General features: G+C 62.6%; 209 protein-coding genes, 2 tRNA genes, 1 other RNA gene and 1 riboswitch. Of the genes, 101 read left to right on the top strand and 111 right to left on the bottom strand.

The features are described from left to right. Positions 1-163: 163 nt before the first annotated feature. Together R8L07_01060 and R8L07_01055 are read right to left on the bottom strand one after the other, a co-directional pair. The gene (locus R8L07_01060) at positions 164-352 is read right to left on the bottom strand and encodes a (2Fe-2S)-binding protein (protein ID MDW3204102.1); all 189 of its coding nucleotides are present in this window, start codon (positions 350-352) and stop codon (positions 164-166) included. 84 nt (positions 353-436) lie between these two features. Next, positions 437-1,474: an RluA family pseudouridine synthase gene (locus tag R8L07_01055; GenBank protein ID MDW3204101.1), complete on the bottom strand. Its 1,038-nt coding sequence runs from the start codon at positions 1,472-1,474 to the stop codon at positions 437-439. Between the two features lie 52 nt (positions 1,475-1,526). Between R8L07_01055 and R8L07_01050 the strand changes: the two genes are divergently transcribed. Beyond that, on the top strand, positions 1,527-1,880 hold the full coding sequence (locus R8L07_01050) for a hypothetical protein (GenBank protein MDW3204100.1): 354 nt from the start codon (positions 1,527-1,529) through the stop codon (positions 1,878-1,880). 202 nt (positions 1,881-2,082) lie between these two features. Beyond that, positions 2,083-5,004, top strand: a complete 2,922-nt coding sequence (locus R8L07_01045) for an HD domain-containing phosphohydrolase (protein MDW3204099.1) — start codon at positions 2,083-2,085, stop codon at positions 5,002-5,004. Here the strand turns inward: R8L07_01045 and R8L07_01040 are convergent. From R8L07_01040 to R8L07_01025, 4 genes are all read right to left on the bottom strand, one after another. Then, positions 4,976-5,899: a pirin family protein gene (locus R8L07_01040; protein MDW3204098.1), complete on the bottom strand. Its 924-nt coding sequence runs from the start codon at positions 5,897-5,899 to the stop codon at positions 4,976-4,978. The two genes, R8L07_01045 and R8L07_01040, sit on opposite strands and share 29 nt — an antisense overlap. 51 nt (positions 5,900-5,950) lie before the next feature. Beyond that, complete coding sequence (rlmJ, locus tag R8L07_01035) at positions 5,951-6,781, bottom strand: 23S rRNA (adenine(2030)-N(6))-methyltransferase RlmJ (protein MDW3204097.1); 831 nt, start codon at positions 6,779-6,781, stop codon at positions 5,951-5,953. Positions 6,782-6,791: 10 nt separating this feature from the next. Continuing rightward, positions 6,792-9,356 carry a penicillin-binding protein 1A gene (locus R8L07_01030; protein MDW3204096.1) on the bottom strand — a complete coding sequence of 855 codons (2,565 nt, stop codon included), beginning with the start codon at positions 9,354-9,356 and terminating at the stop codon, positions 6,792-6,794. A 126-nt stretch (positions 9,357-9,482) separates the two neighbouring features. Further along, the gene (locus tag R8L07_01025; GenBank protein ID MDW3204095.1) at positions 9,483-10,724 is read right to left on the bottom strand and encodes an N-acetylmuramoyl-L-alanine amidase; all 1,242 of its coding nucleotides are present in this window, start codon (positions 10,722-10,724) and stop codon (positions 9,483-9,485) included. 717 nt (positions 10,725-11,441) lie between these two features. On the opposite strand from R8L07_01025, the gene R8L07_01020 reads away from it, so the two are divergent. The 3 genes from R8L07_01020 to R8L07_01010 all read left to right on the top strand — a co-directional run bounded on the left by R8L07_01020 (position 11,442) and on the right by R8L07_01010 (position 15,541). Continuing rightward, the gene (locus R8L07_01020; GenBank protein MDW3204094.1) at positions 11,442-14,135 is read left to right on the top strand and encodes a ribonuclease E/G; all 2,694 of its coding nucleotides are present in this window, start codon (positions 11,442-11,444) and stop codon (positions 14,133-14,135) included. 123 nt (positions 14,136-14,258) lie between these two features. Then, complete coding sequence (gene bcp, locus R8L07_01015; protein ID MDW3204093.1) at positions 14,259-14,723, top strand: thioredoxin-dependent thiol peroxidase; 465 nt, start codon at positions 14,259-14,261, stop codon at positions 14,721-14,723. Next, positions 14,720-15,541: a ferritin-like domain-containing protein gene (locus tag R8L07_01010; GenBank protein ID MDW3204092.1), complete on the top strand. Its 822-nt coding sequence runs from the start codon at positions 14,720-14,722 to the stop codon at positions 15,539-15,541. The genes bcp and R8L07_01010 overlap by 4 nt, the downstream gene beginning before the upstream one ends. A 14-nt stretch (positions 15,542-15,555) precedes the next feature. On the opposite strand, the gene R8L07_01005 is transcribed toward R8L07_01010, so the two are convergent. Further along, on the bottom strand, positions 15,556-16,776 hold the full coding sequence (locus R8L07_01005) for a DUF1501 domain-containing protein (protein MDW3204091.1): 1,221 nt from the start codon (positions 16,774-16,776) through the stop codon (positions 15,556-15,558). A gap of 11 nt (positions 16,777-16,787) precedes the next feature. After that, positions 16,788-18,155, bottom strand: coding sequence for a DUF1800 family protein (locus R8L07_01000; protein ID MDW3204090.1), 1,368 nt, complete (start codon positions 18,153-18,155; stop codon positions 16,788-16,790). A gap of 153 nt (positions 18,156-18,308) precedes the next feature. Here R8L07_01000 and dgcN point away from each other — a divergent pair, with 153 nt between their 5' ends. After that, entirely contained in the window at positions 18,309-19,304 is a 996-nt protein-coding gene (dgcN, locus tag R8L07_00995) for an N-acetyltransferase DgcN (protein ID MDW3204089.1), read from the top strand. Then, a complete protein-coding gene (dgcA, locus tag R8L07_00990; protein MDW3204088.1) occupies positions 19,261-20,292 on the top strand; it encodes an N-acetyl-D-Glu racemase DgcA in 1,032 nt (343 codons plus the stop codon). The genes dgcN and dgcA overlap by 44 nt, the downstream gene beginning before the upstream one ends. A gap of 25 nt (positions 20,293-20,317) precedes the next feature. Here dgcA and R8L07_00985 read toward each other — a convergent pair whose 3' ends face one another. Together R8L07_00985 and hemN are read right to left on the bottom strand one after the other, a co-directional pair. Then, a complete protein-coding gene (locus R8L07_00985) occupies positions 20,318-22,474 on the bottom strand; it encodes a methyl-accepting chemotaxis protein (GenBank protein MDW3204087.1) in 2,157 nt (718 codons plus the stop codon). Positions 22,475-22,715: 241 nt separating this feature from the next. After that, positions 22,716-23,921, bottom strand: coding sequence for an oxygen-independent coproporphyrinogen III oxidase (hemN, locus tag R8L07_00980; protein ID MDW3204086.1), 1,206 nt, complete (start codon positions 23,919-23,921; stop codon positions 22,716-22,718). A gap of 149 nt (positions 23,922-24,070) precedes the next feature. Here hemN and R8L07_00975 point away from each other — a divergent pair, with 149 nt between their 5' ends. Further along, on the top strand, positions 24,071-24,361 hold the full coding sequence (locus tag R8L07_00975; GenBank protein MDW3204085.1) for a DUF2312 domain-containing protein: 291 nt from the start codon (positions 24,071-24,073) through the stop codon (positions 24,359-24,361). Here the strand turns inward: R8L07_00975 and R8L07_00970 are convergent, their stop codons facing one another. The 24 genes from R8L07_00970 to R8L07_00855 all read right to left on the bottom strand — a co-directional run bounded on the left by R8L07_00970 (position 24,362) and on the right by R8L07_00855 (position 54,567). Then, positions 24,362-25,150 carry a L,D-transpeptidase family protein gene (locus R8L07_00970; protein MDW3204084.1) on the bottom strand — a complete coding sequence of 263 codons (789 nt, stop codon included), beginning with the start codon at positions 25,148-25,150 and terminating at the stop codon, positions 24,362-24,364. A 69-nt stretch (positions 25,151-25,219) separates the two neighbouring features. Further along, complete coding sequence (locus R8L07_00965) at positions 25,220-26,467, bottom strand: S8 family serine peptidase (protein ID MDW3204083.1); 1,248 nt, start codon at positions 26,465-26,467, stop codon at positions 25,220-25,222. Position 26,468: 1 nt separating this feature from the next. Continuing rightward, on the bottom strand, positions 26,469-28,613 hold the full coding sequence (gene ligA, locus R8L07_00960) for an NAD-dependent DNA ligase LigA (GenBank protein MDW3204082.1): 2,145 nt from the start codon (positions 28,611-28,613) through the stop codon (positions 26,469-26,471). A gap of 4 nt (positions 28,614-28,617) precedes the next feature. Then, a complete protein-coding gene (recN, locus tag R8L07_00955; protein ID MDW3204081.1) occupies positions 28,618-30,285 on the bottom strand; it encodes a DNA repair protein RecN in 1,668 nt (555 codons plus the stop codon). A gap of 19 nt (positions 30,286-30,304) precedes the next feature. Then, positions 30,305-31,087, bottom strand: coding sequence for an outer membrane protein assembly factor BamD (locus R8L07_00950; GenBank protein MDW3204080.1), 783 nt, complete (start codon positions 31,085-31,087; stop codon positions 30,305-30,307). Positions 31,088-31,472: 385 nt separating this feature from the next. Continuing rightward, positions 31,473-32,408 (bottom strand): UDP-3-O-acyl-N-acetylglucosamine deacetylase, encoded by a 936-nt coding sequence (lpxC, locus tag R8L07_00945; protein ID MDW3204079.1) that lies wholly within the window; start codon positions 32,406-32,408, stop codon positions 31,473-31,475. A 311-nt stretch (positions 32,409-32,719) separates the two neighbouring features. Next, entirely contained in the window at positions 32,720-34,426 is a 1,707-nt protein-coding gene (gene ftsZ / locus R8L07_00940; protein MDW3204078.1) for a cell division protein FtsZ, read from the bottom strand. Positions 34,427-34,576: 150 nt separating this feature from the next. Then, positions 34,577-35,812, bottom strand: a complete 1,236-nt coding sequence (gene ftsA, locus R8L07_00935; GenBank protein MDW3204077.1) for a cell division protein FtsA — start codon at positions 35,810-35,812, stop codon at positions 34,577-34,579. Between the two features lie 60 nt (positions 35,813-35,872). Then, positions 35,873-36,766, bottom strand: a complete 894-nt coding sequence (locus tag R8L07_00930; protein ID MDW3204076.1) for an FtsQ-type POTRA domain-containing protein — start codon at positions 36,764-36,766, stop codon at positions 35,873-35,875. Next, on the bottom strand, positions 36,754-37,659 hold the full coding sequence (locus R8L07_00925) for a D-alanine--D-alanine ligase (GenBank protein ID MDW3204075.1): 906 nt from the start codon (positions 37,657-37,659) through the stop codon (positions 36,754-36,756). The genes R8L07_00930 and R8L07_00925 overlap by 13 nt, the downstream gene beginning before the upstream one ends. Then, positions 37,656-38,573 (bottom strand): UDP-N-acetylmuramate dehydrogenase, encoded by a 918-nt coding sequence (gene murB / locus R8L07_00920; GenBank protein ID MDW3204074.1) that lies wholly within the window; start codon positions 38,571-38,573, stop codon positions 37,656-37,658. The genes R8L07_00925 and murB overlap by 4 nt, the downstream gene beginning before the upstream one ends. Positions 38,574-38,578: 5 nt before the next feature. Beyond that, a complete protein-coding gene (gene murC, locus R8L07_00915) occupies positions 38,579-39,988 on the bottom strand; it encodes a UDP-N-acetylmuramate--L-alanine ligase (protein MDW3204073.1) in 1,410 nt (469 codons plus the stop codon). Next, on the bottom strand, positions 39,985-41,115 hold the full coding sequence (gene murG, locus R8L07_00910; protein MDW3204072.1) for an undecaprenyldiphospho-muramoylpentapeptide beta-N-acetylglucosaminyltransferase: 1,131 nt from the start codon (positions 41,113-41,115) through the stop codon (positions 39,985-39,987). The genes murC and murG overlap by 4 nt, the downstream gene beginning before the upstream one ends. Then, positions 41,112-42,227 carry a putative peptidoglycan glycosyltransferase FtsW gene (locus tag R8L07_00905; protein ID MDW3204071.1) on the bottom strand — a complete coding sequence of 372 codons (1,116 nt, stop codon included), beginning with the start codon at positions 42,225-42,227 and terminating at the stop codon, positions 41,112-41,114. Before R8L07_00905 ends, murG begins: the two co-directional genes overlap by 4 nt. Beyond that, on the bottom strand, positions 42,227-43,594 hold the full coding sequence (murD, locus tag R8L07_00900) for a UDP-N-acetylmuramoyl-L-alanine--D-glutamate ligase (protein ID MDW3204070.1): 1,368 nt from the start codon (positions 43,592-43,594) through the stop codon (positions 42,227-42,229). Before murD ends, R8L07_00905 begins: the two co-directional genes overlap by 1 nt. 4 nt (positions 43,595-43,598) lie before the next feature. Then, a complete protein-coding gene (gene mraY / locus R8L07_00895; GenBank protein ID MDW3204069.1) occupies positions 43,599-44,684 on the bottom strand; it encodes a phospho-N-acetylmuramoyl-pentapeptide-transferase in 1,086 nt (361 codons plus the stop codon). A gap of 16 nt (positions 44,685-44,700) precedes the next feature. Continuing rightward, positions 44,701-46,137, bottom strand: a complete 1,437-nt coding sequence (locus R8L07_00890) for a UDP-N-acetylmuramoylalanyl-D-glutamyl-2,6-diaminopimelate--D-alanyl-D-alanine ligase (protein MDW3204068.1) — start codon at positions 46,135-46,137, stop codon at positions 44,701-44,703. Further along, positions 46,134-47,597, bottom strand: a complete 1,464-nt coding sequence (locus tag R8L07_00885; protein MDW3204067.1) for a UDP-N-acetylmuramoyl-L-alanyl-D-glutamate--2,6-diaminopimelate ligase — start codon at positions 47,595-47,597, stop codon at positions 46,134-46,136. The genes R8L07_00890 and R8L07_00885 overlap by 4 nt, the downstream gene beginning before the upstream one ends. Positions 47,598-47,611: 14 nt before the next feature. Continuing rightward, entirely contained in the window at positions 47,612-49,396 is a 1,785-nt protein-coding gene (locus R8L07_00880) for a penicillin-binding protein 2 (protein ID MDW3204066.1), read from the bottom strand. Continuing rightward, positions 49,393-49,773, bottom strand: coding sequence for a hypothetical protein (locus tag R8L07_00875; GenBank protein MDW3204065.1), 381 nt, complete (start codon positions 49,771-49,773; stop codon positions 49,393-49,395). Before R8L07_00875 ends, R8L07_00880 begins: the two co-directional genes overlap by 4 nt. After that, the gene (gene rsmH / locus R8L07_00870; GenBank protein ID MDW3204064.1) at positions 49,770-50,741 is read right to left on the bottom strand and encodes a 16S rRNA (cytosine(1402)-N(4))-methyltransferase RsmH; all 972 of its coding nucleotides are present in this window, start codon (positions 50,739-50,741) and stop codon (positions 49,770-49,772) included. The genes R8L07_00875 and rsmH overlap by 4 nt, the downstream gene beginning before the upstream one ends. Before the next feature lie 2 nt (positions 50,742-50,743). Next, the gene (locus R8L07_00865; GenBank protein MDW3204063.1) at positions 50,744-51,199 is read right to left on the bottom strand and encodes a division/cell wall cluster transcriptional repressor MraZ; all 456 of its coding nucleotides are present in this window, start codon (positions 51,197-51,199) and stop codon (positions 50,744-50,746) included. A gap of 376 nt (positions 51,200-51,575) precedes the next feature. After that, the gene (locus R8L07_00860) at positions 51,576-53,375 is read right to left on the bottom strand and encodes a tetratricopeptide repeat protein (protein MDW3204062.1); all 1,800 of its coding nucleotides are present in this window, start codon (positions 53,373-53,375) and stop codon (positions 51,576-51,578) included. A 76-nt stretch (positions 53,376-53,451) separates the two neighbouring features. Then, on the bottom strand, positions 53,452-54,567 hold the full coding sequence (locus R8L07_00855; protein ID MDW3204061.1) for a tetratricopeptide repeat protein: 1,116 nt from the start codon (positions 54,565-54,567) through the stop codon (positions 53,452-53,454). A 105-nt stretch (positions 54,568-54,672) separates the two neighbouring features. On the opposite strand from R8L07_00855, the gene R8L07_00850 reads away from it, so the two are divergent. Next, a complete protein-coding gene (locus R8L07_00850; protein MDW3204060.1) occupies positions 54,673-55,224 on the top strand; it encodes an NUDIX hydrolase in 552 nt (183 codons plus the stop codon). Here the strand turns inward: R8L07_00850 and R8L07_00845 are convergent. Both R8L07_00845 and R8L07_00840 read right to left on the bottom strand, forming a co-directional pair. Beyond that, positions 55,218-55,808, bottom strand: a complete 591-nt coding sequence (locus R8L07_00845) for an inner membrane-spanning protein YciB (GenBank protein MDW3204059.1) — start codon at positions 55,806-55,808, stop codon at positions 55,218-55,220. The two genes, R8L07_00850 and R8L07_00845, sit on opposite strands and share 7 nt — an antisense overlap. 71 nt (positions 55,809-55,879) lie before the next feature. Then, positions 55,880-56,197 carry a hypothetical protein gene (locus R8L07_00840; protein MDW3204058.1) on the bottom strand — a complete coding sequence of 106 codons (318 nt, stop codon included), beginning with the start codon at positions 56,195-56,197 and terminating at the stop codon, positions 55,880-55,882. A 37-nt stretch (positions 56,198-56,234) separates the two neighbouring features. Then, positions 56,235-56,451, bottom strand: a riboswitch (cobalamin riboswitch). Positions 56,452-56,590: 139 nt separating this feature from the next. Here R8L07_00840 and R8L07_00835 point away from each other — a divergent pair. Beyond that, positions 56,591-57,016, top strand: a complete 426-nt coding sequence (locus R8L07_00835) for a TerB family tellurite resistance protein (protein ID MDW3204057.1) — start codon at positions 56,591-56,593, stop codon at positions 57,014-57,016. An 18-nt stretch (positions 57,017-57,034) separates the two neighbouring features. On the opposite strand, the gene R8L07_00830 is transcribed toward R8L07_00835, so the two are convergent. From R8L07_00830 to R8L07_00820, 3 genes are all read right to left on the bottom strand, one after another. After that, on the bottom strand, positions 57,035-57,370 hold the full coding sequence (locus R8L07_00830) for a PilZ domain-containing protein (protein ID MDW3204056.1): 336 nt from the start codon (positions 57,368-57,370) through the stop codon (positions 57,035-57,037). 76 nt (positions 57,371-57,446) lie between these two features. Next, entirely contained in the window at positions 57,447-58,724 is a 1,278-nt protein-coding gene (locus R8L07_00825; protein MDW3204055.1) for an FAD-binding oxidoreductase, read from the bottom strand. A 3-nt stretch (positions 58,725-58,727) separates the two neighbouring features. After that, complete coding sequence (locus R8L07_00820; GenBank protein ID MDW3204054.1) at positions 58,728-60,113, bottom strand: glutamine synthetase family protein; 1,386 nt, start codon at positions 60,111-60,113, stop codon at positions 58,728-58,730. Between the two features lie 184 nt (positions 60,114-60,297). Here R8L07_00820 and R8L07_00815 point away from each other — a divergent pair, with 184 nt between their 5' ends. Further along, positions 60,298-61,641, top strand: coding sequence for a glutamine synthetase family protein (locus R8L07_00815; GenBank protein ID MDW3204053.1), 1,344 nt, complete (start codon positions 60,298-60,300; stop codon positions 61,639-61,641). A 63-nt stretch (positions 61,642-61,704) separates the two neighbouring features. Here R8L07_00815 and ald read toward each other — a convergent pair whose 3' ends face one another. Continuing rightward, positions 61,705-62,832, bottom strand: a complete 1,128-nt coding sequence (gene ald / locus R8L07_00810; protein ID MDW3204052.1) for an alanine dehydrogenase — start codon at positions 62,830-62,832, stop codon at positions 61,705-61,707. A gap of 170 nt (positions 62,833-63,002) precedes the next feature. On the opposite strand from ald, the gene R8L07_00805 reads away from it, so the two are divergent. Next, a complete protein-coding gene (locus R8L07_00805) occupies positions 63,003-63,461 on the top strand; it encodes an Lrp/AsnC family transcriptional regulator (protein MDW3204051.1) in 459 nt (152 codons plus the stop codon). Between the two features lie 220 nt (positions 63,462-63,681). On the opposite strand, the gene R8L07_00800 is transcribed toward R8L07_00805, so the two are convergent. After that, positions 63,682-64,275: an HAD family phosphatase gene (locus R8L07_00800; GenBank protein ID MDW3204050.1), complete on the bottom strand. Its 594-nt coding sequence runs from the start codon at positions 64,273-64,275 to the stop codon at positions 63,682-63,684. A 157-nt stretch (positions 64,276-64,432) separates the two neighbouring features. After that, a complete protein-coding gene (locus tag R8L07_00795) occupies positions 64,433-68,146 on the bottom strand; it encodes a vitamin B12-dependent ribonucleotide reductase (protein MDW3204049.1) in 3,714 nt (1,237 codons plus the stop codon). A 339-nt stretch (positions 68,147-68,485) separates the two neighbouring features. Here R8L07_00795 and R8L07_00790 point away from each other — a divergent pair, with 339 nt between their 5' ends. Genes R8L07_00790 through R8L07_00770 form a run of 5 tightly spaced genes read left to right on the top strand, consistent with a single transcriptional unit; the run spans position 68,486 to position 71,051 of the window. Beyond that, positions 68,486-68,848, top strand: a complete 363-nt coding sequence (locus tag R8L07_00790) for an NADH:ubiquinone oxidoreductase subunit NDUFA12 (protein MDW3204048.1) — start codon at positions 68,486-68,488, stop codon at positions 68,846-68,848. Between the two features lie 49 nt (positions 68,849-68,897). After that, positions 68,898-69,383 carry an MlaD family protein gene (locus tag R8L07_00785; protein MDW3204047.1) on the top strand — a complete coding sequence of 162 codons (486 nt, stop codon included), beginning with the start codon at positions 68,898-68,900 and terminating at the stop codon, positions 69,381-69,383. Between the two features lie 4 nt (positions 69,384-69,387). After that, positions 69,388-69,837: an outer membrane lipid asymmetry maintenance protein MlaD gene (gene mlaD / locus R8L07_00780; GenBank protein ID MDW3204046.1), complete on the top strand. Its 450-nt coding sequence runs from the start codon at positions 69,388-69,390 to the stop codon at positions 69,835-69,837. Between the two features lie 30 nt (positions 69,838-69,867). Further along, positions 69,868-70,626, top strand: a complete 759-nt coding sequence (locus R8L07_00775) for a class I SAM-dependent methyltransferase (protein ID MDW3204045.1) — start codon at positions 69,868-69,870, stop codon at positions 70,624-70,626. Beyond that, positions 70,623-71,051 (top strand): DUF2155 domain-containing protein, encoded by a 429-nt coding sequence (locus R8L07_00770; GenBank protein ID MDW3204044.1) that lies wholly within the window; start codon positions 70,623-70,625, stop codon positions 71,049-71,051. Before R8L07_00775 ends, R8L07_00770 begins: the two co-directional genes overlap by 4 nt. 20 nt (positions 71,052-71,071) lie before the next feature. Here the strand turns inward: R8L07_00770 and R8L07_00765 are convergent, their stop codons facing one another. The 4 genes from R8L07_00765 to R8L07_00750 all read right to left on the bottom strand — a co-directional run bounded on the left by R8L07_00765 (position 71,072) and on the right by R8L07_00750 (position 73,848). Continuing rightward, on the bottom strand, positions 71,072-71,602 hold the full coding sequence (locus R8L07_00765; GenBank protein MDW3204043.1) for a PAS domain-containing protein: 531 nt from the start codon (positions 71,600-71,602) through the stop codon (positions 71,072-71,074). Positions 71,603-71,691: 89 nt separating this feature from the next. Further along, a complete protein-coding gene (locus tag R8L07_00760) occupies positions 71,692-72,153 on the bottom strand; it encodes a flavodoxin family protein (GenBank protein ID MDW3204042.1) in 462 nt (153 codons plus the stop codon). A gap of 80 nt (positions 72,154-72,233) precedes the next feature. Further along, positions 72,234-72,770: an OmpA family protein gene (locus tag R8L07_00755; GenBank protein ID MDW3204041.1), complete on the bottom strand. Its 537-nt coding sequence runs from the start codon at positions 72,768-72,770 to the stop codon at positions 72,234-72,236. A 121-nt stretch (positions 72,771-72,891) separates the two neighbouring features. After that, a complete protein-coding gene (locus R8L07_00750) occupies positions 72,892-73,848 on the bottom strand; it encodes a PDR/VanB family oxidoreductase (GenBank protein ID MDW3204040.1) in 957 nt (318 codons plus the stop codon). Positions 73,849-74,057: 209 nt separating this feature from the next. On the opposite strand from R8L07_00750, the gene R8L07_00745 reads away from it, so the two are divergent. The 24 genes from R8L07_00745 to R8L07_00630 all read left to right on the top strand — a co-directional run bounded on the left by R8L07_00745 (position 74,058) and on the right by R8L07_00630 (position 102,356). Beyond that, positions 74,058-74,951, top strand: a complete 894-nt coding sequence (locus R8L07_00745; GenBank protein MDW3204039.1) for a LysR substrate-binding domain-containing protein — start codon at positions 74,058-74,060, stop codon at positions 74,949-74,951. 110 nt (positions 74,952-75,061) lie between these two features. After that, the gene (locus tag R8L07_00740) at positions 75,062-76,207 is read left to right on the top strand and encodes an aromatic ring-hydroxylating dioxygenase subunit alpha (GenBank protein ID MDW3204038.1); all 1,146 of its coding nucleotides are present in this window, start codon (positions 75,062-75,064) and stop codon (positions 76,205-76,207) included. A gap of 118 nt (positions 76,208-76,325) precedes the next feature. Next, a tRNA-Ser gene (locus R8L07_00735) sits at positions 76,326-76,414 on the top strand. A 175-nt stretch (positions 76,415-76,589) separates the two neighbouring features. Beyond that, positions 76,590-77,456, top strand: coding sequence for a DUF3883 domain-containing protein (locus R8L07_00730; GenBank protein MDW3204037.1), 867 nt, complete (start codon positions 76,590-76,592; stop codon positions 77,454-77,456). 252 nt (positions 77,457-77,708) lie between these two features. After that, the gene (gene dctP, locus R8L07_00725) at positions 77,709-78,680 is read left to right on the top strand and encodes a TRAP transporter substrate-binding protein DctP (GenBank protein MDW3204036.1); all 972 of its coding nucleotides are present in this window, start codon (positions 77,709-77,711) and stop codon (positions 78,678-78,680) included. Between the two features lie 8 nt (positions 78,681-78,688). After that, entirely contained in the window at positions 78,689-79,189 is a 501-nt protein-coding gene (locus R8L07_00720) for a TRAP transporter small permease (protein ID MDW3204035.1), read from the top strand. Positions 79,190-79,193: 4 nt separating this feature from the next. Next, positions 79,194-80,510, top strand: a complete 1,317-nt coding sequence (locus tag R8L07_00715) for a TRAP transporter large permease (protein ID MDW3204034.1) — start codon at positions 79,194-79,196, stop codon at positions 80,508-80,510. 12 nt (positions 80,511-80,522) lie between these two features. After that, positions 80,523-82,676, top strand: a complete 2,154-nt coding sequence (locus R8L07_00710; protein MDW3204033.1) for an indolepyruvate ferredoxin oxidoreductase subunit alpha — start codon at positions 80,523-80,525, stop codon at positions 82,674-82,676. Beyond that, entirely contained in the window at positions 82,673-84,268 is a 1,596-nt protein-coding gene (locus R8L07_00705) for an indolepyruvate oxidoreductase subunit beta family protein (protein ID MDW3204032.1), read from the top strand. The genes R8L07_00710 and R8L07_00705 overlap by 4 nt, the downstream gene beginning before the upstream one ends. Before the next feature lie 72 nt (positions 84,269-84,340). Then, entirely contained in the window at positions 84,341-84,838 is a 498-nt protein-coding gene (locus R8L07_00700) for a MarR family transcriptional regulator (protein ID MDW3204031.1), read from the top strand. 388 nt (positions 84,839-85,226) lie between these two features. Then, entirely contained in the window at positions 85,227-86,366 is a 1,140-nt protein-coding gene (locus R8L07_00695) for a transporter substrate-binding domain-containing protein (protein MDW3204030.1), read from the top strand. Between the two features lie 18 nt (positions 86,367-86,384). Next, positions 86,385-87,050 carry an ANTAR domain-containing protein gene (locus R8L07_00690; protein ID MDW3204029.1) on the top strand — a complete coding sequence of 222 codons (666 nt, stop codon included), beginning with the start codon at positions 86,385-86,387 and terminating at the stop codon, positions 87,048-87,050. A 264-nt stretch (positions 87,051-87,314) separates the two neighbouring features. Next, positions 87,315-88,568, top strand: a complete 1,254-nt coding sequence (locus R8L07_00685; GenBank protein MDW3204028.1) for a transporter substrate-binding domain-containing protein — start codon at positions 87,315-87,317, stop codon at positions 88,566-88,568. Positions 88,569-88,638: 70 nt separating this feature from the next. Next, entirely contained in the window at positions 88,639-89,508 is an 870-nt protein-coding gene (gene urtB, locus R8L07_00680; GenBank protein MDW3204027.1) for an urea ABC transporter permease subunit UrtB, read from the top strand. A 14-nt stretch (positions 89,509-89,522) separates the two neighbouring features. Then, positions 89,523-90,674, top strand: a complete 1,152-nt coding sequence (urtC, locus tag R8L07_00675) for an urea ABC transporter permease subunit UrtC (protein MDW3204026.1) — start codon at positions 89,523-89,525, stop codon at positions 90,672-90,674. After that, positions 90,671-91,423 carry an urea ABC transporter ATP-binding protein UrtD gene (gene urtD / locus R8L07_00670; protein MDW3204025.1) on the top strand — a complete coding sequence of 251 codons (753 nt, stop codon included), beginning with the start codon at positions 90,671-90,673 and terminating at the stop codon, positions 91,421-91,423. The genes urtC (R8L07_00675) and urtD (R8L07_00670) overlap by 4 nt, the downstream gene beginning before the upstream one ends. Beyond that, a complete protein-coding gene (gene urtE / locus R8L07_00665) occupies positions 91,416-92,114 on the top strand; it encodes an urea ABC transporter ATP-binding subunit UrtE (GenBank protein ID MDW3204024.1) in 699 nt (232 codons plus the stop codon). The genes urtD (R8L07_00670) and urtE (R8L07_00665) overlap by 8 nt, the downstream gene beginning before the upstream one ends. A gap of 60 nt (positions 92,115-92,174) precedes the next feature. Beyond that, positions 92,175-93,215: an aliphatic amidase gene (locus tag R8L07_00660; protein MDW3204023.1), complete on the top strand. Its 1,041-nt coding sequence runs from the start codon at positions 92,175-92,177 to the stop codon at positions 93,213-93,215. Positions 93,216-93,282: 67 nt separating this feature from the next. Continuing rightward, positions 93,283-94,083 (top strand): CbbQ/NirQ/NorQ/GpvN family protein, encoded by an 801-nt coding sequence (locus tag R8L07_00655; GenBank protein MDW3204022.1) that lies wholly within the window; start codon positions 93,283-93,285, stop codon positions 94,081-94,083. Positions 94,084-94,089: 6 nt separating this feature from the next. Continuing rightward, positions 94,090-96,357 (top strand): VWA domain-containing protein, encoded by a 2,268-nt coding sequence (locus R8L07_00650; protein ID MDW3204021.1) that lies wholly within the window; start codon positions 94,090-94,092, stop codon positions 96,355-96,357. Positions 96,358-96,835: 478 nt separating this feature from the next. Further along, positions 96,836-98,449, top strand: a complete 1,614-nt coding sequence (locus tag R8L07_00645) for an ABC transporter substrate-binding protein (GenBank protein MDW3204020.1) — start codon at positions 96,836-96,838, stop codon at positions 98,447-98,449. Positions 98,450-98,658: 209 nt separating this feature from the next. After that, positions 98,659-99,615 (top strand): ABC transporter permease, encoded by a 957-nt coding sequence (locus tag R8L07_00640; GenBank protein MDW3204019.1) that lies wholly within the window; start codon positions 98,659-98,661, stop codon positions 99,613-99,615. Positions 99,616-99,625: 10 nt separating this feature from the next. Next, positions 99,626-100,699 (top strand): ABC transporter permease, encoded by a 1,074-nt coding sequence (locus R8L07_00635; GenBank protein MDW3204018.1) that lies wholly within the window; start codon positions 99,626-99,628, stop codon positions 100,697-100,699. 1 nt (position 100,700) lies between these two features. Further along, positions 100,701-102,356, top strand: coding sequence for an ABC transporter ATP-binding protein (locus R8L07_00630; protein MDW3204017.1), 1,656 nt, complete (start codon positions 100,701-100,703; stop codon positions 102,354-102,356). 58 nt (positions 102,357-102,414) lie between these two features. Here the strand turns inward: R8L07_00630 and R8L07_00625 are convergent, their stop codons facing one another. Then, positions 102,415-103,242: a class I SAM-dependent methyltransferase gene (locus R8L07_00625; protein ID MDW3204016.1), complete on the bottom strand. Its 828-nt coding sequence runs from the start codon at positions 103,240-103,242 to the stop codon at positions 102,415-102,417. Between the two features lie 27 nt (positions 103,243-103,269). Next, complete coding sequence (locus R8L07_00620) at positions 103,270-104,235, bottom strand: LysR family transcriptional regulator (GenBank protein MDW3204015.1); 966 nt, start codon at positions 104,233-104,235, stop codon at positions 103,270-103,272. A 131-nt stretch (positions 104,236-104,366) separates the two neighbouring features. Here R8L07_00620 and R8L07_00615 point away from each other — a divergent pair, with 131 nt between their 5' ends. The 9 genes from R8L07_00615 (at position 104,367) to R8L07_00575 (ending at position 113,307) form a co-directional block, all read left to right on the top strand. Then, positions 104,367-105,242 (top strand): ABC transporter permease, encoded by an 876-nt coding sequence (locus R8L07_00615; GenBank protein MDW3204014.1) that lies wholly within the window; start codon positions 104,367-104,369, stop codon positions 105,240-105,242. A gap of 13 nt (positions 105,243-105,255) precedes the next feature. Then, a complete protein-coding gene (locus R8L07_00610) occupies positions 105,256-106,047 on the top strand; it encodes an ABC transporter permease (protein ID MDW3204013.1) in 792 nt (263 codons plus the stop codon). Between the two features lie 112 nt (positions 106,048-106,159). Next, the gene (locus R8L07_00605; protein ID MDW3204012.1) at positions 106,160-107,314 is read left to right on the top strand and encodes an extracellular solute-binding protein; all 1,155 of its coding nucleotides are present in this window, start codon (positions 106,160-106,162) and stop codon (positions 107,312-107,314) included. Positions 107,315-107,383: 69 nt separating this feature from the next. Continuing rightward, a complete protein-coding gene (locus R8L07_00600) occupies positions 107,384-108,475 on the top strand; it encodes an ABC transporter ATP-binding protein (GenBank protein MDW3204011.1) in 1,092 nt (363 codons plus the stop codon). A gap of 12 nt (positions 108,476-108,487) precedes the next feature. Further along, entirely contained in the window at positions 108,488-109,849 is a 1,362-nt protein-coding gene (locus tag R8L07_00595; GenBank protein ID MDW3204010.1) for an aspartate aminotransferase family protein, read from the top strand. Continuing rightward, complete coding sequence (locus tag R8L07_00590) at positions 109,849-110,778, top strand: 3-keto-5-aminohexanoate cleavage protein (GenBank protein ID MDW3204009.1); 930 nt, start codon at positions 109,849-109,851, stop codon at positions 110,776-110,778. The genes R8L07_00595 and R8L07_00590 overlap by 1 nt, the downstream gene beginning before the upstream one ends. 32 nt (positions 110,779-110,810) lie before the next feature. Then, positions 110,811-111,833 carry a histone deacetylase family protein gene (locus R8L07_00585; protein MDW3204008.1) on the top strand — a complete coding sequence of 341 codons (1,023 nt, stop codon included), beginning with the start codon at positions 110,811-110,813 and terminating at the stop codon, positions 111,831-111,833. Then, positions 111,830-112,936 carry an FAD-dependent oxidoreductase gene (locus R8L07_00580; GenBank protein ID MDW3204007.1) on the top strand — a complete coding sequence of 369 codons (1,107 nt, stop codon included), beginning with the start codon at positions 111,830-111,832 and terminating at the stop codon, positions 112,934-112,936. The genes R8L07_00585 and R8L07_00580 overlap by 4 nt, the downstream gene beginning before the upstream one ends. Positions 112,937-112,956: 20 nt before the next feature. After that, a complete protein-coding gene (locus tag R8L07_00575) occupies positions 112,957-113,307 on the top strand; it encodes a RidA family protein (GenBank protein ID MDW3204006.1) in 351 nt (116 codons plus the stop codon). Between the two features lie 8 nt (positions 113,308-113,315). Here R8L07_00575 and R8L07_00570 read toward each other — a convergent pair whose 3' ends face one another. The 12 genes from R8L07_00570 to R8L07_00515 are packed head-to-tail and all read right to left on the bottom strand — an operon-like array spanning position 113,316 to position 127,590. Beyond that, positions 113,316-114,659: an amidohydrolase family protein gene (locus R8L07_00570; GenBank protein MDW3204005.1), complete on the bottom strand. Its 1,344-nt coding sequence runs from the start codon at positions 114,657-114,659 to the stop codon at positions 113,316-113,318. Between the two features lie 30 nt (positions 114,660-114,689). Continuing rightward, a complete protein-coding gene (locus R8L07_00565; GenBank protein MDW3204004.1) occupies positions 114,690-115,466 on the bottom strand; it encodes an alpha/beta hydrolase in 777 nt (258 codons plus the stop codon). A gap of 2 nt (positions 115,467-115,468) precedes the next feature. Continuing rightward, positions 115,469-116,335 (bottom strand): fumarylacetoacetate hydrolase family protein, encoded by an 867-nt coding sequence (locus R8L07_00560; GenBank protein MDW3204003.1) that lies wholly within the window; start codon positions 116,333-116,335, stop codon positions 115,469-115,471. A 5-nt stretch (positions 116,336-116,340) separates the two neighbouring features. After that, positions 116,341-117,822 (bottom strand): SRPBCC family protein, encoded by a 1,482-nt coding sequence (locus R8L07_00555; protein ID MDW3204002.1) that lies wholly within the window; start codon positions 117,820-117,822, stop codon positions 116,341-116,343. A 4-nt stretch (positions 117,823-117,826) separates the two neighbouring features. Further along, positions 117,827-118,264, bottom strand: a complete 438-nt coding sequence (locus R8L07_00550) for an SRPBCC family protein (GenBank protein MDW3204001.1) — start codon at positions 118,262-118,264, stop codon at positions 117,827-117,829. After that, positions 118,261-120,330, bottom strand: a complete 2,070-nt coding sequence (locus tag R8L07_00545) for a flotillin domain-containing protein (GenBank protein MDW3204000.1) — start codon at positions 120,328-120,330, stop codon at positions 118,261-118,263. Before R8L07_00545 ends, R8L07_00550 begins: the two co-directional genes overlap by 4 nt. A gap of 17 nt (positions 120,331-120,347) precedes the next feature. Beyond that, positions 120,348-121,181 (bottom strand): phosphoenolpyruvate hydrolase family protein, encoded by an 834-nt coding sequence (locus tag R8L07_00540; GenBank protein MDW3203999.1) that lies wholly within the window; start codon positions 121,179-121,181, stop codon positions 120,348-120,350. After that, positions 121,168-123,429 carry an ABC transporter permease gene (locus R8L07_00535; protein ID MDW3203998.1) on the bottom strand — a complete coding sequence of 754 codons (2,262 nt, stop codon included), beginning with the start codon at positions 123,427-123,429 and terminating at the stop codon, positions 121,168-121,170. Before R8L07_00535 ends, R8L07_00540 begins: the two co-directional genes overlap by 14 nt. Then, a complete protein-coding gene (locus R8L07_00530; GenBank protein ID MDW3203997.1) occupies positions 123,422-124,213 on the bottom strand; it encodes an ABC transporter ATP-binding protein in 792 nt (263 codons plus the stop codon). The genes R8L07_00535 and R8L07_00530 overlap by 8 nt, the downstream gene beginning before the upstream one ends. Positions 124,214-124,236: 23 nt before the next feature. Next, positions 124,237-125,484, bottom strand: a complete 1,248-nt coding sequence (locus R8L07_00525; GenBank protein MDW3203996.1) for an ABC transporter substrate-binding protein — start codon at positions 125,482-125,484, stop codon at positions 124,237-124,239. A 26-nt stretch (positions 125,485-125,510) separates the two neighbouring features. Further along, positions 125,511-126,575 (bottom strand): branched-chain amino acid ABC transporter permease, encoded by a 1,065-nt coding sequence (locus R8L07_00520; protein ID MDW3203995.1) that lies wholly within the window; start codon positions 126,573-126,575, stop codon positions 125,511-125,513. A gap of 4 nt (positions 126,576-126,579) precedes the next feature. Further along, positions 126,580-127,590 carry a branched-chain amino acid ABC transporter permease gene (locus R8L07_00515; GenBank protein MDW3203994.1) on the bottom strand — a complete coding sequence of 337 codons (1,011 nt, stop codon included), beginning with the start codon at positions 127,588-127,590 and terminating at the stop codon, positions 126,580-126,582. 525 nt (positions 127,591-128,115) lie between these two features. Here R8L07_00515 and R8L07_00510 point away from each other — a divergent pair. Beyond that, on the top strand, positions 128,116-128,799 hold the full coding sequence (locus R8L07_00510; protein ID MDW3203993.1) for an FCD domain-containing protein: 684 nt from the start codon (positions 128,116-128,118) through the stop codon (positions 128,797-128,799). Between the two features lie 40 nt (positions 128,800-128,839). Further along, on the top strand, positions 128,840-129,535 hold the full coding sequence (locus R8L07_00505; protein ID MDW3203992.1) for a phosphoenolpyruvate hydrolase family protein: 696 nt from the start codon (positions 128,840-128,842) through the stop codon (positions 129,533-129,535). Positions 129,536-129,538: 3 nt separating this feature from the next. Here R8L07_00505 and R8L07_00500 read toward each other — a convergent pair whose 3' ends face one another. The 4 genes from R8L07_00500 to R8L07_00485 form a co-directional block, all read right to left on the bottom strand. Continuing rightward, positions 129,539-131,296, bottom strand: coding sequence for a phosphoenolpyruvate hydrolase family protein (locus tag R8L07_00500; GenBank protein MDW3203991.1), 1,758 nt, complete (start codon positions 131,294-131,296; stop codon positions 129,539-129,541). Between the two features lie 92 nt (positions 131,297-131,388). Continuing rightward, positions 131,389-131,775: a hypothetical protein gene (locus R8L07_00495; protein MDW3203990.1), complete on the bottom strand. Its 387-nt coding sequence runs from the start codon at positions 131,773-131,775 to the stop codon at positions 131,389-131,391. 290 nt (positions 131,776-132,065) lie between these two features. Then, positions 132,066-133,853: an acyl-CoA dehydrogenase gene (locus R8L07_00490; GenBank protein MDW3203989.1), complete on the bottom strand. Its 1,788-nt coding sequence runs from the start codon at positions 133,851-133,853 to the stop codon at positions 132,066-132,068. Positions 133,854-133,866: 13 nt separating this feature from the next. Next, positions 133,867-135,321, bottom strand: a complete 1,455-nt coding sequence (locus R8L07_00485; GenBank protein MDW3203988.1) for an FAD-binding oxidoreductase — start codon at positions 135,319-135,321, stop codon at positions 133,867-133,869. A gap of 100 nt (positions 135,322-135,421) precedes the next feature. Here R8L07_00485 and R8L07_00480 point away from each other — a divergent pair, with 100 nt between their 5' ends. Further along, entirely contained in the window at positions 135,422-136,642 is a 1,221-nt protein-coding gene (locus R8L07_00480) for a D-alanyl-D-alanine carboxypeptidase (protein ID MDW3203987.1), read from the top strand. 1 nt (position 136,643) lies between these two features. Here the strand turns inward: R8L07_00480 and R8L07_00475 are convergent, their stop codons facing one another. Both R8L07_00475 and R8L07_00470 read right to left on the bottom strand, forming a co-directional pair. Next, positions 136,644-137,864, bottom strand: a complete 1,221-nt coding sequence (locus R8L07_00475) for an aminotransferase class V-fold PLP-dependent enzyme (GenBank protein ID MDW3203986.1) — start codon at positions 137,862-137,864, stop codon at positions 136,644-136,646. A gap of 80 nt (positions 137,865-137,944) precedes the next feature. Beyond that, positions 137,945-138,628, bottom strand: coding sequence for a winged helix-turn-helix domain-containing protein (locus R8L07_00470; GenBank protein ID MDW3203985.1), 684 nt, complete (start codon positions 138,626-138,628; stop codon positions 137,945-137,947). Between the two features lie 74 nt (positions 138,629-138,702). Here R8L07_00470 and R8L07_00465 point away from each other — a divergent pair, with 74 nt between their 5' ends. The 4 genes from R8L07_00465 to R8L07_00450 all read left to right on the top strand — a co-directional run bounded on the left by R8L07_00465 (position 138,703) and on the right by R8L07_00450 (position 142,319). Next, positions 138,703-139,032, top strand: coding sequence for an NIPSNAP family protein (locus R8L07_00465; protein MDW3203984.1), 330 nt, complete (start codon positions 138,703-138,705; stop codon positions 139,030-139,032). After that, entirely contained in the window at positions 139,029-139,376 is a 348-nt protein-coding gene (locus R8L07_00460; protein MDW3203983.1) for an antibiotic biosynthesis monooxygenase, read from the top strand. The genes R8L07_00465 and R8L07_00460 overlap by 4 nt, the downstream gene beginning before the upstream one ends. Positions 139,377-139,506: 130 nt before the next feature. Next, a protein-coding gene (prfB, locus tag R8L07_00455) for a peptide chain release factor 2 (protein ID MDW3203982.1) occupies positions 139,507-140,635 on the top strand; the annotation gives its coding sequence in 2 pieces (ribosomal slippage) (positions 139,507-139,575 and positions 139,577-140,635; 1,128 coding nt in all). Between the two features lie 4 nt (positions 140,636-140,639). After that, positions 140,640-142,319, top strand: a complete 1,680-nt coding sequence (locus R8L07_00450; GenBank protein ID MDW3203981.1) for a glutamine--tRNA ligase/YqeY domain fusion protein — start codon at positions 140,640-140,642, stop codon at positions 142,317-142,319. Between the two features lie 6 nt (positions 142,320-142,325). Here R8L07_00450 and R8L07_00445 read toward each other — a convergent pair whose 3' ends face one another. The 3 genes from R8L07_00445 to R8L07_00435 form a co-directional block, all read right to left on the bottom strand. Further along, a complete protein-coding gene (locus tag R8L07_00445) occupies positions 142,326-142,787 on the bottom strand; it encodes a GAF domain-containing protein (GenBank protein ID MDW3203980.1) in 462 nt (153 codons plus the stop codon). Between the two features lie 8 nt (positions 142,788-142,795). Beyond that, positions 142,796-143,728, bottom strand: a complete 933-nt coding sequence (locus tag R8L07_00440) for a dihydrodipicolinate synthase family protein (GenBank protein ID MDW3203979.1) — start codon at positions 143,726-143,728, stop codon at positions 142,796-142,798. Between the two features lie 70 nt (positions 143,729-143,798). Continuing rightward, positions 143,799-144,746 (bottom strand): LysR family transcriptional regulator, encoded by a 948-nt coding sequence (locus R8L07_00435; GenBank protein MDW3203978.1) that lies wholly within the window; start codon positions 144,744-144,746, stop codon positions 143,799-143,801. 75 nt (positions 144,747-144,821) lie between these two features. Here R8L07_00435 and R8L07_00430 point away from each other — a divergent pair, with 75 nt between their 5' ends. The 6 genes from R8L07_00430 to R8L07_00405 all read left to right on the top strand — a co-directional run bounded on the left by R8L07_00430 (position 144,822) and on the right by R8L07_00405 (position 150,455). Further along, complete coding sequence (locus tag R8L07_00430) at positions 144,822-145,625, top strand: phytanoyl-CoA dioxygenase family protein (protein ID MDW3203977.1); 804 nt, start codon at positions 144,822-144,824, stop codon at positions 145,623-145,625. A gap of 29 nt (positions 145,626-145,654) precedes the next feature. Next, positions 145,655-146,872, top strand: a complete 1,218-nt coding sequence (locus tag R8L07_00425) for a M24 family metallopeptidase (GenBank protein ID MDW3203976.1) — start codon at positions 145,655-145,657, stop codon at positions 146,870-146,872. A gap of 18 nt (positions 146,873-146,890) precedes the next feature. Then, positions 146,891-147,772: a hypothetical protein gene (locus R8L07_00420; protein ID MDW3203975.1), complete on the top strand. Its 882-nt coding sequence runs from the start codon at positions 146,891-146,893 to the stop codon at positions 147,770-147,772. A gap of 180 nt (positions 147,773-147,952) precedes the next feature. Further along, positions 147,953-149,050, top strand: coding sequence for a twin-arginine translocation pathway signal protein (locus R8L07_00415; protein ID MDW3203974.1), 1,098 nt, complete (start codon positions 147,953-147,955; stop codon positions 149,048-149,050). Positions 149,051-149,063: 13 nt separating this feature from the next. Beyond that, positions 149,064-149,531, top strand: coding sequence for a MarR family transcriptional regulator (locus R8L07_00410; protein MDW3203973.1), 468 nt, complete (start codon positions 149,064-149,066; stop codon positions 149,529-149,531). A 78-nt stretch (positions 149,532-149,609) separates the two neighbouring features. Then, positions 149,610-150,455, top strand: coding sequence for a hypothetical protein (locus R8L07_00405; protein ID MDW3203972.1), 846 nt, complete (start codon positions 149,610-149,612; stop codon positions 150,453-150,455). Here the strand turns inward: R8L07_00405 and R8L07_00400 are convergent. Together R8L07_00400 and R8L07_00395 are read right to left on the bottom strand one after the other, a co-directional pair. After that, positions 150,440-151,654 carry an aminotransferase class V-fold PLP-dependent enzyme gene (locus R8L07_00400; protein MDW3203971.1) on the bottom strand — a complete coding sequence of 405 codons (1,215 nt, stop codon included), beginning with the start codon at positions 151,652-151,654 and terminating at the stop codon, positions 150,440-150,442. The genes R8L07_00405 and R8L07_00400 overlap by 16 nt on opposite strands. 90 nt (positions 151,655-151,744) lie before the next feature. After that, positions 151,745-152,488, bottom strand: coding sequence for a transglycosylase SLT domain-containing protein (locus R8L07_00395; protein ID MDW3203970.1), 744 nt, complete (start codon positions 152,486-152,488; stop codon positions 151,745-151,747). A 161-nt stretch (positions 152,489-152,649) separates the two neighbouring features. On the opposite strand from R8L07_00395, the gene R8L07_00390 reads away from it, so the two are divergent. Next, positions 152,650-152,724 (top strand) — tRNA-Val (locus R8L07_00390). A 63-nt stretch (positions 152,725-152,787) separates the two neighbouring features. Here the strand turns inward: R8L07_00390 and R8L07_00385 are convergent. From R8L07_00385 to R8L07_00360, 6 genes are all read right to left on the bottom strand, one after another. After that, positions 152,788-154,056 carry a caspase family protein gene (locus R8L07_00385; protein MDW3203969.1) on the bottom strand — a complete coding sequence of 423 codons (1,269 nt, stop codon included), beginning with the start codon at positions 154,054-154,056 and terminating at the stop codon, positions 152,788-152,790. Between the two features lie 249 nt (positions 154,057-154,305). After that, positions 154,306-155,286, bottom strand: a complete 981-nt coding sequence (locus tag R8L07_00380) for a dienelactone hydrolase family protein (protein ID MDW3203968.1) — start codon at positions 155,284-155,286, stop codon at positions 154,306-154,308. A gap of 258 nt (positions 155,287-155,544) precedes the next feature. Further along, positions 155,545-156,468: a DMT family transporter gene (locus tag R8L07_00375; GenBank protein ID MDW3203967.1), complete on the bottom strand. Its 924-nt coding sequence runs from the start codon at positions 156,466-156,468 to the stop codon at positions 155,545-155,547. 113 nt (positions 156,469-156,581) lie between these two features. Next, complete coding sequence (locus R8L07_00370; GenBank protein MDW3203966.1) at positions 156,582-157,556, bottom strand: aldo/keto reductase; 975 nt, start codon at positions 157,554-157,556, stop codon at positions 156,582-156,584. 55 nt (positions 157,557-157,611) lie between these two features. Continuing rightward, positions 157,612-158,103 (bottom strand): hypothetical protein, encoded by a 492-nt coding sequence (locus R8L07_00365; protein ID MDW3203965.1) that lies wholly within the window; start codon positions 158,101-158,103, stop codon positions 157,612-157,614. Between the two features lie 5 nt (positions 158,104-158,108). Beyond that, entirely contained in the window at positions 158,109-158,471 is a 363-nt protein-coding gene (locus tag R8L07_00360; GenBank protein ID MDW3203964.1) for a cytochrome c, read from the bottom strand. Between the two features lie 120 nt (positions 158,472-158,591). Here R8L07_00360 and R8L07_00355 point away from each other — a divergent pair, with 120 nt between their 5' ends. The 6 genes from R8L07_00355 to R8L07_00330 all read left to right on the top strand — a co-directional run bounded on the left by R8L07_00355 (position 158,592) and on the right by R8L07_00330 (position 164,073). Further along, positions 158,592-160,640 carry an EF-hand domain-containing protein gene (locus R8L07_00355; protein MDW3203963.1) on the top strand — a complete coding sequence of 683 codons (2,049 nt, stop codon included), beginning with the start codon at positions 158,592-158,594 and terminating at the stop codon, positions 160,638-160,640. 1 nt (position 160,641) lies between these two features. Further along, positions 160,642-161,013, top strand: coding sequence for a VOC family protein (locus R8L07_00350; protein ID MDW3203962.1), 372 nt, complete (start codon positions 160,642-160,644; stop codon positions 161,011-161,013). Between the two features lie 85 nt (positions 161,014-161,098). Further along, positions 161,099-161,626: a gamma carbonic anhydrase family protein gene (locus R8L07_00345; GenBank protein MDW3203961.1), complete on the top strand. Its 528-nt coding sequence runs from the start codon at positions 161,099-161,101 to the stop codon at positions 161,624-161,626. Positions 161,627-161,716: 90 nt separating this feature from the next. Continuing rightward, positions 161,717-163,069 (top strand): S41 family peptidase, encoded by a 1,353-nt coding sequence (locus R8L07_00340; GenBank protein ID MDW3203960.1) that lies wholly within the window; start codon positions 161,717-161,719, stop codon positions 163,067-163,069. A 3-nt stretch (positions 163,070-163,072) separates the two neighbouring features. Further along, positions 163,073-163,588, top strand: coding sequence for a GNAT family N-acetyltransferase (locus tag R8L07_00335; GenBank protein MDW3203959.1), 516 nt, complete (start codon positions 163,073-163,075; stop codon positions 163,586-163,588). Positions 163,589-163,692: 104 nt separating this feature from the next. Beyond that, positions 163,693-164,073 (top strand): response regulator, encoded by a 381-nt coding sequence (locus R8L07_00330; protein ID MDW3203958.1) that lies wholly within the window; start codon positions 163,693-163,695, stop codon positions 164,071-164,073. A 38-nt stretch (positions 164,074-164,111) separates the two neighbouring features. Here the strand turns inward: R8L07_00330 and R8L07_00325 are convergent, their stop codons facing one another. The 7 genes from R8L07_00325 to R8L07_00295 all read right to left on the bottom strand — a co-directional run bounded on the left by R8L07_00325 (position 164,112) and on the right by R8L07_00295 (position 172,571). Beyond that, complete coding sequence (locus tag R8L07_00325; protein ID MDW3203957.1) at positions 164,112-164,657, bottom strand: hypothetical protein; 546 nt, start codon at positions 164,655-164,657, stop codon at positions 164,112-164,114. Between the two features lie 163 nt (positions 164,658-164,820). After that, positions 164,821-165,675 carry an ABC transporter permease gene (locus R8L07_00320; protein ID MDW3203956.1) on the bottom strand — a complete coding sequence of 285 codons (855 nt, stop codon included), beginning with the start codon at positions 165,673-165,675 and terminating at the stop codon, positions 164,821-164,823. Between the two features lie 5 nt (positions 165,676-165,680). Beyond that, positions 165,681-166,952 carry an ABC transporter permease gene (locus R8L07_00315; protein MDW3203955.1) on the bottom strand — a complete coding sequence of 424 codons (1,272 nt, stop codon included), beginning with the start codon at positions 166,950-166,952 and terminating at the stop codon, positions 165,681-165,683. A 115-nt stretch (positions 166,953-167,067) separates the two neighbouring features. Continuing rightward, a complete protein-coding gene (locus tag R8L07_00310) occupies positions 167,068-168,162 on the bottom strand; it encodes an extracellular solute-binding protein (GenBank protein MDW3203954.1) in 1,095 nt (364 codons plus the stop codon). A gap of 97 nt (positions 168,163-168,259) precedes the next feature. Beyond that, positions 168,260-169,354, bottom strand: coding sequence for an ABC transporter ATP-binding protein (locus R8L07_00305; protein MDW3203953.1), 1,095 nt, complete (start codon positions 169,352-169,354; stop codon positions 168,260-168,262). Between the two features lie 464 nt (positions 169,355-169,818). After that, a complete protein-coding gene (gene hemA, locus R8L07_00300; GenBank protein ID MDW3203952.1) occupies positions 169,819-171,030 on the bottom strand; it encodes a 5-aminolevulinate synthase in 1,212 nt (403 codons plus the stop codon). Positions 171,031-171,188: 158 nt separating this feature from the next. Next, positions 171,189-172,571: an aspartate aminotransferase family protein gene (locus tag R8L07_00295; protein ID MDW3203951.1), complete on the bottom strand. Its 1,383-nt coding sequence runs from the start codon at positions 172,569-172,571 to the stop codon at positions 171,189-171,191. 241 nt (positions 172,572-172,812) lie between these two features. Here R8L07_00295 and R8L07_00290 point away from each other — a divergent pair, with 241 nt between their 5' ends. Further along, entirely contained in the window at positions 172,813-173,739 is a 927-nt protein-coding gene (locus R8L07_00290; protein MDW3203950.1) for a ribokinase, read from the top strand. Positions 173,740-173,749: 10 nt separating this feature from the next. Here the strand turns inward: R8L07_00290 and R8L07_00285 are convergent, their stop codons facing one another. The 5 genes from R8L07_00285 to efp all read right to left on the bottom strand — a co-directional run bounded on the left by R8L07_00285 (position 173,750) and on the right by efp (position 179,042). Then, positions 173,750-175,066, bottom strand: coding sequence for a peptidoglycan -binding protein (locus tag R8L07_00285; protein MDW3203949.1), 1,317 nt, complete (start codon positions 175,064-175,066; stop codon positions 173,750-173,752). A 40-nt stretch (positions 175,067-175,106) separates the two neighbouring features. Next, positions 175,107-176,252, bottom strand: a complete 1,146-nt coding sequence (locus R8L07_00280) for a flagellar motor protein MotA (GenBank protein MDW3203948.1) — start codon at positions 176,250-176,252, stop codon at positions 175,107-175,109. A gap of 61 nt (positions 176,253-176,313) precedes the next feature. Further along, the gene (locus R8L07_00275) at positions 176,314-177,495 is read right to left on the bottom strand and encodes an OmpA family protein (GenBank protein ID MDW3203947.1); all 1,182 of its coding nucleotides are present in this window, start codon (positions 177,493-177,495) and stop codon (positions 176,314-176,316) included. 152 nt (positions 177,496-177,647) lie between these two features. Beyond that, entirely contained in the window at positions 177,648-178,469 is an 822-nt protein-coding gene (locus R8L07_00270) for an inositol monophosphatase family protein (GenBank protein ID MDW3203946.1), read from the bottom strand. A 6-nt stretch (positions 178,470-178,475) separates the two neighbouring features. Next, on the bottom strand, positions 178,476-179,042 hold the full coding sequence (gene efp / locus R8L07_00265; protein MDW3203945.1) for an elongation factor P: 567 nt from the start codon (positions 179,040-179,042) through the stop codon (positions 178,476-178,478). Between the two features lie 117 nt (positions 179,043-179,159). On the opposite strand from efp, the gene epmA reads away from it, so the two are divergent. Beyond that, positions 179,160-180,209: an EF-P lysine aminoacylase EpmA gene (epmA, locus tag R8L07_00260; protein MDW3203944.1), complete on the top strand. Its 1,050-nt coding sequence runs from the start codon at positions 179,160-179,162 to the stop codon at positions 180,207-180,209. Positions 180,210-180,231: 22 nt separating this feature from the next. Here the strand turns inward: epmA and R8L07_00255 are convergent, their stop codons facing one another. Then, on the bottom strand, positions 180,232-180,726 hold the full coding sequence (locus tag R8L07_00255; GenBank protein ID MDW3203943.1) for a DUF2059 domain-containing protein: 495 nt from the start codon (positions 180,724-180,726) through the stop codon (positions 180,232-180,234). A gap of 157 nt (positions 180,727-180,883) precedes the next feature. Between R8L07_00255 and sthA the strand changes: the two genes are divergently transcribed. Continuing rightward, positions 180,884-182,296: a Si-specific NAD(P)(+) transhydrogenase gene (gene sthA / locus R8L07_00250; protein ID MDW3203942.1), complete on the top strand. Its 1,413-nt coding sequence runs from the start codon at positions 180,884-180,886 to the stop codon at positions 182,294-182,296. Here the strand turns inward: sthA and R8L07_00245 are convergent. From R8L07_00245 to R8L07_00230, 4 genes are all read right to left on the bottom strand, one after another. Beyond that, a complete protein-coding gene (locus tag R8L07_00245; GenBank protein MDW3203941.1) occupies positions 182,293-182,886 on the bottom strand; it encodes a PAS domain-containing protein in 594 nt (197 codons plus the stop codon). The two genes, sthA and R8L07_00245, sit on opposite strands and share 4 nt — an antisense overlap. Further along, the gene (locus R8L07_00240) at positions 182,883-183,536 is read right to left on the bottom strand and encodes a thiamine phosphate synthase (protein ID MDW3203940.1); all 654 of its coding nucleotides are present in this window, start codon (positions 183,534-183,536) and stop codon (positions 182,883-182,885) included. The genes R8L07_00245 and R8L07_00240 overlap by 4 nt, the downstream gene beginning before the upstream one ends. After that, the gene (locus R8L07_00235; protein ID MDW3203939.1) at positions 183,533-184,453 is read right to left on the bottom strand and encodes a class I fructose-bisphosphate aldolase; all 921 of its coding nucleotides are present in this window, start codon (positions 184,451-184,453) and stop codon (positions 183,533-183,535) included. The genes R8L07_00240 and R8L07_00235 overlap by 4 nt, the downstream gene beginning before the upstream one ends. A 209-nt stretch (positions 184,454-184,662) precedes the next feature. Further along, entirely contained in the window at positions 184,663-186,378 is a 1,716-nt protein-coding gene (locus R8L07_00230; protein MDW3203938.1) for a sulfotransferase, read from the bottom strand. Positions 186,379-186,543: 165 nt separating this feature from the next. On the opposite strand from R8L07_00230, the gene R8L07_00225 reads away from it, so the two are divergent. Next, positions 186,544-186,996: a VOC family protein gene (locus R8L07_00225; protein ID MDW3203937.1), complete on the top strand. Its 453-nt coding sequence runs from the start codon at positions 186,544-186,546 to the stop codon at positions 186,994-186,996. Between the two features lie 32 nt (positions 186,997-187,028). Here the strand turns inward: R8L07_00225 and R8L07_00220 are convergent, their stop codons facing one another. From R8L07_00220 to tkt, 4 genes are all read right to left on the bottom strand, one after another. Beyond that, positions 187,029-188,141, bottom strand: coding sequence for a hypothetical protein (locus R8L07_00220; GenBank protein ID MDW3203936.1), 1,113 nt, complete (start codon positions 188,139-188,141; stop codon positions 187,029-187,031). 111 nt (positions 188,142-188,252) lie between these two features. Then, complete coding sequence (locus tag R8L07_00215; protein ID MDW3203935.1) at positions 188,253-189,194, bottom strand: DMT family transporter; 942 nt, start codon at positions 189,192-189,194, stop codon at positions 188,253-188,255. A 134-nt stretch (positions 189,195-189,328) separates the two neighbouring features. Next, positions 189,329-190,339, bottom strand: coding sequence for a type I glyceraldehyde-3-phosphate dehydrogenase (gene gap, locus R8L07_00210; protein ID MDW3203934.1), 1,011 nt, complete (start codon positions 190,337-190,339; stop codon positions 189,329-189,331). A 39-nt stretch (positions 190,340-190,378) separates the two neighbouring features. Next, on the bottom strand, positions 190,379-192,376 hold the full coding sequence (tkt, locus tag R8L07_00205; protein ID MDW3203933.1) for a transketolase: 1,998 nt from the start codon (positions 192,374-192,376) through the stop codon (positions 190,379-190,381). A 188-nt stretch (positions 192,377-192,564) separates the two neighbouring features. On the opposite strand from tkt, the gene R8L07_00200 reads away from it, so the two are divergent. The 5 genes from R8L07_00200 (at position 192,565) to R8L07_00180 (ending at position 194,965) form a co-directional block, all read left to right on the top strand. After that, the gene (locus tag R8L07_00200; protein MDW3203932.1) at positions 192,565-192,885 is read left to right on the top strand and encodes a hypothetical protein; all 321 of its coding nucleotides are present in this window, start codon (positions 192,565-192,567) and stop codon (positions 192,883-192,885) included. A 6-nt stretch (positions 192,886-192,891) separates the two neighbouring features. Next, positions 192,892-193,293 carry a cell division protein ZapA gene (locus R8L07_00195; protein MDW3203931.1) on the top strand — a complete coding sequence of 134 codons (402 nt, stop codon included), beginning with the start codon at positions 192,892-192,894 and terminating at the stop codon, positions 193,291-193,293. Between the two features lie 13 nt (positions 193,294-193,306). Beyond that, positions 193,307-193,465, top strand: a non-coding RNA gene (gene ssrS / locus R8L07_00190) — 6S RNA. 68 nt (positions 193,466-193,533) lie between these two features. Then, positions 193,534-194,145: a 5-formyltetrahydrofolate cyclo-ligase gene (locus R8L07_00185; GenBank protein MDW3203930.1), complete on the top strand. Its 612-nt coding sequence runs from the start codon at positions 193,534-193,536 to the stop codon at positions 194,143-194,145. A gap of 4 nt (positions 194,146-194,149) precedes the next feature. Beyond that, a complete protein-coding gene (locus R8L07_00180; protein MDW3203929.1) occupies positions 194,150-194,965 on the top strand; it encodes a TIGR00282 family metallophosphoesterase in 816 nt (271 codons plus the stop codon). 24 nt (positions 194,966-194,989) lie between these two features. Here R8L07_00180 and R8L07_00175 read toward each other — a convergent pair whose 3' ends face one another. The 3 genes from R8L07_00175 to R8L07_00165 all read right to left on the bottom strand — a co-directional run bounded on the left by R8L07_00175 (position 194,990) and on the right by R8L07_00165 (position 196,841). Beyond that, positions 194,990-195,433 (bottom strand): hypothetical protein, encoded by a 444-nt coding sequence (locus R8L07_00175; protein ID MDW3203928.1) that lies wholly within the window; start codon positions 195,431-195,433, stop codon positions 194,990-194,992. A 290-nt stretch (positions 195,434-195,723) separates the two neighbouring features. Next, complete coding sequence (locus R8L07_00170; protein ID MDW3203927.1) at positions 195,724-196,236, bottom strand: hypothetical protein; 513 nt, start codon at positions 196,234-196,236, stop codon at positions 195,724-195,726. A gap of 122 nt (positions 196,237-196,358) precedes the next feature. Next, positions 196,359-196,841, bottom strand: coding sequence for a response regulator (locus tag R8L07_00165; protein MDW3203926.1), 483 nt, complete (start codon positions 196,839-196,841; stop codon positions 196,359-196,361). A 339-nt stretch (positions 196,842-197,180) separates the two neighbouring features. Here R8L07_00165 and R8L07_00160 point away from each other — a divergent pair, with 339 nt between their 5' ends. From R8L07_00160 to R8L07_00090, 15 genes are all read left to right on the top strand, one after another. Continuing rightward, positions 197,181-197,933 (top strand): YebC/PmpR family DNA-binding transcriptional regulator, encoded by a 753-nt coding sequence (locus R8L07_00160; GenBank protein ID MDW3203925.1) that lies wholly within the window; start codon positions 197,181-197,183, stop codon positions 197,931-197,933. Between the two features lie 60 nt (positions 197,934-197,993). Next, positions 197,994-198,497 carry a crossover junction endodeoxyribonuclease RuvC gene (gene ruvC, locus R8L07_00155; protein MDW3203924.1) on the top strand — a complete coding sequence of 168 codons (504 nt, stop codon included), beginning with the start codon at positions 197,994-197,996 and terminating at the stop codon, positions 198,495-198,497. A gap of 10 nt (positions 198,498-198,507) precedes the next feature. Continuing rightward, positions 198,508-199,122, top strand: coding sequence for a Holliday junction branch migration protein RuvA (gene ruvA / locus R8L07_00150; GenBank protein ID MDW3203923.1), 615 nt, complete (start codon positions 198,508-198,510; stop codon positions 199,120-199,122). Further along, complete coding sequence (gene ruvB / locus R8L07_00145; GenBank protein ID MDW3203922.1) at positions 199,119-200,189, top strand: Holliday junction branch migration DNA helicase RuvB; 1,071 nt, start codon at positions 199,119-199,121, stop codon at positions 200,187-200,189. The genes ruvA and ruvB overlap by 4 nt, the downstream gene beginning before the upstream one ends. Continuing rightward, positions 200,179-200,616, top strand: coding sequence for a tol-pal system-associated acyl-CoA thioesterase (gene ybgC / locus R8L07_00140; GenBank protein MDW3203921.1), 438 nt, complete (start codon positions 200,179-200,181; stop codon positions 200,614-200,616). Before ruvB ends, ybgC begins: the two co-directional genes overlap by 11 nt. 87 nt (positions 200,617-200,703) lie before the next feature. Continuing rightward, the gene (gene tolQ / locus R8L07_00135; protein MDW3203920.1) at positions 200,704-201,369 is read left to right on the top strand and encodes a protein TolQ; all 666 of its coding nucleotides are present in this window, start codon (positions 200,704-200,706) and stop codon (positions 201,367-201,369) included. 5 nt (positions 201,370-201,374) lie between these two features. Then, complete coding sequence (gene tolR, locus R8L07_00130; protein ID MDW3203919.1) at positions 201,375-201,833, top strand: protein TolR; 459 nt, start codon at positions 201,375-201,377, stop codon at positions 201,831-201,833. A gap of 39 nt (positions 201,834-201,872) precedes the next feature. Beyond that, positions 201,873-202,859, top strand: coding sequence for a TonB C-terminal domain-containing protein (locus tag R8L07_00125; protein MDW3203918.1), 987 nt, complete (start codon positions 201,873-201,875; stop codon positions 202,857-202,859). Positions 202,860-202,924: 65 nt separating this feature from the next. Continuing rightward, positions 202,925-204,256, top strand: a complete 1,332-nt coding sequence (tolB, locus tag R8L07_00120) for a Tol-Pal system beta propeller repeat protein TolB (GenBank protein ID MDW3203917.1) — start codon at positions 202,925-202,927, stop codon at positions 204,254-204,256. A gap of 217 nt (positions 204,257-204,473) precedes the next feature. Then, on the top strand, positions 204,474-205,001 hold the full coding sequence (locus tag R8L07_00115) for an OmpA family protein (protein ID MDW3203916.1): 528 nt from the start codon (positions 204,474-204,476) through the stop codon (positions 204,999-205,001). Between the two features lie 102 nt (positions 205,002-205,103). Then, a complete protein-coding gene (gene ybgF, locus R8L07_00110; GenBank protein MDW3203915.1) occupies positions 205,104-206,309 on the top strand; it encodes a tol-pal system protein YbgF in 1,206 nt (401 codons plus the stop codon). 11 nt (positions 206,310-206,320) lie between these two features. Beyond that, positions 206,321-207,700: a tRNA lysidine(34) synthetase TilS gene (tilS, locus tag R8L07_00105; protein MDW3203914.1), complete on the top strand. Its 1,380-nt coding sequence runs from the start codon at positions 206,321-206,323 to the stop codon at positions 207,698-207,700. A gap of 172 nt (positions 207,701-207,872) precedes the next feature. After that, positions 207,873-209,789, top strand: a complete 1,917-nt coding sequence (ftsH, locus tag R8L07_00100) for an ATP-dependent zinc metalloprotease FtsH (GenBank protein ID MDW3203913.1) — start codon at positions 207,873-207,875, stop codon at positions 209,787-209,789. Between the two features lie 129 nt (positions 209,790-209,918). Further along, a complete protein-coding gene (locus R8L07_00095) occupies positions 209,919-211,124 on the top strand; it encodes a DUF3095 domain-containing protein (GenBank protein ID MDW3203912.1) in 1,206 nt (401 codons plus the stop codon). Between the two features lie 9 nt (positions 211,125-211,133). Next, positions 211,134-211,781, top strand: coding sequence for a glutathione S-transferase (locus R8L07_00090; GenBank protein ID MDW3203911.1), 648 nt, complete (start codon positions 211,134-211,136; stop codon positions 211,779-211,781). Here R8L07_00090 and R8L07_00085 read toward each other — a convergent pair. Genes R8L07_00085 through R8L07_00070 form a run of 4 tightly spaced genes read right to left on the bottom strand, consistent with a single transcriptional unit; the run spans position 211,778 to position 215,558 of the window. Next, positions 211,778-212,518 carry a class I SAM-dependent methyltransferase gene (locus tag R8L07_00085; GenBank protein MDW3203910.1) on the bottom strand — a complete coding sequence of 247 codons (741 nt, stop codon included), beginning with the start codon at positions 212,516-212,518 and terminating at the stop codon, positions 211,778-211,780. The two genes, R8L07_00090 and R8L07_00085, sit on opposite strands and share 4 nt — an antisense overlap. Further along, the gene (locus R8L07_00080) at positions 212,508-213,152 is read right to left on the bottom strand and encodes a class I SAM-dependent methyltransferase (protein MDW3203909.1); all 645 of its coding nucleotides are present in this window, start codon (positions 213,150-213,152) and stop codon (positions 212,508-212,510) included. Before R8L07_00080 ends, R8L07_00085 begins: the two co-directional genes overlap by 11 nt. Further along, positions 213,149-214,579 carry a hypothetical protein gene (locus tag R8L07_00075; protein MDW3203908.1) on the bottom strand — a complete coding sequence of 477 codons (1,431 nt, stop codon included), beginning with the start codon at positions 214,577-214,579 and terminating at the stop codon, positions 213,149-213,151. Before R8L07_00075 ends, R8L07_00080 begins: the two co-directional genes overlap by 4 nt. Next, positions 214,572-215,558 (bottom strand): glycosyltransferase family 2 protein, encoded by a 987-nt coding sequence (locus R8L07_00070; GenBank protein MDW3203907.1) that lies wholly within the window; start codon positions 215,556-215,558, stop codon positions 214,572-214,574. Before R8L07_00070 ends, R8L07_00075 begins: the two co-directional genes overlap by 8 nt. Before the next feature lie 131 nt (positions 215,559-215,689). Here R8L07_00070 and glmM point away from each other — a divergent pair, with 131 nt between their 5' ends. Beyond that, on the top strand, positions 215,690-217,027 hold the full coding sequence (gene glmM, locus R8L07_00065) for a phosphoglucosamine mutase (GenBank protein ID MDW3203906.1): 1,338 nt from the start codon (positions 215,690-215,692) through the stop codon (positions 217,025-217,027). On the opposite strand, the gene R8L07_00060 is transcribed toward glmM, so the two are convergent. Further along, positions 217,024-217,902, bottom strand: coding sequence for a DMT family transporter (locus R8L07_00060; protein MDW3203905.1), 879 nt, complete (start codon positions 217,900-217,902; stop codon positions 217,024-217,026). The genes glmM and R8L07_00060 overlap by 4 nt on opposite strands. Before the next feature lie 501 nt (positions 217,903-218,403). Between R8L07_00060 and urtA the strand changes: the two genes are divergently transcribed. From urtA to rpsD, 6 genes are all read left to right on the top strand, one after another. Next, positions 218,404-219,636, top strand: coding sequence for an urea ABC transporter substrate-binding protein (gene urtA / locus R8L07_00055; GenBank protein MDW3203904.1), 1,233 nt, complete (start codon positions 218,404-218,406; stop codon positions 219,634-219,636). Between the two features lie 106 nt (positions 219,637-219,742). Then, the gene (gene urtB, locus R8L07_00050; GenBank protein ID MDW3203903.1) at positions 219,743-221,374 is read left to right on the top strand and encodes an urea ABC transporter permease subunit UrtB; all 1,632 of its coding nucleotides are present in this window, start codon (positions 219,743-219,745) and stop codon (positions 221,372-221,374) included. 1 nt (position 221,375) lies between these two features. Then, positions 221,376-222,530: an urea ABC transporter permease subunit UrtC gene (gene urtC / locus R8L07_00045; GenBank protein MDW3203902.1), complete on the top strand. Its 1,155-nt coding sequence runs from the start codon at positions 221,376-221,378 to the stop codon at positions 222,528-222,530. Then, positions 222,527-223,273, top strand: coding sequence for an urea ABC transporter ATP-binding protein UrtD (urtD, locus tag R8L07_00040; GenBank protein ID MDW3203901.1), 747 nt, complete (start codon positions 222,527-222,529; stop codon positions 223,271-223,273). Before urtC (R8L07_00045) ends, urtD (R8L07_00040) begins: the two co-directional genes overlap by 4 nt. A gap of 12 nt (positions 223,274-223,285) precedes the next feature. Continuing rightward, the gene (gene urtE / locus R8L07_00035; protein MDW3203900.1) at positions 223,286-223,981 is read left to right on the top strand and encodes an urea ABC transporter ATP-binding subunit UrtE; all 696 of its coding nucleotides are present in this window, start codon (positions 223,286-223,288) and stop codon (positions 223,979-223,981) included. A 208-nt stretch (positions 223,982-224,189) separates the two neighbouring features. Continuing rightward, positions 224,190-224,804 carry a 30S ribosomal protein S4 gene (gene rpsD, locus R8L07_00030; protein ID MDW3203899.1) on the top strand — a complete coding sequence of 205 codons (615 nt, stop codon included), beginning with the start codon at positions 224,190-224,192 and terminating at the stop codon, positions 224,802-224,804. Between the two features lie 80 nt (positions 224,805-224,884). On the opposite strand, the gene R8L07_00025 is transcribed toward rpsD, so the two are convergent. The 5 genes from R8L07_00025 to R8L07_00005 all read right to left on the bottom strand — a co-directional run bounded on the left by R8L07_00025 (position 224,885) and on the right by R8L07_00005 (position 230,585). Next, positions 224,885-226,450 (bottom strand): caspase family protein, encoded by a 1,566-nt coding sequence (locus tag R8L07_00025; GenBank protein ID MDW3203898.1) that lies wholly within the window; start codon positions 226,448-226,450, stop codon positions 224,885-224,887. A gap of 155 nt (positions 226,451-226,605) precedes the next feature. After that, on the bottom strand, positions 226,606-227,679 hold the full coding sequence (locus tag R8L07_00020) for a tartrate dehydrogenase (protein ID MDW3203897.1): 1,074 nt from the start codon (positions 227,677-227,679) through the stop codon (positions 226,606-226,608). 86 nt (positions 227,680-227,765) lie between these two features. Beyond that, positions 227,766-229,079, bottom strand: coding sequence for an MFS transporter (locus R8L07_00015; GenBank protein ID MDW3203896.1), 1,314 nt, complete (start codon positions 229,077-229,079; stop codon positions 227,766-227,768). A 95-nt stretch (positions 229,080-229,174) separates the two neighbouring features. Beyond that, positions 229,175-229,960 (bottom strand): TIGR03084 family metal-binding protein, encoded by a 786-nt coding sequence (locus R8L07_00010; protein ID MDW3203895.1) that lies wholly within the window; start codon positions 229,958-229,960, stop codon positions 229,175-229,177. 1 nt (position 229,961) lies between these two features. After that, positions 229,962-230,585 (bottom strand): glutathione S-transferase family protein, encoded by a 624-nt coding sequence (locus R8L07_00005; GenBank protein MDW3203894.1) that lies wholly within the window; start codon positions 230,583-230,585, stop codon positions 229,962-229,964. Positions 230,586-230,686 lie beyond the last annotated feature (101 nt).

The raw sequence follows: 230,686 nt of genomic DNA, 5'->3' as shown, positions 1-230,686 counted from the left end.
GGGCGTCCAACGTCCGGAACGGTCTCGATCGTCCGGAGCCGAAGTGTCGGGAACGCTGGCGCGGCGGTCCGGGTTCTGACGGTCGTCGTTGTTGTCCGGCTCTTCTCTGACGGGGCTTTCCGCCATGCGGATCCACCGGCTCATCATGCGGAACGTGAACATTCTACTCCGCGGGCACCGGCGTGACCGACGCCTTGCGACTCCAGATCATCTCTTCAATGGTTTCGGCGCACATGCCGCAATTCGGCCGTACGCCACAGGCAGCATAGACGGATTCCGGATCGTGATGTCCGCTATCGATCGCCGCGGACACCCGGTCGGAGCATACAGCATTGCAAATGCAAACATACATCGCGCGCATAACCTCCTAGGTCGCTACGCAATTCAGATAGTATTGATGATAATGATTGTCAATCGCGCTGATAATCGGTCGCAACTACCCGTTGTCGAGACCCATCCGTGATCTCAGGGTGCGATAGTCCTCCGGTGGCTCGGTCGCGAAGGACAGGTCCTCTCCGGTCACTGGATGCCGAAAGGCCAGAGTGGCCGCGTGCAGGGCCTGGCGGGGGAAGGCATCGGCGGCGATCCGCTTTTCGCGGGACAGCGCGGCCCGACGCGTGCGGGTCGACCGTCCATAGAGGGGATCCCCGACCAGCGGGTGTCCGGCACTGGCCATGTGCACGCGGATCTGATGGGTCCGACCGGTTTCCAGGCGGCATTCGATTTCCGCGACGGCCATGTCGGACTGGGCCAGCAGCCGGTAGTGGGTGATCGCGGTCTTACCGCTGAACTCGCTGACCGTCGCAAAGCGGATGCGGTCGGTCGGATGGCGACCGATATTCTGGTCGATGGTGCCCTGGACCGGCTCGGGAACGCCGATGACAATGGCGCGATACAGCCGCTCGATCGCGTGTTCTGCGAAGAGGGCGGCCAGACCGGCATGGGCCTTGTCGCTCTTGGCTGCGACCATGAGCCCGGATGTGTCCTTGTCGATGCGATGTACGATGCCGGGACGCAGCACCCCGCCGATCCCGAGCAGACTGTCCCCGCAATGATGCAGAAGCGCGTTGACCAAGGTGCCGTCACGGTTTCCAGGGGCGGGATGCACGACCATGCCGGCCGGCTTGTCGATGACAATCAGATGCGCGTCTTCATGGACAATGTTCAGGGGAATGTCCTGCGGCTCGGGTGTCGCGGCCTCCGGGGCAGGGACCGTCACGGAGTAGGTCGCACCGCGTTTGACCCTCGCCGAGGCGTCGGATACTGTCGTGCCGCTTTCCGATTGGACGCAGCCATCCCGCAGCAGGGCCTGAACCCGGCTTCGGGAAAGGTCCGGCAGCACATCGGCCAGATAACGGTCGAGGCGGGTACCTTCGGCATCGTCCGTCACGGTCAGCAGGACCGCGCCACCGGCGTCGTCGCCGGCCCCCGCGATCACGGGGTTGTCGTCGTCTTCGGGAAGTCCGTCGGTCATCGTATCCACCTCTGATCCGGTCGGCATGCCGGATATTCAGGAACCAGTTGCCATGGCCCAGAACGACATCGATCCGAATGAACATCCGGTCCGCGCCAATCGCGGCATCGTCATCGTCGTTGCGACCCTGGGCGTCCTGATCGTCCTGGGTTTGGGAGGGCTGGTATACGGTATCGCCATGAAGGCGGGCAAGCTGGGTTCCTCCGATAGTCCCGAAACATCCGCCACGGTTCCCGCATCCATGCCTAACCCGGCACCGGGTGGGGCGTCCGGCGGTGTCCTGTCCATGACCGCGGATGGTGGCCGGCTTTACCTTCTGATCCGAACGGAAGACGGTCGTGACGTCGTCCGCGCCTATGACAGCACGGGCACATTGCTTTACGAAGTCGACCCGGCCACGCCGTGATCTGAAGCGGGACGGGTGGGTTGCAACGCCCCTCACCCCGAAGCGCATGTCATGTCGAGGCTTCTCGCAGTAATCTGCCTGAAGCCACCGAATTCAGGTAAAGCGCGAAAACTTGGTTACAGCAGGTGCTTCGACGCGCTAAAACAATCCCCGGGACGAAATCGGGCATCCTGGGGAACCTGCGCTGCATTACTTTCAGAACGTGAAGCTGTCGGTACAGACAGTGCTTCTGGCGGCTGGTCTTGCGATGATGCTCGTGGTCGGCGGTGGGATCGCCTATGTCGGGTATTCCGGCATGAATTCCACAATGCGGGCGTCGCTGGGCGATCAGTTCGAAAGCCTGCATCGGTTGTTGCACGAACGCGGTCGACGGCTGGTCGAACCGATCCAGTCGCAATTGGGGCTTCTGATCCACGACCGGCTATCCCTGGCCAGAAACCTGCCCGCGCGGCTCGACCGGTTGCCGATCCTGGTGGAAAGCCTGCGCGTGAACCCGACGGTCAAGTCGGTCTATGCCGGGTATCCCAATGGTGAGTTCATCCTGGTACGGCGCTTGAACGACCAGGAAGTGCGAGTCTTCTTCGAGGCCCCGTCGGATGCCGCCTATCTGGTCCAGACGCTGACAGAGCAGGGGGATGGCACCATGCTCGGCGAATACCGCTACTACGATGAGCGGATTCGTCTGTTGCAGGCGCTGGAGAGGCCGGATTACGACTACGATCCGCGCCGCCGGCCCTGGTACCAGGCCAGCGAAAGTACCGGCGCACCCAGGATCAGCCGCCCCTATCTGTTCTATACGACGGGTGAGGTCGGAATTACCGTGTCACGCCGCGCCGCCAATGCCGGGGCCATCCTGGGCATGGACGCGACCCTGGAGCAACTGGCGGCCGAAGTCGCCGATGTCCGTCCGACGGAATCTTCGGAAGTCGCCATTCTGGAACCGGACGGCACCCTGATTGCCTATACGGACCTGTCCAGAATCATCCGGCAGGAGGCCGACGGCGGGGCATCGCGCATCCATGTCGACCAACTCGGCGTGCCGGTTCTCTCGCAGGTCGCGGCCTCGATTGCCCGGGGCGACAAGGACCATCATGGTCTGATCGAGGTCGACGGCGAGGATTGGATCTACTCATACGGTGAACTGGATATCGGGCTGGGCGAGGCGGCGATGATCGTGCTTGCGGTGCCGGTAAGCGACATGCTGTCCGCGTCGCGGGACATCGCCCAGAAACAGGGCGTTCTGATCCTGCTGATCCTTATTCTGGCCTTCCCGGTTGGGCTGTTCGTCGTGCGCCAGATCTCACGCCCGCTCAAGGCGCTGTCGGAGGAGGTAGGAGGGCTTGCTTCCTTCGAATTCGACGATCCGATCCGGACCCGCACCCGGATTTTGGAAGTGTCCGAACTGTCCCATACGATCGACGGGATGCGTATGACCATTCAGCGCTTCCTGGAAATCAACCGTGCCATAGCGGCGGAGGAAGACTTCGACAGGCTGGTTCGGCGCCTTCTGGACGAGATCATCGCGACGACCGACACCGAAGCGGGGATTCTCTATCTGACGGACGCGGATGAGCGCCGCCTCGTACCGCATGCCGCCCGCCTCGATGATCAGACCGATCTTGAATTTTCGATACCGGAAATCCTGCTGCAGCATCGGGACAATGTTGTCGTCCGGTCGATTGCGGATGAGAACGCCGAAAGCGCCGAAGCCAACACGGTGGAACTGGAGCGTTGTGGACTGGTCGGGATCGACGCCCACCTTTCGGAGCCCGCGCAATTCCTTCTGGCTGCCCCACTCTACAATCGCCAGAAAGAGTTGGTCGGTGTCCTGTTGCTGATCGAAAGCCACTCCATGGATCGGGCGCTGGTTCGGTTCACCGAAGCCCTGTCCGGGGCCGCCGCGGTTTCCGTAGAAACCCGCCAGCTGATTGCCGCCCAGAAGGAGCTGTTCGAAAGCTTCATCCAGATGATCGCCGGCGCGATTGATGCCAAGAGCCCCTATACCGGCGGTCATTGTGCCCGTGTGCCCGAATTGACCAAGATGCTGGCGGCCGAAGCGGACCGGGCGACGGACGGGCCCTTCGGTGGCTTTCGTCTGTCGGAGGATGATTGGGAGGCCATCCATGTGGCGTCCTGGCTGCACGACTGCGGGAAGGTGACGACCCCCGAATTCGTCGTCGACAAGGCGACAAAGCTGGAAACCATCTACGACCGCATTCACGAAGTCCGCATGCGGGTCGAGGTCATGAAGCGAGAGGCGGAAATCGCATTCCTGCGGCAGGTTCTGGAAACCGGCGGGGACCCTGCGGACGACGCGGCTCTGAAGGCGGAACTGGCGGCATTGGATGCCGATTTCGCGTTTCTGGCGGAATGCAATCAAGGGGGGGAGTTCATGTCCCCCGATCGGATGGATGAGATCGAACGCATTGCCGGCAGAACCTGGACGCGCACGCTGGATGATCGGCTGGGCGTGTCCCACGACGAGCGGGCCCGCAAGGAGCGGGCAGGCGCGTCGTCCGGTCTGCCGGTGACCGAGCCGCTGCTGTCAGACCGCCCCGAACATCTCTTCGAGCGACCGGAAGCGGATCGGATCGCCCCCGACAATCCCTGGGGGTTCAGGATGGACGTTCCCGAATATCTGTATAACCGGGGTGAGATCCATAACCTCAAGGTCGCCCGGGGGACCCTGACCGATGAGGATCGTTACAAGATCAACGAGCACATTGTGCAGACCATCAAGATGCTGGACCGATTGCCGTTCCCCAAGCACCTGCGCCAGGTGCCGGAACTGGCCGGTGGACATCATGAGAAGATGGATGGCACGGGCTATCCGAAACGCTTGCATCGGGACGAAATGTCGATGGTCGCCCGGATGATGGCGGTTGCGGACATTTTCGAGGCGCTGACCGCAGTCGACCGGCCCTACAAGAAGGGGAAGACACTCTCCGAGGCTCTCAGGATCATGGGGTTCATGGTCAAGGACAGCCATATCGACCCCGACCTGTTCGACCTTTTCCTGCGGTCCGGAATCTATCTGGACTATGCCCGGAAATACCTGCGCCCGGATCAGATCGACGATATCGATCTGGATGCGCTCAGGCGCGTTCTCCCGGCAGCGGAATGACAGGCCCTTCGCCCGGGATGGAACCAAAGTTTCCCTGGGACCAATCCCGCTTGGCCTCCTCGATCCGTGTTTTCGACGTGGACACGAAATTCCAGTACATGTGGCGCGGCCCGTCCAACGGTTCTCCGCCGCACAGCATCATCCGCGCACCGGCTGGGCCGGCCGTCACTGCCACGGAGACGCCTGGCTTCAGAACGAGCATCTGGCCGGCTGCGAAGACCGTTCCGTTGAGCTGGAAATCCCCCTCAAGCCCGTAAATCGCCCGTTCCGGGGTTTCGTCCGGCAATTGCAGCGTGGCACCGGCCGAAAGGTCGATGTCGGCATAGAGGGTCTCTGTCGGGGTGGCGACCGGCGATTCCAGTCCCCAGGCGTGGCCGACAATCAGGGCGGCGCGCACATCCGGGCGGTCGATCCAGGGAATCTCATTGGCGGGGTAATGCTGAAAGGACGGGGCGCATTCCTGGTCGGCTTCGGGCAGTGCGATCCAGGCCTGGATGCCTGCGACGCGCGCACCCTCCCGTCGTTCGCTGTCGGGAGAGCGCTCCGAATGCACGACGCCGGAGCCCGCTGTCATCCAGTTTACGTCGCCGGGCCGGATTGCCTGCACGGATCCCAGGCTGTCCCGGTGCAGAATTTCCCCTTCGGTCATCCAGGTGATGGTCGACAACCCGATATGCGGATGCGGTCCGACATCGAGATACTGTCCGTTCTCGAAGGTCGTTGGCCCCATCTGGTCGAAGAAGACAAAGGGGCCGACGGAACGACGTTGTGCGACCGGCAGAACGCGGCGAACTTCGAAGGCACCGATGTTCCGGATCTTCGGTTCGATGACCAGGTCGACCGGATGGCAGTCATCGCCGTGGCAGTCGGGCTCCGGGGCGTCGTGGTGGCTCATCTTTCATGCTCCGGCAAGGGACGTCAGTCTGCAATATACAATTCGGTCGGCTCAGAAGGAGACAATGCGGGATCCGGCACCGTCCTCCTTCGCGAGCAGGGCGGCGAGGGCCGGCTGCTCCGCGGCGATCGTGTCCTGCACGGGCCAGACGGGGTTCAACAGGATGACACCGCTTCCGGTCAGGCCGGCATCCTCTCGATCGGTCGGGCGCACCCAGATCTCGCAGCGAATACGGCCGCGTTCCGCGGGGGGCAGGTCCTCCGCCAGGGCGTCACCCAGCATATGGGTTTTGATCGGATACCAGATGGCCACACTGCCCGTGGCAAACCGTTTCATGCCATCCGCGACGGCCTTTGCAATGCGCGCCACTTCCGTTCGATCCTCATAGGGGGGATCGATCAGGGTCAGTCCGCGCCGTTCCTTCGGCGGCAGTAACGAGGGAATGGCGTCATATCCGTCCCGGGCATAGGCCCGGGCATTGGGCGCATCGCGCAATGTTGCCCGCAGCAGCGCCGACTGCTCCTCATGCGCCTCGACCGCCGCGAGCCGGTCCTGCGGGCGCAGGAAATGGCTGATCAACCAGGGCGATCCCGGATACCAGCGCAGTCCGCCCTCCGGGTTCAGCCCCCGGATGGCGGCCAGATAGGGCCCAAGGGACGGTGGGGGCTCGTCGAGATCGATCAGGCGCCCGATACCGTTCGCGGCCTCACCGGTCCGGCCTGTTTCCTCTCGCGCCAGATCGTAGAACCCCGCACCGGCATGGCTGTCCAGGACGAAGAAGGGTTTGTCCTTGGCGGCCAGCCGGCGCAGCAGAAGAGACAGGATCCAATGCTTGTGAACATCGGCGAAATTGCCGGCATGGAACGCGTGTCGGTAATTCACGACGGCCCGATCAGTAAAGGCCGCTCGGCGCGGTCTGTGGCTGGGTCGTGCCAGAGGTGTCGGGGATGCTGCCCGGAACCGGCGATGTATCGACGCTGCCCTGACCGTTGACCGAGGTGCCGTCTTCCGAAACCACGGGAAGGACCGGCGCATTGGTCCCGGAAATGTATACGGCGCTGGATTGAGAGCCCGGTTCTGTGCCTGCCTTGAAGGCCTCCGTGATCACCTTTCCGCTGGATGGGGTCGCCAGTTTCCCGGTCTCTGCGTCGATACGGACCATGCGGATACCCGGTGGCGTCCGGAACGGAATCGCCGGCTTGTCCGCCAGCGCGTCCGCCATGAAGGTCTTGAAGACCGGTGCCGCCACGGAGGACCCGGTCTCTTGTCCACCCCAGGGCTGATAACCCAGCGGGATCGGATTGTCGAAACCGATGAAAACCCCGACCGCAAGGTCCGGCGAGAAGCCGATGAACCAGCTGTCCTTGGAATCGTTGGTCGTGCCGGTCTTGCCGCCAAGGGGCTTGCCCAGTTCCGCGATGCGGCGGCCGGTGCCGCGCTGAACTACGCCTTCCAGCATGGTGACGATCTGGTAGGCGGAGGCCGGGTCGGTGATCTGCGGACGGGTGTCCGGCAGTTCCGGTACCGGCTGATTGTCCCAGTAAGGCACATCGCAGCCTTCGCACGGACGGTCGTCATGGCGGAAGACCGTCTTGCCGTTCCGGTTCTGGATGCGGTCAATCAGCGTCGGTGTGATCTTCTTGCCGCCGTTCACCAGCGCCGCATAGGCCGATACCATGTCGATCAGCAAGACGTCGGCGGAACCCAGGGCCATGGCGAGCTGAGCCGGCATGGCCTCCTTGATGCCGAAACGCTCTGCGGTTTCGGACACCTTATCCATGCCGATTGCCTGCGCCAGCCGGACCGTCATGAGGTTGCGGGACTTCTCAATCCCGATGCGCATCGGGGACGGGCCATAGAATTCCCGGGAGAAGTTGGATGGCTTCCATTTTCCCAGCCCTTCGCCCTGATCAATCACAAAGGGGGCGTCCAGGATGATGGTCGCCGGGGTGTATCCATTCTCCAGCGCTGTCAGATAGACGAAGGGTTTGAAGGATGAGCCCGGCTGACGATAGGCCTGCGTCGCCCGGTTGAACTGGCTGGTCTCGAAGCTCCAGCCGCCGCTCATGGCCAGGACACGGCCGGTATGCGGGTCCATCGCGACAATCGCGCCGTTCACTTCCGGAATCTGGCGCAGGGCGAAGGTGCCTTCGGGATATTCGACCGGCGGTTCGCCGTCCTTGGCCGGGGCGCCCTCGCGCACCGGTTCGACCAGGATGATATCGCCCTCGCTGAGGACATCCCCGACCTTGCCGATCGACGGGCCGACCGTACGGCGTTCGTCATTGTTCGGCTTGCGGGCCCAGCGCAATTCCGCCAGGGGCAGTGTGCCCGTCGATCCATCCGGCAGTCCGATTTCGGCGGAGTCCCGGTCGACTTTCAGGACCGCGGCGATCTGCCAGTCCAGCGCCCCTTTCGGTTTCTCGAAGGCCGTGAGCGCGGGATGCCATGGCTCGTTCTCGCCGACCCGACCGATCGGACCGCGATAGCCATGGCGCCGGTCATAGGCGATCAGCCCGTCGCGCAGCGCGGCGCGGGCATATTCCTGCAGGACCGGGTCCAGGGTCGTCCGAACGGATAGGCCGCCCTCGTAAAGTCCCCTTTCACCGAAGCGGTCGTCCAGTTCACGCCGTACCTCTTCCAGAAAATATCCCGCATCAACCAAATCCGCCGCCAGATGGGTCTTCACGTCCAGAGGCGCCGCGCGTGCCATCGCGGCCTCTTCGCCGGTGATGAAGCCTTCTTCCAGCATCCGCCCGACAACCCAGTTGCGCCGCGCGACGGCGGCTTCGCGGCGCCGGATCGGATGGTAGTTGTTCGGTGCCTTGGGCAGGGCGGCCAGATAGGCGATTTCGGCCACCGTCAGTTCGTCCAGGCTCTTGTCGAAATAGTTCAGCGCCGCCGCGGCAACCCCATAAGAGCGATACCCCAGATAGATCTCATTGAGGTAAAGCTCGAGAATCCGGTTCTTGTCCATCGCCCGCTCGATACGAAGCGCCAGGATCGCTTCACGGATCTTGCGCTTGATCGACACTTCATTGGTCAGCAGGAAGTTTTTGGCGACCTGCTGGGTAATGGTCGAAGCCCCGATGACCCGGCGGCCCTGGATGTAATGGACGACGTTGGTGACGACGGCCCGCATGAGCGCCTGCAGGTCGACGCCGAAATGCTCGTAGAAATGCTGATCTTCGGCGGCGATGAACCCCTGGGTTACGCGGCGGGGAATGGCCTCGATCGGCACGAAGACGCGGGATTCGACCGCAAATTCGGCCAGCAGCCGCCCGTCCCCGGCATGGACACGTGTCGATGTCGGCGGCTCGTAATCCGCCAGATACTTGTAGTCCGGCAGATCCTTTCCGTATTCCCAGAACGCCCAGCCGACCGTGCCGACACCGACCACACCGGCCAGCAGACCCAGAAAGAACAGATAAAGGAAGGCACGCCTGACAAATCGCATAATCGTCTCAACCGGTTACACTCATAGGGCCGGAACTTTTCCAGCATCTCCTAAACTATAGGAAGCGGTAGGGCGATTCCATGACGCAATTGCGGCACGGACCGCCGACCTGGCACAAGGGGCGCGTCACGAACGTTCGAGGGCTTCCTTGCGATCAAAATAGAGGTCGATCGCCTGAACCATGCTGGCCGCCATTTTCCGGCGCTGGGCCTCGGACATCAGGTTCGCCTCATCGGTTCGGTTCGACAGATAGCCCAATTCGATGAGGACCGACGGGACATTCGGGGATTTCAGCACTGCAAAACCGGCAAAGCGATGTGGATTGCGCAGCAGCTTGACCGATTTCTTCATTTCGTCGACCAGCGTTTCGGCGAACAGGGCGCTGCTCTGCTTCACGCTCTGCTGGGCAAGGCTGATCAGGATCGAGGTCACGTCCGCCTCGTAGCCGGTCAGATCGGTCCCTGCCAGCACGTCCGAAAGGTTCTCCTTCTTGGCCAGCGCCTCGGCCTCTTTGTCGGAAGCCTTGTCGGACAGGGTGTAGACGGAGAGGCCGCGCAGATTGGCGCTGTTGTGGGAATCCGCGTGGATCGACAGGAACAGTCCGGCATCGACCGAATGTGCCACCTGATATCGGTCGCGTAGCGGAATGAAGATGTCCCGGTCGCGAGTCATCACCACGTCGTAGCGGCCCGTGCCTTCAAGGGCGGCTTGCAGCGTCTTCGCAAAAGAAAGAACTACTTTCTTCTCATAGATGCCACTGGCACCAATGGCACCCGGGTCAACACCGCCATGACCGGGATCGATCACGATGATCCGCTTGGAGGAGTCGGTCGGCGTGGCGGCGGCTGTCGTGGCAGGGGCGTTGCGCGACAGTTCGGACGCATAGGCGGCCCAACTCGGCGATTCCTCGGGTTCGGCGCTCTGCACGGTGCGGACGGCGGGGGCGAGGTCGACCACGACCCGTGGGCCTGCGCCGCCGCCCGCGCCAAGCACGAAATGCTTCGATACGGAGGCGGGGGCAGCAAGATCGATGACGACACGGGTGATGCCCGGCTTGAACAGGCCGTGTCGATAGCCGCTGATCAGCCCGCGCCCGCCGGCCTGACCAGATTTCGGTCCGCGCCAGTCGACGGAAGGCAGATCGATAACGACCCGGTCCGGGCCGGCCAGCGTGAAAATCTTGTAGGGGACGCTTTGGGTGAACTCCAGAACGAAGCGCGTCTGGCCGTCATGCACTCCGATCCGGGCGTCGGACAGCACCGGTCCTTCGGCGCGAACAGTCGCGCCGGTCATCAGCGCCATTCCGATCGCCAGCGTCAGAAACGCGGCAATCCGAAGGATGCGCTCGATCCGGATACCTTTGGGCATAAGCACCGTGCCTTCGCCTGCGCTGCCATTCCGTGCGCCCGTACGGAGCATCTATGGCCTGAGTCGCGGGAAAACTCAAAGGCGAACCGCGCAACACCTGCCCCGTCGGCCGGTTTGGAAGAACTTTCTGAAATTGGTGCGTGAATTGCGTTGTTAAAGAACCGCGCGGCAGATAGTCTAGCCGTCGAGAGAGTCCGTTTCGTGTCCACCGCAGGGGGCGAGCGGCAGCGCCGGAAGAAAGGGCGCGCCGTGCGTCGAATTTTAAATGCGGGACGGATGCGGGGGCGGTCATCCGGAACTCAGCGTTCCGCCTGTCCAATTGCGGGCAGGGTCGGCGCGACGGATGCCGCCAGGCGAGACACTCCGCCACACGGCGTACATGAACTTTTCTAAAAGAAGGTTTCTGGGCGTCGGGAAGAGATTTTCGGCGCCGCCGGCCCGTTGTCGTGCTCCAAAATTTCGGGGTCATGCGACGGGGGTCGAGAGTGCCGGACACAGGACATGATTATTCGAGACGCGCAAGCGATATGATGAAACCAGCGAGCATTTGCACACCGACCCCGGGCGCGCCCATGGCGCGCGCGGCATTCGGCGCACGTCCCTCCCGATCCGGCCGTTACCGGCGCGGAACGGCAGCGGTCGCGCTCGCACAACGGCTGCCGGCGGGCCGCCCGATCGGGACCGGAACCGCCGAGGTAGGAGTATATGACAAGACGCATGTTAATAGATGCGACCCATCCGGAAGAAACCCGGGTGACGGTCGTCAGCGGCAACCGGCTTGAGGAATTCGACTACGAAACCACCACAAAACAGCAGATAAAGGGCAATATCTACCTCGCGAAAGTGACGCGGGTGGAGCCTTCGCTGCAGGCGGCGTTCGTGGAATATGGCGGCAATCGCCACGGCTTCCTGGCCTTTTCGGAAATTCATCCCGACTATTACCGTATTCCGGTCTCGGACCGGGAAGAGCTGGTCGAAGACGTCGATGCCGATGAGGACGACGTCAATGGTGAGGCCGGCGACGGTGTCGAGGATATGGGCGCCGGAGAAGGCGTCGACGAAGCGGTTGAGGAAGCGGCACGCCGCCGTCCGCGCCTGCGTCGTCAGTACAAGATCCAGGAAGTGATCAAGCGCCGGCAGGTCATGCTGGTGCAGGTGGTCAAGGAAGAACGCGGCACCAAAGGGGCGGCGCTGACGACTTATCTGTCGCTGGCCGGCCGGTACTGCGTGGTGATGCCCAACACGTCGCGCGGCGGCGGGGTCAGCCGAAAGATCGCCAATGTTCAGGACCGCAAGCGCCTGAAATCCATCCTGTCGGAACTCAGTGTTCCGGAAGGTATGGCCGTCATCCTGCGTACCGCCGGGGCGGAACGCTCCAAGGCCGAGGTCAAGCGCGACTTCGACTACATCATGCGGCTGTGGGATGAAATTCGCGAACGGACCCTGGAATCGACGGCGCCCAGCCTGATCCATGAAGAAGGCAGCCTGGTGAAGCGGGCGATCCGAGATCTCTACACCAAGGACATCGAGGAGGTCCTGGTCGCCGGGGATGAGGGATATCGCGTCGCCAAGGACTTCATGCGCGCGCTAATTCCCAGCCACGCTAAGAAGGTTCAGCCCTACAAGGACGAGCAGGGTATCCCGCTGTTCCACCGCTATCAGGTCGAGCAGCAACTGGCCCTGATCCACGATTCGACGGTTCATCTGCGCTCCGGCGGATCCATCGTTATCCACCAGACCGAGGCGTTGGTGGCGATCGACGTGAACTCGGGCAAGGCGACTCGCGAACGTCATATCGAAGAGACCGCCCTCAAGACGAATCTTGAAGCGGCCGAAGAAGTGGCGCGTCAGTTGCGTCTGCGCGATCTGGCCGGTCTGATCGTGATCGACTTCATCGATATGGACGAGAACCGCAACGATCACGCGGTTGAGCGTCGCCTCAAGGAGGCATTGCGCCGGGATCGGGCACGGATTCAGGTTGGTCGGATTTCGGCCTTCGGGCTGCTGGAGATGTCGCGCCAGCGGCTGCGTCCCAGCCTGCTGGAAGCGATGAGCCAGTCCTGCCCGACCTGCGGCGGCGTTGGCTATATCGTGTCGACGGAATCGGCCGCGTTGATGGTGACACGGGCGCTGGAAGAAGAGGGGCTGCGCCGTCGTGCCAGCGAGATCACGGTCAAGGTGCCGGGATCGGTTGCCCTCTATATCCTGAACCACAAACGCGCCGCGCTGACCGATATGGAGAGCCGCTACGGTTTCACCGTTACGATCGAGGCGGTCGACGGAATGCTGCCGCCCAACTTCGAAATTCAGCGCTCCGGCACGATCGAAGGCGAAGGCGGGGAGCAGACAGCCCAGACTGAGGACAATCGCGAACGCAATCGGGGCGGTGACAGCGACGAAGATCGCGGGTCACGGCGTCGTGGTCGCCGCGGCGGTCGTCGTCGTGGCCGCAGCCGGGATGACGAAGATCAGAATATCCAGGATGCGGAGGAGGTCGAAGACGAGTCGGAGGCCGAGGAATCCGCTGAGGGCGATCAACAGTCTGACGGTGAGGGCGGCAGCGGGGACGACCGTGGTCGCCGTCGCCGTAAACGTGGCCGTCGCGGCGGGCGTCGACGCGGACGCAATCGCAACGAGGATGGTACTCAGGAATCCGGCGAAGGCGGTGAGGAACAGTCCGCCGATTCGGAGGGGGACGCGGGCCAGACCGATGACAATGCGGCCGACGAGGGCGGTGAGGAAACGAAGCCGAAACGGCGCCGTCGCAGCCGCGGTCGTCGTCGTGACGCACAGTCGGAAGACTCCCAGTCCGATGACGTCCAATCCGGTGAGGCCCAATCCGGTGAGGCGGGGGATGACGGAGATACGGACGTTGCCGCCACGGAGACCGTGACGGAAACCGGCGAGGAAACGGCAGAGGCCAAGTCGCCGGAAGCTGTCGAGCCGTCTTCGGACAAGGCGGATGCTTCGGACGAACCGGCAGAAGAGAAGCCGGCGGAAGCGAAAGCGAAGCGTCCACGCCGGTCCCGCAAGAAGGCCGCCGCTGCGAAGCCGGCTGCAGCGGAAGCCGTGGATGCCGTGGTCTCCGATCCGGAAGCGGCCAAGGCCGAATCGGAAGAGAAGCCGAAACGTCCGCGTCGTTCCCGCAAGAAGGCCGCTGCGGCCAAGCCGGAACCCGCTGAACCGGCGGAACAGGTCGATGTCCCGGCCGCCGCCAACAGCGACGCGCCCTCGGAGTCCCCCGAACCAAGCCCCGAGCCGGCCCCTGAGCCGCCGAAGCCCGAAGCCGCACCATCCGATGACAGTGCGGAACCGGCAGCGGAAGAGTCGTCTGACGCGGCTGAGGCCGGGAACGACGACACCCCGTCCCAGCCGAAGAAACGCGGCTGGTGGAACCGGGTTCTGGGTTGAGTCTTATCCGCCCCGCTAGGTGATATCTCGCGGGGCGGTTTTCTGTCCGGCCCTTGCAGAGTTTTGCAGACGCGCTACATGACGCGTGTCGGATGTTCGACGAAACAGATTGGGAGCGACGCGATGGCACTTGGCGAGGGCGACACCGCCCCGGATTTCTCATTGCCGACGGATGGTGGTGGTACGGCCCGGCTGTCGGATCTGAAGGGGAAGCCGGTGGTGCTCTACTTCTACCCCAAGGACGATACCCCGGGGTGCACGAAGGAAGCCTGCGGATTTCGCGACTCGCTGCCGGATTTCTCCGGTGTCGGCGCTACCGTGATCGGGGTGTCGAAGGACACGGTCGCCAAGCATGAAAAGTTCAAGGCCAAGTATGACCTGACCTTTCCCCTCGCGTCCGACGAGGACGGATCCGTGTGCGAGGCCTACGGCACCTGGGTCGAAAAGAACATGTACGGACGGAAATACATGGGCATCGAACGGGCCACATTCCTGATTGACGGAGACGGCAAGCTGGCGAAGATCTGGCGCAAGGTAAAGGTGCCCGGTCACGTCGATGAAGTCCTCGCTGCCGTGAAATCGCTTTGACCCCCCGCAAGAACGAACGGACCCTGGCCTGCGCGGCGATCGAGGTTCTGGAAACCTCCGATGCGCGGGAAAAGGCGCATGCGGCTCGACGCGTTGCGCGTGACTGGCTGACCCGGGGTGTCGAATGCTGCAATGGGCCCCGCCCGGTGCCGGAGCGTCCGGCCCGGCCGCCGCAGCCCGAGTTGAAGCGTCCGAAGGATGTGCCGCGCCGCAAGATCGGACCCTCCCCGGAAGGCCGGATCGCGCTGTTGCATGCCCTTGCCCATATCGAGCTGAATGCGATTGATCTGGCCTTCGATATCGTTGCGCGCTTCGCGGGAAGCGGCCTGCCGGAGAATTTCTTCGATGACTGGATTGCCGTCGGCGACGACGAGGCGCGGCACTTCCTGATGCTGGATGACCGCCTGCGAGGGCTTGGCGCCAGCTACGGTGATCTCCCGGCGCATGACGGGTTGTGGCAGGCTTCCATGGAAACCGCCCATGACGTTCTGGCACGGTTGGCCATCGTTCCGATGGTGCTGGAGGCGCGTGGTCTCGACGTGACGCCAGCGATGATTGCAAAGCTGGAAGCGGCGGGCGACCCCGAAAGCGCGGCGGCCCTGCAGATCATCCACGACGACGAAATCGGCCATGTCGCGGTGGGACGGCGTTGGTTCGAGCATGTCTGCTCGGAACGCGGTGTCGAGCCGGTTGAGACCTGGCAATCCATGGTGAAGCGGCATTTCAAGGGAGGGCTGCGCCCGCCCTTCAATGTTGAGAGCCGTGCCCGCGCCGGATTCCCCGAATCCTATTACGGACCCTTGGCATCACAGGCCTGACAATCGGCGAATTGCTAAAGCCCCGGCAGCGGCGGCACGTCGCCTGAATCGGGAAAGATCCGCTTGTTCATGGCGGATGCGCTGACCCTCCAATGTTTGGCCAGCACCGCCTTGAACAGGGCGCGACTGTCGACCGTCGGAACCAAGGCGCCGTTCTTGGCCAGAGACTCAGCCGCGAGGCTGGGCAGCGGGCCGAGCCGCTTTCCACCGTCAATTCCACCGCCGAGGACCAGGGCCGCACCGCCGAGGCCAGGATCGGTGCCTCCGGCCCGATTGGGCGATACGGAACGCCCGAACTCGCCGATAACGACGATCATGCTGTGTGCCATCATGGCACCCAGGGACTCCGTCAGTTGGGCCAGTCCGCCGGCCAGTCCGGCAATGCGTCGCGCAAGTGGCCCGCGCTCGGCGCCCTGTTGGATATGGGTGTCCCAACCGCCCAGCTCGATCACGGCGCAGCTTGGCGCGCTACCGTCTGCGATTGCCTCACCTATGGTTCGGGCCATCAGCGGGAAGGCCTGTGGGTGGCGCCCCATGGCGTTGGCGGCCGCATGGTCGCCGCCAAGGGCAGAGGCAAGCATGTCATGGGACTTTTGACCGGCCCCCAATGTCTCCGCGAGGGCGGGATCCTCAGCATAAAGCGCCTGAACCTTCGCAAACAGCCGCTCGTCGGGGGACGGGGGCTCGGTGCCGGAAATCGCAGTGACATCGGCGGTGCCACGAAGGATCAGGGGCGTGTTCCCGACCGGATGCCCGATGGCGGCCGCCTCGCCTTCGGCGGCGCCGCTGGCGGCGATCGCGCGGTTCAGCCAGCCGTCGTCCATCGCGGCCTCGACTCCCGCCGATCCGGACTCCAGGACAGTGATGGCTTCGGCGTGGGAGTCGCCGCGGTAAGGCGATGCGACACCGGGCAGAACGGCCAGTTGTCCCGATTGCCACAGCGGAATGAGTTCGCCCGCATTCGGGTGAAGCCCGATCGAGCCGTCGAGATCATATATTCCGCCTGGAGAATCCGGCCCGGGAAGGGCCAGGGGACCGCGCACGCTGCGGTAGGCCGGGTCGCCATGCATCGGCAGGAGAGCCTGTCCGTCCGGCCCCCCGCGTAGCAGTACGAGGATCAGGGGCCGATCCCGCGGTCCATCTGCATAGGTCACCCGGACCCCGGAAAAGGCCGTAATCGCGGCCGCTCCTCCCAGGGAGAGCAGCGCGCGTCGTGATAGGGTCGGGTTCCTCAAGCTCATTTTCCCTACCGACGCTGAAATTCCGGGGAGGCGAACAGCAGGCCCAATGCCTCCGCACGGTCCCGTGTCACCGAAAGCCGGCGATATGTCGATGGCCGGAGCAGCGGCCCCAGGATCGACAGTGCAAACTCCGGGATCGGTGTGCGGCCCAGTACGGATACGCGATCGGCTGCCGCCGCCGCGACCCACTGCACCCGTTCGATCATCTGCTGCGGGGCCATCCAGGCCGCGTCCAGATCGGGCCAGCCGGCGACGACCGGTGCGCGTTTCGGGGCCTGTCCCAACGACCGCAGCGAACGCAACGCGACACCGGCCATCGAGGGGCCATAATCGAGGCTGCGGGCGACGGACAGGACCAGGTCTTCCGGAGACTTGGCCTTCGTCCCTTCCGGTTTCCAGGCTTCCGAAGCATCGACCATGCCCTTGACCAGCCCGCGCAAACTGTTGCCGCCGCCGGCATAGCCGGAGATCATGGAATCGATAACGAATTCAGACGGCGTGTCCGCCAGAATGGCGCGGGCCATTCGGGTCGCCAGATTCCGCGCGGTTGCCTCGCGCCGTGTCAGCGCGTCCAGGGCCGCTTCCGCCTCCAGTGCCCCGGCGGCCGGATAGGCCCGGTTCAGGAAGAATTTGCCCTGTGGCTGGTGCAGGGCCTGCCGAAACACGAAGCTGCCGGGGGCGCCTTCCTGCGGTCCCGCAACCGACCAGCCGGTCAGCATCTTCGTCAGTTCAATGATATCCCGGTTGGTATAGGCGGACTCGTCGGCGATGGTCAGCCGCGACAGGATATGGTTCGCCAATGCCGCATTTAGGCCGGAGCCGCCGCCCAGGCCGGCATCGGAATAGTTTCCGAAGGATCCGCTGTTCTCGAAGGCCAGAAGCATGGCCGGATGTCGAACGGCCTCCGTCAGCATGGTGGCATAGCTGCCGGTCAGGTTCGGGCGCACGACCTCCCGCTCAAAGGCGAAAGCCAGCGACAAGGATTTCGGATCGGTGGCGGTGATGCCGAAGAAGTTGGACCAGAACCGGACCAGCCTTTCACGGAACGGGGCGCGGCTGGACAGGGCATGGGCCATATGGGCGCGGGCTTCGCGTTCGAAAGTGGCTTGTGCCTCGCGCCGATGAACGCGCACGGCCCCTGGTCCCGCCGCATGCGCTGCTAGCAGGGCCGCGGCATGCATCCGACTGTCCGGCAGGGCGCTCAATTCCGGGCTGGGTTCGGGGGCGCCGGAGACCTGCGACATCAACCAGCCCGAAGGATCCGCGGAGATGGCCGCCAATTGTCCGGGACGCGCACCATAACCGAAGCGCGATGCTGCGATGGCCGCGAAACGGATTTCGGGCGTGAATTCCTTCGGGTAGGGTTGAGCCATCGGGCGAAGTCGCTCCCATGCGGCAACAAAGCTTGGAAACCGTATCGCGATTCCGTTTCGTCACAAGGCGTGACGGGCGTGTTCCACGACCTTATAGTGCGCCGCCGCGGGCAAAACCGCGCAAATCACTTTGTTCGAGGGGAATTCTCGGTCATGCAAATCGAAAATCCGTATCTGATGTTTCTGGGCGACGCGGCGGACGACCTGGCCGCCAAAGTGGCCAACGGTGTCGCCAAGTGGCGTCCCGAATGGTGTAAGGGCCAGTTGCGCCTCGATGGCTGCAAGGCGGATCTCGGCCTGACCGACATGACGCTGGAAGAGGCCAAGGCCGCCGGCTGCAAGACGGTCATCGTCGGCGTCGCGAACCGGGGTGGGATCATTCCGCAATCCTGGCTCTCGACCCTGGAACAGGCCCTTGTCATGGGCTTCGATGTCGCGTCGGGCCTGCATAACCGTCTTACGGATATCGAAACGCTGTCCAGCCTTGCCGCCGAACATGGCCGCAAGCTGTTCGATGTACGTCATCCGACCGAAAACTTCGAAGTCGCAAAAGGGTCCCGTCGGCCGGGCAAACGTCTGCTGACGGTCGGCACCGACTGTTCGGCCGGCAAGATGTTCACCTCACTGGCTATCGAGCGGGAAATGAAGGCGCGCGGCATGAAGGCCGATTTCCGCGCCACGGGTCAGACGGGCATCTTCATCGCCGGTTCCGGCGTGTCGGTCGATGCCGTCATTTCCGATTTCATTTCCGGTGCCACGGAAAAACTGTGCCCGCCGAATGACGCCGATCACTGGGACGTCGTCGAAGGGCAGGGTTCGCTGTTCCATGCGTCCTTTGCTGGCGTCAGCCTGGGTCTGCTGCATGGCGCCCAGCCCGATGCCATGGTCCTGTGTCACGAACCGACCCGCACCCATATGCGCGGACTGCCGGACTTCCCGCTGCCGGGCCTGAAGGAATGCATCGACCTGAACGAGCGCATGGCCCGGATCGTCAATCCGGATGCCCGCGTGATCGGTGTTTCCGTCAATACCTCCGCGCTGCCGAAGGACCGTCAGGATTCCTACCTCGAAGAGGTTGAGAAGGAACTGGGGCTGCCTACGGTAGATGCCTTCCGGCAGGGCGCCGGCCGACTGGTCGACGCGCTCTGACGTCATGGTGAAACTGACGGTTCGTCACGACAGCTTTCCGATTGCCGGCACATTCACGATCTCGCGCGGGTCAAAGACCAGTGTCGAGGTCGTGGTGGCGGAACTGGAGGCGGACGGCATGGTCGGGCGTGGGGAATGTGTTCCCTATGCCCGCTATGGCGAAAGCATCGACAGTGTCATGGCCCAGATTCGGGAGTTCCGTGCCGGTGTCGAAGCCGGACAGGACCGTGCCGCCCTGAACGCCGTGATGCCCGCCGGCGCGGCCCGTAACGCGCTGGACTGCGCGATGTGGGATCTGGAGGCGAAGCGCAGTGGTACGCCCGTCTGGCGGGCCGCCGGACTGCCTCAGGCGCCGACCTCCCTGGTCACGGCCTATACGTTGAGCCTGGATACGCCGGAAAACATGGCGGCGGCGGCGTCACGCAACGCGACGCGGCCGCTGTTCAAGCTGAAGCTGACAGGCGAAGGCGATCTGGAGCGGGTAGCGGCGGTTCGGGAGGCGGCACCGGATACGCGTCTGATCGTCGATGCCAATGAGGGCTGGTCCGCCGCGATGGTGGAGCCGTTCTCCGAAAAGCTCTCCGCGCTGGGGGTCGAAATGATCGAACAGCCCCTACCGGCGGCTGACGACGGTCTGTTGGTCGAACTCGCCCATCCGGTACCTCTGTGCGCCGATGAAAGCGCCCATGCGCGGGACGGATTCGAGAAACTGGTCGGCAAGTACGAGATGATCAACATCAAGCTCGACAAGACCGGCGGCCTGACCGAGGCACTGGCCCTGAAAGAGGCGGCGGAATCGGCCGGGATGGAGATCATGGTCGGATGCATGCTGGCGACGTCGCTGGGCATGGCACCGGCCTTCATGGTCGCGCAGGGCGCGAAGGTTGTCGATCTGGACGGTCCGTTGCTGCTGGCGAAAGACCGGGAGCCGGCGTTCGAGTTCGAGGGGTCCACGATGCTGCCGCCCGTGGCAGCGCTCTGGGGGTAGAGCGCCACCACGGAGCGGGACTGCATCAGGCCTCGTCGGCCGCGGCGATGGATTGCAGGAAGGTCTTGACCTCGCGGCTCAGTACCTCCGCCTCCTTCGACAGCGTGCTCGCGGCATCCCGAACCTTGTCCGCTGTTTGACGGTTGTCGTTGGCCGATTGACGGACCAGACCGATGCTGCCGGTGACCTCATCGGTGCTGGCTGCGACCGCCTCGACATTGCGTGCGATCTCTTCCGTCGCACTCTGCTGCTCTGTCACGGAGCTTGCGATCCCGCTGGCGATATCGTTCAGGGTTCGGATTGTCTCGGTAAACCGGGCGATGCTCTCCACCGAATCCGACGTCGCAGCCTGCATGCCCGAGATCTGCGACGAGATCTGTTCCGTCGCCTTGCTGGTCTGAGCCGCGAGGGACTTGACCTCGCTGGCCACGACGGCGAACCCCTTTCCGGCTTCCCCGGCGCGGGCGGCTTCGATCGTCGCATTTAGCGCCAGCAGGTTGGTCTGTTCCGCAATGTCGTTGATCAGGGTGATTACCGCGCCAATGCTCTCGGCGGCTTCCCGCAGAGCCTCGACCTTGGCGGTCGTGGCCTGGGCCTCATCCGCCGCGTTTCGGGTCACTTCGTTGGAACGTTCGACCTGAACGCCGATCTCTCCAATGGCGGCGGACAGTTCCTGGGCCGCGCTGGCCACCGTCTGAACGCTGCCCGAAGTCCGTTCGGCCGCTGACGCAACACTGGATGCCTGTCCCATGTTCTCTTCCGAACTGCGGGTCAGGTCTTCGGCGGTTTGAGACATGGCGCCGGAGGCCTGGTTCAACTGCCCCAGCACAGCTTCCGAGCTGGTGGTGAAATTGCTGATCAGGGAGTCGATTTTTTCCTGTCGGCGCTGACGAAGTTCGTTCTCTCTTGCCTGTCGAGCCTGTGAATCGTCATTTTCAAGCAGCGCCTGCTTGAAGACATCGACCGCGCGGGCCATTCCGCCGATTTCGTCGCCGCGATCGGCGCCCGGAACTTCGATCTGGCGTTCGCCGCTGGCCAAGGCCTTCATCGTGTCGGCAAGTCCGACAAGGGGGCGCACGATCTGACCACGCACGAAGAAAATCCCGACAACGGCGATGACAAGGATCAGACCGACGGACAGGGCGACCATGATCAGAATGCCATTCATCACCGGGGCTTCGACCTCATCCTTCTGGATTCGGGCCACAATTGCCCAGTTGGCATCGTGGAAGCGCATTGGAGCCACGGCAGCGGCATAGCTGATATCGCCATGAGCTTCGACGCCGGCGCTTTCCTTACCGGAAAGGGCGGCGTCCACCGCGTCTGAGACCAGCGACGCCTGCAGGATTGTCGGTTCATCGGTCAGCCGGGACTGATTGCGCATCAGGTGGTCTTCCCCGATGATGAGAGCCTCGCCGGTTTCCCCGATGTCCCCGGCCTCGTCCATCACCGCATTGATGCGGTCTATGGGCATCTGGAAGACCAGAACGCCGACTGTCTTGCCGTCCGTATCATTGATCTTTGTCGCAATGAAGCTGGCCGGTGCGCCGTGGCTGGGGGCGTAGGGTTTGAAGTCGAAGAACGCGACCGGTGCCGGCCCGGACCCAGCCAGGGCTGCGCGGAGGGCGTTGCCCAGATCGGTGCCCTTCCATTCCCCGGTGTTCAGGTTCGTCGCGTAATCCAGTTCCTTGAACACCGTATAGACGAGGTTGCCCGCCGTATCGAACAGGAAGATGTCGTAATATCCGCGCTGCTGAAGCATGAAACGGAAATACGGGTGATGACGGGCGTGAAGGGCATCGTATTCCGTGCCCGTATCCGCGACATCCAGCTGTTCCTTGGACCCTGTCGGGTGCGGGTTGTCGGTGATATAGGCCTTCTGCAGTGCTGCTTCCGCATTGCTCCCCAGCGCCTGATAGGCGGCAGTGAAGGCCTGCACGGCGTCGATGGTCTGTTCATTTCGGGCGGTGATCAGAAGGTCCTGCTCGATGGATGCCAGATAGGCAGTGAGGGCACCCGCTCTTCCGACCGCGATGGCGTGAAGCTCTTCTTCGATCAGCTCGAAGGAAAGGTTGTGTGTTCGCCAGGCGCTGACTGTCGCAATACTGCCACCCAGTGCCAGTGCCGAAAGGATAAGCAGTAGCGCCGTCTTGCGCGCTATCGGCAAGCTCTTGATCGACATTTTCATTCCCCAGTCCCCGGCCCAGACGCCGGAGCGTGTGCAAGGTCCCACCCTCGTACTGGAGATAATTTACCTAAAAACTTTCTAGAAGTTTAATTTATATGGCCGGAGAGTGAACTTTTTTGCCGATCACAAAGTATTTATCGAAGCAGGATGCAATATTTCGGATGAATGGTATTCCGATAGGTTGTACGGATAAACGGTTTTCGTCCAATATGACTAAGTTATCGCACATGAATTCTTACAGTTGTCTGGTTGATTCTGAAATGCGTTCAATAGTTGTGCCGTGTCGACGGCAGATGGCGCCCAGATCGACCGCAAAGTCGCACATGATGCGTTCGATGATTTCGGCGCGCATGCGATCTTCGTTGGTCAGGCGGACACCCTTTTCGACCGGCAGGTCGCCTTCCCGTACCATGGCGGTATAACGCTGAATTGGTACGGAGTTTTGGGCATACATGCCTGGAAGCCGACTGACGGCGCTGGCCCCGGCGCCGATGAGTGTTTCCGCACGGTCGGTCGTGTAACCCTGAAAATTGCGGCGCAAGTTCCCCTGTTCGAAGGCTTGCGCCATGGAATCGTCCGGCTTGGCAAAATGGTCGATGCCGGTCCGGACATAGCCCGCCTCTGTCAGCAGCGCGGCGGCCGCTTCGAATGTCTCAAGCCGCTCCGCCGGACCGGGCAGGGCCTCTTCCGGAATCATCCGTTGATGGGTCTTCATCCAGGGCACATGCGCATATCCGAACAGGGCAACGCGCGCGGGCTCCAGTTCCAGTGCCCGTCGCACGGTCGATAAGGTTCGCACCCTGGACTGATGCGGCAGGCCGTACATCAGATCCAGATTCAGGTTTTGAATCCCGTGATCTCTGAGATTCCGAACGACGTCGGCGGTTTCCGCGAATGTCTGAATCCGGTTGATCGCGCGCTGTACCGTCGGATCGAAATCCTGGACGCCGATGCTGGCACGGGTCAGTCCCGCCCTGGCAAGGGCAGCGATCCGGTCGGTTCCCGTTCCTCTTGGATCGATCTCCACCGCGAATTCGAAACCCCGGGCGGGCGGGAACAGCGCAATCGCGGCGCGGGCCAGACGCAGGATATCGTCCGCCTGAAGCAGGGTCGGCGACCCGCCGCCCCAATGCATATGGGACATGCGCAGCTTCCTGGGGGCGGTCTGGGCAATCAGGACCAGTTCCTGCATCAACGTGTCGACATAGTTGGAAACCGGTCGGTAGCGTCGCGTCATTTTCGTATGGCAACCGCAGAACCAGCACAGCGTGTCGCAATACGGGACATGCAGATAGAGCGACACCGGTTCATCCGCCGGCAGCTGCGACAGGCGCTCCCGGTATTGGGGTGGGCCCACCGTGTCCGAGAAATGCGGTGCCGTTGGATAGCTGGTATAGCGCGGGGCGGCCCCGCCGTACCGTCTGATCAGATCCTGTCTCATGCCCCTATCATGCAAGGGCGCCCGCGGCGGGGCATTGATCCCGATCAATCCCGTTTTCGTCCGTCTATCCGGCTTGCCGTCTTGAAGGGGCAGGGGGGCGGAGGTACAGTCCCGCCCCAATCCCACCCGAACAGACAAGGTCCTTATCCATGGCCGATCTCGCCGCCGAAACCGATACCCAGCAGGGCGAAACGGAAACCAGCACCGAAACCGCAACCGGTGCGCGTCTGCGGTCCTTCATCGAACGGGTCGAGCGCCTGGAAGAAGAGAAGAAGACCATCGCGGACGACATCAAGGAAGTCTATGCCGAGGCGAAGAGCCAGGGCTTCGACGTCAAGACGATGCGCAAGATCGTTTCACTGCGGAAGAAGGATCCGGACGACCGCGCCGAAGAGGATGCGTTGCTGGAAACCTACATGGCCGCGCTGGGCATGGCCTGATCAGTCACCCGCGACCTGGATGGACGGAAGCGGCAAATGTGCCATTTCGTCGACCAGGTCGCGATAGACGGCTTCCGTCCAGGGCGGGGCTTCAGCCGGAATCTCGGCTGGTTTCCGGCGAAGGTCGGACGGCGCGAGCAGGATACGCATCCGGCCCAGCCCCGTATCCGATGCCAGAGTGAATATCTCCTCGACATCCTCGTCTTTCACGACGATGCAGCCTTGGGACCCGTTGGTCCAGCCGTGGATCATGATGTCGCCGCCCAGATTGTCGCGCCCGTCCTCGACGCCTCTGGCCCGTTCGAAAGGGTTCGGGTATCCAATTTTCAGTGAAACATGGGCGACGGAGTTGGGGTTGAGATACTCCACGCCGTAAACGCCCTCAGGGATCTGCATGTCCCCCTCCATCAGTTTCGGGCCCAGAGACCCTGTCCACGCCTGAAGCGGATAGGATTTGACGAACTGAAGCTCTCCTTCCGGGGCCTTGCCGTAGAGTTCCAGTCTGCGCTCGCGCTTCAGGCCGACCATGACGACCTCCGCCGGTGGATAAGGCAGATCGGCTTCCTGAAAGGCCGGCTGCAGACGGGTCCGCGCCGCTTGCCCGAACTGGGATAGGCGGCTGGCCACCGTGTGTCGCGCGGCCTCAGGTGTCGGCAGCAGGCGTTCCGAGACCTGCACGGGCGGTGGCAGGACGGCCCGAGACCAGAAAAAGGCCATGACCGGCGCGGCGATGACCGCGCAGAGGGAGAGCAGCGCCAGGAAGGCGGTTACGAAACTGGTGTGTGTCATGGCCGGGAATGTGCCCGGGCGATGCGGCACCAACTGGGTCTGATTCAGGCGATTTCGGGGCTACTTCGATCAGCAGCTCGGCCGCAGCCGTACCAACCCCCAGCCGTAGACGTCGTCCTTCCCGGATGTCCCGAGATCCATGGAGTAACGCTGCAGACTGCGGCGGATCAATTCCGGATCCGCTTCAAAACCGGCATCCAGGTGCAGGGCGACCATGGCCGTGACAAAGGGCGCGGCAAAGGATGTACCGCTCTGGTTCTTCAGACCACGCGGCGTCTGGGTCGGGATGTCCACCCCCGGGGCGGCAAAATCGATGTAGGCGCCCCGATTGGCATGGCGATAGAGGCGCATGGTCTTGTCGATCGCCGTAACCGCAAAGGAATCGGGATGGGCGGCGGGCCATGCGGGCGGCGCATTGGGTCCGTTGTTGCCGGCGGCTGCGACCAGCAACAGACCTTTCTGCAGGGCACGGTTGATTGCCAGCCGCATGATCTTGTTGTCGCCCCCCGCGATGGACAGGTTGGCGACCCTGACGTTGTTCGTCGCCAGCCAGTCGATGGCCCGGACCAGGGCAGCCAGATTGCCGACATCCTTGCCATTGCGTCGCTCGAAGATGTTCGCGGCAAAGAGCTTCGCGCCGGGCAGCAGGCCGCTGGAGCGGTCGTTGAAGGCGCGGCCGATCAGCATGACCGCCACAGCGGTGCCGTGATCTTCTGCCGCCGGAACCCGGTCCGGCTTCAGGAAGCTTTCATAGATCAGCTTCTTGCCGCGCAGCGCTGCGTGATCGACATCCACGAAGCCGTCGATCTGTCCCAGGACGATGCCGGCACCGCAACTGTCGGGAACATCGCCCCAGCCCGAGAGATCGCGGGTGAAATCGATCGACTGGGCCTGCTGCCGGTCCCGATAGCCGTTGCCGGACAGGTCCAGCAGGTCATTCGTTTCCACCAGCAGTTCGGGATAGCGGTCCGAGATGAAGCTCATCGCCTCCGGCACCGACATGCCGGGCGGTGTCGAAATTTCGACCAGGGTGAAGCCAAGTCCCGTCAGCACGCTGCGGCGAAGAATGCCAAACCCCGCCCCGCGCAATTCGGCCAACTGACCTGCCGTCGGGTCGACAACCAGCAACTCGTTCGGTTCCACGGCCTGTTGGCGCGCGCCGGAAACCGAATCGTCGTCGCCTGCGTCACTCGTGTTGTTGCGTGACCCGACGACCCGGCCATTCGCGTCATATTCCAGTACCGTCCAACCCTGTGCCTCGGCTGCCGCGGGGTACACCACGCAAAGCAGCAGCAGGAGGCAGGCCAGTGGTTTCATGTCAGATCAGTGTCCCCTGACCGCTGTCGGGTGGTGTCGGCGGCGCATGCCCCTCAGCCATTGCCAGCCAATCGTCTTCGGAAAGGGTGGTAACCCCCAGTTCAGCAGCCTTCTTCGCCTTGGAACCGGCATCCGCACCGACGACGACGAAATCCGTCTTCTTGGAGACCGAGCCGGATACCTTGGCGCCGAGGGATTCGGCTCGTGCCTTCGCCTCACCGCGGCTCATCTTCTCAAGTGTGCCCGTGAACACGATCGTCTTTCCGGCAACCGGTGAATCGCCGACATCCGGCGCCTCGACATCGGTGATGGTCAGCGTACCGGCCAGAGACGACAACACGGCGACATTGTGATCCTCGCCGAAAAAGGCGGCAAGGCTGTCCGCCGCCGTCATCCCGACTGTGTCGATCCCCGTCAGTTCGGCATAAGCGGGGCCGATCAACTCCGGCTTCTTGTGTTCGTCCGGATTATCCTTCCGTTCCGCGGCAACCTGGGTCATGGCTGCGTGCCAGGCGTCGAAGCTGTGGAAACTGCGGGCCAGCAGTTTCGCCGTCGTCTGTCCGATGTGCCGTATGCCCAATGCGTAGATGAAGCGGTCCAGGGGAATTTCCCGGCGTGCCTCGATGGCGTTCAGCAGGTTGGTAACGGATTTTTCCTTCCATCCCTCGCGTCCGATCAGGGAATCCCGATGAACGGACAGGCGGAAGATATCGGCTGGTTCCCGAATCAGCCCTTCGCCCCAGAACTCCTCGATGCTCTTCGTGCCCAGTCCTTCGATATCGAAGGCGTCACGACTGACGAAATGTTTCAGGCGTTCGACGGCCTGGGCTTCGCAGATCAGGCCGCCGGTACAGCGCCAGACCACCTCACCGTCGTCCCGTTCGACATCGCTGCCGCAGACCGGGCAGGCCGCCGGGAAGGTGTAGGGTGCGCCGCCGCCGTCTTTGACGACCTCCAGGACCTGCGGGATCACGTCACCGGCGCGCTGGATGCGAACCGTATCCCCTTCTTTCACGCCCAGCCGCTCGATCTCGTCCTGATTATGCAGGGTTGCCCGCGATACCACGACGCCCCCCACTGTAACCGGCTTCAGGTTCGCCACGGGCGTCAGAGCGCCGGTCCGGCCGACCTGCACGGTGATTTCCTCGATTACGGTCTCGGCCTTTTCGGCCGCGAACTTGTGGGCGATGGCCCAGCGCGGCGCGCGGCTCACCTGACCCAGTCGTTCCTGCCAGTCCAGGCGGTCGACCTTGTAGACCACGCCATCGATATCGAAGGGCAGTTCTGCACGTTGTGTCTCGATCAGGCGGTAATGGGCCAGGACCTCTTCCAGGCTCTGGCACAGGGCGGTCGGGTGGTTCAGCGAGAAGCCCAGTTCCTTGAGCCGCTCGCGGGCTTCGGCCTGGGTCGACGCCAGGGGCGCGGAAAGATCGCCCCACGCATAGCCGAAGAAGCGCAAGGGGCGCTGTTTCGTTATGGACGGGTCGAGCTGCCGAAGGGAGCCGGCCGCCGCATTACGGGGATTGGCGAATGTCTTTGCCCCGGCTGCCGCCTGACGCTCATTGAGTGCGAAGAAATCGTCCTTCCGCATATAGACTTCGCCGCGCACTTCCAGAATATCCGGCGCACCTATCAGGGTTTCCGGGACGTCTTCCAGAGTCCGCATGTTTGCGGTCACGTCTTCGCCTTCCGACCCGTCGCCGCGGGTCGCGGCATAGACCAGCTTGCCGTTCTCGTATCGCAGGGAGGCGGACAGCCCGTCGATTTTCGGTTCCGCCAGGATCGCAAGCTCTTCCGTGTCGCTCAGCCCCAGAAACCGGCGGATCCGGGCCATGAACTCGGCAACATCCTCGTCATTGAACGCGTTGCCGAGCGACAGCATCGGTTTGACATGCCGGATCTTGCCGAAGCCGGATTTCAGTGCCGCACCGACTTTCAGGGACGGGCTGTCCTTGCGTATCAGATTGGGGAAACGTGCCTCGATCGCCTCGTTGCGGCGACGCAGTGCATCATAGTCGCCATCGGATATCTCCGGCGCATCTTCCTTGTGATAGCGGGCGTCGTGATACGCAATCTCCATGGCCAGCCGTGCCAGTTCCTTGCGGGCCTCGGCTTCGGTCAGCGCATCGACTTCCTTGCTGCTCACTGGCTCAGACTCCCTGGATAAGACGATCCGCGGCTGCCCGAGCCTCGTCGGTGATTTCCGCGCCCGACAGCATGCGGGCCAGTTCTTCGCGCCGATTATGGGGATCAAGGCTGCTGACCGACGTTGCCGCACGCCCGTCATCACCGGTGGCTTTGGCAACCCGCCAATGGGAAATGCCGCGTGCCGCGACCTGCGGAGAGTGAGTGACGACAAGTACCTGAAGTCGTTCCGCCAGACGCCCCAATCTTTCCCCGACGGCGGCAGCAGTTGCGCCGCCGACCCCGGCATCGACCTCGTCGAACACTAGGGTGGGAACGGTTCCGACTTCTGCCAGCGCGACCTTGATGGCTAACAGGAAACGGCTCAACTCTCCGCCGGAGGCAATCTTGTCCAATGGACCGCCGGGCATGCCGGGATTGGTGGTCACGGTGAAGCCGATCCGGTCGCGGCCCGTTGGGCCCCATTTCGACGGATCCAGTGGATGAATCTCAGTCGAGAAGCGGGCGCGCTCCAGTTTCAGTGGCGGCAGTTCGGCATTCACGGCGGCGTCCAGTTTCTCCGCCGCGCTGCGCCGCCGCGTGCTAAGCGCTTCGGCTGCGCGTTCGTAATCGTTGCGCGCCGTCTCCACCTGGGCCGTAAGGGCGGCCAGCCGTTCCTCTCCCGCATCGATAAAGGTAAGTCTTTCCGCGATGTCCTCGCGCAGCCGGGGCAGGTCGTCCACGGTGGTGCCGTGCTTCCGGGCGATGTCGCGCAGCGCGAACAGGCGTTCCTCGATCTCTTCCAGTGCACCGGAATCGGCGTTCAGATCCGACCCGATCCGGTTCAACTGACCGATGGCTTCCTCGATTTCTACCGCCGCACGGTCAAGTCCGGCAATGGCATCATTCAGCAGTTCGCCCATCTTGTCCGCGACCCGGTCCAGGGCGCGCTGCGCCTGACGCAGCCCTTCATCGGCACCATCATTGCCGGACAGGAAGTCCACCGCAGCCGTGATCGATTCGGTCAGGCGCTCCGCGTTCTGCAGCATTGTGCGACGTTCCGCGAGTTCCTCCTCCTCGCCCGATTGCGGGGCCAGCTTGTCGAGCTCTTCCGCGGCGAAGCGCAGATAATCCTCTTCCTTGCGTGCCGCTTCGGCCTTTGCCGCGGCCTTGTCGTATTCCCTGCGTGCCGCCTGCCATGCGCTGTAGCTGCGCTCGACCGTGCTTCGCTCCGGGGTCAGCCCGCCGAATGCGTCCAGAAGGTCGATATGGGTACTGGCATCCAGCAGGCCGTGCTGGTCGAACTGGCCCTGAACTTCGACAAGCCGCTCCCCGACCTGCTTCAGCAACGCAATGCCGACGGGCTGATCATTGATGAAGGCTTTGCTGCGCCCGTCCGCGGACACCGTTCTGCGCAGGATCAGATGGTCTTCGGGATGCAGGTCGTTCTCTTCCAGAATGGCGTGAACCGCGTGTCCTTCCGGCAGCTCGAACTCCGCGGTCACGGAGGCTTTGTCCGCGCCGGGTCGAACCAGCTTCGCTTCGGAACGGCGGCCTAGGGCCAGGCCAAGGGAGTCGAGAAGAATGGATTTCCCGGCGCCGGTCTCGCCGGTCAAAACGGCCAGGCCGCCGGAAAAGGAGAGGCGCAGTCTATCGATCAGTACGATGTCCCGGATCGTGAGCCCCGTCAGCATGATGCGCGCCGGTCTCCGATCAGAATATCCAGGACCAGGTCCAGCTCAGCCACGAATCCTCGTCCGGGGCGTCCAGATTCCGGCCGCCTTCCAGCAGCGCATAGGAATTGGCGTACCAGTCGCTGCCCGGGAAGTTGTATCCCAGCACCGACGCGGTCCGCTCCGCTTCCGGCCGAATTCCCAGTGCGACGTAGCTTTCAACCAGCCGATGCAGGGCCTCGGGGACATGGGTCGTCGTCTCAAACTGCGCGATCACCGTCTTGAAGCGGTTGATCGCGGCGACGTGCTCATCCCGGCGCTGGTAAAAGCGCCCGATCGACATTTCCTTGCCGGCCAGATGGTCCTGGGTCAGGTCGATCTTCAGATTGGCGTCGCGGGCATATTCGGTATTGGGGAATCGGCGCACCACGTCGCGCAACCCGTCCAGCGCAAGGCGCGTGATCTTCTGGTCGCGGCCGACATCGACGATCTGTTCGTAATATGCGATGGCGCGCAGGTAGTATGCATAGGCGATATCCCGGTTGCCGGGATGTAGGTCGATGAACCGGTCCAGGGCGATGATCGCCTCGTCATAGCGGTCGGCGCGATAGTTCACATAAGCCGACATCAACTGGGCCTTCGTGGCCCAGACAGAGTAGGGATGCTGCCGGTCCACTTCCTCGAAGGCCAGAATGGCGGCGTCGAAGTTTCGGACTTCGAGCATGTCCATGGCCTCGTTGTAGAGTTCCTCCACCGGGCGTTCGACATATTCCGGCTCGTCCTCGGAGCAGGCAGTCAGACCCAGCATCAGAAATGCGGCCATGAGACCTACTAGAGTGCGGCTCTGTAAAGATTTGATCAGACGCATATTGGATCGCTCGTGTTCCCGGGAAGGCGACGCTTTCACACTGGCTGAATATAGCATTACGGCCCGGGGATCAAAATTCATTCGCGGCCCGCGGCCGGACCGAACGATATCCTGGCGGTTCCGGGGATTCGATCATGAAAACACGAGGGAAGCAGAAGGCCGTTTCCGGCAGAAAACATACGCGCCTGCCGGCCCCGACACTCGGTTTGCATCGCTAAGTGGCCGCGCCCTGACATGCCTGGGATCCAACGCCGTTCCAGGCGCGCGATCTCTCGGCGCGGATGCGGTTTGACCGGCAAGCAGGCGGGGAGGCTTCGTGACCGAGTCGTCCGGCAGCCCTTCAGGCTAAGGATAAGGTCTCGGAAGCGGGGACCAGGGCGTAATTTTCCGAATCGGAGAACAGCGCGCGGAGCAGTTGATTGTTCAACGCATGGCCGGTTCGACGGCCGCGGAAATGGCCCAGGATCGGACCACCTGCCAGTGCCAGGTCTCCGACGCAATCCAGCGCCTTGTGGCGGACGAACTCGTCCTCGAACCGCAAACCGTCCTTGTTCATGACGGTGTCGCCGTCGATGACAACCGCGTTTTCCAGGCTGCCGCCGCGGGCCAGCCCGGCGGCGCGCATGGCCTCGACCTCATGGGCGAAGCCGAAGGTACGGGCCTTGGAAAGCTCCCGCTTGAAAGTCAGGTCACTGATTTCCAGGAAAATGTCCTGTCGACCAATGGCGCGGCTCGCGAAATCGATGCCCATCGCCATTGTGAAACGGTGGCCCGGCTCCAGCGAGGCAAAAGCCTCATCCGTGCCGACACGCACGGGGCGTTTCACCCGGACGATATTGCGCTCGACCGACTGTTCGACGACCCCGGCGCATTCGACCAGGAACACAAAGGGTTCGGAACTGCCGTCCATCACGGGCACTTCCGGTCCGTCGAGTTCGACAATGGCATTGTCGACGCCGCAGCCGGCAAGCGCGGCCATCAGGTGTTCGATGGTGGCGACAGAACCGTTGTGGTCGTTCGAAATCTTGGTGCAGAGCCGCGTATCCGTGACCATGTCGAACCGGGCAGGGATGTCGCGCGCGCCATTCTTCAGGTCGACGCGGCGGAAGACGATGCCCGTACCGGGGTCGGCAGGGGTCAGCGTCATGTTCACCGGTTCACCGGAGTGCAAGCCAATGCCGCGGCAGTTGATCGAAGATTTGAGAGTGCGCTGCAGAAGACCGGCCGATACGGACCGTTCCGTCACTTCCGTCAGTTCGCTCATCCCGTCCAGCATTGTCACCACCCACACCCTATCGATCGGTTACTTGAAGCAGCGTTTTCGTGTCACCCCCGCGCCGCGCTGTTCGGCACGCTGATGGATGTACCACCGGGGTCGCAAGGCAACAAATCAACTAGTGTTACACAATGTTGCATTGCGGCGCGGCAAATGGCGGTGCGCATCCCAACCTGTTGTGTCGGCGAGCCCCCTTGGTCGATCTAGGGCAGGAACAGGGCGGGATTTCCGGGCGGAACGCGTTATCCAAACGCAAACCGGCCGCCAACCCGATATGGGCGGCGGCCGGTCTATCGCAATGTTGAGACCCGTCAGTTTGCCTGGCGGCGGAGGAATGCCGGGATTTCCAGCATTTCCTCTTCCGCCTTTGACGGTGCCAGATCGGCTTCAACCGGTTTTGCGGCTTCCGCAGTTCTTTGAATCGGCGCCGGCCGGGGCGCGGCCTGCTGCGGCTGCTGGGCGGGTTTGGCTTCGCCGCGCACCAAAGACGGTTCACTCTGCTTCGACGGCGCGGTCTTCCCGTTTCCCAGGCCCAGTCCGGTAACGCGGCTGAACAGGCTGGTCTTGCCGCGCGGACGCTGGGCGCCGTCGCTACCGTTCATCATTTCGGCTTCACGGAACGGCTCGGCCTCTCGGGCGGGGCCGCGCTTCAGTTCCTCCGGGCGCACCGGTCGCGGCGGAATGAAGGCGTCTTTCGGACGGACGGCTTCCGGGGCAGGGGACGGTCCGGCCGTTTCGGGCACGGCATCCATGTCTGCGGCTTCCTTCCGGTCCGTCGCTGCGGGCGGGTCGTCGAAGAGTGCCGGCTCCGGATCGTATTCGTCCGACTCGGCCGTCGGCTCTGCAGCTTCCGGCCGGGTTGCCGCAACCTGAGAGATTTCTTCCGCGGTTACCGTGGCTTCCATCTGCTCATGCGCTTCTTCGTAGGGATCGGCTTCGGCAACGACTTCCGGGGCCTCCGCGACCTCTGCCGCCGGGGCTTCCACCTTACGCGGACGCAGCGGCGTTACCGAAGAACGCTGCTGGGCCGGGCGCGGATTGACGCCGGCTTCGGATTCGATACCGGTTGCGACCACCGAGACCCGCATCTTGCCTTCCAGGTTTTCCTCGAAGGTGGAGCCGAAGATGATGTTGGCGTCGGCATCGACCTCCTCGCGGATCCGATTGGCGGCTTCGTCGACTTCGAACAGGGTCATGTCCGGCCCGCCGGTGATGTTGATCAGGACGCCGCGGGCCCCCTTCATCGACACATCTTCCAGCAGCGGGTTGGAGATGGCGCTTTCGGCGGCCAGGATGGCGCGATTGTCGCCATCGGCTTCGCCCGTCCCCATCATCGCCTTGCCCATTTCGCTCATCACCGTGCGGATGTCGGCGAAATCCAGGTTGATCAGGCCCGGCATGACCATCAGGTCGGTCACGCCACGCACGCCGGAATACAGGACATCGTCCGCCATCTTGAAGGCGTCGGCGAAGGTCGTCTTCTCATTCGCGACCCGGAACAGGTTCTGGTTCGGAATGATGATCAGGGTGTCGACGAACTGTTGCAGTTCCTCGATGCCCTGCTCGGCGGCCCGCATGCGGTGGGCGCCTTCGAAATGGAACGGCTTGGTCACGACACCGACCGTCAGCATGCCGTGGTCGCGGCAGGCCTCGGCCAGTACCGGTGCGGCACCGGTGCCGGTGCCGCCGCCCATGCCGGCGGTGATGAAGACCATGTTCGCGCCGGTCAGGTGTTCCAGCGCGTCGTCCAGCGATTCCATCGCGGCGTCGCGACCGATTTCCGGTCGGGCACCGGCACCGAGTCCGCGGGTGACATCCGCACCGAGCTGGATCTTCCGGTCCGCCTGGGAATGTTTCAGCGCCTGCGCATCGGTATTCGCGACGACGAACTCGACACCCTCGAGGTTCGAGCGAATCATGTTGTTGACGGCGTTGCCGCCCGCGCCGCCGACTCCGACGACCACGATCCGCGGCTTCAGGTCGACTTCGGCCTCGGGTGCCTTGAAATTGATACTCATGATGCGCCTCCTTCGAGCGACGATGTCTTCAGCCGGTCCTGATTCGCGAGACCTGATATCGAGAATCGAGTCTCTAGTGATTCGCAGGCTTTGGACCGGTTTTTAGCGTTTCCACTGCATGGTTTTGTGCGTTTTTTCCTTGGGTGTTGCTTAAAAGCCACGAAACCACCCTCCGACACGCGCCATGATTCCCCCCTGATTCGCTGCAGGTTGCGTCGCGGTGCTGCGGGCCTCCCCACAATCGTCCACAGCGAAGTGCAGAAGGCCGGCCGCAGTGGCGAATGCCGGCCCTCCGGTAGCTTCGGCAAGGCCGGAAACCTTGAGCGGGCGCCCATGCCGAACCTGCTTTCCAAGAATGCGTCCCGCCATTTCGCGAACGCCGGGCAACTGGCTCGCGCCACCGGTCAGGACGACGCGCTGACCGGCCATGCCGGCGGCACCGGATGCATCCAGGCGCTTCTTGACCAGTTCGAATGTCTCCTCCAATCGGGGGGCGATGATCGAAACCAGATAGCTTTTGGGGACGCGATTGGGGGAGGCATCGTCCTCCTCGCCAATGCGCGGCGCATCGATCATGTCGCGGTCGTCCGACGGCGCGGGCAGGCACGATCCATAAAGCGTCTTCAGCCGTTCCGCCTGATGGATCGTGGTCGAAAGCCCGCGGGCGATGTCGGAGGTAACATGCTGACCACCCACCGGTATGCAGTCGCCATAGACCGCTGCACCTTCATAGAAGACGCTGAAACTGGTCGTGCCGCCACCCATGTCGATCACCGTCGCGCCGAGGTCCTTTTCATCCTCAACCAGAGCGGACAGACCGGCCGCGTAGGAGGAAAGCGCAAAATCGAAGACCTTCAGATGACAGCGCGCGACGCAGTTCACGAGGTTTTGCACGGCGCCTTCATTGGCGGTCACCAGATGCATCTTCACGCCCAGTGTCTGGGCATGCATCGACCGGGGTTCTTTCAGCAGCGGGCCGCCGTCGACGGAGTATCCGATCGGAATGGCGTGCAACAGCATCCGATTCTCGTGGTTCTCCGCCTCTTTGGCTTCCTGTAGCAGGCGAGCAATGTCGGGGTCGCGAATTGCCCCGCCACCGATGGTCATTTCCCGCATCAGGGTGGTGCTTTTCGGCTTCGCCCCGTTGATGGAGACGATGACGTCCTCGATCGTGGTGCCGGCCATCTGCTCAGCGGAATGGACCGCGGACAGAATGGCGCGATAGGCGCTTTCCATATCGACGACCACGCCACCCTTGAGCCCGGCTGATTGTTGATGGCTCATGCCGGTAACGCGGATGCGCCCGGCATCCGAGACCTCTGCGATAAAGCAGCAGATCTTCGTCGATCCCACATCCAAAGCCGTCAGTTTACGTGTCGTCGCCACCGTCGTTCTTCCTCGAAAAGCCGGGCCGGCCCTTACCGGACCCGCGTCTTGGTTGCCCCTTTAGGTTTCTTCGCCTTTTCCCCGGCCCATAACTTCCTGCAGGCCGGGTTCTGTCAGTTGCACTGTCATGCGGTCGGGATGGCGAAGGTCGATTTCACCCACCGCCCGCGACAGGATTTCGTGCTCGCGCTGATAATCCGCCAGTTTGCGCCAGGCCACCGATGCGCCCTGTTCCGGCAGGCTGACGTCGATCCCGCCCTCAAGCCGCAGGTTCCAGCGCCGCGCGCCAACGCGAACGGCTGCCACGACGCGGTCTTCCAGTTCCGGCTCACTTTTCAGCAGACTGAGCAGTTCCGCCGTATGCTGAGGTGCGTCGGGCCCGACGACAATCTTCAGATGGCTGTGCCGGTGCACGTCCTTCTCGCCGATCTCGATCCCGTTCGAATCGATCAGTACGAAACGTTCGTCATGCTGCCAGATCGCGATTGCCTCGCGTTCTTCCAGACGGACGACGACGGTGCCGGGGAAGGTGCGGCGAACTTCGGCTGCACGGACCCACCCCAGTTCCTCCAGGCGGGTGCGCGCGACTTCGGGATCGAAGTCGAGGATCGGATCGCCGATATCGACCTGCAGGGCGCTCAGAATGTCGCTGCGCGCGGTTTCCGTGCGGCCGACGGCATAGACTTCACGAACCGACAGGCCGGCCCCCGCGGTAGCGGCCATGAAGCTGTCATATGTCCAGGCCGCAATGCGGGAGGGGGCATCGATATGCCAGGCGTAGGCAAGGCCGCCCAATACCGCGAGCAGACCCGCGAAGGATGCGCCGAGCGTCAGCGGTGTCCGCATGCCCGTGCTCTCCGCGTCGTTGTCTGCCTTACGCGACTTGGCGCGTTCGCGCGGTGCGGCCTTGGCGGCTTTCCCGGTCGGTTTCTTGGCGCGCATCAGGAATCGCATGACGCGTTCTCCACCATCCAACTCACCAGTTCTTCGAACGAAATGCCTAACTGGAGCGCTTGTTCCGGGACGAGGCTCAAGGGTGTCATGCCCGGCTGTGTGTTGACCTCCAGAATGATCAGTCGGCCCGATTCCGGGTCATAGCGGAAGTCGGAACGGGTCACGCCGCGGCAGCCCAGCGCAACATGGGCGCGCTCCGCCAGATCCATGCAGGTCCGGGCTAGGGTGTCAGAGATCGGCGCCGGGCAGAGATGCACCGTCTTGCCGTCGGTGTATTTGGCTTCGTAGTCGTAGAATCCCTGCTTAGGGCGCAGTTCCGTGACGGCCATTGCCTTGCCGCCCATGACCGAGACGGTCAGTTCCTGTCCCGCCACATACTCCTCCACCATCGCGGTTCCGTAGGACCAGGCGGAATAGTCCGGACCGTTATTGCCTTCCAGCACGATATAGACCCCGACGGAGGAGCCTTCATGGGCGGGTTTCACGACGAAGGGGCGCTGCATCGGCTCCGGCCCGGAACGCAGGGCGTCGATGTCGGTCACGACATGATTTGCCGTCGGAAGGCCCGCCTGACGGAAGAGCTGGATCGACAACGGCTTGTCCATCGCCAGGGTCGATGCCATCCGCCCGGAATGGGTATAGGGAATGGCCATCATGTCCAGCAGGCCCTGGATCGCACCGTCTTCGCCCCATCGGCCATGCAGCGCGTTGAAGACGACGTCCGGTCGTGGCTCCAGGGCGTCGATCAGGGCGCGCACGTCCCGCTGCAGATCGATCCTGCTCACCGAATAGCCGGCATTTTCCAGCGCGTCGGCACAGGCCTTGCCGGAGACCAGTGAAACCTCGCGTTCGGCGGACCAGCCGCCCATAAGAACCGCCACCGATTTCGTCATTCCGCGGTCCTCCCGATCCTCTTGATTTCCCAGGTAAGTTCGACGCCCTGGCTTTCGCGCACCCGTCGGCGGACTTCCTCGCCGAGGGACTCGAGGTCCGCGCCGGTTGCGTCGCCGGTATTGATCAGGAAATTACAGTGCTGCTCCGACACCTGTGCGCCGCCCACCCGAAGGCCGCGGCAGCCGGCTGTGTCGATTGTCTTCCAGGCCTTGCCGCCCGGCGGGTTTCGAAAGGTGGATCCGCCGGTCCGGCTGCGGATCGGCTGACTGGCGCTTCGGCTTTCCTGGATTTCCGCCATGCGGGCGCGAATTGCCGTTTCGTCCCCGGGTTCCGCACGGAAGCGGGCACGTACGAAAATCCAATCCATGGGGATGCCGCAATGGCGATAGTCGAATCCCATATCGGCCGCGTCGATGCGGTGCAGCGTGCCTTCACGATCCAACGCCTCCGCCCAGATCAGGACATCTTTTGTTTCCGTGCCGTAGGCGCCGGCATTCATACGCAATGCGCCGCCGATCGTGCCAGGGATGCCTGAATAGAACTCCAGTCCGGTCAGGGAATGGCTGGCGGCAGTTCTGGCGACATTGGCGTCCAGGGCCGCAGCGCCGGCTTCAACTTCGGTGCCGTCCGCCGAGATGTCGGCAAATCCACCCCCCAGTCGCAGTACGACACCGGCGACGCCGCCGTCTCTCACCAACAGGTTGGACCCGACGCCGATCGGGGTTACGGGAATGTCCTTCGGGGTCGCAGCCAGGAAGGCCTGCAGGTCGGCCAGGTCGGCCGGCTTGAACATCGCATCCGCCGGCCCGCCGACGCGGAACCAGGTGACCTTCGACAGCGGGCTGCCTTCGGAAATGCGTCCACGCACGTCGGGCAGTCTCGCCAGCAAGCCGGTTTCGATATCCGACTTCATCGCCATCATGCCGCGCCTCCCGCCGCCAGGCGTTCCGGAAGCGCGTTCGCCCAGGCGGTGATCGAACCCGCACCCAGACAAATGACCATGTCACCGGGCTGGGCTACCTCGCGAACGGTGTCGGCAAGATCGCTCTCACCCTCGATCACGCGGACGGAACGGTGGCCACGCGCGCGCAGCCCATCGGCCAGATGGTCGCGATCGGCACCTTCGATCGGCTGTTCCCCGGCCGTGTAGACCGGCGCGACCAGAACCATGTCCGCATCATTGAAGCAGGTGCAGAAATCCTCGAACAGATCGTGCAGTCGGGTGTAGCGATGCGGCTGAACCACGGCGACGACCCGGTTTCGGGTGGCTTGCCGCGCGGCGCGAAGGACTGCTGCGATCTCGACCGGGTGATGGCCGTAATCGTCGATGATGGTCACGTCATTCCAGGTGCCGGTCTTCGTGAACCGCCGCTTCACGCCGGAGAAGGCGGCCAGTGCTGCCCGAATGACCTCGTCCGGGATGTCCATTTCAACTGCAACGGCAATTGCAGCCAGGGAGTTCTGGACATTGTGGTCGCCATGCATCGGAAGGTGAATGTCATCGATGCGGCGCTTCTCCTCACCGCGCAAGGCGATTTCAACCGCCATGACATAACCGTCGGGGCCGGGCGTATAGGACACGGCGCGGACGTCGGCCTGCGGGCTGAAACCGTAGGTGACGATGCGTCGGTCCTCGATGCGCCCGATCAGTGCCTGGACCTCAGGGTGGTCGAGGCACACGGCTGCGAACCCGTAGAAGGGAATATTCTGAACGAAGGTCCGGAAGGCGTCGCGCAGGGCGTCGAAACTGCCGTAGTGATCCATATGCTCCGGGTCAATATTGGTTACGACCGCGATCGTCGCAGGCAGTTTCACGAAGGTTCCGTCGCTCTCGTCCGCCTCTGCGACCAACCATTCGCCCTGACCCAATCGGGCATTGGTTCCATAGGCGTTGATGATTCCGCCGTTGATCACGGTCGGATCCTTCTTCGCGGTATCCAGCATCTGGGCGACCAACGACGTGGTGGTCGTCTTGCCATGCGTGCCGCCGACGGCGACGGACCATTTCAGGCGCATCAGTTCGGCCAGCATTTCGGCCCGACGCACGACCGGGATCAGGGCCGCACGCGCTGCAGAAACCTCCGGATTATCGCGTTTCACCGCGGTAGAAACCACGACGACGGCCGCGCCATCGACATGGGCCGCTTCATGGCCGATCCGGACGTCGATACCGAGGCCGCGCAGTCGCTTCACATTGGCGTTGTCCGCCATGTCGGAACCGGAAACTGTGTAGCCGAGATTGTGCATGACTTCGGCGATTCCGGACATGCCGATCCCGCCGATGCCGACGAAATGCAGGCGACCGAGGGTCAAGGGCATGCGCATCACGCAGCCTCCTTCATCGAGTTTCCGCCGTTGCCGTTCGTCAGGCCTTCGACCGCGTCGGCCAGACGTCGGGTGGCATCGGGAATGCCTGTGCGTGCGGCGGCCTGTGCGGCTGCGCTCAGCACCGGCGGGTTGCCGAGAAGCTGTTCGATGCGGCGGGCGAGGTCGTCGGCGGTGACATCCATCTGCGGGATCGCCCAGGCGCCGCCGGCGTCACTGAGCCGCGCCGCATTGGCCGCCTGGTGGTTGTCGATCGCATAAGCGTAAGGGATCAGGATGGCCGGCAGCCCTACGGTGGTCAGTTCCGCCAGGGTGGAGGCGCCGGCCCGGCCGATCATCAGATGTGCGCGGGCCAGTCGCACCGGCATGTCGTCGAAGAAGGGGCGAATGTCGGCGTCGATGCCGGCCTGACGATAGGCGCTCCTGACGGCGTCCAGCTGTTCGGGCCGTGCCTGCTGTTCAACCCTCAGCCGGGATTTCAACCCTTCGGGCAGTCTGGCCATGGCCGCGGGTACCGCTTCTCCCAGGATCTGAGCACCCTGACTGCCGCCGACGATCAGCACATGCAGGGGACTGTCGCTGTCCGGTGTCTTGAAGGGCCGTCCGGCGAGGGCGGCGATTTCCGGGCGAACCGGATTGCCTGTCAGGACGCTGCGTTCGCGATCCTTCGGCGACAAGCCGTCCGTTTCATTGAAACTGAGGGCGATCCGGTCGACCCGGCCGGCCATCAGCCGGTTCGCGCGCCCCAGAACGGCGTTCTGTTCATGGATGGCCGTGCGAATCTTGAGGTGGCTGGCGGCCATCATGGTCGGCACGCTGGGATAGCCGCCGAAGCCTACGACCACGGCGGGGCGCATCGTTCGCAGCAGCTTGCGTGCCTGGAAATAGCCCACCATCAGCTTGAAGACAGCGGCGATGCGGGCGCGCAGGCCCTTTCCGGAAACCCCGGCGGCGCTGATCGTGTGGGCGTCCAGTTCCCCCAGGGGGCCGGAATATGCGTCGCCGCGTCTGTCCGTGATCAGGGCGAGGCGGTTGCCGCGGCGCTTCAGTTCTTCAGCCAGGGCCTGGGCCGGGAAGACGTGGCCGCCTGTTCCGCCGGTTGCCAGGACGACGAGATTGCCTTTGCTCATGACAGCACCCCCGGTCGCTTTCTGGTGAGTGCGAGCAGCATGCCCATCCCCAGACCGAGAGCCAGCAGCGAAGATCCCCCATAGGACAGGAAGGGCAGGGTCATGCCCTTGGTCGGGATCAGGCTCAAGGTCGATGCCATGTTGATCAGGGCCTGCAGACCGAATTGGACCAGCAGGCCGGTCGCGGCGATGACGACGAACAGGTCGTTGTCCTGAAGCACACGCGCGAAGCCGCGCAGCACGATGAAGGCGAAGACCGAGACGATGAGCAGACAGGCAATGATGCCAAATTCCTCGCCCGCGACCGCGAAGACGAAATCGGCATGGCTGTCCGGCAGATGGGCTTTCACGGTCCCTTCGCCCGGGCCCCGTCCGAACAGGCCGCCATTCATGAAGGCGTCCCGGGCCCGGTCGATCTGATAGGTGTCGCCTGCTGCCGGGTCGAGGAACCGGTCGATGCGGCTCTGCACGTGGGGAAAGATGAAATACGCGCCGACCAGCAGCCCGATCCCGCCGATGACCATGATAATGACCAGGACCATGGGCAGCCCGGCCAGGAAGAACTGCACGCCGAAAATCGCGGTGACGACCGCGGCTTGCCCGACATCCGGCTGCAGCAGCAGCAGGCCGACGACAATCACGTAGAGGCCGCAGGCAATGGTGTATCCCGGAATCGGTTCGCCCAGGCGGCGGGCTGCGAACATCCAGCCCGCGATGACCGCGAAGGCCGGTTTTACGAATTCGGACGGCTGAATGGTGAAGCCGGCAATGGAAATCCAACGGGTGGCACCCTTGATTTCCGCGCCGAGGACCAATGTGCCCAGCAGCAGCAGGATCGAGCCACCGAGCATCAACAGGGCGAGCCGGCGCACGGCGCGCGGTTCCATCAGCGACACGCCGATCATCGCCAGCACGGCCGGGGCCAGCAAAATCGCCTGCTTCCGGACGAAATGCATGGAATCCGCGCCAATCCGCTCTGCCACGGACGGGCTGGCGGACAGGGTCATCAGCAATCCCAGCACAGCAAGTGTGACCAGTGCCGCCAGTGTCCAGCGGTCGACGGTCCACCACCAGCGGCCCAGAACTGAATTGTCATTCCGCGCGATAGCCATCACGCCGCCTCCTTCGCGCCGTGCACGATCCGGTCGGTTGCCGGAAGGGCGAGGACGATGTTCTTGAACGTTTCACCCCGGATTTCGAAATTCGGGAACTGGTCGAAGGATGCGCAGGCCGGCGACAGCAGGATCGGGCCGGGCGCGTCGTCATCCCTTGCCGCCTCGCGGGCGGCGTGAACGGCATTCGTCAGGTCGCCGGATCGTAGGGTGGGAATGCGGCCGTCGATCCACAGATCGATGGCTTCCGCGGCCTCGCCGATCAGAAAGGCCCGGCGGACATGCCCCAGATAAGGATCCAGCGGGGCATAGCCGTCATTCTTGTCGCGGCCACCCGCAATCCAGTAGATGCCGTCGAAGGTCGACAGGGCCCTGGCCGCGGCTTCCGCATTGGTCGCCTTGGAATCGTTGATGAAGGTGATCCCGTCAAGGGTCGCCACGCGTTCCTGCCGGTGGGCAAGACCGGGGAAAGTTTCCAGACCCCGCAGAATGACGTCGTCGGACAGGCCCAGGCGACGGGCGACGGCAAAGGCCGCTGCGGCATTCTGAACGCCGTGATCGCCGGCGATGGCGGGGAAACGTCCGTCGGCCACGTAATCCGCGACCGGTTGGGTCGCATGACAGATCGTAACGACACCGTCGGCGTTGCGGCTGCGCTGCTCCACCGCAATAGTCTCGGTGACGGGGGTGTCGGTGCCGATGACGGCGAGACTGTCCGATGTGCGCGGCCGCAGGATGCGCCGTTTGGAATCGATGTAACCGCCCATGCCGCCGTGACGGTCCAGATGGTCCGGTGTGATGTTCAACAACACCGAGATGTCAAAGGCAGGGCTGGGCGTCAGATCCAGTTGATAGGACGACATCTCCAAGACATAGATATCCGCCTTTGGCAGGCTCAATGCCGGAATTCCCAGATTCCCACCGATTGCGACATCCATCCCGCCTGATTTCAGGATATGGCCGATCAAGGCCGTCGTGGTGGATTTTCCATTCGTACCGGTGATCCCGACATAGGTGGCCTCCGGTCGCGCACGAAACAGAAGCTCGATGTCGCCGACGATCTCGACGCCCGCATGGCGGGCGGCGATAACAGCGGGGTGCGGCCGGGGATGGGTCAGCGGAATGCCGGGCGCCAGAACCATGCAGGCGGCGTCGCTCAGGGCGCCCTCGGTCGTCGGGTTGACGATGTCGAAGCGTTCGGAAGCGGCCGCGCTGCGTGCCGCGTCGCCATCGTCCCAGCACAGAACGGTCGCACCGCCGGCGCGCAGGGCGTGGGCCGCGGCCATGCCGGAACGGCCGAGACCGACAACGAACACGCGTCGCCCGGCGTAGAGGATTGGATCGGAAATGTCGGTCCCTGTCGTCATCCCGTCACCTCAGCTTCAGTGTGGCCAGCCCGACAAGGGCCAGGATGGCGGCGATGATCCAGAAACGGATGACGATTGTCGGCTCCTTCCACCCCTTCTTCTCGAAGTGGTGGTGCAGCGGCGCCATCGCGAAGACGCGCTTGCCGGTCAGCTTGAAACTGGCGACCTGGACGATCACCGATACGGTTTCCAGAACGAACAGGCCGCCGATGATGGCCAGGACGATCTCATGTTTGGTGACGACGGAAATCGCCCCCAGGGCGCCGCCGAGTGACAGAGAGCCCGTGTCGCCCATGAAGACCATGGCGGGAGGGGCATTGTACCAAAGGAATCCCAGACCCGCGCCCAGTACCGCACCGCAGAACACCGCCAGTTCGCCGCTGCCATCCACATAATGGATGCCGAGATAGCCGGAATAGACGGTGTTGCCGACCAGATAGGCAATGAAGCCGAAACAGCCTGCCGCGATCATGACCGGCACGATGGCCAGGCCATCCAGACCGTCCGTCAGGTTGACGGCATTGGACGCGCCGACCATGACGAAAACGGCGAATGGAATGAAGAACCAGGCCAGATTGACCAGGGTGTCTTTCAGGAAGGGAACGGCGAGGCCCTGAGCCAACGGGCCGTCGGTGACCGACACGAACCAGATGGTGGCCGCGGTCCCGATCAGGATCTGCCCAAGCAGTTTCAGCTTGCCCGGAAGTCCCTTGGAATTGCGCTTCGTCAGCTTCAGGAAATCATCCGCGAAGCCGATACCGCCGAAACCCACCGTGACCAGCAGGACAATCCAGACATAGGGGTTCGAAATGTCCGCCCAGAGCAGGGTCGACATCACCAACGCGACCAGGATCAGGAACCCGCCCATGGTCGGCGTGCCGGCCTTGGCCAGATGCCCTTCGGGCACATCGTCGCGAATGTTGGACGACCCGGCCTGTTTCGACCGCAGCCAGCGGATGACGGACGGGCCGATCAGGAAACTGATCAGCAATGCGGTCATGATGGCCCCGCCGGTCCGGAAGGTCAGATACCGGAACAGGTTGAAGCCCTGAAAGTCTTCCGCGAGGGGAGAGAGGAGGGTGAAGAGCATTCTGGACCGTCTCCTCTCAGGCGCCGGCGGCGCGGCTGGCGGTTTCGGCTGCCAGCCCGTCGAGTGCTTTTACGATCGGGGCCATTTTCGTGCCCAACGATCCCTTGATCGTGACAATGTCGCCATTGCGGATGTCATCGCATACAGGAGCGACCAGCCCATCGGAGCTCTCGGCATACTGACCGCGCATGGTTTGCGGCAATTGTTCCCAGAGCGCGCTCATCAGTGGGCCGCAGCAGTAAACCGTGTCGATTTCAGCGGCGATCAGGTCCCTGACGAGGTTGGCATGCAGGTCAGGCGCGGATTCGCCCAGTTCCAGCATGTCACCAAGGACGGCGATGCGGCGGCCATCCTCCTTCGGATGGGTTCGGCCCAGCACGGCTATGGCGGCGCGAACTGAGGCCGGGCTGGCGTTGTAGCTTTCATCGATCAGGCCGAAACTGCCCCCATCGGGCAGCGCGATGCTGCGGTAGGCGCCCCGTCCGCGGGGCGCGCGAACATCGGTGAAGGTGGCGGCGGCCGCGACCGGGTCTTCGCCCAGCGCCTTGACGGCCGCCAGTACGGCAAGACTGTTCATGACCCAATGCAGGCCTGGGGCGCCGATGCAGTAATCGAAGGTGTCGTTGCCGATACGTACCGTGGCGGCGCTGCAGGCCGCGTGCAGGGAACTGTCGATCAGTCGGATGTCCGCGCCCTCATGGCTTCCGAAACTCAAAATCCGGTGCACGTCGGCAGCTTCCGCCTTGGCGGCCAGCCGGTCATAGAGCGGGCTGTCCCGGAACAGCACGGCGGTTCCGTTCGGTTCCATCCCATCGAAGATTTCCGCCTTGGCGTCGGCGATGCCCTCGATGCTGTTGAAGAACTCCAGATGGACGGCTTCGACCGTGGTGATGATCGCTACGTGCGGTCGCCCTAATCGGGACAGGACGTCGATCTCACCCGTATGATTCATGCCCATTTCGAGTACGGCGAACCGTGCCGTATCGGGCAGACGCGCCAATGTCAGCGGCAGGCCGATATGGTTGTTCAGGTTGCCCATCGTCTTGTGCGTCTCGCCCAGTTTCGCGAGGGCTGCGGACAGGCTCTCCTTGGTACCGGTCTTGCCGACACTGCCGGTTATCCCGACGACTTTCGCGCCGGTGCTGGCGCGCTTCGCCCGGGCCATGTCGACCAGGGCCTGCATTGTGTCGGTGACGGGAATCAGCGGGAGATTCTGGGACTTGTCCTCGGCCCAGTCAGCGCTGACCAGTGCCGCCGCAGCGCCTTCGCCCAAGGCCTGAGGCACATAGTTGTGGCCATCATGGTTCGGCCCTTTCAGCGCGACAAACAGATCGCCCGGTGCAACAGCCCGGCTGTCGATCGTCACGCCGGTTGCCTGCCACTTCACCGCGCTGCGGGACCCGGTCGCGGCGCTGACACTGTCGGAGGTCCAGAGGATCGGACGGTTGTTCATGCCGCACCCCCATCCGCTGCCGCAATGGCCTTGCGGGCTTCTTCGACATCGTCGAAGGGGAGGGTCCTATCGCCAATCTTCTGGCCGGTCTCGTGTCCCTTGCCGGCAATCAGCAGCACGTCCTCATCCGACAGGCTGCGGACAGCTTCTCCAATCGCCGCCGCGCGGTCGCCGATTTCGGTCGCGTCCGGACAGCCGGCCAGGACTGCCTTTCGGATCGCGGCTGCGTCCTCGGTGCGCGGGTTGTCGTCGGTGACGATCACGCGGTCCGCGGCCTGAGCTGCATAGCGACCCATGACCGGGCGTTTTCCGGTGTCCCGATCTCCACCGCAGCCGAAAACGACAACCAGTTTGCCCTTCACGAAAGGACGCAGCGTGTCCAGAACGGTTTTCAACGCCTCGGCTTTGTGTGCATAGTCGACAAAGACCCGGGCCCCATTGCGCCGCGTGCCGGCCAGTTGCATCCGACCCCGCACCCCTTCCAGGCGGCTCAGCGACTGGGCCGCGCGGCGGGCCTCGGTACCGGTAGCGATGACCAGACCCAGCGCGGCCAGCGCGTTTTCCAGTTGGAACCGACCGGGGAGGGGGAAGTCGATCTCGACCCGTTCCCCCATCACATCCAGGGTTGCTGCGTATCCGCCGCGGCTTTCCTCGGCCGTAATGACACGGATCATTCCGTTTACCAGACCGTACGAGAAGACACGAAGGCCGCGCTCCTCTGCGATGTTGAAGATGCAATCGTGCTCGGCAGCGCTGGTATTGACGACGCAGGCGCCGCCGCGCGGAACGAGTTCCTCGAACAGGCGCAGCTTGGCCTGACGGTAGGCCTCCATGGTCGCGTGATAGTCCAGATGCTCGTGGCTGAGATTGGTGAACGCCGCTGCGGCGAACCGGACCCCGTCCATCCGGTGCTGGTCGAGGCCGTGGCTGGATGCCTCCATCGCGACATGGTCGATTCCGGATGCGGCCATGGCAGCCATTTCGCGGTGCAGATCGACCGGGTCCGGCGTGGTCAGGCCTTCGCCGCCTGTATAGCCCGGCCCTTCGATTCCCAGGGTTCCGATGCTGGCGGATTTCAACCCGGTTGCGGCCCAGATCTGCCGCGTGAAGCCGGCAACGGAACTCTTGCCGTTCGTCCCGGTGACCCCGACGACCGTATCCGGTTGAGGTGCATGGAATGCGGCGGCCATTCTGGCCAGGCGACGGCGTGGATTGGCATCCGTCACCAGCGTGACACCGGACCCGACCTGGCCCGCGTCGATGCCCGGCGGTGCCAGCACGGCAACCGCGCCCTTTGCAACGGCGTCGGGAATGAAGGCGGCTCCGTCGGCAACCGTTCCCGGAATCGCGGCAAACAGGAACCCCGGCCGGACCTGACGGCTATCCGCGGTCAGTCCGGTGATCGGAATGTCGGGCAAGATCCTGTCCGCGTTCATCTCCGCTTCGTTTTCCCTCTTCACATCATACCTCCTTGCTATTGCTGCAGGGAGGCGAGCCTCTTCGTTTCCTCCGGCAATTCGATGGCGAAGGCGTGTTGTAGTTCGGGCGCGTCTTCCTCGACGGGCTGAATGCCCGCGATGGCGCCGATCCGCTCGATGATGGCCGCGACCGCCGGTGCGGCGACCCAGCCACCGGTGGCGAAACCGAAGGTCTCCTTGGTACCCTGCGGTTCATCCAGCACGACATAGACCACATATCGCGGGTCATTCATCGGGAAGGAGGCCACGAAGGACGAAATCCGGGAGCGCCGATTGTAGCCGCTGCCATTGGGCTTGTCGGCCGTGCCCGTCTTGCCACCGACCATGTAGCCCGGCACCAGGGCGCGCTTACCCGAACCGGCCACCGCGTTCAAGCGCAACAGCCGGCGCATGTCGAAGCTGACGGATTCCGAGATGACCCGTCGGCCGATCGGCATTTCGTCGCGTGCCAGCAGGGTCGGCGGGAACAGGATGCCGCCATTGACCATCGACGCAACGCCGGAGGCGAGGTGCAGCGGTGTGACCGAAAGACCATGCCCGTAGGAAACGGTCATCGTGTTTACCGGGCGCCAGGTCTCCGGGTATTGCGGGCGACCCGTCTCCGGAATTTCCAGGGCGATCGGCTGCAGCATGCCCAGTGCGCTCATGAAGGCCTTCTGCGCCGGCGGTCCGACATCCAGCGCCATCTTGGCGGAACCGATATTGGAGCTGTAGACGAAGATTTCCGGCACCGTGAGATAGCGGCCCTTGCCGTGATAGTCCCGGATCAGGAAGCGACCGACCCGGATCGGGTCCGTCGCGTCATACCCGTCGGACAGGGTCGCCGCGCCGCTTTCCAGGGCCATGGCGGTGTTGAAGATTTTGAAGGTCGAGCCCAGCTCGTAGGTCCCGAAGGTAGCCCGGTTGAACCGGTTCACATCCGGCGAGGCGGCGGGCTTGTTGGGGTCGAAATCGGGCAGGGAGACCAGCGACAGGACTTCGCCGGTATGCGCGTCCATGACGAGCGCGGCCCCGCCGATGGCGTCATAGGTTTCGATCGCCTTGGTCAGTTCCTGGTGCGCAACATGCTGGAATCGGACGTCCAGGCTCAGCCGCAGCGGCTCGTCACTTTCTTTCAGCCGGCTTTCCAGACCCTGCTCGATGCCGGCCAGACCCTTGCCGTCGATATCGGTGAACCCCAGAACATGCGCCATCAGGCGGCCCTGCGGGTAGACACGGGATTCTGTCCGTTCGAACTCCAGGCCGGGGATGCCAAGCTGCATCACCGCCAGTTCCATTTTCGGCGTCAGCTTGCGGTGAATGTAAACGAACGGGGAATCCGACGTCAGCTTTGCTTCAAGATCGGCAACGTCCAATTCCGGGAAGACACGTGCCAGGCGTCGTGCGGCCTGGACCGGATCCAGCAGTCGGTCCGGCCGAGCGGCCAGCGCCGTGGTGGTCAGGCTGGTTGCGACGATCACGCCGTTCCGGTCGACGATCGTCGACCGATCGGTCTGCAGTGCCGTCTCGGTCACCGCATGCGTCGCCGCGGCCTGTGTCGCGGGTGTGGCGAAGGCGCCGAGGTCGACCAGCCGGATGCCGACGGCCACGAAGGCGAATGCCATCACGGCACCGGTGATCAGCAGCCGCGATCGCCCGGTTTCGATTGCCCGGCGGAACGTACCGTCTGTACGGGTCGGCACATGAGGCAGGACGGCGCATTTCCGATCATGCGCCAGTCTGCTTCGGGGTGAGAAATCCGGCGGTTTCGGACGCCGTGTCTTTCTGAACGGTCCGATCATTGCGATGTCCTCATCAAGGTTGCGGGCACGGCTTCTGCCGGTGCCTTGGGGGCCGTGTCCGAGGAACCGGCAGAGGCGGGAAGCCCCTCGTTCTCCGGGCGGCGGAATGGAATGTCCTGAATGCGCAGCACCTGGGCCGGATGCATGCGCTGCATTTCCGGCATGTATTCGTCGCCCAGCGTCTCGATCCAGTCCGGGCGGCTGTTATACGACCATTCGGCCTTCAGGTTGTGAATGCGCTCCTGTTCCTCGCGGATCTGACGGTTCAGTTCCGCAAGCTGCCCTTCCAGGGCTTCGACCTGGAAGGTGATATGAAACAGGGCATAGCCGGTTACGCCGACCATCACGACCCAGACGGCGATCATCAAGGCTCTCATCGGGATCCTCCTTCGGTCGGCCAGGCCGGAGCCTCGGTGCGGGTTGCGGCGCGCAGTCGCGCAGAGCGGGCCCGCGGATTGATGGATTCCTCGGCACGGCCGGGTTTGCGGGCCGATGTGGATGCGAGTTGGAAGGACGGCGCGCGACTTTCCCCGTTCCCGGGAGGCAAGTGGCGGGATGCGCCGCCGGTGCGGCCGGCGCGGGCCTTCATGAAGGCCTTCACGCGCTTGTCCTCCAGGCTGTGGAAGGCGACGACCACAAGACGGCCGCCGGGGGTCAGCAGGCGTTCCGCTGCCTCCAGGGCGCGGTCGATTTCCCCCAACTCGTCATTCACCTGGATGCGCAGCGCCTGGAAAGTACGGGTCGCCGGGTCGATCTTGTCCTTCGCGCGCGGCACGCAGCGGCGCACGATTTCGGCGAGGCGGCTCGTGGTTTCGATCCGGTCGTCCTCGCGCTCGCGCACGATGGCCTTCGCGATCTTTCGCGAGAAGCGTTCTTCGCCGTATTCCCAGATGATCCGCGCCAGTTCGGCCTCGGGCCAGTCGTTGACGACATCCGCGGCGCTGGGGCCGGACTGGCTCATCCGCATGTCCAGCGGGCCGTCGAAGCGGAAGGAGAAACCGCGTTCCGGCGTGTCGATCTGGGGCGAGGACACCCCGAGATCCAGTACGACGCCGTCCAGCCGCGTCACGCCGACATCCCCCAGAAGACGTTCCATGTCGCCGAAAGTGCCGCACAGCAGGGTCAGACGATCCTTGTACCGCTCGACCAGAGCCTCGCCGCGCCGGATGGCGTCCGGGTCCCGGTCGACGGCAAAGACACGCGTGTCCGCGGCGTCCAGAATTCCGGTCGTGTAACCGCCAGCCCCGAAAGTTCCGTCCAGGTGGAACTCTCCGTCGGCCGGGGCCAGGGCCTCCAGTACTTCGGGCAACATGACCGGCAGATGGGGGGCGTTGTGCGCCTGCATGATCATGCCCCTCCCGCCGGTTTCAGGGCCAGGGTCCGACCCTTGGCGCGGGCGCGGGCCCGTTCGCTGTGATCGGAATATCGGTCCGGCGACCAGATCTGGAACCGCGACCCCTGGCCGACAAAGACGGCCTTGTCTTCAATCCCGGCGTGGCCGGCCAGTTCTGGCGCCAAAACGAGGCGACCCGTTTCGTCCAGCAGGGCCTTGCGAGCCTGGGCGACGATGGACTGGTTCAGGTCTTCCTCTTCATCGGAGTAGAGCGGCTGCTCCTCGATGGCCTGCACGAGCCGCTGCATGAAGGCCTTGTCGCAGGCTTCCAGCGCATCGTGCTTCGGCGACGGGTAGATGTAGACGACGCGTTCACCGCCATCCGGCAGTTCGGCACGAAAATCGGCCGGCAGGGAAACACGTCCCTTCCGATCGACCTTGTTTTCGAACGTGCCGGTAAACAGCGCCATGTCGCCGTCACCCCTTTTGTCGCCAGGCGGTTCGCGTCCGGACCGCCGTTTCTCCGTTGAAACCCCCGGTTCTCCCGGGTTCCAACTCCCAGAGCAGCTCGGCATGGACGCAGATCGACCACATTCTGCCAGTGAGCACGCTTATGGGTAATCATGGGATATCATGGGAATGAACTACCCGTCAATGAATAAGCCCGGGATTTCCGCTGCATTTGAAGTGATCGTTGAATATTCAAACAAGACAAATACCCCCGTTCCGAAGAGAACGAGGGCGCTGTGAAAGGCGTCGGATAGTGTTCAGATGATCGGGAGAGTGGGTTATTCTATTTTTGTTCTCATTTTTATTAACGAGAACAAATCGGAACAAATGGCGAGGTTACCGTCCCGAAGATCGCAGTTTGCGGATCAGGGCCTGCCGAACCCGACTGAAGACTTCGCTCCAGTCACCGGGGCTGGTCTGACGGAAAAGGGTCATGGACGGGTACCAGGGGCTGTCGTCCCTGTGCAGCATCCAGCGCCAGTCCGGCGCATAGGGCAGCAGGACCCAGACCGGACGTGCCATGGCACCCGCGAGATGCGCGACAGACGTGTCGACGGTAATCACAAGGTCGAGCGCGCGGATCGTGGCTGCCGTATCGGCGAAGTCGCGGAAGCCGCTGCCGAGGTCGCGCAACAGCGGGCCGAGCGACAGTTCCGCGATGTCCTGGACCGCGGGGCCCTTCTGCAACGAGACAAAGTCGGTCTTCGGCAGGTCGAACAGGGTGGCGAAACTCTCAAGGTCGACCGATCTGTTCCGATCATTCTTGTGACTGGGCTTTCCGGCCCAGCACAAGCCGACCTTCAGCCGGTCCGCGTGCAAACCCGGCGGTTTCGGGATGTCCGATGGCGGCATGATATAGGGGCAATGGTCCGGAATCGAATCCAGCGTCGTGCCACGCAGGCGGGGTAAACTCAGGAGCGGGATCTGCAGATCGAATTTCGGCAGTTTCGCGCCGCGCGGAATAACGGTGACCTTCGAAAAATCCGGCGACCGTTGAAGGATGCGGGCAAGCGGTGCCTGAACTTCGAGCACGATCTTGCCGCCCGTATCGGCAATCCCGTCCGCGGAATCGATGACATAGCGGCAGAACTGCAGGGTATCCCCCATACCCTGCTCGGACCACACCAGGAGGGTTCGTCCTTCCAGGGCGCTGCCATCCCATTCCGGGGCATTGGTGTGAAGCCGCTTGATTTCCGGCAGTTTCCAGCGGCTTTCGTAAATCTCGAAGCCGTGAGCCAGATTCCCGGACAGCAGTTCGGTCAGCGATTGGTCCCACGGCAGTTCCGGGGCTTCGTAGCCCAGCAGACTCGCCCGCCGGATGGCGTTTCCGGCTTCCTTCAGATCCCCCTTGTCCCGTACGGTCAGGCCGTAATTGTAATGTATGCGTGCCACATCGGATGACAGTTCCAGGGCCTGGCGCTGGGCGGCAATCGCCTCATCCAGGCGGTTCACGGCGCGCAGGGCGTTGCCCAGATTGGACCAGGCCGGTCCGTCATCGGGCTTCAGGGCGATGCCGCGTTTCAGGCAGGTGACTGCCGATTTCAACTTCCCGATACGGCGCAGCAGGACGCCGAGATTGATCCAGGCCGGAGCGAATTCGGGGTCGATGGACAGAATGCGGCCGTAGAGTTCCGATGCCTCCTGCAGTTTCCCCTCGCCATGGGCCCGCAATGCCCGGCGCATCAGTAATTGCGGGTCGGCATCGGGCCGCGCGACGACCTGGGCTACCGGCTTCTGGGCGGGTAGCGACTCTGAGGCTTGGGGGGACGTCGGGGACGGTATCGCCTTATCCGAACCGGTCTGCGGGGCAGGGGCGGGTTCGGAAGCGGCCGGCTTCTGGGCTGCCGGCGCTTGGACTGCGGGTTTTCGGACTGCCGGCTCTGGAGCAGGTGTCTTCTTTGCTGCTGCCTTGACCACGGCCTTGGCGACGGGGCGTGCCCTGGCCGCCGCCTTCTTCGCCGGGATGGCCTTCGCCACGACCTTCGCAGGCTGAATTCTGGGTTTGCCGGGGCGGGCGCCCGGCTTGTTCACGATGGCCTTTGCGACCGGCCTTGGCTTCGCGGGCGGCGCGTTGGCCTCAGTGCCGGATTTCGTCGTACCCGGCTGCCCGGTATCATTGGTCGGCGGCGTCGTCATTCCGCCGCCCTGAGTTGTGTCCTGCTCATCCATCGTCAGACCATACACTGTGTGCGGGGCGGCGGGGAAGCGCTGTTCAAGCGGGTTTCGCCGCAGTGACGATCAGTCCCCCGACGGGGATGCCGTATTCGCTGCGCAGATCCTCCTGGGCGATGTCGATCAGGATCAATCCGGCTTCTTCCAGGATACTCGAGACATAGGCCGGGTCGTGCTTGTATCGGCCGCTCTGATTCAGTCGATAGCCGCCGGCAACCTGATCGTCGTCCAGCAGCCGCTCCACCGAAAACCCGAGGCGGCCTGTCGGGACCAGGGCAGTTTCGAATGCAGCCATCGCATCGGCGAGGTCGCCGAAGTAGCACAGGACATCAGCGGCCACGATCAGGTCGTAGCGTTCAGGCGCGGCGTTCAGATAGGCGGTCAGTTCCTGCTGTTCCAGGCTGTCGTAGAGTTCCTTAGCCCTTGCCTTCTCCAGCATGCCGGGCGACAGGTCGACCCCGTCCAGGTGCTGCGCGTGCGGCGACAGCAGCGGCGCGCACAGGCCGGTGCCGCATCCGGCGTCGAGCACGACAAGATCCCGGTTGGGGGGCGGCAGATGCGGTTCCAGCGCCTGAAGGATCAGCGTCGGCGCACGATAACCCAGTTCAGCCAGTTTCTCGTCGAAGATCGGGGCGTAGTCGTTGAAGATGTCTTCGACATAGGCGGCACTGGCGGTCTTCGGCAGGCCGAGGCCGGAGATTGCGGGCCCGATATGTTGCGCGTCCGGGACCTCGGGAAAGCGGCGCATCCATTCGCCAGCGATCCGCACGGCTTCTTCCTCGCCATTGTTGGCGTAAAGATCGTACAGCGCCTTGCCCAGATTCGAATGGGAGACGAGGTCCGACGCATTCCGGCGGACTGCCATCCAGAGGGTTTCCACGGCTTCCTCCGGGCGGTTCAGCTCGTAATAGGACAGGCCCAGATTGGTGTATTCCGCGAAGGCGTCGTCGCCGCGCAGTTCTCGTGCGCGTCCCAGCGTTTCGACCGCGGTCTCATAGTCGTCCTGTTGAACCGCGATCTCGCCGCGCCATTCCAGCGCTTCGATGTTGTCGGGATCCTGGTCCAATACGCGCTGATAGGCATCGGCGGCGGCGGCAAGGCGGCCGCGCCGATAATGTTCCTCGGCCTCGTCTATGATGCGGCGCAGATCGGCCATTCGAAATCCCCCTCAACCTTCCGCGGGGGCGATCCCCGTTCAGCGCCATGCGAATAGCAGTTGTCGCTTGCGGCGGACAAGCCCAACACGCATGATTTGCCTGCAATGGAGGATGAATCCGACAGACTGACGGCGCGCGGGCCGACCGTTCGCAAGGTTCCGGAAGGGGACAATCGGGAACGCCTGACCTGTCCCGATTGCGGCTTCATTCAATACGAAAACCCGTTAATCGTTGCCGGCGCCGTGGTGGTGGAGGAGGGCAGGGTACTGATGTGCCGCCGTTCGATCGAACCGCGCCGCGGATACTGGACGATTCCCGCGGGCTATCTGGAACTGAACGAAACCGTGGAGGACGGTGCCCGGCGCGAAGCGCGGGAAGAAGCATGCGCCGATATTGCCATCGACGGCTTGCTGGCAGTCTACACCATCCCGCGGATCAGCCAGGTGCAACTGATCTATGCGGCCCATCTGTCCTCCCCCGGCATCGCGGCGGGCGAGGAAAGCCTGGAGGTCCGGTTCTTCGATTGGGATGAGATTCCGACGCGCGATATCGCCTTTCCTTCCGTGCACTGGGCCCTGGCGCATCGTCGGTCGCTCAGTGGGACTGTCCCGTCTGCGCCGTTCACCAACCCCGACGGAGAAACCGGGGACTACTGATCGCCGGCCTGTTCGCTGGCGTCGGTCTCGCTGTGTCGCATCATGTAAGGCACCTGACTGATGAAGAACAGGAAGGTGATTGCGATCAGACCGGGAAAGCGGAAATAGACCCAGATCGCTTCCGATACGGAACGCCAGACGATTTCGTTCAACAGGGCGAGACACAGGAAGAAGACCGCGCAGCGCAGGGTCAGAACCTTCCAGGCCCGTTCCGGCATGGCGAAGCTGTGTCCCATCATGGCGCGGAGCGGCAGCTTGCCGAGGGCCAGGGCCGCCAGTAGCCCGACACCGAACAGCGTGTTGATGATGCTGGGCTTCATCTTGATGAAGCTGGAATCCTCGAGATAGATCGTAAGGCCGCCGAACACGCCGACCAGCACCGCGGTCAGCAGCGGCATCCACGGAATCTTGCGGGTCACTATCAGCGAGACGACCACGGCCGCGGCACTCGCCGCCATCACGACTTTCGTGGCGAGGAACAGGTCCTTGCTGAGGAAATAGGTGACGACAAAGGCCGCCAGCGGCGCGAAATCGACCAGTTGGGTCAGCCAGGGCGGGCCCGGGCGGGAAGGAGCATCCGTCATGGGGGCTATATAGGCGATGACAGGGGTTGCGTCATCCGTTCCGTCTCACTCCTTCCCGCGTCGGACCGAAATCAGTTGCGGATGCGCCGACGCCGCGGGCGGGAAAGCTTGTCCGCGGGGAACTGAGCGATCTGTCGCAAAAGTTCGCTGGCCTTGCCGGCCTCGCCCGCGGATGCATCCGCGAAGGGTGAGGTTTGTCCCAGCATCTTTGCGGCCCAGGCCGGGTCCGTCCCGTCGGGCAGGGAGAGAAGCCATGACAGAATCGCCCCCTCCGCCGCACCGCGCGGCAGAGGCTCTTCCGCCAGGAACAGGGCGGACAGACTCTGCCCCGGATCGAATGCCGCGATTTCCCGTTCTGCGGTCTGGAAAACAGACGTGGTACCACTCATCGAAACCTCCTTCCGGGGCACCCCGCCCGGACATTAGGGTTGCAGTTGACAGAGCGGCAGGTCTCCTGGCTCGCGGGTCGGTGCCGGTTCGCCCGGCCTTCCCAACGGAACGTCCGTCAGTGGCCTGGACTGGGCGATCGGCTCGCCGCTTACAGTTGCGGGGGCAGCTTCGGCCTCAATCCCGGATCTTGTCCAGCATCTCACCGAATTCCCTTTTGATCCCCTTTCGGGGAACCGCTCTCTTATCGGATCACTTTAGGCCAATTTGGATCGGCGACTAGGGTAAAAGCGACGTCCATGCGTGCAGACCCGTCACTTGACCGCCGCACTGCAGCAGGGTCAAATTGCGGCGCCGCGCAATTCCGGGGAAATGCGCCAGTTTGGGGGATCAGGATGTTCGAAGGGGTCAGGCATGCAATCGAGGAACGCACGGCGCGGCGCAGGAACCGGCCGTTCCTGGAGGCGTGCATGGCCTCCTGTGCCCTGGTTGCGATCGCCGATGGCGAGGTCTCCCTGTCGGAGCGCGGACGCGTCGACCAGATCCTGGAAGCTATTGATAAACTGAAGATATTTGACGTTCACGAGGCCGTCGACCTGTTCAATGGCTATATCGAAGATATCATCGAATCGGAATCGAAGGGGCGGCGCGATGCGCTGGATGCCATCAAGGAGATGCGCCATGAGGCCGGCGATGCCGTGCTGCTGGTCAAGGTCGCCCTGGCGGTCAGCCGGGCGGACGGAGTGTTTCTGGAAAGCGAAAGGGCCCAGTGCGAAGCGATCTGCGATGTTCTGGGGCTGAACCTGGAAGACTTCCTGTAAGGCGCTGCCGGCCCGCCATCACCCGATGGACTGATTTGCAATAATGTCCTGCAACGGATCGAACTGTTCCGGGGTCACCTTGATGAAGGCGACGCAGACGACCATGCCTTCATCATCGGCGCCCACTACGCGGCTCGCGATTTCGATGGTCGTGAACTCGTCGGGCATCAGAACCGACATGACCTCGTCTCCCTCGGTCAGGCCCTCCTGGTCCGGATAGAAGCCGAACCCACCCAGGCTGACATCGGTCACCCGTCCTTTCAGGCCGCCGACCTCCGCCGGAAAGCGGACTTTGACGCGGCGTTCCTTGCGGCGATCGCCCGGTTTGATGATACGCATCAAGCGGCTGAACATTCAGGGTTCCCTCTTCACGGCAGACGCACTGCCCTCCCGCCGAATGGCGCAAGCAGGATTCGTGCCGAACGAGAGCTTACGCCAAGGCATCCTTCAGGCGATACCAAAACATGCCGAGGGTCAGCAACGGGGTGCGGAAACGACCACCGGGGAAGATCGGATGCTTGAATTTGTGCATCACGTCAAACTTGCTGGTCTGCCCCTTGATCGCTTCAGCGAGAATCTTGCCGCACATGTTGCTGAGGGCGAGACCGTGGCCCGAATAGCCCTGGCTGAAATAGGTACGGCTGCCGATCCGGCCGACATGCGGCATTCGGTCGACGGTGATACCGATATAGCCGCCCCAGACATGCTCGATCTTCGCATCTTCCAGTTCCGGAAAGACATGCAGCATGCGCGGCCGCACAAAGCCGCCCAGATCGTTGGGCTCAAGTCCGGAATAGGTGGCGCGGCCGCCGAACAGCATGCGCTTGTCACCGCTGAGCCGGTAATAGTCGACGATGAAGTTGCAGTTCGACACCGCATCGTCCGTGGGCAGCAGGCTCTTCGCGCGATTGTCACCCAAAGGTTCCGTCGCAACGATATAGCTGCCGACCGGCATCAGGCGTCGGAACAGATAGGGCTCCGTTTCGCGCAGATACGCATTGCCGGCGAGGATCAGATGCTCGGCGCGGACGGTCCCTTGCTCGGTATGGATCGCGGGCCGGTCGCCGGTATCCAGCTTCACCGCGCGGCTGTGTTCAAAGATCTGCGCTCCGGCGGCATGGGCGGCTTTCGCAAGCCCCAGGCAATAGTTCAGCGGATGGACATGACCGGCGTCGGGTTCCCACAAGGCACCGACATAGCGGTCGCTGCCGATCTTCTCCCGCACATTGGCGCCTTCATAGAGTTTGGTGCCCTTGTAGCCCCATTTCTCCCATTCAGCCTGGTGCTCCTTCAGGTCTTCAAGCTGACTTTTCTTCTCCGCAGCGTGCAGGTAGCCCCATTTCAGATCGCAATCGATATCGTATTTCCGGATCCGTTCGCCGACCAGTCGCGGGGCGCCATCTGCAATTTCCCAGGCGATCTGCGCAGCTTCGGACCCGACGGCTCTTTCGATCTGCGCCATGGACTTGTTGAAGCCGCTGCAGACCTGGCCACCGTTGCGGCCCGATGCGCCGAAGCCGACGGTTTCCGCCTCGACCACGATGACGGAATATCCCGCTTCGGCGAGTTCCAGCGCGGCGGACAGGCCGGTATAACCGGCGCCCAGAATGGCAACGTCGGCTTTGTGTTCGCCTTCCAGGCGCGGGTGTGAGGGCGCGGTATGGGCCGTTGCCCGGTAATAGGATCGGGTATCGTCAAACTTTGCCATGTCTTACACCGTGCGCAGGTACCATTCGTAATCCAGGGGCGGGATCTGCGCCTGGAATGCGTCGTTCTCGAAGCTCCGGGCGGCCGCGTAGGTCTCGCAGTAATGCGCCCCGAGATATTTCGGCAGGACCTTGCTTTCGCCGAAGGTCTGAAGCGCCTGCCACCAGCGAAGGGGAAGCTCCGTCACCGGCTTTTCATACGCATTGCCGGTTTCCATCGGGCCCGGGTCGGATTTATGGGTCAGGCCGTGATGGACCCCGGCCATGACGCAGGCCATGGTCAGATAGGGGTTTGCATCCGCGCCGGCGACCCGATGCTCGACACGCATGCCTTTTTCGTCCGATCGCGGGATGCGCAGCGAGACCGTCCGGTTGTCAACCCCCCAGGCGGTGTTGATCGGTGCGTAGGAGTTCGCCTGGAAACGGCGATAGGAATTGGCATTGGGGGCAAAGACCGCCATGGAATCGGCCGTTGTCGCCGCCAGGCCGCCGATGGCATGGCGCAGCGCCTTGGAGGCGGGCAGGCCGATCTCCTTGTCCATCGGACCGGCAAAGATGTTGTTGCCGTCCTTGTCCAGCAGGCTGAGGTGAATGTGCATGCCGCAGCCCGCCCGTTCCGAAAACGGCTTGGCCATAAAGGTCGCGATCATGCCGTGCTTGCGGGCGACCCCCTTGATGATGCGTTTCAGCAGAATGGCGTCGTCGCAGGCTTTGATCGGGTCGTCGACGTGATGCAGGTTGATCTCGTACTGTCCCGGCCCGTACTCCGCCGTCGCCGTATCGGCCGGCACGTCCTGGGCAACGCAGGCATCCTCCACATCCGTGAGGAAATCCTCGAACTCGTACAATTCTTCGATGCCGTAGACCTGCGTGGTCGTCTGCGGCCGGCCGGTAGCGGGGGAACTGGCCGTGTTCGGAATGCCGGACGGGTCCAATTTCGCGTCCATCAGATAGAATTCCAGCTCGATCGCGGTGACCGGGGTGTAGCCCATATCGACCAGCGGCTGGGTGGCGCGGGCCAGGATGAACCGGGGATCGGCGAAAAACGGCTCGCCCTCTCCGGTCACCATGCTGGCTATGACCTGGCCGGTCGGGGCATGGGCCCAAGGAACCGGTTTCAGTGTTCCCGCAACGCCCAGGCAACTGAAATCCGGGTCGCCGTCCGACGTACCATAGACGATGGTGTCGCAATTCTGGCCGGTGGCATCCAGCAGATAGGTCGAGCCGGGCAGGGCGACGCCGCCTTCATGCAGCTTGTCTATCGCCTCGACGCCGATGCGTTTGCCGCGCAGGATGCCGCACATGTCCGGCACGAGCATATCGACACCCTTCAGGCCCGGATTGGCCTTCGTGAAGGCGTCGACTTCTTTCTTACTGAGCCAGGCAGTCATGGGAAACACCGTTGCTGAGAAGCGTCCATGGATCGGACATCGGATACCGCAAGCCGATTCCCCCTTGCGGTCGGTCGAGACTATAAGGCATAAAAAATGTGATCACAATCTTTGGCGCTGCGCTTTTTTCTGTCTGGGGGGCTCGTTCGGATACCTGCCTGGGGCGCGGTAGAGGTAGGGTAACGTGAGTAATCTGATCGAGTGGGTTAAGGAACGGGACATCGACGAGGTCGAATGTCTGCTGCCGGACATGTCCGGAATTGCGCGGGGCAAGATCCTGCCCCGGGACAAGTTCATCGATGGTCTGGGCGACCGCGGCCTGCGGGTCCCGGAATGCCTTTTCATCCAGACGGTGACCGGCGACTTCGTGTTCGAAACCGATGTGGTGGCGGACACGAACAAGGATATCGCCATGGTGCCGGATCCAAGCACGATCCGCCTTGTCCCGTGGTATCCCGAACCGGTGGCACAGGTCATCTGCGACGCCTTTCACCTGAACGGCAAGCCTGTGGACATCTCGCCACGCTATCTGCTGCGCCGCATCCTGGAACTCTATGCGAAGAAGGGACTGCGCCCCGTCGTCGCGCCGGAGCTGGAATTCTACTTCGTGAAGAAGAACCTGGATCCGGATTATCCGCTTGAACCGCCGATCGGCGCTTCGGGCCGCCAGGAATCCGGGCGGCAGGCCTATGGGATCGAGGCCGCCAACGAGTTCGATCCGATCGTCGAGGATATCTACGACTTCTGCGAGACCGCGAATCTGGATGTCGACACAATGGCGCATGAAGCCGGTGCCGCGCAGATGGAGATCAATTTCAATCATGGCGACCCGCTGGAACTGGCCGATCAGGTCTTCCTGTTCAAGAGATTGGTCCGTCAGGCCGCGCTGAAGCACGACATCTATGCCACCTTCATGGCAAAGCCGCATCAGCACCAGCCCGGCTCCTCCATGCATATTCACCAGTCGCTGGTCGATATCGAAACGGGTCGCAACGTGTTTGCGACGAAGACCGGCAAGGATTCGAAGACCCTGCTGAACTACATTGGCGGGCTGCAGCGCTACCTGCCGGCGGCGATGCCGCTGATGGCGCCGAACGTCAACAGTTACAGGCGGATCGCGCGCTATTCGGATGCGCCGATCAATGTGCATTGGGGCCATGACAATAGAACCTGCGGCCTGCGCGTGCCGGATTCCTCACCCCAGGCGCGACGGATCGAGAACCGCCTGGCGGGGTCAGACGCGAACCCGTATCTGGCCATGGCGGCGACCCTGGCCTGTGGCTATCTGGGCATGAAGGAAAAGATCGAACCGTCCAACCCGGTCGACGGCGATGCCTACCGTTTCGCCTTCGCGCTGCCGCGGAACCAGGGCGATGCGCTGCATAAGTTCAACTATGCAAAGCCCCTGAAGGATACGCTGGGTGAGAATTTCTCCCGTGCGTATATGGACGTGAAGAATCACGAATACGATTTGTATCAGCGGGTCATCAGTTCCTGGGAACGTGAGAATCTTCTGCTGAACGTCTGACGCAAAAAGGCGGCCCCGACGGGATCCGTCGGGGCCGCAGGCTCGTCACCGGGAGGATCCGGTTCAGAAAGAAATGCCCAGGGCTTCTTCGGGGGCGGTGTAGTCCATGCCATGGGCCTCGGAGACCGCCTTGTAGGTGATCTTGCCCTCGGCCACGTTCAGCCCCTGACGCAGATGCGGGTCCTCGGCCAGCGCGCCGCGATAGCCCTTGTTCGCCAGTGCGACGGCGAATGGCAGCGTGGCGTTGTTCAACGCGAAGGTCGACGTTCGCGCCACGGCGCCCGGCATGTTCGCGACGCAATAGTGAACGACCCCCTCCTCGACATAGGTCGGGTCCGCATGCGTCGTCGGCCGCGACGTTTCCAGGCAACCGCCCTGGTCGATGGCGATGTCGACGACGACCGAGCCGTCGGCCATGGTCTTCAGCATTTCGCGGTTGATCAGTTTCGGGGCCGCGGCGCCCGGGACCAGCACGGCGCCGATTACCAGATCGGCTTCCTGAACGGATTTTTCGACGGCATCGACCGTGGAATACAGCGTCTTCATGCCGGTGCCGCGGAACATGTCGTCCAGTTGCGCGATCCGGGCGATATTGCGCTCCAGGACAGTGACTTCCGCGCCCATGCCCAGGGCGATCCGGGCGGCATTGGTGCCGGACACGCCGCCACCGATCACCACGACCTTGGCCGGTGCGACACCGGGCACGCCGCCCATCAGCACGCCGCGTCCACCCTGTGCCTTCTCAAGGCAATGGGCGCCGGCCTGCGGACCCATCCGGCCGGCGACCTCGCTCATCGGGGCCAGCAGCGGCAGGCCGCCGCGCGGGCTGGTCACGGTTTCATAGGCGATGGCAATGCAGCCCGACTTCAGCAGGCCCTGGGTCTGCGGTAGGTCGGGCGCCAGATGCAGATAGGTGAACAGCAACTGGCCTTCGCGCAGCATCTCGCATTCGACCGCCTGCGGTTCCTTGACCTTGACGATCATCTCGGCGGTTTCGAAGACCGATTTTGCATCGCCCAGAATTTCCGCGCCCGCCGCGCGATAATCGTCGTCGCTGACGCCGATGCCGGAGCCGGCCTGGGTTTCGATGACGACCTTGTGGCCGTGGTGTACCAGTTCGCGCACGGCGAAGGGCACCAGGCCGACACGGTATTCGTGATTCTTGATCTCTTTCGGCACGCCGATGAGCATTGTTCCACCCCTATATTTCGCGAGCGGCCCCGTTTTGAAGAGGCACCAGTTTCGTATGGTGCGGATGATACGCCCAGATGCCCGAAATGTGGTTGCGAAGTCGCTGTCGGAAATGCCATCAAATGCAGCAAACTTGCAAAACTTTGAGCCCAATGATGGTATCTTGCAGAATGCAGTTGGACGACACGGATATCGCCCTTTTGGATGCGGTGCAGCAAAATGCCCGCCTGACCCTCGCCGATCTGGGGCAGCGGTTGGGCATTTCCGCCTCAACCTGTCAGCGGAGATTGACCCGTCTGGAGGGGGCCGGGATCATCGAAGGCTACACCGCATTGCTGGACGAGGAGCGTCTGGGCTTCGACGGCAGCGTCATCGTGCAGATCACGCTGAGCGGTCAGAGCGAGGCGGCGCTGGCCGATTTCGAACGCGCGGTCGCCGCCATCCCGGAACTGGTCGAATGTCACCTGATGGCGGGGGAGGCGGACTATCTACTGCGCCTTGTCGTTCGCGACATGCGCGATTTTGAACGCATCCACAAAACCCACATCTCGCGCCTGCCCCATGTCAGCCGCATCCAGTCCAATATGGCCCTGCGCCGCATCGTCCGGAAACCGCCGCCCGTGCGGTGATATGCTCAGTCCGTGCTCCTGCGGAAGCAGGAGCCTTCTGTGGGCTTGTGCCGTACCTGATCGATGAAGGTTCCTGCTTTCGCAGGAACGCGGCGGCGGGGATGGCTCACGATAGCGATAAGACGTCACGTGCTCCTGCGGAAGCAGGGGCCTTCGATGTGTCTGCTCCGTACCTGATCAATGAAGGTTCCTGCTTTCGCAGGAACAGGGCGGTCGCCAACTACCGTCCCAGAAAACGCCTCAGACTCTCCGGTGTCGTGAAAGTGTGCACCTGGAACCCTTTCGCGGCGGCCGCGTCGGTGTTCTCCGGACGGTCGTCGATGAACAGCGTCGTCTCCGGCGTCAGGTCGAAACGCTCTATGACGATGTCGTAGATCGCCGGGTCGGGCTTGATTACGTCCTCGTAAGCCGAAACCACCCGCCCGTCGAACGCGTCCAAGAACGGATAGACATCGACGGAACGCTCGAAATTCTCCGCCCCGTAATTGGACAGGGCATAGATCGGATAGCCCTCGGCCTTCAGCGCCAGCATCAGGTCGACGGTGTCCTGAATCGGTGCCGCGATGGTCTCGACCCACCGTTCGCCGTACATCCGCGCGACGTCCAGATGATGCGGAGCCGCTTCTTCGATCTCGGCCAACTGCTCCGCCCAGCTTTGCCCGCGATCCATCTTCAGGATGCGCTCATGGGTGACGGCTTCATCCCGAAACACCCGTATCGCCTCATCGTCCGGCAGCAGGCTGCGCAGCAGGTGATCCGGGTTCCAGTCGACCAGCACGCCGCCGATGTCGAACAGATAGGTGTCGATTTTCATGATCGAATTCCGAAGCATGGATGTGGCAGGTGATTGTTGGGCGACCGAGTGGAAAAATGCCCCCGGCGCGGGCCGGGGGCAAGGTCACAGGGAGCACCGTGGCGCGGAGTAGGGATATCCGCGCCGAGGGCCCGACGAATAAGGAAGGGCCGGGCCCTTACGAACACCCGCTGGTGGCGCCACAGGTGACGCATTTCAGGCAGGTGCCGTTCCGCACGAGGGTCATGTTCCCGCAGTCACCGCAGGGATCGCCCTCATACCCTTTGGCGCGCGCTTCGCGGATCCGCTCCAGACGGCCATCCACTTGTTCGCGCACCGCTTCGCCGACCTGGACAGCGGTATCGCCCCCCGCCCCGGTCTCCACAAACTGAGTTCCCGCACCGGCGGACACCGCGGTCTGCGACGGGGCGGAATTGGTCATGCTGCCGGCGGCACCTCCGCCGCCCAGCTGAGTCACGACACCGGTATAGGCGGTCAGGTCCGACTTGCGGACGAAGCCCCGGCTGGTGATCCGCTGGATCGCCTGGATCGCCTGGGCGGTCTCTTCCGCCAGTTCGCTTTCCTTGTCGCCGCCACCGGTCGTGTCCGGCAGCATGTCTTCCGGCTGAACATGGGCCAGGTCGTCGCGGCCCAGATAGCTGATCGCCACTTCGCGGAAGATGTAGTCCAGGATCGAGGTGGCCATCTTGATCGCCTCGTTGCCTTCGACCATCCCCGACGGCTCGAACCGCGTGAAGGTATAGGCCTCTACATATTCCTCCAGCGGCACGCCGTATTGCAGGCCGATGGAAACCGCGATGGCGAAATTGTTCATCAGCGAGCGGAAGGCCGCGCCTTCCTTGTGCATGTCGATGAACAATTCGCCCAGGCTGCCGTCTTCGTATTCGCCGGTGCGCAGATAGACCTTGTGGCCGCCGACGATCGCCTTCTGGGTATAGCCCTTGCGGCGGTGCGGCAGTTTCTTGCGGTCGGCACGTTTCTCGATGATCCGCTCGACGATCCGCTCTGCCACCATCGGGATGGCTTCGGCCGGTGTCGCATCGGCCAGATCGTCCTGCAGGTCGTCATCGTCCAGCAGGCTGGACGCCAGCGGCTGGGACAGTTTCGATCCGTCGCGGTAGAGCGCGTTCGCCTTCAGGCCCAGCTTCCAGCTCAGGATATATGCCGCCTTGCAATCCTCGACGCTGGCCGAATTCGGCATGTTGATCGTCTTGGAGATCGCACCGCTGATGAAAGGCTGTGCTGCAGCCATCATCCGAATGTGGCTTTCGGCGGTCAGGAAGCGCGTGCCTTTCTTGCCGCACGGATTGGCGCAGTCGAAAACCGGCAGATGTTCGGCCCGCAGATGCGGCGCGCCTTCCAGGGTCATCGCCCCGCAGCAATAGGTGTTCGCCGCGTCGATCTCGTGCCGCTCGAAACCCAGCTCCGCCAGCATGTCGAAGCTCATGTCGTTCAGGTCGTCGGCGTCGAAGCCCAGCATGTCAGTGCAGAAGGCCTCGCCCAGTGTCCATTTGTTGAACACGAACTTGATGTCGAACGCGTTGCCCAGGGCGGATTCCAGCTTGGCGATTTCTTCCGGGCCGAAACCCTTGGCCATCAGGCTGTCATGGTTGACGCCCGGCGCGCCGGCCAGGGTGCCGTGGCCGACGGCATAGCGTTCGATCTCACCGATTTCCCGTTCGCTGTAGCCGAGGGTTTTCAGGGCTTCCGGTACGGTGCGGTTGATGATCTTGAAGTAACCGCCGCCGGCCAGCTTCTTGAACTTCACCAGCGCGAAATCCGGCTCAATCCCGGTCGTGTCGCAATCCATCACAAGACCGATCGTGCCGGTTGGGGCGATGACGGTGGCCTGGGCGTTGCGGTAGCCGTGCTGCTCTCCCGCCTTCACGGCGCGGTCCCAGGCATCGGCGGCGGCCTTGGCCAAAACTTCGTCCGGGCAGTTCGGCACGTCCAACGGCACCGGCGTCACGGACAGCCCGTCATACCCGTCGCCCCAGCCATGGGCGGCCACACGGTGGTTGCGCATGACGCGCAGCATGGCATCGCGGTTTTCCTCGAAACCGGGGAAGGGCCCCAGTTCCGACGCCATTTCCGCAGAGGTCTCGTAGGAAACACCCGTCATCAGGGCGGAAATCGCGCCACAGATCGCCCGGCCCTCGTCGCTGTCATAGGACAGGCCGGCGGCCATCAGCAGCCCACCGATATTGGCGAAGCCGAGGCCCAGTGTGCGGTATTTGTAGGATAGTTCCGCGATGGATTTCGACGGGAACTGCGCCATCAGGACCGAAATTTCCAGGGTCACCGTCCACAGGCGGACCGCATGGCTGAAGCCTTCGATATCGAAGCCTCGATCCGGGCGCCGGAACTGCATCAGATTCAAGGAGGCCAGATTGCACGCCGTATCGTCCAGGAACATGTATTCCGAACACGGGTTCGACGCGTTGATCCGGCCCGAATTCGGGCAGGTATGCCAATCGTTGATCGTGGTGTCGTACTGAATGCCGGGATCGGCGCTGGCCCAGGCGGCATGGCCGATCTTTTCCCACAGGTCGGCGGCCTTCAGCGTCTTGGCGACCTTGCCGTCCGTGCGGTTCTTCAGGGCCCAGTCGCCGCCGGTCTCGACCGCGCGCAGAAATTCGTCCGTGACCCGGACGGAGTTATTGGCGTTCTGGCCGGAAACCGTGCTGTAGGCTTCCGAATCCCAGTCCGTATCATAGGTCGGGAACTCGATCTCGGTATAGCCTTGGCGGGCGAACTGGATCACGCGTTGGACATAGTTTTCCGGAATCTGGGCGCGGCGCGCGGCGCGAATCTCGTTCTTCAGCGTCCGGTTCCGTTTCGGATCGAACCGGGCATCGCCGGTCAGCACGGCCCCGTCATCCAGCCGACCTTCATTGCAGGCCTTCATGATCGCGTTCAGATGTTCGGCATGCAGCTTGGAGCCGGCTACCAAGGCGGCGACCTTCTGCTCCTCAATGACCTTCCAGTCGACGAAGCCTTCAATGTCGGGATGGTCGACATCGACCACGACCATCTTGGCCGCCCGGCGCGTCGTGCCACCCGACTTGATCGCGCCCGCTGCCTTGTCGCCGATTTTCAGGAAGCTCATCAGTCCGGAAGACTTGCCGCCTCCGGCCAGCGGCTCGTTGGCACCGCGAATGCGTGAGAAATTGGTGCCGGTACCGCTGCCGTACTTGAACAGGCGCGCTTCACGGACCCACAGGTCCATGATGCCGTTGTCGTTTACCAGATCGTCTTCGACGGACTGGATGAAGCAGGCATGGGGTTGCGGATGCTCATAGGCGGACTTGGATCGGACCAGCTTGCCGGTCTTGTAGTCGACGTAAAGATGGCCCTGGCTCGGACCGTCGATGCCATAGGCCCAGTGCAGGCCCGTGTTGAACCATTGCGGGCTGTTCGGTGCGGCCATCTGGCGGGCCAACATGAAGCGCATTTCGTCGAAATAGGCCTGGGCATCCTCTTCGGCGTCGAAATAGCCGCCCTTCCAGCCCCAATAGGCCCAAGTGCCCGCCAGTCGGTCAAAGACCTGCGTCGATTTCGTCTCGCTGCCAAAGCGGTCCTCTTCCGGCATCTTGTTCAGAGCCGCTTCGTCCGGCACGCGGCGCCACAGGAATTCCGGAACGTCCTTTTCCTTGACCGGTTTGGTCGCGGCGGGGACGCCGGCCTTGCGGAAGTACTTCTGGGCCAGCACGTCGCCAGCGACCTGGCTGTAGTTCGAGGGGATCTCGATGTCCTTCAGCTGAAAGACGACGGTTCCGTCGGGATTCCGAATTTCCGAATCGGTCTTGCGGAACTGGATCGCCGCGTAAGGCGACTCGTTTTTCTTGGTGAACCGTCTCGCGATACGCATGTGTACGCTGACCCCCTTGGCTGCCAGATTGCCGGACGCCGGAACGACCGCTGTTCGGCGGCAGGCCAACTCCCCGCCTGCATTGTGCCGTCCGACGCGCTATATCTTGTGAAACTTTGGTGATGGTACACCATCTGTAGCCAGATACAATATGCTGTGTCCCATGTGCGGAAAAAATTAGACGGCATTCTATATATTGATTTTTTTGCGACTCTCGGGTTTCTGCAGGATTCCGGGGCTGCGGCGTCGAAACACCCTGTGCAGGCTGGACGCAAGGGCTCGGCTTTGCCATAGTCGCGCCAATCAAGAAGGCATTCATATCCGAGGATACGACCGGCCATGGCCAATGCGATTACCCGGCTGACGACCTGGCTGCGCGGAGAGCGCGTCGGCGAGGACGAACACGGCAACGTCTATTACCAGGACCGTAAGGTATCGCCCGGCACGCGCCGCCGCCGCTGGGTGATTTACAAGGACGGTCAGGATGAGGCGTCACGCGTGCCGCCGCAGCATCATGCCTGGCTGCACTATACGATCGATGCCTTCCCGTCGGCACAAAGTCGCCCCAGATTCGACTGGGAGAAGGAGCACGTTCCGAACCTGACCGGGACGGTTGAGGCCTATCGTCCGCCCGGACATACGCTTGCCGGCGGCCGGCGGGCATCGGCGACCGGCGACTACGAGGCCTGGACGCCGGAATGACGGGATATCGGTGCGCCGTGCAGCGCCGACCCCAGGTGACGGAGTAGCCATGGCCCGCCTTTCCAGCGATGCCAAACACTGCATGATCGGCGCAGCGACCTGTGTGGCGCTGGCGGCGTTTTTCGTGCTCGGCTACATGGGGCAGCCGGAAAGCCGCGGGTCGGACGGCTATCGCGTTTTTGCCTATTATGAATCGGCGGCAGGCCTGTCCGTCGGCAGCCGTGTCCTGATGGCCGGCCTGCCGATCGGCAATGTCCAAAGCATGCGTCTGGACACGGACACGAACGAAGTCATCGTGGAGATGACCATCCGCGATGGCTATGAGATTCCGGTCGACAGCGAGGCGTCGATCATCAGCGACGGGCTGGCGGGCGGAAAGTACATCCGCGTCGTTCCTGGCGGCGACTACGAGATGCTGCCGCCTGATGGTGCGTTCGACTACACGCGCAACTCGATTTCGTTCTTCGATCTTTTCGAAAAGATCATCCTGATGGCGGAGGCGCGCCGCGACTCTCAGGAAGCACCGGCGGAGTAGGGACATGCAGCGCAGCGTAATCGAAACCATCATGGGCGCCGTCGTTCTGATCGTCGCGGGATTGTTCCTGTATCTGGCCTATCAGGCGACGGACCTCGCCGCGGACCACAGCGGCTTCAAACTGACGGGCCGGTTCGGCACCATCGACGGTCTGACGCTGGGGGCCGATGTCCGCATTGGCGGGGTTAAGGTCGGCACCGTCACCGACGCGTCAATCGACCCGGAACTTTATCAGGCGGTCGTCGAGATGACGATCCAGGAAGGCATTCAGGTGCCGGCGGATTCGACTGCGGCGATCACGGGCGACGGTCTGCTGGGCGGCATGTATGTCAAACTGGCGCCGGGTACCGACAGTGAGATTCTCGCGGATGGAGACGAAATCGTCGACACGAAAGATGTCGTCGCCCTGGAGGACCTTCTGGGCCGCGCGATTTTCCTGATCACCGAAGAATAGGCCATTCGGCCCGATGAAAGGAAGCGCCGGATGACGGTTGCCGATCAGCACTGGGACCCGGAAAGGTATCGCCGGAACGCGGGATTCGTCGCCGAACTCGGGATGCCGGTCGTGGATTTGCTGGCCCCAAAAGCCGGTGAAAGAATTCTTGATCTTGGTTGCGGGGAAGGGGCCCTGACCCGAAAACTCGCGGCGCTGGGCTGCGACGTTGTCGGGGTCGACGCCAGCGCCGATCAGATTCGAAAGGCCAGGGACGAAGGGCTGGACGCCCATGTGGCAGATGGTCAGAACCTGACCTTCGACGCCCAGTTCGACGCGGTGTTCACCAATGCGGCATTGCATTGGATGAAGGATGCCGCGGCCGTAGTCTCCGGGGTGCGAAGGGCGCTGAAGCCCGGCGGGCGCTTTGTCGGCGAGTTCGGCGGCGTGGGCAATGTCCAGACGCTGCGCACCGCCCTTCGGGTCGCGGTCGCCGCCCGTGGGATTGATCCGGACGACGCCGATCCCTGGTACTTTCCGACTCCTGATGCCTATCGTGACGTCCTGGAGGCGGAAGGCTTCGTTGTGAAATCCATCGAATTGATCAATCGGCCGACACCGCTGCCGGGCGATGTCGACGGATGGCTGGCGTCTTTCGGGGAGAGCTTCCTCAATCGGATCGACGAGACGGAACGCGTGGCTGCCATCGACCAGATCCGCGACGCCCTGCGGCCCGTATTGACGGATCCGGACGGTACCTGGGTGGCGGATTATGTGCGTCTGCGCTTTTCGGCGGAGCTGGCTGAATGATCGGGGTGTCTGGACCAATCCGGAAGGGCGCCCTCTGCGGCGTCGCATTTCTGTTCGGCGCAATCGCGCCGGCTTCAGCCGAGCCGAAATCCATCGCCGTGCTGCAGGGGCTCGACAAGGTCACCGCGCGGGTCTCCACATTCGAGGTTCAGATCGATCAGCCGATCGATTTCGGAGCGCTGCGCATCCGGGTTCGTCATTGCGACCGGACTCCACCGGAAGAGCGACCGGAAGCGGCGGCCTTCATCGAGATCGACGAACTGCGCCCGGGGCAGGAACAGAATGTCCTGTTCACCGGATGGATGTTCGCGTCCAGTCCGGGGCTCAACGCCGTGGAGCACGCCGTCTATGACGTCTGGCTGCTGGACTGCAAGGACCCGGCGCCGGCTGCGAATTCAGCCGTGGAATCGAACGTCCAGGACTGAGCGCGGGCCCGGCTGGGCGCCTATGGCTGTACGTCCAGGACCCTGCGCGACAGTTCGGACAGCGTCCCTTCCTTCAGACTGTAAACGCTGGGCGTTTCCGGTCCGGTCCGGTCGTAATGGAATGACTGGCCGACGACAACATGGCCCACGCGGGCCGGTTCGGCGTTACGGGCGAGCGGGATCATGACGCGGATCGTGTCGAGCCAACGCCCGCGATCCCATTGGAAGCGGCTGTGCGAGGCGACCGGAGCGCGGCTTTCGATACAGGCGTCGAACTGGTCGCGGATGAAATCGTGATACTGTCCCTGCATGATCTCGCGGAGCGTCTTGCCGGTGAAGTCGCTGCCCCACGCTTCCGCCATTTCAGTTCCGACGACTCGGAATCGGAGGTCGCTGCCTTCCACATCCGCAAGGACCAGAAAGGACAGCAGATCCGGAATGGCGACGGGATCGAAGTGCCGCCTTGCCGGAAGGCCCCCTTCCGGCGGTAACAGGGATCTCCAATAGGACAGGAGCCGCTCGTGGCGGGGGGTAAGGACATCGGACGGCATACGGTGCTTTCGCTGATCAAACTTCAGGCATAGACGAATCGTCCCTGCTTCGAAAGCACCGGCTTGTGACGGGGGCGTCGCCGTCGGTGTCAGAAAATGCCGGCGTCCAGGCCCGCGGCCGCCAGCATGCCCAACTCGCTGCAGTCATCGACGAAGCTGTCCTGCCAATCGCCGCGGCAGATCAGCGGGTCGCGCATTGCTTTCCACCGCAGGCCCGTGGCGATGCTCTCGACCGCGCGGCGGGTGCCGGTCCCGTCCATGCCGGCCCGGATATACAGGGCATAGGGCAGCCCCTGTTTCTCCTCAAGGACCGCGTAGTAGGTTCGGTCGAAGAAGTCCTTCAGCGCCCCGGACATGTATCCCAGGTTTTCCGTCGTCCCGAGCAGGATGCCGTCCGACTGAAGGACATCCTCCGGCCCTGCCTCCAGGGCGGGTTTCGACAAAATCTCGACCGTATCCCCGCCGCCTTCCCGGGCGCCATCGATTGCGGCGTCGCGCAGCCTGCGCGTGTTCGGGGACGGGGCGTGGGTGACGATCAGCAGGCGCTTCATGGCCAAGGGCGCTCCTTCTTCATCCTTCAGTAGACTGGAATTTCAGAAGGCACCGATCAAGGGGCGCCGGGCCGGCCAGCCTAGCGCAGGTAAAACTGCACCCGTCGGTTCGCATCCGATTCCGGGTTCCAAGGCTCGATCGGTTTTGCCTCGCCCCGGCCGATCACGTGCAGCGTCAGCGGGTCGATGCCATAGCGGTCCGTCAGATAGTTCCTGACCGATAGTGCGCGTCGTTTGGATAGATTGAGGTTATAGGTTTCGCTGCCCACGGCGTCGGTATGTCCCTCGATCACCAGGATGCGATCGCGCATTTCCGGAAAGGCCAGCATGCGGGCGATTTCCGACAGGAAGGGGGCATCGCGTTCCGATATCCGGTCGGAGTCGAAGTCGAACTGGATGCGGTAGCCAACAGTCCCGCCACTTTGCGTGGGGACCGTTTCGGAACTGGCCCCCGGGAGGCCCCGCGTCGCCCCGATGGACACGGGCGATGGGCCGGCCATGGCTTCCAGCAGGTCTTCCGCCGTCGCCTCCCCGGGTTCGAAGAAGCGAACCTCCTCGGCGGTGGCAGGCCCCTGATGGACTGCAAAAAATACCAACAAACTCAGCAAAAGGCGCATTGTTTCATTCCCTCACTCGCCCGCCATCATAAACGGTTATGGAGCGGTGAGGCACGGAAAACAGTGTCACCCGACATCCGGCGACGGATGGTCGAGCCGCATCTGCCCGCCGGGCCCGGCCTCAAATGTCGAGGATCAGTTTTGATCCCTTCGCGCGGGAGACACAGACACACATCAGTTCGTTGTCGGCCTGTTCATCGGGCGTCAGAACGCTATCCCTATGATCGATTTCGCCGTCGAGGACATCAATGATGCAGGCGCCGCAGACCCCCTCGGTGCAGCTGTAGTCGACGCTGACCCGGTTCTCCAACAGCACATCCAGAATGGATTTGTCCGCCGGGACGGAGAGTGTCTTGCCGCTCTGGGCCAGTTCCACCTCAAAGGAGTCCGATGGACCTTCAAGGGCGCTGGGATTGGCGGAAAACCGTTCGAAGTGCACCTGCTCGTCCGGCAGATGGGCACGGCCGGTGTCCAGTACGGCGGCCAATAGCGGCTCCGGCCCGCAGACATAGACATGGCTGTCTTTTGGCACGGACCCGAACAAGCCATTCAGATCGATCAGCCCGTGTGTGTCGTCATAGCGGCACTCCAGGGCATTGCCGAGGCCGAGCGCCTCGAAGGCAGGCTGAAAGGCCGCATGGCTGCGGCTGCGTGTCAGGTAGTGAACCTGCTGAGATTTGCCCAAGGCCGCGAGCCGAGCGGCCATGGCGTAGATCGGAGTCGCGCCGATGCCACCGGCGATCAGGATCGAATGGGGCCCGTCCTCTTCCAGAGTGAAATTGTTGCGCGGACCGACCAGTTGAAGTTCCGTGCCCGGTGTCAAATCGTGCATCGCGCGCGAGCCGCCGCGGCCGGTGTCCTCGCGCTTGACCGCAACGCTGCCCCAGCGCCCCTCCGGGTCCCATTGCCACAGCGAATACTGCCGCTGAAGTCCGCCGGGCAGATGCACGTCGACATGGGCTCCGGCCCGGGCCGTCGCAAAGGGCGTGGCGTCGCGCGCCTCGAAGGTGAAGCTGCGGATTTCGTTGGAAAGATCCGTGGTTTCTTTCAGGATTGCGGAGAAGGGAGAGGGGATCATCGCGCACTCCGTGAATGGGCGGGGCGGGCGTTTCGGATAGGCCGGGTAACAGACCCGGCGGCGGAAGCCGGACGGTGCCGCAAAATGCGCCGCGCCGCAAGCACCGGAAACGTCCGCTCGTGTTCCGTTTGCGACGAAGTTCGCTTGCGTCAAACTCACCTGTATGGGCTAACTGCCGGACGACAAGCCTGCTGTCGGGGAAACGATCCATGCGCCGACCTTACGATTTGCCGCCCTTGACGACCCTGGCCGCCTTCGAGGCCGCGGCCCGCCACGGCAGCATGAAGGACGCCGCGGCGGAGTTGAACGTCACGCCCGGGGCGGTCAGCCGACAGGTCAAGGCGCTGGAGGAGGAGTTGCGCCGTCCGCTTTTTGTGCGTGTGCATCGCGGCATCGAACTGACAATGGACGGGGCGGAACTGTCCGAAGCGCTGGCACGCGGCTTTACCCATGTCGCAGATGTCTGCCGCCGCATTCGGGACGCCACGGACGGGCCCAGCCTCACGGTGGGCGCCACCACGGCCTTCGCCGGTTTCTGGCTCATCCCACGGATCGGCGCCTTCTGGCAGGATCATCCGGAGATCACCGTCAATCATGCGGTTTCCGATGATCCGATCGAGTTGCGTCGGGGGCCGGTCGACTTTGCATTGCGCTACGGTTTCGGGGACTGGCCCGATACGGAACAGGTGGAACTCTTCGGCGACCGGCTGTACCCGGTCTGTGCACCGCAGTTCAAGGCGTCCCGGCGCGGTGTGCGGCCCGGGGACCTGCCGCATCTGCCGTTGCTGCGGCTCAAGGGGGTCGACCCGGCCTGGATCGACTGGGATACCTTCCTTGCCTGGGCGGGGCTGGGGCCCATCGAGGCCCCGTCCTCCGGGCGCAGCCTGAACAACTATACGGTCGCCATTCAGGCGGCGCGGGACGGGCAGGGGGTCGCGCTGGGCTGGGAACGCTTGGTCGGTCCCATGATCGAATCCGGGGATCTGGTTCGCCTGACCGATCTGGCCATGCCGGCACCCGGATCTCACTATCTGGTCTGGTCCGCGGATCGCGGCATGACGCCCGCCATGGCGGCCTTTCGCGACTGGTTGATGACACAATGACCATCTCGGTTGACTTGAGGTCAACCGAGATTGCGGTTTTTCGCTATTGAGCGGGAGTCTGGTTCGGCAGTACCGGTCGATCAGCAGTCGCCAACTTGCGGAGGTCCGAAATGCCGTTGGATACCGTCGAACTCGACAATGTGTTGAAGCCGATCGGCCAGGCCACGGGCCTGCCCAATGCCGCCTATATCGATTCCGGCACGTTTGAGCGCGAGAAGCGAAAGGTCTTTTTCGAGACCTGGGCCGGTATCGGCTTCGGCAAGGATGTCCCGCGCAGCGGCGACGCCGTCCCGGTCGACTTCCTGGGCATGCCGCTGCTGATGCTGCGCGATCGATCCGGTGCGGTCCGGGTGTTCCAGAATATCTGTCGTCATCGCGGCATGATCCTGGTGCAGGAGCCGACCACCATCCGCGGCGTGATTCGCTGCCCATATCACTCCTGGTGCTACGGGTTGGACGGCAGCCTGCGCACCACGCCGGATGTCGGCGGGCCGGGCATCAACGAGCACCCGGATTTCGACAAGTCGGCACTCGGCCTTGTCGAGGTGCGGGCTGCCCTGTTCCATGACGTGGTCTTCGTCAACATCTCCGGCGATGCTCCGGAATTCGACGATTACGCCGCCGAACTGAAGTCCCGCTGGGCCGAGTTCGACCGGCCGATTTTTCACGGCGGCCCGGAAAGCTCTTTCCAGCTGGAAGTGAAGTCGAACTGGAAACTGGCGGTCGAGAACTATTGCGAGAGCTATCACCTGCCGATGGTTCATCCGGGACTGAACAGCTACTCCCGGCTGGAGGACCATTATCACATCGAACAGGACGGCAAGTTCTCCGGCCAGGGTACGATGGTCTACAACCCGCAGCTTGACGGATCCGGCCGGGCCTTCGTGAATTTCGATGGCCTTTCCGAAAAATGGGACACCGCGGCGGAATATATCTCGCTCTATCCCAATGTCCTGTTCGGCGTTCACCGAGACCATGTCTATGCCATCCTGCTGGAGCCGCATGGGGTCGACCGGACCGTGGAACGGGTCGAGATCTACTATGCCGACGAGGCGATGCTGGACGGCAACTATGCCGATCTGCGCGACCGCAATGCCCGCCAGTGGAAGGGCATCTTCGTGGAGGACGTCTTCGTCGTAGAGGGCATGCAGCAGGGCCGTCATGCCCCCGGTTTCGACGGCGGCCATTTTGCCCCGGCCATGGATGGGCCGACCCATATGTTCCACCGCTGGGTGGTCGGCCGGATGCAGAGCTGACAGCGGCCATGCGGTGCCGTGGCATCGGCGTGCAAAGGGTGGCGCAAGGCGCATTGACAAGCGCCCCCCGAAGCCGCTATTGCACCGCCTCCGACAGGCCGCAGCGGTCCCGTCATGCGGAGGGATGGCAGAGCGGTAATGCAGCGGATTGCTAATCCGTCACGGGGTTAAACTCGTGCGGGGGTTCGAGTCCCCCTCCCTCCGCCACTTCTCAACATCTGAAATCGTTGGTGTCATGGTGCCCGGCCTATCGCGAGACCCGGCGACGCCGTTTGGTCCTGCGTGAGGCCTGTCGTCCGGACGCAGGTCTGCCGTGCGATTTCAGCGTCTTCGTTTGATTCCTCACGGTGACAAATGGTTCTGGCCCGACTAGCCTGGCCCGATGCCGAGCGGTGCCTGGACGGATGAAGAGAACGACCTGATCGTCGCTGACTATTTTGCGATGTTGAAGGCCGATTACGCGGGGCGCCCCTACAGCAAGGCGGCGCATCGGCGCGCCCTCATACCTCTGCTGGCCGGACGCTCCGAAGGGTCGGTGGAGTTCAAACACCAGAACATCAGTGCCGTTCTGCAGGGGATGGGCGAAGCCTGGATTCCCGGATACAGGCCCGCCTTCAACTATCAGGCGTCCCTGGAAGACGCGGTGGGCCGATGGCTGGCCGCCGAGCCGGGCTGGCTTCATCGAACACCTGTGGGCGGACCTTCCGCCAGCCTTCCAGAATTTGGCAGTCACGAATTTGGCCTTCAGGAACCTACCCAGATCTGGATCGGAGCGCCCCCGACACTATCGAACCAACCGCCACCGCCGGAACTGGAGCAGACCCGTAGGGTCGCAATGAAGTTCGACGTTGCCGGCCGTGATGAACGAAACAGGGAACTGGGACGTGCCGGCGAAGCATGCGTGTTGGCGCGCGAACGGGCTCTGTTGGCAGCCGGTGGCCGGCAGGATCTGGCCCGGCAGGTGCGCTGGGTATCGCAGGAGGATGGCGATGGGGCCGGTTATGACATTGCCAGCTTTTCGGCGGACGGTCGGGCGCGCCTGATCGAGGTGAAGACGACGAACGGATGGGAAAGGACACCCTTCCATATCACGCGCAACGAACTTGCCGTGGCGGAGGAAAGACGATCGGAATGGTGCCTTTTCCGGCTTTGGAATTTTTCGCGTGAGCCGAAGGCCTTCGAACTCTATCCGCCGCTCGATGCCCATGTTTCGCTGACGGCGACGGATTTCCTGGCCAGCTTTCACTGAACCAGCAATGGCCGTGGCCGGCCTTTCGCGTGCCCGCCGGGGCGCCCGGGTCCCAGCCGAATCCGGTTCATCTTGCCGTGCCGATCGCAGGCGGCAGAGAAAGTATAATTTTGTTTCAATTGATGCATGCCCATTGACCCATTTCGAAAATCCGGCAAACTATATGCAAATGGGTATAGTTTACTCGCATACGAACAAGCCGGTCAGCGGCGCAGAAAAATCAACCAGAGTCTTTCCGAGGGAGGAGACACCATGAAAAGCAGTTTTGTAAGCGCCGTACTGGCGACCGCGCTGGTTACGGGCGGTCTGACCGCCGGGACCGCCGCCGCGGATGAAGTCACGCTTCGCGGCACGACCGCCTTCGCACAGGGCACTACCTTCTCGCGCCCCTACGAGGCATTCGTCGAATGGATCAACGAGAACGGCAAGGGCGTGCTGCAGATCCAGACCGTCGGCGGACCGGAAGCCATGCCGCCGTTCGAGGTCGGCAATGCCGTGTCCTCCGGCGTCGTGGATATCGCCAATGTCACCGCGGCCTTCTACACGAACATCCTGCCGATGGGCGATGCGCTGAAACTGGCGGAGAACACGATTCAGGACCAGCGCGCGAACGGATGCTATGACAAGATCGACGCGATGCATCAGGAGCAGATGAACGTCAAGTATCTGGGACGCACCGGCGATCACATCAATTTTCATCTGTACCTGACGAAGCCGATCGAGGGCGCCGACCTGTCGGGGCTGACGATTCGGACGACGCCGGTCTATCAGGCGATGTTCCAGTCCCTCGGCGCGACCCTCATCCGCACGCCTCCGGGCGATGTCTATACGGCGCTGGAGCGCGGCACGATCGACGGCTATGGCTGGCCGATTCAGGGCGTTCTGGACCTCGGCTGGGACGAACAGACCAAGTATCGCGTCGACCCGGGATTCTATCAGGTCGATGTCGACATTCTGGTCAATCTGGATCGTTGGAAGGACCTGAACGACGAGCAGCGGGCGCTGTTGGAAAAAGGCATCGCGTGGCTGGAAGAGCGCAATGCCGAAAACCTGAACATCAATGAAGCGGAAGCCGCCAAGCAGGCCGACGCGGGGATTGAAGTCATCGAACTGGCGGACGACGCCAAGGCAAAATGGCTTGAGACGGCCCGGACCGCCGGTTGGGATACGGTTGCCGCCATCGATGCGGACGCCGCGGCAGCACTGCAGTCCTGCATGCGCTGACCGACGTCATGCGCATTCTGGTAGAGGTTCACCAGCGGATCGTGACCGCGTTCGCCATTCTGGCGGGCGCGGTCGTGACCGCCATGACCCTGGCTCTGATCGTCAATGTGGCGTTTCGGGCCGCGGGGGAGGGCGGTCTGTTCGGCATGGTCGACGCGATCGAGCTCGGCCTGATGGCGGCCACCTTCCTGGCGGCGCCCTGGGTTCTGCGCCGAAACGGGCATGTCGCGGTGGACATCTTTCTGATCACCCTGCCTGAGCCTGCCCGGCGCAGGCTGACCCTGGTGATGATGGTTTTCGGCGCCCTGATGTCCGCGGTTCTGTCTTGGTCGTCGATCACGGCGCTGATCACCGCCGTCGATCGCGGATCGATGGTTCGCGGCATCCTGGTTTTCCCGGAATGGATCCCGCTGATGGCGCCATCGATTGCCGGTGTGCTTCTGGCGGTGGAATTCATCCTCAAGGCCGCCGCGCGGCCCGATGTCGAACGCATGCAGACAGGATTGTAGTTCTATGGATTGGATCATGATCCTGGTGGCGATGCTGGGCGCGCTGGTTGTGCTGCTGGCGCTGGGCCTGCCCGTCGCCTTCGCCTTCATTGCGGTCAATGTCGTTGGCGCCTTCTTCATCCTGGGTGGCGAGAACGGTCTTGTGCAGATGGCGCGCAATGCGACGCGATCAGTCTCGAATTTCCAACTGGCCCCGATTCCGTTGTTCATTCTGATGGGCGAAATCCTGTTTCAGTCCAGGGTGGCGCATCGGGCGATAGACGCAATCGAACGGATCGTGACCCGGGTGCCGGGGCGCCTGTCCGTCGTCACGGTTTTCGGCGGCACGATCTTCTCCGCACTTTCCGGATCGACCATCGCGAACACGGCGATGCTGGGGTCGACCCTCATGCCCAGCATGTTGAAGAAGGGTTATCATCCCACGCTCGCCATGGGCCCGATCATGGCGTCGGGCGCGATCGCGATGTTGATCCCGCCGTCGGCTCTGGCGGTTCTGCTGGGCAGTCTGGCCGGGATATCGATCTCGAAACTGCTGGTTGCGGGCATCCTGCCTGCGATCCTGCTGTCGACCCTGTTCGTGATCCTGATCGTGTCGGTGTCGGTGGCGAAGCCGGAACTGGCACCGGCCGACGATCAGCCGGACATGACACTGTGGGAGCGCTGGCGCCCCTTCTGCATTTATGTCCTGCCGCTGTCCGGCATCTTCATGGTGGTGATTGGAAGCCTGCTGATCGGCATCGCCTCGCCGACCGACGCGGCGGCCTTGGGCTGCCTGGCCGCGGTGGTGGCCAGCGCTGCCTACCGTTCCCTGTCGCTCGACAATCTGATTGCGGCAGTACGCGAGACCGTGCTGCTGACGGTGATGATCATGTTCATCATCGCGGCCAGTCAGACCTTCAGCCAGATCCTGTCCTTCAGCGGTGCGACGTCGGGGTTGATCGGGTTGATCAACGGTTGGGAGTTGACCTCCCTCCAGGTGCTGGTCGGCATGATCCTCATCCTGTTGTTCCTGGGCTGCTTCATCGACCAGGTCAGCATGCTGATGGTGACCATTCCGATCTTCATCCCGCTGGCGAAGGCGGTCGGGATCGACGAACTGGTGCTGGGTGTCGTCTATCTGCTGACCATGGAAATCGCGCTGCTGACGCCGCCCTTCGGCCTGCTGCTGTTCGTCATGCGCGGCGTGGTGCCGGATTCGATCCGGATGAAGCAGATCTATGCGGCCGTCGCACCCTTCCTGACGATCAAGCTGCTGGTGCTGGCGCTTGTCGTCGCGGTACCGGCGCTGGGCACCTGGCTGCCCGCCCTGATCACGCGCTAGAGGAGGCATCCGATGGCCGAAAGATCCTTCGTCAAAGAAGTTCAGCAATTGCGCATCGGCGCCGGCGAGGAGTTCCGCGGCGAGGGCATTCTGGCGATCACCAAGGCGCTGCTGGAAGCCGGGGTCGGCTATGTCGGCGGCTATCAGGGGGCCCCGATCTCCCATCTGATGGATGTGCTGGCGGATGCGCAGGACATTCTGGCGGAACTGGGCGTGCGGTACGAAGCCAATGCGTCGGAAGCCGCAGCGGCGGCAATGCTGGCGGCATCCGTCCATTATCCGATCCGCGGCGCGGTCGCATTCAAGTCGACGGTTGGCACCAATGTGGCTTCCGACGCGCTGGCCAACCTGGCATCGGGCGGGGTGACCGGCGGGGCGCTGGTCATCGTCGGGGAGGATTACGGCGAAGGCTCCTCCATCATGCAGGAGCGTAGCCACGCCTTCGCGATGAAGTCGCAGATCTGGCTGCTGGATCCGCGCCCGAACCTGCCGTCCATGGTGCAGGCAGTGCATGACGGCTTCGAACTGTCGGAGGCGTCGAACACGCCGGTCATGCTGGAGGTCCGCATCCGGGCCTGTCATGTCCATGGCCGGTTCACCGCCAAGGACAATGTCCCGCCGCCCCTGTCCGTGCGCGACGCGTTGAAGAATCCGCAGCGCAAGACCGATCGTATCGTCCTGCCGCCGGCCGCCTTCAAGCATGAGCAGGAGAAGGTGACCGAGCGCTGGCCCGCAGCGGTGAAATTCATCCGTGAGCGCGGGCTGAACGAATTTTTCGGTCCAAAGACATCGAAGACCGGGATCGTTCTGCAGGGCGGCATGTACAACACGGTCATCCGGGCCCTGCAGCGTCTGGGCCTTGCCAATGTGCACGGCGACACGGCGATCCCGCTCTATGTCCTGAACGTTACCTATCCCCTCGTCGACGAGGAGTTTCTGGATTTCTGCCGCGACAAGGACGCCGTTCTGGTCGTGGAGGAAGGACAACCCGCCTATATCGAACAGGCCTTCGGATCGATGCTTTATAAGTCCGGGGCGACAACGAAACTGATCGGCAAGGAAGTGCTGCCCCCTGCCGGGGAGTATACCGGCGCGGCCATGCTGGACGGCATCTCGTCCTTCCTGAAGGATTTCGATCCATCGCTCTTGCAGGCGAAGGATCGGGCACCGAACAAGCCGACACCCGATTCCTACGGCGAAGACCTGACCAGGACCGTGCCGATGCGGCCACCCGGATTCTGCACCGGCTGTCCGGAACGACCGATATTCGCGGCGATGAAACTGGTGGAACAGGAAATGGGGCCGCATCAGATTGCTGCGGATATCGGCTGTCACCTGTTCTCAATCATGCCCCCCTTCGAAATCGGCGGGACGACGATGGGATTCGGACTGGGGCCGGCCTCCAACGCGGCCTTCGACGGCGGCGGGGAGCGGCGCCCGATCTCCATCCTGGGGGACGGCGGTTTCTGGCATAACGGCCTGACGTCCAGCATCGGAAATGCCGTCTACAACAAATCCGACGGCGTCGTGATGATCGTCGACAACTACTATTCTGCGGCAACCGGCGGTCAGGACATCCTGTCATCCCGGGCGGAGAACAAATCCAAGTCGACGCAGCATTCCATCGAAAGTGCCGTTCACGGCGTGGGCGTGAAATGGGTACGCCAGATCGACCGGACATACGACGTGACCAGGGTGCGGGACACGCTGAAGGATGCCCTGACGACCGATGCGGAAGGTCCCAAGGTCATCATCGCATCGTCGGAATGCATGCTGAACCGTCAGCGCCGGGAACGCCCGGCACGCGCCAAGACTATGCGGGACGGTGGTCGGGTGGAGGTGCCGAAATTCGGCGTCGACGAGGATGTCTGCACCGGCGACCACGCCTGCATGCGCCTGTCCGGCTGCCCGTCTTTGACCATGAAACAGTTGGACGATCCGTTGCGCGACGATCCGGTCGCGGCAATCGATGAGTCCTGTGTCGGTTGCGGCAATTGCGGTGAGGTCGCGGATGCGGCCGTTCTGTGTCCGTCATTCTATCGTGCCGATACGATCCACAATCCGGGCCGGTTCGAATCCTGGCTGGCGCGTCAGTCGGCCCGGCTCATCGCCTGGCTGCAGATGCGCCGCGAGTCGAAGCGCCTGAGTTTCGGAGAGGCGGCATGATCGACGCGGCGATACGGGATTTCACGGCGGCGGCCGGTCAGGATCAGACCGAAGGGATCATCAAGGTGGCTGTCCTGGCGGTTGGTGGGCAGGGCGGTGGTGTCCTGACCGACTGGATCGTCGATGTGGCCGAACGCAACGGCTATCACGCGCAATCGACCTCTGTCCCCGGTGTCGCCCAGCGCACCGGCGCGACGATCTATTATGTCGAGATGATGCCGGCTTCCGAAAGGGAACCGATATTCGCCCTGATGCCGGCACCGGGGGATGTCGATGTCCTGGTGGCCGCTGAAATCATGGAGGCAGGGCGCGCCATCACCCGCGGTCTCGTCACACCGGACCGGACCACACTGATCGCGTCTCAGCATCGCATGTTCGCGGTCTCCGAAAAGATCGTCCCGGGGGACGGTCGCGCCGATGTGGATGTCGTGCTCCGTTCTGCCCGAGAGGCAGCGAAGGAGTTCATCTGTTTTCCGATGGACCGGATCGCCGTCGAGACCCGCAGCCATATCTCCGCCTGCCTGCTGGGCGGGTTGGCCGGGTCGGGCGCCTTGCCGTTTTCCAAGGAAAGCTATGAGGAGACCATCCGGGCGGCGGGGCGCGGCGTCGAGGCGAGCCTGGTTGCCTTCGATCGATCCTTCGCGGTGGCCCAGGGAACGGCGGAACCGGATGCCGGGGGCGATCAGAAACCCGCTCCCGTGGAACCCATGCCAAGTGGCCCGAAGCGACTGATCGAACACTGGAAGGCGCTGACCGATCGAATCGACGGATTTCCGGAACCGGTACGGGAGATGTCACGGCTCGGGTTGCGGAAGGTCGTGGAGTTTCAGGACACCGATTACGGTGAGGCCTATCTGGACGAAATCGAACGCGCGTTGACTGCGGATCGACAGAATGGCGGCGCGGCCAGGGGGTTCGCCTATTCTGTTGCGTTGGCGAAGCATCTTGCCAATGCCATGGCCTATGACGATGTCATTCGCGTCGCCGATCTGAAGGTGCGGGCCGCCCGGTTCCGTCGGGTTCATGACCATGCCGGGGCGGGGTCGGATACCCTTGTTCACATCACGGAGTTCATGCATCCCGGCGCGGCGGAGGTCTGCGGCCTGATGCCCCGCAGGATCGGGGCCTTTGTTGAATCGCGCCCGGCGCTTTATGGCCTGGTCGACAGGCTGGTCAACAAGGGGCGCCGGATCCGGACGGATTCGTTGCTTCCGTTTCTGGGCCTCTATTGTGTCGGCGGATTGCGTCGCTGGCGGCGCGGGACCCTGCGTTACCACCGAGAGGCCGCACATTGGCAAGCCTGGTTGGAACGGGCGCAGGGGACCTTGCGCTTCGATTATCACCTGGCTGTGGAAGTCCTGAAATGCCGCCGCCTGATCAAGGGCTATAGCGACACCCATGCGCGCGGCCTGTCGAAATTCGATCGCGTTCTGGATGGTGCGGCCCTGGTCGCTGGTCGACCGGATGCCGCCGACTGGGTTCGACGCCTTCGCGAGGCGGCGCTGGCGGATGAAAAGGGGGAGGCGCTGGAAGGGGCCATTGCGACCATTCGCAGCTTCATCGACGATCCGACCCCCGGCGCTTCCAATTGATCGGGGTCCGGGACTCCTGTAAGCGAATACGGGTTTTTGAATGAATACGGTTTGAAAGGATTGCGCGGCCCCATGTCGGATATGGCGGAACGTAGGGATGTAGCAGCGAAAAACGGGGCGCCCCGGTCGGGAATTGTGCTGGAAAGCATTCTGCCCTACCTGATGAACTGCCTGACCTTCCGCATGAACCAGTTGCTGAATCAGGACCTGCGGAAACTGGGGCTGACGATCTCCAACTGGCGTCTGCTCGCGGTTCTGGACTACAACGAAACCGCCTCGATCAATGAACTGGTTTCCTATGCGATGATCGAACAGTCGACGGTCAGCCGGTTGATCACCCGCATGGAGGAGGACGGCCTCGTGCGGCGCGACCGTATCGACCAGGACGGGCGAGTACGGTCGATTTCCATGACGGCGAAGGGCCGGGAAATCTATGAGAAGGTCCAGTCGATCACGCTCGCCCATGCAGAACGGGCATTGGTCAATCTCTCCGACGATGAAAAGGCGGTCCTCGAACGCTTGATCTCCGTCATGCGCGCCAATCTGGACACCTATCCGCTCAAATCCTGACCTGTGCGACCAAGGCCGTTGACTTGCAGAAACGGTGACGGTAGCGTTTCAGACGGCCTGCGATGCGGGCTTGCGGCATTGGCGCCGCTGAAAATACCAGGGCGAAGGGGCCTCCGGATGTCTCCGCAATGAGCGGAGCCGTGTGGAGGCCCCTTCGCCTTTTTCGTTATCTGCCCCGGCCCGCCCGGGGACAGTCACGTAAATGCCGCAGGGATGTTCGGCTTCCGCATCCACGAGGGCCTGCCGGGGAGGGAGCCAGGGACGCTTGATCGCATGGATCGACGTCCCGCAGTTCGAACGGGTGTAATGACCGCAAAAATACAAGGCGGCAATTCTCGTTCGATCGTGTTGACTGTAACAGGCAGTCCGACGACGGGAGACGACGGGAATGGATACCACGAAGACGACCGAACCTTGGCGTGTCGGCGTACTGTTCTCTCAAAGCGGTTTCATGGCGGTCATTGAGGAAACGCAGTTGCGCGGCACCTTGACCGCGATTGAGGAAATCAATGCCGCTGGAGGCATCAATGGGCGCGAACTGGAACCGGTGATCTATGACCCGGGATCGGAGGCGCGCGCCTTCGGACGTCTGGCGAAACGGCTCATGGTAGAGGACGGGGTCAATACGATCTTCGGCTGCTACACCTCCAGCAGCCGCAAGGCGGTGCTGCCGGTGGTGGAACGGCTGAACGGGTTGCTTTGGTATCCGACCCTTTATGAAGGGTTCGAATACTCTCCAAACGTGATCTATACCGGGGCCGCGCCGAACCAGAACAGCGTCGAACTGTGCCGCGTCCTGATGGAGATGTATGGCAAGCGTTTCTTCTTCGTCGGTGCTGACTACATCTATCCACGTGAATCCAACCGGATCATGCGCGAGCTGGTGAAAAACAGCGGCGGCGAGGTGGTCGGTGAGCGGTATGTCCGGCTAGGCGCAGACCGCAAGGAATTCACGGAAATCATGCGCGAGATGAAGAATGCCCAGCCGGACGTCATCTTTTCGACGGTCGTCGGGGACGCCACGGTCCATCTCTACCAGACCTACAATGATTTCGGCTTCAACCCGAAGGTCACCCCGATCGCAAGCCTGACCACCACAGAAGCCGAGATCAAGGCCATGGGCTATGACGTCGGTGAGGGGCACATCACGGCTGCGCCCTACTTCCAGGAAATCGGAAACGAGCGAAACTCGTCCTTCGTCCAACTCTACAAGAAGCGATACGGGGAGGATGAGCCGACGAATATGTGCCTGGAAGCGTCCTATTTTCAGGTGCATGTCTTCGCCAAGGCACTGGAAGAGACGAATTCGATCGACACCGAAATCCTCCGCGCCTCCGTCATCGGATCCGAGTTCGAGGCGCCTCAGGGTGAGATTTCCATCAACCCGGTCTGCGGCCATACCGACCTATGGACCCGGATCGGACGTGCCAATGAAAACGGACAGTTCGATCTGGTCTTCGAATCGAAGGACCGGGTGAAGGCCGATCCATACCTCATCGGCTACAGCCGCAATCTGGCATTCGGTTAGGCTGCGGAGGGGGCGAGCATGAGCGGCATGATCAACCGTCAGGAAGGACAGAACCGGTCGCGCGGGCCCGCGGGCGGACGCGGGCAGCCCGTCCAGCACGGCAAGGATCGCAGCCCGACATTCCGATTTGCGAACATGGATGTCGCTGTGATCGCGGAACGAAGCGACGACGGGGAACGCCTGATCCGGGAATTGCAGCGTGCGCGGGTCCGGGTCCAGCATATCTGGCCGGTGCCACCGCAACTGCCCGTCGATTTCGATGTCATCTACTGCGAACTGACGGAGGATCTGCCCAGCCGGTTGCCCTGGGTGCCGGGGGAGCCGGAAGCAGCCCTGGTGCTCGTAGCGACAGGCAAGGTGCCGGTGGATTATGGACTGGTTCGCAACTGTGCCACGCAATCGATTCTGCACTATCCGCTGCAACCGGCGAGCGTTCAGTCCAGCCTGTTTCTGGCGCGGGAGCATTTTCTCTACGAACGGCGCCTGCGTGGCCGGATCGACAGGCTGGATGAAAATCTGCGAACGATGCGCAGCGTTGAGCGCGCCAAGGCCATCGTCATGCGCATGAAGAACATGAATGAAGAGGAAGCGTACCATTTCCTGCGGCGTCAGGCGATGGAACGCCGTGTTTCGATCGGCAGCGTGGCTAACGCGCTGATTGACTCTCAGGAAATCCTCGGCTAACGTTTTTCCGGATCGTGAAAAGACGATCCATCTGGCGGCAGAGAAGCCGCCCTTAAAAATCGACGGCGAAGCAGCCCCACGACGATTTCGCGATGCGCGAGTCCGTGGGGTTTTTTGTTGCTTCCCTCCGGACCCAATTTTGGGAATCGATTTTTGGCGGCCGCGCGGCCGTCCATAACACAGTGTTGGCAATGGTGCCCCGAGAACGACCGCATCCCGCGGATCGGCTCGGGGCTTTTTGTGTTTCGGACAGGGAGAAAGAGCATGAAGAGAAGAGACTTTCTGATCGGCGCCGCGGCAACGGGCGCCTTTACCGCAGCCCCGCATATCTGGCGCAAGGATACGTCCCTGGCGCGCGCTTCGAATGGCGAAATCAAGGTCGGGGTTCTGTTTTCGCTGACCGGTACGACCGGCATCATCGAAGAATCGCTGAACAAGGCGACCCTGCTGGCGATCGAAGAGATCAACGATGCCGGCGGCATCAACGGCATGAAGATCGTGCCGGTGGTCGAAGACCCGGCCTCCGACCCCGCGACCTTCGCGGTCAAGGCGCGCAAGCTGGTCGTCGGCGACAAATGCGTTTCGGTCTTCGGTTCCTATACCTCGGCCAGCCGTAAGGCGGTCCTGCCGGTCTTCGAGAAGCGGGACAATCTCTATTGGTATCCGACGCTCTATGAAGGCCGCGAGTGCTCAAAGAACGTCATCTACACCGGCGCCGTGCCGAACCAGCAGCAGGATGAGTTCATTCCCTGGCTGGTCGAGAAGTTCGGCAAGAAATTCTACCTGATCGGATCGAACTACATCTATCCGAAGGAAGAGAACAATTACTGCAAGAAGCTGCTGGAAGAACTCGGCGCGGAAGTCGTGAACGAGGAATATGTCCCGCTGGGCCATTCCGAGTTCAGTTCGGTCATCAACAAGATCCAGAGCACCCAGCCGAACGTCATCTTCTCCACGGTCGTGGGCGATTCCGTCGTCGCGCTGCACCGCCAGTACCGGGCGGCCGGCCTCGATCCGGACAAGATGCCGATGGCCAGCCTGACGACGTCGGAGAACGAGGTCGCGGCCATGGGCGGCGACGCGGCGGCCGGTCACTTCACCTCCGCGCCGTATTTCATGGTCCACCAATCGCCTGAGAACGAACGCTTCGTGGAGGCCTACAAATCCCGCTGGGGCGGCGACAAGGTCACCCACTTCGTGTCGGAACCGTCCTACTTCCAGATCTACCTGTTCAAGCAGGCGGTCGAGCAACTGGCGGCGAGCGATATCGATCCGACCACGATCCGTGAGGCGGTGAAAGGGCAGGAACTGACGGCTCCGCAAGGCCGGGTCCGGCTGGAATCCGAAAATCTGCACACCTGGCTGTGGCCGAAGATCGCGATGGCGAAATCGGACGGCCAGTTCGAAGTGCTGCGCGATTCCAAGGAATGGCTGAAGCCGGAGCCCTACGCCGCCTATCCCAGCCAGCACTGCACCGCGGACGGCCTCGTACAGAGCAGACCGGCGGACAGTCGCTGAACCCCGTGCGGTGGCGTCCCGTGTCCTTCGGGACCGGGACGCGCCGCACCCGGACAGAACGGGACATCAGATGGAATTCTTTCTTCAACAAATCATGACCGGGCTCAGCATCGGGTCGATCCTGCTGCTGATCGCGCTCGGTCTCGCGATCATCTACGGGTCGATGGGCGTCATCAACATGGCGCATGGCGAATTCGTGATGCTGGGTGCCTATGGTGCCTGGGCGATGAACGCCTTCTTCGGTGTCGGCCTTCTGCCAAGCCTCATCGTCGTCTTTCTGGGCGTGGGCGCCCTGGGCTGGCTGGTGGAACGCGGGGTGATCCGCTTCCTCTATACACGAACGCTGGACACGATCCTGGCGACCTGGGGTCTCGGCGTCATGCTGCAGCAGGCCATCCGCCTCTCGGCCGGTGGAGAACTGCGCTACGTCGAAATGCCCTCACTCCTGACCGGCACCGTCGGCATACTGGGGGTCGATGTGCCCGGCTATCGCGTGTTCATCTTCGTCTTTGTCGCCGCGCTGTTCGCGGTGACCTGGTATCTGATGTTCCGGACGACTTTCGGCACCAAACTGCGTGCCGTGGTTCAGGACCGCAGCGTCGCCTCCTGTTTCGGGATCGACGCCGACAAGGTCTACAGCCTGACTTTCGCCTACGGGGCCGGTCTCGCCGGCCTGGCGGGCGCGCTGGTCGCACCGTTGAAGAGCGTCTCGCCTGAAATGGGGACGACCTATGTCGTCGACGCGTTTTTCGTCGTCGTCCTGGGCGGGGTGCAGAGCCTGTTCGGCACGGTCGCCAGTGCCCTGATGCTGGGCGAGCTGACCGGCGGTCTGGCCTATCTGTGGAACGACACGATCGCGAAGGCGCTGGTGCTGCTGGCGATCATCGTGCTGATCCGTTTCCGGCCCCAGGGCCTGTTCGTCTCCCGTATCCGGTCGTGAGAGGAGGCGCCAATATGTCTAACGCATTCACACAGTTCCTCGGCAACCGGACGGCGGTCCAGATCACGGTCTACGCCATTGTCTGCATCGCGATCTTCCTGTTCCCGCTGGTCCTGGACAACGACTTCCTGCTGAACCGCTACGCGCGATACCTCGTGCTCGGCATGGCGGCCATGGCGCTCAGCCTGTCCTGGGGCTATGCCGGGATCCTCAATCTGGGTCAGGCGCTCAGCTTCGGCGTCGGGTCTTATTGCATGGCCATGGCGCTGAAACTGCGCACGGTCCCGGTCCATACCGGGGAAGGCGGCCTGCCAGACTTCATGGTCTGGAACAATGTCGAAACCCTGCCATGGTTCTGGCAGCCCTTCCATTCGATGTCCTTCGCCTTGGCCGCAGGGGTCCTGATCCCCGTTTTCCTGGCCGTCGTCTTGGGCTGGTTCATGTTCCGGGGACGGGTGACCGGGGTCTATGTCGCGATCATCACGCTGGCCACCCTGGTGGTCGGCAATCTGCTGATCATCGACCAGCAGCGCTTCACCGGCGGCTTCAACGGAATTACCGATCTGGCACAGTTGGAACTGCTGGGCATCGAATTCGATGCCTATAGTAAGTCGACCTATTACCTGGTTGCGGTGTGCATGACGGTCTGCCTGTTCCTGGCGCTGGCCGTTACCAAGAGCAAGGCCGGGCTGATCCTCCAGGCGGTGCGCGACCACGAGGACCGGGTGCGGTTCTTCGGTTACGACGTTGCCTGGTACAAGGTGCTGGCATTCTCGGTCTCCGCCGGGATCGCCGGTGTGGCGGGCATGCTCTACACCGTGGTGATGGAGTTCGCGTCGCCGACCTTTCTCGGCGTGCCGCTCAGCCTTTCCATCGTCATCTGGTGCGCGGTCGGCGGCCGGCAGAGCCTGCTGGGCGCATTGCTGGGCGCGATCCTTGTCGCCGGCATGGAAGGCACCCTGTCGGAATCCGAAACCTTCCTGGACACCTGGACCCTGATCATGGGCGCGGCCTTCGTACTGGTCGTCCTGTTCCTGCCGAACGGGCTGGCGGGGCTGTTCGAAATGCTGCGTCGACGACTCGCGGCGCCTTCCGAAAGACAACAGACGGAGACCGTTTCCGATGTCTCCGTCCTTACCGAGAAGGGGGCGGCTGAACGGTCATGAGCACGCATCTGGAACTTTCAAACCTCGCGGTCAGTTTCAACGGCTTCCGGGCCGTGGACGGCCTCAACCTGACGGTGGCCAAAGGCGAATTGCGCTGCCTGATCGGGCCCAACGGGGCGGGCAAGACCACGGCTCTGGACCTGATCTGCGGCAAGACCAAGCCGACATCCGGATCGATCCGGTATCGCGGCAAGGAATTGGCACAGTTGGAGGAACATCTGATTGCCCGGTCCGGAGTCGGTCGGAAATTTCAGGTGCCCAGCGTCTTCAAGCAATTGACGGTGCGGGAGAACCTGGAGGTCGCGTACTGCAAACGCACCGGCGTCTTTGCCAATCTGGTCAGGATCGGTCGAGCCCCGGAGCGGGATGGGCTGGAGAAGCTGGCCGATTTCGTCGGCCTGGTCGATTTCCTGGATCAGCCGGCGTCGTACCTGTCTCACGGACAGACACAGTGGCTGGAGATCGCCCTCCTGCTGGCACAGGACAGCGAACTCATCCTGCTGGACGAGCCGACGGCGGGCATGACTTCCCAGGAAACCCAAAAGACCGCGGATATCTGCAACCGCCTGAAGGGGCGGCACACGATCATCGTGGTCGAACATGACATGGGCTTCGTGAAGGAGATCGGTGACGTGATCTCGGTCATGCATCAGGGAACCATGCTGGCCGAAGGCCGCGCCGACGAGATCAGCGACAACCAGAAGGTACGTGAAGTGTATCTGGGAAAAGTGGGGATCGGCCATGCTTGAGATCAACGGCCTGGACGGCTTTTACGGAAACTCCCACGTCCTGCAGCAGGTCAGCGTCAATGTCCCGGACGGCGGATTTGTCAGTGTCCTGGGGCGCAACGGGGTCGGCAAGACGACCCTGATGCGCGCCGTGCTCGGGCTGCTCGATCGCACGGTCGGGTCGATCCGGCTGGACGGCGAGGAGATGACGGGCCTTGCCACCCACATGCGGGCGCGGGCCGGGATCGGTTATGTCCCGCAGGGGCGGGGGATACTGCCGCGCTTCTCCGTCATGGAGAATCTCAGGGTCGGCGGTTTCGCTCGCAGTCCGGGGGACCGGCAGGATCTGGAAGACATCGTCTTCGATCTGTTTCCGGCATTGAAGGAGCATATCGGCCGGGCGGGCGGGAACCTGTCCGGCGGGCAGCAGCAGCAACTCGCTATTGCGCGGGCCCTGCTGACCGATCCGAAGATCATCCTTCTCGACGAACCCGCCGAGGGGATCCAGCCGAACATTGTCGAACAGATCGAGGAATCGATCGTCGCCCTGAACCGCAAGCACGGGATCGCGATCGTGCTGGTGGAACAGGACGTCGAATTCGCGCGCCGCGCCAGCAACACCTTCGTGATCATGGAGAAGGGATGCGCCGTGGCGTCGGGAGCCATCGCCGAACTTACGGACGACCTCGTCCAGCGGCACATGGCGGTCTAGGGGCGGATACAGGCGCAGCCGGACCGGACCGAGTACCAAACATCAAGAACGGAGGACGCAATGCTTCACGGTGATATTTCCAGCAGCCGCGATACGGTCGGGGTCGCTGTCGTCAACTACAAGATGCCCCGCCTGCACACTAAGGCGGAGGTACTGGAAAACGCCCGCAACATAGCGAGCATGATCGAGGGCATGAAGGTCGGCCTGCCGGGGATGGATCTGGTGATCTTCCCCGAATACAGCACCCACGGCATCATGTACGACCAGAAGGAAATGTATGAAACGGCGTCGACCTGCCCGGGCGAGGAGACGGAAATCTTCGCTGCGGCCTGCCGCAAGGCAAAGGTCTGGGGTGTGTTTTCGCTTACCGGTGAACGGCATGAGGAGCATCCGAACAAGGCGCCCTACAACACGCTGATTCTGATGAACGACAAGGGTGAGATCGTCCAGAAGTACCGCAAGATCATGCCCTGGGTTCCGATTGAGGGCTGGTATCCCGGCAATTGCACCTATGTGTCGGAGGGTCCCAAGGGCCTGAAGATCAGCCTGATCATCTGTGACGATGGCAACTATCCGGAAATCTGGCGCGACTGCGCGATGAAGGGCGCCGAACTGATCGTCCGTTGCCAGGGCTACATGTATCCGGCCAAGGATCAGCAGGTGATCATGTCCAAGGCCATGGCCTGGGCAAACAACTGCTATGTTGCGGTGGCCAATGCCGCCGGCTTCGACGGTGTCTATTCCTATTTCGGCCATTCGGCGATCATCGGATTCGACGGCCGGACGCTGGGCGAATGCGGCGAAGAGGATATGGGCATCCAGTACGCGCAACTGTCGACGTCCCTCATCCGCGATGCCCGCAAGAACATGCAGTCGCAGAACCACCTCTACAAGCTGGTCCACCGCGGCTACACGGGCATGATCGGGTCCGGCGAGAGCGACAAGGGCGTGGCCGCCTGTCCGTATGACTTCTACAGCAAGTGGGTCACGGATCCGGAGGGTACCCGCGAAATGGTCGAGGCGATGACGCGCTCCACGGCAGGAACGGAGGAATGCCCGATGGACGGCATTCCGAACGAATCCACCGTGAAGCATCGCTGAACCCGAACGGACGGGGCGTGAACTCCCTCCGCCCCGTCCGGTCCCCTCCCTAGGAAGAGTGTTTCCCATGCCACTGGATGCGTATCTGATCGACGGGACGCCGTATTACAGGCCCGTCGCCAACGAGATCGACCTGTTTGCGGCGGCGTATGATGCGCGCATGCCGGTCATGCTCAAGGGCCCGACGGGCTGCGGCAAGACCCGGTTCGTGGAACACATGGCGGCCCGCCTGAAAAAGCCGCTGATCACGGTCGCATGCCATGAGGACATGACGGCGTCGGATCTGGTCGGACGGTTCCTGCTGGATGCCGACGGCACGGTTTGGCATGACGGACCGCTGACCCTGGCGGTGCGTCATGGCGGCATCTGCTACCTGGATGAAATCGTCGAGGCGCGGCAGGACACGACCGTGGTGATCCACCCCCTGACGGACGAACGCCGCCTGCTGCCGCTCGAAAAGAAGAATGAACTGGTTCCGGCCCATCCGGATTTTCAGCTCGTGATATCCTATAACCCCGGCTACCAGAGCGTGGTGAAGGATCTCAAGGAATCGACGAAGCAGCGGTTCGCGGCCCTGGACTTCACCTATCCCGAACCGACCACCGAGGCCGAAATCGTCACCAGGGAAGCCGATGTCGATGCCGAAACAGCCGGTGTCCTGGTCGCAATCGCCGAAAGATCGCGCAATCTGAAGGGGCACGGCCTTTCGGAAGGTGCGTCGACGCGCACCTTGATCCAGGCGGGCAGGCTGATCCGGCGCGGCGTTCCGCTGCCGGAAGCGTGCCGCGCTACCATGATCCTGCCGATCACCGACGATCCCGACCTCCGCGGCGCACTGACCGAAACCGTCGCCGCCTGCATCGGATAGACGGCCATGGATCCAATCGGCGATCGGGGCCGCCGTCGGGACAGGCGGCTCGCGGCCTTTGACAGGATCAGCGGCCCGACCTGGACCGCCGTCTATCGCCAATTCGCCGGCCGGGATCTGGAGCGCTGGACGGAACAGTTCGACCGGTTGTGCAGCGTTTCCGGTCCATCGCTCGCATCCGGTTATGTCCATGCCTCGCTGGTCTGTGCGCGCCATGTTTCCGCCGCGGCGGCCTTTGATCTGGGCGAGCGCGCAATCGCGCTCTGCACATCCGATGGAACGGATCTTGCCCGTCTGCTTCTGGTGCAGTCGACGAAGGCTGTGCCCAAGCTGCCGCAGAGGATCGCATTCGACATCTGGCTTGGGGCGCTGGATGCGGTGATCGCGGAAGATCCACAACTGTTGAGGCCCGTTCTGGACAGGATCGAAAGCCTGCTTGCGGCTGTCGATGTCGCTGGCTTTGCGGCCTGGGTCTCCGCCGGCCTCGCTTCGTCACGGGACCGGCAACGCTATTTCGCCATGTCGGTTCCCCATGCCAGGCGGGTTCTGGATCAGGAGGCCGGATCGGGCGGGCTCGACGCCGCAATGCGCGCCATCAAGTCCTTCACGGTGGCGCTCTGGCAGATCGATCCGACCATTCGCCCGGTGTCCGCCCCCCTGGATATGCATAGTGTTCGCCGACCTGTCTTTGACGGTTCGATGTTCCGGCTGCCGGATGGGATCGGCGGTTACACGAAGGACGAGGAACGACTGCTTTACTTTGCGGCCGTAGCGCATATGGGCGCGCACCTGACCTTTTCCGGCACCCGATTTTCGGTCGGAAGTCTGAAACCGATGCAGATCGCGCTGGTGTCGTTGATCGAAGACGCCCGGGTGGAAACCCTGGCAGGGCGCCGCTATCCGGGGCTGATCCGGCTGTGGCGGCGGTTCCATGAGGCCCGACCGGAGGGACCGAACATCGCGGACGGCCTGATGTCCCGCCTCGCGCGGGCCCTGATCGACCCGGAGTTCGACGATCCAAGTCCATGGGTACGAAAGGGGGTGTCCTTGTTCCAGCAGCGCCTGCCGGACATAGAGGACCCAAGGATGTCGCGCGAAATCGGCAATCTGCTGGGGAACGACCTTGGTCAGATGCGTGTTCAGTTCAATGCCAAGACCTATGCCGTTCAACCGCCTTACCGGGACGATGGAACAGGATTGTGGGACTTCGGCGACCCACCGCCGAATGCCGAGGAACAGGAACAGGAGGTCCTGCTTGCCGCCCGCGTCACACAGCAGGAGGCGGCTGACGGCAGGCAGGACAGGGATGCCTCGCCGGAGGATGACAGGGCCGAAACGTCCCCTGTCCGCCCCGCCGAGCCGGATCCGGATGTCGGTATCCCCGTGGCGCGATATCCTGAATGGGACCGTCGGGCGGAACGGCTGCGGCCGGATTGGGTTACGGTTCAGGAATACGGCTTTCGGCCCGCATCCGCCGGCGTGATCGAAAGCTTGTTGTCCCGATACCACGACACACGGGCCCGGATCGCCGCCTTGGTCGACCGTGTCCGGGTCAGTCGTCCGGTCAGGCTGCGGCGCCAACCGGACGGGGACCGCCTGGATCTCGATGCCTGTATTCGCGCGGTCATCGACCGGCGCGCCGGTGCCGAGCCCGACCGCCGGGTCTATGAGGTGACGGCGCGACTGCACCGCGACATGTCGGTACTGCTGCTGCTCGATATCTCCGAGTCGACAAAGGATACTGTCGCCGGGACCGCAGAATCCGTTTTTGCCATAGAGCGTGCGGCGACTGCACTGCTGGCCGACGCGATGTCGGGGGTGGGGGATCCGTTTGCGCTGCGGGCGTTCTGTTCCGATGGGCGGGATGACGTCCGGTTCTATCGGGTGAAAGACTTCGAGGAAGGCTTCAACGATTCCTGTCGGGCACGCCTCGCGGCGCTTCGCCCTGGATTGTCGACCCGTCTGGGGGCTGCTTTGCGGCACGCGTCCGCTGAAATTGCACGCAAGCCGTCCCATCGTCGCCTGGTTCTGTTGGTGACGGATGGGGAACCGTCGGATGTCGACGCCCCGGACCCGCTGTATCTGGTCGAAGATGCGCGAAAGGCCGTTCAGGAAATGGCCCGGCTGGGGGTGGATGTCTTTTGTGTCGGATTGACCGGCGCCGGCGTCAGTCAACTGACGCGCATCTTCGGATCCCGGAACATGCTTCAGATCGACAAGGTCACGGCGTTACCGGATGCCCTGCCGAAGCTCTACTTCCGGCTGATTTCCTGAGGATTAGTCGGGTTTCTGGCGGCCTGTCCATTGGCCAGTGCTTCAGGCAAAAGCACACATCTTCGACAATAAAACTTCAATGCCTGGATAATAAAACTTCCGTGACCCCATTGGACATTCGATCGGTTTTGTATACGCTTATGCTTGAGCAGGGTGTCGGAAGTCACCGTCGGGACAAGAACTAGGTCAGCGATTCTGTTCTAATCTGACCGCGTCTCGCCCGATCTCGTTGGTTATTTTGGCCATTCTTGGGCCGTATTGCGTCGCTTTTTGACGGAATTCGCGACCAAACGGGATAGCGGCGGATTGCTTTTCGACCTGCATATAGAGATGGCGGGTGGTGTAACCATCAGAATGCCGAACAGAGCGTGACGGGAGAAGATGTACAGGGGGCCGAACTTCGACGACTTCTGGCCTGATCTTCAGTCGCACAACAAGCGCAACAGTCGCTATGAAACGCAAAATCCAAGGGGGTAACATGTCTGGTAACAAGAGCACCGATCTGATCGACCGTATGGCGGAGGAAGCCCGGCGCGGACGACTGTCCCGTCGCGACTTCATGCAGTTCGCCGTCGCGGCTGGGGTCGCGGCCTCCACGGCGTCCGGTCTCTGGACGTCCAAGGTTGCGCAGGCGGCACCGCAGAAGGGCGGAACCTTCCGTCTTGGCACGCATGACGGCAACACCTCGGATTCGCACGATCCGGGAACGTATCTCAGCTTCTCGATGATTCAGCTCGCGCATACCTATCGCAGCTATCTGACCCAGATCAATCCGGACAACAGCCTCGGCGGCGACATCGCCGAATCCTGGTCCGCCACGCCGGATGCCAAGAACTGGACCTTCGAGATCGTCAAGGGCGCGTCCTTCCACAGCGGCAAGCCCGTGACGGCGGACGACGTCATTGCATCCCTGAACCACCACCGTGGCGAAGACAGCACGTCGGCCGCGACGGCGCTCCTCAAGGATGTCGAGGACATCACCAAGGACGGCGATCACACGATTACGATCAAGCTGTCGACAGGCAATGCCGACCTGCCTTGGCTGATGACCGATTACCACCTGGCAATCTGCCCAGATGACGGCACCGGCAAGATCGACTGGCAGTCCGGCGACGGTACCGGTCCGTACAAGATCGTGAATCATGAGTTCGGTGTCGGCACCACGCTGGAGCGCCATGAAGGTTGGCACCTGGAAGGCGCCTATTTTGACGCCGTCGAGATGACTGTTCTGAACGACCCGAACGCCCGTCAGACGGCACTGGTCACCGGTCAGGTCGACGCGATCACCCAGCTGGAGCTGAAGACGCTGGCGTTGCTGCAACGGGACCCGAATATCGAAATCGACAACGTGCCCAGCGCCGCGGCGATCACCATGCCGATGCATTGCGATCAGGCGCCGTTCAACGACGTCAATGTCCGCAATGCCCTCAAGCTGGCGATGAACCGCGAGGAGATCGTCCAGAAGATCGCGTTCGGCACGGCCATTCCGGGCAACGACTTCCACGTCGCGCCCAGCATGCCCTACCACCCGGACGACATTCCGCAGCGGACCTACGATCCGGATCAGGCGAAGTCGCTGTTGAAAAAGGCCGGTGCGGAAGGCCTGACCGTCAACCTGTCGGTGGCGGACAGCGTCTATTCCGGCGCGGTCGACCTCTGCGTCCTCTACGCGGAACATGCGAAGGCGGCCGGTATCAACATCAATGTCGTGCGCGAGCCGAACGACGGTTACTATTCCGACGTCTGGCTGAAGAAGCCGTTCTGCATGGTGCAGTGGGGCGCGCGCCCGACGCCGGATGTGATGTTCAGCCTGGCCTACAAGGATGACGCGGCGTGGAACGAAAGCCGCTGGCAGAATGAGCGGTTCAACGAACTGCTTCGCGCGGCGAAGGCTGAACTGGACCAGCAGAAGCGCGCTGAGCAATATCGCGAAATGTGCCAGCTGGCACGCGATGACGGCGGCACGATCGTTCCGATGTTCACGAACTTCGTCTATGCCCGTCGCAAGAACGTCAAGCACGGCGAGAACCTCGCCGCGAGCTGGCAGGTCGACGGCGCCCGCGGTTGCAGCCGCTGGTGGTTCGAAGGCTAAGTGGTCTGCCCGGTCGGCAGATACGCTTTCGCCGGTCCCGGAACGTCGGCGGACCTGTCGGGCACAAGCCCGGCGGGTCTGTCGCATCCGGCGCCGGTTTTTTGGTTTCCAAACGAATGCCTTGCGAACGGCTGATCTAAAAGAACATCCGGCGTGATGTCGCGTCCGGGGGACAGACCTGAAACAGGCATTCAACAGGGGGGTATGTCATGGGTGATGTACTTGACATTGTCGTCAAGCGCCTGGGGTTGGGGGCGCTTACGCTTCTAGTAATCTCCATCATAATCTTCGGCATGGTGGAATTGCTGCCGGGCGATGTCGCACAGGCCATTCTGGGCCAGGGGGCGACCGCAGAGAACCTTGCCGCATTGCGCGCAAGACTGGGATTGGGAGATCCGGCGTATATCCGGTATTTCGAATGGCTCGGCGGTGCGCTGACGGGCGATTTCGGTCATTCCGCCGTAACCGGCACTCCGGTCGGGGAGGCGATTGGACCGCGCTTCGCGAATACGCTGTTCCTGGCCTGCTACGCCGCGGTCATCGCAGTACCGCTTGCGATCGCCTTGGGGGTCGCCGTCGCGCTGTTGCGCAACTCGATCTTCGACCGGGTCGCAAACGTGGCGACGCTGACGTCGATTTCTTCTCCGGAATTCTTCCTGGGCTACATCCTGATCCTCTATCTGTCGGTCAAGACGGGGTACTTCCCGGCGATTGCGAAGCTCAGCAACGACATGACATTCCTGGATCTGTTGCACCGGACCTTCCTGCCGGCATTGACCATGGTGCTGGTTGTCACGGCGCACATGATGCGCATGACCCGGGCGGCAATCATCAACCTGCTGGCCAGTCCGTATATTGAAATGGCCCGCGTGAAGGGGATGCCGGCCTGGAAAGTCATCGTCAAACACGCCCTGCCCAACGCCTGGGCCCCGATCATCAACGTGATCGCGCTGAACCTCGCCTACCTGATCACCGGGGTGGTGCTGGTTGAGGTCGTGTTCGTCTATCCGGGCATCGGTCAGTTGCTGGTCGACAGTGTGACCAAGCGCGACTTCCCGATTGTCCAGGCGTGCTGTCTGATTTTTGCCGCAACGTTCATCCTGCTGAACCTGGCGGCCGACGTGCTCGCGATTCTGACGAATCCGCGTCTGCGTCACAGGAAGTGAGGGGGGAAGGATGAACTACTTCGTAATCGGATATTATGCACTGTTGATCGGTGCGTCGTGTCTCGCAGCTTTCTACGGCAAGAAAAGCGTCTTCATGCTGCTTTTCTCCCTGACGCTGGCATCCTTCATCGTAGGGATTATCGGCGGGGAGTCCTGGCTCTGGAACATCACGCTTGCCGCCGGGGCGCTCGCGCTTGCCGGCGGGACGGCCTATGCCTTCCGGGAATTTCTGGTGATCATCACGCCGTATGAGACCGCGAAGGAACTGGCCAAGGCACCGCTGACGGCGGCATTCGGCCTGTTCGTGATCATGACCTATACGATCGCGGGCGTCTTTGCCCCGATCATTGCCCCCTTCGGTGAGGCGGAGGTCATCTCACAATCCTTCGCACCGCCCGACGAGACCATGCTGCTGGGGGCGGATCAGCTTGGCCGTGACCTGTTCAGCCGCCTCGTTTACGGCGCGCGGAACACGGTGGGGCTGGCGCTGGCCGCGACATTGCTGGCATTCCTGCTGGGGGCGATCGCCGGCCTGTTGGCGGCGACGAAGGGGGGCTGGTTCGATCAGGCGATGGGCCGCCTGGCTGACGTGATCATGTCCATTCCATCGCTGATCTTCTCGCTGCTGATGCTGTCGATCTTCAGCGCCTATATGAGCACGACCTATCTGTTGATCCTGGTTGTGGCCATCATCTATGCGCCGCGCGTCTTCCGCCTCACCCGGGCGGTTGCGGGCAACATCGTGGTGATGGATTACATAGAGGCCGCACGTCTGCGCGGCGAGGGCATGTGGTACCTGATCCGAAAGGAGATCCTGCCGAACTCAACCGCGCCGCTGATCGCGGAATTCGGCCTGGAGTTCTGCTTTGTCTTCCTGCTGATCGCCGGCCTGTCCTTCCTGGGGCTGGGCATCCAGCCGCCCACGGCGGATTGGGGTTCCATGGTGCGTGAGAACGCGACGCTCATCTCGTTCGGGGAGATCACACCGCTGATCCCGGCTGCGGCGATCGCCCTGCTGACGGTTGCCGTGAACTTCGTCGTCGACTGGATGCTGTACCGGTCGTCCGGCCTGAAGGAGCAATGATATGACTGAGAAGAAGAAAGAGGTCCTGCTGGAGATCAAGGATCTGCGAATCGAAGGGTATTCGGACGACAAGTGGATCGAGATTGTCCACGGCGTCGACCTGACCCTTCATCGCGGTGAAGTCATGGGCCTGATCGGGGAGTCCGGGGCGGGTAAATCCACCATCGGGCTCGCCGCCATGGGGTTTGCCCGGGACGGCTGCCGGATTTCCGGCGGGTCGGTCGAATTCGACGGCATGGAACTGACGACGACGCCGGAACGGGATCGGCGGGCCCTGCGCGGTTCGCGCATCGCCTATGTCGCCCAGTCGGCTGCCGCATCGTTCAACCCGGCGCACCGGCTGATCGACCAGCACACGGAAACGCCGACCCACTACCGCATCATGAAGCGGATGGAGAGCCAGGAAGACGCGATGCAGCTGTATGAGCGGCTGCGTCTTCCCAACCCTCAGGAAATCGGATTCCGGTATCCGCACCAGGTGTCCGGCGGTCAGCTTCAGAGGGCCATGACGGCCATGGCAATGTCCTGCCGTCCCGATCTGATCATCTTCGACGAGCCGACAACCGCGCTCGACGTGACGACGCAGATCGAGGTCCTGCTGGCCATTCGCGATATCGTTGAACAGTTCAACACCGCGGCGATCTACATCACCCACGATCTCGCGGTCGTGGCGCAGATGGCGGATACGATCAAGGTGCTGCTGAAGGGCAACGAGGTCGAGGAATCCGACACGCGTTCGATGCTGGCCAACCCGAAGGAGGACTATACCAAGTCCCTCTGGGCGGTGCGCAGCTTCAAGCGGGAACAGAAAAGCCGCCCGGCGGGTGACGTCGCACCGGTGGTCTCGGTCCAGAATGTCGATGCGGCCTACGGCAAGACGAAGGTCCTGGACGACGTGTCCTTCGACATCCATGCCGGGATGACGGTCGCGGTCGTCGGCGAGTCCGGTTCCGGCAAATCGACGACGGCCCGGTGCATCACCGGTTTGCTGCCACCGACCAAGGGAAAGATCATGTTCAAGGGCGAGGAATTGCCCGCGAGCTACAAGGATCGCAGCAAGGAGCAGCTCCGCCAGGCCCAGATGATCTATCAGATGGCTGACACGGCGTTGAATCCGAAGGTCAGGATCTGCGATATCATCGGTCGTCCGGCACAGTTCTACAGTGGTCTGAAGGGCGGTGAGTTGAAGAGCCGTATCGACTCCCTTCTGGACATGATCGAACTGGAGCCGTCGAAATACTATTACCGATATCCGACGGAACTTTCAGGGGGGCAGAAACAGCGTATCGGCATTGCGCGCGCGCTGGCGGCCAACCCGACCTTCATCATTTGCGACGAGGTCACGAGTGCCCTCGACCAGCTGGTGGCGGAAGGGATCCTGAAGCTGCTGGACCGGCTGCAGAAGGAGTTGAACCTAGCCTACATGTTCATCACCCACGATCTGGCGACGGTTCGATCCATCGCTGACGAAGTTGTCGTGATGAAACAGGGGCAGGTCGTGGAGCAGGGCCCGAAGAACGAAATGTTCACCCCGCCGCATCACCCGTACACGGATCTGCTGCTGTCCTCGGTTCCGGAGATGGATCCGGACTGGTTGACGCGTGTCGTTGACGAACGGGGCGTGGACAATATCGGCGAGAATGCCGACCGGTCCTGAACCCGTTCAGTGTCGAGAATATGCGGCCCCGTGCTATCCGGCGCGGGGCCGTATTCTTTCAGGTCTGATCCGGTTTCCGCCCGATCACGGTCCAGCAGCGGTGCGGCACATCCATTGGATCATGCGGGAACTGCGATGTCAGCACCCCGGCGAGGTCCGCGTCGAACCTCCGGCAGGCATCTTCGTCCAGACTGGCCCGGATACCGGCACTGGCCTGAATGCGCCCTCGCCAGTCTGCGTGGCTGTAGCGGACGCTTTGATCGAAGGAGAATGTCTCCAGCGCCTCAAATCCGGCCAGGGTCATGTCGACGGTCCAGCGCGGGTAGAGGCCGGTTCCGCCGTGCATTGTCCAGGCAGGATTGTACATCCGGATCAGGGCCTCGGTCTCCGCGACGACATTGCCTTCGATCGGAATCCAGTCGAAATGCGCGATGACCAGATATCCACCGGGCTTGATCACGCGAAAGCATTCGGCCGCTGCCCGGGGCCTGTCGAACCAGTGCCAGCACTGACCGGCCGTGACGATGTCTAGCGTTGCGTCCTTGGTGTCCAGGTTTTCGGCGCTGCCAATCGTGTAGGCGATATCGACCCCGGCCTCCGCGTCCAGTGTGCGGGCCTGATCGATCAGATGCGCGGCCGGATCCATGGCGGCGACATGGGCCCCGACCAGGGCGAGACCACGGGCGACCGTTCCGGTGCCTGTGCCGATATCCAGGGCATGGATCCCGGGGCGCAATATCCCGCGATCCGCCAGGGCCTGGAAAAAGGCCGAAGGGAAACCGGCCCGATGCCGCCCATATTCCTTTGCCGTTCTGCCGAAATCGATCGTCCGGCCAAACCGACGGGTTTCATCGATATCGATGTCGCGGTCGTCATCCGGATTCATGGGCGAACTCCTTGAAAGAGGGCCGGACTAGGGAAAATGTCGGGCTGCCTCGGGAAGGGCCGACACGCGCCGGGTCAGGTCCTCAATGAACTGTGTCTCGGCCCGGTTCAGTCGCGAAGCCGGGTTGGTCGCCAGAAAGATATCGATTTCCGGCGGATTCTCATAGGGGGGCAACTGCCACAACAGCCCGTCCCGCACGTCGCGCTCCACGACATGGATCGGCAGCGGCCCGATGCCGACCCCAGCGATGATCAGGCGGCGAACTTCCTCCAGATGCGGGGACATGGCACGAATCGTGTCGTCAAGGCCGATGCTGGCACGCAGCAGGGCCACCGGCCGCAGGGCATCGTGCAACTGGTCGGTGCTGAATGAAACCGAGGGCTCGCCGGTCAGATCCTCCAGGGTGAGGTCCGTGCGCCCGAAAAACCGGTGATCCGGGCCGCAGAAGAAGCCGAAATGCTGCCTGTACAGATGGAAGTAATCCAGCTTGGGGTGTCGTTTGTGGACAAGGCAGACACCGAAGCTGGCTCGTTTTTCCAGCACCCATCCCACTACTTCCGCACTGGTCGCGACGGTTATGTCATAGGTGACCTGGGAATGCCGCGCGCTGAAATCGCGAAGGCTTTCGTCGAAGGGCGGGAAGATCACATGGCTGGCCATGCCGATGGCGATGTGCCCCCGAACGGTCTCTTCGATGTCCCGCACGGCGATGGTCAGGCGGGAAATCGAGCCATAGATCTCGATGGCTTCACGATAGAGCGTTTCGCCGGCGTCGGTGATCCTGAAATGACCCGGGCCCCGATCGATCAGCCGCTTGCCAATCCGATCCTCCAGCCGTTTCAGGGCGTTGCTGACGGTCGGCTGCTTCAGCAACAGGCGGTTGGCGGCAGGCGTGATCCCGCCCTCCTGCACGATTGCAACGAAGGTGCGCAGCAGGTTCCAGTCCAGTTGCCGGGCGAGCCGGTCGCCTTCATCCGTTCCGAGATCACTCATCCCAATCATTCTCTCAAACTATGATCAGGATTTCCATTATCTATTTGAAAAATGAATCGGCTTGCCGAAACCTATCGGCAATCAACAAGCGTTCGCTGGCAAGGACCGGCGACGGACAGGGGACTGGTTCGATGGCTTCGCTCGATCCGATGGACAATGCCTGGCGGCCGTGGCGGCTGCTGGCACCGGCGCTCAGTGCCATCTTTCTGCTGCTGGTCGTGCCGGTCGCGTTCATCGTCGTCTATTCCTTCTGGCTGCGCACGGCGACAGGCGCGGATATCGCCGGCTTCCATCTCGACAACTGGATCGAGGTTCTGACCGACCCGTTCTATCGCGACATCATGGGGTTCACGATCTGGATCGCCTTCGCGACGACCGTGATCTGCGCGATCGCCGGTTACATTCCCGCCTATTTCATCGCGACGACACAGTTCAAGCACAAGGCATTCCTGCTGTTGCTGCTGATGCTGCCGTTCTGGATCAGCTACATCATCCGCACGATGTCCTGGATAAATATTCTGGGTTCCAGCGGGATCGTGAACGCGGCGCTGATCTGGATCGGGCTGACCGACGAGCCGATACAGATGCTCTACAATCAATGGACCGTGATCGTCGGGCTGGTGCATTTCCTGCTGCCCTTCATGATCCTGAACATCTATGTCAGCCTCTACGGCATCGACCGGAACCTCGTCGACGCGGCCCGCTCCCTCGGCTGCACGGGTTGGCAGGCGTTCCGGGAGGTCACCTTGCCGCTTTCGCTGCCCGGGCTGGCCGCCGGTTCGCTGTTGTGCTTCGTGCTCGGCGCCGGCACCTACATCACCCCGCTGGTCCTGGGTGGGCCGACGGATGCGATGTTCGCCAATTTGGTCTTCGACGCGATCATCACCCAGTTGAACTGGCCGCTTGGCTCGGCGCTGTCGCTTGTCCTGCTGATCCTGCTCGGCTGTGTCGTCGCGGTCTACAACCGCTTCGCTGGCATGGGCCAGATCGCCAAGAGCTTCGGATAGGGGGAGAGGCACCATGTTCACCAGCTGGAACCTGATCCGTCTCGGCACCGCGCTGATCTATCTCTTCATGTTCGCGCCTGTCGCCGTCGTTGTCCTGCTGTCGTTCAATGCGAACCAGTTCGGTTCCTTCCCGATGGAGGGGCTCAGCCTGCGCTGGTTCGTGGAGTTGTGGGAGAACCAGGCCATCGTCCGGGCTTTCCAGACCTCGCTGTTGCTGGGCGCGCTGACCGCGGTCATTTCGACGACCCTGGGCGTCCTCGCCTCGCTGGCCATGGTGCGTTACGACTTCCCGGGCAAGACGCTGATCGCCACCGCGCTGATCGCGCCGATCCTGGTGCCGGAAGTCGTGCTGGCAGTCGCGCTGCTGCTGTTCCTGGGCGCCATGGGGGTGCCGAAGAGTTTCCCGCTGCTGCTGGCCGGCCATGTCATTTTCACGCTGCCCTTCGTCATTCTGGTCGTGCAGGCACGGCTGGTCGCGGTGCGGCGCGACTATGAAGAGGCGGCGATGAGCCTCGGGGCCGGGCCGATCGAGACCTTCTTCCAGATCACCTTGCCGCTGATCCTGCCGGCTGTGCTGGCGGGGGGACTGTTTGCCTTCACCATTTCCTTTGACGACATCACCGGAACGCTGTTCTGGAAGCCGGGCGGGGTGGAGACGGTGCCGACGCAGATTTTCGCCATGCTGCGCAATTCAATTTCGCCGGAGATCAACGCCCTGGGGACCGTGATGATCATCGTCACCGTCGCCCTGCCGCTCCTGGGGGCCGCCGCTGCGCGCCGCCTCGGGCGAAAGCAAAGGGGCTAGACTGGCCTACCGAGACACGCCGGTCCGGGGCCCGATCGCGCCCGCCGGCGGCACTGACAGACCGTAACGCGAAACACGCGATCGACATGGAGCAGAGGAGGCTTTGAGCACAATGGATACGACGAAACGTTATGAACGCCTGCTGGAGCGGTACCGCAACGGGGATCTGGAACGCCGCACCTTCCTGGGCCTGCTGGGCGCCGCGGCCGTGACGGCCGGCGTGACTGGCCTGCCGGTATCGAAACTGACACGCCACGCGATGGCCGCGAAGCCGGACCAGGTCCGCTTCGACGGCTGGGGCGGTGTCGTCTCGGAGGCGTTCCGCGAGCATGCCTTCAAGGCCTATACCGCGAAGACCGGCATCGAGGTCGTCGACGGTACCTTCGGCGGTGCCGACGAATACATCTCCCGCGTCAAGGCCAGCCAGCCGGGCGAATTCAATATCGCCCACTTGTCCGGCGTCTTCGACTATGTGCGATATCACAATCTGGAACTGTCGACGGAACTGAACGAAGACAACATTCCCAACCTGAAGAACGTCATCACGGCGCTGCAGGATGTTCTGCGCAATGTTACCGGCGGCACGCTGTCGGCGGTGCCCTACGATTACGGCACGACCAGCTTGGCCTATAACCGCAAGTACATCTCCGATGAGGAGATGAAGGAGAAGGGCGCGAAGCTGCTGATCGATCCGGCATACAAGGGCAAGATCGGCGGTTGGGGTGAATGGAAGACGCGCATCTGGTACGGCGCGCTGCAGACCGATCAGAACCCGAATGCCATCGAAGACATGGATGCCGTCTGGGACGCGATCCGCGAGCACCGCGATCTGGCGCTGAAGTACTGGGCATCCGGCGCCGAACTGATGAGCCTGCTGGCGGAAGAGGAAATCTACGTCACCGAGGGCTGGTCCGGTCGCATCAAGGCGCTGCAGGACGAGGGCCACGATATCGGCTACTACGATCCGCCGGGCGGTCTGGGCTGGCAGGAATGCCTGTTCGTGCTGAAAGGCAGCCCGATGGAAGCTTGCGAAGAGCTTCTGAACTTCATGCTGGAGCCGGACGTCGCGATCGCCGTGGCCGAGGGGCAGAACTACCCGCCGGCGCTCGATCCGACGAAGGTGAAGCTCAGCGACAAGGTCGCCGCGCTGCCGGCCTTCGATCCGACGGGCACACTGTCGGGTCTGAACTTTTTCGATCCGCCGTACTGGAACTCGAACGAAGCCGAATGGTCGAAGACCTTCGGTCGGGTCCAGAAGGGCTACTGATCCGAAACGGGCGGGGGCCGGTGCGCCGGCCCCCATTCCCCGGACGGATACCATTTCTAGGAGGATACCGTGGGCGACGGAACGCAAACGGCGGTGGATCTGCAAGGCGTGGTAAAGCGCTATGGCACATTCACGGCGGTGCACAGGACGGATCTTGAGATACCGGAGGGATCGTTTCTGACCCTTCTGGGCCCGTCGGGCTGCGGCAAGACAACGACCCTGCGGATGATTGCGGGACTGACCTCGATCACCGAGGGCGAGATCCAAATCAAGGGTCGACGGGTCAACGACCTTCCCATTCACAAGCGCAATCTGGGCATCGTGTTTCAGAACTATGCCCTGTTTCCGCACAAGACGGTCTTCGAGAACGTCGCCTTTGGTCTGAAATATCGCGGCGTCGCACGGGACGAGGCGGCCAAGCGGGTCAAGGACGCGCTGGAACTGGTACAATTGCCTCAGATGGCGGACCGTATGCCCAGCCAACTTTCCGGCGGGCAGCAGCAGCGTATCGCGCTGGCCCGCGCTATCGTCGTGCAGCCGGATGTGCTGCTTCTGGACGAGCCGTTGTCGGCGCTGGACGCCAATCTGCGCGAGGATATGCGCATTGAGTTGAAGCGCATTCAGGACACCTTGGGCATCACGACGGTCTTCGTCACCCATGACCAGTCCGAAGCCCTCGCCATGTCCGATCAGATCGTGGTCATGAGCGCCGGCCATGTCGAACAGGTCGGCACGCCGGAAGAGGTCTATAATCGTCCGGCCTCGGAGTTCGTCGCCAGTTTCCTGGGTAATTCCAACATTGTCGCCGCCTCCGTGACCGGCGTCGACGGCGGTGTGGCGAGACTGGATGTCGACGGTCTGGGGCCCATCCTGGCCAGCGTGACGGGGGATCAGACCCTGAGCGCCGGCCAGAAGGTCAAGCTGTCGATCCGCGCCGAGAAACTGGCACTGAGCGATACGGCCGAAGCCGGGGCGGATGCGACGGTTCTGGACGCCCGCGTCACCACGGTGGATTATCAGGGGCAGGTCGCCCGGTACTTCCTGGATGCAGGTGGACGGCAGCTTCAGGCGATCAACCAGATCGACGAGCATCCGCTGAGCGAAGGCAAGCAGGTTTCAGTCCGGATACGGGCGCGCGATTGCGTCGTCCTGCCGGTATAGGTCGAGGACAAGATGAGCGAACCCCTGGCGCGACCGCCGTCGCATCTTTTCTATCAAAGCCGACAGCGCCGGCCGATGCTGGATCGGGGCGAAGGCGTCTATCTCTATGACACGGACGGCAAGGCGTATCTGGATGGGTCCAGCGGAGCCATGGTCGCCAATATCGGTCATTCCAACCCGAATGTCCTGGAGGCCATGCGCCGCCAGATGGAAAAGGCGACCTTCGGCTATCGTCTGCATTTCGAGAACGAGCCGGCAGAGAAGCTGGCCGCCCGTACTGCGCAGTACATGCCCGACGGTCTGGATCGCGTGTTCTTCGTATCCGGCGGGTCGGAAGCGGTGGAAAGCTGTATCAAACTGGCCCGGCAATACACGATTGCCGTCGGCGAGCCGCAGCGCTGGAAAGTGATTTCGCGTTTCCCGTCCTATCATGGCTCGACCCTGGGGGCGCTGTCGCTGACCGGCATGGCCACCATGTCGGCCCCCTTCGCGCCGATGATGCGGGAGATGCCGAAGATTCCGGCGCCGACCTGCTATCTGGATCGGGACAATCTGTCGGACGCGGATCGCGGGGTGCGCTATGCCAACATGCTGCGCGACCGCATCCTGCAGGAAGGGCCGGAAACGGTCCTGGCATTCATTGTCGAACCGATCGGTGGGGCGTCGACCGGGGCGCTGGTGGCGCCCGACAGCTACCTGCCGCGCATTCGCGAAATCTGCGACGAGTTCGGCATTCTGCTGATCTATGACGAGGTCATGACCGGTGCCGGTCGCACCGGGCGTTTCCTGGGGGCTGATCACTGGCCGGATGCGAAGCCGGACATCGTTGCACTGTCCAAAGGGTTCGCCGCGGGCTATGCGCCGCTCGGGGCGATGGTAGCAGATCGGAAGCTGGTCGAGCCGGTCCTGGATTCCGGCGGTTTCATCCATGGCTATACCTATGCCGGCAACCCGCTTGCCTGTGCCGCAGGGCTGGCCGTGCTGGACGAGATTGAGCGTCAGGGGCTCGTGTGCAATGCCGAGATCATGGGCGCCAAGCTGAAAGAGGGCCTGGAAGGCCTGATGCAGCGGTATTCCTTCATCGGCGATGTTCGGGGCAAGGGGCTGCTGCTGGCCTTTGAACTGGTTGCGGACCGCGCCACGATGGCGCCGCTTCCCACCGCACTGAACGCCCATGTTGAATTGGTTGAGGAAGCCTATAAGCGCGGTCTGATCATCTATTCGCGGCGCACCCGTGGCGGCATCGCCGGTGATCATTTCCTGGTCTGCCCGCCGATGATCATGGATGACAGTCACCTCTCGGAAATCCTGTCAAAGCTGGATGACGCCATCACGGCATTTGCGGCAAGGGCCGGACTGGACGGCGGCACGTAATGGCCCGTTCCGTCATCATTACCTGCGCGGTCACCGGCTCGGTCCATACGCCCAGCATGTCGCCGCATTTGCCTGTCACCCCGGATGAAATCGCCCAGCACGCCATCGGCGCAGCGGAGGCCGGCGCGTCGATCCTGCATCTGCACGCCCGCGACCCGCAGGACGGACGACCCAGCCCGGATCCCGAACTGTTCGGCGCCTTCCTGCCGCGCATCAAGCAGGCATGCGACGCGGTGGTGAACATCACCACCGGTGGTGGGGCGACCATGACGGTGGAGGAACGCATGGCGGCCGCACTGACCCATGCGCCCGAGATGTGCTCGCTGAACATGGGGTCGATGAATTTCGGCCTGTACCCCGCCCTGGATCGTATCCAGGAGTTTCGTCATGACTGGGAAGAGCCCTTCCTGGAATCCACCCGTGACTTCATCTTCAAGAACACGTTCCGCGACATCGAAACGGCGCTGGATCGTCTGGGCACCGGAATGGGCGTGCGGTTCGAGTTCGAATGCTACGACGTTGGCCACCTCTATACGCTGAAACATTTCGTGGACCGGGGGCTGGTTCGGGCGCCATTCTTCATCCAGTTCGTGTTGGGCGTACTGGGCGGGATAGGACCTGAACGTGAGAACCTGGTCTTCATGAAGCAGACCGCCGACCGCCTGTTCGGGACGGATTACGAGTTTTCCGTTCTGGGCGCCGGCCGACACCAGATGCCGCTGGCCGCGGTTTCGCTGTCGCTCGGCGGCAATGTTCGGGTCGGGCTGGAGGACAGCCTGTCCATCGGCCCCGGCAAGCTGGCGGAATGGAATGCCGATCAGGTGCGTCAGGTGCGCAAGATTGCCGAAGGCCTGTCCCTGGAGATCGCCACACCGAAAGAGGCCCGCGCGCGCCTCGACCTGAAGGGCGGCGACCGGGTCGCCTTCTGATACATGTCTCAAAAGCGAAAGTTCGTATCGCCATGAAAGTTTACTATCACGACGACCAGACCCTTCATGATCCTCAGATGTTTCTGGTCAGCGGGGCGCCGCAGCCCAGTCCGGAAAAGCCCGCACGGGCGACACGTCTGCTGGAAAGCGCCAGGACGGCGGGGTTGAGCCAGATCGCCCCGGAAGATTACGGGCTGGGCCCGATCGCGCGCGTTCACACACCGGAATACATCGCCTTCCTGTCCGGGATATATGAGCGTTGGCAACGGATCGACGGCGCATCGCCTGAAGTCATCCCGAACATCCACCCCGATCGCCGGGACGGATCCTATCCCGCCTCCGCTGTCGGGCAGGCCGGCTATCACCAGGCGGACACGGCGTGTCCCATCGGACCGAAAAGCTGGCAGTCGATCTATTGGAGCGCAAATTGCGCTGTCGGTGCGGCGCGGGCCGTGAGGGATGGAGAGGGGGCTGCCTATGCCCTGTGCCGTCCGCCCGGGCATCACGCCTTCAAGGACCTGGCAGGCGGTTTCTGCTTTGTGAACAATTCCGCCGTCGCCGCCGCCGAACTGCTGACCCGGATGGAACGGGTCGCGATTCTGGATGTCGACCTGCATCATGGCAACGGAACGCAGGGCATATTCTATGAGCGGGCGGATGTCCTGACCGTTTCGATCCATGCCGATCCGGTCCGGTTCTATCCGTTCTTCTGGGGGCATGCGGATGAACGCGGTGCGGGGCCGGGGCTGAGCTATAACCTGAACCTGCCGATCCCGCGTGGGACCGCGGATGCTGAATACATGCCGGTTCTCGACCAGGCCGTCGCGCGGATAGAAGCTTTCGCGCCGGATGCCATCGTCGTGGCACTGGGCCTGGACGGTTATGAAGGCGACCCGTTCGGCGGATTGAGCATCTCCACAGACGGTTTCGCGAAGATCGGGGCAAAGGTCGCAACGCTGGGCAAACCCACCGTTCTGGTTCAGGAAGGTGGCTATCTGTGCGATGAGTTGGGGTTGAACCTGGAAAGCTTTTTGGACGGATACACCAACGGATGACGGAACGCAGCGATGTCTTGGTAATCGGCGGCGGGATCGCCGGGATCGGCGCGGGGGCGATGATTGCCGCCGACGCGTCGGTGCGGGTCCTGGAGAGTGAGGACGCGATCGGGCGCCATGCCACCGGCCGCTCCGCCGCGATCTTCATCCTGAATTACGGCAATGCGACCCTTCGTGCCCTGAATGCCGCTTCGGAGCCGGTCTTTGAAAATCCGGAAGGTATCACCGACAGCACGGTCCTGACCGAACGCGGGGAAATGCTGGTGGCAACCGAGGACGAATTGCCGGATCTTGAGGCCTATCTGGACGGGGCGGAGGGTATAGAGCGGCTGACCGCCCGGGAGGCGGTGGATCTGTGTCCAATCCTTCGAAAGGAAAGCATCGCCGGCGCCGCCATCGAGCGGGATGCCCGCGATATCGACGTCGACCGACTGTTCCAGGGATACGCCCGCCTTCTGAAGGCGCGGGGCGGCAACGTCCACTGCGACGCCAAAGTGGCAAGGATCGAGCGCGCGGGCGGTGTCTGGCGTGTCGCGACGGCGACCGGTGATTTTGAAGCGCCGATCCTGATCAATGCCGCGGGCGCATGGGCCGATACTGTCGCCGGGCTGGCTGGCGTGACGCCGGTCGGTCTGACGCCGTATCGACGTTCCGCCGCGATTCTACCGCCGCCGGACGGGATGAATATCACCCGTTGGCCGTTGGTCGCCAGCGCGTCGGAACAGTGGTACGCCAAGCCGGAGGCCGGGATGCTGATGGTGTCGCCCGCCGAAGAGGATCCGGTCGAGCCGCACGATGCCTGGGCGGATGAGATGGTATTGGCCGAGGGTCTGTTCCGCTTCGAACAAGCTGTCACGATGGAAGTGACCAGGGTCGTCCGCAACTGGGCGGGCCTGCGGACTTTTGCGCCCGACCGCACCCCGGTTGTCGGATTCGATCCCGAGGCCGAAGGATTTTTCTGGCTCGCGGGGCAGGGGGGATATGGTATCCAGACCGCGCCCGCGCTGTCGCAACTGGCGGCGGATATGTGCAATGGACGAACGCCTTCCCTGGCCGCAGAAACGGTCGCGGCTCTGTCGCCCCGCCGGTTCCGAGCCAACTGACCCAAAATGAGGAAACCCCAATGAGCGATATCAAACGCATCAAACCCGGCACCCGGATGAGCCAGGCCGTTATTCACAATGGTGTGGTCTATCTGGCGGGGCAGGTCGGCACCCCAGGCGCCGACATTCAGACCCAGGCCCGCACCGCGCTGGAAAGTGTGGACGCCCTGCTGGCCGAAGCCGGCACGGATAAGACCCGCCTGCTGCAGGCCACCATATGGCTGGCCGACATGAAGGACTTTGCGGCGGCGAACGAGGTCTGGGACGCCTGGGTCGCCCCCGGCAATCCCCCGACCCGCGCCTGCGGCGAGGCAAAGCTGGCGACGCCGGAATACCTCTATGAGGTCATCATCGTCGCCGCCCTGCCGTAACGCTGGGCCTAGTACCTCATCCCAACGGTTTGTGCGGACGGCGCCTTGTGAAAGGCGCCGTCCTGCATGATTGCCACAATGCGTTTGTGGTCCTGGAGGACGCGCACATCCGTGCTGGGATCTCCGTCGACCAACAGCATGTCCGCCAGATAGCCTTCCTTGATCATGCCGAGTTCATGGCCCATGCCCATGATCTCGCCGCCCAGCTTGGTGCCGGCCTGGATCGCCTCGATCGGGGACATGCCGACCAGATCCACGAAGTATTCCAGGTCCTTCGCGTTCGTGCCGTGCGGTGTCCACGCGAAACCGTAGTCTCCGCCGATCAGGACCCGAATCCCGCGTTCGCGCATCTTGCGCATGGATTCGACCGCGTGTTCCAGTTCCCGTTCGTAGGCTTCGGTCATCGGCGTGCCGGGCTTGATGCCGTATTCTGCGGCGTTGCGCGCCGTGTTGATCAGCCAGGCGAGGCCGGGTGCCACGAAATGCTTGTCCTTGTTGGCCTCCAGCATGTCGAGCGTCTGTTCGTCGGTGAAGGAGGCGTGGTAGATGATGTCGATGCCGAATTTCACGCAGCGCTGAATGGATTCCTTGGACCGGGCATGGGCTGCGAGACGGCGGTGACGACCCTTCGCTTCCTCGACCGCGACGCGGATTTCCTCGTCGCTGAACTGGTTTTCCTCGGCGCCCATGCCGGTGATTTCCTCACCGGACAGGTTGATCTTGATCGTGTCGACGCCCCATTTCATCAGTTCCCGTACCTTGCGACGCATGTCTTCCGGCCCGGAAACCACGATACCCAGGTTCAAACCTTCATGCGGGATATGCGGCAGGGACGCATCGCCCAGCCCGCCGACTGACGTCAGCTCCGGACCGGCGGCGGTGTAGCGCGGCCCCGGCACCTTGCCCGCCCGGATGGCGTCGCGGATTACCACGTCCAGGCGCGGCTTTGCGGCTGCCGCGCCATATCCGGCCGTAAACCCGGCATCCAGCAGCAGCTTCGCCATATAGACGCAGTTCAGCATGTGCTCCTCGACCGGCATCATCTGGATCGGGTTGATGCCTGGCGCATTGTTCCAGCTGAGATGCAGATGTGCGTCGATCAGGCCGGGCATCAGGGTCATGCCCCGACCGTCGATGCGCTGAGTGCCGCCATTGCTCTGGCTGTTCCAACCGAAACCGCCGGCGCCGGATCGCGAGATCGACTTGATCCGGTTGCCCGAAACGGTGACCTCGCCCGAATAGGGCTTCTCGCCGGTGCCGTCCAGAATGCGGACATTGCTGAAGACGATCTCCGGGTTGCGCGGCGCGCCGCCGCCGGATCCGCCCCAGCCTCCGAAACTGTTGTCAGCCATGGTTTCTCTCCCTTCGTGGCGGCCGTTCTTTTACGCGGCCGCGTCCAAATGTTGCCGCAACAGGTCCGCCGACCGTTGCGGGTCTTCCATTGTCATCCAGTGACCGATCCCGGAAAGGGTCTCGACCGTTGCGCCGGTGATGCGGCGCTTCAACTCCTGCGCCATCGCAACCGGCGCGACCGGGTCGTCGCTGCCCGCAATCATCAGTGTCGGGCAGGCGATCGCGGCGTGGTTCGCCGCCTGGGCGCCGCTCAACGCCTCGCAATGGGCGGCGTAACCGGCGGGGTCCTGACGCATCAGGCTTTCGCGCACGAAGGCCGGGACAACCGGGTTCGCTTTGCGGGATGCGACGGAGACACTTGCCTGGGAAACGGCGTCGGCAATGCTGGTCATTCCGTCCCGGCGTGCGGAGACGGCCCGGTCCTTCAACCCGGCACGCGCGGCTTCCGGCGGTTCCAGAATGGCACCGAATAGGGTCAGGCTGAGGGCCTGAAAGTCGCGGTCGGCCGCGAGATACTGACAGATCAACGTGCCCATGGAATGCCCGACCAGATGGGCCCGGGAAATCCCGGCCGCACGCATCATTTCCTTCACGTCCTGCGCCATCGCCTTCAGGCCCGGCTTGCCGGGGCGTAGCGCCGACCGCCCCGCGCCGGGCAGGTCGGGGCGCAGGATGTCGAATCCTTCCAGCGCGCTTATCTGGGGCTGGAACGTGTTTGACGTGCCGCCCAGACCGTGGATCATCACCACGGTAGGGCCCTTGCCGCAGCGTTCCGCGATCATGCTGCCCAACCGGACCTCCGTCATGATCAATAGGCCTCCACCGGGTTTTCCAGGATGCCGATTCCGGCGATCTCGACACGCACCGTGTCTCCGGGCGTCAGATATTTCGGCGGCTTGAAGCCGATCCCGACACCGGCGGGCGTGCCGGTGGCGATCACGTCACCGGGCATCAGGGTGATGCCGTTCGAAATTGCTGCGATGATCGTCGGTACATCGAAGATCAGCAGCTTGGTGTTGGAATCCTGGCGCAGTTCGCCATTGACCCAGCACCGGACCGCCGTGTCTTCCAGGTTGATCTCGTCGGCGGTGACCGCCACCGGGCCCATCGGGCAGAAGGTGTCCTGCGATTTTCCGATCAGCCATTGACTGTGCAGGCCCTGCAGGTCGCGGGCGGTCACGTCGTTGACGATGGTATAGCCCCAGACATGGGAAAGCGCGTCTTCCTTGGAAATGTTGCGCCCGCCCTTGCCGATGATCACGGCCAGTTCAGCCTCATAGTCGACTGCGGTGGTGACGCCGGCATCGACTTTCACGGCGGCTTCGTGCGGGATCACGCTTTCCGGCAGTTTGGAGAAGACAATGGGCGCTTCCGGCACCGCGCCCTTGGCGGCGCTGCTGTCGAAGCCGGAAGAGGCGAATTCATGGGCGTGTTCGAAGTAGTTCTTCCCGACGCAGAAGATGTTGCGATGGGGACGCGGCACCGGCGCGACCAGTTTGATGTCCGAAACGGACAAGCTCTCCGCATCGCCGGGCATGTCCGATCCGATCAGGGCGGCAACGCCGTCCCGGTCGGCGGCACCGGCCGGCAGGTCCAAGCGCGTAATCGTCCCGCCATCGTCCGATACGCGGCCGACATGACGTTCCCCGTTCCAATCGAAGGTGGCCAGTTTCATACGTCTTATCCTTTCTCGTACAGATCGTCGGGGATCAGAATAGTGGCGCCGGTCGTCTCCCGGCTTTCGAGGGCTCGGTGCGCCTCCGCCGCGGCGCTGAGGGGCAGGGTGCGCCCGATATCAACGCGAAGAACGCCGTTGCGCAGGGCGTCGAACAGGCGGCCGGTTATGGCCGCGATCTTGGCCGGCGTATCGGTGTAATGGCCGAAATTTGGCCGCGACAGGGTTACGGATCGGCCGGCCAGGGCGCTGATGTCCCGGGGGCCGATATCGCCTGACGCCTGGCCGAAGCTGACCAGATGCCCGCAATTTGCCAGCGCGGCGACGGAATGATCGAACGTATCACGACCGACGGCGTCATAGATCACGTCGACGCCCCGTCCCCGGGTCAGGTCCCGCACTTGCTTTTCGAGACTGTCGCGGCCCGGTAAAATGACGTGATGGGCACCGGCCGCTCGTGCGATCCGCGCCTTTTCCTCGCTGCTGGTCGCGCCGATCACGGTCGCCCCAAGCCGGTTCGCCCAGCGACAGAGCAGTTGCCCGATGCCGCCGGCCGGGGCGTAGATCAGCACCGTCTCGCCCGTGCGGACTGGATGGACCCGGTGCAGCAGGAACTCCGCGCTCATCCCCTTCAGCAGGATCGCGGCGGCCTGCCGGTCGTCCAGGAAGTCCGGCAGGGGAACGACCGAGGCCGCGTCCATGGTACGCACGGTGGCGTAGGCTCCGACCGGTGCGCAGGCATAGCCGACGCGCTGGCCCGGTTTCAGGTGGCGTATATCCGGGCCGACGGCATCCACGACGCCGGCCGCTTCCATCCCGGGGGCGCCCGGCGGCTCCAGGAGGTCGAAATAGCCGCTGCGGCAATAGACATCGATAAAGTTGACCCCGATTGCCGTCTGGCGCAGACGGACCTGACCGGGTCCCGGGGGCGGGGCGCTGATGTCCCGCATATGGAGTTCTTCCGGTCCGCCATGCCGATCGATCATCATGGCACAGCCCGGTAAGGCCGCGCCGGACGCAATTGCGGGGACAGCAGGGGACTTGATCGTTGCGGATTCCACACGGTCACGCACGGCATCGAACCCGGCTTCATAAACGCCCTCGGCGACCAGCTTTGCCAATTCGTTCTCGCGGCCCTTCGGCGTGCCGAAACTAGACGTCCAGGACCAGAAGGTGCGGTTGCCGTCCGTGACCGGTTTCAAGGCGATTTCGGCGACATAGTTCTGCAGCGGTACATCGGCATCGACGATGCAGTAGCGCAATCGCTTGTCCTTGTCGGACAGGGACAGCAGCCGTTCGCGGATGCGGTCGCCTGATTCCAGGGTGAAATTGCGGACGGCACCGATCTGGTCCGTGCGGCGACCTTCTTCGAGGTCGCTGCGCCGGACAGCCGGATGCCAGCGGTCATGGCCGTTGAAGTCGCGCAGGACTTCCCAGACCGCCGCGATTGGGGCGTCGATAATGGTGCTGCGTCGCACGGCGACCATGGCATCAGCCCCCGAAGCGTTCCTTCAGCGCGTTGAACCCGCCCTGGAACACGCCGTTGCCGATCAGATCGGTAAGTTCTCCTGCCCGCTCCGGGGCGCAGTCGAACTCCGCCGACCATTCCGCGAAGGTGCGCCCGCCATCGGTGATCGGCGACAGCTTCAGGGTCGCGACGTAATTCTCGACACCCATCGGGCTTTCCAGGATCGAATAGGTGCAGGCGAAGTCATAGTCCGACAGAGCCAGCAGCTTCTCGCGGATGAAACCGCCGTCCTTCAGGCGGAAGGCCCGGACGCAGCCGACCTGATCCGCCGGGGCGCCGCCTTCGATACGGCTCTCCGCAATGGCTGGATGCCAGGAAGGCAGGCTGTTGAAGTCGCGGATCGCCGCCCAGACCTGGTCCGCAGGTGCGCCGATGACGGAAGATGCATAGACCTCGGTCATGCGTCGTCATCCTTTTTCTTCTTGGATGCCTGGGCTTCCTTGGCCAGGGACTGCGCGTCCTTGGCGGAGCGGAAGATGTCCCCCATCTTGGCGACACCGGCATTCTCGACGCCGATTTCCTTCATCATTTCGTCAATCAGCGGGGCCTGGGCGCGATAGCGCAATGCGCTCTCGATCACCTCGTCGGTGGGGGAGCGATGACCGCCATCTCCGCCATGCCCGGTCAGACCGTCGACATGCAGGATCTTGATGCCGTCGATCTTCTCCATGGGCTTGACGCTCTCGCGCACGATGCCTTCCAGGCGGTCGATCATCTTCGAGCGGATTCGGCCGGCACGGGCGTCTTCGCTGAGTACGTTTTCGGCTTCGTTGCGCAGGCGTTCGGCTTCCGCTGCCACCGCTGCGGAGATCTTGTCCGCTTCGGCCGCGATAACCGCAGCATCGGCATTTTTCTGCGCCAGCAACCTGTCGACAGCGGCAACACGTTCGGCGATTTCCCGCTCGCGGACTGTAGCGACCTTCTCCTCTGCCGCGACGGCTTCGGCGCGGGCTGCCTCGGTCGTGGTCCGCACATCGGCCTCTTCCGATTGCTTGCGCAGACGGGCGATTTCCCGCTCGATATCCGCAAGCTCCAGAGCCATCGCGCGTTCGATTTCCAGACGCTTCAGGTCCCGGTCCTGCAGGATTCGGGCTTCTTCCAGGCCGCGGTTGGATGCAATGCGGGCCCGTTCGATTTCCTCATTGGCGGAAATCTCGGTTTCCTCCAGCGACTGCCGCTGCGCAATCTGCTGCGCGCGCAACAGGCGGTCGCGTTCGATCCGGGCCTTGTCGAGGATCTGCTCCTGGGCGATCCGGGCGGATTCGACCGATTTCGTGGCGGCTATGCGGGCCGTCTCCAGTTGCTGACCGCGGGCGATTTCACGCGCTTCGGTCTCCTCATCCGCCGCGATGCGGGCTTCCCGCAATTGCCGTTCGGACACGATCTTGGCGCGCTCGACATCCTCAGAGGACGCGATTTCCGCCGTCTCGACCTCGTGCCGCTGCTTGATCTGCAGGGTGCGGATCTGCTTTTCCCGGTCGATGCGCGCCTGTTCCAACGCCTCTTCCTGGGCGATGCGGGCGGCTTCGATCTGCTGCTGGGCGCGGATTTCGATTTCCTCCAGCGCACGGCGACGTTCGATGTCGAACTCCCGGGTCTCGCGCTCGCTGGCGATCCGGGATTTCTCGGCCTCCGCCTCGCGGGCGACGCGATCGCGGACGACCTCCATCCGCTGGGCCGCGCGCAGCGCCTCCAGCGCCCGTTCCTGATCCAGGCGGGAGCTTTCGCTTTCCTGCTCCAGCTTCAGGGTTTCCTTTTCCGCCTCCAGATTGCGGCTGCGGATGGCCAGCATCGACGATTGCTCGATATCGTTGCGCAGCTTGCGGCGCGACTCGATGGTCTCGATCAACTGCGTCAGACCTTCGGCATCGAAGCGGTTGGCAGGGTTGAAGTATTCCAGGTCCGTCTGGTCCAGGTCGGTGATGGCGACGGATTCCAGCTCCAGCCCGTTGCGAGCCAGGGCTTCGGCAGCCCGGTTTTCGACGATGGAGACGAAGTCGCCGCGCTTCTCATGCATCTCGTCCAGCGTCATCTCCGCCGCGACGGAGCGCAGGGCGCCGACAAACTTCCCGTTCAGCAGGTCCGCCAGGCTGTCACGGTCCATGGTGCGCCGGCCCAGAGTGGAGGCGGCGGCCGCGACGGCATCGGGCTTCTGAATGACGCGGACGAAGAATTCGGCCTCGATATCAACCCGCATTCGGTCTTTGGTAATGACCGCGCTGTCTTCCTTTCGGGCGACTGGAATGCGCACGACGTTCAGGTTGACGGGCGTCACCTCGTGAATGATCGGCAGGACCAAAGCCCCGCCGTTTATCACCACGGTCTCGCCGCCGAAGCCGGTGCGCACGAAGGCGACTTCCTTCGTCGAACGGTGGTAGAGCCAGTTCAACAGATAAACGATCACCACAATCGCGATGATCGCGATGATCAGCCAGAGAATGATGGATCCGATCAGGCCGGTCGTCATGGTCTCAATCCTCCCTATCAGCCCGTTCGCAGCGCTTTGAACGCTTTTGTCTGTTCGGTCAGTGCCTTTTCCGTCGGCAGCCGTTCCATGGAGGAGGCGCCGTAGAACCCGTGGCAGTTGTCGGTGTTCTTCAGGACATATTCGGCGTCCGCCGGCATGGCGACCGGGCCGCCATGGACCAGGACCAAGACATCCGGGTTCACGGACAGGGCGGCCTCGGCCCAGGAATTCACCAGGGCAGGGCAGTCCTCCAGCTTCAGCGCCGTTTCCGCGCCGATCGAGCCTCCCGTCGTCAGGCCGAGATGGCAGACGACGATGTCCGCACCGGCGCTCGCCATCGCCTTGGCGTCGTCTTCGTTGAAGACATAGGGCGTTGTGAACATGTCCTTTTCATGGGCCATGCGGATCATGTCGACCTCCTGGCCGTAGGACATGCCGGTTTCTTCCAGATTGGCCCGGAACGTCCCGTCAATCAGACCGACGGTCGGAAAGTTCTGAATGCCGGAAAAGCCGATTGCCTTCACCTGGTCCAGGTAGTGATCGAAGATGCAGAACGGGTCGGTGCCGTTGACCCCCGCAAGGACCGGAGTCTTCTTTGTGACCGGCAGGACCTCATGCGCCATTTCCATGACGACCTCGTTGGCATTGCCATAGGCCATCAGTCCGGACAGCGATCCGCGTCCGGCCATCCGGTAGCGCCCGGAATTATAGATCACGATCAGGTCGATCCCGCCCGCTTCCTCGCATTTCGCGGACAGGCCCGTCCCGGCGCCCCCGCCGACGATCGGCTCGCCCCGCGCTTTCATGTCCTGAAACTTCGCCAGAAGGTCTTTTCGTTCAAATCGCGGCATGGCGGGCCGTCCTCTCCGTTGCATTCCGTATCGGATTGATGTCGTTCAGGGCTTCGACCGTCGCCGTGGCGAAGGCCGGATCGTTTATGTGATGGGGCAGGCGGATCAGCCGCCGGTTCCCTTCTTCCCGGAAGGTTCGGGTAATGGCGTCGAACAGGGCCTTGTCGGCTTCCGGGTCATGGAAGGGCTGTCCTGGCGCATCCAAAGCCGACACGCCCCCTTCAGGGATCAGGAAGCGTACCGGACCGGTCATCTGGTTCAGCCGCTCGGCGATCCAGGTGCCCATCCTCGCGTTTTCCTCCGCCGTGGTGCGCATCAGCGTGACCTGAGGATTGTGTTCGACGAAGGTTCGGGATGCGTATTTCTCCGGCACAGTTTCGGGCGCGCGGAAATTCACCATGTCCAGGGCGCCGACAGAGCCGACATAAGGAATACGGGTTCGGATGAAGGCGCCGAACCGGTCTTCATCAGCCGCAAAGACCCCATCGAACATCATGTCGCATATTTCGGTCGTGGTCAGATCGACAGCCGCGGACAAAAGCCCGCTGTCGGCCAGTTTCTCCATCGAGCGGCCCCCGACGCCGGTGGCGTGGAATATGAGGCAGTCATAGCTGTCTTCCAGTTGCTCGGATATCTGCTGGATGGCTGTCGTCGTGACGCCGAACATGGTCAGGCCCAGGCCCGGTTTGTCGGCTTTCTGTGTCTTCTTGACCTGCGCATGGCGGACCATGCCGGCCAGCGCCGTCGCCCCATTGCGCAGAACCTGTCTGGAAATGCGGTTCAGGCCCTGCACATCGGTCACCGGGTACATCATCATGATGTCGGATGGGCCGACATACTGGCCGACATCGCCGGATGCGATGGTGGAGATCATCACTTTCGGAATGCCGATCGGAAGGCGCCGCATCGCCGGCGTGGCAAGGGCGGTCCCGCCGGATCCGGCCGCCGATATGATGCCGCCAATTCCGTGCTGCCGGACGATCCATCTCTCGAACGCCTCGGCCATCGCGCGGACAGAGGCGCCACGGTCTCCGGAAAAGACGCCGGTGGTCCCGCGTGGGTGATAGGCCGCGATGACATGCGGGGGAATGTCCGCGGACGAAGGCTTTCCGGATGTGGAAAGGTCGACCGTGCGAATGCGCAGCCCCTGTTCTGCAATGCAGTCCCGGATGTATCGCAGTTCCGCACCCTTGGTGTCGAAGGTCCCGACAACCAGCACATCATCGCCGCGCAGTGCGTCGAGCGCGGTCGGCTTCTCGCGATAAATCGGTTCGGGCGCGGCATCGAAGGGGCGGGTTGGCGGATTGGCCGGTTTTGTTACCGGCGCGGTTGCGGCCTTGTCTTCCTTCCAGCCGGCGCTGGACCAGCGGGTCGGCGGCACATAGACGAAGCTTTTCGGTTTTTCGGCCGCGTCGTCTTTCGGTGTCGCGGCTTCTGCCGGATGTTCCGGTTCGGCGGGCGCGTCCTGCGGCGGTTCGTAAGCCGGAACGTCGACTTCCATATCGTCGTGGGAATGGCGGCCGACACCCAGCAGGCGTTCCTGCAACGCACGATCATTGGCCAACTGCTTTGCCGGCATGACGCGGCTGATCCGGCCGTTTACCATGATCGCGACATCTTCCGAGATCGACGTCGCGACCGAGATGTTCTGTTCGATCAGCAGGATCGCGACATCGCTTTCCTCGGCGAGGGTCGACAGCAGTTGCTCGACGTGATCGACGATGACGGGGGCGAGGCCCTCGGTCGGCTCGTCCAGGACCAGCAGTTGCGGGTCCTGCAGCAACGCGCGGGAGATCGCCAGCATCTGCTGTTCGCCGCCGGACAGCTGACCACCGCCATTGCGGCGTCGTTCGGCAAGGCGCGGGAAGGTGTCGTAGATCCGATCGATGGTCCAGGCGCCGCTGCCGGTATCGGCCAGACGCAAGTGCTCGTCGACGGTCAGGGACGGCCAAAGCCGGCGGCCCTGCGGTGTGTAGCCGACGCCTTTGCCGGCGATCTTGTAGGGCTGCTGGCCGATCAGTTCCTCGCCCTTGAACCGGATGGAACCGCGCCGCGCCGGCTGCAGGCCCATGATCGCATTGCACAGGGTCGTCTTGCCCATGCCGTTGCGCCCGACCACGGAATGGACGCCGTGCTCCAGTGTCAGATCGACACCCTGCAACGCGTGAGATTGGCCGTAATAGACGTGCAGGTCGCGGATCTGAAGGACCTCGGAAGCACTGGGGCGGTTTCGGTTCCGGTCAGCCATGACCTTGCCCCAGATAGAGTTCCTGGACTTCCGGATCGCTCTCGATCTCGGCAGGGGTGCCTTCCTTGAAGATGCGTCCGTTGTGCATCATGGTCACGCTTTCGGACACGCGCAGTGCCACATCCATGTCGTGTTCGATGATGATGTATCCGATGTGGTCCGGCAGCGACTGGAGGATTTCGATCAACTCCGTCCGTTCTGTCGGGGACAGGCCGGCCGCCGGCTCGTCGAACAGGATCAGACGCGGGGCGCCCGCGAGCGCAAGGGCGATCTCCAGCTGGCGCTGCTGGCCATAGCTGAGGGTCGCCACCTGCGTCTCGCGCACCGCCTCCAGATGGACCGCCGCCAACAGGGTTTCGGCCATCTGCATCGTCGCGTCGTCCCGCTTGGGCCGCCACAGGGAGAAACGGCCTCGGCCGACCCCGCGACAGGCGAGATAAATGTTGTCTATGACGCTGAGCCCATGAAACAGCAGGGAAATCTGATAGGTGCGGCGCAGGCCGCGACGAATCCGCTCATGGGCGGGCAGATCCGTCACGTCCTCACCGAACAGGCGGACACGGCCGGTGGTCGGGGGGAAATCCCCCGTGATCGCGTTGAACAGGGTGGTCTTGCCGGCCCCGTTCGATCCCAGAACCGCACGCCGCTCCCCGGCCCTGACCGTCATGTTGATGTCGGCCAGTGCTACCAGCGCGCCGAAATGGCGGCTGACGGCTTCAAGCTCCAGCGCATAGCGTCCGGCGCTTTGAAGGCGGGAAAGGGCGTCGGTCTTGGCTATCGGCATCGTATCCATCCCCGACTACGGGCTTATTCGCAGCTCGGGTTGTCGCGGCCGACCTGACCGTACTCCAGGAACTTCTCGTAGGAGAGGCCCAGGGTCTGGCTGACCTGCGGAATGACCTTGATGGTCTTGTTGACGAGGTTGCCTTCCGGACCTTCGATGACCTCCGTCAGGAAGATGTCGGCAATCGCGTTGCGGCGTTCGTCCAGCGATACCATGCCCGTCGGGGTTTCGAAGGACAGATTGGACAGGGCTTCACGGTACTTCTTGCCGCCGTCCGACAGATCGCCGCCGACTTCCTCAAGCGCCAGCAGTGCGGCCTTGGTGTTGATGTAGTAGGCATGGGCAAACAGCGACGGGGACGGGAAGCCGTCCGGGAACTGTTCCTTGTAGGCGGATACGAAGGCGTTCCAGCGCGGGTCGTCCCAGGTGTCCGAAATCGGTCCCGCCGACGGCGTGCCGATGATGAAGTCGCGGGTGCGTCCCTTGGAGCCCAGAACCGTCTGGTCGACCGTGATTGAGCCTCCGATCAGTGGCAGTTCACCACCGGCCTGTTCGTATTGCGTCAGGAAGTTGACCGCGTCCGCGCCCCCGAGGGCGACATAGATGGCGTCAACATCATCCGGCAGCGCCGCGATGACCGAGGAATAGTCCTTGTTGCCGATCGGGACCCAGTAGCGGGCATCCACCGGCGCTTCGCCGCCCAGACGGCAGAACGGCTCCAGGAAGCCGAAGACCTGCGTGTAGGGGAAGGAATAATCTTCCGCCAGGACGGCGACCTTGCGATAGCCTTTTTCATTATAGACATACTCGCCGAGGCCGGCCATCCACTGGGCGCCTTCCGTGCCGAAGCGGAAGAAGTTGTCCGAGGGATTGCGCAGCGTCGTGTCCTGGGCGGCCGAGGAGCCGTTCAGGAAGGTGACGTCGGGTTGCGTCTTGGCGTAATCCTTGACGGCCAGGCCTTCCGACCCGGACAGAGGACCAACCAGGATTTCCACGCCATCCTGTTCCACAAGCTTGCGGGCGGCGCGAACCGCGCTGTCGGGGGAGGCGTCGGAAGAGCCGGTGATCAGCTCGATCTTCTTGCCGCCTGCGGTGTAGCCGAACTCTTCCAGCGCCAACTTGACGCCGCGCATGCCGTCTTCACCCAGGACCGTGAACGCCCCCTCAAGCGTTGCCAATGCCCCCATCTTGACGGTGTCTTCCGCCATGGCCGGCCCGGCGACCGACAGGACCGCCGCGGCGGCCAGCGCCTTCTTTCCAATACCGAACATCTCTTCCTTCCTCCCTATTGCTAGGTTTATTCGAGAGATCCGGCAGACTGCCGGTCGTCTCTTGCCATGCGTTCAGCCGATCGCTGCGCATTTCGTGAGAACCGAACCCGCTCGCGCAGGCGGTTCCAAATTCCCAACAGGCCATCGGGCGAGAACAGGACGACCAGCAGGAACGCCAACCCGATCACGGTGTTGAAGCGTTCGCGGTCGATCAGATCGATGGCGAAGTTTTCCAGAAGCACAAAGGCGATGGCACCGAGAAAGGGCCCGATCGGGTGACGCAGACCACCGACCACCGCAATCACCAGAATGTCGATGGCGACGTCGACGCCGACGGATCCGGGGGAAACCCGGCCGTTGAACCAGACCATCAGCACGCCCGCTGTGCCCGCGATGATGCCGGAGAAGAAATAGGCGGTGACGCGGTGCAGCGTCACGTCATAGCCCAGCGCCCGCATTCGGCGCGGATTGTCCCGGATTGCCTGCAGGCTGAGCCCGAACGGGGCCCGCGCGGCATAGACGATGGCGCCATAGAAGCCGGCCGAGATGACCAGCGTCAGATAGTAGAACGGCACCGGATCACGCCAGTAGATCCCGAACAGGGTTGGTGGCTCGACACCGGCGAAACCGGTGAAGCCGTTGAACAGGACGTAGTTCTGGCGCACGAAGTAGAAGAAGGCGACCGCGATCGCCAGCGTGATCATGATCGTGTAGATGCCTTCGGTCCGGACCGAAATCGCACCGATGAAGGCGCTGAACAGGGCGGCCATGAAGATTGCGAAGGGGGCGGTGATCCACCATGGCCAGCCAAGGCCCATGACCCCGACACTGTTGTCGCCGAAGATGGCCATCATGTAGCTGGCGAAACCGGCAACGGTCAGCTGTGCCAGACTGACCATGCCACCGTAGCCGGCCAGCATGACCAGCGACAGCGCGATTGTGCCGAGGATCAGGGAATAGGCGCCGATCTGATAGGTGAAGAAGTCCGATGCAAAGGTCGGATAGGCGATCAGGAAAACGGCCACCGCCAGTTTGGCCGGATGAACGTCCTTGAAGGAGAACTCGCCGGAGAAGAGGCGCCGCGTGTCCATGATCTCAGCGTCCCCCCATGATGCCCTGCGGACGGACCGCCAGGGTCACGACCATGATCAGGAAGGTCAGGACCACGCCGTAGGTCGGGAAATAGGCGAGGCCGAACTGCTCCGCCAGGCCGATCAGAAGCGCGCCGATGGCCGCCCCGGTCACTGAGCCGAGCCCGCCGACGATCACGACGATCAGGGACGCGAGCAGATAACGGATGTCCTCGCCCGGCGCGATGGACAGGGCGGTGCCGCCGATGACACCGGCGAATCCCGCGAGCCCCGCGCCGATGGCAAACACCAGTGCGAATACCAGTTGAACGTTCACGCCCGACGCGGCCAGCATCTCGCGATCGTTCACGCCGGCGCGGATCATCATGCCGATTCTGGTGCGGTTCAGGAAAAGCCACAGGGCGATGCCGACCGCGACGGCCACCGCAAGAACGGCCAAGCGATAGACCGGGTATTTGATGAAGACCGCGTCGCCGGAGGATTTGACGACTGAGACGACGGGCAGTGTGGCTGCACCGAAAAGCCATTCGGGCGGTGCGAACTGGTAAGTCGTCCCGGTCCAGATCGCGAGCATCAGGTCCGCGGCGATGATCGAGATTCCGATCGTGACCAGGGTCTGGCGCAGGTCGTCGCCTTCCATGCGGCGGAAAATCAGGACCTGCAGCAGTATGCCGCTTGCGGCGATGGCCAGAAAGGCAACGGCGAGGCCCAGGAACCAGGAGCCGGTAGCCTCGGCGACCTCGTAGCCGATATAAGCGCCGAGCAGATACATCGAACCATGCGCGAGGTTCACGTTGCGCATCAGCCCGAAGACGAGCGTGAAACCGCTGGCGACCAGGAAATAAAGACCGCCGAGCGTGATCCCGTTGAGGAAGGTGTTCACGAATGTCTTCTTGCGGCCGATCGCATCAACCATCCAGTCCGGCCAGACCGCGAAGATCATCCACAGGAAAGCCGCCGCGATCACAAGAATCACGATCGCCCAGAATGTGTGGCGTTCGATAAACTGCCTCATGGCAGCCGCTTGCCGTTATGGTGCGACATACGACGCGTATCCTCCCTGGCGGCCGCATTCGGTCGACGCATTTGCGCCTTCGGCGGCTCTCGATTGCGATGTTTCATCGCGCCGTCTGTATCCGACGGTTGAGGACAAGCTTGATCGTGTCCCGAAACGACCGCAACAGAGATCGAAGACAAAATGGGAAAAAATGGGTAATATCTGCGGCCATAAATTTGATTCATTGGACTCGGACTTCCTCAACGGAAGGTGAGTCGTGAACTGGAAAACCGGGAAAAACCTATCCGGCACTGCCAAAACCTCCCTGTTCTTGGCCACCCGTTCACCGAAATGTTGGGGTGACACTATCTGCTTTCTGGACCGAAGCAGCCTATAATGATCCAATGACTGGACCAATTGGTTCAATATTGATGGGCCAATAGATCCTTTGTCAATCAAGATTCGGGAGTTCGGCCAAATTCGTTGCTTTATTGAGCCAATTGATCCTATTGTTCCGCCTAGACCGACAGGAAAGGAAGAGGTGTGCGTAATACGGTATCGACCAGGATCCGCGAAGTTCTGCGCCGGGACATTGAATCCGGCGCCTTCGGGCCCGATGGGCGTTTCCCAACGGAGCGGGATCTGGCAGATCGGTTTGGCGTCGCCCGAAACACGATCCGCCGCGCCATGGATTCCCTGGAATCGGACGGACACATCACGCGGCAGGTCGGCCGGGGTACTTTCGTTACCCGGTCTCCATCGGGGGAGGGGGCGCAGCTCGCCGCGACGGGGACCGTCCTGCCGGCCGATATCAGCCCGCGGGATCTGATCGAGGCACGCATGATGATCGAGCCGGCCGCGGCGGCTGCGGCTGCGGCAAATGCGACCGATGCCGATATCGAGCTTCTCCTCGAAGCCCAGGCGGCCTCGGAAGACACCAGCGTCATGGAAGAGTTCGAGCGCTATGACGCGCAGATCCATCAGTTGATCTTTGCCATGACGCATAACCAACTTGTTCAGCGGATCGATGAGATGCTGCGGTCGATGCGCGACAATGCGGATTGGCTGGCTGCCAAGCGAAATGCCTATTCGAGTGATCTGAAGGCCCGCTATGTCGCGCAGCATGCCGCGATTATCGACGCGGTACGGCGTCGTTCGCCCAGGGCCGCACGCGAGGCGATGATCGTGCATCTGGAGGAAGTGCGCCGCGCTCTACTGGAAGGTTGATCGCTTTTCTAAAGATGAGTATGGGTAAAAATGGGTATAGATGCCTGATAATGAATTCATGGATTACCTGACCTGGCCGGTCGAATGGCGCAGCCGGAAGTCCGGCGCCGGCTTGTTTCACGCGGTCGCAACCCCGGTACCGGCCCTGCTGGCGGAAGGATTGCCGGCGGAAGTCGGGTTGTTGCTGCCCAATCGCAATTCCCAACCTGTGGAACTCGCAATCGCGGATCGGCTGGCGGCGGGGGATGGCGCGCGCCCTGCGCTGGGCCTGTTTATGGCGAACCCCTTCCTGAAGCTCGATACCGTTGCGGCTGCCTGTCAGTCGGCATCGATCGAATGGATCGTCAACTTGCCGAGCGTTGCGCAACAGGACTCGGAGTTCGGTCAGCAGTTGGAGGATGTCGGTCTCGATCTGACCGGCGAGTTGCGACGTCTCGATGCCCTGCACGCACGCGGTCTTCGCACCGCGGCCGTGGTCACGGATGCCGAAGGGGCCGAGAAGGCGATCGCCGCGGGGGCGGAGGTGCTGATCGTTCTGCCGCGTGTCTCGGACTTTGCGGCAGGGTTTCCATCATCCCGTCAGCGGGGGACGGCGATCCAGCTTGTTCGCAATGCGCTGGCGTCATCGGATTGGCAGGGATCCGTCCTTGGTCTCGGCGACGCGACAGAGGCGGCTCATCCGGCGCTGTGGCCGGAAGGCGTGGATGGGTTGATGATCCGGCCCAAAGCCGCCTGACCGCTAGTCCGACAGGCCATACTTGCGGATCTTGTTGTAGAGCGTCTTGCGCGAGATGCCGAGCGCTTCCGCCGTTCGGCTGCGGCTGAAACCGTGACGCCATAATGCGTCCACGATCCGGTCCTTTTCGCCCCGCCCGGACGTTGGTTGCTCCGTTTCCCCACGCAACAGCGGCAGCACTTCGCCCTTCTGGATCGGCTGGCCGGAGCCCGGATGGCGCAACTGACCGAGAACAGTGCGCAGTTCCGCCTCGTTCCCCGGCCAGGGATGGGCCTCCAGCGCCTGCAGGGCGTCGGCCGAGAACGCTTCCCGCTTCAGCGGACGCCCGAGCCGATCCTCTGAGAGGCTCTCCAGCAAGGTCAGCAGGTCGTCGATTCGCTCTGTCAGGGATGGCAGCCGAACGACCGATCCGCCGAGTATGTGGCACAGGGACGGGTCCAGGCCCTCCAGGGCATTGGCATTGCGGGCATCGGATCCGGCATCGGCGCGAACCAGGGCAATTCGTGGTGCGACGGAATTCGGGCGGCGTTGACCTGTGGCCCGGAACACGCCATCCGACAAGGCGCGGGCGAGGCGCCGCTGCGCGCCCGTGGGCATGCGTTCCGGCGCATGAATGACGAGCAGATCGATTTCCGGGTCACCCAGGGCCGGGCGACGCCGGGAGGACGGATCGGCCTGTCCGAACAGGATGGCGCGTGCCCGGGCGGGAAAATCCTCGCCCGCCAGATCGATCTGATAGATTACCGGCGTGCCGGCGGCGCCTGATGCCAGGGCGCGCAGGGTCGGCATCGGATCCTGGCCCGGCCCGCAATGGACCATCACCGGCGAACGACCCCCGGCCAGCGGGCGCAGGCGCTCCAGAAAGCCGAGTTGCGCCTTGGACCGCCCCGTCAGGCCGAAGCGTCGTCCCCAGGAAAGCAGGCTCGCGCTTTCATCGTTCAGGGTCTCCATCCGTCGGCCGGCATGCCGGAACCGGTCGATCTGATCGGCAACTGAGGCTTCCAGCGGCATGCGTTCGAAGGTCGAGCCACCAACGTAGCCGTCGATCGGTGCAAGGCGAAGCAGACGGCCCAGATCCTCCGCCGTGGCGATGGGGCCGCCTTCCAGCAGGAACCGGATACGCGGATTGATCCGCTTGATTAGCCGGCCGATTTCCCGGACCGCGGTCGCTACCTCCTCCACGGAGGACCGACGGCGGTGTCCGACGGTGCCCCCCACATTCCAGCCGAGATTGAGACAGACCATGTCGATGCCGGAATCCGCTGCCAGCCGCGCCTGCGTTCGGGTCGCGCAATAGAACATTGCCGTCAGGCCCGCATTCTGAACGGCGCGCAACTGTTCGACCTCGCGTTCGATGCCGCGCCCGCTGCGACTCAGCATCTGCTGCATGGCGCGCGAAAAGTGCATACAACTGGGAAAATTGACGGCCCCGGCAAATCCGGCGTCGGCGATCTCCCGGGCGCGTCGCACGGGGTCGAAGTCGCCGCTCCAGACATCGACGCCCAGCAGGACCGGAAGGTCGCATTGGGGCAGCAATTCGTTGCGCGCAAACGGCTCGGTCAGACCGGTTGCCTCGAAGATCGGCAACATGCAGGCGATGGAAGGGGCGCCCATGCTGCGCAACCGACCGGCGTTGATCGCCAGCAGAAAGTCGGCCCCGCCGCGTGCCGCCGCAAGACCGGTACTGCCGGAACCGATAGCCGCGCCGATCAGAAACGGCGCATCGGTTTCGGCGATTTTCCTGCGTGTGGCGTCGGGCAATGCCGGCTCCCCGGTCGGACAATTGATCCGGCCAGACTAGGCGGAGCCGTACCGCCGGCCAAGGCTGTTTCCAGCCCTCGCCGGCGCACCGGTTACGCGGCCTTGCGGCGTTTCGAAAGCCGATGTGTTGCACGCTCGTGGTTGTCGTTGACCGGGGTGTCGGGAATCTCCGGGCTCATCCGGGGGTCTTCGGACCGAACGAGCCGGCCCAGCAGCACCAGCCAGAAGACAGGAAGGGCAAAGACACCCGCCAGTGCGGCGATCCCGGCCGGGCCGTCGAAGTCCAGCGCGTGAACCGCGGTGAAGGCATAGGCCGTCCCGATGCTGACAAGGCCGGTCAGCAGGACGCAGAAGAGTATGGTGCCCATTTCACCCAGTTCGGAGGATTGGGCATTCTCCGCACCCTGGAACTGCAACCAGGTCCAGGCGAGGACGAGGCCACCGCAGAGCAGCGCTGCGGACATCAAGAAGTCGTACATTTCGGGTCTCCGAGATGCACAGGGGCGCGGGGAGGGCACGAAGTCATATCCGGAGGCACTGATGCGTGCATCGGGCCACGGTCCGCCGACAGGCGGGACAACTTCGGTTCGCTACTCATGTCGCACGCGCGGATATCTTTCCGGCGCGTCCCTGAGCAGAAGGGGCCGGCCCATTGGGCCGACAGCCGCAAATGGCTGCGGTTATCCGTTAGGTGATGTGCCGGTTTGTCCAATTCCAGATCGGCCGGACGGAATATTTTCAGGCTATCGCTGTTCGATGGTTGGACCGTCTAGAGCGCATCGTCCGGGATTGCCCGCAGGGTTTCCCAGCCGTTCTCCATCGACTTTGCAAGACCCGGTACCTGGGTCAGGACATTGTCGGCGAAGAATCGCGCCGTCGCGATCTTGGCACGCAGGAAAGTCTCGTCGGCCTCAGCATCGGATTCCAGCTTTTCGAGGGCAACCCGAGCCGCATGGGCGAGGGAGGCCCCGCCGGCTGTAATACCGAAGGCCCGCAGGTAATAGGCCGCCGTACCGCCGGCGACATCCGGATCGTTGGACGCGTTCTCCAGAAGCCATTCTGTGGCGTCCTCGAGAGCATCAACCGCCTTCGCCAGACGTTTGCGAATGGCCGCCATATCGTCACCCGGCACGTTGTTCAGGCCGGTGATCTGGACATGCAGTTCATCCAGATATTCCTGCGCTGCCTTGCCCCCGTCGCGCAGCAGCTTGCGCCCGACCAGATCCATCGCCTGCACGCCGTTCGTGCCTTCATAGATCGGCAGAATGCGGCTATCCCGGAAATGCTGGGCGGCGCCGGTTTCCTCAATGAAGCCCATGCCGCCATGGACCTGAACGCCCATGGACGACAGTTCGACACCCATGTCGGTGAACCAGCCCTTGATCACCGGGGTCAGCAGACCGACACGCCGTTCCCCCCATTTGCGCCAGGATTCGTCGGGGTGGCGTTTCTGCTGGTCCAGCGCGACCATCGCTTCCAGAACCAGGCCGCGCATCGCCTCGGCATGGCTGCGCATGGTCATCAACATGCGACGCACATCGGCGTGATCGACAATGGGGGCCAGCGCCTTGTCGCCGGCGCGCCCCTGCTTGCGCTCCAGCGCATAGTCTCGGGCCTGCTGATAGGCGCGCTCGATAACGCTCAATCCCTGCAGCCCGACGGCGAGGCGGGCATTGTTCATCATCGTGAACATGTATTCCAGGCCACGGTTTTCCTCGCCGACCAGGTATCCGATGGCACCGTCATTGTCGCCGTAGGACATTACGCAGGTGGGCGAACCCATGATGCCCAGCTTGTGCTCGATCGAGACACAACGCAGGTCGTTGCGCTCACCCGGCGTGCCGTCTTCCTTGGGCAGGTATTTCGGCACGATGAACAGCGAGATTCCCCTGGTCCCCTCCGGCGCATCCTCGCACCGGGCGAGAACCAGATGGACGATGTTCTCGGCCATTTCGTGTTCGCCATAGGTGATGAAGATCTTCGTGCCGCGAATTCGGTAATGATCCTCGCGCCGTTCGGCCCGGGTCTTCACCAGCGACAGATCGGTGCCGGCCTGCGGTTCGGTCAGGTTCATCGTGCCAGACCATTCGCCCGACACCATCTTTGGAAGGTAGGTCGCCTTCTGCTCCGGCGACCCGTGCGCCTGAAGCGCCTCGACGGCACCCTGGTTCAGCAGCGGGCACAGCGCCCAGGCCAGGTTTGCCGACTGCCACATCTCGGCCACCGCGGTCGACACGATCCAGGGCAGTTCCTGGCCACCGAACTCGGCCTCGAACGGGACCGCATTCCATCCGCCATCGACGAACGCCTTGTAAGCCTCGGCAAACCCATCCGGCACGCGGACGACGCCGTTTTCGTAGCGCGCACCCTGCTGGTCGCCCGAATGATTGATCGGCGCCAACTGCTCGGATGCGAATTTCGCGGCCTCTTCCAGGATCGCGTCGACGAGGTCCGGCGTAATTTCCTCACAGCCGGGCAATTGCATCACCTGGTTCAGCAGCCCCATATCCTTCAGGATGAACTGCATGTCCCGCGTCGGGGCCGTGTAAGCATTCATCGGGTCTTCCCCTTCAGTCCTGTTTCGGGCGCGCGGCCGGGATCGTCTTGCCCGGATTCATCAACCCCTTCGGATCGAACAGATCCTTCAGGGCGCGCATCGTCGCAAGTTCGACATCCGATTTGCAACGCAACATTTCTTCGCGTTTCGACATGCCGATGCCATGCTCGGCGGAGATCGACCCGTCCAGGGACAGGGCCACATCATGCACGCGGCGTTGCAGCGCCTCGCGATGTTTCGCAAACTCCTCGGCCGGCATGTCCACCGGCTGGGACAGGTTGTAGTGAATGTTGCCATCCCCGACGTGACCGAACGGGTAGGGGCGGATGCCCGGCATCATCTCGGTCACCTCGGCATTGGCCTGGCGGATGAAATCCGGGACCAGACTGACCGGCACGGAAACGTCGTGTTTCACCTGCGCACCCTCGCGGACCTGGGCGTCGACAATCGCTTCGCGCAGGAACCAGATCTGGTTCCTCTGATCTTCCGACTGGGGCAGAACCGCATCGACGATGTGGCCGTCCTCGTAGGCACTTTCCAGCAGGCCTTCCAGCGCCCGGGACGCCGAACCGTCGGCACGTGTGCCACCGATTTCCAGCAGGACGGTCCAGTCATAGGTTGTCTCAAAGGGCTGCTTGGCGCCATCGACATGCTTTTCCGCCCAATCCAGGGCAAATCCCGGCATCAGTTCAAAGGACATCAGCGCATCGGCACTGGCGGTTCGGGCCTGCTCCAGCAGGGTGACCGCCGCGTCCAGGTCGGACAGGGCGACCAGCGCTGCCGCACGCTCCTTCGGCAGGGGGAACAGTTTCAGAACCGCGGCGGTAATGATGCAGAGCGTCCCTTCCGATCCCAGGAACAACTGCTTCAGATCGTAACCGGTATTGTCCTTGCGCAGACGCCGCAGCCCGTTCCAGATTCGCCCGTCCGGCAACACGACCTCAAGGCCAAGCACCAGATCGCGGGCATTGCCATAGCGCAGTACATTGATGCCGCCCGCATTGGACGACAGATTGCCGCCGATCTGACAGGACCCTTCGGCACCGAGACTGAGCGGGAAAAGGCGATCGGCCGCCTCCGCCGTGTCCTGAAGGTCTTTCAGGATGCAACCGGCTTCGACCGTCATCGTGTAATTGGCCGCGTCGACATCGCGAACGGCGTTCATCCGGCCCAGATTGATCAGCAACTGCCGGCCGCTAGGATCCGGCGTTGCTCCGCCGACTCGGCTGGTATTGCCGCCCTGGGGAACGACCTGGATGCCGGCCGCATAGGCGATCGACAGGATGTCGGAGACTTCCTGCGTCGTCGCGGGCTTGGCCATACCCAAGCAGCGTCCTTCATAGACGTTGCGGGAATCGATGAGCCAGGGCGCCAGTGTTTCGGGATCGTCGATCCAGCCCTTCGGGCCGAGTCGCTCGCGAATCCGGTGCAGGGCGTCCTGCTCGTCCGGTGTCGGTCGGTAGGGCATCTCCGTCATGCATCATGATTTAGACCGGCCATTCGCGGCAAGCAAGCGGGCGCATTGCCACGCTCTTTCAACCGGCGTGCGGACGCGATAGCGTCCTGCAATGCGCGCCATAATGATCCTTCTCTGGCTGCTTGCCGGATGTTCCGCTGATCGGACCCTGTCCCGGGATGATCCCGGACCGATCGACGTCTCGATTGCGGCCATTTCCGTTGAGGGCGGCCGCGCGGTCGTCGCCATCGATGCGGACCGTGCCGTGTTGCCCGCCTCCACGGCGAAGCTGGTTACCGCCCTAACCGTTGCGGATCGGGCCGACCTGGAGCACCGCTTCACTACACGCCTGTGTCGCGACGGCGATGCGGTGATGTTGATCGGCGGCGGCGATCCGTCGCTGGATGTCGAGGATCTGCTGGCATTGGCACTGGCGGCGAAGGACGGTCTCCATGGGGCGACCTCATTCCACTATGCACCGGTGCGCACACTGGGCGCCGTGAATTCCGGGCAGCCTGCCGATGCCGCCTACAATCCCGTTCTATCTGGTCTGATGGTGGCGGAGGGCGCGTTCAAGGGATACCGGGCAGGCACCACGAGCTGGAGCGTGCCCGAAGGCGGGCCTGTGCCGCCTCAAGACGGCGAGGACTGGTACGCCCATCCTGATCCGCCGAGGCAGGCGGCGATGCTGTTTCGAACCTATGCCGCGGGCCTGGGGGTCGATCTGCCCTCTCCTGAGCCCGGGCCCGAATCCTGCCCGGCAGAGCTGGCGCGGCATCAAAGCGACCCGCTTGGCGATCTGATCCGTGATATGTTGTGGACATCCAGCAACGCCGCGGCGGAAATGCTCGGTCGTTTTGCCACCACGGCGCAGGGGCCGAATGTGTGGCTGGCGGATGCCCATCCGGACCTGGCAGATATCGTATTGGAGAACTTTTCCGGACTCGGCGAAAAGTCGCGTGTCACGGCAAGGGCGATGGCCTTGCTGCTGGCACGGGAGGCCGGACGGGAAATCGGCGATGCGGCACTGCCCGCAATCCTGACGCCGGCCGGCTGGGACGGCGGATTGCGCAGACGCATGACCGGGCCGCCGGCGGCTCTTGCCGTCTGGGCCAAGACCGGCACCATGCATTATGGCGTCGGGTTGGCCGGGTATGTCCTGCATCCGCGGCGTGGCCTGCTGGCCTTTGCGGCCTATGCCCACGACCCTGTCCGCCGGGCGGCATACGATCCGCTGTCCGCCGACCCCGTCTCCGAAGTCAGCGCCCGTGCATGGGACCGCGCCGCCCGGCAGGCGGTGGACGATGCGGTGACTGCGCTGTTTCGCGAATAGCCTACTCGGCGGCCTTCATTGCGCTGTTTGGAACCGTGGCGTCGTTGTTGGCGGCGCTCAGTTCCGCAATGGCCGCGTCCATGGCGCCATTCCCCAGCGGTACGCCGTGGAGGCGCAGCACCGTTTCTATCGCGGCCAACGACCCGAGGACCATCGGCTCGTTGATGTCGCCCATATGGCCGATGCGAAAGGCGCGTCCGCGGAACGGCCCGATTCCGGAACCGATATGCAGGTTCATTTCGCGGCCCGTCGACCGAACGGCCTCCGCGTCCATACCCTCCGGCATCAGGATCGATGTGACGCTGTCGGCGCGCTGGGACGGCTCTACCGCGTTGAATTGCAGCGCGCCGCCGTCGCACCAGCGGCCGACCGCCGCGCGGACGGTCCGTGCCAGGCGGGCATGCCGGGCGATGACGCCGTCCAGGGTTTCCTCGGCGATGATATTCAGCGCCTCGCGCAGACCGAAGACATGATGCTCCGGCGCCGTGCCGCAGAAACGCTGGTAGTGTTCCCCGGCGACGCGTTCCTGCCAGTCCCAGTACCGGCGGGGCATGGTGGTCTTCTTGCCTACCTGCATCGCCTTGTCATTCGCCGCGACCATGGCAAGGCCCGGCGGCATCATCAGCCCCTTCTGCGAGGCGGCGACGGTGACGTCGACCCCCCACTCGTCCATCGGGAAATGGGTTGTGCCCAGCGATGCGATCGTGTCGACGCAGAACAGGGCGGGATGACCGGCGGCGTCGATTGCCTTGCGCGCGGCCAGTACATCGCTCTTCAAACTGGTCGCCGTGTCGACATGGACGAACAGGACGGCCTTGATCTTGTGATCGGTATCCGCCCGCAGCTTTTCTTCCAGCCGGTTAGGATCAATCGCGTGACGCCAGTCATTGGCTACGGTCTCGCAATGAAGGCCCAAGGCATCGGCCATGCTGCGCCAGGCCTCGGAGAAGACGCCGACCTCCGGGATCAGGACCGTATCGCCGGGAGACAGGATGTTGGTCAGTGCCGCTTCCCAGCCGCCATGGCCATTCGCGGCATACAGGTGGACGGTTCCCGATGTACGGAAGATTGCCTTCACATCCTCGAAGACCTCGTCACACAGCGCCATGAAGTCGGGACCGGAAAAGTCCACGGACTGGCAATGCATCGCGCGCAGAATGCGGTCGGGGATGGGCGTCGGGCCCGGACTAAGCAGAAACTGGTATCCGCGTTCAGACGCCATCAGGCCGTCCTCCCAATTGTATGGTCATCACTTTGATTGACGATATAGGTACCCTACCCACGGGAACCGTCAATATGGTGTCACACGATGTCGAAGGCTTTTCTAAACGCGCTTTCGCCAACCGGTGTGAATGCCACAATCCGCGTGCCGTCGATCCGGCGAGCCCAACCGGCGGCGTAGGTGTGGTCCAGAACCGCCTTGCCCAGACCGCCGGCCAGATGGCTGCGCCGCATGCTCCAGTCCAGGCACGATTTGCAGACCGGGCGCCGACTGCCGGTCAGGCTGTCCAGGTCGATGCCGATCGCACCGAAGAAGGATTCCCCAATATCGGTGAGGTGGAGTTCCTCCCCATCCTCCCGCAGCATGCGGCGTTCCAACAGGCTGTCGAGCAGCGACACGGCCAGTTCCCCGGCAAGATGGTCATAACAGATGCGGGCATGGCGAAGGGCTGGATCTTTCGGTCCGGTGCGCGTTCGGACATGGCCGCGAGCCGCAGCCAATCCCATCATGGATTCCAGAAGATTGCCCACCTGTTCGTCGAATAGCGCGAAATAGCGGTGGCGTCCCTGCTTTCGCTGGCGGATCAACCCGCCGGATTCCAGCTTCTTCAGATTTGTGCTGGCGGTCTGTTGGGTGATACCGGCCTCGGCGGCCAGTTCCGTGGCCGTATACGCCTTTCCGTCCATCAATGCGGTCAGCATGTTGGCGCGGGCTGGGTCACCGATGAGGGAGGCGATCAACGCAATGTCTGGGCCTTCTTTCATACTTCGATGCTAGACGAAGCATTGGCGGGCGGCAACGTGGCAATGAAGGGCATCGGAACCTCCTGGAGACGGCCATGCTGACCTGTTTCATCCGTTATCATATCGATCCGACGAAGAAGGACGCCTTCGCCGAATATGCCCGGAACTGGGGCCAGGCCATCCCGCGTTGCGGCGCCGACCTGATCGGATATTTCGCCCCGCATGAAGGGTCATCGACCCTGGCCTACGGCGTCTACAACATCGAAAGTCTGGCTGTCTATGAGGCCTATCGGGCGCGCCTGGCCGCGGATCCGCTGGGCCGCGAGAATTATGAGTTCGCCCAGCGGGAAAAGTTCCTGCTGCGCGAGGATCGGACTTTCCTGAAATGCGTGTCGCTGCCCCATGGCGGGACGGTGTCGTCATGATCGCCGTTATCTTCGAGGTCACGCCAAGCGAAGGCGGCAAGGCGGCTTATCTGGATATCGCTGCGCGTCTGTTCGAGGAGTTGAAGGATCATGACGGATTCCTGTCGGTGGAGCGGTTCCAGAGCCTGAGCGACCCTTCAAAGCTGCTGTCACTGTCCTTCTTCCGGGATGAAGAGGCGGTCGCCGCCTGGCGTAATCGAATGGCACACCGGGATGCCCAGTCGGCCGGTCGGGAAGGGGTGTTTCAGGACTACAGGCTGCGGATCGCCAGCGTCATCCGCGATTACGGTATGACCGACCGCGAACAGGCCCCGGCGGACTCCCGGGAAAGGCATGACGGGTGATGCAAGGGGCTGGATTGCAGGCGCGCGCACTACCTGCGCGCGCTTGGAATGCCGCGAGCGGGCTTGCCTGTTCGCGCCGCATCGCCTAAGTGCAGGGCCGATAATCCGAAACTGGAAAGGATCGGTTCGAATGCGCGCTGAGACGCAAGCGGTGGTCGACGAACTCAAGCAGTCGCTGGAACTGCTGAGGAGGCATCTTTGACTGGGGTGTCTCGACAAAACGCCTTGAAGAACTGAACGCCCGGTCGGAAGACCCGGATCTTTGGAACGACCCCGAGGCCGCGCAGAAAGTCATGCGCGAGCGCGCGTCGCTGGAAAGCCGGATCAACGGTTTTCTGGAACTGGAGAACGGCCTCAACGACAATGTCGAACTGATCGAACTGGCGGAGCTGGAAGACGATCAGTCGATGATCGAGGATGCCGAAAAGGCCCTTTCCAGCCTGCGCGATACCGCCGCGAAGCTGCAATTGCAGAGCCTGCTATCCGGCGAGGCCGACGGCAACAACTGCTTCCTGGAAGTTCACGCCGGTGCCGGCGGAACCGAAAGCCAGGATTGGGCGCAGATGCTGACGCGCATGTATTCGCGATGGTGCGACAAGCGCGGCTACAAGACCGAACTGATCGAAGAAAGCCCCGGGGAAGAGGCCGGTATCAAATCCGTCACCCTGAAAGTGTCGGGGCAGGACGCCTATGGCTGGCTGAAGACCGAGGGCGGTGTTCATCGCCTGGTGCGGATTTCGCCGTATGATTCCTCGGCGCGGCGCCATACCAGCTTCTCGTCCGTCAAGGTCTATCCCGAGATCGACGATTCCATCGAGATCGAAATCAACGACAGTGAGTTGCGCGTCGACACCTACCGGGCTTCCGGCGCAGGTGGCCAGCACGTCAACCGGACCGATTCCGCGGTGCGTATCACCCACCAGCCGACCGGTATCGTGGTGCAGTGTCAGAACGATCGGTCGCAGCACAAGAACCGCGCGACGGCGATGAAGATGCTGAAGGCCCGTCTCTACGAGATGGAACTGAAGAAGCGCGAAGCCGCCGCCCAGGAAAACTTCGAGGCGGAAACCGAGATCGGCTGGGGCCGGCAGATCCGGTCCTATGTGCTGCAGCCCTACCAGATGGTGAAGGACCTGCGCACCGGCGTCGAAACCAGCAATACCGGCGCGGTTCTGGATGGCGATATCGACGCCTTCCTGGAAGCCTCGCTGGCGTCGAAGCTGGATGGCAATCATAGCGAAGTCGAAGATCTGGATTGATCCCATGAGTGAGACCGAGACCCAAGAAGCACGCCGCGACTTCATTCGCGAGATGATCCGCAGCGACCTGGCTAACGGAAAGGTCTCGGAACTGGTGACCCGCTTCCCGCCGGAACCGAACGGCTACCTGCATATCGGACATGCCAAGTCGATCTGCCTGAATTTCGGCGTGGCGGAGGAGTTTGGCGGACGCTGCAATCTGCGTTTCGACGACACGAACCCGACGAAGGAAGAGCAGGAATATATCGACGCCATCCAGGAGGATGTGCGCTGGCTGGGTTTCGAATGGGACGGGGAGCCGAAATTCGCGTCGGACTACTTTGAGACCTTTTATGGCTACGCGGTTCATCTGATCGAAGCCGGAAAGGCCTATGTCGACGACCTGTCGCCCGAGGAAATCCGGGAGTACCGCGGCACGCTGACCGAACCCGGAAAGGAAAGCCCGTACCGAAACCGGTCGGTCGAGGAGAACCTGGATCTGCTGGCCCGGATGCGAAACGGGGAGTTCAAGGCCGGCGAAAAGAGCCTGCGTGCCAAGATCGACATGGCGTCCGGGAACATCAATCTGCGGGACCCGGTACTTTACCGGATCCTGCACGCCCATCACCCGCGGACGGGTGATGCCTGGTGCATCTATCCGACCTATGATTTTGCCCATGGCCAGGGCGATGCCATCGAGGGGGTGACCCATTCGCTGTGCACGCTGGAGTTCGAGGATCATCGTCCTCTCTACGACTGGCTGATCGAGAATCTGCCGGTTCCGTCGCGTCCGCGTCAGACCGAGTTCTCGCGCCTGAACATGACCTATCTGGCGCTGTCGAAGCGAAAGCTGATCCAATTGGTCAAGGATGGGCATGTGCGCGGTTGGGACGATCCCCGCATGCCGACCCTGCGCGGGTTGCGGCGGCGCGGCGTACCCGCGGCGGCACTGCGCGATTTCTGCAGCCGTATCGGACTGACAAAGTCGGACAACACGATCGAGTATCCGATGCTGGAGCACTGCATTCGGGAGGATCTGAACAAGAACGCCCAGCGCCGGATGGCGGTGCTGGACCCGTTGAAGGTCACAATCACCAATTATCCCGAAGGTCAGTCGGAAACGCTGGATGCCGTGAACAATCCGGAAGACCCGGAAGGCGGCATGCGTCAGGTTCCGTTTTCCCGTACGCTCTACATCGAAAAGGCGGACTTCATGGAAGATCCGCCGAAGAAGTTCTTCCGTCTGGCCCCGGGACGCGAGGTCCGCTTGCGCTGGGCCTATTTCATCACCTGCCAGGATGTCGTGAAGAACGACGCGGGCGACATTGTGGAACTGCTGTGCACCTATGACCCGGCTACCAAGGGCGGGGATGCCCCGGACGGCCGCAAGGTAAAGGGAACGCTGCACTGGGTGTCGGCCGACCACGCGGTTTCGGCAGAAGTGCGGGTCTACGATCATCTCTATGTCCGCCCGGATCCGGGCGCGGACGGGGATCCTATCGACGATCTTAATCCGGATTCCCTGACGGTGATCGCTGATGCGAAACTGGAACCCAGCCTGACCGAAATTCCGGTCGGCGAGACGGTTCAGTTCGAACGGCAGGGCTATTACTGCGTCGACCCGGACGGCACGCCCGACAAGATGGTCTTCAACCGCACCACCGGTCTGCGGGACAGCTGGGCGAAGGCGCAGAAGAACGGCTGACCCGGCCTACTGCGCCTTGGCGAACAGATCCCGCATCAGGGTTTCCAGCGCCGTGACGTCTTCCTGATCGAAGGCGTCGGGTTTGTCACTGTCGATGTCCAGAACCGCCAGCAGGTTTCCCTTCGCGTCGCGGACCGGCAGCACCAGTTCGGATCGGGTGCTCGACGCGCAGGCGATATGATCCTCGAACGCATCGACATCGGGGACCAGTTGAACCTCGCCGGTGCGGGCACAGGCACCACAAACACCGCGTGAGAACGGGATGGTCAGGCAGCCATGGCCGCCCTGATACGGTCCGATCTTCAAGATGTCGTTGCCGACATTGCGATAGAAGCCGACCCAGTCGAAACGATCGTCTTCCTGATACAACTCGCAGACAGTCGTCGCCATCAGGGCGATGGCGTCGGTTTCGCCCTCGGCCAGGGCGGTAATACGTTGCACCACTTCACGGTAACGGTTGCTTGTCATGGTCGGTCTCAGCCCAGCTTTCCATTGAAGTCGATGGAGAAATCCAGCTGGCGCAGCTGTTCCATCAGGGTTGCGGTCTTGTCGGCAGTCAGGCCCAAAAGTGGGGGGCGAACCGCCGCCCAGGCATCATCGCCGCTGAAACTGGCGACGGCCGCCTTCAGGGCCGGGATAGGCGCATAGCCCTGAAAGACCAGCCGGACAGCCTTCATCGCCTCGTTCGCCTTTTCGGCCGCGTCCATATCGCCCGCGGCATAGGCATCCAGAACGGCGCGAATGCCGGTCGGATTCACGTTGGCGGTCGCGCTGATGCACCCGGCGCCCCCATTTTTCAGGCCGTCAAGCAGCAGCAGTTCGGAACCGGGGAAGACATCAAAGTCCGGAACGTTATCCAGGATCGCCTTGGTGTTGTCCCAGTCGCCGGTGCTGTCCTTCAGGCCGACCACCGTCTGCGGAAAGGCGGCAACAAGGCGCTGGATCAGTGGCAGGGACCAACCGATCACGGCCTGCGGCGGGATGTGATACAGATAGATGCGTAGCCGGTCGTCGGCGACGATCCGGATCAGTTCCGCGACATAGGCGAACAACCCGTCCTCGCTGACACCCTTGAAATAGAAGGGGGGCAGTAGCAGGACACCGCCCGCGCCGAGTTCGACAGCCTGTTTGGTCAGCGCCGCGGTGTCGGCAAGGGAGCAGGTGCCCGTGCCCGGCATCAGCCTGTCGGCCGGCACCCCGGATGCGACCAAGGCTTCGGTCTGCCGCATCCGCTCCGAGATGGAAATGCTGTTGGCTTCGCTGGTCGTGCCGAAAATGGCCAGACCGTCGATCCCCGCGGAAAGCTGCCATTTGCACATCGCCTGAAAGCGTTCGGCGTCGACGCCGCCGTCGGCGCTGTTGGGCGAAAGGACCGGCGACAGAACGCCGGAGAACGAACCGCGGGCCATGGGGCGGCCTCCCTCTGGACAATGGTGAATTCCATCCGGACGTAAGCGTTAAACCGCCGACAGGGTGCGATCAAGCATGCGGCACCGTCGGGCTGACCCTTTCCGTTTGGGCCCAGTCCAGAACGGCAGCATGTGTTGCAGCAACCGCCGGGTGGTATCGCGATTGAATGTTTCGAACCAGAAGGACCTTTTCGGACGGCAAGGGGGTGTCGATCGGTAGGGCCACCAACGGTCGGCCATCATACGAGACACCATTGTTCGGCACGGTGTAGGTCAGGCTGATTCCGAAGCCATGGGCGACGAGGGCCCGCTGCAGTTCGTACTCGCTGACCCGTGCCGCGATGCGCGGTTCGACGCCGTGCCCTTTCAACAGGCTGATCATATGCTGGGCGCTGGTCGGCTGATCCAGCAGGATCAGGGCCTCACCCTGCAGGTCCTGCAGGGCGACCGTGTCGCGCACGGCCAGTGGATGATCGGAAGCGCATAGCAGATACGGCCGCGCCGAATAGAGGGAATGGGATTCCAGCCCTTCATCGAGGCCCAGATTGTATGTAATCGCCATGTCCGCATTGTCCTGCTGCAGTCGCGACGGGACTTCGTCCAGATCGACCTCAAGGAAACGCACGGTAATGCCGGGCAATTGCGATTCCAGATGCTTCAGAAGGCCGGGCAGGACATAGGGCCCCAACCCGCGATAGCAGCACAGCACGACCTGACCTCGCGGTGCCGCCGCGGGGTCTCCAAGCGAGGAGAAACTCTCTACCTGGGCCAGCAGGTTACGCGCCTCGGCCAGCACTGTCAGGCCGAACGAAGTCGGGGCGACGCCCTGTCCGGGATGGCGCGTGAAGATTCGATGCCCGAACAGGTCTTCAAGCGCCTGGATTGCGGCCGAGATCGCCGGCTGAGACACGTTCAGACGCCGTGCCGCCATCGACACATTTCCCGCATCCGCCGTCGCCACGGCATAGGCGATCTGCTTCAATGTGAGCGATCGGATTTTCTTATGAAGTATATCCATAAGTATTATTTCTACGGATAGGCGCAGACGGTGTAAAGCGGAGGGGTATCAAACGCATTTCTGAGGATCGACGTGATGGCAGCCTATCTGGATCAGGAAACGGTCGACGCTTTCGACCGCGACGGTGCGGCCGTGCTGCGCGGTGTCTTCCGCGACTGGGTGGACACGCTGCGCGCCGGCGTTGACCGCAATATCGAGGACCCTGCACCGGAGGCCCGCATCTATCACGACGAGGAGAAGGGCGGCACCTTCCTGAGCGACTACTGCAACTGGCAGCGCATTCCGCAATACCGGGACTTCATCTTCAATTCACCCGCCGCCGATGTCGGCGCGGAACTGATGGGATGCGAACAGGTCCAACTGTTCCACGAGCACGTTATCGTAAAACTGCCCAATACCGGCATTCCGACGCCCTGGCACCAGGATCAGCCCTATTACAGCGTTGAGGCCCCGCGCACAGTCAGCATCTGGGTGCCACTGGATCCGGTGCCGCGCGACCGGACGCTGGAATTCGTCGGTGGCTCGCACAAATGGGGCAAGTTCTTCCGGCCGCAGCGTTTCGACGGCTCGGCGCTGAATCCGGGGGACGGGTTGGAAGATATTCCGAACATCAACGATCATCGCGATGAATACGACATTCTCGGCTGGGCGCTGGAGCCGGGCGACGCGGTCGCCTTCGACTACCGTACCATTCACGGCGCCCCCGCGAACAACAGCGCCGATCAGAGCCGCCGCGCGTTTTCCCTGCGGCTGGTAGGCGGACCGGCGACCTTCATCCGGCCCGAAGGCCGTGTGACCTCGCCGCCTTTCCCGAATGTGACCCTGGCCAGCGGGGACCCGCTGTCCGGCCCGGACTTCCCTATCCTGCGCGGCGCCTGACGCCCGCCTCAAACCCTAGGAGAGTAGATATGGCCGACGATCTCGCGCGTCTGGTGACCTGGCATAATGGCGAAAAATCCTATTCCCCCTTCTCCGACGCGGAGATGGCGCGGCGGCAGAACGCTGTGCGTGACTGGATGGGACAGAACGATGTCGATGCCTGCCTGTTCACATCCTATCACTGCATCAACTACTACGCGGGCTTCGTTTACTGCTATTTCGGGCGCAAATACGGCTTCGTGATCGACCGGGACGGCGCGACCTCCATCTCCGCCGGGATCGACGGCGGGCAGCCGTGGCGCCGGACATTCGGGGACAACGTCACCTATACCGACTGGCGGAAGGATAACTATTTCCATGCCGTTCAGACCCTGACCCGGGGCGTGAAGCGGCTGGGTGTCGAGTTCGACCACATCACGCTGGACACGCAACGCCAGCTTCAGGACGCGCTGCCGGGCGTGGAACTGGTCGATGTCGGTCAGCCGTCCATGTGGATGCGCACGATCAAGTCGGAGGAAGAGCACGTCCTGATCCGCAAGGGCGCCCAGGTCGCCGATATCGGCGGCGTCGCAGTGGCAGAGGCCGTGGCGGCCGGCGTGCCGGAGCATGAGGTCGCCATCGCCGGAACGAATGCCATGATCCGAGAGATCGCCGCCTCCTATCCCTATGTCGAATTGATGGATACCTGGACCTGGTTCCAGTCGGGCATCAACACGGACGGGGCCCATAACCCGGTCACGAACCGGGTGGTTCAGGCGGGGGACATCCTGTCGCTGAACACGTTCCCGATGATCTTCGGCTACTACACGGCGCTGGAGCGGACCCTGTTCTGCGAACATGCCTCCGACGCGCATCTCGACCTGTGGGAAAAGAACGTTGCCGTCCACCGGCGTGGGCTGGACCTGATCAAACCCGGGGCGCGCTGCTGCGATATCGCGGCTGAACTGAATGAGATGTATCGAGGCTGGGACCTGCTGCAGTACCGGTCCTTCGGCTATGGCCACAGTTTCGGGGTGCTGAGCCACTATTACGGCCGCGAGGCGGGCGTCGAACTGCGCGAGGATATCGACACCGTCCTGCAGCCCGGCATGGTCGTGTCCATGGAACCGATGATCATGCTGCCCGAAGGTCTGCCCGGTGCTGGCGGATATCGCGAGCACGACATCCTGATCGTCACGGAAGACGGTGCCGACAACATCACCGGTTTCCCCTTCGGCCCGGAGCATAATATACTCCCGTCCAGATAGAAGGGTTATGGGGGGGACATGTCGGACGACACGATTAACACGTCGGGGCGCCTAACCGTTTTGGCGCCCCTCGGTTTTGCGATGCACGAGGCGTTCGGTTACGTCGGAACCTATTTCCGTGCGGCGCGGCTTCCGCTGGCGATTGTCTTCGTCCTGGCACTGCTCACGCCATTCCTGAGCCCTTACATTCTGGATCGGGAGCTGTTTACGATCGGTCACAGGGTTGGGTGGATTCCGACAGAGATGCGGGTCACGGTCCATACCCTGGTTTTCGAACTCGTCTTTCTACTGCCCATGACCCCAGCGTTGGCGATCTGGCTGCGGATGGGCGTCGAAGGCCGTGGTCAGGCACAACGGGAAACGTCGTTCCCATTCGGCGGCCGAGAAATCCGATTGTTGATCGCCTTAATCCTCACTGGTGTGGTTCTCTCGGTCGGTATGGCCTTGCTCGCGACCACCGTTTTCGATGGTGTTCGGGCGCTGGGCCGAGACGCGCAATGGTTGGCGGTTCCGGCGATGATCCTATCCCTCGCGGCCTTCGGGTATGTCTTGTCCCATTTCATCCCGGCGGTCGTTGGCTCCGCCTTGGGCGACCGAATCGGCATTGGCCGTTCCTGGCGTTTGGCGCGCGGTAGCGGCATCATTGTCGTTCTCGCCTTCATTATGTTCGTCATCGTCTGCCTTCTCATATTTGCACTGTTTGGGTTCGTGGTGACCGCGCTCGGCTTCCTGCTAGCGGATGTCCTTGGGTTAGGCTTCGGCTTTGACCCGTCATCGGGATCTTATTGGGCATACTTGATTTTCTTCACGGCCCTCGGTGTCTTCGTCGAGTTCTTCAGTACCTTGATGGGCTGTCTGTTCTTTGCCCGCATTTATCAATCGATGCGACCGGGCATGTGACGCGGCGATTCTGATCCTGGGCGGCGACGGACATTGTCGTCACGTCCCCTCCTGTTAGCCAGTTTGGGGACACAACCTCTTCAGGTTCGGTGGGGGAGTGCGCGGAAATCATATTGTTCTTGCCATTAAGTACGATATCGAACTATATAATACGAAATCGCACTAAATGGAGTTTGATCGATGCCCCTTTCCCGACGTAAGACCCTCGCCCTGATCGGGGGCGGTACCATTCTCGCAGCCGGCGGATGGGCCGGCCATGTCGCCACGCGGTCTCCGGATAAGGCGTTGGCGCCCTGGCGGGTAGCAGGGGGCTATGACGAGCCCCGCCGGTTTGCGCTGTCCTACGCGATCCTGGCACCCAACCCGCATAACCGTCAGCCGTGGCTGGCGGAACTGGTCGGTGACGACACGGTGATCATTCATCGTGACCGGACGCTGAACCTCCCGGAAACCGACCCCTATGACAGGCAATTGACCATCGGGATGGGCTGTTTCCTGGAAGGTCTGGACATCGCGGCGAGCGCCCGTGGCTTCAAGCTGGATACGACACTGTTTCCGGAGGGAGAGGATGGGCCGACCGCACGCGTCGTCTTTCAGCCAGGCGCGGAACGCAGCCCACTGTTCGACCACATGCTGGACCGACGTTCCTGCAAGGAACCGTTCGAAGACCGCGCAGTCCCGGAGGAGCTGGCCTTCGGACTTCAGGCGATGGCGGACATTGTCACGGATCCTGACACAGTCGCGGCATTGCGCGATCTGACCTGGAGGGCCTGGAAAGTGGAAGCCGGAACGCCCAGGACCCATCGCGAAAGTGTGGAACTGATGCGGCTTGGCAAGTCGGAGATCGAAGCCAATCCGGACGGTATCGATCTCGGCGGTGGCATGCTGGAACTCCTGATCACCTTCGGCATGCTGAGTCGGCAGGCACAGCTGGATCCGACATCGACGTCCTACCAGCAGGGCATTGCGATCTATCAGGAGATGCTGGCCGCCACGCCGGCCTATGCTGTCGTCACCACCAACGGGAACACGCGGGAGCATCAGATCGGCGCCGGACGGCAGTGGATGCGCCTCAATCTGGCGACGACGGGGTTGGGCCTGTCCCTCCATCCGGTCAGTCAGGCGCTTCAGGAATATCCCGAAATGTCGGAACACCGTCAGTCCGCCCATGACCTGCTGGCCGAACCAGGGCATACTGTTCAGATGATCGGAAGGCTGGGTTTCGGACCGGCCAAACCGCCCGCCCCGCGCTGGCCGCTGGAAAACAAGATTCTTTAGAGCAAGGTCCGGAATGGACGACGAAACGCGGCTCATTTACTTCGGATTCTTCAACGAGATCGGCATCCTTTCACAGTTGAGCCGCGCGGCGATGGAGGCGCGGCTCCCGGAGGGGCTGATGCTGCCGCATTTCTCTGTCCTGAACCATCTGACCAGGGTCCGGGATGGCCAGACGCCGAACACCCTGGCCAGGGCCTTTCAGGTGCCCAAGACGACGATGACCCATACCCTGACCGGTCTGGTGAAGCATGGCCTGGTCGAAATGCGGCCCAATCCAAAGGACGGCCGCAGCAAGCGGGTGTGGCTGACCGATCAGGGGCGCCGGTTTCGCGAGGAGGCCATTCGGGCGCTGGATCCCGACGTCCAGCGCCTGGCCACAGCCATCCCCCCCGACCGGATCGCCGTGCTTCTGCCGACCCTGGCCGAGGTCCGCACCTTCATGGATGAGGATCGCAGCCGCGACGACGATGCCGAAGAGTGAGGCGCGCGAATCGGTGGCCAAACCCCGCGACACCCCCTATATCCGTCGCGGGACATACAAGGACATGCAGAGGGAACCGTGAGCGAACCCGATACAGGTGGGGCAGGGACTTTCCCGACAAAGGACATCGTACTGGGCAGTTTCTCGCTGCCGTTCGGGCATTTCGGTCTGTTCCTGCGGTCGGCGTGGCTGTCGCTCGGCGCCTTTGTCGTGGCCAGCATGCTGGTTTCGACCATGATGTCGCCGCCGCCAGTGCCGCCGCCCGGCAATGAAATGGCCGATCTCATCTTGTATCTGACCGCCGTGGGCGGATTCTTCGAAGTTCTGGCTTTTGAGATACTCACCCTATTGGTGTTGCTGCCCGCGATCACGGTATGGATCCGACTGACCGTATACGGTCCGCCGGAGGACGGACGGTTTCCGCTCTTATCTCTCGGCGAGGCGGAACTTCAGTATCTCTTCGCGTACATCGTGGTGGTCGTGTTTTCGCTGGCGGCGATGATCGGGGTGCTAATTGCATCGACCCTGACGGTCAGTGTGCTGGCAGCGGTAATCGGTGCGGCGTCGGGAGGCACATTCCTTCAATTGGCAAGCGTTGTCGGCTCCGTTCTCGGCCTGGCGGCCTTTATCTATGTTTCGGCCCGGTTCGTTCCGGCACTTGGGGCGACGGCCCTGGGTCAGCCCTTCGCGATCAGAGCCGGCTGGGATGAGACCAAGGCGCAGGCCCGTCCGCTATTCTGGTCGCTCGTCAGCTTCGGCGGCACGCTCATGCTGGTTCAACTCGCCCTGTCCCTTGGATTCGCGATGTTGCTCCCGTCGGGTGTCGCGCCGCTCGGCGGCCTGATCAAGGCGCTGATCCAGGCGTTGGGTATCATGCTGGCCTGCGTTTATGTGGGCCGTGTCTACGCCTATTTCCGGACCTGAACGATCCCGGACACTGCGTTCAGCAGCGTGTCGATCTCGGCCTCGGTGTTGTAGACATGCGGGGAGGCGCGGACCATCGCCCTGATGCCGCTGTCCAGCGTCTCGGTCCGGGTCAGTTGGACGTCCGAGGCCGAGGTGTTGATCCGATGCTCCAGCCGCAGCCGGTTCACGATCTCCGCCGTGTCCACATCTGGATGTGAAAAGGTAACGATGCCGCTCTTCACCGTGCCGCGGTCATGGACCGTGATGCCCGGAATTTCCGCCAGACCGCGCCGCAGCCGGGTGGCAAGGCCGGTGACCCGATCCCAGATCCGGTCCGCGCCCAGCATGTTGGCATAGTCCAGCGCGACGCCCAGCCCGATCCGGCCGGCGATGTAGCTTTCCCAATTCTCGAAGCGGCGGGCGCTGTCCCAGACCTCGTAGCCGTCGATTTCCGTCCATCGGGCTGCGCGGTTGTCCAGGAAAGGCGGGTCCAGCCGCGCGATCCAGTCTTCACGCACCCACAGGAATCCTGTCCCGCGCGGACCGCGCAGATATTTGCGGCCGGTGGTGGACAGCATGGTACAGCCGATCCGTGCGACGTCGACCGGGTAATGGCCGACCGACTGGCAGGCATCCAGCAGATAGGGGATGCCGTGCTTCGCGGCTACGGTGCCGACGGCCTCGGCGGGGTTCACCAGACCGTCATTGGTCGGCATATGCGACAGGCAGATCAGCTTCACGCTGTCGTCCAGCAGCGCCTCCAGCCCGTCTGGATCGACTGCGCCGTCCGGTGTATCGGGCGCCAGCACGACCCGAATGCCGTGACGCTTTTCGGCATGCAGGAAGGCGATCATGTTGGAATTGTATTCCGACCTGGCGGTTACGACGGTGTCGCCGGGTTGCCAGTCGAACGCGTAGAAGACGGCGTCCCAGGCCCGGGTCGCGTTCTCCAGATAGGCAATCTCGTTGGGCTTGCCGCCGATCAGGCGCGCGGCGCTGTCATACAGGCTTTCCGCCTGGTCCCTGGCCAGATTGAACGCCTCGTAGCCGCCGATCGTCGCCTCGCGGGTGAGGTGGGCCTGAACGCTCTCCAGAACCGGGCGCGGCATCAGTCCGGCCCCGGCATTGTTCAGATGGATCAGCCCGCCGCCGCAGCCCGGTGTATCGGCGCGCAGCCCCTCGATATCCAGTTCATCCATGAAATCGCCCCGTCGCATCGTTTCTTCTGTTGTCAGGGACTTAAGACGATCCGAAGCGGGGCGGCAAGGCGCGGGGCATGCGTCGGCCGAGGCTGAGGACGCGATGGTTCAGAACTGGCTGCCGCCGTTCATGACCCGTGCCCGGGCCGCGGCTTCCATCTGCTTCTGGGCACGATAGTTGCGGGGCGGCCATTCCGCGGTGGAGATATAGGCGAATCCGCTGCTTTCCAGTCCGGTTTCCCGGCCGCCGACGGGCCGCCCCTTCTTCAGGGCGTCCCAGATCCGCATCACGCGCTCGCGATAGATTTCCTGCCGCTCCGGCTTGGTCGAGTGATATTCCTTCACCGCGCGGGTCCAGCTGTTTCGCTTGTGGCGCAGATGGGTCAGGAAGGTCGTCGCATAGGCAACGTTGTGAATCGGGTTGAACGCGTCTTCCAGGCTCGCGAAATTGTCGCCGTGATAATACAGGTTTACCTGCATGCAGCCGACATCGATGTTGGTGATGCCGCGCGCCTGCAGTTCCTTCACCTCGGCAATGGCGGCTGCCATGCTGGGCAGGTAGCGTCCCTTGCCTTCGGCCATGACGGTCCAGGGCCAGGCGATAAAGGCGTCATGGGCGTCGCTCCAGCGGCCGCTCTCGGTCAGGGAAATTGCCTGCAGCAGATGAACCGGAATGTTCCGGGCCCGCTCGGCATAGGCGATGGCGGCGGCGCAGGGGCCGGCGTCCTTGGTGGAGGGCGCGCCGGGCGCGATCGCGCCCGCCGGGGCGGCGGCAAGTTCTTCCGCCCGGGCCGACGGTCCGGAAATCAGCAGGGCGCCAAGCAGCGCCGCGACCAGGGAAACGCGCAACATCGAACCTCTCCCGTTCGATAGAACTTCTCTCTCACCCCAGGCGTAGCAAGGCCTGTGCCAGCTTTTGCCGGCCCCGATGTCGTTTCGATGAATTTTCCTGCGATCAAATGCTTGATGGACCCGGGAACCGGTGCTAAACACCGCGCCGTCCACAGAGACGCGGGCGCGTAGCTCAGTGGGAGAGCACTGTGTTGACATCGCAGGGGTCGCAAGTTCAATCCTTGCCGCGCCCACCATCGAAACCCCTAGGGAAACCTGGGGGTTTCGTCTTTTACGGATCGCAAGGAAGGAATCGGTCCCTACGGGCCGATGGCGCCTTTCAGCCAATAGGCGATCTTGCAGACCCCTCCGGCATAGATGACCCGCATTCGGACAAAGAGGTCCGCCCCCTGGACCTGCACGGTTTCGTGGGTTTCGCTGACCAGGGTCCCCTTGAACTTTACGCCGACGATGCCGTCCTCGATACGATACTGCACGATTCCGGTGGTATCCGGATGGAGCCAGAATCCCTTGCCGCTTTCCGGCTCCAGGGTGACCGATTGGAACCGGACTTCCGCACATTCGGTTTCGCTGCGCAGAATGGCGGGGTCGTAGGTTCCCGGTTTGAACCGGACAGGGCCGGTACGCGCGGTACGTGGTGGCGCGGATGCGGCGCCGGACAGGGCTGCAAGGCGGCTTTCGGCGATGCTGCGGAACAGCCCGTCCGGATATCGTGCCAGGTATTCCTCAAACAGGGCGGGATCGTCCTGAGCGGCGATGGAGCTCCAGAACACGGCCTCGGGCGATTGCGCCGCCACGTCGCCTGCGGCAGCGGCGGGAACGAAGGAGAAATTGCCGGTCAGGCTCGAGCTTTCCCAGGGCACCTGACGTTCGGCGGTATGTTCCATGACGTCGATCCGGGCGCGCTTGAAGACCTCCTCAATTGGCAGCCCGGGCAGGTTCATGGCCCGGGCCAGCGCGCGCGCATAGGGGCTGTAGCGCCCGGTACCGTCCGCCGCGACGGATCCCGGGGCGGTCGAGTAAGCGAGCAGCGTTCCCCGCGGTGCATCCATGCGCGCCAGCCCGGTTTCCGACGATCGGAAGCTGCGCGCATAGGGATTGTTCCGACAGGCGTCGAGAATGACGATGTTGAGCTGGGTCTCCGCATAGGCGATGGATTGCAGGATCTCGTCGGCGGCCACCGCTTCGATGGGGACGTCGCGTTCGTGTTCGATCTGCGCCTTTACCGGGATCAGATAATTGCGCCCCTGAATCTGAACGCCATGCCCGGCATAGAAGATCACATTGATGGTGTCGGGCCCGGCCTCGGCCAACGCCTCGCCGTAATCCAGCACGGCGCGCTTCAGGGCGCGCTGGTCCAGATCGGAATGGCGGGAAACAGTGAAGCCCAGGCTTTCCAGGGTGTCCCCGACCAGCCGCGCGTCATTCGGCGGGTTCTGCAAGGGGGCCGTGGCATAACTGCCATTGCCGATCACGAGCGCCATACGCGTTTCCGCCGCTGCGAAATCTGCAGCGACGATCAGGCCCATCATTATCCCTAACAGCATCGCCAACGGAGTACGGGCCATGGGGTATTCCCTCCCGAACGTTGCGATATTCTGAAAAGACAGTTTATCAGGTTATTCCGAAAGTATGAACCGTGTGGGAATCGGACAGGTTTGCGGGCGGCCACGACCAGAGCTTTCGTTGCCGATGATGGTTCCGGATTGAGCGGCGGATGCCGAACGGACAAGCCCCCTGGAGCTTTCCAGGGGGCTTTCCGGCGTCGGTTCCGACCGGGTGATGTCGGCCGGGACCGGCTCAGGGCGTCGTTACGTTCAGAAGGTGGCGCTCAGAAAAGATTTCAGATCCTGTCTGGCCTGGGCCGAAGCCTGCGAATTGCGACCTGAAGTGATGCCAATGGATCCGCAGTCGCTCAGGACGTCCTGACGCTGTTCCGCCGTGGAGGCGATCCGGCCCGTTCCGCGTTCCCGCGTCACGCCGTCTGCTCCGAAGGAGAAGTGACACTCACTCGGATTGAAGAAAGGTTCCCGTTCGACAGTCCACGATCCATCGAAGGAGTGATATGCCCCCTTGTAGATTTCCAGGGTCATGAGGGTGCCGTCCGGATCGGCATGTTCCTGCACCGTCTGACACTGGGAGGCGGGGGTGTAGTCGTCCAGACCGCCCAGCAGCATCTTCACAGGCGCCCCGGTCATCGTCGTGTCATCCGGCAGCAGCCCGCAATACGGATAGATCGGAACATGCGCGGCGAAACGTTCATTGCCGACGGCAAACCATTGCCTGACCTGTTCAAAGGATGAGTACAACGCGACCATGCCGCCCTTTGAAAAGCCCATCACGGCAACCCTGTTCCCGTCGATGCGCGGGTCGGAGCTGAGCAGATCCAGCCCCGCATAGGCATCCGCGAGCATCATCACCGCGGTTACCAGGGTCTGGTTCGCTTCCGTACTCCGAATGCCGCGCGCGCCATAGCTGTCGACGACCAGGGCGGCATAGCCTTCCCGGTTCAACATCGACGCATAGGCGTGTTCATGAACCGCGTCCACGCCTGCACTGTCATGCATGATGATCACGGCCGGGACCGGCGTTTCGGGATTTGCTCCGTCCGGGAAGGTCAGGGTGGCCGGAACGGTCACCTCGGGCGCGGATCCGTCGATCATGTTCACGAAGTCATAGGGGGATCGGCTTTCATAAAGAATGTCGCCGGTTTCCGTACCCGACAATTGCGTCAGGGCCGGGCCGGTCGGGGCGGACGCGGTCTGGCAGGACACAACCAGCGCGCATGCAATTGCCACAATGAGCGATCGGTCTGATGCGGGCCGCGCGGGCCCCTTCCATATCGAAATCATTTTAAAGCTCCCCCGTGATCCAGTTATGGTTTGCCGGTGCGTTTTCATATCTCCCCATACGAAAAGCGCCCGTTGGAGCATACTTTAACTTACGAATATGTTCCGGGGTAGTCGCTCGGGTCCTCTATTTGCCGCAGGGGCAGGTCGGCCAGGCAAGTATTGATCGTATTTGAAATGATCTGTTCCCGCGGAGCATGTGCAGGTTCATGTTCTGGCTTTGAAGCGCTCTGACAGGTAGATGCCGAACAGGACAAGGCAGAGTGCCACCGCGTGATAGAGGTGGAAGGCCTCCTGCAGAAACAGGACGGCCATTGCGGCGGCAAAAACCGGCACAAGGTTCACGAAGACGCCCGCGCGGCCGGGACCGATACGGTCGACGCCCTGAATGAAGAGGATCTGCGCGATGAAGGACGGGAAGAGCGTCACGAGACCGATCACCAGCCAGCCAAACGGCGTCGGCCATTGATGGTGACCCAGGGCCGCCTCGATGCCGGCGGCCGGCAGGGACAAGATGAAGGCCGCACCCGCCATGACCGCGAACATGCTCAACGGTGACACTTTCGGCCGGTTGCGCAGTGCGATGGCGTAGGCAGCATAGAGGAAGCAGGCGCAGAGCATCAGCAGATCGCCCGGATTGAACTGAAGCGCCAGCAGACGGTCCACACTGCCGCCGCTGCTGACCGTGATGACGCCGGTGAGGGTCACGACGACGCCCAGCCCCTGCAACGGCCGCACCCCGACCCTGTGAAAGACGATGCTGCCGATCAGGACGAAGATCGGGATCGTGCCCTGAAGAATGCCAATGTTCAGGGCGGTTGTGCCATGGGCCGCCAGATAGAACAGCGCATTGAACCCCGTGAAGCCTGTCGCGCCCAGCAGGGCCAGAAACGGCAGGTGGTGTTTCAGGACGTGCCAGTCCCGCCGCAATGTCGGCAACAGGAAGACGCAGCACAGGATCAGCACACCGGCCCACCGGGCGAGCACGACCATCATGGGAGAGACTTCTCCCACCGCAAGCCGGCCGAGCACCGCATTCCCGGCCCAGCACAGCGAGGTCACGGCAAGGAAAAGATAGGCTTCCGCCGTTTGCCGCCGGTCATCCTGCGCTGTGGTGGCATTGTCGCTCACGCATATCCCTTTCAGTAGAGACCAAAGGTTTCACCACGCCGCCACTGTCATGGCAATGCGGCGGCGTCGGACCGCTGAGCACAGGAGTTATGACCGCGGGCGCGCGGCCCGGATCAGAGTTCTTCGTCCCGGTCGACGGGGGAGGGTGGTCGGCGCGTCAGGCCGGCGATTTCCCGCCACAGATCGTCGGACATTGGAACATCGACCGAGGCCAGCGAGGCCTGAAGCTGCGCGACGGACCGGGCGCCGATAATCGGGCAGGTGACCGCCGGATGATGCCCGGCCCAGGCAACGGCCAGGCTGACCGGATGGACACCGATCCCGTCGGCAAAGGCCGTGAATTTTGCTGCGGTTTCGTAGTAGTAGGGGTCCGCATAGCGCTGCGCATACATGTCATTCGCCGTCAGCCGCGACCCGTCCGGGCGGGCGCCGTCGCGATACTTGCCGGTCAGCAAGCCGCCGGCATTCGGTCCGTAGGTGATGACGCCCAGGCCTTCCTCTGCCGCCTGCGGCAGAATTTCGACCTCGGACTGACGCTTCAGCAGGTTGTACATCGGCTGGATGATGTCGAACCGGGCCCAATTGTTGCGATCCTGAATGCCCAGGGACTTTGCCATCTGCCAGGCGGTGTAGTTGCTGGCGCCGATATGGATGACCTTGCCGGATCGGACGAGATCCTCCAGCGTCCGCAGGCTCTCCTCGATCGGTGTCTTGGGGTCCCAGCGGTGCAGGAACAGGATGTCCAGTCGGTCGGTGCCGAGCCGTTTAAGACTGTCCTCGACGGCTTTCAGGATATGCCGGCGATTGGCGCCACCGCGATTGGGATCGCTGCCGTCCCCCAGGACCGAGGCACATTTCGACGTCAGTACGATCCGGTCGCGTTCCGGGCGGATCAGATCGCCCAGGATCTCCTCCGCCTTGCCGCCATTGTAGACATCGGCGCAATCGAAGAAGTCGATTCCGGCATCGCGACAGGCCGCGTACAGCTTTCTGGATTCGGCTTCGTCTGCATCGCCGCCGAAGGACATCGTGCCGAAGCAGAGTTGCGAGACTTCGAGGCCGGTACGGCCGAGCCGAACGGATTTCATTGCATTCTCCTTGGATGAAAAAGGCGCGTTGGAGGCGCGCCGCCGGGACGAGGCGTCAGCCCCCGGCATCCTCCGCGATCTTGATCAGGGCCATGATATCGTCGCGCTGACCGTATTCCTGCATCAAGCGCTGGCGTGTCGTACGGTCGGTAATCGGCGGCCGGTCCAGTCGCGCGCCGGCCTTGACCAGCATCACGACCCATTCGGCGCGTTTCGGTACTTCCCAACGGTCCCAGGAAATGACGGAGGCCAGCATATCGCCCTCCATGCCGCCGATGGCGGGATGGGCGCCCATGCTGATATAGCGGGTTGCCAGTTCCGGGCAGTCCTTGAAATACGCGGAATAGAGCGGCGTCCACACGGAGCGCCCCCGAATCTGGCGGACCGATTTGATATCGGCACCGCTATACGCTTTCCGCAGATCCTCGCATGTCGCGCAGATGTCGGGGTTCTTTTCGTTGCATTCCAGCGCCGCGGCGTCCTTGGGGCCGGTCAGCACCGACAATCCCAGTAACAGTCCCGCGGCGGCGATCGTTGCATGGCGCATGTCGGTCACCGCACCGGCGTGCAGCGCTCGGGATCCGGCAGCAGCGGCTGCTCCGAACCCTGGCATGCATAGAAGGCGGCAAGGTCACGAATGGTCTGACCGTCCAGACGACCGGCATAGACCTCCATGAATTTATGCGGGCGCCGCCCGTCGCGGAAATTCTGCAGCTGATTGACGAGATAGGTTTCGTACTGACCGTCAATGCGCGGAACGCCGGGTGTCTTCATGCGCCCTTTTCCATCCGGGCCATGACATTGCGGACATTTCATCTCCTCCATCAGCGAGCGGCCCCGCGCGGGGTCGCCCGAGATGTCCTGGGCCTGGGCGGCTGTCGCCGCGAACAGGACCGGCGCGGCAAGCGCGATCATGAATCGTTTCATCATGTTGAAAAGATAAAATACTTTGCATTTTCGGGCAACGATCACGGACATGCCGCCTCGCGAAGAATGTGTTAAACGGTTAATGCGTGATAGGGGAGGTACCGGCGCATGGGGGAAGAACGTACGGAACTGAAGGTTAAGACCGGGAAGGATGTTGCATCGCAACTGCGTGACATCGAAACACGGTTCAAGGCCATCGCCGGGAATGACGAGAGGATCGATTGCGCCGAACTGCAGGCAGGTCTGGGACTGAATGATGCGGAATACGCCGCCCGAATCTTTGCGCTGGTCGATCGCGACGCCAGCGGCACCGTCACGCTCTGGGAGTTCATAGAGTTTGCGAAGATCCTGATCGACGGATCGCCGGACGAGAAACTGCGGATCGTCTTCGATCTGCATGACCTGAATGGTGATGGGACCATCGACCTTCAGGAACTGACGCATATCCTGGACCGCAGTCTCAACGAGCACCGGCTGGAAATTCCGCCGGAGAAACTCGACGCGCTGAGCGACGCACTTTTCCGTTCGGTGGACACCGATGGCAGCGGCTCGATCAGCTTCGCCGAATTCAAGGCCACCATCGACGCTCACCCGGCCCTCAAGGAGCAGATGGTGGCCAGTGCGTCGACCTGGCTGAAACTGCCGCAGCGCATTCCAAGCGATCGCCGCAAGGGGGGCAGGGCCCTACAGGCGCTGGCCGACCTTGCGGAGCGCCTGTGGGACAATGACCGGCCCTGGCTGGTGCTGCTACTGCTCTATGCGATCGGCAATGTCTGGATGTTCCGACAGGGGGCCCTGGCGGAACAGGCGCTCGGCTCTGACATCTTTACAGTGACGGCCCAGGGGGCGGCCGAGGCCCTGAAACTGAACGGCGCGGTGATTTTGGTCAGCATGCTGCGCCACTCGCTGACCTTCCTGCGAAGGACGGCGGTCGGCCCCTATCTGCCGCTCGATCGCGCCATCGACTTTCACAAGGTGGTCGGCCACGTTTCCTTCATCCTGGCCCTGGTGCATGTCGGGGGCTACATCGCGACCTACGAATCCATGGTCGACCCGGATTTCTTCACCCGGGACCTGATCTATGGTGAGCTGTTCGCCAGCCAGGTCGGCTGGTCCGGTCTGACCCTCATCGGAATATTCTTGGTTGTCTGGGTCTGCTCGCTCAGCTTCGTCCGCAGGTTGGGACTGTTCGAGCTGTTCTATGTCACGCACCGACTGTTCTGGCTCTGGTTCGCATTCTTTCTGATCCATGTTCCGGATTTCTGGATGTGGGTCGTGGTGCCGGGCGCGATCTTCCTGATCGAGCAGGCGGTGCGCCTGATGCGAGGGCGTCGCCCGTCGGAGCTCAGCACCCTGGATGCCATGCCCTCGGATGTGACCCGGCTGAGAATGGCACGGCCGGAGTGGTTCGAATACGAGGCAGGGGAGTATGTCTTTCTGAAGCATCCGGCGATCTCCCGGCGTGAATGGCACCCTTTCACCGTGACCTCCAATCCGGAAGACAAGGAAAACCTGGAGCTTCATGTTCGCAGTGTCGGCACATGGACCCGGCGCCTGAACCGAATTGCGTCGCGCGATCCCGGTGACCGCCCTGAGCACTGGCGTAAGGTGTTCCTTGACGGTCCATACGGGTCCCCCGCGTCCGACATCTTCGACAGCCGGGTTCCGGTACTGATCGGCGCGGGGATCGGGGTCACACCCTTTGCCTCGATCCTGCGATCCATCCTGCACCGCCGTCGGGCGGCCGATCCCGGCACGATGGACCTGCAAAAGGTCTACTTCATCTGGATGAACCGTGATCAGCAGGCCTTTGAATGGTTCATTCACCTGATGGCGGAGTTGGAGGACGATCCGGAAACCCGGGATCTGATTGATCTGAGGGTCTATCTGACGGGGTTGCGGGCGGAACTGACGTCGGCAAGCCTGACAGTCGCCATGGAAGTCTACCACCGCGAGACCGGACGCGACCTTCTGACCGGGCTGCATGCGCCGACCCGCCTGTCGCGCCCGAACTGGCGGGACGTGTTCACGGAGATCCGCGCCGCCCACCCGAATACCGATGTCGACGTCTTCTACTGCGGACCGGAAGGACTGTCCCGTATACTGGCGCGGGAAAGCGGGCGGGTCGATTTCGGCTACAAGAAGGAAAACTTCTGACATGCCCCTGCGCCGGCTGGACCATGTCAATCTCCGCACCGCACGGCTGGAACGGATGGTCGACTTCTATACCAGGGTGCTCGGACTGACGCAGGGGCGGCGCCCGTCCTTCGATTTTCCCGGTGCATGGCTTTATTGCGACGGGGCGCCCATCGTACATCTGGTCGGCGTGGACGCCCCACCATCGCCATATCGGCGCGATCAGCAACTGGAGCATTTCGCGATTGCCGCCGACGACATGGCGGGTTTCCTGGCGACGCTGGAAGCTGAAGGGATCGCCTACCATGCGGTTGATCTGCCGGATATGCCAATTACCCAGATCAATCTCAGCGATCCGGACGGCAATCATCTGCATGTCGATTTTCGACGGTAGCCCGCCTTCGCCTTGTTATTGCGGGACCGGCACCCTTAGTCTAGGGACCTGACCTTTCGCACACAGCAATCGGGCCCAGCCGTTCATGTCCGCCACGCCGATTATCGTTTCGTTTCAAGGTAAGTCTCCGAAGATCGATCCCACCGCCTATATTGCGCCGGGCGCCGTCCTGGTCGGTGACGTCACCGTCCACGCCCATGCCAGTGTCTGGTTCGGCGCAGTGCTGCGCGGCGACGATCACCATATCGTCGTGGGGGAAGGGGCCAACGTTCAGGACGGGACGGTCATCCACGTCACGCTGGACACCGGGCCAACGGTGATTGGAAAGGACGTCACGATCGGCCACGGCGCACGGCTGCACGGCTGCACGCTGGAGGACAAATGCCTCGTCGGAATCGGTGCGATTGTCCTGGACGGCGCCGTGGTTCGAACCCGCGCCTTCGTTGCGGCAGGTGCCATGGTCACCCCCAACAAGATTGTGCCCAGCGGGGAATTGTGGGGCGGCAATCCGGCGCGGAAACTCCGCGACCTGCGGCCCGAGGACGAGGAATTCCTGGATTTTGATGCAGAACACTATCGGCGCCGCGCACGGGAGTTTCTGGCAGGTGACTGACCGCATATCTTGGCAGGGCAATTGCTTATCCCCCGCTCCGAGGGCAGTGTCGATTGCTGCCGTACCAAACAAGGGATCGATTGGCGGACAATGTCGAATTCGACTATCCTTTTCTACATGAAGCGCGGAACGAAGCTCCTGATTGCCGCCGGTCTGGCATGCGCCGTAGCGGTGGCCTGTGCGGTCACGGCGGATATCTCATCGCCGCAAGCCCGGGATGCCGCCAGCAAGATCGAGCAGGCGTTGAACGATTATCGTGGCGGCCGACCGGGTCCCAGCGATCCGGGCATTGCGGATTCCAGATTGTTCGCGCAGGCCTATCAGCGGGTTCAGACAAGCTATGTACGCCCGGTCGAGGACGATTCCCTGGTGCTGGCCGCCCAGAACGGCATGCGCGAAGCCTACCCGGACCCGGCGGTTGCGACGGATTCCCAGCTGATAGAAGCCGCGATCAACGGCATGATGCATTCGCTGGACGATTATTCCGTCTATCTGGACAAGGCCGGTTATTCCAAACTTCATCAGGAAATCAACGGCAGCTTCGGCGGCCTTGGAATCGAGATCAAGAAGGATCCGACCGGTCTGGAAGTGATCTCGCCAATCGATGGCACGCCTGCGATGCGCGCCGGACTTCAACCCGGTGACCGGCTGACCCATGCCGATGGCAGCCCTCTGGCCGATCTGACATTGCGGGAGGCGGTGGAATTGCTGCGCGGCGCGCCCGGGACGACTGTGACCGTCACGGTGTCACGCAACGGCGTGCCGGATTTTGACGTGCCGCTGACCCGGGAAGTGATCCGAATCCAGCGGGTTCGTGCGCGGTTGGAGGACGGGATCGCCTATCTGCGGATCACCCATTTCGTGCGCGATACCGGCCTGGCCCTGCGGCGCGAGATGGTGCGCCTGAAAGAAGAGGCCGGTCCGGGCGGCCTCAAGGGCTATGTCGTCGATCTGCGCAGTAATCCCGGCGGTCTGCTGGAGGAAAGCATCGACGTCGCCGGGGCCTTCCTGAGCGGCGGTATGGTGGTGTCGACGCGCGGTCGGAAGACCTCTCAGGAGTTTCGTGCCGATCTGGCGGACCCCAGCGAGGGGCTGCCGGTGGTCGTCCTGATCAACCAGGGTTCCGCCAGTGCATCGGAAATCGTAGCCGGCGCGATCAAGTATCGTGATCGGGGGCTCGTCGTCGGCGAGAAGAGTTATGGCAAGGGGTCCGTTCAGACCACGTTCGAGTTTCACGGCGGCGGTGGGCTGAAGCTGACAACCGCGCTGTACTATACGCCGAGCGGCAAGACCGTCGAAGGCGGGATCACGCCGAATGTCGATGCCGTGGATGATCCGGAAACGGAAGAGGTCGACGAAGCGCTTCAGGTCGCACTCGACCTCGTGCGGAATGCCGGGGGCAGTCACTCCGTTCTGTGGAACAGCGGCACTTTCAAGAACTAGGGCGTGGGGGAAGCGCAGGCTTTGACGGATAGGCGCGTATACCCCGCAGGCCCGGGCGATATGGCAAAGATCGCCGATCTGGTTCGGGAAATGCTTGAATACCACGGCAGCGCGGTTCCGCTCGAGGGCGATGCCTTTGCGGAGGCGCTGGAACGGGACGGTCCTGCCGGTAGCGGGGCCTATCGCTGCCTCATTGTGGAGGATAGCGACGGCCGGCCTGCTGGATTTGCCATGTATTCAACGGTTTACGAGGCGGCCTTTGCCGGCAACGGCATATTTCTGCGCGACATCTATGTCACCGAACGTGCCCGCGGGCAGGGTTTGGGCAAGGCGCTGATGATAGCGCTGGCGCAGGAATGTCGTCGGGACGGCATCCGCCGGATCGACTGGCACGCCGCACGGCTGGACCTGGATGCCAGGACATTCTACGAGATGATGGCGCCGGATAGCTTTCGCCTGAACCGTCTCAGCTATCGGATTGAGGGTGACGAAATTGCTGCATTGGCGGCAAAAGGCTGAAGCGCAATTTGTTTGTGTTTCATTAAGAATAATTTGAGACAGTGGCAATCGATCGCCGAGCGGGTGGTCGGCAAAGCTCAGAATCAACACGAAACAAGCTGCTTATGCGCCCACCGATCCTTATCGTTGAAGACAATGAAGTGAATATGCGGTTGTTCACCGATCTGCTCAGTGCGCTCGGTTATGTCGTCTATCAGGCCGGGGATGCGGAAACGGCGTTGGAACTTCTGAAATCCGTAAGGCCCGGAGCCATTGTGATGGACATCCAGTTGCCGGGGATGTCCGGTGAGGAATGCACCCGCGCGATCAAGGCCGATCCTGACCTGATGGAAATTCCGATTATCGCCGTGACGGCCTTCGCCATGGCAGGGGACGAAGAGAGGTTTCTCGAGGCGGGATGCGACGACTACATGTCGAAGCCGATCAACGTGCCGTTATTCGCTGAAACCATCGCACGGCATTATCAGGACGTGCAGGCGAACTGACCGAGGGCTCCGGACCAGGGCGCTAAAACAGACAGGTGCTAGACCGTCGCGCCCAGTTCCTCCAACGCCGATTCCAGCCATTCCAGACGTCTATTGGACAGTTCGACGTCGAATCGGACCCAATCCGCCACCGCAGAATGATCGTACTCCTTGGCCAGATCCGCCGCGCGCGCCCGTTCCGTCCGGACGATATCGCATAGCAGATCGAGCTGATCCTCCTGAGAGTCCGGCGGCAGCAGCTTCAGGAAGCGAAGTTTCAGGAGGAGGACGAGCCGACCGACATCGTTGATCGGTGCGCGCAGCTGGGCGCTCATCAGTTCATGGAACATGGCCCGGCCGTGAGCCGTGATGCGCAACAGGGTCTTCTCGTCTTCCGCCGGCTCCTCAATGGCGTCCGCCAGCCCTTCGATCCGAAGCAGCTCCAGCGAAGATCCCAGGAGATCCAGACTGGGCCCGACGATCCGCTGTGTGAAGAAACGGATTTCCGTCGCCAGTTCACCGTATCGGCGGTCCTGCTCCATCAGGGCACCGAGCGCCAACAGGCGAACGGCTTCCCCCGGTACCAGACTTCTATCGTGAAACATTCGGGTTTCCCGGTTCAAGACATGCGAACGGTTCGCAGTAGAGATAGGGTGTTTGCACGCCTAAATCCATACTCCAATTGCCGGGTCATGTGGCCCCTTCGCAAAAAAAAAAAGGCCCGAACTGGGTCCGGGCCTGTTTCAGGTCGGTGTTTTCCGACCTCGGTCAGCCCGGGGACAGACCACGCAGACGCTCTGCGCGCCGGCGCAGCAGTTCCAGCGTGGTCAGCAGTATGATGGATATCGTGACCAGAACCGTCGCGACCGCAAGAATGGTCGGTGAAATCTGCTCCCGCAGGCCGGTGAACATCTGCCAGGGCAGAGTCTTCTGCGATGCGGAGCCGACGAAGAGCACGACCACGACCTCGTCGAAGGAGGTGATGAAGGCGAACAGCCCGCCGGAGATCACGCCCGGCATGATCAGCGGCATCTGTACCTTGAAGAAGGTGGTCACCGGGTTTGCACCCATGCTCGCCGCCGCGCGCACCAGGCTCTTGTCGAAGCCGACCAGGGTGGCAGTCACCGTGATGATGACGAAGGGCGTTCCCAGCGCCGCATGGGCCAGGACGACCCCCCAATAGGTGCCCTGCATGCCGATGCGGGAATAGAAGAAGTACATTCCCGCCGCCGATATGATCAGCGGCACGATCATCGGCGAAATCAGGATCGCCATGATGGTTCCGCGGAAGGGCACATGGCTCTGCGACAGTCCGATCGCGGCCAGCGTCCCCAGACCGGTGGAGAGCAGGGTCGCCATCGGCGCGATGGAGACCGAGTTCCGCAGCGCCTGCTGCCAGTCCGGATTGGTGAAGAAATCCCGGTAGTGCTTCAGCGAATAGCCTTCCGGGTCCAGGGCCAGCATTTCCTTGGTAAAGGTGAAGAAGTCGCTGGCGTTGAAGCTGAGCGGGATGATCACCAGGATCGGAATAATCAGGAACAGGAAGATCATCGCGCAGATGAAACGGAACCCGTAGTACCAGGCGATCTGCAGATTGGATGCATAAGGAGGCAGTGCGGACATCGTTCTTACCCCAGTTTCACGTTGTCGATGCCCACGATCCGGTCGTAGAGCCAGTAGAAGATAAGGATCAGCCCCAGCAGCATCACGCCGAGTGCGGCCGCCAGCCCCCAGTTCAGGGACGAGGAGATGTGATAGGCGATCCTGTTCGAGATGAAGATCCCGGACGTTCCACCGACCAGTTCGGGCGTGATGTAGTAGCCGATGGCCAGAATGAAGACCAGGACGGCGCCGGCGCCGATCCCGGGGACGGTATTCGGGAAGTAGACCTTCCAGAAGGCGGTCCAGTCATTCGCCCCCAGCGACTTCGCGGCCCGGACATAGGATGGCGACACCGTCTTCATCACCGAATAGAGCGGCAGGATCATGAAGGGCAGCAGAATGTGGGTCATCGCCACGATGGTACCGATCTGGTTGTACATCAGTTCCAGACGGCCCTGATCGTCGAGAATGCCCAGCGTGACAAGGGTGTCGTTGATGACGCCCTCCTGCTGCAGCAGCACGATCCAGGATGAGGTCCGGACCAGCAGCGAGGTCCAGAACGGCAGCAGGACCAGGATCATCAGGATGTTCGACGTGCGCAGCGGCAGGTTGGCCAGCAGGAAGGCGACCGGATAGCCGAGCAGGATGCAGGACAACGTGATGACCACGGACAGAACGAGGGTCCGCCACAACAGGGTCAGATAGATCCGTTCGAAATCATCCTTCATCTGGATGCCGTCGGGGCCGGTTTCCATGTCGACGGCGGACAGGAAGTAGCTGGACGTATAGTGGCCGGACAGCCGCTTGATCGTCTGCCAGACTTCCGGATCCCCCCATTCTTCCTCCGCTTCGATGAACTGCGGCTTGATGGGCATGGATTCGTCGACGGTACGCATCGGCTTGCGCAGCTTGCGGAACAGGCTGGCGATGCCGGCGGTATCATAATTCAGGCGGGAACCCAGCTTGGTGTGGTTCTTCTCCGCCGTGGCGATTTTCATGTCTTCGTAGAAAGCTGCGAAGACTTCCTCGCCCGGCGCTTCGCCGCTGGTCTCGTCCCAGCTCTCCAGGGCCACCACCGTACGCGGCATGGTGTCCGGCACGATGCTGTTTTCCACGGATCGCAGCAACATGTCGCCGATCGGCGCTATGAAGCTGATCAGGATAAAGGCCAGGAGCGGCAGGATCAGCAGAAAGGCGCGGATTTTCTGGCGGCGCAGGGCGCGTGCGAGACTCACCTTCAGAGGTGTGCCGTCCGCGGCCAGCATCGGTCCGCTGTCATTCTCGGTCGTCGTGCTCATCGCTTTGTCATCCCCCTCGCGCTGACCGCTACCCGTACGCTCGACAAAATCTGTAAATCAAAGGAACAAAACCCGGGGACGGGCGTGCCCGCCCCCGGAAGAAAGACATCGGTTCTTACTGAACCAGCCACGCCTGGAATTTGGCGTCGATGTCGTCACGGTTATCCGCCCAGAACTCGTAGTTATAGAGCAGGGTGGTCTTCGCGTTGTTCGGGTCCGTCGGCATGTGCGGCGCCATGTCGATGCCCAGATCGGCGTGCTTGCCGACCAGCGGAGCCGAGGACTTACGGGCCGGACCGTACGAGATGTACTTGGCCTGATCCGCCAGACGCTGCGTGTCCGTGGCGAAGTAGATGTAGTCCAGCGCGCGGGCCTTGCGCTCGTCGCTCAGGCCGGCCGGGATGATCCAGCCGTCGAGGTCGAACACCTGCCAGTCCCACAGCATGGCCACCGGCTGCTTCTGCTCTTCGATGACGGAGAACAGACGGCCGTTGTAGGTGGAACCGATCACGGCTTCACCATCGGCGAGGCGCTGCGGGGTTTCCGCACCGGCCGACCACCAGATGATGTCGTCGCGGATCGTGTCCAGCTTGGCCAGCGCCTGGGCGACGCCTTCGTCCGTGCCGAGAACTTCATAAACGTCTTCCGGCGCAACACCGTCGCAGAGCAGAGCCCATTCGACGTTGTTGATCGGACGCTTTTCCAGGCTGCGCTTGCCCGGGAAGGTCGCGGTGTCGAAGATGTCGCAGACGTCGTCCGGCGTCTTGCCGCCCCACGCTTCGACATCGGTGCGATAGCCGAACGTGGTGGAGTAGACGATCTGCGGGATGAAGCACTCGGAGACCAGCAGGTCGCCGAAGTCTTCGGAGGCCGGCGTTCCATCCGGCGCGGGCGCCAGATGCTCATCCGGGTTGATCTCCATGGCCAGGCCTTCGTCGCAAAGACGGATGGCGTCGGATGCGACGACGTCCACGACGTCCCAGGTCACGTTGCCGGCTTCGTCCATGGCGCGCAGCTTGGCTACGGCCTCGGCGGAGCTTTCGTCGTTGACGATGGTGACGTCCGGATTCTTTGCCATATACGGATCATGGTAGGCTTTCTGCTGCGAGGCAGAATATGCGCCGCCCCAGGAGACGATCGTCATCTCGTCTGCCTGCGCCGCGGTCGCCACGAGCATCGTGGCAGCGGCTGCGGTGGCAAGGGTATGCATGGATTTCATGACGTACTCCCTGATTTCCCTGTTTCAAAACGCCCGAAGCTCAGGTTCGGAACCGTCTCGGGCAAAACGGTTCCGAAAACTCTACGGTTTATGCGTCCAGCACGTCCAGCGCGCGACAATCGTCGGTGACCCAGCCGATCGGCGTCACTTCACCGACCTTCAGCGCGGCATGCGCATGGCTGTTCGGTACTTTGACCACGAATTCCTTGCTGGAGGCGACTTCCATCCGGCAGCGGATGTGATCACCGAGATAGATCAGTTCGACGACCTTTCCGCTCAGCTTGTTGTCGACATCGTCCTGACCGATGACGACCCGCTCCGGGCGGATGGAAAGCTGGGTGCGCTCGCCGACGCCACCGCACTTGATCGCCAGCGCGTTGACCGTTTCACCGCCGCCATCCAGCTTGACCTGGGCCTTGTCGCCATTGATTGCGGTTACCGTCCCCATCAGGCGGTTGTTCTCGCCGATGAAGGACGCAACGAAGGCGTTTTCAGGCTTCTCGTACAGGACTTCCGGGGCCGCCAATTGCTGCACGATCCCGTCATCGAAGACGGCGATCCGGTTCGACATGGTCAATGCTTCGGACTGATCGTGTGTCACGTAGACGACGGATACCCCGAGGTTTTCGTGGATGTGCTTGATTTCGAACTGCATTTCTTCGCGCAGGTTCTTGTCCAGCGCGCCCAGCGGTTCGTCCATAAGGACCAGATCCGGTTCGAAGACCAGGGCGCGCGCGACCGCGACGCGCTGCTGCTGGCCGCCGGACAATTGCGCGGGGCGCCGCCCGCTCATCTGCGGCAGGCGCACCATTTCCAGCGCGCGCGTGACCTTGGCTTCGCAATCCGCCTTCGACAGCCCGCGGACCTTCAGCGGGAAGGCGAGGTTCTCCGCGACCGTCATGTGCGGGAACAGGGCATAGTTCTGGAACACCATACCGATGCCGCGCTTGTGCGGCGGCACATTGTTGATCGGCTGACCGTTCAGATAGATCTCGCCATGCGTCGCCGGTTCGAAGCCTGCCAGCATCATCAGGCAGGTCGTCTTGCCGGACCCCGACGGGCCGAGCATCGTCAGGAACTCACCCCGTTCGATATCGATGTTGAAGTTCTTAACGACCAGAATTTCGCCGTCGTAGCTTTTCTGAACGTTCTCGAATCGAACGATGTAGTCGTCTCGTTCCATGGCCGGTTTTACCCCCTCGCCCCAATAGACCTTCCCGTCCGCAGCAGATGTGCAGACAGGCCTGCGACCCCAAGGGTCGTGTTCAGCGTTTCTGAAAATTTGGTTGGTTTGGCTGAGCTCAAACCTGCCCCCAGATCATTCCGATCCCGCCAGATCGTTGGTCCCGCAATCGCGGTCGATTCAAGTTGTTGTACGCAAAGGCGGTTTCGTCCCGGCCGTTCGAAATTCGAATGCCCGGGCATTCCCTGTTGCATGGGTCGGCTTGGCGAAAATTCCGCGTGCCAACTCCTTGCTTGCTCAAAGCGTAGCGCGACCGTCCCGAAAATGAAAAGAACTAATTTTTCAGATTTTTTTGTGATTGCGACGCTCTTGGCCACGAATCCGACATCATCCGGAAAGCCTCACATGTGGAGGCCGGAAAATCCGATGATCTTTCGCTCAAACCATCGAAATTCAGGAGAAAATCAGGCCGCCCGTTTCAGGTCCAGAACGCCCCAGATGTCGACCAGTGCATCCGTGAGACGGCGAATTGCGTCGTCTCCATGGAACGGGGTCGGCGTTATCCGAAGGCGCTCCGTTCCCCGGTCGACGGTCGGATAATTGATCGGCTGCACATAGATGCGATGCCGCTCCATCAGGAGGTCCGAGGCGCGGCGGCAGGCGACGGGATCGCCGACCAGCACCGGTACGATATGCGTCTCGGACGGCATGACGGGCAGACCCGCCGCCCGCAGCGATGCCTTGACGGCAGCCGCGCGTTCCTGATGCCGTTCGCGCATATCCGGCGCATTCCGCACGATGCTGATGCTTTTGCGGGCTGCGGCGGCGATTCCCGGCGGCAAGGCGGTCGTGAAGATGAACCCGTTGCCGAAGGACCGGATGAAATCGACCAGATTGGCGGAGGCGGCGATGTATCCGCCGATCACACCGAAAGCCTTGGCCAGGGTGCCCTGCAGGATGTCGACACGGTCCATGACGCCGTCCCGTTCCGCGACACCGGCCCCGGTCGCGCCGTACATGCCGACGGCATGCACCTCGTCCAGGTAACTTATGGCATTGTACTTTTCGCAGATATCCAGGATCTCGGCGATCGGGGCGATATCCCCGTCCATCGAATAGACGGATTCGAAGGCGACAAGCTTCGGGGCGTCGGGATCATCCTGGCGGATCAGTCGTTCCAGATCCGCCGGGTCGTTGTGTTTCCAGATCCGCTTGTCCGACCGGGAATGCCGGATGCCTTCGATCATGGAATTGTGGTTCATCGCATCGGAATAGACGATGCAGCCGGGAATGTTGCGTGCCAGCGTCGACAGGACCGTCATGTTGGCGACATAGCCGGAGGTGAAGATCAGGGCCGATTCCTTATGATGCAGGCTGGCCAGTTCCCGTTCCAGGTCTACATGCAATCGGTTGGTACCGGAGATGTTGCGCGTCCCGCCGGCGCCGGCGCCGTGAGCCTGCACGGCGCGCACCATTTCGGCGATGACGTCCGGATTCTGTCCCATGCCCAGATAGTCATTCGAGCACCAGACGGTCACATCATCGGCGGCGTCGCCCTCATGCAGCAGGGCGGAGGGGAAGTCGCCGGCACGGCGTTCCAGTTCCGCGAAAATCCGGTAGTCGCCTCGCGCTTTGAGCGCGTTCAGCCGCTCGCCGAAAAATGCATCGTAGTCCATTCGGCACCTTTCCATCCGACCGCTTCTGGTGGCGGCTCGCAAAGACAGTTTAAATCCGTTCCGCCCCCATTACTAGGGAAGGCGGCCGGAAATGTCCCTCGGTAAGGGTGTCGCAGGGGGCACGCAAATGGAGCGGTGCCCCCTGAACAAGTGGCGCGTCAGGCGGCGGCCTTCTTGATTTCCGCGTGAACCTGATCCAACGCCTTTCCGAACGCCGCGACCATCTGGTCGATCTCGTCCTTGCTGATGATCAGCGGGGGCGAGAAGGCGATGGCGTCGCCCGGCGTGGCACGCAGGATGGCACCATGCTGCTGGGCGGCCATCATTAGCTTCGGACCAACCGCCAGGGACGGGTCGAAGTTCTGGCGGGTTTCCTTGTCGGCGACCGTTTCCACAGCGCCGATCAGACCGATGCCGCGGACTTCGCCGACCATCGGGTGGTCCTGGAACTCCCGCAGGCGGGCCTGCATGTGTGGCCCGACCTCACGGACATGGGCCAGGATATCCCGCTCTTCGTAGAGCTTCAGCGTTTCCAGGGCGACCGCCACGGCGGCAGGGTGCCCGGAATAGGTATAGCCATGACCGAAAGTCCCGATCTTGCCGGAGTTCCGGGACACGGCTTCGGCGATCTCGTCCTTCACCATCAGCGCCGAAATCGGCAGATAGGCGGACGAAAGTGCCTTCGCGACGGTCACCATGTCGGGTTCGATATCGAAGGTCTCGCAGCCGAACATGTTGCCGGTCCGCCCGAAACCGCAGATGACCTCGTCCGCGACCAGCAGGATGTCATATTTCTTCAGGATCGGCTGAATCTTCTGGAAATAGGTCTTCGGCGGCAGGATCACCCCGCCGGCCCCCATGATCGGCTCTGCAAAGAACGCGGCGACCGTGTCCGGCCCTTCCTCGAGAATGCGCTTTTCAAGGTTCTCGGCCAGACGGGTCGCGAAATCCTCTTCGCTTTCACCGGCTTCGGCGTAGCGGTAATAGTGCGGGCAGTCGACATGGCCGATATTGGCGATCGGCAGGTCGAAATCGCGATGATTATACGGCAGGCCGGTCAGGCTGGCCGCCGCGACGGTTACACCGTGATACCCCTTCAGTCGCGCCAGGATCTTCTTTTTCTCCGGGCGGCCGATGGCGTTGTTGTAGTACCAGATCAGCTTGATCGCCGTATCGTTCGCTTCCGAACCGGAATTGGCAAAGAAGACCTGACCCATGTTGCCCGGCGCCATGCCGCACAGTTTTTCGGCCAGATCGATCGCCGGATTGTGGGTCTTGTGCGTGAACAGGTGATAGTACGGCAGTTCGCGCATCTGGCGGGTCGCCGCGTCGATCAGGCGCTCTTCGCCAAATCCCAGGGACGTGCACCAGAGGCCCGCCATGCCTTCGATATAGCGCTTTCCTGAATCGTCCGTAACCCAGACACCCGACGCCTTGTCGACAATCAGCGGCCCGTTTTCCTTATGCTTCTCCAGATTCGTGTAGGGATGCATGACGAATTTCACGTCACGGGCGGCGGGCGAATTCAAGCGGTCGGCCATCGGTAGTTTCCTGAAAGTTCTCGGCGGAGCGGCGGCCCGGTGCCGCGGCATGCTTCGCGAATGTGATCACAAGGCGCGCACACTACACCCGTGGACACCGGCGCGGCAACCCGCCTCCCGGGATGAGGACTTCCGATAATCCGTCCGAAAGCTCCCTTTCCCCGGGACGCGGAATCAAGTACCTATATCGCAATGCCGAAGCGAGGAGCGGCGCATAATCATTATGGGGGGAGGCCGGGACGTGATCGTCGTCTTCGGGTCCGTCAATATCGACATTGAAATGCGGGTCGGCCGCCTGCCGCGGCCGGGCGAAACCCTGTTGTCGGGCGATTATCTGATGACGCCGGGCGGCAAGGGAGCCAACCAGGCGTTGGCGGCGGCACGGGCCGGCGACAAGGTGCGCCTGATCGGAATGGTCGGAAATGACAATTTCGGAACCTTTGCCCTGGATCTCCTGCATGAACAGGGCGTCGACGTCTCCGGCGTCGGCGAGGCCGAGGATGAACATACCGGCTGCGCCACGATCTGGGTCGATGACAGCGGCGAGAACAGCATTGTGGTCGGTGCAGGCGCCAATCTGCGCGCGAGGGCAAGCCAGGTCCCCGACGACCTTTTGACCGACCGGACCCTGCTGATGATGCAGATGGAGGTCTCGCCGGCGGAGAACTGGCAGTTGGTCAAACGTGCCAAGGAGCGCGGGGCACGCATCATTCTGAACGTCGCCCCGGCCGGCATGGTCCCGGACGAGGTGCTACGGTCGGTCGATTTCCTGGTGGTCAACGAACTGGAAGGCCAGACCGTTGCATCTGAGGTCGGGCTGGATGTGGAGCAGGCGACGCGGGTGCCGCGCGCGCTGTCCAACCGCTACGGCCTGACTTGCATTCTTACCCTCGGCGGGGCGGGCCTTTTGTGTTTCGGCCCGGAAGGCGGTTGGTCGGTCCCGGGCTTGCCGATTTCCCCGGTCGACACGACCGCGGCGGGGGATGCCTTCGTCGGAAATCTGGCAGCTGCCCTGGACAATGGCGTCGCCATCGACGAGGCGTTGCGCTGGGCCTCGGTCGGTGCCGGGCTAAGCTGTACCCGGGAGGGCGCACAGGCGGCGATGCCTCATCGCGAGGAAGTGCGCGAACAGCTGGACAGATTGCCGGCCAGCCGAAAGCTCGCCTAGCCGACCATCGTCAGCGGTTGGTGAACTTCATCTCGATGCGGCGGTTGCGCTTGTAGGCGTCGGGGGACGTGCCATCATCCAAGGGCTGATATTCGGCAAACCCTGCGGCGGACATGCGCTTCGGATCGACGCCCCGGCTTTCCAGGAACTTTACGACCGAGATCGCGCGTGCCGTCGACAATTCCCAGTTGGACGGGAATTGCGCGGTGCTGATCGGGTCCTTGTCGGTGTGGCCGTTGACCTGAAGCACCCAGTCGATGTCGTCCGGAATTCTGGCGGCGATCTCGTTCAGGGTGTTGGCGAAATCGATCAGCTGGAACTTGCCGGCCGGGCCCAGTTCCGCTTCGCCCTTGCCGAACAGCACTTCCGACTGGAAGACGAAGCGATCGCCGACGATCCGGATATCGCTGCGATTGCCCAGAATTTCACGCAGCTTGCCGAAGAATTCGGAGCGATAGCGCGCCAGTTCCTGGACCTTGCCGGCCAGGGCGACGTTCAGTCGCTTACCGAGGTCGACGATCTGCGCCTGTTGCGCCTTGTCCCTGGCCTCGTAGGTCTCGAGCAGGGAATTCAGCTCGGCGATCTGGTCGTTCAGCGCCTGAATCTGATCGTTCAGCAAGGCGGCTTCGGCTCTCGACGCGATCAGTTCCTTCTCGCTTTCATCCAATGCCAGCGCCTCTTCGGCCAAGCGCCCCTGCAATTCGTCCCGCAGGGAGATCAAGGCCTGAATTTCCCGCTCCAGCTTTGCCAGTTCGCTCAACTGGGCCATGATCCGCTCCTGGTCGGCGGCAATGACCTTGTAGGCGTCCTCCAGATCTTTCGAAACCGTGGCGCGGGACTGCTCCAGGTCGGCAATCTGACCTTGTGCGTCTTCCAGCTGGGTTTCCAGATCGGCTATGCGCTGCTGACGGCTCAGACTCTCGTCTTCCGCGATCGTCAGGCGATTCAACAGGTCGCTGTTTTCCGACCGGGCGGCATCCAGTTCGGAGGCCAGGGACGCATTTTCGCCGCGCAGTTCGAATATCTGCGACTCCAACTCGTCCTGGCGGGTCAGCGACGCCCGAAGCTGTTCGGTGACGCTGTTCAGATTGGTGCGCAGTTCGGCGGCGGATTCCCGTTCCAGGGCCAGCATATCCGCCAGTTCCGCGACGCGGCCCTGGAGGCGTTCCAGCGCCTTGTCCCGGCCGACGAGTTCTTCGTTCAGGTAAAGCTGCGAGACGACGAAGATCATCAGCAGGAAGATGATCACCATCAGCAGCGAGGCCAGGGCGTCGACAAACCCGGGCCAGATATCCTGATTGCTGCGTTGCCGGCGCGCGAGTGCCATCGGTCAGAACGCCCCTGGCAGGTCGGCGGCGGAAAGGGTGTCAGCCATTGCCGCCCTCGCGAAGGGCCGCGACTGTGCGCGCGAGAATACGCAATTCGCTGCGCAGTTCCTGGACCGTTTCGGCCCGGCCGCGGGCATTTTCCTCGATCATGCGAACCAGGTTCTGGTCGATATGCTTGATGGCGCGGGTCGCTTCCTCGCTGCCGCTGGCCTTGGCGCCTTCAGCCAGTTTGGCCAGGGCGTCGCGCAGGCCTTTCTGTCCCTCGGCCAGGCGCATCATCAGATCATGTTCCGTGCGCATCGTATCGACCAGAACGGACAGTTTCTCATTCAATTGGGAGAAATCGTTCTGGGAGGAAAGGCGGTTTTCCTCCGCCCGTGCCATGGTGCGTTGCAGGCTCTCCAGGCTGTCGGCGGTTTGCTCGAGCAGGGCCTGGATATAGGCCGGTACCGACTGATCGCCGTCACCGCCAATGGCGCCGCTGCCCAATCGGGTCAGCCCGGACAGCCATTCTTCCAATTCGTTGTAGAACCGGTTCTGAGCCTGCCCCGCCTGCAAGGCCAGGAAGCCGAGGATCAGGGAGCCGGCCAGTCCGAACAGGGAGGAGGAGAACGCAGTGCCCATGCCGCTCAGCGGCGTCTGAAGGCCCTGCTTCAGGTTTTCGAAGGCACCCGCGACATTGTCCGCGCCCAAATCCAACCCGGAGATGACACCACCGACACTGCGTACGGTCTCCAGCAGCCCCCAGAAGGTGCCGAGAAGGCCAAGGAACACGAGCAGACCGACCATATAGCGGCCGGTTTCCCGACTTTCGTCCAGGCGCGTTGCAACACCGTCCAGAATGGTCTGCATACCGCCAGCGGAAATGTGCAACTGTCCCCGCTCACTTCGCTTCGACAGCATGGTCGCTGCGGAGGCCATCAGGCGCGGCGGCTTCTCGCTGGTCTGGTAACCGCCTTCGTAGCTGAGACGGAAACGCTGAATCCATCCCATCTCCGCATAAAGGCCGGCGACGGTTCGGAAGGCATGGATGATGCCGACCACCAGGACACCCAGGATCACACCGTTGATGACGGTGTTTGCCAGAAAGGCGTGTTCAAGAGCGGGGTAGATCAGGAAACAACCGATCGCGATGAGTACCAGAAAGATGCCCATTCTCATCAGAAACGGCGTCGGTGTACTCATGGCCTTCGATCTCGCTTTCGGCTCTATGCGGGTTTCCGGAGTTCAGGGCGGAGGGGAGGGATCAGTTCTCCGCGACGATCAGGTCGACCCGGTTCGCGGCCCGTCCTTCATGGGGATCCTTCGTGCCGAGCGCCTGGACCGTCATCCGACGGCTGTCGATCCCCTGTTTCAGCAGGAACGTCCGAACCGCCAGTGCGCGGAACAGGGCAAGACGGCGCGGTTTGCTTTGCGCTTCACCGATCGGTTCCGAATAGCCCAACAGCTTGACGGTCATTGCGTCATTGGCCTTGACCCGTTCGGCCAGTTCCGTCAGCGCGACTTCTGCCGCTTTCGGCAGATCCTGTGAATCCTTCGTGAAAAGGACGCTGATCCCGTCTTCGTTGCTTGCAATCCCGGCACGGTCCACGGCGGTGAGATCGACGGAGGCGACCTGAGGTGCCTCGTCGCTCTTTGGCTGTTCTTCCGCTGCGGCCGGCGCCTCCGTTGTAGCCGATGGTGGGGGCGTAATCTCGCTGCTCGGCGGCTGAGGCGGTTCCGGGGCAGCCGCGGGAGCAGGAGCCGGAGGCGGCGGTGCCGGTTCCGCCGGCGCGGCGGCGATTTCGGATTTGGGTGGTTCCGCCGGAGCCGGTTGCGGCGGCGGTTCTGGCGTCGCCTGCGGCTCGGGCGCTGGCTCAGGGGCCGGTTGCGGCGCCGGAGCAGGCTTCGGAATACTTGCCGTATTCGTCTGGGTATCGGGCGGCGGCGGTGCCGGGGTCGGTTTCGGCAGCGGCGCGGACTGATCGGCCAGTGCGGGTTTCGGGGGCGGTGCGACCGGTGCCGGTGCCTGTTTCGGAGTGGCTGCGGCCGGGCTGCCGGTTGCCGGATCGACCAGCAATGTCGAACGCGGCGCCGCGCTGGGCGGCGGTGCCACATTCGAGGGCGCGGCAGTCTGCGGTACGGCGGATTGTGGGGCGACGGCCTGCGGCATGGGCGCCTGCATCTGAGCCGGCGGCGCAACCGGCATTGGCGTGCCGAATGTCTGAGGTGCTGTCGACGGCGCTCCGCTGGTCAACTTATCGATCACGGACAGATTCACGATCACGGAATTGTCGGGTTCGGCCTCGCCCCGAAAATAGGCCTGCTGCGCGGCGGCGGTCAGGGATGTTGTGCCGGTCAACAGCGCGGACAGGCCCAGAACCAGGACGGCATGCCGGATGCGGTGTTTGGATCGGTCGGTCATGGATTCGCGCATTGCTTCGCTCACGGTCGTTCGGTCTCGCAGGCGCGCTGAAGCGGAATTGAGGCGCCGGACGGTGGCGAAGACCATACCGTGAGCCGGGCCGCGGGGACAACCGCCGAAGTTCGGGGAACCGGCACTGTCACCGCAAATGCCGCAAGACGGCGGCAAACCCCGCTTCAGGGAGCGTCAGAGGCCGATTTCGTTGCGTCCTTGATCAGCTTCACGACCGATTTGTGCAGCGAATCGTTGCCGACCACGAGGTCCGAACTCCTGAATGTATAGGCCCAGCCCTGCGCATCGCTGACGAAGCCTCCGGCTTCCTTCACGATGACGATCCCGGCGGCGACATCCCACGGCTTCAGGCCGCGTTCCCAGAAGCCGTCGAAGCGGCCCGCTGCGACATAGCACAGATCCAGCGAAGCCGTGCCCCAGCGACGGACGCCGGCGGTGTTGTGCATCGCGGCCTGCAGGCGGCGCTGGAAAGTGACATGACCGTCGACGTCATGGCCGATATGCGGAATGCCGGTGCCCAGGACCGCGTCGGCCAGGTTCTGGCGCGAGGAAACGCGGATGCGTCGGTCGTTGACATAGGCCCCTTTGCCGCGCTCGGCCCAGAACATCTCATCCTTGACCGGGTCGTAGACGACCCCGGCAATCAGGTCGCCGCGCTCTTCATAGCCGATCGAAATCGCCCAGTGCGGCAGACCGTGGAGGAAGTTCGTCGTGCCGTCCAGCGGGTCGATGATGAAGCGCTTGTCGGGGTCTTCGCCCTTCCTGCCGCCTGACTCCTCGGCCAGGATACCGGCCTCGGGGCGCGCCTTCTCGATTTCCTCGATGATGATACGCTCCGCCTTCCGATCGGCGGTCGAGACGAAATCGCCGGGGCCCTTGCGGGACACCTGCAGGTGTTCGACTTCACCGAAATCACGCACCAGCGAACGGCCCGCCTTCTGGGCGGCCTTCGTCATGACATTCAGGACGGCGGAACGGATCAGCATGTCGGATCAGTCCTTTGCACGCTCGACATAGGATCCGTCGGCGGTGTTCACGACGACCCGCGTGCCGGTCTCGATATGCGGCGGCACCAGGGTGCTGACTCCGTTCGACAGTTTCGCCGGCTTGTAGGACGACGACTGGGTCTGGCCCTTGACCACCGGGTCGGCCTCGATGATTTCCAGCGTGACCTTCTGCGGCAGCGACACCGAGATCGGCGCCCCTTCATAGGTCTTGATCTGGACTTTCATGTTTTCCTGCAGGAAGGGCACCTGATCGCCCAGAACGTCGTATTCGACCTCGATCTGATCAAAGGTCTCGGCGTTCATGAAATGCAGCTTTTCACCGTCGTCATACAGGAAGGTATAGTCGGTTTCGAAAAGGTCCGCGCTTTCGACCGCTTCCTGGGTGCGGTAGCGCAGGCTGACCTTGGTGCCGGTCCGGGCGTCGCGTGCCTCGACCTGGGCGACCGACGCACCCTTGCCGGGCTGGTTGATCTCGTTCTTAATCACGACTAAGAGCTTGCCGTCCTGCAGGAAGGCGTTGCCCGGCCGAAGGTTGATCGCGTTGACTTTCATGATTGCACATCCTCTCTACCGGGGCCGGACGCCCCGTCTCGAATCGCGCGCCTGTCTATCACCGGCAAGGGGGATGGGCAACCTGAGAACGGGCAGCGTTCCGGGGCGCACTGTGCCATGACCGGCCGCTGGTGGCATCCCGAGGCTCTGAAAGCCCGGCGCAGCAATCTGCGGACCCGTACCATCGCGCGGCGTGCACTGGCCGATTGGTTCGACGCCCAGGGCTTCGCAGAGGTCGAAACGCCCGCCTTGCAGACTTCCCCGGGGCTGGAACCGCATCTGGCTGCCTTCGAGACACGCCTGCTGCCGGCGGGGCATTATGGGGCCGAAACGCCGGGCCGACCCATGTTCCTGCATACAAGCCCCGAATTTGCCATGAAGAAGCTTCTTGCGGCCGGAATGGAACGTATCTGGCAGTTGTGCCCGGTGTTTCGCAATGCCGAGGGGTCGTCGACACACAGCCCTGAGTTCCGCATGCTGGAATGGTATCGTGTGGGCGCCGGCTATGCCGACCTGATGGACGATTGCGAGGCCATGATCGCCGCAGTCGCAAGGGCTTGCAGCAGCGAGACCCTGAAGCGCGGCGACCGCGTTGCATCGGCTGTCGCACCGTTTCGGCGACTGCGCGTTGCCGATGCCTTTCAAGAATATTGCGGGCACGACCTGGCCGCCACGATTGCTGAAAATCCGGCGGCGCCGCCGGTCGAGCCGTTGCGGGAATGCGCCCGACGCCTGGGGATACGCACGGCGTCGGATGATGGGTTCGACGATGTCTTCTTCCGGCTCATGGATGACCGTATTGAGCCGCAGTTGGGCGATGGCGCCCCCTGCCTGCTGTACGACTATCCGGTCAGCATGGCCGCCCTGTCGCGTCCGAAACCGGACGATCCGCATTGGGCCGAGCGGGTTGAGCTATATGTCTGCGGCGTCGAACTGGCGAACGGGTTCGGCGAATTGACCGATGCCGTGGAACAGCGCCGCCGGTTCGAGGCGGATATGGTGACGAAGGAACGCCTTTATGGTCATCGCTATCCGATTGACGAGGACTTTATCGCAGCCGTTGCCGCTATGCCGCCCGCCGCCGGGATGGCGCTCGGGTTTGACCGGCTGGTCATGCTGCTGACCGGCGCTGCGCGCATTGAAGACGTGCTCTGGGCGCCGGTCTAATTCCGCTTACTTATCCCCCGTCTTATTGATGCCCCGCCGCCTCCAGGCGCTCCTGAATCTTGGCTGCCACGCGCTGCTGGAAGCCCTGCAGTCGCGGCTGCATCCGGTTCTGGGCTTCCTGCATGACCTGCGGCATGGTTTTCAGGGCCTTTTTTCCCAGGGGCGTTTCATAGAACTCGATCAGTTGCTGCAGTTCCTCGGTCGTGTAGATCCCCGCCATGATCGGCGCGACATCGCTCATGGATTGTTCCACCAGGACGCGGCCTTCCTCCTGGACGACGCCAACGATGATATCCAGGGCCTCCTGCTTGATCCCCGGTGAGGTGCGTTTCACCGTGGTCACAACCTGCTGCGTCATCACTTCGACCACCTGATCCATCGTCGCGTCGATATTCATCAGGGTCATCATGCGATCGATCAGCGCCTGCTTTTCGGCCGGCACTTCCTGCGCCTGGGCGGCGGTCAGGGAAGCGCAGAAAGCCAGGGCAAAGGCGAACGAACGGATCAGATAGGTCACGGGAATCTCCGGTGGTCGGTTCAAATGTTGGCGCGACCATGCCGCAACCGAAGGTCGACCGCAAACACCAAGTCCATGCTGCAAAACTTGCTGCAATCACCATTCCCTGCCACTACTTGCCGCAATGCGGAAATCGGTTCGGGGGAGCCTGCGTTTCATGAAGAGGAAATACGATCTGATCGTGATCGGCAGCGGTCCGGCGGGACGCAGGGCGGCGATCCAGGCGGCCAAATTCGGCGCGGATGCGTTGGTGGTAGAGCGCGGTCGACGGGTCGGCGGTGTCTCCGTCCATACCGGTACGATCCCCTCCAAGACCCTGCGGGAAACGGTCCTGAACCTCTCCGGCTGGCGGGAGAGAGGCTTCTACGGTCGCGCCTATCGTGTGAAGGATGACATTTCCGCCGCGGATCTGCGCCACCGCCTGCTGAAGACATTGGATCACGAGGTTGAGGTTCTGGAGCACCAGTTCGCCCGGAACAAGGTAACGACGATCAAGGGCGAGGCCCGGTTCGTGGAACCTCACAAGATCGAAGTCCTGTGTGAAGGCGGTGAAACGCTTCTTGTCGAGGGCGCGACATTCCTGCTTGCGGTCGGGACGAAACCCTACCGTCCCGGCACCATTCCGTTCGATGGCAGCACCGTCCTCGACAGTGACGAAATTCTGGAGATCGACCGTGTGCCACGCAGCCTGACGGTGATCGGTGCCGGCGTGATTGGCGTGGAATACGCGACAATCTTTTCCGCCTTGGACGTGCCGGTGACCCTGATTGAGGGGCGCGACAGCATGCTGGATTTTGTCGACCGGGAACTGATCGAGGATTTTACCCATCAACTGCGTGACAGGGGCGTCGTGTTGCGCCTTGGGTGTCAGATAGAACGTATTGAAAAGTCTGATGGATCCGTGATTGCCCATATGCAGGGGGGACGGATTGCAAAATCAGACATGCTGCTGTTCGCGGCCGGTCGCGAAGGCGCAACGGATAGTCTCAACCTGGACGCGGCCGGATTGACCGCGGACAAGCGCAAGCGCCTGCAGGTGGATCCGGCGACGTTCCAGACCGACGTTCCGCATATCTATGCGGCCGGCGATGTCATCGGTTTCCCGAGCCTGGCGTCGACCTCAATGGAACAGGGACGCATCGCGGCCTGTCATGCGCTGGGCAAGCCGGCCCAGAACCCGCCGGATTACTTCCCCTACGGCATCTACTCCGTACCAGAGATTTCCACCGTCGGCATGACGGAAGAAGAGGTGGCAGAGCGCGGCATTCCCTTTGAATGCGGCGTGGCGCGGTTCAGGGAAACGTCACGCGGCCATATCATGGGCATCGATGCGGGCATGATGAAGATGATCTTTTCCATCAAGACGCACCGCCTGCTGGGCGTGCATATCGTCGGGGAGGGGGCGACCGAACTGATCCATATCGGTCAGGCGGTGCTGAACCTGAAGGGCACGCTCGAGTATTTCGTCGAGAATACCTTCAATTATCCGACCTTGGCGGAGGCTTACAAGATTGCGGCGCTGGACGCCTGGAACCGGATGCCGCAGCGTCCAGCGGGCCAGGCCGATTAGCGCAGCGGCGCCTTGCGCTCCTCCAGTCTCCCGCCATTGAGCGGCGCAATGCGGAGCATGCGTTCGCCCTGCTCTTCAGCAGCATAGGAATCGGGGAACAGGCTGGACTGGAGCGTGAGGCCGAGCAGTCCCTTGGTGCCGGATTTCTCGTCCTTCAATGGGAGCAGGAGCCGTTCGCCGTAGCCGGGCCGTTCCTTTTCTGAATACAGGATGCCGGACAACAGAACGGCGGCGGGACGGTTCGGACAGATGTCGAAATAGGCCTGTACCCGTGCGATCGTATCGGACGGCGTGATCTCGTCGAGATACTTGCCGATGATGCCGTGATCGTAGCGCGCATTGATCCGTTCTCCGGCAAGGCGGTACTTCATCCGACCGGTTCCGGGCTCGACTTCCATGATGAAAATGAAGGGCAGGGCGTCGATCATGCTGATTGGATCGACATGCCGCCGTTCCGGAACCCGGTCTTCGGATTGCTCCGACAGCTCCCGCCAATGGGAGAGGACAAGACTGGTTTCAGGAAACCTGATAAAGCCGCTCAAGGCGTCCAGGGGATGGGCTTCACCGGACTGACCCGCGGGGTGGTTCATTTCGCCGCTTCTATCCTCGACAATGCATCGTGAAAGGACGCGACAGCTGCACGCGGCCCATCGGGATGATCCCAAATCGAGGACACAGCACAAATGAATTCGCAGCGCGTTTCAACAACAGGATAGATATTGTCCGGGGTTAGGCCGCCCACCGCAACGCACGGTACTTCCATCATCTCCGCCCACCATTCCAGGGTGTCCAGAGCATGCGGATCAGCCGGCAATCCCTTCGTCGCTGTGTCGAAGACCGGGCCGAAGGAGACATAGTCGGCGCCGGCTTCCCCGGCTTCCATGCTGGCATGGCGAGAGGTTCCGCAACTGACGCCGACGATGGCCTCTTCCCCCAATGTCTTCTTTGCCGCACGGATGGTGGCGGGATCGGCGTTGTCCAGATGGACACCGTCGCATTCCATATAGGCGGCCAGCTTCACATGCCCGTTCAGCAGGAAGGCCGTGTCCGCGTCCTGAACGACCTTCGAAACCGCCTTCACCGCACGGCGGACCTCATTGTCATCCGCGTCAGGCATCCAGAGCTGCACGCAGGCGACCGGACCACCGTCCAGGGCGGCGGCCACAGATGCGGCAAAGCCCGCCGGCTCGAAGCGCGGCGGGCTTACCAGATAAAGCTGCGGTACGACGCGATCGGTCATGCTTTCCCTTGGTAGATCTTGATGATCTGGTCAAGCATGGCCAGGGCCTCTTCGCGCGGACGCTGGAAGGTGTTGCGGCCGATGATCGACCCGTTCGCACCACCGTCGCGCAACCCCCGGATTTCGTCGAACAGACCGTCCAGACCCTTCGCAGCACCGCCGGAGAAGACAACGATCCGCTTGCCGTTGAATGCCGACTGCATGACATGTTCGACGCGTTTCGCCAGCGTCGAGATGTCGATTTTCTGCGCGTCGTAGACCTTCTTGGCATCCGGCTGTTCCAGATGGGCCGTCGGCGGCTTCACCTTGATGATGTGGGCGCCAAGCTGTGCCGCCAGGTGTGCGGCATAGGCGCAGACATCCATCGCGGTTTCGCCGTCCTTCGTCAGGTCGCCGCCGCGCGGATAGGACCAGATCACGACCGCCAGGCCCACGGATTTGGCTTCTTCGGCCATCTCGCGGATCTCTTCGATCAGTTCGTTGGCGTATTCGGAGCCCGGGTAGATCGTGAAACCGATAGCGGCGCAGCCGAGTTTCAGCGCGTCGTCGACCGAGGCCGTGATGGCCTGATCCTTGGTGACGGCCCAGCTGTTGGAGCTGTTGACCTTCAGGATGGTCGGAATTTGGCCCGCGAAGGTGTCGGCGCCCAGCTCCAGCTGACCGAGCGGTGCGGCATAGGCGTTCAGACCTGCATCAATCGCAAGCTGGTAGTGGTAGTGCGGGTCATAGGCGGCCGGATTCGGCGCGAAGGAGCGGGCCGGTCCATGTTCGAAACCCTGGTCGACGGGCAGGATCACCATCTTGCCGGTTCCGGCCAGTTTCCCCTGCATCAGGATCGACGCGATGTTGCGCTTCGTCCCCGGATTATCGCTTTCATAATGCGACAGGATTTTTTTGACTTTTTGGGTGACTTTCATAGTTCCGGACCCCTTTGACTGTTCTGAATGACGCGCGAGAAAACCGGCGGGAACCGGCGGCGCGCGAACTAAAATTCGTCCGGCAGAGGGATTACACGGACCCTTCGGCATTTGCAACGATTCGGCGCTCTGCCCGGAACTTAACATGACGCTGCCCCGATCGTCTCACGGGACCGCCGATTTCGGTCACGGCCCGGATGTCACCGTCGTCATGTATAGCCGTGCCGAGCGGCCATCGGGGCCAACCTGTCCAGGGTATCGCCGAGCACGCTTTCATAGTTCCGCCATCGGCCGATGGCGCGGGTGTTCAACGATTGTGACACCGCCATATAGGAGGGTGTGGAGATGTACTTGCCGGCCAGCCGGTCCCGATAGCGGGCAAGGTCTTCCGTCCAGCTCAGCCCAAGGAACTCGATGACGCCGCGCAAGGTGCCGTCGAAATCCCTGACCAGATCCTCATATCTGTACTCGGCGATGGCCAAGGCGGATCGTGCTTTCTGCTCCTGGTACAGATCGAAGACATCGATATAGGTTTGCGCGGCGTCTCCCGGCGTCAGCAGGCATGCCATCGCCTCGTTCAGTCGGAACGGCTGCATGAAGGCGCTCAGCACACAGTCGCGCGGGTCGCGGATGGCGACCAGGATGCGCGCCTCCGGGAACAGCAGTTCGATGATGCCGAGTTCCACGAGATTGAGCGGCAGCTTGTCGATGACGGTGCGACCGTCGCAGGTTCCAAGCTGCTTCTTCACAAGGTCGACAAAGGCACGGCGCAGCGCTTCACGCTGATCGATGCTGACGCCGGACAGGAGCGCGAAGGGCATGGCATCGGCGCCGTCCATTGGGAAGCTCTCGTAGAGGCGGTGCAGCGGGCTGTCTTCCCCCGTTGTGCCGGTGTCCGGATGCGCCGCCAGAATCTGTTCCATCAGGGTCGTGCCGGAACGAGGAAAGCCGCAGAAGAATACCAGGTCGAAGGGAAGGGGGGCTGTCGGGGCGGACGACAGTCTGGCCACCTCTTGCGCAAGTGTCGGTATGGCCTTGCGATAGGCGGCGATGCGATCCCGGTATCGCCCTGCCAGCGTATCGGCATCGGGCCGGCCTGCCCGCATCAGGGAGTTGGCATGTGAGAACGCGTCGAACGCCTCTGCGTGACGGCCCTGCCGGTCCAATAGCAATCCGCGAATATAGGCGGCCTGCCGCAGGGCGGACGGAGGTGCTTCGCCTGAGAGTTCTTCCAGGCAGGACAGGCCCGCTTCCGCCTCGCCCCGCCGCAAGGCGAGGCGCGCCCTGACGAGAATTGCCTGCGGATCGGCCTGCCGGTCCGGCGGCAACTGATCCAGCACGGAGGCTGCCTCGCCTGCCCGACCGACCGTCTCATAAAGCGTCGCGAGGCTCAAAATCGCATCAGGATGGGGTGGGGCCGTCGACAGGGCGTCTTCTAGCACCGCAATCGCATCGGGCAGGTTCTCCGTTTCCCTGAGAACGGCGGCCAGATTGATCGCCGCGTCGATCCTTCCGGGATCCTGCTTCAGGACCGCCCGGTAGTCCGCTTCTGCCTCATTGCGCCGTCGAAGGTGATGACGTGCCACGGCACGATTGTAGAGGGCATCGATCAGCGTGGGATCGGCTGCGAGAGCCGCATTGAATGCGGCTTCGGCGCCGGCCGCATCGCCGGTCGCAATCAGAACATTGCCCAGATTGTTCTGTATGGTGGGGTTCTCCGGGGCCAGTTGCGCGGCTCTTTGCAGATAGGTTCCTGCCTCGGCCGGCGTGCCCGATTGCAGGGCGACCACGCCCAGTCCCGCCAGGGCCATGGCATGGTTCGGGTCCAGGCCGAGGGCGCGGCGATACTGTTCGGCCGCCTGCTGGATCGCACCGCGCCGGTGTGCCGCGCGCCCCGCGTCGACGATTTCGTCCGCTTCAGACACGCTACGGACCTCCCAGGATAAGACGTTGGATACCGATGATGTGGTTACATGGTTCGCCGCGCCGCGACCATACCTCAGAACGGCTTAGCCTGAGGGTCAGAAATGCGAAGCAGCGGATGTTGGTCGACGTCGCTAGTATGGCGGCACGACCAACAGGAGGTGTGTATGTCGAGTGGGAAAAAGGTCCGCGCTGTGGGTATCAACCATGTTGCGATCGAGGTCGGGGACATCGGTGAGGCGCTGGCCTTCTACGGCCAGTTCTTTGATATCCGGCTGCGAGGGTGCAGCGAAACGGACGCGTTCATCGATCTTGGCGATCAGTTCATTGCCTTGTCGAAGGCGGAGCCGACGGATCCGCAAAGCGGGCGGCATTTCGGCCTTGTCGTCGATGATAAAGAGGCATTCCGGGAATTGCTGGTGGAAGCCGGCATTCAGGTGGAAGCCCGCCGTTTTCTCGACTTTCGTGACCCGTGGGGAAACATGGTCGAAATCATTTCCTATGAGAATGTGCAGTTCAGCAAGGCGCCGAATGTCCTGGCCGGGATGGGACTGTCCGACCTTGGGAAGAATGAAAAGGCTGTTCGTGAACTGACGGACAAGGGAATGGCCCCGGAATAGCGCGCATTCGGGCTAGGGCGGCCTGTAATCCGTCAGGAAAGAATGTTCACCGTCGCCTGACCGACCTTCGCCGCACCGCCGGTGACCGAGTTCAGGATGTCGAGTCTGCGAATGGTCGCGAAATTGGTTTCCCGCACGATTACACGGTCGCCCTGAATCTCGAGGTGAAACGGCTTTTTGGCCTGGATCAGGGCGGCCGCCTCGCGCTCCCAGTTTGCCTTGAAGATGCGATCGTCTTCGGGGGTCGCCTTCAGGAATTCCGGGATGATATGGAAATCGCTGTTGCCCGCTTGCTGGTAGAGAGGGCGTACCGCGGATACACCGCGACGGTCACGATTGCGCCGTACGACGATCTCGTTCTGGTCGTTCACGTCCAGGAAATAGTCATCTTTCTCAAGCTTGTTGCCGAGCGCCGAATAGTGCCAGTTCTTGGTCGCGCTTGTTGTCCCGTTCAGGATGTTCCGCAACTCGCGCCCCGCTTCCTGCAGTTTCAGGCGTTTCGCGGGATCTTCGACATAATCGAAATTGGATTCCAACTGGTTGATGGCGCGCAGGTTGCCGCTCGGGTCCAGGCCGACAAGCACGGGGCGGCCAAGCTTCTTGTAGGTTTGGAAGTCCTTTTGCCATTGTTCGGTGGCTGGCGCCTGAAGTTCCATATTGTCAATGGCGGCAACGGCCCCCTGCAGCGTCGACCGCAGGTTGGCCTTGGTGACAACCGTATCGACAGCGGATCGTACCTCGTCCAGGCGGTTCAGCGCCGCGCGCATTGCTTCGCGTTGGCCGGGATTGACAAAGGACAGATCGTCGACGGTCTGGGACTGCACCTCCACCTGGCCGGCGCTGTCCACCGAGTAGGTGAAAGGTTGTCCGGAAATAGCAGAGAAACCTGCCACCTTTTCCCAGATTTCCCGAGGTTCGACGAGGCCCTGCACAATTCCCTGAATGCGCAATTGGACCGCAGCCATGATCTGCTGCTTGCCGGCATCGGATTTCGCGGCGTCCAGTGTGCGCTGGATATTCGTGATGGCGCTGGTGCCGGAACCCAGTTTGTTTTTCTGCGTGCCTGCACTCAAAATGGTCGAAGCACCGGACGTGCCCGAATAGGACCCGGTTATCGCGGAAAGCAACGGTGAGAACAGCGACATGGCGCCGGCCTTTCCACTTCTGTTGGCTCTGGCGGGCAGCCTTCTGACGGCCCGGACCTATACGCGCTTAGCAAAACCTATACCATTATCTGGCGCCCGAGTCACCGGGATTCAAGCGAGGGGATACAAGCGTCGGCGCAGCATTGCGGCGGGACGACCGTCAATGGCAGCCAGCCCAAAGCCGATGGCCGCCATGCCCAGCAGATGCTTCGGTTCCAGAACCTCGCCCAGAAAGACCACACCCAGCAGGATTGCACTGACCGGCACCAGAAAGGTGACAAGGGAAATGCTGGTCGCACCGGCGGACGACAGAATGCGAAAATAGAGCAGATAGGCAAAGGCCGTGCAGAGAATACCCACGCCCAGAAGGGCACCGATGGTCGCCATGCCCGGTACCGGCAGCGTCCAGGGATGGTCGATCAGCAGGACGGGGGGAAGCATCAGAATGCTGGAGGCGGTCACCTGGCCGGTGGATGTTGCCAGGGGAGACAGTCCCAGGCGGCGGAATCGGCGCCCGAAAATGCCGGCACAGGCATAGGATACCGCCGCACAGAGGCAGGCCAGCTGTGCCAGGACGTCATCCGCCAGACCGACAAGGGCATCCGTACCGATCATGATGGCCACGCCGACCAGGGCCACGGCGACCCCGAGAATGCGACCCGGATTCAGCTTCTCGTCGCTGGTGGCTGCATGGGCAACGAGCACGGTGAAGAGCGGTGTCATGGCATTCAGGATTGATGCCAGGCCCGAAGTGATGTGCGTCTGGCCCCAGACAAGCAGGCTGAACGGAATGGCATTGTTCAGCAATCCCATCCCGAAGAAGGCAAGCCAGACCGTGCCATCCATCGGCAGCCGCTGGCCCCGCGCGACGAGCACCAGATGCAGGATCGCCGCGGCCAGCACGACGCGGGAAACCACGACGGTAAAGGTCGGCAGTTCCCTCAGGGCAATTTCGTTGAAGAAGAACGAACCGCCCCAGATCAGGGATAGGGCCAGCAGCATCAGCCATTCACCGGGGGTCATGGCGCGGGCGGTTCCGGTTGTCGAAGTCATGCCAAATCCTTGGATATCAGGCGGTGAGCCTAATCGGGGCAGCAGGCGACCCGACACCCGAAACTTGCGCCCGGAATGAAAAGAGCCCCCGGCCAGTGCCGAGGGCTCCTTCCGAACCTATAGATGGCTCACGCTCAGCCGAGCTTACCCATCGCAATGGCCGTGTCGGACATGCGGTTGGAGAAGCCCCACTCGTTGTCGTACCAGCTCAGGACGCGGACCAGCGTGCCGTCGATCACCTGGGTCTGGGTCAGATCGAAGGTGGAACTGGCCGGGCTGTGGTTGAAGTCGATGGAAACCAGCGGTTCCTCGTTCGTCGCCAGAACTCCCTTCAGCGGGCCTTCGGCGGCCGCGGCCTTGATCGCGTTGTTCACTTCCTCGACCGTGGTGGCCTTGGCGGCGTCGAACTTCAGATCGATCAGCGAAACGTTGGCGGTCGGAACGCGGATGGCCGTTCCGTCCAGTTTGCCCGCCAGTTCCGGCAGCACCAGCCCGACGGCCTTCGCGGCGCCGGTGGAGGTCGGGATCATCGACATGCTGGCAGCGCGGGCGCGGCGCAGATCGCTGTGCAGGGTATCCACCGTGCGCTGGTCGCCGGTGAAGGCATGGATCGTCGACATGAAGCCGCGCTCAATGCCGACAGCCTTGTTCAGAACCGCGGCAACCGGGGCCAGGCAGTTCGTCGTGCAGGAGGCGTTGGAAACCACCGTATGGTCCGCCGTCAGCGTGTCGTCGTTGACGCCATAGACGATGGTCGCGTCGGCGCCGGAGCACGGTGCCGAGACCAGGACACGCTTGGCACCGGCGTCGATATGGGCGGAAGCCTTGTCCTTGGAGGCGAAGATACCGGTGCATTCCAGCGCGATATCGATGCCCAGCTCTTTCCACGGCAGTTCCGCCGGATTGCGAACGGCCGTCACCTTGATCTTGCCGGCGCCCAGATCCATCCAGTCTTCGCCGGTCGTGACGTCGCCCGGGAAACGGCCGTGGACCGTGTCGTATTTCAGCAGATGGGCGTTGGCCTCGACCGAACCCAGATCGTTGATCGCGACGAATTCGATGTCCTTGCGGCCGGCTTCCATCGCCGCGCGCAGAACCAACCGGCCGATCCGACCGAAACCGTTAATCGCAACCCGAACCGCCATGGCGATACTCCTTCCTTCCAGTCTTACTGGTCTTAGTTGTTACAGCCGCGACTTGGCTGCATCCACCACCGCAGACGCGGTTATTCCAAAATGCTCGTACAGGGCCTGATACGGGCCGGAGGCGCCGAAACTGTTCATCCCTATGAACAGACCGTCCTGCCCCAGCAAAGGTTCCCAACCCTGCTGGATGGCGGCCTCGATTCCGATGCGCAGGCCGCCTTTGCCCAGCACGCTTTCACGATAGGCAGCGTCCTGTTCGGCGAACAGTTCGAAGCAGGGGACGGAGACGACGGCCGTGCCGATCCCGTCGGCTTCCAGCGCGGTGCGGGCTTCGGCCGCGATTTCGACTTCGGACCCCGTCGCCAGCAAGGTGACCTGACGCGGACCGGCGGCAGCTTCCAGCATGACATAGGCGCCGCGGGCGCATAGGTTTTCATCCTGCGGGATTGTGCGGATGGTCGGCAGACCCTGACGGGTCAGTGCCAGGACCGACGGCGCATCTTCCGAACTGAGCGCCAGCCCCCAGCATTCCGCGGTTTCAACCGCGTCACAGGGGCGGAAGACCTTGAGGTTCGGAATCGCGCGCAGGGCCGCCAGATGTTCTACAGGCTGGTGCGTCGGGCCGTCTTCGCCCAGGCCGATGGAATCGTGGGTCATCACATAGATGACGCGCTGACCCATCAGCGCCGACAGGCGGATCGACGGGCGGCAATAGTCGGTGAAGACAAGGAAGGTGCCGCCATAGGGAATGATGCCGCCATGCAGCGCCATACCGTTCATGGCCGCGGCCATGCCGTGTTCGCGAACGCCGTAATAGATGTACCGGCCGGAGAAATCTTCCGCTGAGATTGGTGCGGTGGCCGGGGTCTTCGTGTTGTTCGACCCGGTAAGATCGGCAGAGCCGCCGATCATCTCCGGAACTACCTCCGTCAGGACTTCCAGCGCCTTCTGAGAGGCAGCGCGGGTCGCCAGTTTGGGCGCGTCTTCGGAAAGCTGCTTCTTGTATTTGGTCAGCGCCACTTCCCAACCTTCCGGCAGCTTGCCGGCTATTGCGCGCGTGAACTGTGCGTGCTTCTCGGCGTCGGCGTCGGCCAGCCGGGCTTCCCAGGCCTCACGCGCCTTGGCACCCTGGGCGCCGGCGGTACGCCAGGCCTCCAGTACGTCGGACGGGATGTCGTAAGGCGCGTCGCCCCAACCCAGGGCCTTGCGGGCACCATCGATCTCTTCCGCGCCCAGCGGGGCGCCATGGCTGCCCGCGGTTCCCGCCTTCTTGGGCGCGCCGTAGCCGATCGTCGTCTTGCAGGCGATCATCGACGGCTTCTTCGAACGCTTGGCGGCCTTGATGGCCTTCTCGATCGCTTCCGGATCGTGACCGTCGACGCTGCGTACATCCCAACCCGAGGCCTTGAAACGGGCGGCCTGATCGTCGGAGACGGACAGGGAGGTCGGGCCGTCGATCGAGATACCGTTATCGTCGAACAGGACGATCAGCTTCGACAGTTTCAGGTGACCGGCCATTGAGATCGCCTCGTGGCTGATCCCTTCCATCAGGCAGCCGTCCCCGGCGATGACATAGGTGTAGTGATCGACCAGATCGTCGCCGAAGCGCGCTGCCAACAGGCGTTCGGCCAGCGCCATGCCGACGGCATTCGCCAGACCCTGACCCAGCGGGCCGGTCGTGGTCTCAATGCCCGAAGCATGACCGAACTCCGGATGGCCCGCCGTCTTGGAACCGATCTGACGGAAGTTCTTCAGATCGTCCAGCGACATGTCCTTGTAGCCGGTGAGATACAGCAGCGAGTACTGCAGCATCGATCCGTGGCCCGCGGACAGGACGAAGCGGTCGCGATCCGGCCAGTTCGGCGCGGCGGCGTCATATTTCAGGAACTTCGTGAACAGAACGGTGGCGACATCGGCCATGCCCATCGGCATGCCGGGATGTCCGGATTTCGCGCGCTCGACACTGTCCATGGACAGGGCGCGGATGGCATTCGCCATGTGTTTCAGGGCGGCTTGGTCGGTTTGCGCTGCAGGCATATCTGTCGCGTGTCCTGGTAGGGGGTCGGAAGCGGCGGCAACATGCCCAGACCGACCCATCCGGTCAACCGATTCGTCGCGGAAATCTGCCTATTTGTCCGGACGCATGGGTGCGCGCGGATCGGTTGACGCTGCGCGGCGGCTTGGCCTAGGTTCGAAGCAGTGGAAATTCGACAAGGCGTCCGCCGATGACAGATCCTGCTTTGCCCGCCGAAATGGAGGCTGCCCTGACGCGCCTGCAGGAGGCCGTGGCCACCCGCATCCGGGCGGAAAGGGATGCGGCGATGCAGTCGGCGCCGGTTGAATCAGCGCCCGTCGAAGACCGCAGCGACGAAATCGCGGCCCTCAAGGCGGAAATCGACGATCTGAAGGCTGAGAACGCCGCGCTGAAATCGGCGCTGGGCGAGGCCGAGTCCCGACGGGGGCAGGCCCTGCGAAAGGTAGACGATGCGACTTCCCGGGTGGACGATCTGCTGTCCGTCCTGGAATCCGGTACGGCGGCGGAGTGACGGGCGATGGCACAGGTTTCCATTTCGATCAACGGTCGACCCTATACCGTTGCCTGTGAGGATGGTCAGGAGCCGCGACTGCAGGAACTGGCCGCGGCCCTGGATGCGGAGGTGAGCGACCTTGCCTCCGCAATCGGACAGGTCGGCGATACCCGCCTTCTGGTCATCACCGGGCTGTCTCTCGTCGACCGGATGAGCGATCTTGCCGCTGAACTGCAGCAACCTGCGTCCAATTCTCCTTCGGCGTCCGATGCGGATAACAGCCGTGCGGAGGCCGCCGAGGCCCGCGCGGCGGAGGCGGAAACCCGCGCCGCGGCTGCGGAACGTCGCGTGGAGGAGCTGGAAGCGCAGCTCGCGGCGGCCACGGATCGAATCTCCTCTATTGCTGCATCGCTGCAAGATGCCTAATTAAGGGCACGGGCGCGTGCTGCGCCGTGCGTGAAGCCAAACTTGTCCCGGGGGCTATACTCTCCTCTTGGGAGCTGTCTCTGTCGGGGCCCAGGCCCCGATACCGCGGCGCCCACCTACTATTGTAGGCTCCAGAGGATAAGAGAAGAGGCCACGGCGGATGCGGCCGCGCCCGCCCGAACGTTCCAGTGACACCTGCCGCCCGGGGCCCCGCGGTCGGCCGACGACAGTGGCGGAGCCATGACCGAGACCGCGAAGAACGATTCCAGCGACCTTGCGCAGATCAAGGTGGCGGCCCGGAAAGCCGCATCCAGGGCGCGCAGCGCGGCAAAGCAGGACGCTGGCCCCGATGCGGCCCGGGCGGTCGCCGATCACTTCATGCAGGCCCTGAAGCCCGCTGAGGGCCGTATCGTTTCAGGCTTCCTGCCGATCGGAAGCGAACTCAACGTGCTGCCGGCCCTCGAAGCCGCGCGGGCGGCCGGCTGCGCCATCTGCCTGCCCTGTGTCGTTGCACCAGCGCAGCCCCTGGTCTTTCGCCTCTGGACCCCCGGCGACCCTCTGATTGAGGAAGCCTTCGGGACCCGGGCGCCGGCGGAAAGTGCCGTGGCTGTGGACCCTGACATCCTGATCGTGCCGTTGCTGGCATTCGATCGCGCCGGCTACCGGCTGGGATATGGCGGTGGATTCTATGACCGCAGCCTGGAAGCATTGCGCAGAACAAAGTCGGTGACGGCGGTGGGCATGGCTTTTGCCGGTCAGCAGGTCGAACTGGTGCCGCGCGGCGTCTATGATCAGCCCTTGGACTGGATTGTTACCGAAACCGGCGCCTTCCGACCGGTGCAGAAAGGGTAGTTCCGTGAAAGTCATGTTCCTGGGCGATATTGTGGGACGGTCCGGTCGGGACGCCGTGATCGAGGAAGTGCCGCGACTGAGAAAGCAACTGGGTCTCGATTTCGTCGTTGCGAACGGAGAGAACGCGACCCATGGCTTCGGAATATCCCCGAAGAATTGCGAGGAACTGTTCGATGCCGGTATCGACGTGATCACCGGTGGCAACCATTCCTGGGACCGTGCGGAAATCCTGTCCTACATCGATGACGAACCGCGGCTCCTGCGACCGGCAAATTTCCCGAAAGGGACACCGGGGCGTGGCGTCGGACTGTTCGAGACCGCAGGCGGGGAAAGAGTGCTGGTCATCAACGTGATGTGCCGCCTCTTCATGGAATTGCTCGACAATCCGTTCGACACGCTTGAGAGCGCCCTGCCCGAGGGCGCGCCGGGCGAGAACGGGTTCGATTTCGTTCTTGTCGACATGCATGGCGAAGCGACGTCGGAAAAGTACGGGATCGGCCATTACTGCGACGGCCGTGCCAGCCTCGTCGTCGGGACGCACACCCATGTTCCGACCGGGGATGCGCATATCCTGGAAAACGGCACAGGCTATCAGACCGATGCCGGTATGTGTGGCGATTACGACAGTGTCATCGGTATGCAGAAAGAAGCTTCCCTGGGAAGATTCCTGAACCAGTTGCCGAAGCCGAGAATGCAGCCTGCCGAAGGCGATGCGACGCTGTGCGGCACGGTCGTGGAAACAGACCCCAGGACCGGCCTCGCCGCAAAGATCTTGCCGATCCGCGTTGGGGGAAGGTTGGCCCCCGCCTGGCCTGTCTAGTCGGTTCGCAGGGGGCTCAGCGGGTCAGTCTTCGGTCCGGCCGCCAACATGGCGCGCAATCGCACGATCCAGCCCGTCCTGGATCTTGGCGCCGACCGGACCGCCATCACCGGCAAACTTGTTCTGAAGGATGGTTCGCAGTGCCTTCGAATGGGCACGTAAGATGTCCAGGGCGGCTTGATCCAGGTCTTCCAGGGTGTTGACGAATTTGCAGAAGGATCCAGCGACGGTCGTTATCACCGGATAGCCGAAACTGCCGCCCTGACCACGCATGTCATGCGCCAGCTTGTAGGCGTCCTTCAAGCGGTTGCCGTCGCGAAATTCTTCGATATCGCATGCCAGTACGGCATCCAGGGTGTCGACATCCTTGATCGCCCAGTCCGGGAATTCCCTTGTCATCTCGTCGATGGCCGCGTTTGCCTTGGCCAGCATTTCGGGCGTAGGGCCGCCGCGACCCGTCACACCCATCGGGCGGAGGTCTCTCAGGACAGAGTTTTGCATGGAATTCATTTCACTATTCGCCGTGTGGTCATTTTTCATTTCGGTAACCGACGTTCGCATCGCGCAATGCGGCCGATAGATGACCGTTGCGGCGATCACGGAGGCACAAGGGCGTACCCGACACAGTCATGATAAATCCAACCCGCCCGCAACGATAGGGTTGCCAACTTGCCGCAAGAAGATTGATTTAGTGTTAATCCGGTTCAGAAATAACGAAGGGCCGACCATTAACCGGCGCATGTCGTGGTAGGCGTGTTTTAGTCGTCTTTTCTATCGTATTTGGAGACGGCCTTTTGCAGCCCGTCGAGAATCTTCGCACCGATCGGACCGCCATCGCCGGAAATCTTGTTCAGCAGCACTGCCCGCATGGCTTTCACATGGGCCTGCAATATGGCCACAGCCTTGTCGTCGAGGGTGTCCAGCGAGTTCACGAAGCTGCAGAACGAACCGGCGACCCCGGTGATCATCGGATAGCCGAAACTGCCGCCCTGGCCGCGCATGTCATGGGAAAGCTTGTAGGCTTCCTGCAGGCGCGTCTCGTCGCGCTTTCCGTCATTTGCTTCGGAATCAACCAGTTCCCTCAACCTGTCGACATCCTGGATCGCCCATTTCGGGTAATCCTCGGTCATCTTGCTGATCGCGGCATCCGCCTTCGCCAGCATTTCCTTGGTCGGCCCGCCGCTGCCGGTCACTTTTTCACGAACGGTATTCGGAGGGGTAAAGAACTGCACGCCGGCGTTGTCACCGGCATTTCCATCATTGTCTTGCATCACGGCCCATGGGGTTGGGTTGTCAATCCATACAGGACCTTAACATGGAACGGGCGGCCTTGTCGCCGGGGTTGTACCGACACCGCGGAGACGCCCCAAACGAACCGGCGAAGGCATGGAAGTCATTTCTTGCGGCGATCTTCCCCTTCCAGGCCTTGAACCTGGCGCCGCCGGTCCGGTCCGGTGAATGTTCCGGTCGAGACGAATTTCCGGGGGTTCTCGACGATGCTGCGCAGTCGTGAGTAGAGACCATTCGCCGTGACGGGTTTGGCCAGAAATTCGGTCACGCCGGCATCCCTGGCCTCGACAATCCGGTGGCGCTCGGTATGCCCGGTCAGCATGACGATTGGCACGAAGCGATTGGGGCTGTCTTCCTGGCTTCTGACCTGACGCGTGAAATCCAGGCCGTCCATCGGTTCCATCATCCAGTCGACGAAAACAACGTCGGCCTGCCAGTGCTGCAGTTCCGCTATGGCGTCGGAACCGTCCATGCATTCCAGGGTGTTCTTGACCCCGAACCCCTGCAGAATTCCACGAATGAGAAACCTCATATGCGGATTGTCGTCGACAATCATGACATTGAGGCGCTCGAAAGTCAGAGTCATTAGCTGCCTATTTCTGATGGCCTCTAAACCCGGCGTACTTCGCATTGCAGGCTGCAAAGGCTGGGTGAACCGGAGGCTTTCTTTCCCATAGGTTGAGGCGGCATTGTCAAAGCTTGGGACAAACCATGCAACTTCAATTCCTCGATGCGAAAGTTGCAAATATCCCGGCAAAGGCATAATCACTGCTTCGCCAATTGCCGGATCGGTTCCCCTTGCGAGGAGTGGAGAAGCCTGACCCGGCCGCCGGGGCGCCGCACGGCCCCGGATCGTTTCGGCACGAGAAATCAACCCTCCGGTCCGCGGCACATGCGCGGGATCGGGTTTCCGTATGGTGAGAGCATGGCCGGCCACTCGAAATTCAAGAACATCATGCACCGCAAGGGCGCGCAGGATAAGAAGCGCGCGCAGCTCTTTGCGAAACTGGGCAAGGAAATCATGGTCGCGGCCAAGATGGGCGGCGGCGATCCGGATTCGAATGCGCGCCTGCGTCTGGCGATCCAGACCGCCCGCGCCCAGTCGATGCCGAAGGACAACATCGAACGCGCGATCCAGAAGGGCGCCGGTGGTGGCGAAGGTACGGATTACGAAGAAATCCGCTATGAGGGTTACGGCCCGGCGGGCGTTGCGATCATCGTCGATGTCCTGACCGATAACCGGAACCGCTCCGCGGCGGATATCCGATCCATCTTCAACAAGGGTGGCGGCAATATGGGCGAGACGGGTTCCGTCTCCTTCATGTTCGACCGTGTCGGCCAGATCGTCCTGAAAGGCGATGCGGGAGACGCCGAGACCGTCTTCGAAGCGGCACTGGAGGCCGGTGCCGAAGACGTCAGCAGCAGCGAGGAATCCCATGAAATCATCTGTGCGGCGGAAGATCTGAACGAGGTTTCCCAGGCGCTGGAAGAACGGTTCGGCGAACCGGACGAATCGAAGCTAGTGTGGAAACCGCAGAATCTGACACCTGTCGATGGCGATGCGGCGGAATCGCTGCTACGTCTGCTCGACAATCTGGACGACAATGACGACGTTCAGAACGTCTACGCGAACTATGACATCTCCGACGAGGTGATGGAAAAGATCGCGAACGGCTAGGCCGAGGCGCAACAAGCCCCGGCCGGCGGTTCGACCGGTTTGGGGAGTTTGGTAAGAGAAATGCGCATTCTCGGTCTCGATCCGGGTCTCAGGCATACCGGCTGGGGTGTCGTGGATAGCCGCGACGGCCATCTGAGGTTTGTTGCCTGCGGGACGGTGCACCCGCCCGGCAACGAACCCATGGCGGATCGCCTGAAAGCCCTGCACGATGGCGTTTGCGACGTCATCCGCGAATGGCAGCCGGATGAAGCCGGTGTCGAGGAAACCTTTCTGAACAAAAATCCGGGCACCACATTGAAGCTGGGCCATGCCCGCGGCGTGGTTCTGCTGGTTCCGGCCCTGTTCGGGCTGGCCGTTTCGGAATATGCGGCAAAGTCGGTGAAACAGGCCGTCGTCGGAACCGGCGGCGCGACGAAGGACCAGATCGGGATCATGGTGCGAACGCTGCTGCCGGGGTGCAATCCCGATACCGAGGATGCGGCCGATGCCCTGGCCGTTGCGATCTGTCATGGCCATCATGCAGATACCGACCGGCGCTGGGCCGCCGGTGTCGGCACGCGATAAGGGGCAGGACATGTTCGCGCGCTTGAAGGGCATTCTGGACGATGTCGACGATGATACGCTGATCATCGATGTCGGCGGGGTCGGCTATCTCGTGCACTGCTCGACGCGGACCCTTGGTCTGCTGCCGGGCCGGGGGGAGGCGATCCGCCTGGAGATCGAGACCCATGTTCGTGAGGATCATATCAATCTGTACGGTTTCCTGGACCGGGGGGAGCGCGACTGGTTTCGCCTGCTGACCACGGTTCAGGGAGTCGGCGCGCGGGTCGCGCTTGCGATCCTGTCCGTGTTGACGCCGGAGGCGCTGGTTCAGGCCGTGGCGGCCCAGGACAAGGCCGCCGTGGCACGGGCCAATGGAGTCGGGCCGAAACTGGCGCAGCGAATTGTTTCCGAACTGAAGGACAAGGTTGGTGGCATGGCCCTGGGACCGGCCGCGACCGCCGGCGGCGCGCCGTCTGGTGCTTCCGCGCTGGTCGATGCCGGGGCCTCGGAAGATGCGGTTTCCGCGCTGATCAATCTCGGCTATGGCCGCAGCGAGGCGTTCACGGCCGTTGCCAAGGCGTCGCGGGACGGCGGCGGCGATGTGTCGGCCCTGATCCGGGGCGCGCTGAAGGAGCTTAGCCGATGAGCGATGGCGGTGACCGCATGGTCAGCCCGCAGGCGGCGGAGGAAGATCAGCGCGACAGCACGGTCCGGCCGCTGACGCTCGACGAGTTCGTCGGCCAGGGCGCGGTCAAGGAGAACCTGAAGATCTTCGTGGATGCGGCGCGCGGACGCGGCGAGGCGATGGATCATGTGCTGTTCTACGGACCGCCCGGCCTGGGCAAGACCACCCTGGCGCAGATCGTCAGCCGGGAATTGGGGGTCGGTTTCCGCGCAACGTCCGGCCCGGTCATCGCGAAGGCGGGGGACCTCGCGGCGCTGCTGACCAACCTGCAGCCGCGCGATGTCCTCTTCATCGATGAAATTCATCGGCTGTCCCCGGCCGTGGAGGAAATTCTCTACCCGGCGATGGAAGACTTTCAGCTCGACCTGATCATCGGGGAAGGGCCGGCTGCGCGGTCTGTGCGGATCGACCTGCCGCCCTTTACGCTTGTGGCGGCGACGACGCGGGCCGGCCTGATCACGACGCCGTTGCGCGAACGCTTTGGCATCCCGCTGCACATGAATTTCTATACCGAGGACGAACTGACCGAGATCGTCCGACGGGCTGCCCGGGTTCTGTCCATGGAAATGACCGGTGACGGGGCGCGGGAAGTGGCGCGCCGCAGCCGGGGAACGCCTCGCGTCGCCAACCGGCTTCTGCGTCGGGTCCGCGATTTCGCCGCCGTCGCGGGAGAGGGCGCGATCGATGCCGGTGCGGCCGACCGTGCCTTGCTGCGTCTGGACGTTGATGCGCGGGGGCTGGATGCCATGGACCGGCGCTACCTTGGCAATATCGCGGAAAACTATGGCGGCGGACCGGTCGGCGCGGAGACACTGGCCGCCGCGCTGGGGAACGAACGGGATGTCCTGGAAGAAGTCGTGGAGCCGTTCCTGATCCAGCAGGGCCTCGTCCAGCGCACGCCGCGCGGGCGCATGCTGACGCGGCAGGGCTGGGCCTATATCGGTCTTGAGATGCCGGCGACAACCGCCGCGCAGCTGGACCTGCTGCAGAAGAACGTACCGACGAACGGGAGCGACAATGGCGGCTAACGATCCGGTACACACCACCGATATCCGGGTTTACTACGAGGACACGGATTCCGGCGGCATCGTCTACTACGCCAACTACCTGAAATTCGCGGAACGCGGACGCACCGAATTCCTGCGTGATCTGGGCCATGATCATCGGACCATGGCGCAGGATCACGGATTGGGATTCGTTGTACGACGCTGCATGGTGGACTATCTCAAACCGGCGCGTTTGGACGACCTTCTGCGGGTCGAGACCCGGCTCACACGGGTCCATGGCGCGAAGTTCGAAATGGCCCAACATGTCCTTAGAAATGACACGATCTTGTGCGAATTGGCCGTCACTTTGGGAGTGGTAGACGCTTCGGGCCGCCCGTCGCGTCTGCCGCCGCATGTGCGCCAGGACCTGGTCGGCCTGTGCGGTGTCCAAGAGGAAAGAAAAGGGTAGATCATGGAAGAGCAAACGGGGGGCACAGCCGCCACCGGTATCGTCGATACTGTTATCGCCGGGCAGTTGCCTGTCGGCGGAGATGAGATGTCGATCTTCTCGCTGTTCCTACAGGCAGATATCGTCGTGAAGATCGTCATGATGATTCTGATCTTCGCGTCGATCTGGACCTGGGCAATCATTTTCGAGAAAAGCCTGCGTTTTCGCCGCATGGCCCGACTGGCCAACCGGTTCGAGGACGCCTTCTGGTCGGGCGGCTCGCTGGAGGAACTGTATGGCCGGATCGGACAGTATCCGGCCGATCCGATGTCTTCCGTCTTTTCCTCCGCCATGCGCGAATGGGAGCGCTCCGCCGGACGGGTCTCGTCCGGTTCGGCTGTCGGCCTGCAGCAACGCATCGAGCGGGTGATGCAGCTAACCATGAACCGGGAGATCGATAAGCTGGAACGCTATCTGCCCTTCCTGGCATCGGTCGGGTCGGCGGCGCCCTTCGTTGGTCTGTTCGGAACGGTCTGGGGGATCATGAACTCCTTTTCCTCCATCGCGGCCACCAACCAGACCAGCCTCGCCGTGGTCGCGCCCGGGATCGCGGAGGCCCTTTTCGCGACGGCGCTGGGGCTGGTTGCGGCCATTCCGGCGACGCTTGCCTTCAACAAGCTGTCGTCCGATCTGGGGCGTTATGCCGGGCGGCTGGAAAGCTTTGCCGGTGAGTTCGGTGCGATCATCTCGCGCCAGCTGGACGACCGGAGCTGATCGGAATGGGTGCCAATCTCGACAGCGGCGGTATCCGTCCCGGACTTCGTCGCAAACGCTATCGCCCGGTCTCCGAAATCAACGTCACGCCCTTTGTCGACGTGATGCTGGTTCTCCTGATCGTCTTCATGGTGACCGCACCACTGCTTTCCGTTGGTGTGCCGGTTGATCTGCCGAAAACCGAGGCGGCGACCCTGAATGACAGTGACGAGCCGCTGATCGTCACCGTCAACAAGGACGGCGACGTCTTCCTGGATGAGGAACCGACGGATCTGGCGCGCCTGGTAGCCACTCTGGTTGCGACCCACGGCGCCAATCCCGATATCCGCATCTTCGTGCGCGGTGACGCATCGATCCACTACGGACGCGTCATGGAGGTAATGGGCAAGATCAGTGCCGCCGGCTTCAAGAAGGTCGCCCTGCTGGCCAAGCTGCCGGACGTCCAGGAATCCCGGGCGCAATAAGGTTAGACAACACGGTATCAAGGACTGACGACGTTCATCATGCGCGGCCCTCTGGTCTTCTCCATTCTGTTTCACATCGCGATCCTGATCGCCGCGGTGATCCGTTGGCCCAGCAGCGACCGCGACCTCGTGGAGCTGGGCAGCGAGCAGTCGTTCGAGGTTGTGACCGAGGCCGATATCGCGCAGGCACAGCCAGCCCCCGAACCGGAACCCAAGCCGGAACCTGAGCTCGAGCCTAAACCAGAGCCCAAGCCGGAACCGAAACCGGAGCCGCCGCCGCCGCCTGCGCCGCCACCTCCGCCACCGCCGCCGCCTCCGCCTCCGCCTCCGCCTCCGCCGGAGCCTGAGCCGGAACCGGAACCTGTGCCGGAACCCAAGCCGGAACCGGAACCTGTGCCGGAGCCCAAGCCGGAACCGGAGCCTGTGCCGGAGCCCAAGCCTGAGCCGAAACCGGAACCGAAACCCGAGCCTGAGCCGAAGCCGGAACCGCCGCCGGCCCCGACACCCGCGCCTGCCTTCCAGCCGCCGGCCAAACCGCCGGAGCCGGAGAAGCCGAAGCAGGACTTTGCGTCCTCGGTTCTGAATACGCTGGCAAAGGTCGAAGAGGCGCCGCCTCCGCCACCGAAGCCGGAGGAGAAGGAAAAGACGACGCTGAATGATGCGGTCGCCGCCGCGCTGAGCCGGCAGAAGGAGGAACCGAAGCCTGCACAGACCCGTGTGTCCTCCCCCGGGCTGACCGATTCCGAACTGGCCGTTGTTCGGGATCAGATCGTGCGTTGCTGGAATCCGCCGGTCGGTGCGGCGAATGTTCAGGACATGCAGGCGGTGGTCGAGATCGTCATGAACCGGGACAAGACGGTGGGAACTGCCAGCGTCACAGAATTGTCGGAATCGGCTACTAAGCAGTTCGGTGAAAGTGTCGTTCGTGCGGTTCTGCGGTGTCAGCCGCTGAAACTACCGGATGGCAAATATGGTGAATGGAACAAGATCATTCTGACCTTCTCGCCGCGGGATATGGTTTTCTGATCCGTGGCGGAATGGTGTGCCGGATGTCGGTACTGTTTACTAAAGGCCCGACGGGCCAAGCGAGGATGGGAATGAGACGCGCCTTCGTTACCTCACTGGCAATGATCCTGGCCCTGGCCGCGGTCGTATTCACGACCGCGTCTGTCCGGGCGGAAGTCCGGATCGACATCACGCGCGGCAATATCGAGCCGCTGCCGATCGCGATCCCGGAATTTTTCGGTCTCAATCAGCAGGAAGGTGAACTCGGCCGCCAGATCGCCGATGTGGTTCAAGCCAACCTGGTCAACTCCGGCCTGTTCCGGGCCATTGACCGCGCGGCCTTCAACCAGGATTCCAAGAGCCTGGCGGTCCGTCCGCGCTTCGATTCCTGGCGCAAGATCGACGCCCAGGCACTGGTCAGCGGCAAGGTGACCGTGGAACCGGACGGCCGGGTTTCGGTCGAGTTCCGGTTGTGGGACGTCTTCGCTGCGGAGCACATGCTGGGACGGCGCTATTCGGCTGACGGCGCCAACTGGCGACGGGTCGCGCATGTGGTCTCCGACGCGATCTACAAGCGGATCACAGGCGAAGACGGCTATTTCGACAGCCAGATCGTTTATGTCGCGAAGAGCGGCCCGAAGGACAATCGTACCCATCGCCTCGCCATCATGGATCAGGATGGTGCCAACCATCGCTATCTGACCGACGGCAGCAGCCTTGTCGTTAAGCCGCGCTTCTCGCCGGCCCGCAAGGAAATCGTCTATCTCGATTTCTATGACAACACCCCGCGCGTCTATCTCTTCAATCTGGAAACGGGACGTCGCGAGGTGCTGGGACCGTTCAATGGGATGACCTTCTCGCCGCGCTTCTCGCCGGATGGAAACCGGGTCGTGCTGACCTATGAGGATCGCGGCAATTCCGAGATCTACGTCATGGACCTGCGGACGCGGCAGTCGACGCGACTGACCAAAGATCCGTCGATCGACACGTCGCCCAGCTTCTCCGCAGACGGGCAGCGTATCGTGTTCGAATCCGACCGTGGCGGTACGCAACAGATTTATGTCATGAATGCGGACGGGACGGACCAGCATCGCATCAGCTTCGGGGAAGGGCGCTACGGTACACCGGTCTGGTCGCCGCGCGGTGATCTGATCGCCTTCACGAAAATCCTGCAGGGCCAGTTCTATATCGGCGTGATGCGTCCGGACGGAACCGGTGAGCGACTTCTGGTGCAGGGCTATCACAATGAAGGTCCGACCTGGTCGCCGAACGGTCGGGTTTTGATGTACTATCGAGAGACACGCGGCGAAGACGCGACCTCGTTCCTCTATTCCATCGATGTGACAGGCTATAACGAACGCCGGATTCCGACACCGGGACTGGCGGCGGACCCGGCCTGGTCGCCTCTCAATCGGTAGCGTTAACCATAGGGGGCGAAATCACGGGCAGTCACAATTGCTACAGATTAGGAAATATGCAGGGAATCCTTCCGGATTCTATTGAAAACCGAATTCCGACATGCTTATTATTGCACCGCCGAAGGGTGAGGATGGTTCGCATGTTCACTCGACGTCGGCAGAACACGAGATGTACACGTCGCCCGATAACTGCGGCGACCGCGTAGGGGGTACCTCAATGCGCTTGAAAGTTATTGCCTTGCTGGCCGCCGCGACCCTGGTCGCCGCTTGCTCGACCAACGAGGAAGAAGCCGTCGCGACGAACGACACCGGCAACACCCAAACGGCTCAGCCGGCGCCGCCGCCGCCGCCGCCCGCCCCGTCGGGTCCGGCCGAAGGCTCGATCGAACAGTTCATGCAGGTCGCCGGGGACCGCGTCTTCTTCGCTTACGATAGCTCCGAGCTGTCGGCACAGGCGCAGAGCACGCTGGACGCGCAGGCCGCTTGGCTTGCGGCATTCCCGGCCGTTACCATCACCATCGAAGGTCACGCGGATGAGCGTGGTACCGACGATTACAACTTGGCTCTCAGCGCCCGCCGCGCCGCTGCCGCCCGCGATTATCTGATCGCACGCGGTATTTCGGCCGGCCGGATCGAGACCCTGCCGCTGGGTGAAAGCCGCCCGGTCGCGACCGGTTCGAACGAAGCCTCCTGGGCTCAGAACCGCCGTTCCGTGACCGTGCTGACCGGTGGCTACAGCAGCTAACGGTTTCGCTTCACAAAGCGCGTTTAAACATTGGGGCGGCCGTCGCGATATGAACCGACGGCCGCCCTATTGTTGCCACGAACATGGGTCAGCATCTGGACCATGACAGTAATGACAGCCAAACGGCGTAATCCCTCCATCCGGACCGCGCTGGTTGCGTGCGCGATTGCGGTTACCGTTCTCGGTTCCGCGGCACCGACACCCGCCCCGGCGCAGGACCTTTCCCGCGAAATCCAGAACCTGAAGCGCGATCTGGCGGATCTTCAGCGTTACATCTATCGCGGACAGACCGGGCCCGCCCCTAGCAGTCTGGCGCCTCAGGATAGCGCCAGCCCGGGCGGCGATGCCGTCACCGGCGATATCGCGGCGCGCCTCCAGGTCCGGATTCAGGAGCTGGAACGCCGCATGCGCGACACGACGGGCCAGGTCGAAGAAGTCCAGTTCAAGATGCGTCAGATGGAACAGCGCCTTGAAACGGCGATGAAGGATATCGAGTTTCGGTTGACGCGACTTGAAGGGGGAAATCCGGTGCCCCCGAACCAGTCCGGGGCGACGAGTTCCCTTGGGCAGACAACCGAACAGACAGGCGGACAGGCAGCGGACGCGTCGCAATCCAACGGGCAGCAGCTGATTCCGGTTCCGGGATCCGGTACGACCATCATCTCTTCCTCCGGAACGGAGAGCGCCGGCAGCGGTGGCAACGCGCCGCAAGGCGGGACGCTGGGTACTCTGATCGTCGATGCCCAGGGCAATGTCGTCGGTGGGCAGGCCAATTTGCAGGCGACGCAAGGTTCGACACCGCCGGCAACGGCCGGATCCGACACCAGTTCGGCACCGTCTCTGCCTTCGATCGTGCAGAGTTCCGGTCCGGTAGAGGGTGGCGATATCGCCTCGGCGGGTTCCAACGCGACCGCGGCCCTGCCGTCTGAGCCGCAGGCCCTCTATGACCATAGTCTCGGGCTGATGCGTCAGGGCGATTACGCCGATGCGGAAGCGGCCCTGAAGGTCTTCCTCGACAAGCATGGTGAGCATCAGCTTGCCTCCGCCGCGTTATATTGGCTAGGTGAGACATATTATGTTCGCAGCAACTATCGGGACGCCGCCTTCTCCTTTGTGGATGTCTATTCCCGGTTCCCGAAGAGCGCCAAGGCACCGGACAGCCTGTTGAAACTTGGCATGTCCCTGAATGCGCTGGGCAACAAGTCCGAAGCGTGCTCCGCGTTCAGCACGTTGCGGAGCGAATATCCCAATGCACGCCGTGCCGTGTTGAAACTGGCGGAAGACCGGGGCGCACAATACGGCTGCTGACCGGGGGGCTCATGCACCCAGACGGCACATCCGGCAAAACTGTCGAAGCCAGACCGATCGAAGCCGCCGAGTTCGACGCGGCCATGGCGCCCTTGTTGGGGGCGGTCGACGGCTGCTTGACCGTCGCCTGTTCGGGCGGCCCCGACAGTATCGCGCTGGTCGTCCTGGCAGCCGAATGGGCCGGGCGGCATGGCATCCCGGTTCAGGCGGTTACGGTTGATCACGGTCTGCGACCGGAAGCTCCTGCGGAAGCCGAGAGTGTCGCCGAATCCCTGAATGCCCAAGGCATCCCGGCGATCGCGCTGCATCACGAGGGTGCGATTCCCAAAAGCGATGTACAGGCGGCGGCCCGGGAGATTCGATATCGACTGCTGGCCGATTGGCTTTCCGTGCGCACCGGCAAGGCGGTACTGCTGGCGCACCATCAGGACGATCAGGCGGAGACACTGCTGTTGCGCCTTGGGCGTGGGAGCGGGGTGGACGGCCTGTCCGCCATGGCACCGGTCACACACAGAGACGGTCTGATCCTGCTGCGTCCGCTGCTGGGCTTTCCCAAGGCCCGCCTTGAAGCCACCGCGGTGCGGTCGGGCCTGCCGATCGTGCGGGATCCTTCGAATGAGAACGGGGGGTTTGCGCGGGTCCGGGTCCGGAGGCTTCGGGAAATGCTCGCGGCGGAGGGCATGACGCCCGCTCGACTGGCAGAAACGGCGTCCCGCATGGCGCGGGCACGGGCAGCCCTGGAAGCCGCGCGGGATCGGTTTATCGAAACCCAGGCCCAATCGGACCCGACCGGGTTTCTGACCTTCGCGCCGGGACCCTTCGCCGACTTGCCGGAGGAGGTTGCTCTGAGGGTTCTCTCGCATTCCGTCCGCATCCTGGGCGGTCGCGCCCATCCGCCGCGTGAGAGATATCTGACGGCCTTGCACGAAGCGATCGTTTCCGGACAACTGGGGGGCGGTAGGACGCTGGCAGGAACGAAGGTTTCGGTCTGGCGGGACGGGATTCTGGTTTGCCGGGAACCGGCCGGCGTCGCGGCGCCGATTTTGCTGCGGGACGGAGTGACGTGGGACAGTCGCTTTGTCTGTCGCCTGGCCGTGGATCCGGCGCACGAGGGCGGAGGCCTCTGGGAGGTCGGCGCGCTGGGACGGCAGGGCGTGACGGAAGCCCGGAAATCCGGGCCGGAAGCCCTGAACCGTTTGCCAGGGCCGGTCCGCGCCGCCATCCCCGCAGTTCGTCGAAATGGCCGGATTGTCAGCGTTCCGCACCTGGATCTGTATGGCGACGGGCCATTGCCGAAAGGCGGGATTGCATTTCGGGCGGTATCGGACGCCTGGGGAGTGGGCTTTCAAAGGGTTCTGCCCTTTTCAAACCCGGCTGCGCGACCTATGTAGTCCCTCATCGGCATGCGTGAGACGCGAACAGGGTTCGTCCGCTGAAAATCCAGCATCCGCGCTGGACGCAGGAGGGACGAGCCGGTTAAATGCCCGGCGGCGTAACGGATCGGCCGCGATTGGTCATGGTGGGGCCCAATGCGATGCCCCCGACGGAAGGACGACGTAGACCGTGAATTTCTTCGGAAAGAACCTGGCACTCTGGATTGTCATCATTTTACTGCTGCTGTTCCTGATCAATGCCTTCGACGGCAATCGCAGTCAGGTCCAGTCCGAGGCCACCGCCTATTCCGAATTCCTGTCCCAGGTTGAATCGGGGCAGGTGAAGAGCGTCAAGATCGACGGGCAGCAGATCACCGGCAGCTATACATCGGGCGCGCCCTTTGTGACTTACGCGCCGGAAGATCCCAATCTGGTCCGTACGCTCACCGAACGCGGTGTGCGCGTCGAAGCGATCCCGCCGGATAACAGCATCTCGCTGGCCGCGATCCTGTTGAATGCGCTGCCGATCCTGATTCTCATCGCCTTCTGGTTCTTCATCTTTCGTCAGATGCAGGGTGGCGGCGGCAAGGCCATGGGTTTCGGCAAATCCAAGGCGAAGCTGCTGACTGAAAAGCACGGTCGCGTCCTTTTCGAGGATGTTGCCGGCATCGACGAGGCCAAGCAGGAACTGCAGGAGGTTGTCGAGTTTCTGCGCGACCCGCAGAAGTTCCAGCGCCTCGGCGGCAAGATTCCGAAAGGCGTTCTGCTGGTCGGTCCCCCGGGCACGGGTAAGACGCTGACGGCGCGCGCCGTGGCCGGCGAAGCGAATGTGCCCTTCTTCACGATTTCCGGGTCTGACTTCGTCGAAATGTTCGTCGGCGTGGGTGCCAGCCGCGTCCGCGACATGTTCGAACAGGGCAAGAAGAACGCGCCCTGCATCATCTTCATCGACGAAATCGACGCGGTCGGCCGTCATCGCGGCGCGGGCCTTGGCGGCGGGAACGATGAGCGTGAGCAGACGCTGAACCAGTTGCTGGTGGAGATGGACGGGTTCGAGGCGAATGAGGGCGTGATCCTGATCGCCGCGACCAACCGTCCGGACGTGCTCGACCCGGCGCTGCTGCGTCCCGGCCGCTTCGACCGTCAGGTCGTGGTGCCGAACCCCGACATTCTGGGCCGCGAAAAGATCCTGAAAGTCCACATGCGCAAAGTGCCGACCGCGCCGGATGTCGACGCGAAGGTCATTGCGCGCGGCACACCGGGCTTCTCCGGTGCCGATCTCGCCAACCTGGTGAACGAGGCCGCGCTTCTGGCCGCGCGCCGGAACCGCAAGGTCGTCTCGATGCGCGAGTTGGAAGACGCCAAGGACAAGGTCCTGATGGGGTCCGAGCGTCGCTCCATGGTGATGTCGGAGGAAGAGAAGAAGCTGACCGCCTATCACGAGGCCGGTCATGCCCTGGTCGGCATTCACGTTGCCGGCAACGATCCGCTGCATAAGGTGACCATCATCCCGCGAGGCCGTGCACTGGGCGTGACGATGAACCTGCCGGAGCGGGACCGCCTGGGCTACAAGAAGATGGAGATGAACGCGAAGCTGGCCATGATGTATGGCGGCCGCGCGGCGGAAGACATCATCTTCGGCCCGGAGAATGTGACCACCGGCGCGTCCAACGACCTGCAGCAGGCGACCAATCTGGCCCGCGCCATGGTCACCGAATATGGCATGTCCGACAAACTGGGCCGGTTGCGCTACAACTCCAATCAGGACGAGGTCTTCCTGGGTCATTCGGTGGCGCGCGAACAGAACATTTCCGAGAAGACCGCGGAAATCATCGATTCCGAAATCCGTCGGATCTGCGAGGAAGCTGAGACGCTGTGCTATCAGGTCCTGCGCGACCATGAGGACGAGTTGCACACGCTGGCCAATGCGCTGCTGGAATACGAGACGCTGTCTGGCGACGAGGTCCGCCGCCTGCTGAACGGGGAATCGATCCACCGTCCGGAAGATGACGAACCGTCGGCCAAGACCGGCCACCGCGCTTCGGTCCCGACCACCAGCAAGCCGGCCGAACCGCCCCCCGGCGCAGAGCCGGACCCGGCGGAGTAGTCTGCCGATCTTCAACAGTTTGTGAATCGGGCCCTCGCGGGCCCGATTTCCTTTTCGGGCTCTTGAACGAACCTCGAACCTACTACCTTCATCTCGAACGATCTTTTTACTCAGGCCGGGAGCCGTTCCATGGCAAGACCGGCGGCGCATGACGACCGCTTCTATACCGACTTGCCGCCTTTCGAGGATTTCGACCGGGTGGCGGATCCGTCGGCCTTTTTGCCGGTGCCGGACGATTGGCACGTGGTTCTGGCCGACATTCGCGGGTCGACGCGCGCCATCGCGGAGGGTCGTTACAAGGACGTCAACATGCTGGGCGCGGCGTGCATCACGGCCGCCTGCAATGCGGCTGCGGATGTGGCCCCGGATATCGATATAGCCTATATCTTCGGTGGGGACGGGGCGACATTGCTCATTCCGGGCTCGTTGCTCGATCCGATACGGTCCGCCCTGCTGGGTGCGGCGAACCTTGCACGGCGGGAGTTCGACCTGGAACTCCGTATCGGTGCCGTGGCGGTCCGTGAACTGCGCGCGGACGGTGTCGACGTGACGCTGGGCAAACTGCGTCTGTCCCCGGGCAACGAGCTGGCCGCTGCCGGCGGCGGGGGCGTGTTGCGGGCAGAGCGTCTGATCAAGTCTGATCCGGTGGAGGGCGGGCGCTACCGCTTCTCGGTGGACTCACTGGCCAAAGAACCGGACATGACCGGTCTGTCCTGCCGCTGGGAACCCCTGAATGCGCGCTTGGGCGTCATGCTGTGCCTGATCGTCCTAGCGCGGCCCCGGGATCCTGAGGCCCGGCGTTCGGTCTATAACGGGGTCCTGCAGGAGGTGGAACGCATACTCGGTGGAGACCTCACTTCGGCGAGTCCGGTTACGGTGAAGACGATGCGGTTCCGCTGGATACCGAACGGCTTGCGCATGGAAGCCCGTCTGACACGGGGGCAGCGACCGACCTGGCGACGTTACCTGTGGCTGCTGTTCGAAAGCCTCGTTCAGTTCCTGCTCGAAAAGTTCAACTGGTCGGCTGGCGGATACGATGCGCCATCCTATCGAAAGGAGTTGCGCGCCAATTCCGATTATCGGCGTTTCGATGACGTGTTGCGACTGACGCTGGATTGTTCACCGGAGCAGGCCGATGCCATCGAGGCCTTGCTGGAACGGCTGCGAGAGGTCGGCGAGATTGTATATGGCACTCACCGCGCGGATCATGCATTGATGACCTGTCTGGTGTTTAATCTGGACGAGGGCGAACACGTCCATTTCGTGGACGGCGGGGATGGCGGCTTCACCGCCGCGAGCCTGTCGTTCAAGGCGCAGCTCAACAGTCTGGAGTGAAGGTGCAGGATGCTGACAGTCTACGGCCGTCGATCCGCGTTCAATGTTCAAAAGGTTCTGTGGTTCGTCGCCGAACTGGGGCTGGAACACCGTCACATTGAAAAAGGCGGCGCCCATGGCGGGCTGGATGACCCGGAATTCAGGCGGATGAATCCGCATGGAAAGGTGCCCGTGCTTCTGCATGATGGCACCGCGATCTGGGAATCGCATACCATTCTGCGCTATCTGGCCGCGACCTTCGGGGCGCCGGACTTCTGGCCGTCGAAACCGGCGGAGCGTGCCCGGATCGAACAGTGGATGGACTGGGGGCAGACGGTCCTGCAGCCGGACTTTCTGGAAGGGGTGTTCTGGCGAGGGTTCCGCACACCGGAGGACAAGCAGGACAAGGCCGCCATCCGCGCCAAGATCCAACGATGCTCCGCGCATATGACGCTGCTGGAACGGGAAATCGGCGACCGGTTCTTCCTGCTGGGGGACAAGCCGACACTGGCGGACATCGTTATCGGCACGCATCTGTACCGATACTTCGAACTGGATATTGAACGCCCTTCGGTGCCGGGGGTCGAAGCGATGTATGCGCGGCTGACCGCGCGTCCTGCCTATCGCGGCACTGTCATGATTCCTTTTGAGGACATGCGGGGACGGCTGGAGTATTAGAGCGGCCGCGCGACCGCCAGGATCGACAGGCCGGCCGGGAATGGGATGCGGGCGGCCAGGGGCGATTCCAGGGCGAAGATGGCGTTCAGCACGGTGTTGGCGGGGCCGGTCGCGCCGCGCGCTTCGTCATCGCCTTTCAGAAAGGGCGTATATCGCTGAGCAAGACGCACCAGGACAGCGGGTGGCAACAGCAGCAGATTGAAATGCCCCATGAAACAGATGTCGAAACCCGCGCCGCGCAGCTCGGCCCGCAGTGTGGATCGCGTATAACGCCGCAGATGATGGTGGCGCCGGTCGTGGTCGCCATACATCCACGGATAGGCGGGAACGGTAAGCAGCAGACGGCCGTTGGACACGATACGGCCATGGATCGCCGCCAGGGCGCCGGGCGCATCGTCGATATGCTCCAGCACGTCCAACATCGCGATCAGGTCATAGGCGGGTGCCAAATCCTCCGGCAGGTGATCGGGCAATGCACCCTGCAGGACGGCCGCACATCCCTTCTCGCGCGATTTGCCCGCCGCCCACGCATCCGGTTCGACGGCATCGACACGTCCGAACCGTGAGAGCATCTCAAGATTGCCGCCGACGCCGCAGCCGAGTTCCAGGATGCGGCAGTCGGGATTGAAATCGCCCAGGAGCCGCCGAAGAGCGGCCGTCACGACGCGCCGCCGTCCCTTGAACCACCAATGGCTTTCTTCGACCGTCGCCATGTGGCGATAGGTTTCAGGCTCCATGATCGCCTTGGTTCGGCCTGCGGCCGATCGAGATCGCGTGATTATATGGCAGGTTCAGCAAGTCATCGCGGATGACGATTTCGACCGATTGGAAGACCGGTGACAGCAGAGCCCTGTATTCATCCGGCCGCCGGACATGGCATCCACGATCCAACTCGGCGAGTCGGCGGGCGATGGGGTGCTGACCGTCGATGAAGACCGGGTCCAGCATGGCCAGGCGTCCGCCCGGCTTAAGCAGGCTAGCGGCCGTCCTGATCATCTCCTGCGAGACGGTATCGTCGAGATGATGCAGCAGCCCGGCGCCGACGACGACGTCGAACCTGCCGGGTTCGATTGCCGCCAGATCGGCGACATCGGCCGCCATCCAATCGGATGCGGGTGGGTACCGTTCCGACGCTGCGGCGATGTAGTCCGGATTCCGGTCAATGCCCAGGTAGTCCGCCTGCCGAACGTAGCGGCGCAGCGCACCGGTCCCGCAACCGAGGTCCAGAATGCGTTCCCCAGCCAAGGGCTTGGCATGATCCTCGATCAGGGCGCGGCGCCACTTCTCCGCCCCCAGAACCGCCTGCAGCGTGTCATACACACCGGCCCGGGACAGCAGGTGCCAAAGTCCGTGACGGCGTTCGGCGCTCATGCGGCGCTCTCCGATTGTTTTGCAGGGCGGGTCAGGGTCCAGACGCCAATGGCGATCAGGAAGGGGCTTAACATGATGACGTAACGCAAGACCAGAAACAGCGCGCAGTAATAGGCGATGACCGCTGCGCAAGTGATCCATAGCGCCGCCGACAGAACCGCCCGCCGATCCAGCGTGCCCTGTCGCCAAGCCAGGGCCAAACGTATGGGGGTACCAAGGGCCGCGGCAGCAAAAATCACGATGGAAACCAGCATGCCCAAAGCATAGAGGATCGCATAGGGAATGGCCGCGATGCTGCCTTCGCCGCGTTTCAGAATGGCGGAAAACCCTGGAAAGGCCCTTTCCCCGAGGACCAATCGATGCGCCTCGTGCAGACCGAAAGCCGGGTTCACCAAACCTATGGCGAACTTGTCGTCGAAATTTGATATCCACATTCTTGCGAAGGCAGCGGGAAAGGCGATGACGGTGTCCAGATAGAGCCGAACGTTGGCGTTGGCGATTTGATTGGGGGTCAGTCCGTGTTCGGCGGAAAGGGCGCGATCGACATCATAGATTTGTTCATAGCTCAGATCAGGCGCGTGTTCGCGGATCGTGCGGCGTAACAGATCGTCGCCGACAAAGGGGGAGGCCCCCAACTCCGCCATGCGGATCACCGGCTGCACCATGGCGATCTGACCGCCTGTGGTGAAGAACCGCTCGCCGGTCCGATATTCGTTCCATAGGCTAACGGCACCATAGGCTAGGAAGCCCGGCAGATAGACAAGAAGCAGCGACACGGCTCGAAGATCGCGACTTTGCCCGGGCTGGCAAGTCGCCAACAAGACGACTGGCAGTGTGAGCAACAGAAGATGCAGTCCGTTGCCGCGCGCCATCACCACATAGATGGCTAACAGGCCAAGCAGCAAGGCTGCCGCGGGCTTCATCGGGCGCCTGTCCAGCCAATGGATCGCCGTGATGGACAGAAGTGTGATCCAAGCGGCGATCAAGAATGCGTCCGGCAGGATCGACATTTCATAGGCTATGGTCACCGATAGTCCGAACCCCAGCACCGTCAGGGCCGCCGCCGCTGGTCCAACCAGACGATGCGCCGCACCGAACAGCGGCAGGCAAGCCAGAATGGTCGCGGCGCATTGCAGAATTTGGACGGCCAACGCGAAACCCTGTTGGCCGAACAGAATCTGTAGCCCGGCCAGGATCAAGGGGTAACCGGGCGCCCGGAACGCGGTCCCCGGCAGCGGGGACCCGTCATAGGCTTGGTGCAGCCACTCGGTCCCGGTCAGGATCGTCTCGGCGTAGGCCAGATAGCCGAACCGGTCGGGAAACCCGGTCGCCGGATAGAACGCCACCGCGACGATCCGTATGGCGATGATGCCGCCGATTGCAATCCAGAACCACGCAGTCGCGCTTAAACGGGGAAGACTAGGCATCTGACGACCTGTTCTCCGCATCGTCGCTGCGATGAACCCGCCGTAAAACGTACAGCGGCCTTCCTTTGACCTCGGCATAGATGCGGCCGACATACTCACCCAACAGGCCCAGTGACAGTAGCTGGAGTCCGCCGAGGAACAGGACAATCACCAGCAGCGAGGCATAACCCGGCACGTCTATGCCCGCGAACAGGGTGAACAGAACAATGAAGGCGGCGTAAAGAAAGGAGATCGCCGCCACCGCCGCGCCGACATAGGACCAGAAGCGCAGCGGCAGGCTGGAGAAGGAGGTAATCCCCTCAAGTGCGAAGTTCCATAGCTTCCAGTAGTTCCATTTCGTGTCGCCGGCGGCCCGGGCGGCCCGTTCGAAGTCGATGGTGGCGGTCTTGAACCCGACCCAGGCGAAAAGGCCCTTCATGAAGCGGCGCCTTTCCGGCAGTTGCTTCAGGACATCGACGACCCGGCGGTCCATGAGGCGAAAATCGCCGACATTGTTCGGGATCGGATGTTCGGCTAGGACGTTGTGTGTGCGATAGAACGCCCAGGCCGTAAACCGTTTCAGGTGTCCCTCCGCCTTTCGGTTTTCGCGCCGGGCCAGGACGACATCGAACCCCTCGCGCCACTTCGCGACGAGGGCAGGGATAAGGTCGGGCGGGTCCTGCAGGTCGGCGTCGAATGGGATCACGGCCTGTCCCCGCGCAAGATCAAGACCGGCGCTGAGGGCCGATTCCTTTCCGAAGTTGCGGGACAGTTCCACGGCAACAATCTGAGGTACCCGCTCCTGCGCGGCTTTGAGTGCCGCCAAGGTGCCGTCCCGGCTGCCGTCGTCGATGCAGACGATTTCGTATGACTCTCCCAATGCATCCAGAACAGGGCATAGGCGGTCCAGAAGGACGGACAGTCCATCTTCCTCGTTATACATTGGAATGACGACCGACAGGACCGGCACACCCGTCGTCCCGTCATCTTCATTGGTCATGCTGGCCCCCGATACAACTCCGCCTGCCGCGAAGAATGGCCCGCTTACACCCTGTGGAGCAAGCGTTCAAACCTTGCTTCTGCCGGGACTTCGCCGCATAGATAGGACCTCATTGCAGTATGGAGTTTGGAATGTCTCGCCGGTATTTCGGGACAGATGGAATTCGCGGCACGGCGAACAGCGCACCCATCGAGGTCGACACGGTTTTGCGTCTTGCCCTGGCGGCGGGGGCGCATTTTCGGCGCGGGGGGCATCGCCATCGCGTCGTCATCGGCAAGGATACGCGGCTTTCTGGCTATATGCTGGAAAATGCCCTGACGGCAGGGTTCAGCGCCATGGGTATGGACGTGATGCTGCTGGGGCCGTTGCCGACGCCGGCGGTCGCGATGCTGACCCGGTCGATGCGCGCCGATGTCGGTGTGATGATATCCGCCTCGCACAACCCCTACCGGGATAACGGCATCAAGCTGTTCGGGCCCGATGGCTACAAATTGTCCGACGAAACCGAGATCGAGATCGAACGCCTGATGGACGAGGGCGTGGAGGATCGTGCCGCGCCGGAGGATATCGGCCGTGCGACCCGGATCGACGACGCGGCCGGACGTTATATCGAGGCCGTGAAGCGGACCTTTCCGGAAGAACTGAGCCTGGAAGGCATCAAGATCGTCGTCGATTGCGCCCATGGTGCGGCCTATAAGGTTGCACCGATCGTGTTGCGGGAACTGGGGGCCACGGTTGTTCCCATCGCCGTGAGCCCGAACGGCAAGAACATCAATGCACACTGTGGGGCGACATCGCCGACGGCAATGTGTGAATCCGTGATGGCGCATGGGGCGGATATCGGTCTGGCGCTGGACGGCGATGCGGATCGCCTAATCGTCTGTGACGAAAACGGCCGCGTTGTGGATGGCGATCAACTGATGGCGTTGATCGCGGATTCCTGGAATGCCTCCGGATTGTTGCGTGGCGATGTCGTTGCCACGGTGATGTCCAATCTGGGGTTCGAGCGCTTTCTTGCCGGTCGGGAGATCGGCCTCGTACGCACCAAGGTCGGGGATCGCTATGTCGTCGATGCGATGCGCGCGCAATCCTGCAATCTGGGGGGCGAGCAGTCAGGTCACATCGTCCTCAGCGACTATGCCACGACCGGCGACGGGCTGATTGCCGCGCTGCAGGTATTGGCCGTCGCGGCTCGCCAGGGCAAGCCGATGAGTGCCCTCAGCCGGGTATTCTCGCCGGTCCCGCAGAAACTGCACAATGTCCGGTATTCCGGCGGAAAGCCGCTGGACGCCGCACCGGTCAAGCGTGCGATCGAAGAGGCGGAAAGCACGCTCAACGGAAACGGTCGGCTCGTGATACGACCCTCCGGTACCGAGCCGGTGATCCGGGTGATGGCGGAGGCGGACGATCCCGCCCTGATCGACCAGGTGATTGCCCGGATTGCGGCTGCGATCGAGGCCGCCGCCTAAGCGGGGTCTGGTGGCGCGACCGGCCGCCTTTTGAGCCGCCATACCGCATGGGCCGACAGGGATCCCAGAACCACCGCGCCGCCGATCAGGGCATAGAGCCCTGGCGTTTCGTCGAGGATAGCCCAGACCCAGATCGGCCCGATAATGGTTTCCAGGAGCAACAGCAGGCTGACCTCCGCCGCGGGAAGGCGGCGCGGCCCCAGGGCAATCAGTCCGAAACAGATCGGCAGCAGGAAGAGCCCGAGAAAGGCGATCAGGGCCGCCTGGTTGTGGTCCAGGGCCAGAGGGCTGGCAAATGGCAGGGCCAGAAGGGCTGCAAGATAGCCCCCGACCGCGGTCGCCGGAACCATGTTCACCTGTTTGCGGCGCCGGATCAGAACGAAGCTGGACGCCAGCATGAGCGCTGCGAAGAGCGCCATTGCATCGCCCTGCAGGCTCGGCTGACTGCCGTGCCCCCCGGCGCTGTGGCCGTTCAGGCCCTCCGACATCACGATCGATATACCGATGAAGCCGACAACGATCGCAGCCCAGGTCTGCGGCGGCGTACGCTCCTTCAGGATCAGCCGGGACAGCAGCGCCGCGAAGAAGGGGGACGCAGCCAGGATCACCAGGGTGTTTGCGGTGCTGGTATGGTGCAGCGCGCCCATGAAGCCGAATGTCGTGCCGGTGTAACAGCAGGCAACGCCGATGCCGGCCAGGCCGCCGACCTTCAGACTGTCCCGGATCATGGATGGCCCGTAGCGTAACGTCAGAAAGCCAAGAAACGTCGTCGGGACCAGGACGCCGCGCCAGAACACCATGGTCCAGGCATCGGCATCGATCAGGCGCACGATCAGGGCGTCCGGCGTGATCAGCAGGACACCGAGCAGGGTCATCGCGAATCCGTTCCGGTACTGATTTGCCTGATGCTCGGCAGAAGCTTGAAACTCGGCCTGCAATTGGGGCTCCCCGCATGGGACGTCACATCGGACGTTCTCGTTTTTATGTGGATGTAGGTTTGTTTCTATCTATCCACGAATGGACAAGCGGAATCCAGCAAGGAAAGATCAATCTTCAAGAAATGACTAAAAATAGACCATTTGCTGCATATGCGAAATATCATGGTGAAATATTAGACATTTTTGTGAATGTGAGGTTGGAAAGCTCGTGTTGTTCGAGAGAATGAGTATCAGGTAAAATATTATAAATCATATAGTTAAACAGGATTTTCCGACAGATTCTGGTGATGGCATGGAACTTGCGGAGAAATGCTGCGCTGCGGTATCGCGGTTGCAATATTGGCTCGAAACGGGCCGCATTTCGAACAGGGGACAGCGATGAAATCAATGAAACTCATGGGGGCCGCACTTGCCGGTCTCGCCGGGTATGCGGGCGTTATGGGGACGTCCATTGCCCAGGATACGATCAAGGTCGGGGTTCTGCATTCGCTCTCGGGAACGATGGCGATTTCGGAAACCACGCTGAAAGACGCAATGCTGATGCTCATCGAAGAGCAGAACAAGAAGGGCGGCGTGCTCGGCAAGCAGCTTGAGGCGGTGGTCGTGGACCCGGCCTCCGATTGGCCGCTCTTCGCGGAAAAGGCACGCGAACTGATCGAGGTCGAAAAGGTCGATGTCGTGTTCGGTTGCTGGACGTCGGTCAGCCGCAAGTCGGTCCTGCCGGTCTTCGAGGAACTGAACTCGCTGCTGTTCTACCCGGTGCAGTACGAAGGGGAAGAGAGCCAGCGCAACGTGTTCTATACCGGCGCGGCCCCGAACCAGCAGGCCATTCCAGCCGTCGATTATCTGGCCGAGGTCGAGGGTGTGGAGCGCTGGGTTCTGGCCGGCACGGACTATGTCTATCCGCGGACGACCAACAAGATCCTTGAGACCTATCTGAAGGACCGTGGCGTCGCCGAAGAAGACATCATGATCAACTACACGCCGTTCGGTCATTCCGATTGGCAGACCATCGTCGCCGATATCAAGGCCTTCGGGTCGGCCGGCAAGAAGACCGCCGTCGTCTCCACGATCAACGGCGACGCCAACGTGCCGTTCTACAAGGAACTGGCGAACCAGGGCATTGAGGCTTCCGACATCCCTGTCGTCGCCTTCTCGGTCGGCGAAGAGGAACTAGCGGGGATCGACACCGGGCCGCTGGTTGGACATCTGGCCGCGTGGAACTACTTCATGTCGGTCGATACGCCGGAGAATGCAGAGTTCATCGAGGCCTGGCACAGCTTCATCGGCGACGAAGACCGCGTGACCAACGATCCTATGGAAGCGCATTACATCGGCTTCAACATGTGGGTCAAGGCAGTCGAGAAGGCCGGTACGACGGCGCCGGACGCGGTGATCGATTCCATCGTCGGCGTCGCGGTTCCAAATCTGACCGGCGGCTACTCAGCAATGATGCCGAACCACCACATCACGAAGCCCGTTCTGATCGGCGAGATTCAGGACGACGGTCAGTTCGCGACGGTCTTCGAGACGCCCGGGCTTGTGGTCGGCGATGCCTGGTCCGACTACCTTCCGGATTCCAAGGACCTGATCTCGGATTGGCGGGCGCCAATGAACTGCGGCAACTTCAACACCGCATCCGGCACCTGCGGCGGCATGCAGGGCCAGTAAATCGTTCCTGCAGGGGCATGGGCATCCTGCCCATGCCCCTGCTGCCTTCGACCGACCTCATCCGATCAACATCGTAACGGTGCGCCCACGCGCGGCGGAGGAAGACATGGCGTCTGCCTTGCGACTGATGCTTTTCGCCGGGCTTTGGCTCGGGTTGACCATGGGGGGCACGGCCACAGCCTGGGCCCAGACGGACCCGCGTTTGAGCCCGCTGCTGGAAGAGCTCGACACCCGAAACTTCAGGCAGAAGGCCAAGGCCGTTTCTGCCATCGCCGCCATCGACGACCCGATGGTCGTGCCATTGCTGAAGACATTGGGGGCAGGGGACCTCTACCGGCGCAAATCCGATGGGGCCTATTTTCGCGCGGTGCGCAAGGGCGGCACTTTCACACTCTACGATCTGGTTTCCGGGGACGAGGTGGAAACCCTGTCCAAGACCGCGCTCGATCGGATCATCGTCAACAATTCCATGCGCGGCCAGATCGACGCGCTTCTGGGGTCCCTGACGTTGCGGTCTGACGATCCGAAACAAAGGCTCAGTGCCGCCCAGTCCCTGCTCAAGGAGCGCGATCCATCCGGGCTCGACGCCCTGGAGGCCGCCATCGAGGCAGAGGAGATGGCCCATATTCGCGACGTGATGATCGCGGCGCGGTCCGCCATCGTCCTGTACGATACCGATGCGCCGTCGGCGGACCGGCTGGCGGCCATCGAGGCGCTGACGGCGCGTGGCGGGCGCAGCATGATGTCCCTTCTGTCCGGCGTGGCCGGCGATCCGGACCCGACGGTTGCGGAGGCGGCCGGGAAGGCGGCAGCCGCCATCGACAAGGAACTGCAGTTCTGGGCGCTGGGCCAGAATGTCTGGTACGGGCTTTCTTTGGGTTCCGTCCTGCTGCTGGCGGCAATCGGGCTGGCGATCACCTTCGGCGTGATGGGCGTGATCAACATGGCGCATGGTGAACTGGTCATGCTGGGCGCCTATACGACATTCGTGGTGCAGGACGGGATCCGGAATGCGGCGCCGCATCTCTTCGACTACTCGCTGTTGATCGCGGCCCCGCTGGCCTTCGTCATCGTCGGCGCGGTCGGGATCGCAATCGAGCGGGGCGTGGTGCGCTTTCTGTATGGTCGGCCACTGGAAACACTGCTGGCGACCTGGGGAATCAGCCTGCTGTTGCAACAGACGGTGCGGTCGATCTTCGGTCCGACAAACAAGGAGGTCGGCAACCCCTCCTGGATGACGGGCGGGTTCGAACTCGGTTATCTGACCATCACGTATAACAGGCTCTGGATTCTGGTCTTCGCCCTGGCGGTCTTTGCTGGGTTGCTGCTGTTGCTGAAGAAGACCGCAATAGGTCTGCAGATGCGCGCAGTTACCCAGAACCGGGCCATGGCATCGGATATGGGCGTACGCAGCGGCATGGTCGACGCGCTGACCTTCGGCCTGGGTGCCGGGGTCGCGGGCCTCGCCGGGGTCGCGCTCAGCCAGATCGACAATGTCTCCCCAAATCTGGGGCAGGGCTACATCGTCGACAGCTTCATGGTCGTCGTCTTCGGTGGGGCCGGCAATCTGTGGGGCGCTCTGGCAGGGGCGTTCTCGCTCGGCATTGCGAACAAGTTCCTGGAGCCGTTCTCCGGTGCGGTGCTGGCCAAGGTTCTGGTGCTGGTCTTCATCATCCTGTTCATCCAGAAACGGCCGCGGGGCCTGTTCCCGCTGAAGGGCCGGGCGGTGGAGTCCTGACATGGCGGAAACCTCCTTGATCGGCCGGGCCGTGGCGATGCGCTCCCAGGCATTTCTCATGGTGCTGGTCGCGGCGGCGATCATCGTGCCGGTGCTGAACCTAGCCGTGCCCCCCGGATCCTTCCTGCATGTGCCGAGCTACGGCGTCTCGCTGTTCGGAAAGTATGTCTGCTATGCCTTGCTGGCACTCTCCATCGATCTGATCTGGGGCTATTGCGGGATCCTGTCCCTGGGACATGGCGCCTTCTTCGCGTTGGGCGGCTATGCCATGGGCATGCATCTGATGCGCGAGATCGGGCCTCGGGGTGTCTACGGTGATCCGGTCCTGCCGGACTTCATGGTGTTCCTGAACTGGCAGGAACTGCCGTGGTTCTGGTACGGCTTCGATTCCTTTCCCTTTGCGCTGTTGATGACCGTCGCGGTACCGGGCCTGCTGGCCTTTGTATTTGGCTGGTTCGCCTTCCGCAGCCGCGTCACGGGTGTCTATCTGTCGATCATCACGCAGGCGATGACGTTTGCCCTGATGCTGGCCTTCTTCCGAAACGAGATGGGGTTTGGCGGCAATAACGGCCTGACCGACTTCAAGGACATTCTGGGCTTCAACCTGCAAAGCGACGTGACCCGATGCGGCCTGTTCGTGGTCAGTGTCGCGGCACTGGGTCTGGGCTATTCGATCTGCCGCTTCGTGGTTACCTCAAAGGCCGGGAAAGTGCTGGTGGCGATCCGTGACGCCGAAAGCCGGACCCGGTTCCTAGGATACCGTGTCGAAGGCTACAAACTGTTCGTTTTCGTCCTGTCGGCCATGTTGGCGGGGGTCGCCGGTGCGCTCTACACGCCGCAGGTCGGCATCATCAATCCCAGCGAATTCAGTCCCGCGAACTCGATTGAAATTGTTGTCTGGGTGGCAGTCGGTGGGCGCGGGACGTTGATCGGCGCGGTGCTGGGGGCGGTCATCGTCAACGGGGCCAAAACCTTGTTCACGGGCTGGTTCCCCGAAATCTGGCTGTTCGCCCTGGGCGCGCTGTTCGTCGGTGTCACCCTGTTCATGCCGAAAGGGGTGATGGGGCTGCTGCGCGGCGATGCGGGCGGGGCCGGGAAGGTCAAACTGCTGCTGGAGAAACTCGGCGCAGCGCGCGCGGGAAGGATGTTGCGATGAAGGAAACCAACGCGCTCCTCTATCTGGACAATGTCACCGTCTCTTTCGACGGGTTCAAGGCGATCAACAATCTGTCCCTCTACATCGAACCGGGTGAATTGCGTGCGGTTATCGGTCCGAACGGTGCCGGGAAAACGACGATGATGGACATCATCACCGGGAAAACCCGGCCCAACACCGGCGACGTTCTCTGGAAGGGGGAGGTCGATCTGACCCGGGAAGATGAAGCAAGTGTTGCGAGGCTTGGCATCGGCCGCAAGTTTCAGCGTCCGACCGTGTTCGAAACCCACACCGTCGAAGACAATCTGCGGCTGGCGCTGAAAGCGGAACGCGGTGTCTTTGCCACCCTTCTCGCCACTGGCAGCCGGACCGAACAGGCCCGCATTGACGCGTTGCTGGACCTGATAAGACTGGCGGACCGGCGGTACGAGGCCGCGGCCGATCTGTCGCACGGGCAGAAGCAATGGCTGGAGATCGGCATGTTGCTGGCACAGGAGCCGGAACTGCTGCTGGTCGATGAACCCGCGGCGGGCATGACCGATGACGAGACCAGAGAGACAGCCGAATTGCTGCGCGGCATTGCCGGTGAGCGGTCGGTGATCGTTGTCGAACATGACATGGACTTTGTCCGCATGCTGGATGTCCGTGTAACGGTGCTGCACGAGGGGTCGGTACTGTCGGAGGGCAGCCTGGATCACGTCAGCGCCGACCCGCGTGTCGTTGAAGTCTATCTGGGCCGATAGGGAGGGGACGGCATGCTGAACGTCGAGGATGTCGACCTTCATTACGGCGCCGCCCAGGCCCTGGCGAAGGTTTCCCTCCGGGCCCAACCGGGGGAGGTGACCTGCCTGCTGGGACGGAACGGCGTGGGCAAGACCAGTCTGCTGCGCGCGATTGTCGGGCGCCAAAGAATATCCGGGGGGCGGATCGGATGGCAGGAGCGGGAGTTACAGGGGCTCCGCCCGGATCAGAGAGCCAGATTGGGGGTGGCTTCTGTTCCGCAAGGGCGCGAGATATTCCCGCTCCTGACCGTTCGTGAGAATCTGGAAGTCGGCTTCGCGCCCCTGCCACGCGCTCAGAGGACAATCCCCGACGAGGTGTTCGACCTGTTCCCGGTGCTCGGGGATATGCTGGCGCGGCGCGGCGGCGATCTGTCCGGCGGGCAGCAGCAGCAGCTTGCAATCGGCCGGGCGCTGGTGACGCGGCCGAAACTGCTGGTCCTGGACGAGCCGACGGAGGGGATCCAGCCATCGATCATCAAGGATATCGGCCGGGCAATCGCGCATCTGCGGGGCAAGGGCGGCATGGCGATCCTGCTGGTGGAGCAGTATTTCGATTTCGCCCGCGATCTCGGCGACCGATTTTTCGTCATGGATCGGGGTGAAATCGTGCATTCGACTGACAGGGCCGGTATGGTCGAGGCCGACGTTCGCAAGTGGTTGACGGTCTGATCCAGGGTGGAGAATAGCGGAATTCCGCCATCGGGGTTTGACAAGTCACAATTGGGCTGATACTTCGGCGCGCTTTCCGGGAATGTGGATTGCGTCGGGCCCAGGCCCCCATGCGCTCTCCCGCCACTCGAACGCCGTAATCGGCGGGCTGGGATCGGACTACCGGGACAACTTGGCACAACACCGTGAGACAACGGGAGAGTACACTATGTCGAAGCGTATCAACGCAAAGCACAAGATTGACCGCCGCCTTGGCGTCAACCTCTGGGGCCGCCCGAAGAGCCCGTTCAACAAGCGCGAAACCCCGCCGGGCCAGCACGGCCAGCGTCGCCGCAAGCCGTCCGATTTCGGTACGCAGCTGATGGCGAAGCAGAAGCTGAAAGGCTACTACGGCAACATCGGTGAGAAGCGCTTCCGGAAATACTACGAAGAAGCCACGCGCCTGCGCGGTGACACGGGTGAGAACCTGGTCGGCCTGCTGGAGCATCGCCTGGACGCCATCGTCTACCGCGCGAAGTTCGTTCCGACCGTCTTTGCCGCCCGTCAGTTCGTGAACCACGGCCACGTTCTCGTGAACGGCCGTCGCGTCACGGTCGCGTCCTACAAGGTGCGCGTCGGTGACGTCATCGAAGTTCGCCAGAAATCCCGCGAAATGCCGCTGGTCCTGGAAGCCATCCAGAGCGCCGAGCGCGAAGTTCCGGAATACATCGAGGTCGACCACAACAAGTTGACCGCCTCCATCACCCGCACGCCGAAGCTGGAAGACATTCCCTACCCGGCGCAGATGGAACCGAACCTCGTCGTCGAGTTCTACTCGCGCTAATCGACGGTTTGGACTTTGTTTTGCGAAAGGCCGGGTCCAGTGGATCCGGCCTTTTGCTATTGCGGGCTGACCGTTTCGCTCTAGAGCTTGGTCAGTTCGATTATGAGTATGCAGGAAAACCCGTTCGGGGTGATGAATTCGATCCGGTCGCCGCTTTCATCGAGATCCAGGAAGAAGACGTTCCGGCTCTGGACCCAGCGGGGTATCCGTGCATCGACCCGCAGGCGTCCGCTATCGTTGACTGTCATCTTCAGGTTGGCGTAGTGCCCCTGGCTTGATTCCAGTCGGCCCGATGACTGCCCGTCGACCAGTTCGAAATCGATCGAGGCCGTCTCGCCGGTCCGGCAGAAGGCATCGCTGCCCTGGCTCTTGCCGACCGACCAGTCGAGGCGCCAGAGACTTCCGGACGGGGCGACTGGTTCCGGGGATGCGGCAGGGGTGCCCTGATCCGGCAGGGCGGCAACTTGCTGTGTCGAACTGGAGGTTTCCTGCTGGCTCGATTGGGGCTGGCTGATTTGCGCCTGATCGATCAGGGCCTGCTGACGGACCTGGGCAAGCTGCGCATAGAAGGTATCGCCGTAGTTTTCGATCAACGGTGTGAGCAGGGACGGATCCTTGCTGTCCTTGACGCTCTCCCAGAAGGCTTTCGCTTCGTCGAGCCGGAGGGCTCTGGCCTGTTGCGCCTCGAGTGTCTCGCGCGCGGCGGTCAGGGAGTCGATGCGCTGTCGGGCAATGCCGGCAAAAAGCCCGTCCGGATACTGCGCCAGATAGGTTTCGAACAGGGCAAGATCGTTGCTGGTGGCGATGGATCGCCAGAATTCGATTTCCGCATCGGCGTTGGAATCCTCGGCCGATACAGGCGCAGCCGGTGCAGCTTCTGTCACGGCGGGGCGTTCCGGGGTGAAGAAGAAGTCGCCTGTCAGAGAGGAGCTCTCCCAGGGAACCTGCTGCTTCCCGGTGCGTTCCATGACCTCGACACGTACGCGTTTGAAGACCTGTTCCACCGGCAATCCGGGGATCATCAGGGCCTTGATCAGTGCGGCGGTGTAAGGGGAGTTGCGTCCTGCGCCATCGGCCGCGACGTCGCCGGGGGCCGTGGAATAGGCCAGAAGCGTGCCGTATGGGGCATCGACCTTTGCCAGCCCGCGGCTGCCGGACCGGCTGAGGCTGGGAAAGGGATTGTCCCGGCAGGCGTCGAGCACCACCATGTTGAGGCGATTACCGGCACTCTCCAGGCTTTGCATAACGGTCGAGAGGCGCAGCGACTGGATCTCCAGATCCAGGGAATCCTGAATGTCCGCATCGATCGGGATCAGGTAGTTCTCGCCGTTCGCCTGAACCGCATGACCGGCATAGTAGACCATGGCGACGGTATCCTCGCCCGCCGCGCGGACGTCGCGGCTGAAGCGGACGACCGCCCGCTGGAGGTCGCGGTAGCCAAGGTCGGTGACGAGGGTGACGTCGAAACCTGATGTCTCCAGGGCCTGCTGCATCGACCGGGCATCATTCGTCGGGTTGGCCAGGGGCCCGACACCGTAAGCGCCGTTGCCGATGACCAGCGCCTTGCGGACCTCCCCGGTGCTTGCGGCGGCATGAACCTGAAACAGAAGACCTGTCCAGAAAATGGCAATGACAAGAAACCGCATGACTCTTCCCTGCAATTACAAACGCTTCGACACCTAGGTTTTTCCGACCTTAGCACGTATGGGACGATTTGGGGCAGGATCGTACTCGCCTCAACGGCAATGCACGGACCCGAAAGATTTGAGGGGTGTTTCGCGGTGACCGCCGGCTAATCGGATCAGACGTTCGATCCACGAATGGCGCCGATCACGGCATCGGTGACTTCCCGTGTTGTAGCCGTGCCGCCGACATCGGGCGTTCGAATGCCCGCCTCGCAGACCTGCTCCACCGCCCGCATCAGACGCGCGGCGGCGTCCGGCTCTCCCAGGTGTTCCAGCATCTGGGCCCCGGTCCAGAAGGTGGCGATCGGGTTGGCGACCCCCTTTCCGGTGATGTCGAAAGCGGAGCCATGGATTGGTTCGAACATCGAAGGAAACCGGCGTTCCGGATCGATGTTGGCGGTCGGTGCGACCCCCAGGCTGCCGGCCAGCGCACCCGCCAGGTCCGACAGGATGTCGGCATGCAGATTGGTGGCGACGATCGTATCCAGGCTTTGCGGCTTCAAAGTCATGCGCACGGTCATGGCATCGACCAGCATCTTGTCCCAGGTGACGTCTGGAAACTCCTGTGCCACTTCGGCCGCGATCTCGTCCCACATTACCATGCCGTGGCGCTGGGCGTTGGATTTCGTGACAACGGTCAGCAGTTTGCGCGGACGTTTCCGGGCCAGTTGAAAGGCATAGCGCATGATCCGGGCGACCCCGGTCCGGGTGAAGATCGCAACTTCGGTCCCGACCTCTTCCGGCATCCCGCGATGGGCACGGCCGCCATGGCCCGAATACTCCCCTTCCGAGTTCTCGCGGACAATGACCCAGTCGAGATCGCCGGGCCCGACATTGCGAAGGGGGGACGAGATACCGGGCATGATCCGGGTCGGCCGGACATTGGCATACTGGTCGAACCCCTGACAGATCGGCAGTCGCAGCCCCCATAGCGTGATGTGATCCGGCACGTCCGGCGCGCCGACAGCGCCGAAATAGATCGCATCGAATGCTTTCAGGCGCTCCATGCCGTCCGTCGGCATCATCGCTCCGTGCTTCTTGTAGTAATCCGAACCCCAGTCAAAGGTCTCGAATCGGAATGCGATATCGCCCATGCGCGCCTGCAACGCTTCCAGTACGGCCTGCCCCGCCTCGATGACCTCCGGCCCGATGCCGTCGGCCGGTATGGCGGCGATCCGATATTCGCGCATGGTGTTCCTCCCCGATCCGTTCCTGGGCGGGAGACTACGGCATGCGCCGTGGTTCATTCAATTGCAGTTGGTTCTGATAGCTTGGCCTATTTGGTCGACGGGCTGTAATGCGGGACATCCTCCCCGCCGTTCAGTTCGTCGCGGCCGAAGGCGGCTTCGATGCTTTCGTCGACTTCCGGGTGCGGCGCCCGCGGGTCCAGTTGCGAGATCGCCGTCGAACTGGCCGGCATGTTGACATAGGCTGGCCGTGCCTCGGCGGGCGGCGCCGAACGCCGCATCATGCGATACAGCGCGAACAGGATGAAGAAACCGCAGAAGAAGATCGAGTGCATGAAGAGGCCCGCCGGACCGACCAGGTCCATCAGCGCCGAGGCCGTCAAGGGTCCGATCGTCATGCCGAAGGCGAAGGCCAACATCAGTGTCGCGCAGAGTGGCACCATTTTGGCCGGCGCGACAAAGTCGCCGGCATGGGACAGAAGCACTGGATAGATTGACATGGCGAACCCGCCGACGACGAAAACGATGGCTGTAGTCGCCCAGATCGGCAGATCCGGTGTGATGGCCAGAACGATGCTGAAACCTGCAACAGCGGCCATCCCGAAGATCATGACCTTGCGACGGTCGGTCTTGTCGGAGGCCCATCCCATCGGCCATTGCAGCAGCAGCGCGCCCAGTTGCAGGGCGGAACTCAGGATCGCAGCGCCTGAGACGCCGAGCCCGATCTCGACCGCGTAGAGCGGCATCAGATTGTTCAGCGGGCTGTTGGACATGCCGAGGCAGATGCAGCCTACGATGGCCAGAGGGGTGGTGCGATAGACACTCAGCAGCCCCATGCGTTCGTTGCTGGGCGGCGTTGGATTCCCGCCATGCCGCAGGGCGACCGGCACCAGCGACAGGGAAAACAGGGCGCTGACCAGCATGAAGTGCCAGTTCCCCGTGATCGAGGCGAAGGTGAAGATCAGCGGCCCGGATGCTTGCGCCAGCTTGTAGAGGACCATGTAGGCACCCATGACACGCCCGCGGACGGACTTGTCCGTTTCCCCCGAAATCCAGCTGTCGGACACGGTCAGAAGGCCCGCGAAACAGATGCCGGAAATCAGGCGTGCCCCGGTCCAGAGTACCAGCGATGTGTCGATGGCAAAGGCGAGGGTGAAGGCCGACAGGATCGTCGCGAAGGCGGAAAAGGCACGGATATGGCCGATGCGCGCAATCAGGCGTGGCGCATAGATGCAGCCGCCCAGGAAACCGGCGGAAAACCCCGCCGCCATGATGCCGATCTCGGTGGATGTGAACCCGGCCTCGTTCATGCGCAGGGGCAGAACAGCGGTCAGCAATCCCATGCCGCCCTGCAACAGGACGACCCCGGAAATGATAGCGCTGACGGCAATGATCGGATTCATGAGACGGACATGTGATACCAGCCCCGTCAGCTTAGGCCAATTTCCGCATTGGCGGAACATGTTCGGGACGCAAACTGTCTTGTTTTGGACGAATGCTATCGAATGTGCCGTGTGCCGGGCGCCGGCGGCGTCATCGGCGGGCCTGCGAAGCATTGCGCACAGGCCATCCATGCTTCGGCATGGGCCCCCGATACGCGAAGGGCGGTGTCCGCGACGTTCCGGCATTGGGTGACGACTTGGCAGAAGGCTTCGGCCGGTCCCTCGATCAGGCCGCCGGTATCGTCGTCGCCGAAAACCCATTCCGAGCCGGATGGGGCCGTCAGGCGCAACATCGGCGGAGGGGCAGGGGGCTCCTTCCCTCGGTTGGAGAAGCTCCAGGCATAGGTGTTGATGCCCAGGACAACGATGTTTCGAATCCGGTCGTCATTCTGTCGCGCAACGCCCAGATGGTCGTAGATCGCCTGACCGTGCGCCCAGGTTTCCATCAGCCGTGCGGTCATGGAGGACCGGGCACTCATGTCCGGTCCGGCCCAGCACAGACGCCGCTTGGGATCGATGCCGGCATACAGGCCCGCCACTCGCGTTACGTCGGCTGCCCAGGCCTCAAGCAGTGCGGCGCCGCGCGGATCGTTCAGAAAGTCGCGTTCAAAGGCGCGCATGCCGTTCCGGTTCGACAGGGCGTCATCGATTCGCGTCGAGAGCGTGTCAGGATCGGTGATCTGCAGCGCTGCCATGCCGTTCCAGAAATGCAGGTGCTGCAGGATATCGTTGATCGTCCAGTCCTTGAACTGAGTCGGTTCGTCGAAATGGTCCGGCGGTATCGACTTCAACAGTGCGTGCAGTGCAAGGCTTTCCGCCCGGAAATCCTCAGCCTGTTGCATGTCACCGCGTCTCCTCGAAGGGCGTCATGGGGATGAAGCCGGGCAGGGCGGCGACGCGGTCCAGCCACTTCCGGACCGCTGGATAGGGGGCCAGGTCGATGCCTCCCTCTTCGGCCACACTGGTGTAGGAGTACAGTGAGACGTCCGCGACGGTCGGGTCATTTCCTACGGCCCAGTTTGCATAGGAGAAATTCATCTCCATCAGAGACAGGGCGTTGCGCCCCTTTGCCCGCTTCTCCTCGATCAGCTTTATCCGCTCCGGCGTCATCTCCAGATGGTGCGCCCAGAAACGGGCGACGGCGATATTGGGTTCGTGCTCGTATTGCTCCCACATCAGCCAGCTCAGAACCTGTGCGCGGGCGAACCGATCCTGCGGTAGGAATGGCGTACCCTCGGCCAGATAGCACAGGATCGCATTCGATTCCGCCAGCACGCGACCATCGGCAAACTGCAGGGCCGGAATGCGTCCGACCGGGTTGATCGCCAGGAATTCCGGCGTCCTGGTTTCGCCCTTGTGGATGTCCTTCAGGACCAGTTTGTAATCGATGTCGAGCAGGCTGAGCATGAGGCGAACCTTGTGCCCGTTACCGCTCTCCAGGCAGTCGTAGAGTGTCAGATCGGTCATCGTGTGCTCCTGAAGTTTTGCCGCATAGTGCCCGAGCCCTCGGGGGCGGCAAGATCGAAAGCCTCTGCCTGGGGTAAGAAAAACTGGGTCATGGAAACCCA

It is taken from the genome of Alphaproteobacteria bacterium (assembly GCA_033344895.1).
In the GTDB taxonomy this organism is placed as follows: domain Bacteria; phylum Pseudomonadota; class Alphaproteobacteria; order UBA8366; family Aestuariispiraceae; genus Pacificispira.
This window is presented reverse-complemented; position numbering and strand designations above follow the sequence as displayed.

Excerpts from the sequence above, each read along its gene's own strand:
- R8L07_00650 (MDW3204021.1), top strand. The coding sequence starts at position 94,090 with ATGGATCCAATCGGCGATCGGGGCCGCCGTCGGGACAGGCGGCTCGCG.
- urtB (MDW3204027.1), top strand. The coding sequence starts at position 88,639 with ATGGAATTCTTTCTTCAACAAATCATGACCGGGCTCAGCATCGGGTCG.
- R8L07_00280 (MDW3203948.1), bottom strand. The coding sequence starts at position 176,252 with ATGAGTACACCGACGCCGTTTCTGATGAGAATGGGCATCTTTCTGGTA.
- R8L07_00450 (MDW3203981.1), top strand. The coding sequence starts at position 140,640 with ATGAGTGAGACCGAGACCCAAGAAGCACGCCGCGACTTCATTCGCGAG.
- efp (MDW3203945.1), bottom strand. The coding sequence starts at position 179,042 with ATGAAAGTCAACGCGATCAACCTTCGGCCGGGCAACGCCTTCCTGCAG.
- urtA (MDW3203904.1), top strand. The coding sequence starts at position 218,404 with ATGGGGACGTCCATTGCCCAGGATACGATCAAGGTCGGGGTTCTGCAT.
- R8L07_00690 (MDW3204029.1), top strand. The coding sequence starts at position 86,385 with ATGAGCGGCATGATCAACCGTCAGGAAGGACAGAACCGGTCGCGCGGG.
- dctP (MDW3204036.1), top strand. The coding sequence starts at position 77,709 with ATGAAAAGCAGTTTTGTAAGCGCCGTACTGGCGACCGCGCTGGTTACG.
- R8L07_00970 (MDW3204084.1), bottom strand. The coding sequence starts at position 25,150 with ATGACACACACCAGTTTCGTAACCGCCTTCCTGGCGCTGCTCTCCCTC.
- R8L07_00565 (MDW3204004.1), bottom strand. The coding sequence starts at position 115,466 with ATGACGGAGGTCCGGTTGGGCAGCATGATCGCGGAACGCTGCGGCAAG.
- R8L07_01020 (MDW3204094.1), top strand. The coding sequence starts at position 11,442 with ATGTTAATAGATGCGACCCATCCGGAAGAAACCCGGGTGACGGTCGTC.
- ybgF (MDW3203915.1), top strand. The coding sequence starts at position 205,104 with ATGACAGTAATGACAGCCAAACGGCGTAATCCCTCCATCCGGACCGCG.
- urtE (MDW3204024.1), top strand. The coding sequence starts at position 91,416 with ATGCTTGAGATCAACGGCCTGGACGGCTTTTACGGAAACTCCCACGTC.
- R8L07_00425 (MDW3203976.1), top strand. The coding sequence starts at position 145,655 with ATGGCCGACGATCTCGCGCGTCTGGTGACCTGGCATAATGGCGAAAAA.
- R8L07_00730 (MDW3204037.1), top strand. The coding sequence starts at position 76,590 with ATGCCGAGCGGTGCCTGGACGGATGAAGAGAACGACCTGATCGTCGCT.
- R8L07_00800 (MDW3204050.1), bottom strand. The coding sequence starts at position 64,275 with ATGAAAATCGACACCTATCTGTTCGACATCGGCGGCGTGCTGGTCGAC.
- R8L07_00605 (MDW3204012.1), top strand. The coding sequence starts at position 106,160 with ATGGATACGACGAAACGTTATGAACGCCTGCTGGAGCGGTACCGCAAC.
- R8L07_00165 (MDW3203926.1), bottom strand. The coding sequence starts at position 196,841 with ATGACTCTGACTTTCGAGCGCCTCAATGTCATGATTGTCGACGACAAT.
- R8L07_00715 (MDW3204034.1), top strand. The coding sequence starts at position 79,194 with ATGGATTGGATCATGATCCTGGTGGCGATGCTGGGCGCGCTGGTTGTG.
- R8L07_00770 (MDW3204044.1), top strand. The coding sequence starts at position 70,623 with ATGATCGGGGTGTCTGGACCAATCCGGAAGGGCGCCCTCTGCGGCGTC.
- ruvB (MDW3203922.1), top strand. The coding sequence starts at position 199,119 with ATGAGCGATGGCGGTGACCGCATGGTCAGCCCGCAGGCGGCGGAGGAA.
- tkt (MDW3203933.1), bottom strand. The coding sequence starts at position 192,376 with ATGCCTGCAGCGCAAACCGACCAAGCCGCCCTGAAACACATGGCGAAT.
- ftsZ (MDW3204078.1), bottom strand. The coding sequence starts at position 34,426 with ATGAGTATCAATTTCAAGGCACCCGAGGCCGAAGTCGACCTGAAGCCG.
- hemA (MDW3203952.1), bottom strand. The coding sequence starts at position 171,030 with ATGGACTACGATGCATTTTTCGGCGAGCGGCTGAACGCGCTCAAAGCG.
- R8L07_00315 (MDW3203955.1), bottom strand. The coding sequence starts at position 166,952 with ATGAGCACGACGACCGAGAATGACAGCGGACCGATGCTGGCCGCGGAC.
- dgcN (MDW3204089.1), top strand. The coding sequence starts at position 18,309 with ATGCAAATCGAAAATCCGTATCTGATGTTTCTGGGCGACGCGGCGGAC.
- R8L07_00615 (MDW3204014.1), top strand. The coding sequence starts at position 104,367 with ATGGCTTCGCTCGATCCGATGGACAATGCCTGGCGGCCGTGGCGGCTG.
- recN (MDW3204081.1), bottom strand. The coding sequence starts at position 30,285 with ATGCTGACGGGGCTCACGATCCGGGACATCGTACTGATCGATAGACTG.
- R8L07_01025 (MDW3204095.1), bottom strand. The coding sequence starts at position 10,724 with ATGCCCAAAGGTATCCGGATCGAGCGCATCCTTCGGATTGCCGCGTTT.
- R8L07_00640 (MDW3204019.1), top strand. The coding sequence starts at position 98,659 with ATGGGTGATGTACTTGACATTGTCGTCAAGCGCCTGGGGTTGGGGGCG.
- R8L07_00975 (MDW3204085.1), top strand. The coding sequence starts at position 24,071 with ATGGCCGATCTCGCCGCCGAAACCGATACCCAGCAGGGCGAAACGGAA.
- R8L07_00890 (MDW3204068.1), bottom strand. The coding sequence starts at position 46,137 with ATGAACAACCGTCCGATCCTCTGGACCTCCGACAGTGTCAGCGCCGCG.
- R8L07_00010 (MDW3203895.1), bottom strand. The coding sequence starts at position 229,960 with ATGCAACAGGCTGAGGATTTCCGGGCGGAAAGCCTTGCACTGCACGCA.
- R8L07_00465 (MDW3203984.1), top strand. The coding sequence starts at position 138,703 with ATGCTGACCTGTTTCATCCGTTATCATATCGATCCGACGAAGAAGGAC.
- R8L07_00775 (MDW3204045.1), top strand. The coding sequence starts at position 69,868 with ATGACGGTTGCCGATCAGCACTGGGACCCGGAAAGGTATCGCCGGAAC.
- ald (MDW3204052.1), bottom strand. The coding sequence starts at position 62,832 with ATGCTCATCGGCGTGCCGAAAGAGATCAAGAATCACGAATACCGTGTC.
- R8L07_00750 (MDW3204040.1), bottom strand. The coding sequence starts at position 73,848 with ATGATCCCCTCTCCCTTCTCCGCAATCCTGAAAGAAACCACGGATCTT.
- ruvC (MDW3203924.1), top strand. The coding sequence starts at position 197,994 with ATGCGCATTCTCGGTCTCGATCCGGGTCTCAGGCATACCGGCTGGGGT.
- R8L07_00700 (MDW3204031.1), top strand. The coding sequence starts at position 84,341 with ATGTCGGATATGGCGGAACGTAGGGATGTAGCAGCGAAAAACGGGGCG.
- R8L07_00745 (MDW3204039.1), top strand. The coding sequence starts at position 74,058 with ATGCGCCGACCTTACGATTTGCCGCCCTTGACGACCCTGGCCGCCTTC.
- R8L07_00075 (MDW3203908.1), bottom strand. The coding sequence starts at position 214,579 with ATGCCTAGTCTTCCCCGTTTAAGCGCGACTGCGTGGTTCTGGATTGCA.
- R8L07_00305 (MDW3203953.1), bottom strand. The coding sequence starts at position 169,354 with ATGGAACGAGACGACTACATCGTTCGATTCGAGAACGTTCAGAAAAGC.
- R8L07_00460 (MDW3203983.1), top strand. The coding sequence starts at position 139,029 with ATGATCGCCGTTATCTTCGAGGTCACGCCAAGCGAAGGCGGCAAGGCG.
- R8L07_00695 (MDW3204030.1), top strand. The coding sequence starts at position 85,227 with ATGGATACCACGAAGACGACCGAACCTTGGCGTGTCGGCGTACTGTTC.
- R8L07_00685 (MDW3204028.1), top strand. The coding sequence starts at position 87,315 with ATGAAGAGAAGAGACTTTCTGATCGGCGCCGCGGCAACGGGCGCCTTT.
- R8L07_00285 (MDW3203949.1), bottom strand. The coding sequence starts at position 175,066 with ATGGCACTCGCGCGCCGGCAACGCAGCAATCAGGATATCTGGCCCGGG.
- R8L07_00520 (MDW3203995.1), bottom strand. The coding sequence starts at position 126,575 with ATGGACACGCGGCGCCTCTTCTCCGGCGAGTTCTCCTTCAAGGACGTT.
- ruvA (MDW3203923.1), top strand. The coding sequence starts at position 198,508 with ATGTTCGCGCGCTTGAAGGGCATTCTGGACGATGTCGACGATGATACG.
- R8L07_00350 (MDW3203962.1), top strand. The coding sequence starts at position 160,642 with ATGCCCCTGCGCCGGCTGGACCATGTCAATCTCCGCACCGCACGGCTG.
- urtD (MDW3204025.1), top strand. The coding sequence starts at position 90,671 with ATGAGCACGCATCTGGAACTTTCAAACCTCGCGGTCAGTTTCAACGGC.
- R8L07_00095 (MDW3203912.1), top strand. The coding sequence starts at position 209,919 with ATGGCAAGACCGGCGGCGCATGACGACCGCTTCTATACCGACTTGCCG.
- R8L07_00385 (MDW3203969.1), bottom strand. The coding sequence starts at position 154,056 with ATGGCCCGTACTCCGTTGGCGATGCTGTTAGGGATAATGATGGGCCTG.
- R8L07_00855 (MDW3204061.1), bottom strand. The coding sequence starts at position 54,567 with ATGGCCGATCTGCGCCGCATCATAGACGAGGCCGAGGAACATTATCGG.
- R8L07_00435 (MDW3203978.1), bottom strand. The coding sequence starts at position 144,746 with ATGGATATACTTCATAAGAAAATCCGATCGCTCACATTGAAGCAGATC.
- R8L07_00570 (MDW3204005.1), bottom strand. The coding sequence starts at position 114,659 with ATGGCTGACAACAGTTTCGGAGGCTGGGGCGGATCCGGCGGCGGCGCG.
- R8L07_00080 (MDW3203909.1), bottom strand. The coding sequence starts at position 213,152 with ATGAGCGCCGAACGCCGTCACGGACTTTGGCACCTGCTGTCCCGGGCC.
- R8L07_00005 (MDW3203894.1), bottom strand. The coding sequence starts at position 230,585 with ATGACCGATCTGACACTCTACGACTGCCTGGAGAGCGGTAACGGGCAC.
- R8L07_00805 (MDW3204051.1), top strand. The coding sequence starts at position 63,003 with ATGCAGTTGGACGACACGGATATCGCCCTTTTGGATGCGGTGCAGCAA.
- rpsD (MDW3203899.1), top strand. The coding sequence starts at position 224,190 with ATGTCGAAGCGTATCAACGCAAAGCACAAGATTGACCGCCGCCTTGGC.
- R8L07_00820 (MDW3204054.1), bottom strand. The coding sequence starts at position 60,113 with ATGACTGCCTGGCTCAGTAAGAAAGAAGTCGACGCCTTCACGAAGGCC.
- R8L07_00200 (MDW3203932.1), top strand. The coding sequence starts at position 192,565 with ATGACAGATCCTGCTTTGCCCGCCGAAATGGAGGCTGCCCTGACGCGC.
- R8L07_00505 (MDW3203992.1), top strand. The coding sequence starts at position 128,840 with ATGCCTGATAATGAATTCATGGATTACCTGACCTGGCCGGTCGAATGG.
- urtB (MDW3203903.1), top strand. The coding sequence starts at position 219,743 with ATGGCGTCTGCCTTGCGACTGATGCTTTTCGCCGGGCTTTGGCTCGGG.
- R8L07_00170 (MDW3203927.1), bottom strand. The coding sequence starts at position 196,236 with ATGCAAGACAATGATGGAAATGCCGGTGACAACGCCGGCGTGCAGTTC.
- R8L07_00360 (MDW3203964.1), bottom strand. The coding sequence starts at position 158,471 with ATGATCGCGCTTGCCGCGCCGGTCCTGTTCGCGGCGACAGCCGCCCAG.
- R8L07_00415 (MDW3203974.1), top strand. The coding sequence starts at position 147,953 with ATGCCCCTTTCCCGACGTAAGACCCTCGCCCTGATCGGGGGCGGTACC.
- R8L07_00930 (MDW3204076.1), bottom strand. The coding sequence starts at position 36,766 with ATGCGATTCCTGATGCGCGCCAAGAAACCGACCGGGAAAGCCGCCAAG.
- R8L07_00755 (MDW3204041.1), bottom strand. The coding sequence starts at position 72,770 with ATGCGCCTTTTGCTGAGTTTGTTGGTATTTTTTGCAGTCCATCAGGGG.
- R8L07_00830 (MDW3204056.1), bottom strand. The coding sequence starts at position 57,370 with ATGTTCAGCCGCTTGATGCGTATCATCAAACCGGGCGATCGCCGCAAG.
- rsmH (MDW3204064.1), bottom strand. The coding sequence starts at position 50,741 with ATGCAGGCGCACAACGCCCCCCATCTGCCGGTCATGTTGCCCGAAGTA.
- R8L07_00240 (MDW3203940.1), bottom strand. The coding sequence starts at position 183,536 with ATGACCGATCGCGTCGTACCGCAGCTTTATCTGGTAAGCCCGCCGCGC.
- tilS (MDW3203914.1), top strand. The coding sequence starts at position 206,321 with ATGCACCCAGACGGCACATCCGGCAAAACTGTCGAAGCCAGACCGATC.
- R8L07_00630 (MDW3204017.1), top strand. The coding sequence starts at position 100,701 with ATGACTGAGAAGAAGAAAGAGGTCCTGCTGGAGATCAAGGATCTGCGA.
- R8L07_00905 (MDW3204071.1), bottom strand. The coding sequence starts at position 42,227 with ATGGCTATCGCGCGGAATGACAATTCAGTTCTGGGCCGCTGGTGGTGG.
- lpxC (MDW3204079.1), bottom strand. The coding sequence starts at position 32,408 with ATGCTGGACGGGATGAGCGAACTGACGGAAGTGACGGAACGGTCCGTA.
- R8L07_00545 (MDW3204000.1), bottom strand. The coding sequence starts at position 120,330 with ATGACGACCGGCCTGATCGGATCCATCATTCTCTGGCTGATCATCGCG.
- R8L07_00985 (MDW3204087.1), bottom strand. The coding sequence starts at position 22,474 with ATGTCGATCAAGAGCTTGCCGATAGCGCGCAAGACGGCGCTACTGCTT.
- R8L07_00225 (MDW3203937.1), top strand. The coding sequence starts at position 186,544 with ATGTCGAGTGGGAAAAAGGTCCGCGCTGTGGGTATCAACCATGTTGCG.
- R8L07_00330 (MDW3203958.1), top strand. The coding sequence starts at position 163,693 with ATGCGCCCACCGATCCTTATCGTTGAAGACAATGAAGTGAATATGCGG.
- R8L07_00790 (MDW3204048.1), top strand. The coding sequence starts at position 68,486 with ATGGCCAATGCGATTACCCGGCTGACGACCTGGCTGCGCGGAGAGCGC.
- urtD (MDW3203901.1), top strand. The coding sequence starts at position 222,527 with ATGAAGGAAACCAACGCGCTCCTCTATCTGGACAATGTCACCGTCTCT.
- R8L07_00550 (MDW3204001.1), bottom strand. The coding sequence starts at position 118,264 with ATGACCGAGGTCTATGCATCTTCCGTCATCGGCGCACCTGCGGACCAG.
- gap (MDW3203934.1), bottom strand. The coding sequence starts at position 190,339 with ATGGCGGTTCGGGTTGCGATTAACGGTTTCGGTCGGATCGGCCGGTTG.
- R8L07_00840 (MDW3204058.1), bottom strand. The coding sequence starts at position 56,197 with ATGAGTGGTACCACGTCTGTTTTCCAGACCGCAGAACGGGAAATCGCG.
- sthA (MDW3203942.1), top strand. The coding sequence starts at position 180,884 with ATGAAGAGGAAATACGATCTGATCGTGATCGGCAGCGGTCCGGCGGGA.
- R8L07_00160 (MDW3203925.1), top strand. The coding sequence starts at position 197,181 with ATGGCCGGCCACTCGAAATTCAAGAACATCATGCACCGCAAGGGCGCG.
- R8L07_00440 (MDW3203979.1), bottom strand. The coding sequence starts at position 143,728 with ATGGCCCGCGGTTCGTTCTCCGGCGTTCTGTCGCCGGTCCTTTCGCCC.
- R8L07_00025 (MDW3203898.1), bottom strand. The coding sequence starts at position 226,450 with ATGCGGTTTCTTGTCATTGCCATTTTCTGGACAGGTCTTCTGTTTCAG.
- R8L07_00555 (MDW3204002.1), bottom strand. The coding sequence starts at position 117,822 with ATGGTCGCCGTGCGACGCAGCACCATTATCGACGCCCCAATCGCGGCG.
- R8L07_00795 (MDW3204049.1), bottom strand. The coding sequence starts at position 68,146 with ATGCGTATCGCGAGACGGTTCACCAAGAAAAACGAGTCGCCTTACGCG.
- R8L07_00645 (MDW3204020.1), top strand. The coding sequence starts at position 96,836 with ATGTCTGGTAACAAGAGCACCGATCTGATCGACCGTATGGCGGAGGAA.
- R8L07_00560 (MDW3204003.1), bottom strand. The coding sequence starts at position 116,335 with ATGAAACTGGCCACCTTCGATTGGAACGGGGAACGTCATGTCGGCCGC.
- R8L07_01050 (MDW3204100.1), top strand. The coding sequence starts at position 1,527 with ATGGCCCAGAACGACATCGATCCGAATGAACATCCGGTCCGCGCCAAT.
- R8L07_00410 (MDW3203973.1), top strand. The coding sequence starts at position 149,064 with ATGGACGACGAAACGCGGCTCATTTACTTCGGATTCTTCAACGAGATC.
- R8L07_00355 (MDW3203963.1), top strand. The coding sequence starts at position 158,592 with ATGGGGGAAGAACGTACGGAACTGAAGGTTAAGACCGGGAAGGATGTT.
- R8L07_00590 (MDW3204009.1), top strand. The coding sequence starts at position 109,849 with ATGGCCCGTTCCGTCATCATTACCTGCGCGGTCACCGGCTCGGTCCAT.
- epmA (MDW3203944.1), top strand. The coding sequence starts at position 179,160 with ATGACCGGCCGCTGGTGGCATCCCGAGGCTCTGAAAGCCCGGCGCAGC.
- R8L07_00635 (MDW3204018.1), top strand. The coding sequence starts at position 99,626 with ATGAACTACTTCGTAATCGGATATTATGCACTGTTGATCGGTGCGTCG.
- R8L07_00430 (MDW3203977.1), top strand. The coding sequence starts at position 144,822 with ATGGCAGCCTATCTGGATCAGGAAACGGTCGACGCTTTCGACCGCGAC.
- R8L07_00445 (MDW3203980.1), bottom strand. The coding sequence starts at position 142,787 with ATGACAAGCAACCGTTACCGTGAAGTGGTGCAACGTATTACCGCCCTG.
- R8L07_00175 (MDW3203928.1), bottom strand. The coding sequence starts at position 195,433 with ATGGGTGTGACGGGTCGCGGCGGCCCTACGCCCGAAATGCTGGCCAAG.
- R8L07_00595 (MDW3204010.1), top strand. The coding sequence starts at position 108,488 with ATGAGCGAACCCCTGGCGCGACCGCCGTCGCATCTTTTCTATCAAAGC.
- R8L07_00530 (MDW3203997.1), bottom strand. The coding sequence starts at position 124,213 with ATGCCGATAGCCAAGACCGACGCCCTTTCCCGCCTTCAAAGCGCCGGA.
- bcp (MDW3204093.1), top strand. The coding sequence starts at position 14,259 with ATGGCACTTGGCGAGGGCGACACCGCCCCGGATTTCTCATTGCCGACG.
- dgcA (MDW3204088.1), top strand. The coding sequence starts at position 19,261 with ATGCCTTCCGGCAGGGCGCCGGCCGACTGGTCGACGCGCTCTGACGTC.
- R8L07_01000 (MDW3204090.1), bottom strand. The coding sequence starts at position 18,155 with ATGGCTCAACCCTACCCGAAGGAATTCACGCCCGAAATCCGTTTCGCG.
- R8L07_01060 (MDW3204102.1), bottom strand. The coding sequence starts at position 352 with ATGTATGTTTGCATTTGCAATGCTGTATGCTCCGACCGGGTGTCCGCG.
- R8L07_00320 (MDW3203956.1), bottom strand. The coding sequence starts at position 165,675 with ATGTCCGCACTGCCTCCTTATGCATCCAATCTGCAGATCGCCTGGTAC.
- R8L07_00310 (MDW3203954.1), bottom strand. The coding sequence starts at position 168,162 with ATGCATACCCTTGCCACCGCAGCCGCTGCCACGATGCTCGTGGCGACC.
- R8L07_00535 (MDW3203998.1), bottom strand. The coding sequence starts at position 123,429 with ATGGCTGACCGGAACCGAAACCGCCCCAGTGCTTCCGAGGTCCTTCAG.
- R8L07_00525 (MDW3203996.1), bottom strand. The coding sequence starts at position 125,484 with ATGTTCGGTATTGGAAAGAAGGCGCTGGCCGCCGCGGCGGTCCTGTCG.
- R8L07_00540 (MDW3203999.1), bottom strand. The coding sequence starts at position 121,181 with ATGCCGCGATTTGAACGAAAAGACCTTCTGGCGAAGTTTCAGGACATG.
- R8L07_00490 (MDW3203989.1), bottom strand. The coding sequence starts at position 133,853 with ATGAATGCTTACACGGCCCCGACGCGGGACATGCAGTTCATCCTGAAG.
- R8L07_00270 (MDW3203946.1), bottom strand. The coding sequence starts at position 178,469 with ATGCTGATCCGTTCCGCCGTCCTGAATGTCATGACGAAGGCCGCCCAG.
- R8L07_00340 (MDW3203960.1), top strand. The coding sequence starts at position 161,717 with ATGTCGAATTCGACTATCCTTTTCTACATGAAGCGCGGAACGAAGCTC.
- R8L07_00495 (MDW3203990.1), bottom strand. The coding sequence starts at position 131,775 with ATGTACGACTTCTTGATGTCCGCAGCGCTGCTCTGCGGTGGCCTCGTC.
- R8L07_00295 (MDW3203951.1), bottom strand. The coding sequence starts at position 172,571 with ATGGCCGACCGCTTGAATTCGCCCGCCGCCCGTGACGTGAAATTCGTC.
- R8L07_00400 (MDW3203971.1), bottom strand. The coding sequence starts at position 151,654 with ATGCGACGGGGCGATTTCATGGATGAACTGGATATCGAGGGGCTGCGC.
- R8L07_00475 (MDW3203986.1), bottom strand. The coding sequence starts at position 137,864 with ATGGCGTCTGAACGCGGATACCAGTTTCTGCTTAGTCCGGGCCCGACG.
- R8L07_00060 (MDW3203905.1), bottom strand. The coding sequence starts at position 217,902 with ATGACCCTGCTCGGTGTCCTGCTGATCACGCCGGACGCCCTGATCGTG.
- R8L07_00765 (MDW3204043.1), bottom strand. The coding sequence starts at position 71,602 with ATGCCGTCCGATGTCCTTACCCCCCGCCACGAGCGGCTCCTGTCCTAT.
- R8L07_00195 (MDW3203931.1), top strand. The coding sequence starts at position 192,892 with ATGGCACAGGTTTCCATTTCGATCAACGGTCGACCCTATACCGTTGCC.
- R8L07_00835 (MDW3204057.1), top strand. The coding sequence starts at position 56,591 with ATGTTCGAAGGGGTCAGGCATGCAATCGAGGAACGCACGGCGCGGCGC.
- R8L07_00760 (MDW3204042.1), bottom strand. The coding sequence starts at position 72,153 with ATGAAGCGCCTGCTGATCGTCACCCACGCCCCGTCCCCGAACACGCGC.
- R8L07_00370 (MDW3203966.1), bottom strand. The coding sequence starts at position 157,556 with ATGAAATCCGTTCGGCTCGGCCGTACCGGCCTCGAAGTCTCGCAACTC.
- murB (MDW3204074.1), bottom strand. The coding sequence starts at position 38,573 with ATGAAGTCGGATATCGAAACCGGCTTGCTGGCGAGACTGCCCGACGTG.
- mraY (MDW3204069.1), bottom strand. The coding sequence starts at position 44,684 with ATGCTCTTCACCCTCCTCTCTCCCCTCGCGGAAGACTTTCAGGGCTTC.
- R8L07_00785 (MDW3204047.1), top strand. The coding sequence starts at position 68,898 with ATGGCCCGCCTTTCCAGCGATGCCAAACACTGCATGATCGGCGCAGCG.
- R8L07_00220 (MDW3203936.1), bottom strand. The coding sequence starts at position 188,141 with ATGTCGCTGTTCTCACCGTTGCTTTCCGCGATAACCGGGTCCTATTCG.
- R8L07_00585 (MDW3204008.1), top strand. The coding sequence starts at position 110,811 with ATGAAAGTTTACTATCACGACGACCAGACCCTTCATGATCCTCAGATG.
- R8L07_00235 (MDW3203939.1), bottom strand. The coding sequence starts at position 184,453 with ATGAAAGTCACCCAAAAAGTCAAAAAAATCCTGTCGCATTATGAAAGC.
- R8L07_00090 (MDW3203911.1), top strand. The coding sequence starts at position 211,134 with ATGCTGACAGTCTACGGCCGTCGATCCGCGTTCAATGTTCAAAAGGTT.
- R8L07_00865 (MDW3204063.1), bottom strand. The coding sequence starts at position 51,199 with ATGGCGCTGTTTACCGGCACGTTCGAAAACAAGGTCGATCGGAAGGGA.
- R8L07_00020 (MDW3203897.1), bottom strand. The coding sequence starts at position 227,679 with ATGCGCGAATATCGGATCGCCGCCATACCGGCCGACGGCATCGGGCCG.
- R8L07_00070 (MDW3203907.1), bottom strand. The coding sequence starts at position 215,558 with ATGACCAATGAAGATGACGGGACGACGGGTGTGCCGGTCCTGTCGGTC.
- R8L07_00215 (MDW3203935.1), bottom strand. The coding sequence starts at position 189,194 with ATGACTTCGACAACCGGAACCGCCCGCGCCATGACCCCCGGTGAATGG.
- R8L07_00515 (MDW3203994.1), bottom strand. The coding sequence starts at position 127,590 with ATGAGGCAGTTTATCGAACGCCACACATTCTGGGCGATCGTGATTCTT.
- R8L07_00660 (MDW3204023.1), top strand. The coding sequence starts at position 92,175 with ATGCTTCACGGTGATATTTCCAGCAGCCGCGATACGGTCGGGGTCGCT.
- ybgC (MDW3203921.1), top strand. The coding sequence starts at position 200,179 with ATGGCGGCTAACGATCCGGTACACACCACCGATATCCGGGTTTACTAC.
- murD (MDW3204070.1), bottom strand. The coding sequence starts at position 43,594 with ATGACGACAGGGACCGACATTTCCGATCCAATCCTCTACGCCGGGCGA.
- R8L07_00610 (MDW3204013.1), top strand. The coding sequence starts at position 105,256 with ATGTTCACCAGCTGGAACCTGATCCGTCTCGGCACCGCGCTGATCTAT.
- R8L07_00245 (MDW3203941.1), bottom strand. The coding sequence starts at position 182,886 with ATGAACCACCCCGCGGGTCAGTCCGGTGAAGCCCATCCCCTGGACGCC.
- R8L07_00720 (MDW3204035.1), top strand. The coding sequence starts at position 78,689 with ATGCGCATTCTGGTAGAGGTTCACCAGCGGATCGTGACCGCGTTCGCC.
- R8L07_00950 (MDW3204080.1), bottom strand. The coding sequence starts at position 31,087 with ATGGCCGCATTTCTGATGCTGGGTCTGACTGCCTGCTCCGAGGACGAG.
- tolQ (MDW3203920.1), top strand. The coding sequence starts at position 200,704 with ATGTCGATCTTCTCGCTGTTCCTACAGGCAGATATCGTCGTGAAGATC.
- R8L07_00015 (MDW3203896.1), bottom strand. The coding sequence starts at position 229,079 with ATGAATCCGATCATTGCCGTCAGCGCTATCATTTCCGGGGTCGTCCTG.
- glmM (MDW3203906.1), top strand. The coding sequence starts at position 215,690 with ATGTCTCGCCGGTATTTCGGGACAGATGGAATTCGCGGCACGGCGAAC.
- R8L07_00655 (MDW3204022.1), top strand. The coding sequence starts at position 93,283 with ATGCCACTGGATGCGTATCTGATCGACGGGACGCCGTATTACAGGCCC.
- R8L07_00345 (MDW3203961.1), top strand. The coding sequence starts at position 161,099 with ATGTCCGCCACGCCGATTATCGTTTCGTTTCAAGGTAAGTCTCCGAAG.
- R8L07_00850 (MDW3204060.1), top strand. The coding sequence starts at position 54,673 with ATGGAGGATGAATCCGACAGACTGACGGCGCGCGGGCCGACCGTTCGC.
- R8L07_00420 (MDW3203975.1), top strand. The coding sequence starts at position 146,891 with ATGTCGGACGACACGATTAACACGTCGGGGCGCCTAACCGTTTTGGCG.
- R8L07_00470 (MDW3203985.1), bottom strand. The coding sequence starts at position 138,628 with ATGAAAGAAGGCCCAGACATTGCGTTGATCGCCTCCCTCATCGGTGAC.
- murG (MDW3204072.1), bottom strand. The coding sequence starts at position 41,115 with ATGAGCAAAGGCAATCTCGTCGTCCTGGCAACCGGCGGAACAGGCGGC.
- urtC (MDW3203902.1), top strand. The coding sequence starts at position 221,376 with ATGGCGGAAACCTCCTTGATCGGCCGGGCCGTGGCGATGCGCTCCCAG.
- R8L07_00125 (MDW3203918.1), top strand. The coding sequence starts at position 201,873 with ATGCGCGGCCCTCTGGTCTTCTCCATTCTGTTTCACATCGCGATCCTG.
- R8L07_00740 (MDW3204038.1), top strand. The coding sequence starts at position 75,062 with ATGCCGTTGGATACCGTCGAACTCGACAATGTGTTGAAGCCGATCGGC.
- R8L07_00580 (MDW3204007.1), top strand. The coding sequence starts at position 111,830 with ATGACGGAACGCAGCGATGTCTTGGTAATCGGCGGCGGGATCGCCGGG.
- R8L07_00880 (MDW3204066.1), bottom strand. The coding sequence starts at position 49,396 with ATGATCGGACCGTTCAGAAAGACACGGCGTCCGAAACCGCCGGATTTC.
- R8L07_01055 (MDW3204101.1), bottom strand. The coding sequence starts at position 1,474 with ATGACCGACGGACTTCCCGAAGACGACGACAACCCCGTGATCGCGGGG.
- R8L07_00485 (MDW3203988.1), bottom strand. The coding sequence starts at position 135,321 with ATGCCCTACCGACCGACACCGGACGAGCAGGACGCCCTGCACCGGATT.
- R8L07_00480 (MDW3203987.1), top strand. The coding sequence starts at position 135,422 with ATGCGCGCCATAATGATCCTTCTCTGGCTGCTTGCCGGATGTTCCGCT.
- R8L07_00115 (MDW3203916.1), top strand. The coding sequence starts at position 204,474 with ATGCGCTTGAAAGTTATTGCCTTGCTGGCCGCCGCGACCCTGGTCGCC.
- R8L07_00845 (MDW3204059.1), bottom strand. The coding sequence starts at position 55,808 with ATGACGGATGCTCCTTCCCGCCCGGGCCCGCCCTGGCTGACCCAACTG.
- R8L07_00705 (MDW3204032.1), top strand. The coding sequence starts at position 82,673 with ATGATCGACGCGGCGATACGGGATTTCACGGCGGCGGCCGGTCAGGAT.
- R8L07_00875 (MDW3204065.1), bottom strand. The coding sequence starts at position 49,773 with ATGAGAGCCTTGATGATCGCCGTCTGGGTCGTGATGGTCGGCGTAACC.
- R8L07_00575 (MDW3204006.1), top strand. The coding sequence starts at position 112,957 with ATGAGCGATATCAAACGCATCAAACCCGGCACCCGGATGAGCCAGGCC.
- R8L07_00365 (MDW3203965.1), bottom strand. The coding sequence starts at position 158,103 with ATGCGCCATGCAACGATCGCCGCCGCGGGACTGTTACTGGGATTGTCG.
- R8L07_00620 (MDW3204015.1), bottom strand. The coding sequence starts at position 104,235 with ATGAGTGATCTCGGAACGGATGAAGGCGACCGGCTCGCCCGGCAACTG.
- R8L07_01030 (MDW3204096.1), bottom strand. The coding sequence starts at position 9,356 with ATGCGATTTGTCAGGCGTGCCTTCCTTTATCTGTTCTTTCTGGGTCTG.
- hemN (MDW3204086.1), bottom strand. The coding sequence starts at position 23,921 with ATGAGACAGGATCTGATCAGACGGTACGGCGGGGCCGCCCCGCGCTAT.
- R8L07_00085 (MDW3203910.1), bottom strand. The coding sequence starts at position 212,518 with ATGGAGCCTGAAACCTATCGCCACATGGCGACGGTCGAAGAAAGCCAT.
- R8L07_01040 (MDW3204098.1), bottom strand. The coding sequence starts at position 5,899 with ATGAGCCACCACGACGCCCCGGAGCCCGACTGCCACGGCGATGACTGC.
- urtE (MDW3203900.1), top strand. The coding sequence starts at position 223,286 with ATGCTGAACGTCGAGGATGTCGACCTTCATTACGGCGCCGCCCAGGCC.
- R8L07_00925 (MDW3204075.1), bottom strand. The coding sequence starts at position 37,659 with ATGACGAAATCGGTGGCGGTTCTTATGGGCGGCTGGTCCGCCGAACGC.
- R8L07_00825 (MDW3204055.1), bottom strand. The coding sequence starts at position 58,724 with ATGGCAAAGTTTGACGATACCCGATCCTATTACCGGGCAACGGCCCAT.
- R8L07_00710 (MDW3204033.1), top strand. The coding sequence starts at position 80,523 with ATGGCCGAAAGATCCTTCGTCAAAGAAGTTCAGCAATTGCGCATCGGC.
- R8L07_00185 (MDW3203930.1), top strand. The coding sequence starts at position 193,534 with ATGACCGAGACCGCGAAGAACGATTCCAGCGACCTTGCGCAGATCAAG.
- R8L07_00965 (MDW3204083.1), bottom strand. The coding sequence starts at position 26,467 with ATGAAACCACTGGCCTGCCTCCTGCTGCTGCTTTGCGTGGTGTACCCC.
- tolR (MDW3203919.1), top strand. The coding sequence starts at position 201,375 with ATGGGTGCCAATCTCGACAGCGGCGGTATCCGTCCCGGACTTCGTCGC.
- R8L07_00625 (MDW3204016.1), bottom strand. The coding sequence starts at position 103,242 with ATGAATCCGGATGACGACCGCGACATCGATATCGATGAAACCCGTCGG.
- R8L07_00860 (MDW3204062.1), bottom strand. The coding sequence starts at position 53,375 with ATGACGACGCCGCCGACCAATGATACCGGGCAGCCGGGTACGACGAAA.
- R8L07_00325 (MDW3203957.1), bottom strand. The coding sequence starts at position 164,657 with ATGTTTCACGATAGAAGTCTGGTACCGGGGGAAGCCGTTCGCCTGTTG.
- R8L07_00395 (MDW3203970.1), bottom strand. The coding sequence starts at position 152,488 with ATGTTGCGCGTTTCCCTGGTCGCGGCGCTGCTTGGCGCCCTGCTGATT.
- mlaD (MDW3204046.1), top strand. The coding sequence starts at position 69,388 with ATGCAGCGCAGCGTAATCGAAACCATCATGGGCGCCGTCGTTCTGATC.
- tolB (MDW3203917.1), top strand. The coding sequence starts at position 202,925 with ATGGGAATGAGACGCGCCTTCGTTACCTCACTGGCAATGATCCTGGCC.
- urtC (MDW3204026.1), top strand. The coding sequence starts at position 89,523 with ATGTCTAACGCATTCACACAGTTCCTCGGCAACCGGACGGCGGTCCAG.